The sequence below is a fragment of the Enterococcus haemoperoxidus ATCC BAA-382 genome, assembly GCF_000407165.1.
GTDB lineage: Bacteria > Bacillota > Bacilli > Lactobacillales > Enterococcaceae > Enterococcus_L > Enterococcus_L haemoperoxidus.
Window position 1 is genome coordinate 774,045 of the sequence record NZ_KE136479.1, and the last position, 230,686, is coordinate 1,004,730.

General features: G+C 35.5%; 200 protein-coding genes, 1 tRNA gene, 2 pseudogenes, 1 CRISPR repeat array, 2 riboswitches and 1 other annotated feature (1 of these 207 running past the window's edge). Of the genes and pseudogenes, 166 read left to right on the plus strand and 37 right to left on the minus strand.

The genetic code is table 11. The annotated features are described in order from the left end of the window. From I583_RS03690 to I583_RS03710, 5 genes are all read left to right on the plus strand, one after another. A protein-coding gene (locus I583_RS03690; protein ID WP_010763222.1) for an isopeptide-forming domain-containing fimbrial protein crosses the window boundary here: on the plus strand, positions 1-3,179 show its 3' end. It extends 3,511 nt beyond the left edge of the window; only the last 3,179 of its 6,690 coding nucleotides appear in the window; the start codon falls outside the window, past its left edge; its stop codon occupies positions 3,177-3,179. Positions 3,180-3,367: 188 nt separating this feature from the next. Continuing rightward, positions 3,368-3,820, plus strand: coding sequence for a hypothetical protein (locus tag I583_RS03695; RefSeq protein ID WP_010763223.1), 453 nt, complete (start codon positions 3,368-3,370; stop codon positions 3,818-3,820). 231 nt (positions 3,821-4,051) lie between these two features. After that, on the plus strand, positions 4,052-4,363 hold the full coding sequence (locus I583_RS03700; RefSeq protein WP_010763224.1) for a TIGR04197 family type VII secretion effector: 312 nt from the start codon (positions 4,052-4,054) through the stop codon (positions 4,361-4,363). Further along, entirely contained in the window at positions 4,363-4,740 is a 378-nt protein-coding gene (locus I583_RS03705; RefSeq protein ID WP_010763225.1) for a DUF3958 family protein, read from the plus strand. The genes I583_RS03700 and I583_RS03705 overlap by 1 nt, the downstream gene beginning before the upstream one ends. Next, positions 4,730-5,491, plus strand: coding sequence for a T7SS effector LXG polymorphic toxin (locus I583_RS03710; protein WP_010763226.1), 762 nt, complete (start codon positions 4,730-4,732; stop codon positions 5,489-5,491). Before I583_RS03705 ends, I583_RS03710 begins: the two co-directional genes overlap by 11 nt. A 191-nt stretch (positions 5,492-5,682) precedes the next feature. On the opposite strand, the gene I583_RS03715 is transcribed toward I583_RS03710, so the two are convergent. Genes I583_RS03715 through I583_RS03730 form a run of 4 tightly spaced genes read right to left on the minus strand, consistent with a single transcriptional unit; the run spans position 5,683 to position 8,663 of the window. After that, positions 5,683-6,327, minus strand: coding sequence for an ECF transporter S component (locus tag I583_RS03715; protein ID WP_010763227.1), 645 nt, complete (start codon positions 6,325-6,327; stop codon positions 5,683-5,685). 16 nt (positions 6,328-6,343) lie between these two features. Next, a complete protein-coding gene (coaC, locus tag I583_RS03720; RefSeq protein ID WP_034682632.1) occupies positions 6,344-6,886 on the minus strand; it encodes a phosphopantothenoylcysteine decarboxylase in 543 nt (180 codons plus the stop codon). Then, entirely contained in the window at positions 6,886-7,656 is a 771-nt protein-coding gene (coaB, locus tag I583_RS03725) for a phosphopantothenate--cysteine ligase (protein ID WP_010763229.1), read from the minus strand. Before coaB ends, coaC begins: the two co-directional genes overlap by 1 nt. Positions 7,657-7,670: 14 nt before the next feature. Then, a complete protein-coding gene (locus I583_RS03730) occupies positions 7,671-8,663 on the minus strand; it encodes an oxidoreductase (RefSeq protein ID WP_010763230.1) in 993 nt (330 codons plus the stop codon). Positions 8,664-8,929: 266 nt separating this feature from the next. On the opposite strand from I583_RS03730, the gene I583_RS03735 reads away from it, so the two are divergent. The 8 genes and pseudogenes from I583_RS03735 (at position 8,930) to I583_RS03770 (ending at position 17,195) form a co-directional block, all read left to right on the plus strand. Then, positions 8,930-9,448: an FUSC family protein gene (locus I583_RS03735; RefSeq protein ID WP_010763231.1), complete on the plus strand. Its 519-nt coding sequence runs from the start codon at positions 8,930-8,932 to the stop codon at positions 9,446-9,448. Positions 9,449-9,650: 202 nt separating this feature from the next. Beyond that, the gene (locus tag I583_RS03740) at positions 9,651-10,193 is read left to right on the plus strand and encodes a helix-turn-helix domain-containing protein (RefSeq protein WP_010763232.1); all 543 of its coding nucleotides are present in this window, start codon (positions 9,651-9,653) and stop codon (positions 10,191-10,193) included. Between the two features lie 136 nt (positions 10,194-10,329). Beyond that, on the plus strand, positions 10,330-11,415 hold the full coding sequence (locus tag I583_RS03745; RefSeq protein WP_010763233.1) for an ABC transporter ATP-binding protein: 1,086 nt from the start codon (positions 10,330-10,332) through the stop codon (positions 11,413-11,415). A gap of 11 nt (positions 11,416-11,426) precedes the next feature. Beyond that, a complete protein-coding gene (locus tag I583_RS03750) occupies positions 11,427-12,236 on the plus strand; it encodes an ABC transporter permease (RefSeq protein ID WP_010763234.1) in 810 nt (269 codons plus the stop codon). Further along, positions 12,233-13,069: an ABC transporter permease gene (locus I583_RS03755; protein WP_010763235.1), complete on the plus strand. Its 837-nt coding sequence runs from the start codon at positions 12,233-12,235 to the stop codon at positions 13,067-13,069. The genes I583_RS03750 and I583_RS03755 overlap by 4 nt, the downstream gene beginning before the upstream one ends. After that, complete coding sequence (locus I583_RS03760; RefSeq protein WP_010763236.1) at positions 13,066-14,139, plus strand: ABC transporter substrate-binding protein; 1,074 nt, start codon at positions 13,066-13,068, stop codon at positions 14,137-14,139. Before I583_RS03755 ends, I583_RS03760 begins: the two co-directional genes overlap by 4 nt. 1,151 nt (positions 14,140-15,290) lie before the next feature. Then, positions 15,291-15,719, plus strand: a pseudogene (locus I583_RS03765) (DUF3732 domain-containing protein); the annotation flags it as partial. Positions 15,720-16,208: 489 nt separating this feature from the next. Next, a complete protein-coding gene (locus tag I583_RS03770; RefSeq protein ID WP_010763239.1) occupies positions 16,209-17,195 on the plus strand; it encodes an alpha/beta hydrolase in 987 nt (328 codons plus the stop codon). Positions 17,196-17,364: 169 nt separating this feature from the next. On the opposite strand, the pseudogene I583_RS03775 reads toward I583_RS03770, so the two are convergent. Then, positions 17,365-17,874 (minus strand): annotated as a pseudogene (locus I583_RS03775) (IS3 family transposase); the annotation flags it as partial. A 20-nt stretch (positions 17,875-17,894) separates the two neighbouring features. Between I583_RS03775 and I583_RS03780 the strand changes: the two are divergent. Together I583_RS03780 and I583_RS03785 are read left to right on the plus strand one after the other, a co-directional pair. Then, positions 17,895-18,392: an isoprenylcysteine carboxylmethyltransferase family protein gene (locus I583_RS03780; protein ID WP_010763241.1), complete on the plus strand. Its 498-nt coding sequence runs from the start codon at positions 17,895-17,897 to the stop codon at positions 18,390-18,392. Positions 18,393-18,940: 548 nt separating this feature from the next. Further along, entirely contained in the window at positions 18,941-20,257 is a 1,317-nt protein-coding gene (locus I583_RS03785; RefSeq protein ID WP_010763242.1) for a glucosaminidase domain-containing protein, read from the plus strand. 276 nt (positions 20,258-20,533) lie between these two features. On the opposite strand, the gene I583_RS03790 is transcribed toward I583_RS03785, so the two are convergent. The 3 genes from I583_RS03790 to I583_RS03800 form a co-directional block, all read right to left on the minus strand. Continuing rightward, positions 20,534-21,160, minus strand: coding sequence for a YcxB family protein (locus I583_RS03790; protein WP_010763243.1), 627 nt, complete (start codon positions 21,158-21,160; stop codon positions 20,534-20,536). A gap of 132 nt (positions 21,161-21,292) precedes the next feature. Then, positions 21,293-23,008: an ABC transporter permease/substrate binding protein gene (locus tag I583_RS03795; protein WP_010763244.1), complete on the minus strand. Its 1,716-nt coding sequence runs from the start codon at positions 23,006-23,008 to the stop codon at positions 21,293-21,295. After that, positions 23,001-24,191 (minus strand): quaternary amine ABC transporter ATP-binding protein, encoded by a 1,191-nt coding sequence (locus I583_RS03800; protein WP_010763245.1) that lies wholly within the window; start codon positions 24,189-24,191, stop codon positions 23,001-23,003. Before I583_RS03800 ends, I583_RS03795 begins: the two co-directional genes overlap by 8 nt. 845 nt (positions 24,192-25,036) lie before the next feature. On the opposite strand from I583_RS03800, the gene I583_RS03805 reads away from it, so the two are divergent. Both I583_RS03805 and I583_RS03810 read left to right on the plus strand, forming a co-directional pair. After that, positions 25,037-26,176: a 2-methylaconitate cis-trans isomerase PrpF family protein gene (locus I583_RS03805; protein ID WP_010763246.1), complete on the plus strand. Its 1,140-nt coding sequence runs from the start codon at positions 25,037-25,039 to the stop codon at positions 26,174-26,176. A gap of 23 nt (positions 26,177-26,199) precedes the next feature. Further along, the gene (locus I583_RS03810; protein WP_010763247.1) at positions 26,200-27,567 is read left to right on the plus strand and encodes a CitMHS family transporter; all 1,368 of its coding nucleotides are present in this window, start codon (positions 26,200-26,202) and stop codon (positions 27,565-27,567) included. On the opposite strand, the gene I583_RS03815 is transcribed toward I583_RS03810, so the two are convergent. Next, the gene (locus tag I583_RS03815) at positions 27,559-28,476 is read right to left on the minus strand and encodes a LysR family transcriptional regulator (protein WP_010763248.1); all 918 of its coding nucleotides are present in this window, start codon (positions 28,474-28,476) and stop codon (positions 27,559-27,561) included. The genes I583_RS03810 and I583_RS03815 overlap by 9 nt on opposite strands. A gap of 84 nt (positions 28,477-28,560) precedes the next feature. Here I583_RS03815 and acnA point away from each other — a divergent pair, with 84 nt between their 5' ends. Then, positions 28,561-31,248: an aconitate hydratase AcnA gene (gene acnA / locus I583_RS03820; protein ID WP_010763249.1), complete on the plus strand. Its 2,688-nt coding sequence runs from the start codon at positions 28,561-28,563 to the stop codon at positions 31,246-31,248. Between the two features lie 12 nt (positions 31,249-31,260). Continuing rightward, entirely contained in the window at positions 31,261-31,950 is a 690-nt protein-coding gene (locus I583_RS03825; protein ID WP_010763250.1) for a GntR family transcriptional regulator, read from the plus strand. Positions 31,951-32,145: 195 nt separating this feature from the next. On the opposite strand, the gene I583_RS03830 is transcribed toward I583_RS03825, so the two are convergent. Beyond that, positions 32,146-32,778 (minus strand): GntR family transcriptional regulator, encoded by a 633-nt coding sequence (locus tag I583_RS03830; RefSeq protein ID WP_010763251.1) that lies wholly within the window; start codon positions 32,776-32,778, stop codon positions 32,146-32,148. Positions 32,779-32,795: 17 nt separating this feature from the next. Beyond that, positions 32,796-34,739, minus strand: coding sequence for an ABC-F family ATP-binding cassette domain-containing protein (locus I583_RS03835; RefSeq protein WP_010763252.1), 1,944 nt, complete (start codon positions 34,737-34,739; stop codon positions 32,796-32,798). Positions 34,740-34,954: 215 nt separating this feature from the next. Here I583_RS03835 and I583_RS03840 point away from each other — a divergent pair, with 215 nt between their 5' ends. Then, positions 34,955-35,620, plus strand: coding sequence for a redox-sensing transcriptional repressor Rex (locus I583_RS03840; protein ID WP_010763253.1), 666 nt, complete (start codon positions 34,955-34,957; stop codon positions 35,618-35,620). A 78-nt stretch (positions 35,621-35,698) separates the two neighbouring features. On the opposite strand, the gene I583_RS03845 is transcribed toward I583_RS03840, so the two are convergent. Beyond that, positions 35,699-36,367, minus strand: a complete 669-nt coding sequence (locus tag I583_RS03845; RefSeq protein WP_034683125.1) for a CPBP family intramembrane glutamic endopeptidase — start codon at positions 36,365-36,367, stop codon at positions 35,699-35,701. Positions 36,368-36,452: 85 nt separating this feature from the next. Beyond that, entirely contained in the window at positions 36,453-36,635 is a 183-nt protein-coding gene (locus tag I583_RS03850) for a hypothetical protein (protein ID WP_010763255.1), read from the minus strand. A gap of 270 nt (positions 36,636-36,905) precedes the next feature. Here I583_RS03850 and groES point away from each other — a divergent pair, with 270 nt between their 5' ends. Next, a complete protein-coding gene (gene groES, locus I583_RS03855) occupies positions 36,906-37,190 on the plus strand; it encodes a co-chaperone GroES (RefSeq protein ID WP_010763256.1) in 285 nt (94 codons plus the stop codon). A 62-nt stretch (positions 37,191-37,252) separates the two neighbouring features. Further along, positions 37,253-38,881, plus strand: coding sequence for a chaperonin GroEL (gene groL / locus I583_RS03860; protein ID WP_010763257.1), 1,629 nt, complete (start codon positions 37,253-37,255; stop codon positions 38,879-38,881). Between the two features lie 432 nt (positions 38,882-39,313). On the opposite strand, the gene I583_RS03865 is transcribed toward groL, so the two are convergent. Next, the gene (locus tag I583_RS03865) at positions 39,314-40,054 is read right to left on the minus strand and encodes a TraX family protein (protein ID WP_010763258.1); all 741 of its coding nucleotides are present in this window, start codon (positions 40,052-40,054) and stop codon (positions 39,314-39,316) included. 593 nt (positions 40,055-40,647) lie between these two features. Between I583_RS03865 and I583_RS03870 the strand changes: the two genes are divergently transcribed. The 16 genes from I583_RS03870 (at position 40,648) to I583_RS03945 (ending at position 59,378) form a co-directional block, all read left to right on the plus strand. Further along, the gene (locus I583_RS03870; protein ID WP_034682636.1) at positions 40,648-41,772 is read left to right on the plus strand and encodes a tyrosine-type recombinase/integrase; all 1,125 of its coding nucleotides are present in this window, start codon (positions 40,648-40,650) and stop codon (positions 41,770-41,772) included. Between the two features lie 380 nt (positions 41,773-42,152). Then, positions 42,153-42,863, plus strand: a complete 711-nt coding sequence (locus tag I583_RS03875) for a winged helix-turn-helix domain-containing protein (RefSeq protein WP_010763260.1) — start codon at positions 42,153-42,155, stop codon at positions 42,861-42,863. Positions 42,864-43,045: 182 nt separating this feature from the next. After that, entirely contained in the window at positions 43,046-44,377 is a 1,332-nt protein-coding gene (locus I583_RS03880) for a pectate lyase-like adhesive domain-containing protein (RefSeq protein ID WP_010763261.1), read from the plus strand. A gap of 231 nt (positions 44,378-44,608) precedes the next feature. Further along, positions 44,609-47,059, plus strand: a complete 2,451-nt coding sequence (locus I583_RS03885; RefSeq protein ID WP_034682638.1) for a DUF1304 family protein — start codon at positions 44,609-44,611, stop codon at positions 47,057-47,059. Between the two features lie 27 nt (positions 47,060-47,086). After that, a complete protein-coding gene (locus tag I583_RS03890) occupies positions 47,087-47,419 on the plus strand; it encodes an EF2685/EF0750 family sortase-dependent surface protein (protein ID WP_244264862.1) in 333 nt (110 codons plus the stop codon). Continuing rightward, positions 47,416-48,213, plus strand: a complete 798-nt coding sequence (locus tag I583_RS03895) for a WxL domain-containing protein (RefSeq protein ID WP_010763264.1) — start codon at positions 47,416-47,418, stop codon at positions 48,211-48,213. The genes I583_RS03890 and I583_RS03895 overlap by 4 nt, the downstream gene beginning before the upstream one ends. Positions 48,214-48,242: 29 nt before the next feature. Further along, complete coding sequence (locus tag I583_RS03900) at positions 48,243-49,034, plus strand: WxL domain-containing protein (RefSeq protein ID WP_010763265.1); 792 nt, start codon at positions 48,243-48,245, stop codon at positions 49,032-49,034. 211 nt (positions 49,035-49,245) lie between these two features. Next, positions 49,246-50,295 carry a WxLIP family cell surface protein gene (locus tag I583_RS03905; RefSeq protein ID WP_010763266.1) on the plus strand — a complete coding sequence of 350 codons (1,050 nt, stop codon included), beginning with the start codon at positions 49,246-49,248 and terminating at the stop codon, positions 50,293-50,295. 17 nt (positions 50,296-50,312) lie between these two features. Beyond that, the gene (locus I583_RS03910) at positions 50,313-50,981 is read left to right on the plus strand and encodes a hypothetical protein (protein WP_010763267.1); all 669 of its coding nucleotides are present in this window, start codon (positions 50,313-50,315) and stop codon (positions 50,979-50,981) included. 10 nt (positions 50,982-50,991) lie between these two features. Then, positions 50,992-51,753 carry a signal peptidase I gene (lepB, locus tag I583_RS03915; protein WP_010763268.1) on the plus strand — a complete coding sequence of 254 codons (762 nt, stop codon included), beginning with the start codon at positions 50,992-50,994 and terminating at the stop codon, positions 51,751-51,753. A gap of 41 nt (positions 51,754-51,794) precedes the next feature. Then, positions 51,795-52,466, plus strand: a complete 672-nt coding sequence (gene lepB / locus I583_RS03920) for a signal peptidase I (RefSeq protein WP_010763269.1) — start codon at positions 51,795-51,797, stop codon at positions 52,464-52,466. Positions 52,467-52,502: 36 nt separating this feature from the next. Further along, positions 52,503-55,106: a YfhO family protein gene (locus I583_RS03925; RefSeq protein WP_010763270.1), complete on the plus strand. Its 2,604-nt coding sequence runs from the start codon at positions 52,503-52,505 to the stop codon at positions 55,104-55,106. Between the two features lies 1 nt (position 55,107). Then, on the plus strand, positions 55,108-56,079 hold the full coding sequence (locus I583_RS03930) for a DUF5067 domain-containing protein (protein WP_010763271.1): 972 nt from the start codon (positions 55,108-55,110) through the stop codon (positions 56,077-56,079). Then, positions 56,079-56,813 (plus strand): hypothetical protein, encoded by a 735-nt coding sequence (locus I583_RS03935; protein WP_010763272.1) that lies wholly within the window; start codon positions 56,079-56,081, stop codon positions 56,811-56,813. Before I583_RS03930 ends, I583_RS03935 begins: the two co-directional genes overlap by 1 nt. A 342-nt stretch (positions 56,814-57,155) precedes the next feature. After that, complete coding sequence (locus I583_RS03940) at positions 57,156-58,007, plus strand: HAD-IIB family hydrolase (RefSeq protein ID WP_010763273.1); 852 nt, start codon at positions 57,156-57,158, stop codon at positions 58,005-58,007. A 162-nt stretch (positions 58,008-58,169) separates the two neighbouring features. Next, positions 58,170-59,378, plus strand: coding sequence for a hypothetical protein (locus I583_RS03945; protein ID WP_010763274.1), 1,209 nt, complete (start codon positions 58,170-58,172; stop codon positions 59,376-59,378). A 140-nt stretch (positions 59,379-59,518) separates the two neighbouring features. On the opposite strand, the gene I583_RS03950 is transcribed toward I583_RS03945, so the two are convergent. Continuing rightward, positions 59,519-60,277, minus strand: coding sequence for a MerR family transcriptional regulator (locus I583_RS03950; protein ID WP_010763275.1), 759 nt, complete (start codon positions 60,275-60,277; stop codon positions 59,519-59,521). 191 nt (positions 60,278-60,468) lie between these two features. On the opposite strand from I583_RS03950, the gene I583_RS03955 reads away from it, so the two are divergent. The 26 genes from I583_RS03955 (at position 60,469) to I583_RS04080 (ending at position 86,931) form a co-directional block, all read left to right on the plus strand. Continuing rightward, positions 60,469-60,825 carry a DUF1827 family protein gene (locus tag I583_RS03955; protein WP_010763276.1) on the plus strand — a complete coding sequence of 119 codons (357 nt, stop codon included), beginning with the start codon at positions 60,469-60,471 and terminating at the stop codon, positions 60,823-60,825. Between the two features lie 248 nt (positions 60,826-61,073). Beyond that, positions 61,074-61,484: a GtrA family protein gene (locus I583_RS03960; protein ID WP_010763277.1), complete on the plus strand. Its 411-nt coding sequence runs from the start codon at positions 61,074-61,076 to the stop codon at positions 61,482-61,484. 81 nt (positions 61,485-61,565) lie between these two features. After that, on the plus strand, positions 61,566-63,038 hold the full coding sequence (locus I583_RS03965; protein WP_010763278.1) for a nicotinate phosphoribosyltransferase: 1,473 nt from the start codon (positions 61,566-61,568) through the stop codon (positions 63,036-63,038). 129 nt (positions 63,039-63,167) lie between these two features. After that, on the plus strand, positions 63,168-63,995 hold the full coding sequence (gene nadE, locus I583_RS03970) for an ammonia-dependent NAD(+) synthetase (protein ID WP_010763279.1): 828 nt from the start codon (positions 63,168-63,170) through the stop codon (positions 63,993-63,995). Between the two features lie 197 nt (positions 63,996-64,192). Further along, positions 64,193-65,116: direct repeats of the CRISPR family, unit length 34 nt; unit sequence GTCTCACTCTGTTATGGAGTGAGTGGATTGAAAT. Between the two features lie 244 nt (positions 65,117-65,360). Further along, positions 65,361-67,829 carry an HAD-IC family P-type ATPase gene (locus I583_RS03980; RefSeq protein WP_010763280.1) on the plus strand — a complete coding sequence of 823 codons (2,469 nt, stop codon included), beginning with the start codon at positions 65,361-65,363 and terminating at the stop codon, positions 67,827-67,829. Between the two features lie 189 nt (positions 67,830-68,018). Next, positions 68,019-69,806, plus strand: coding sequence for a heavy metal translocating P-type ATPase (locus I583_RS03985; protein WP_010763281.1), 1,788 nt, complete (start codon positions 68,019-68,021; stop codon positions 69,804-69,806). 169 nt (positions 69,807-69,975) lie between these two features. Continuing rightward, complete coding sequence (locus I583_RS03990) at positions 69,976-70,206, plus strand: (4Fe-4S)-binding protein (protein WP_425268403.1); 231 nt, start codon at positions 69,976-69,978, stop codon at positions 70,204-70,206. A gap of 2 nt (positions 70,207-70,208) precedes the next feature. Then, the gene (locus tag I583_RS03995) at positions 70,209-70,484 is read left to right on the plus strand and encodes a GNAT family N-acetyltransferase (RefSeq protein WP_010763283.1); all 276 of its coding nucleotides are present in this window, start codon (positions 70,209-70,211) and stop codon (positions 70,482-70,484) included. Between the two features lie 145 nt (positions 70,485-70,629). Next, on the plus strand, positions 70,630-70,866 hold the full coding sequence (gene secG, locus I583_RS04000; RefSeq protein ID WP_010763284.1) for a preprotein translocase subunit SecG: 237 nt from the start codon (positions 70,630-70,632) through the stop codon (positions 70,864-70,866). 141 nt (positions 70,867-71,007) lie between these two features. Next, a complete protein-coding gene (locus I583_RS04005; RefSeq protein WP_034682642.1) occupies positions 71,008-71,775 on the plus strand; it encodes an alpha/beta hydrolase in 768 nt (255 codons plus the stop codon). After that, positions 71,772-74,120, plus strand: a complete 2,349-nt coding sequence (gene rnr / locus I583_RS04010) for a ribonuclease R (RefSeq protein WP_010763286.1) — start codon at positions 71,772-71,774, stop codon at positions 74,118-74,120. The genes I583_RS04005 and rnr overlap by 4 nt, the downstream gene beginning before the upstream one ends. A gap of 17 nt (positions 74,121-74,137) precedes the next feature. Then, positions 74,138-74,602, plus strand: coding sequence for an SsrA-binding protein SmpB (gene smpB / locus I583_RS04015; RefSeq protein WP_010763287.1), 465 nt, complete (start codon positions 74,138-74,140; stop codon positions 74,600-74,602). A 337-nt stretch (positions 74,603-74,939) separates the two neighbouring features. Further along, positions 74,940-75,656, plus strand: coding sequence for a F0F1 ATP synthase subunit A (gene atpB, locus I583_RS04020; RefSeq protein ID WP_010763288.1), 717 nt, complete (start codon positions 74,940-74,942; stop codon positions 75,654-75,656). 41 nt (positions 75,657-75,697) lie between these two features. Further along, a complete protein-coding gene (atpE, locus tag I583_RS04025; protein WP_010763289.1) occupies positions 75,698-75,910 on the plus strand; it encodes a F0F1 ATP synthase subunit C in 213 nt (70 codons plus the stop codon). 376 nt (positions 75,911-76,286) lie between these two features. Continuing rightward, positions 76,287-76,814 (plus strand): F0F1 ATP synthase subunit B, encoded by a 528-nt coding sequence (atpF, locus tag I583_RS04030; protein ID WP_010763290.1) that lies wholly within the window; start codon positions 76,287-76,289, stop codon positions 76,812-76,814. Beyond that, on the plus strand, positions 76,801-77,343 hold the full coding sequence (gene atpH, locus I583_RS04035; protein ID WP_010763291.1) for an ATP synthase F1 subunit delta: 543 nt from the start codon (positions 76,801-76,803) through the stop codon (positions 77,341-77,343). Before atpF ends, atpH begins: the two co-directional genes overlap by 14 nt. 28 nt (positions 77,344-77,371) lie before the next feature. Beyond that, positions 77,372-78,928 carry a F0F1 ATP synthase subunit alpha gene (atpA, locus tag I583_RS04040; RefSeq protein ID WP_010763292.1) on the plus strand — a complete coding sequence of 519 codons (1,557 nt, stop codon included), beginning with the start codon at positions 77,372-77,374 and terminating at the stop codon, positions 78,926-78,928. 15 nt (positions 78,929-78,943) lie between these two features. Next, positions 78,944-79,864, plus strand: coding sequence for a F0F1 ATP synthase subunit gamma (locus tag I583_RS04045; protein WP_010763293.1), 921 nt, complete (start codon positions 78,944-78,946; stop codon positions 79,862-79,864). Between the two features lie 261 nt (positions 79,865-80,125). Further along, positions 80,126-81,532, plus strand: coding sequence for a F0F1 ATP synthase subunit beta (gene atpD, locus I583_RS04050; RefSeq protein WP_010763294.1), 1,407 nt, complete (start codon positions 80,126-80,128; stop codon positions 81,530-81,532). 17 nt (positions 81,533-81,549) lie between these two features. Then, entirely contained in the window at positions 81,550-81,969 is a 420-nt protein-coding gene (locus I583_RS04055) for a F0F1 ATP synthase subunit epsilon (RefSeq protein WP_010763295.1), read from the plus strand. 341 nt (positions 81,970-82,310) lie between these two features. Continuing rightward, a complete protein-coding gene (locus I583_RS04060) occupies positions 82,311-82,547 on the plus strand; it encodes a DUF1146 family protein (RefSeq protein WP_010763296.1) in 237 nt (78 codons plus the stop codon). A gap of 106 nt (positions 82,548-82,653) precedes the next feature. Further along, positions 82,654-83,952, plus strand: coding sequence for a UDP-N-acetylglucosamine 1-carboxyvinyltransferase (gene murA / locus I583_RS04065; RefSeq protein ID WP_010763297.1), 1,299 nt, complete (start codon positions 82,654-82,656; stop codon positions 83,950-83,952). A gap of 14 nt (positions 83,953-83,966) precedes the next feature. Continuing rightward, positions 83,967-84,143: a DNA-directed RNA polymerase subunit beta gene (locus I583_RS16420; RefSeq protein ID WP_010763298.1), complete on the plus strand. Its 177-nt coding sequence runs from the start codon at positions 83,967-83,969 to the stop codon at positions 84,141-84,143. 409 nt (positions 84,144-84,552) lie between these two features. Next, complete coding sequence (locus tag I583_RS04070) at positions 84,553-85,158, plus strand: 3D domain-containing protein (RefSeq protein ID WP_010763299.1); 606 nt, start codon at positions 84,553-84,555, stop codon at positions 85,156-85,158. 239 nt (positions 85,159-85,397) lie between these two features. Continuing rightward, positions 85,398-85,760, plus strand: coding sequence for a PTS glucitol/sorbitol transporter subunit IIA (locus I583_RS04075; RefSeq protein WP_010763300.1), 363 nt, complete (start codon positions 85,398-85,400; stop codon positions 85,758-85,760). Between the two features lie 4 nt (positions 85,761-85,764). Then, entirely contained in the window at positions 85,765-86,931 is a 1,167-nt protein-coding gene (locus I583_RS04080; protein ID WP_010763301.1) for an AI-2E family transporter, read from the plus strand. 45 nt (positions 86,932-86,976) lie between these two features. Here the strand turns inward: I583_RS04080 and I583_RS04085 are convergent, their stop codons facing one another. Together I583_RS04085 and I583_RS04090 are read right to left on the minus strand one after the other, a co-directional pair. Next, positions 86,977-87,597: an FMN-dependent NADH-azoreductase gene (locus I583_RS04085; RefSeq protein WP_010763302.1), complete on the minus strand. Its 621-nt coding sequence runs from the start codon at positions 87,595-87,597 to the stop codon at positions 86,977-86,979. Between the two features lie 139 nt (positions 87,598-87,736). After that, positions 87,737-88,030, minus strand: coding sequence for a rhodanese-like domain-containing protein (locus tag I583_RS04090; RefSeq protein WP_010763303.1), 294 nt, complete (start codon positions 88,028-88,030; stop codon positions 87,737-87,739). A 283-nt stretch (positions 88,031-88,313) separates the two neighbouring features. Between I583_RS04090 and licT the strand changes: the two genes are divergently transcribed. The 3 genes from licT (at position 88,314) to I583_RS04105 (ending at position 92,834) form a co-directional block, all read left to right on the plus strand. Further along, on the plus strand, positions 88,314-89,156 hold the full coding sequence (gene licT / locus I583_RS04095) for a BglG family transcription antiterminator LicT (RefSeq protein WP_010763304.1): 843 nt from the start codon (positions 88,314-88,316) through the stop codon (positions 89,154-89,156). Positions 89,157-89,336: 180 nt separating this feature from the next. After that, positions 89,337-91,226 carry a beta-glucoside-specific PTS transporter subunit IIABC gene (locus tag I583_RS04100; protein ID WP_010763305.1) on the plus strand — a complete coding sequence of 630 codons (1,890 nt, stop codon included), beginning with the start codon at positions 89,337-89,339 and terminating at the stop codon, positions 91,224-91,226. 159 nt (positions 91,227-91,385) lie between these two features. After that, positions 91,386-92,834 carry a glycoside hydrolase family 1 protein gene (locus I583_RS04105; RefSeq protein WP_010763306.1) on the plus strand — a complete coding sequence of 483 codons (1,449 nt, stop codon included), beginning with the start codon at positions 91,386-91,388 and terminating at the stop codon, positions 92,832-92,834. Between the two features lie 83 nt (positions 92,835-92,917). Here I583_RS04105 and I583_RS04110 read toward each other — a convergent pair whose 3' ends face one another. Next, a complete protein-coding gene (locus tag I583_RS04110) occupies positions 92,918-94,222 on the minus strand; it encodes an ISL3 family transposase (RefSeq protein WP_010763307.1) in 1,305 nt (434 codons plus the stop codon). 277 nt (positions 94,223-94,499) lie between these two features. On the opposite strand from I583_RS04110, the gene I583_RS04115 reads away from it, so the two are divergent. The 5 genes from I583_RS04115 to manA all read left to right on the plus strand — a co-directional run bounded on the left by I583_RS04115 (position 94,500) and on the right by manA (position 99,333). Next, on the plus strand, positions 94,500-95,081 hold the full coding sequence (locus tag I583_RS04115; protein WP_010763308.1) for a guanylate kinase: 582 nt from the start codon (positions 94,500-94,502) through the stop codon (positions 95,079-95,081). Positions 95,082-95,249: 168 nt separating this feature from the next. After that, entirely contained in the window at positions 95,250-95,897 is a 648-nt protein-coding gene (locus tag I583_RS04120; RefSeq protein WP_010763309.1) for a TetR/AcrR family transcriptional regulator, read from the plus strand. 505 nt (positions 95,898-96,402) lie between these two features. Beyond that, positions 96,403-97,239 carry a VOC family protein gene (locus I583_RS04125; RefSeq protein WP_010763310.1) on the plus strand — a complete coding sequence of 279 codons (837 nt, stop codon included), beginning with the start codon at positions 96,403-96,405 and terminating at the stop codon, positions 97,237-97,239. Positions 97,240-97,278: 39 nt separating this feature from the next. Continuing rightward, positions 97,279-98,316 carry a serine hydrolase domain-containing protein gene (locus I583_RS04130; protein ID WP_010763311.1) on the plus strand — a complete coding sequence of 346 codons (1,038 nt, stop codon included), beginning with the start codon at positions 97,279-97,281 and terminating at the stop codon, positions 98,314-98,316. A gap of 42 nt (positions 98,317-98,358) precedes the next feature. Next, on the plus strand, positions 98,359-99,333 hold the full coding sequence (gene manA, locus I583_RS04135; protein ID WP_010763312.1) for a mannose-6-phosphate isomerase, class I: 975 nt from the start codon (positions 98,359-98,361) through the stop codon (positions 99,331-99,333). Between the two features lie 18 nt (positions 99,334-99,351). On the opposite strand, the gene I583_RS04140 is transcribed toward manA, so the two are convergent. The 3 genes from I583_RS04140 to I583_RS04150 all read right to left on the minus strand — a co-directional run bounded on the left by I583_RS04140 (position 99,352) and on the right by I583_RS04150 (position 102,350). Further along, positions 99,352-100,071 (minus strand): type 1 glutamine amidotransferase, encoded by a 720-nt coding sequence (locus I583_RS04140; RefSeq protein ID WP_010763313.1) that lies wholly within the window; start codon positions 100,069-100,071, stop codon positions 99,352-99,354. 139 nt (positions 100,072-100,210) lie between these two features. Next, positions 100,211-101,545, minus strand: a complete 1,335-nt coding sequence (locus tag I583_RS04145; protein WP_010763314.1) for a Mur ligase family protein — start codon at positions 101,543-101,545, stop codon at positions 100,211-100,213. A gap of 166 nt (positions 101,546-101,711) precedes the next feature. Further along, positions 101,712-102,350 carry a helix-turn-helix transcriptional regulator gene (locus I583_RS04150; RefSeq protein WP_010763315.1) on the minus strand — a complete coding sequence of 213 codons (639 nt, stop codon included), beginning with the start codon at positions 102,348-102,350 and terminating at the stop codon, positions 101,712-101,714. 440 nt (positions 102,351-102,790) lie between these two features. On the opposite strand from I583_RS04150, the gene ssnA reads away from it, so the two are divergent. The 30 genes from ssnA (at position 102,791) to I583_RS04300 (ending at position 138,960) form a co-directional block, all read left to right on the plus strand. Then, entirely contained in the window at positions 102,791-104,125 is a 1,335-nt protein-coding gene (gene ssnA, locus I583_RS04155) for a putative aminohydrolase SsnA (protein WP_010763316.1), read from the plus strand. Between the two features lie 39 nt (positions 104,126-104,164). After that, the gene (gene ygfK / locus I583_RS04160; protein WP_010763317.1) at positions 104,165-107,176 is read left to right on the plus strand and encodes a putative selenate reductase subunit YgfK; all 3,012 of its coding nucleotides are present in this window, start codon (positions 104,165-104,167) and stop codon (positions 107,174-107,176) included. 51 nt (positions 107,177-107,227) lie between these two features. Then, positions 107,228-108,610 (plus strand): dihydropyrimidinase, encoded by a 1,383-nt coding sequence (gene hydA, locus I583_RS04165; protein WP_010763318.1) that lies wholly within the window; start codon positions 107,228-107,230, stop codon positions 108,608-108,610. Between the two features lie 53 nt (positions 108,611-108,663). Next, on the plus strand, positions 108,664-109,857 hold the full coding sequence (gene dpaL / locus I583_RS04170) for a diaminopropionate ammonia-lyase (protein WP_010763319.1): 1,194 nt from the start codon (positions 108,664-108,666) through the stop codon (positions 109,855-109,857). Positions 109,858-109,862: 5 nt separating this feature from the next. Beyond that, positions 109,863-111,179, plus strand: a complete 1,317-nt coding sequence (locus tag I583_RS04175; RefSeq protein ID WP_010763320.1) for a YgeY family selenium metabolism-linked hydrolase — start codon at positions 109,863-109,865, stop codon at positions 111,177-111,179. 102 nt (positions 111,180-111,281) lie between these two features. Beyond that, positions 111,282-112,475, plus strand: a complete 1,194-nt coding sequence (gene ygeW / locus I583_RS04180; protein WP_010763321.1) for a knotted carbamoyltransferase YgeW — start codon at positions 111,282-111,284, stop codon at positions 112,473-112,475. A 312-nt stretch (positions 112,476-112,787) separates the two neighbouring features. Then, on the plus strand, positions 112,788-113,726 hold the full coding sequence (gene arcC / locus I583_RS04185; RefSeq protein ID WP_010763322.1) for a carbamate kinase: 939 nt from the start codon (positions 112,788-112,790) through the stop codon (positions 113,724-113,726). A gap of 30 nt (positions 113,727-113,756) precedes the next feature. Beyond that, positions 113,757-114,137, plus strand: a complete 381-nt coding sequence (locus I583_RS04190) for a Rid family detoxifying hydrolase (RefSeq protein ID WP_010763323.1) — start codon at positions 113,757-113,759, stop codon at positions 114,135-114,137. 99 nt (positions 114,138-114,236) lie between these two features. Continuing rightward, entirely contained in the window at positions 114,237-115,556 is a 1,320-nt protein-coding gene (locus I583_RS04195; RefSeq protein ID WP_010763324.1) for a nucleobase:cation symporter-2 family protein, read from the plus strand. 108 nt (positions 115,557-115,664) lie between these two features. Further along, positions 115,665-116,252 (plus strand): nucleoside-triphosphatase, encoded by a 588-nt coding sequence (locus I583_RS04200; RefSeq protein ID WP_010763325.1) that lies wholly within the window; start codon positions 115,665-115,667, stop codon positions 116,250-116,252. 52 nt (positions 116,253-116,304) lie between these two features. Then, the gene (locus I583_RS04205; protein WP_010763326.1) at positions 116,305-116,691 is read left to right on the plus strand and encodes a winged helix-turn-helix domain-containing protein; all 387 of its coding nucleotides are present in this window, start codon (positions 116,305-116,307) and stop codon (positions 116,689-116,691) included. Beyond that, positions 116,688-117,701, plus strand: coding sequence for an XdhC family protein (locus I583_RS04210; protein WP_010763327.1), 1,014 nt, complete (start codon positions 116,688-116,690; stop codon positions 117,699-117,701). Before I583_RS04205 ends, I583_RS04210 begins: the two co-directional genes overlap by 4 nt. A gap of 26 nt (positions 117,702-117,727) precedes the next feature. After that, entirely contained in the window at positions 117,728-118,759 is a 1,032-nt protein-coding gene (locus tag I583_RS04215; RefSeq protein ID WP_010763328.1) for a FecCD family ABC transporter permease, read from the plus strand. 12 nt (positions 118,760-118,771) lie between these two features. Further along, positions 118,772-119,566: an ABC transporter ATP-binding protein gene (locus I583_RS04220; protein WP_010763329.1), complete on the plus strand. Its 795-nt coding sequence runs from the start codon at positions 118,772-118,774 to the stop codon at positions 119,564-119,566. After that, the gene (locus tag I583_RS04225; RefSeq protein WP_010763330.1) at positions 119,563-120,675 is read left to right on the plus strand and encodes an ABC transporter substrate-binding protein; all 1,113 of its coding nucleotides are present in this window, start codon (positions 119,563-119,565) and stop codon (positions 120,673-120,675) included. The genes I583_RS04220 and I583_RS04225 overlap by 4 nt, the downstream gene beginning before the upstream one ends. A 22-nt stretch (positions 120,676-120,697) precedes the next feature. Then, a complete protein-coding gene (locus I583_RS04230) occupies positions 120,698-121,867 on the plus strand; it encodes a double-cubane-cluster-containing anaerobic reductase (protein WP_010763331.1) in 1,170 nt (389 codons plus the stop codon). Further along, positions 121,864-122,616, plus strand: a complete 753-nt coding sequence (locus I583_RS04235) for an acyl-CoA dehydratase activase (protein WP_010763332.1) — start codon at positions 121,864-121,866, stop codon at positions 122,614-122,616. The genes I583_RS04230 and I583_RS04235 overlap by 4 nt, the downstream gene beginning before the upstream one ends. Before the next feature lie 107 nt (positions 122,617-122,723). After that, a complete protein-coding gene (gene xdh, locus I583_RS04240; RefSeq protein ID WP_010763333.1) occupies positions 122,724-125,300 on the plus strand; it encodes a selenium-dependent xanthine dehydrogenase in 2,577 nt (858 codons plus the stop codon). A gap of 120 nt (positions 125,301-125,420) precedes the next feature. Continuing rightward, complete coding sequence (locus I583_RS04245) at positions 125,421-126,020, plus strand: NTP transferase domain-containing protein (RefSeq protein ID WP_010763334.1); 600 nt, start codon at positions 125,421-125,423, stop codon at positions 126,018-126,020. A 1-nt stretch (position 126,021) separates the two neighbouring features. Continuing rightward, positions 126,022-127,173: a selenocysteine lyase SclA gene (gene sclA / locus I583_RS04250; RefSeq protein ID WP_010763335.1), complete on the plus strand. Its 1,152-nt coding sequence runs from the start codon at positions 126,022-126,024 to the stop codon at positions 127,171-127,173. Positions 127,174-127,191: 18 nt separating this feature from the next. Next, entirely contained in the window at positions 127,192-128,214 is a 1,023-nt protein-coding gene (gene selD / locus I583_RS04255) for a selenide, water dikinase SelD (RefSeq protein WP_010763336.1), read from the plus strand. 16 nt (positions 128,215-128,230) lie between these two features. After that, positions 128,231-128,821, plus strand: a complete 591-nt coding sequence (yedF, locus tag I583_RS04260) for a sulfurtransferase-like selenium metabolism protein YedF (protein WP_010763337.1) — start codon at positions 128,231-128,233, stop codon at positions 128,819-128,821. A 15-nt stretch (positions 128,822-128,836) separates the two neighbouring features. Next, positions 128,837-129,094 carry a putative Se/S carrier protein gene (locus I583_RS04265; RefSeq protein ID WP_010763338.1) on the plus strand — a complete coding sequence of 86 codons (258 nt, stop codon included), beginning with the start codon at positions 128,837-128,839 and terminating at the stop codon, positions 129,092-129,094. Then, the gene (yqeC, locus tag I583_RS04270) at positions 129,082-129,813 is read left to right on the plus strand and encodes a selenium cofactor biosynthesis protein YqeC (protein ID WP_010763339.1); all 732 of its coding nucleotides are present in this window, start codon (positions 129,082-129,084) and stop codon (positions 129,811-129,813) included. Before I583_RS04265 ends, yqeC begins: the two co-directional genes overlap by 13 nt. Beyond that, entirely contained in the window at positions 129,801-130,631 is an 831-nt protein-coding gene (gene yqeB, locus I583_RS04275; protein WP_010763340.1) for a selenium-dependent molybdenum cofactor biosynthesis protein YqeB, read from the plus strand. Before yqeC ends, yqeB begins: the two co-directional genes overlap by 13 nt. Before the next feature lie 290 nt (positions 130,632-130,921). Next, on the plus strand, positions 130,922-131,365 hold the full coding sequence (locus I583_RS04280) for a flavodoxin (RefSeq protein WP_010763341.1): 444 nt from the start codon (positions 130,922-130,924) through the stop codon (positions 131,363-131,365). A 63-nt stretch (positions 131,366-131,428) separates the two neighbouring features. After that, entirely contained in the window at positions 131,429-132,268 is an 840-nt protein-coding gene (locus I583_RS04285) for a sulfide/dihydroorotate dehydrogenase-like FAD/NAD-binding protein (RefSeq protein WP_034682648.1), read from the plus strand. After that, complete coding sequence (gene gltA / locus I583_RS04290) at positions 132,261-133,688, plus strand: NADPH-dependent glutamate synthase (RefSeq protein WP_010763343.1); 1,428 nt, start codon at positions 132,261-132,263, stop codon at positions 133,686-133,688. The genes I583_RS04285 and gltA overlap by 8 nt, the downstream gene beginning before the upstream one ends. A 23-nt stretch (positions 133,689-133,711) precedes the next feature. Next, positions 133,712-137,251 carry a pyruvate:ferredoxin (flavodoxin) oxidoreductase gene (nifJ, locus tag I583_RS04295; RefSeq protein WP_010763344.1) on the plus strand — a complete coding sequence of 1,180 codons (3,540 nt, stop codon included), beginning with the start codon at positions 133,712-133,714 and terminating at the stop codon, positions 137,249-137,251. Positions 137,252-137,685: 434 nt separating this feature from the next. Continuing rightward, positions 137,686-138,960, plus strand: coding sequence for an NCS2 family permease (locus I583_RS04300; protein WP_010763345.1), 1,275 nt, complete (start codon positions 137,686-137,688; stop codon positions 138,958-138,960). A gap of 85 nt (positions 138,961-139,045) precedes the next feature. On the opposite strand, the gene I583_RS04305 is transcribed toward I583_RS04300, so the two are convergent. Then, positions 139,046-140,446, minus strand: coding sequence for a TrkH family potassium uptake protein (locus tag I583_RS04305; protein ID WP_010763346.1), 1,401 nt, complete (start codon positions 140,444-140,446; stop codon positions 139,046-139,048). A 332-nt stretch (positions 140,447-140,778) separates the two neighbouring features. Between I583_RS04305 and I583_RS04310 the strand changes: the two genes are divergently transcribed. From I583_RS04310 to upp, 7 genes are all read left to right on the plus strand, one after another. After that, positions 140,779-142,296: a flavocytochrome c gene (locus tag I583_RS04310; protein WP_010763347.1), complete on the plus strand. Its 1,518-nt coding sequence runs from the start codon at positions 140,779-140,781 to the stop codon at positions 142,294-142,296. 174 nt (positions 142,297-142,470) lie between these two features. After that, positions 142,471-143,064 carry a thymidine kinase gene (locus tag I583_RS04315; protein ID WP_010763348.1) on the plus strand — a complete coding sequence of 198 codons (594 nt, stop codon included), beginning with the start codon at positions 142,471-142,473 and terminating at the stop codon, positions 143,062-143,064. Between the two features lie 58 nt (positions 143,065-143,122). Further along, positions 143,123-144,196 (plus strand): peptide chain release factor 1, encoded by a 1,074-nt coding sequence (prfA, locus tag I583_RS04320; protein WP_010763349.1) that lies wholly within the window; start codon positions 143,123-143,125, stop codon positions 144,194-144,196. Continuing rightward, complete coding sequence (gene prmC / locus I583_RS04325) at positions 144,189-145,040, plus strand: peptide chain release factor N(5)-glutamine methyltransferase (protein WP_010763350.1); 852 nt, start codon at positions 144,189-144,191, stop codon at positions 145,038-145,040. Before prfA ends, prmC begins: the two co-directional genes overlap by 8 nt. A gap of 4 nt (positions 145,041-145,044) precedes the next feature. Continuing rightward, positions 145,045-146,082 carry an L-threonylcarbamoyladenylate synthase gene (locus tag I583_RS04330; protein WP_010763351.1) on the plus strand — a complete coding sequence of 346 codons (1,038 nt, stop codon included), beginning with the start codon at positions 145,045-145,047 and terminating at the stop codon, positions 146,080-146,082. 55 nt (positions 146,083-146,137) lie between these two features. After that, the gene (gene glyA, locus I583_RS04335) at positions 146,138-147,376 is read left to right on the plus strand and encodes a serine hydroxymethyltransferase (protein ID WP_010763352.1); all 1,239 of its coding nucleotides are present in this window, start codon (positions 146,138-146,140) and stop codon (positions 147,374-147,376) included. A gap of 79 nt (positions 147,377-147,455) precedes the next feature. Further along, entirely contained in the window at positions 147,456-148,085 is a 630-nt protein-coding gene (upp, locus tag I583_RS04340; protein ID WP_010763353.1) for a uracil phosphoribosyltransferase, read from the plus strand. Between the two features lie 91 nt (positions 148,086-148,176). Here upp and I583_RS04345 read toward each other — a convergent pair whose 3' ends face one another. Then, on the minus strand, positions 148,177-148,413 hold the full coding sequence (locus I583_RS04345) for a hypothetical protein (RefSeq protein WP_010763354.1): 237 nt from the start codon (positions 148,411-148,413) through the stop codon (positions 148,177-148,179). Between the two features lie 137 nt (positions 148,414-148,550). Between I583_RS04345 and I583_RS04350 the strand changes: the two genes are divergently transcribed. The 11 genes from I583_RS04350 to I583_RS04395 all read left to right on the plus strand — a co-directional run bounded on the left by I583_RS04350 (position 148,551) and on the right by I583_RS04395 (position 157,762). Then, positions 148,551-148,623, plus strand: a tRNA-Thr gene (locus I583_RS04350). 219 nt (positions 148,624-148,842) lie between these two features. Continuing rightward, positions 148,843-149,682 carry a hypothetical protein gene (locus I583_RS04355; RefSeq protein ID WP_010763355.1) on the plus strand — a complete coding sequence of 280 codons (840 nt, stop codon included), beginning with the start codon at positions 148,843-148,845 and terminating at the stop codon, positions 149,680-149,682. 183 nt (positions 149,683-149,865) lie between these two features. After that, complete coding sequence (locus tag I583_RS16735; protein WP_010763356.1) at positions 149,866-150,003, plus strand: hypothetical protein; 138 nt, start codon at positions 149,866-149,868, stop codon at positions 150,001-150,003. Positions 150,004-150,196: 193 nt separating this feature from the next. Continuing rightward, on the plus strand, positions 150,197-151,648 hold the full coding sequence (locus I583_RS04360) for a MucBP domain-containing protein (RefSeq protein WP_010763357.1): 1,452 nt from the start codon (positions 150,197-150,199) through the stop codon (positions 151,646-151,648). 318 nt (positions 151,649-151,966) lie between these two features. Further along, entirely contained in the window at positions 151,967-152,152 is a 186-nt protein-coding gene (locus I583_RS04365; protein ID WP_010763358.1) for a hypothetical protein, read from the plus strand. A gap of 559 nt (positions 152,153-152,711) precedes the next feature. Further along, complete coding sequence (locus I583_RS04370; RefSeq protein ID WP_010763359.1) at positions 152,712-153,896, plus strand: FtsW/RodA/SpoVE family cell cycle protein; 1,185 nt, start codon at positions 152,712-152,714, stop codon at positions 153,894-153,896. 18 nt (positions 153,897-153,914) lie between these two features. Then, entirely contained in the window at positions 153,915-154,271 is a 357-nt protein-coding gene (locus I583_RS04375; protein ID WP_010763360.1) for an arsenate reductase family protein, read from the plus strand. Continuing rightward, positions 154,271-154,606 carry a glycine cleavage system H family protein gene (locus I583_RS04380; RefSeq protein WP_010763361.1) on the plus strand — a complete coding sequence of 112 codons (336 nt, stop codon included), beginning with the start codon at positions 154,271-154,273 and terminating at the stop codon, positions 154,604-154,606. Before I583_RS04375 ends, I583_RS04380 begins: the two co-directional genes overlap by 1 nt. 48 nt (positions 154,607-154,654) lie before the next feature. After that, positions 154,655-154,899, plus strand: a binding site (T-box leader). Between the two features lie 258 nt (positions 154,900-155,157). Further along, the gene (locus I583_RS04385; RefSeq protein WP_010763362.1) at positions 155,158-156,195 is read left to right on the plus strand and encodes a methionine ABC transporter ATP-binding protein; all 1,038 of its coding nucleotides are present in this window, start codon (positions 155,158-155,160) and stop codon (positions 156,193-156,195) included. A gap of 49 nt (positions 156,196-156,244) precedes the next feature. Further along, on the plus strand, positions 156,245-156,874 hold the full coding sequence (locus I583_RS04390; protein ID WP_051094847.1) for a methionine ABC transporter permease: 630 nt from the start codon (positions 156,245-156,247) through the stop codon (positions 156,872-156,874). A gap of 36 nt (positions 156,875-156,910) precedes the next feature. Continuing rightward, positions 156,911-157,762, plus strand: a complete 852-nt coding sequence (locus I583_RS04395; RefSeq protein WP_010763364.1) for a MetQ/NlpA family ABC transporter substrate-binding protein — start codon at positions 156,911-156,913, stop codon at positions 157,760-157,762. A gap of 40 nt (positions 157,763-157,802) precedes the next feature. Here the strand turns inward: I583_RS04395 and hemH are convergent, their stop codons facing one another. After that, positions 157,803-158,744 carry a ferrochelatase gene (gene hemH, locus I583_RS04400; protein ID WP_010763365.1) on the minus strand — a complete coding sequence of 314 codons (942 nt, stop codon included), beginning with the start codon at positions 158,742-158,744 and terminating at the stop codon, positions 157,803-157,805. 327 nt (positions 158,745-159,071) lie between these two features. Here hemH and sufC point away from each other — a divergent pair, with 327 nt between their 5' ends. From sufC to I583_RS04450, 10 genes are all read left to right on the plus strand, one after another. After that, entirely contained in the window at positions 159,072-159,842 is a 771-nt protein-coding gene (gene sufC, locus I583_RS04405) for a Fe-S cluster assembly ATPase SufC (RefSeq protein WP_010763366.1), read from the plus strand. A 14-nt stretch (positions 159,843-159,856) separates the two neighbouring features. After that, positions 159,857-161,143, plus strand: a complete 1,287-nt coding sequence (gene sufD / locus I583_RS04410) for a Fe-S cluster assembly protein SufD (RefSeq protein WP_010763367.1) — start codon at positions 159,857-159,859, stop codon at positions 161,141-161,143. Then, positions 161,140-162,375 carry a cysteine desulfurase gene (locus tag I583_RS04415; RefSeq protein WP_010763368.1) on the plus strand — a complete coding sequence of 412 codons (1,236 nt, stop codon included), beginning with the start codon at positions 161,140-161,142 and terminating at the stop codon, positions 162,373-162,375. The genes sufD and I583_RS04415 overlap by 4 nt, the downstream gene beginning before the upstream one ends. Further along, on the plus strand, positions 162,362-162,829 hold the full coding sequence (gene sufU / locus I583_RS04420) for a Fe-S cluster assembly sulfur transfer protein SufU (RefSeq protein WP_010763369.1): 468 nt from the start codon (positions 162,362-162,364) through the stop codon (positions 162,827-162,829). Before I583_RS04415 ends, sufU begins: the two co-directional genes overlap by 14 nt. A gap of 48 nt (positions 162,830-162,877) precedes the next feature. Further along, a complete protein-coding gene (gene sufB, locus I583_RS04425) occupies positions 162,878-164,272 on the plus strand; it encodes a Fe-S cluster assembly protein SufB (protein WP_010763370.1) in 1,395 nt (464 codons plus the stop codon). Positions 164,273-164,773: 501 nt separating this feature from the next. Next, a complete protein-coding gene (locus tag I583_RS04430; RefSeq protein ID WP_010763371.1) occupies positions 164,774-166,285 on the plus strand; it encodes an Eco57I restriction-modification methylase domain-containing protein in 1,512 nt (503 codons plus the stop codon). A 229-nt stretch (positions 166,286-166,514) separates the two neighbouring features. After that, positions 166,515-168,797, plus strand: coding sequence for a sensor histidine kinase (locus tag I583_RS04435; protein WP_010763372.1), 2,283 nt, complete (start codon positions 166,515-166,517; stop codon positions 168,795-168,797). A gap of 14 nt (positions 168,798-168,811) precedes the next feature. Beyond that, on the plus strand, positions 168,812-169,435 hold the full coding sequence (locus I583_RS04440) for a hypothetical protein (RefSeq protein ID WP_010763373.1): 624 nt from the start codon (positions 168,812-168,814) through the stop codon (positions 169,433-169,435). Position 169,436: 1 nt separating this feature from the next. Continuing rightward, positions 169,437-170,045: an HNH endonuclease gene (locus I583_RS04445; protein WP_010763374.1), complete on the plus strand. Its 609-nt coding sequence runs from the start codon at positions 169,437-169,439 to the stop codon at positions 170,043-170,045. Positions 170,046-170,114: 69 nt separating this feature from the next. Next, a complete protein-coding gene (locus I583_RS04450; protein ID WP_010763375.1) occupies positions 170,115-170,738 on the plus strand; it encodes a hypothetical protein in 624 nt (207 codons plus the stop codon). 257 nt (positions 170,739-170,995) lie between these two features. On the opposite strand, the gene I583_RS04455 is transcribed toward I583_RS04450, so the two are convergent. Then, positions 170,996-171,262, minus strand: a complete 267-nt coding sequence (locus tag I583_RS04455) for a hypothetical protein (protein ID WP_010763376.1) — start codon at positions 171,260-171,262, stop codon at positions 170,996-170,998. 811 nt (positions 171,263-172,073) lie between these two features. Continuing rightward, positions 172,074-172,928, minus strand: coding sequence for a helix-turn-helix domain-containing protein (locus I583_RS04460; protein WP_010763377.1), 855 nt, complete (start codon positions 172,926-172,928; stop codon positions 172,074-172,076). A gap of 236 nt (positions 172,929-173,164) precedes the next feature. Between I583_RS04460 and I583_RS04465 the strand changes: the two genes are divergently transcribed. The 16 genes from I583_RS04465 to I583_RS04545 all read left to right on the plus strand — a co-directional run bounded on the left by I583_RS04465 (position 173,165) and on the right by I583_RS04545 (position 192,763). Next, complete coding sequence (locus I583_RS04465) at positions 173,165-174,262, plus strand: SUMF1/EgtB/PvdO family nonheme iron enzyme (RefSeq protein WP_010763378.1); 1,098 nt, start codon at positions 173,165-173,167, stop codon at positions 174,260-174,262. Then, a complete protein-coding gene (locus I583_RS04470) occupies positions 174,259-174,504 on the plus strand; it encodes a hypothetical protein (protein WP_010763379.1) in 246 nt (81 codons plus the stop codon). The genes I583_RS04465 and I583_RS04470 overlap by 4 nt, the downstream gene beginning before the upstream one ends. A 61-nt stretch (positions 174,505-174,565) precedes the next feature. Beyond that, a complete protein-coding gene (locus I583_RS04475; protein ID WP_010763380.1) occupies positions 174,566-175,303 on the plus strand; it encodes a HesA/MoeB/ThiF family protein in 738 nt (245 codons plus the stop codon). Positions 175,304-175,316: 13 nt separating this feature from the next. Further along, complete coding sequence (locus I583_RS04480) at positions 175,317-176,306, plus strand: hypothetical protein (protein ID WP_010763381.1); 990 nt, start codon at positions 175,317-175,319, stop codon at positions 176,304-176,306. 2 nt (positions 176,307-176,308) lie between these two features. Beyond that, positions 176,309-176,560: an acyl carrier protein gene (locus tag I583_RS04485; protein WP_010763382.1), complete on the plus strand. Its 252-nt coding sequence runs from the start codon at positions 176,309-176,311 to the stop codon at positions 176,558-176,560. Continuing rightward, entirely contained in the window at positions 176,557-177,807 is a 1,251-nt protein-coding gene (locus tag I583_RS04490) for an ATP-grasp domain-containing protein (RefSeq protein ID WP_010763383.1), read from the plus strand. Before I583_RS04485 ends, I583_RS04490 begins: the two co-directional genes overlap by 4 nt. Positions 177,808-177,822: 15 nt before the next feature. Continuing rightward, positions 177,823-179,064: an MFS transporter gene (locus tag I583_RS04495; protein WP_010763384.1), complete on the plus strand. Its 1,242-nt coding sequence runs from the start codon at positions 177,823-177,825 to the stop codon at positions 179,062-179,064. Further along, on the plus strand, positions 179,057-180,568 hold the full coding sequence (locus I583_RS04500; RefSeq protein WP_167584563.1) for an AMP-binding protein: 1,512 nt from the start codon (positions 179,057-179,059) through the stop codon (positions 180,566-180,568). Before I583_RS04495 ends, I583_RS04500 begins: the two co-directional genes overlap by 8 nt. Before the next feature lie 80 nt (positions 180,569-180,648). Beyond that, positions 180,649-181,128 (plus strand): 4'-phosphopantetheinyl transferase family protein, encoded by a 480-nt coding sequence (locus tag I583_RS04505; RefSeq protein ID WP_167584566.1) that lies wholly within the window; start codon positions 180,649-180,651, stop codon positions 181,126-181,128. Between the two features lie 2 nt (positions 181,129-181,130). Further along, positions 181,131-185,000 (plus strand): AMP-binding protein, encoded by a 3,870-nt coding sequence (locus I583_RS04510; RefSeq protein WP_010763387.1) that lies wholly within the window; start codon positions 181,131-181,133, stop codon positions 184,998-185,000. Further along, the gene (locus tag I583_RS04515; RefSeq protein ID WP_010763388.1) at positions 184,997-185,701 is read left to right on the plus strand and encodes an ABC transporter ATP-binding protein; all 705 of its coding nucleotides are present in this window, start codon (positions 184,997-184,999) and stop codon (positions 185,699-185,701) included. The genes I583_RS04510 and I583_RS04515 overlap by 4 nt, the downstream gene beginning before the upstream one ends. Next, positions 185,695-188,004 carry an ABC transporter permease gene (locus tag I583_RS04520; protein WP_010763389.1) on the plus strand — a complete coding sequence of 770 codons (2,310 nt, stop codon included), beginning with the start codon at positions 185,695-185,697 and terminating at the stop codon, positions 188,002-188,004. Before I583_RS04515 ends, I583_RS04520 begins: the two co-directional genes overlap by 7 nt. 195 nt (positions 188,005-188,199) lie before the next feature. Further along, positions 188,200-188,868 carry a TetR/AcrR family transcriptional regulator gene (locus I583_RS04525; protein ID WP_010763390.1) on the plus strand — a complete coding sequence of 223 codons (669 nt, stop codon included), beginning with the start codon at positions 188,200-188,202 and terminating at the stop codon, positions 188,866-188,868. After that, on the plus strand, positions 188,846-189,802 hold the full coding sequence (locus tag I583_RS04530) for an alpha/beta fold hydrolase (RefSeq protein WP_010763391.1): 957 nt from the start codon (positions 188,846-188,848) through the stop codon (positions 189,800-189,802). The genes I583_RS04525 and I583_RS04530 overlap by 23 nt, the downstream gene beginning before the upstream one ends. A gap of 453 nt (positions 189,803-190,255) precedes the next feature. Continuing rightward, positions 190,256-190,636, plus strand: coding sequence for a hypothetical protein (locus I583_RS04535; protein ID WP_071865884.1), 381 nt, complete (start codon positions 190,256-190,258; stop codon positions 190,634-190,636). Between the two features lie 420 nt (positions 190,637-191,056). After that, the gene (locus I583_RS04545; RefSeq protein ID WP_010763394.1) at positions 191,057-192,763 is read left to right on the plus strand and encodes a metallophosphoesterase family protein; all 1,707 of its coding nucleotides are present in this window, start codon (positions 191,057-191,059) and stop codon (positions 192,761-192,763) included. A 156-nt stretch (positions 192,764-192,919) separates the two neighbouring features. Here the strand turns inward: I583_RS04545 and I583_RS04550 are convergent, their stop codons facing one another. Next, positions 192,920-193,750, minus strand: coding sequence for a hypothetical protein (locus I583_RS04550; protein WP_010763395.1), 831 nt, complete (start codon positions 193,748-193,750; stop codon positions 192,920-192,922). Positions 193,751-193,771: 21 nt separating this feature from the next. After that, the gene (locus I583_RS04555; protein ID WP_010763396.1) at positions 193,772-194,026 is read right to left on the minus strand and encodes a hypothetical protein; all 255 of its coding nucleotides are present in this window, start codon (positions 194,024-194,026) and stop codon (positions 193,772-193,774) included. Between the two features lie 572 nt (positions 194,027-194,598). Here I583_RS04555 and I583_RS04560 point away from each other — a divergent pair. The 7 genes from I583_RS04560 (at position 194,599) to I583_RS04590 (ending at position 204,904) form a co-directional block, all read left to right on the plus strand. Then, complete coding sequence (locus I583_RS04560; protein ID WP_010763397.1) at positions 194,599-195,309, plus strand: DNA alkylation repair protein; 711 nt, start codon at positions 194,599-194,601, stop codon at positions 195,307-195,309. A gap of 250 nt (positions 195,310-195,559) precedes the next feature. Next, positions 195,560-197,398 (plus strand): beta-glucoside-specific PTS transporter subunit IIABC, encoded by a 1,839-nt coding sequence (locus tag I583_RS04565; protein WP_034682657.1) that lies wholly within the window; start codon positions 195,560-195,562, stop codon positions 197,396-197,398. Between the two features lie 52 nt (positions 197,399-197,450). Continuing rightward, on the plus strand, positions 197,451-198,917 hold the full coding sequence (locus tag I583_RS04570) for a glycoside hydrolase family 1 protein (RefSeq protein ID WP_010763399.1): 1,467 nt from the start codon (positions 197,451-197,453) through the stop codon (positions 198,915-198,917). Positions 198,918-198,937: 20 nt separating this feature from the next. Then, entirely contained in the window at positions 198,938-199,789 is an 852-nt protein-coding gene (locus I583_RS04575) for a PRD domain-containing protein (RefSeq protein WP_010763400.1), read from the plus strand. A gap of 430 nt (positions 199,790-200,219) precedes the next feature. Beyond that, positions 200,220-200,666, plus strand: coding sequence for a MarR family winged helix-turn-helix transcriptional regulator (locus tag I583_RS04580; RefSeq protein ID WP_010763401.1), 447 nt, complete (start codon positions 200,220-200,222; stop codon positions 200,664-200,666). Then, complete coding sequence (locus I583_RS04585) at positions 200,666-203,047, plus strand: ABC transporter ATP-binding protein (RefSeq protein ID WP_010763402.1); 2,382 nt, start codon at positions 200,666-200,668, stop codon at positions 203,045-203,047. Before I583_RS04580 ends, I583_RS04585 begins: the two co-directional genes overlap by 1 nt. A 15-nt stretch (positions 203,048-203,062) precedes the next feature. Continuing rightward, positions 203,063-204,904, plus strand: coding sequence for an ABC transporter ATP-binding protein (locus I583_RS04590; RefSeq protein WP_010763403.1), 1,842 nt, complete (start codon positions 203,063-203,065; stop codon positions 204,902-204,904). 283 nt (positions 204,905-205,187) lie between these two features. On the opposite strand, the gene I583_RS04595 is transcribed toward I583_RS04590, so the two are convergent. Next, a complete protein-coding gene (locus I583_RS04595; RefSeq protein ID WP_010763404.1) occupies positions 205,188-206,402 on the minus strand; it encodes an IS110 family RNA-guided transposase in 1,215 nt (404 codons plus the stop codon). A 379-nt stretch (positions 206,403-206,781) separates the two neighbouring features. Then, positions 206,782-206,949: riboswitch (M-box (ykoK) riboswitch) on the plus strand. A gap of 260 nt (positions 206,950-207,209) precedes the next feature. Between I583_RS04595 and I583_RS04600 the strand changes: the two genes are divergently transcribed. Continuing rightward, positions 207,210-208,796, plus strand: a complete 1,587-nt coding sequence (locus tag I583_RS04600) for a phosphatase PAP2/LCP family protein (RefSeq protein ID WP_010763405.1) — start codon at positions 207,210-207,212, stop codon at positions 208,794-208,796. Positions 208,797-208,884: 88 nt separating this feature from the next. Further along, on the plus strand, positions 208,885-209,856 hold the full coding sequence (locus I583_RS04605; RefSeq protein WP_010763406.1) for a diaminopimelate dehydrogenase: 972 nt from the start codon (positions 208,885-208,887) through the stop codon (positions 209,854-209,856). A gap of 224 nt (positions 209,857-210,080) precedes the next feature. Here the strand turns inward: I583_RS04605 and I583_RS04610 are convergent, their stop codons facing one another. After that, positions 210,081-210,290: a DUF378 domain-containing protein gene (locus I583_RS04610; RefSeq protein ID WP_010763407.1), complete on the minus strand. Its 210-nt coding sequence runs from the start codon at positions 210,288-210,290 to the stop codon at positions 210,081-210,083. A 276-nt stretch (positions 210,291-210,566) separates the two neighbouring features. Continuing rightward, a complete protein-coding gene (nrdI, locus tag I583_RS04615) occupies positions 210,567-211,013 on the minus strand; it encodes a class Ib ribonucleoside-diphosphate reductase assembly flavoprotein NrdI (protein WP_010763408.1) in 447 nt (148 codons plus the stop codon). 327 nt (positions 211,014-211,340) lie between these two features. Between nrdI and I583_RS04620 the strand changes: the two genes are divergently transcribed. Beyond that, positions 211,341-211,802 (plus strand): hypothetical protein, encoded by a 462-nt coding sequence (locus tag I583_RS04620; protein WP_010763409.1) that lies wholly within the window; start codon positions 211,341-211,343, stop codon positions 211,800-211,802. 116 nt (positions 211,803-211,918) lie between these two features. On the opposite strand, the gene I583_RS04625 is transcribed toward I583_RS04620, so the two are convergent. Continuing rightward, positions 211,919-213,004, minus strand: coding sequence for a zinc metalloprotease (locus I583_RS04625; RefSeq protein WP_010763410.1), 1,086 nt, complete (start codon positions 213,002-213,004; stop codon positions 211,919-211,921). A 221-nt stretch (positions 213,005-213,225) separates the two neighbouring features. Next, positions 213,226-213,323: riboswitch (TPP riboswitch) on the plus strand. A gap of 53 nt (positions 213,324-213,376) precedes the next feature. Here I583_RS04625 and thiT point away from each other — a divergent pair. Next, entirely contained in the window at positions 213,377-213,976 is a 600-nt protein-coding gene (thiT, locus tag I583_RS04630) for an energy-coupled thiamine transporter ThiT (RefSeq protein ID WP_010763411.1), read from the plus strand. A 353-nt stretch (positions 213,977-214,329) separates the two neighbouring features. Beyond that, positions 214,330-215,637, plus strand: coding sequence for an MFS transporter (locus I583_RS04635; RefSeq protein WP_010763412.1), 1,308 nt, complete (start codon positions 214,330-214,332; stop codon positions 215,635-215,637). A gap of 180 nt (positions 215,638-215,817) precedes the next feature. On the opposite strand, the gene I583_RS04640 is transcribed toward I583_RS04635, so the two are convergent. After that, positions 215,818-216,219 (minus strand): DUF2871 domain-containing protein, encoded by a 402-nt coding sequence (locus tag I583_RS04640; protein ID WP_010763413.1) that lies wholly within the window; start codon positions 216,217-216,219, stop codon positions 215,818-215,820. A 170-nt stretch (positions 216,220-216,389) separates the two neighbouring features. Between I583_RS04640 and I583_RS04645 the strand changes: the two genes are divergently transcribed. Both I583_RS04645 and I583_RS04650 read left to right on the plus strand, forming a co-directional pair. Continuing rightward, the gene (locus I583_RS04645; RefSeq protein WP_010763414.1) at positions 216,390-218,048 is read left to right on the plus strand and encodes a glycoside hydrolase family 13 protein; all 1,659 of its coding nucleotides are present in this window, start codon (positions 216,390-216,392) and stop codon (positions 218,046-218,048) included. Positions 218,049-218,248: 200 nt separating this feature from the next. Then, a complete protein-coding gene (locus tag I583_RS04650; RefSeq protein WP_010763415.1) occupies positions 218,249-219,466 on the plus strand; it encodes a pyridoxal phosphate-dependent aminotransferase in 1,218 nt (405 codons plus the stop codon). Between the two features lie 104 nt (positions 219,467-219,570). Here I583_RS04650 and I583_RS16855 read toward each other — a convergent pair whose 3' ends face one another. Further along, a complete protein-coding gene (locus I583_RS16855) occupies positions 219,571-219,747 on the minus strand; it encodes a hypothetical protein (protein WP_010763416.1) in 177 nt (58 codons plus the stop codon). Between the two features lie 192 nt (positions 219,748-219,939). On the opposite strand from I583_RS16855, the gene I583_RS04655 reads away from it, so the two are divergent. After that, positions 219,940-220,767 carry a helix-turn-helix domain-containing protein gene (locus I583_RS04655; RefSeq protein ID WP_010763417.1) on the plus strand — a complete coding sequence of 276 codons (828 nt, stop codon included), beginning with the start codon at positions 219,940-219,942 and terminating at the stop codon, positions 220,765-220,767. Positions 220,768-220,870: 103 nt separating this feature from the next. Then, complete coding sequence (gene nagA, locus I583_RS04660; protein WP_010763418.1) at positions 220,871-222,019, plus strand: N-acetylglucosamine-6-phosphate deacetylase; 1,149 nt, start codon at positions 220,871-220,873, stop codon at positions 222,017-222,019. Between the two features lie 44 nt (positions 222,020-222,063). Here nagA and I583_RS04665 read toward each other — a convergent pair whose 3' ends face one another. Together I583_RS04665 and I583_RS04670 are read right to left on the minus strand one after the other, a co-directional pair. Further along, a complete protein-coding gene (locus I583_RS04665; protein ID WP_010763419.1) occupies positions 222,064-222,450 on the minus strand; it encodes a hypothetical protein in 387 nt (128 codons plus the stop codon). A gap of 32 nt (positions 222,451-222,482) precedes the next feature. Then, positions 222,483-223,151 carry a DNA/RNA non-specific endonuclease gene (locus tag I583_RS04670; RefSeq protein ID WP_010763420.1) on the minus strand — a complete coding sequence of 223 codons (669 nt, stop codon included), beginning with the start codon at positions 223,149-223,151 and terminating at the stop codon, positions 222,483-222,485. 201 nt (positions 223,152-223,352) lie between these two features. Between I583_RS04670 and I583_RS04675 the strand changes: the two genes are divergently transcribed. The 4 genes from I583_RS04675 to I583_RS04690 all read left to right on the plus strand — a co-directional run bounded on the left by I583_RS04675 (position 223,353) and on the right by I583_RS04690 (position 229,863). Then, on the plus strand, positions 223,353-224,054 hold the full coding sequence (locus I583_RS04675) for an ABC transporter ATP-binding protein (protein WP_010763421.1): 702 nt from the start codon (positions 223,353-223,355) through the stop codon (positions 224,052-224,054). Next, positions 224,055-227,489 carry an ABC transporter permease gene (locus I583_RS04680; RefSeq protein WP_010763422.1) on the plus strand — a complete coding sequence of 1,145 codons (3,435 nt, stop codon included), beginning with the start codon at positions 224,055-224,057 and terminating at the stop codon, positions 227,487-227,489. A 356-nt stretch (positions 227,490-227,845) separates the two neighbouring features. Next, positions 227,846-228,370, plus strand: a complete 525-nt coding sequence (locus I583_RS04685) for an NfeD family membrane protein (protein WP_010763423.1) — start codon at positions 227,846-227,848, stop codon at positions 228,368-228,370. A 20-nt stretch (positions 228,371-228,390) separates the two neighbouring features. Continuing rightward, entirely contained in the window at positions 228,391-229,863 is a 1,473-nt protein-coding gene (locus I583_RS04690) for a flotillin family protein (protein ID WP_010763424.1), read from the plus strand. 159 nt (positions 229,864-230,022) lie between these two features. Here I583_RS04690 and I583_RS04695 read toward each other — a convergent pair whose 3' ends face one another. Next, positions 230,023-230,622, minus strand: a complete 600-nt coding sequence (locus tag I583_RS04695; protein WP_010763425.1) for an FUSC family protein — start codon at positions 230,620-230,622, stop codon at positions 230,023-230,025. Positions 230,623-230,686 lie beyond the last annotated feature (64 nt).

A 230,686-nucleotide genomic window follows, 5' to 3' on the forward strand; every position in this document is an offset into this window, starting at 1 on the left:
CAAACGGTGTCCTAAACCAAGTCACCGTGACCGACACCTTACCAAAAGGCTTAACCTATGTAGACGGAAGTTTGACCAGTGAAGGCGCTGATCCACAACCTACAAGCTTAACGATGGAAAATGGCCAACTTGTCGCTGAATATCCTGAAATCAAGGATACAACCATACGAACGATTAGTTTCAAAGTCACCGTAAATGCGGAAGCGGTAGTCGGACAACCAATCGTCAATAAAGCGAAAATCGATGATCATACCAATCCGCCCGACGAACCAGAAGTGCCCGTCACACCCGTTGTAACACCGGGACAATTAGACGTAACGAAATCAGTCAATCATCAAGCACCAAAAATCGGAGATGAAATCGAATACCGTATTAGTTTCCGTAATAAAGTCACAAATGGTGTGATCAATCAAGTCACTGTGACCGACACCTTACCAAAAGGGTTGACCTATGTAGAAGGCAGTCTAACAAGTGAAGGCGCTAATCCGAAGCCAACGAGTTTGATCATGGAAAATGGCAAAATGACCGCTGAATACCCAAAAATCGACGACAATACCGTCCGCTCTGTTGTGTTCAAAGTCCGCGTGAACGAAGAAGCGATAGTCGGACAACCAATCGTCAATCAAGCGATCATCGATGATCACACCAATCCACCAGATGAACCAGAAGTGCCCGTCACACCAGTCGAAACGCCCGGTGAATTAGAAAGCACTAAATCGGTAAATAACCAATCACCGAAAATTGGGGACGAAGTGGAATATCGCTTGTCTTTCCGTAATAAAATTACCAATGGCGTCTTAAACCAAGTGACGGTTACAGATAATTTACCAAAAGGCATGACCTATGTAGAAGGCAGCTTAACTAGCGAAGGTGCTGATCCGCAGCCAACAAGTTTAACGATGGCGAATGGTAAAGTCGTTGCGGAATACCCGAAAATCCAAGACACAACAGTACGAACGATTGTCTTTAAAGTCAAAGTCAACGAAGAAGCCATTGTTGGGCAAAAAATCGTGAATAAGATCACCGTTGACGATCATGTCAATCCGCCCGATGAGCCTGAAATCCCAGTTGTCCCAGTCGAAACACCTGGACAATTGGACGTGACAAAATCAGTAAATGATCAAGCACCAAAAATCGGGGATGAAATCGAATACCGCATTACCTTCCGTAACAACGTCACAAATGGTGTCTTAAACCAAGTCACCGTGACCGACACGCTACCAAAAGGCGTAACATACGTAGAAGGCAGTGTGACAAGCGAAGGTGATGAACCCAAACCGACAAGTTTAACGGTGGAAAAGGGCAAACTAATCGCTGAATATCCAAAAATCAGTGATAACAAATCCCGTTCGATTGTCTTTAAAGTCAAAGTAAACGAAGAAGCAAAAGTCGGTGAACCAATCGTAAACAAAGCCAAAATCGACGATCACACCAATCCACCGAACGAACCAGAAGTACCTGTAACACCAGTCGAAACACCAGGAGAACTAGAAAGTACGAAAACGGTGAACAATCAATCACCGAAAATCGGGGATGAAATCGAATATCGAATTCGTTTCAACAATAAAATCCCAAATGGTGTCCTAAACCAAGTTACGGTAACGGATACTCTACCAAAAGGAGTAACGTATGTAGAAGGTAGCTTAACCAGTGAAGGTGATGATCCAAAACCAACAAGCTTAACCATGGAAAATGGTCAGTTGGTTGCAGAATACCCGAAAATCACCGACACTAACATTCGTTCAATCGTATTCAAAGTGACTGTCAACGAAGAAGCTGTTATCGGACAGCCAATCATCAATAAAGCCAAAATCGATGATCACACGAATCCGCCAGATGAACCAGAAGTCCCAGTGACACCAGTCGAAACACCGGGGGAATTAGAAAGTACGAAAACAGTCAATAACCAAGCACCGAAAATCGGGGATGAAATTGAATATCGAATCAATTTCAATAACAAAATAGCAAAAGGTGTTTTAAACCAAGTCACCGTCACCGATGTATTACCAAAAGGCGTAACGTATGTGGAAGGTAGTTTAACCAGTGAGGGCGCTGATCCTAAACCGACAAGCTTAACCATGACAAATGGCAAACTATTCGCAGAATACCCAAAAATCAGCGACACCAAAACCCGTTCCATCGTGTTCAAAGTGACCGTCAACGAAGAAGCAGTAGTTGGTCAACCCATCATCAACAAAGCCAAAATCGATGACCACACGAATCTACCCGATGAGCCAGAAGTGCCAGTGACGCCAGTAGAAACACCGGGGGAATTAGAAAGTACGAAAACAGTCAATAACCAAGCACCGAAAATCGGCGAAGAAATCGAATATCGTATCACCTTCCGTAACAAAATCACTAATGGTATCTTAAACCAAGTCACCGTCACGGATACCCTACCAAAGGGCGTAACCTATGTAGAAAACAGTGTGAAAAGTGAGGGCGATGAGCCAAAACCGACAAGCTTAACGGTAAAAAACGGTAAACTAACTGCTGAATACCCAACAATCAGCGATACCAAAACCCGTTCTATCGTGTTCAAAGTGACGGTTAACGAAGAAGCAGTGGTTGGTCAACCGATCATCAATAAAGCAAAAATCGATGATCACACGAATCCGCCCGATGAACCAGAAGTACCCGTGACACCAGAACAACCGCTAGGGAAACTAGAAAGCGAGAAAACAGTCAATAAAAAGACCGTTAAAATCGGTGAAGAGATTGAATACCGCATCAGTTTCCGCAATACAGTAAAAAATGGTCTCTTGAATCAAGTCACAGTCACAGACAATCTACCAAAAGGGTTGACCTATGTAGAAAATAGTGCGAAAAGTGAAGGGGACGATCCGAAACCAACAAGCTTAACGGTAAAAAATGGAAAAGTAGTCGCCGAATACCCAAGAATCAGCGACACGAAAACTCGTTCCATCGTATTCAAAGTCAAAATTAACAAAGAAGCCGTTCCAGGCCAACAAATCAAAAACATAGCGGTAGTGGATGACCACATCAATCCGCCAGATAAACCCGAGGTACCTGTAATACCTGAAAAAGAAGATCCAGGAAAACCTAATCTTCCAGAGGCAGGAGAAGCATTATCAAATTCAGCCGTATTTATTGGGTTTGCGATGTTAGCGACAGTAATATTGGTAAATCTGGAACAAAGGAAAAAGGATAAAAATTAACCAATATCATTAATCTGATGAGAAGGAACAGGGAAGAACTTACTTTTAAGTTTTTTCCTGTTTTTTTGAGTAAAATTAAAATAGCTTTTTCTTAAATGAGCGAATATGTCAACAAATTCATCCTTTTTCAACCTACTCAAAAATGATACGATAAAAGAGGTACAAATAAAGAATAAAGGAGAAAAGAAATGGAGTTGGGAAGGTTATATTCCGATGCATATCGCAGAGGAATCATGTTGGGTGTGTTCTTTTTATTACCTGTAATCCTATGTTTTGGGTTGATTATTTTTACTGATGTCGATCGACTCGGCCTGCAAATGGGGTTAATAGGTGGAACGATTTTTGCTGTATTATCGATTTTTCAATTTATCTTTAGAAAAGATGGGTTGTATTTGTATGAGAATGGCTTAGAGCTGGTTCATTTTAATCGAAAGAAAGTATTAATGTACGAAGATATACGCTATTTTACAATTACAAGTAACTGGAATCTAGCTGGGATCAGTACAAGTTTTATCTCATTTCGTAAGTCACCCCATATCGTGATTCGTTTAAAGAATGAAAAAATGATCAAAGTCTTTTTTGAAGTGAATCAGTTTGCAGCAAGTGAGTTGGCAAACAAAGTAACCTATGTTAAATCATAGTATTTCTAAGAACTTGTCAGATTTATGGACAAGTTCTTTTAGTTTAATCTAAGATACTTGATGAAATGGAGCGTTTATATTTTGAAAAATAGTAATTGCAAGTCTCAGATTTGCAATTTTTTTTCGTCTAAAAGAAAAATTTGATAACTATAAGACACATTAATGTGGCAAAATGATGTTAAGGAGTTTAGGGAGACGAAAATGTAAAAATAGGGGAAAGGGGGTTGAAATATGTCGGAAACCAAAAGCAGCCTAACTGTGGCAGGAGTTATTTCAGCGCGGTTTAATCATACTGTCCGTGGTTTTTCTTCCGTGAATAAAACGACATGTGAAGCTGAACACACCACCTTAAGTGGAAATAATAATGCCCAAAATAGCTTAACAAGTATTCATAGTCGAGGGCAGCGTATAGCAAATGCGATTACTCGTGACGGTAATCATATTCATTCAAAAGCACAAGAATTCAGTTTGATCGATCAAACAATCAAACAACCTTTTGACTTACAACGATTTTCTTCATCTCTTGGAGGTGGCAGAAGCTGATGAGTATAAAAGAAAAAGAACTAAAAATTAATCAGCAGTTACGACAGGTGAATCTTGAGCAAGAAGAAAAATGCCAAGAGATTCAGGAATTAGAAGAGTTGGAAGCAGATTATTTTTCGATTCATCAACAGGAACAACAATATTACCAAGCTTTGATTTTTAACAATGAAGGCTCGCAATATACAGGTCATTTTATAAAATTAGATGATGAGGCTAATCGCATACATCAATATGAGCGCCAACGTTTAGAAGATATAGCAGAACGTTTGGTAAGTGAGGAAGTGCAATTAAGAGACAAAGAAGAAGAATTATACATTCAAAGAGCACAGCTGTTTTCTGATATAGAAAGAGTGGAGGATGACCGCTATGGGCATTGATTTTTACATAGATGAAGTAAATGGACAAAGTGCTGCTGCAAAACAAATGGCAAATGAATACATTCAATTTTGCGGAACATTGAAGAATAGTGTCGATGCATTTATGAATGCACCACTTTCTAGTAAAACGTATGATTCAGCGAAAGTCTATTTCTCAGCAGTCTATCCGATATTAGCAAATGGGTTTATACTGGCCTGTGAGGCATTAATTGAAGCGCACAGTAAATTTCCCAAAGAGTTTCAGTCCTCGGTAGACACGTGTGATGTGATCGAAGAACAATTAAAAGCAGAGCTTGCACAAGGGCAGGCTATACTGCAAAATATGGTACGTACGATGGACAAAGAAAAAGTACCTAATCCACGGATGAAACAACGGTATCTAGGCGTGCAAAGTTCGATTCAAAAGAACAAAGAAAAACTGCAGAAGTTGTATGAATTCAATACAACCTCCCAAAATTTGTTTTCAGAATTCGAAGCACAGCTGGCAAATTTAGATGCTGGACTAGCAGAAGTTGAAAAAGGCGCAGCATGGAATCCTGTTTCAGGAACATTTGATTTGTCGAGGATGAATTTATCTTGGATAAAGCCGATAGGAAATGAGTGGGATAAACGACAGAAGAAAATTGAAGCAAAAGCTAGAGTATCTGAACAAATACATCAAAAAATAGACTATCAATTTAATGAAGTAGACAATCTAATTGGTGTGATTGTGAATGGAGAATTTGACCTCGCGAAAGCGCACGAAGTATAAAAAATGATTGAAGCTCATGACATTGGTTGTTTAAGAGGATTTGGTTCAGAATGTTTAGATCAATGGAATATTAATGAGGGAAAATCTATTGTAGATGATTTATTTGGCTAAGCAGTATTTGTTATTGATTCAAAATAAAAAGCATGTAAAGGAGACTTTTGTCAGTCTTTCTACATGCTTTTTCACTATCATTACAATTTTTGTGTGGCATTTTTTTTCACTAAGCGCAATAATACAGAAGCGACACCAACCGTGGCAACAGCTGCAACGATTGCTTCCACAACGCCACTGGTAAAAATTACGGTCAAAATACCTGTATAAATCGCGGTACCGCTTGCGCCAATGCTTTGTGCATAAGAATCTTTAAATAGAAAATAAATCAAGTTCATCACGAGGATCGTATTTGTAACGGAACCAAGAAAACCTGCAATAAACAAACTAACAGGTTGTGAACTAGGTTTATTTTTTGTCAGTTTTTTTAAACCTATAAAAACAAAATAAGGCACAATACCGATTAAAATTCGTGGAACTAGAGCAACAATAATTGCTTTCCAACTCCCTTGATCAGTTCCGATTACAGGAATAAACGGAGAGAAAACAAAGGACAGTGGCGACAAAACAATCGTGCTGCGGATCATACTGATGATACCAAAGACGCCGCCTAAAAACGCACCGATTCTTGGGCCTAAGACAATGGATGCGATAATCACTGGAATGTGCATGGTTGTCGCATTGATCGGTCCGATTGGAATAAATCCTAAAAAAGGAACTGCAGATAGTAGAATTAGAATCGCTAAAAACATAGCAGTTAATGTAAAGGTTTTAGTATTTTTCATAAATGACTCCTCAAAATTATTTCGCTAAAATGTCATTGATCTTAGCGACAATCTCCTCAACTGTTGCAAGGGCACCGCGCCCAAAATCACCACAAGCTAATAAGGCTTCCCGTGGATCGATTTCATGATACCCAACTTCTTTGAGTGTTGTTAAATTTCGTTGCGTGATAGGATTTTGATACATATACGTATTCATTGCAGGAGCGATAAATTTAGGTACTTCTTCTTTTAACGCTAACGCAACAGTAGAAAGCATATCATCTGCAATACCATTAGCTAATTTGGCTATAATATTAGCAGAAGCTGGAGCGACTAAGAAAAGATCGGCCTTTTTTGCTAATTCGATATGGTTGATCTTATCAGGTGTTATTTCTTCCATGACATCTGTATGAACAGGATTTTTAGATAAAGACTGCAGTGTCAATGGGGTGATAAATTTCGTGCTGTTAGTCGTCATGATTACATCGACATTGTAGCCTAATTTTGTGAATTGACTGGTAATATCTGCGGCTTTATATGCCGATATACTGCCGGAAATCCCCAATAAGATTGTTTTCATCATTGCATCCTCCATTTTTCTTCAACTTTAGAAACGATTAGTTGAGCGATCTCATTTTTTGTCTGAGCTGTCTCAGTTTGCCCTTGTGTATCGATCAAGATTCCTTGATGTTGGTCGCCTTTAATCTTCTCAAGATCATTAGCTAGTACAAAGTCACAGTTGTTTTTCGCTAAGATTGTCTGACCAACTTGAATTAATTCTTCTGTGGAAACGCCAACTAACAATTTGAATCCTACAAGCACTGCTTGGGGTTGTTTTTCTCTAAGCATTGCAATTATTTTAGGGTTTTTCTTCAAAAAAAGCAAGAGGCGATCTGTTCCAGAAGGAATTTTCTTTTCTTGTTGAATCGTTTTGCCAATTTCATCTAAACTAAGGTAAAGAGCCTCTGTCAATTTGGTTAGATCGGATAAGGCATCATCTTTTGTTAATGTAGTTGCAAGTTTTTCAATAAAAGTTTCTTCTGACAATGTTGTTTCAGTAGTAAAATCACTAACAGCCATGCTATGAATGATTCCATCAAATGTTTGGTGCTCAAACTGATCGAGTAATGCTGATTCTAATTCTTTTGTTGTTTCAATTTCAATAAGGGTCAAATTTGTTTCATTAGTAGGTCGGACTGCTCGAGGAGTGGTTACGTATGTTACGAAATGGCCTTTTGCTAAAAAGGTTTCGCCAATTATTTTTCCAAGACGTCCAGTCGAATGATTGGTTATAGAACGTACATTATCGATTTTTTCTGACGTTCCTCCTGCTGTGATTAAAATATTCATTTATCGTTACTCCTTTAGTTCATTTTGATGATTGTTCGTCCACTATGGGTGCCGGCTTGCAGCTGTTCTAAAGTTTGAGGCAGTTCATCTATCGTTATTTCATTTACTAGTTCATGATGGCTTACATTCAAATCAGTTGCTAGACGTTGCCAAATAGCTAAACGTTGGGGCATTGGAACATTGACTGAATCGATGCCTAATAGATTGGTCCCTCTTAAAATAAAGGGTAAAACCGTTGTGTTTAACTTGATTCCAGCAGCATTTCCACAGATAGCAATACTTCCGCCATAGCTAAGTTGAGCTAACAAGACGCTTGTTACTTCACCTCCAACAGTGTCGATGACAAAATCCACAGTTTGTCTTGCTAATGGCTTGATTTTTTCAGGCATGAATTCTTCTAATAAAAGCACTTCAGATGCGCCAATTTTTTTCAAAGGCGCAATTGCTGCTTTTTTCCGACTCAACGCTACGATATTTTTATAACCAAGTTGTTTTAACATGGCAATTGCTAAACTTCCAACACCGCCAGATGCGCCTGTAACTAAAATTTTTGCTTCTTTATTTTGAGCGAGTCCATTATTTTCTAACGCCTGAACAGACAATGCAGCGGTGAAACCAGCTGTTCCAAAAATCATAGCGTCTTTTAAGCTTAATTCGTTTGGTAGAGGAACGATCCAATCTCCAGATACTTGAGCGATTTCAGAGAAGCCACCAGTATGAGTTACGCCTAAACCATAACCTGTTACTAAAACATTTTGGCCTTCTTTAAAACGCTCATCTTGGGATGACAAAATAGTCCCACTTAAATCAATTCCAGGAATCATGGGATAATCACGAATGACACCCCCATTTTCTTTTACCGCGAGTGAATCTTTATAATTAACCGAAGAGTAGGCAACTTTGACCAATACCTCTCCTTCAGATAAATCAGTAAGTGCTATTTTTTCTACTGCACTAGTGATCGTTTCAGCTTCTTTTTTTACACGAAATCCCCAAAACATATCCATAAATATCCTCCTTTGTCATGTACGTCACAACGTTCCTTGTGATTATACTTTTTAGCATGCTTCAAAGTACAATTTGAACGAAGACAAACAACTTTTCTTTTATTGCTACTATCATAACATATTCTCTTTTTATCTTTAGCAAATTCTTCTTGAAGAACTCTTCTTAATAGAAGAAAAATGGGGTAGAATAGAAGATGAGATTTTTTATTGGACAATAAGAAAAAAATTAGTCATGTTTTTGCTAAAAGTGAAAGGAATTCAGTTTGTTGAAATTTAAGATTGGTATGCGAACATTTAAAACGGGGTTAAGTGTCTTTTTTTGTATTCTGGTGAGTATTCTATTAAAGCGGGAAACTTATGTAGTGGCAGCGATTACAACGGTTTTTACACTGCGAGAAGATATGGAGAATACGCTAAAATATGGCAAGCATCGAATCATAGGAAACGTGATGGGGGCAATTATGTCGATTGCAGTAATTGCTGTATTTAACTGGTTAGGCAGAACAGAGCTTGTCCAGTTGATTTTTATTCCAGTTATCATTACGTTGATGATTGCACTACTTGCGAGTCTTGGGTACCATGAAGGAACAGTCGGCGCCTGTGCAACCTTGTTAACGATCGTATTTATGATTCCAGCGGATCAGTCTTACGGCTATGCATTTGCCAGAGTGGTTGACAGTTTTATCGGCATGGGGATTGCGCTGTTGGTAAATTATTTCATCCCGTTGAAGCTCAGTAAAAGAAGAATGATACGATCTATAGAAAATAAAGAAGTGTCTGAATAACAGATGCTTTTTTATTTTGTCAAAATACGTCAATCAATGCTAGTATAAAAGTATGAGATAAATATAAAAAAATCAAACTTTATTACTAAAATTTGTTGCTATTTTTTGAAAAATTCGTATACTAGAAAAGGTAAAATTAAACTTTTAGTTTAGTATGAGCAAACTTTTATGTGTTTTTAATAGATTGAAATGGGGTGGTCAAATGGAAATTGGTGAGAAGCTGCGGAACTTACGTGTACAAAAAAACTTAACACAAGAAGAATTAGGTGAACGAACAGATTTAACAAAAGGGTATATTTCTCAGTTGGAACGTGATTTAAGCTCGCCTTCAATGGAGACATTTTTTAATATTTTAGAAGTATTAGGCATCACGCCAGAACAATTTTTTAGTGAGCGGACGCTAGCTCAAAAAATTGTATATAAAGAGGAAGACAGTACACTTTATTATGATGAAGAGAATGGTTATGAACTAAAATGGCTGATTCCGGAATCAAACGAAAAAGAGATGGAACCGATTGTTTTGACATTTGACAAGAATGGTCAGTATAAGACATTTGAACCCTCATTATCTGAAACGTTTATCTATGTGATCGACGGTTCTGTTTCATTGATATTAGGGGAAACAACGTACACTGCTAAGAAAGGCGAAGCAATGTACTATCAAGCGAAGGAACGTCATCAGTTGATCAACCATTCAAAAGGAAAAAGTCGGATATTGATCGTTGCTACGGAGTCCTATTTATAGCATTTAATTTTTTAGACTTGGCTTTCGGAAAAAAGAGAAAATCAGATTGTGGCTAAAAGGACCACCCTCGTATTTTACTATTTTTCATTCAAGGCAAAACGAGTCCATTACATTTTTAAAACGGAGGTATCAGCGGGTGAAGAAAAATATTATTACGTTTGATAACGTTGTAAAACAATATGATGATGAAAAAGTTCTAAAAAACGTTAGTTTTGAAATTGAACAAGGAAAATTTTATACATTGCTAGGACCTTCTGGTTGCGGGAAAACAACGATTTTACGGATTTTAGCTGGTTTTGTAGATGCGACGGAAGGGGATATTTATTTTGATGGACAAAGAATCAATGATATTCCAGCCAATAAACGTCAAGTGAATACTGTCTTTCAAGATTATGCTTTGTTTCCTCATATGAATGTGTTTGATAATGTAGCATTTGGGTTAAAAATCAAAAAGATACAGAAGAAAGAAATTGAAAAGAAAGTGAAAGATGCTTTGCGGATGGTTCAGTTACCAGGTTATGAAACGCGTGAAATCAGTGAGATGTCTGGTGGTCAGCGCCAACGTGTAGCGATTGCCCGCGCCATCGTCAATGAACCCAAAGTCTTGCTTCTAGATGAGCCTTTATCTGCATTGGATTTGAAGTTGCGGACAGATATGCAATATGAATTACGTGAATTGCAGCAACGTTTAGGAATTACGTTTATTTTTGTTACACATGATCAAGAAGAAGCTTTGGCAATGAGTGATGAAATTTTTGTCATGAACAAAGGACACATCGTGCAAAGTGGTACGCCTGTAGATATTTATGATGAACCAATCAATCATTTCGTGGCAGATTTTGTGGGAGAAAGCAATATTGTCAACGGCACAATGATCGAAGATAATTTAGTTGAATTTGTCGGCAAACGTTTTGAATGTGTGGATGGCGGGATGCGCCAAGCAGAACCAGTTGAGATAATGTTACGTCCGGAAGACCTGACGATCACGACAGCAGACAAAGGAAAATTAGTTGTAACTGTCGATACGCAATTATTCCGTGGGGTTCACTATGAAATCATCTGTCATGATGAAGATCACAATGAGTGGATGGTCCATTCAACTAGAAAAGCAACAGAAGGTGCTAAAGTGGGCCTCTTTTTTGAACCAGAAGATATCCATGTTATGCGTTTCAATGAGTCAGAGGAAGATTTTGATGCTCGTTTAGAAAGCTACGAAGAATAGGAGGAATAATAATGAAAACAATGCGTCGGATTTATTCGATTCCTTATATGATGTGGCTATTATTGTTTGTGATTGCGCCTGTTTTGATGATTATCTATCAATCTTTCTTTGATATGAACGGTCAGTTTACTTTAGACAATTATCAAACGTACTTTACGTCAGGTACTTATTTGAGTATGACACTTAATTCAGTTTGGTATGCATTTTTGATCACGTTGTTTACGTTTTTGATCAGTTATCCAACTGCTTACTTTTTAACGAAGTTAAAGCATAAGCAATTGTGGTTGATGTTGGTTATTTTGCCAACTTGGGTGAATCTCTTACTGAAAGCTTATGCTTTTATTGGGATTTTTAGCATTCATGGGAATGTAAACCAGTTCTTAAGTTTCCTTGGAATTGGTCCGCATCAAATTTTATTTACAGATTTTAGTTTTCTATTTGTCGCAACCTATATTGAAATTCCATTTATGATTTTACCAATCTTTAATGCGCTAGAAGAACTTAATCCTTCGCTGATCAGCGCCAGCCGTGATCTTGGGGCTAACAGTGTTGAAACCTTTCAGCGGGTGATTTTTCCACTTTCATTGAATGGGGTAAAAAGTGGCGTTCAAGCAGTTTTTATACCCTCACTATCCTTATTCATGTTGACTCGTTTGATTGGTGGAAACCGTGTTATCACATTAGGTACAGCTATTGAAGAACACTTTATGGTGACACAAAACTGGGGCATGGGCTCAACAATTGGTGTGATTTTGATTGTGGCAATGTTTGTTGTGATGCTGTTGACAGGTGAGAAGAAGAAAAAGGGGCGGGTGAAATGACAAAGAAAAAATTTAAATGGTCTTATGTATATCTGATCATCGTTTTTGCTTTATTGTATGCACCGATTTTCTATCTGATTTTCTACTCATTCAATGATACAGATACGATGAATAAATTTACGGGATTCACACTTGCAAATTATGCGGCTGTCTTTGACGATACACGCTTATTGATTATTGTGTTGAATACGTTCTTGTTGGCTTTTTTATCGGCGCTATTAGCTACGATCATCGGTACATTTGGGGCGATGGGAATTTATTACACTAGACGTAGAAAAACTAGAACAGCTTTGATGAGTTTTAATAATATTTTGCTCGTATCTCCGGATGTCATTATTGGTGCCAGTTTTTTGATCTTTTTTACAGCAGTTGGCTTTATTAGCTTAGGTTTTGCCAGTGTATTATTGTCTCATATTGCCTTTAGTATTCCGATCGTCGTCTTGATGGTGCTGCCGAAATTACAAGAAATGAATGATTCCATGGTGGATGCAGCTCGTGATCTTGGGGCCAATAATGTACAAGTGATCAAAAATATTATCTTGCCATTTTTATCACCAGGTATTATTGCAGGTTATTTTATGGCATTCACCTACTCACTAGACGACTTTGCCGTGACCTTTTTCGTTACAGGAAATGGATTCTCAACACTTTCAGTTGAAATTTATTCTAGAGCGAGACAAGGAATTAGTCTAGAAATCAATGCGTTAAGTGCCTTAGTCTTTATTTTCTCTATGATTTTAGTGATCGGCTACTATTTTATCAGCCAAGATAATACGTCCAAACGTATGAAAAAAATGCGTCGTGAACAAAGTGAGGTGGCTAACCTTAAATGAAAAAACTACAATCTTTGCTTATCGGTATTTTAGCGATCATTCTGATTTTATTTTTCGGAGTTCGTCAATTAGAAAAAGCCAGCGGTATGGCGGGTGCTGATACCTTGACGATTTATAATTGGGGCGATTATATTGATCCTGATTTATTACGTAAATTTGAAAAAGAGTCAGGTTATAAGGTCAATTATGAAACATTTGACTCGAATGAAGCCATGTTTACGAAAATCCAGCAAGGTGGTACGGCTTACGATATCACGATTCCTTCTGAATATATGATCCAAAAAATGATGAAAGAAAAAATGCTATTGCCGATCGATCATAAGAAACTAACAGGATTAGAAAATATCGATGAACGTTTTTTAAATTTAGATTTTGATCCGCAAAATAACTATTCGATTCCTTATTTTTGGGGAACATTAGGGATCATTTACAATGATAAATTTATTGGCGAAGATCAAATCAAGCATTGGGACGACTTGTGGAAACCAGCATTGAAAGATAATGTGATGTTGATTGATGGTGCTCGTGAAGTATTAGGACTATCCTTAAACAGCATGGGATATTCATTAAACAGCAAAAATAATCAAGAGTTGCGCAAAGCAACGGATAAATTGAACAAACTAACAACTAATGTAAAAGCAATTGTTGCAGATGAAATCAAAATGTACATGATCAACGAAGAAAGTGCGGCAGCTGTAACGTTTTCTGGTGAAGCAGCTGAAATGCTTGATGGCAATGAACATCTGCATTATGTGATACCATCAGAAGGATCTAATTTGTGGTTTGATAATATCGTGATTCCTAAAACAGCAAAAAATATTAAAGGCTCCTACGAATTTATCAATTTCATGTTGCGACCTGAAAATGCTGCTCAAAATGCAGAATACATTGGGTATTCCACACCAAATAAGGCGGCGAAAAAATTATTGCCTGAGGAAATTTCTAGTGATGAACAGTTTTATCCAAGTGATGAAGTGATTAAGCATTTAGAAGTTTATGAAGATTTAGGGGCGAAATATTTGGGGATTTATAATGATTTGTTTCTTGAGTTTAAGATGTACCGCCGATGATTGGAAAACTCAGTAAAAACGCGTTAAATCAACAAAAATTCAGGAGAATAAGCCACCGTTTTTACTGCCAGTTTTCCAAAATTCTACCAAAAGCGACGAAATTGTCGCTTTTTTGGTGTTTTCTACCAGAGAATTTTAGCTATAAAGCTTGGTTTATGTATGATTAAGCATAGATGTTTTTTTGAGAAAAATTATCATTAAAAAAAATTGTTTTTTATCTAGAAAAAGAGTACTAGAAACATCTACTGTAAATGCTGGATATGAAAATTTTAATATAACAACATTTTATCGCCATGTAAAAATAAATTGAATCAATTCTAAGTTAAATTATATTGGCAGTAAATTTTAGCACACTTCTGAAAAGGTATCGTATATGGCGATATCTTTTTCTATTTTCCAACAAGAATATAGTTCATGAGAATATTTAAGTCAACACACTCCTGTGATAGTTTGTCAGTAGGTTCCTTGAATGAATCACAGTTTGGGAGGCAAACCAAGTTCTTGATAGTTGATTGATAGAATTTGTTTTATAGTAGAACTGTTCAGCGAAAGTTATATGTTTCAATATAATGTATAATTTACTATAAAAATAAGAACTCTCTTTTTCTTTATAGGTATTTGATATAATTAAGTAAATATTATGTGAGGATAGTACAACATGAGAACTAAATTATTTTTTTCAAATGAAGAATCACATATTTGGTACGGTGCTGGTAGCGGTGATATAGAAAGATATGAATGTCCTTTTACTTAAGGGAAAATAAAAAATTAGATGAAAATATAAAAATGTAAGTAGAAAAAATTAAAACTTCGTAATTATATTGATGAATTAGAGAATATTAGGCAAAAACATCTAGAAGAAATTCAAAATATTAAATCAGAGATTGATGATATTTATCATCACAATAATAGAGCTAAAACGCTTATAGAATTACACTCTAGAAAGGAAAAGGTTGTAGGTAGAATTAGCTTATGGTTAGAAAGTTTAACTGATGAAGAAAACTCAAGTAATATAGAGATAAAAATCAAAACACTGAATTTAAGATTAGAAGAAATTCATGTTTTATTAGATAAAGATTCTATTGAAGAACGAAAACAATCAGCGTTATTACGTATTTCAAGTGATATGATCAGAGGTAAAAGAATTAGATCTAGAACATTTATCTAATCCACATAGACTAGATATGAATAAAGTAACGGCTGTTGTTGATAAAACTGACTGCCTAGTACAATTACAACAACATGGAAGTGGATCAAATTGGGTTGGAGTTCACTTAATAGCTTATTTTGCGTTACAAAAATATTTCACTCAAAGTAAACGTCTTGTAACTAGGTTTCTATTCATGGATCAACCTTCCCAAGTATATTTCCCTTCAAAGACAGAAGGTAAAGACACTGATAGGGAAATGTTTACAAAAATGTATGATTTCATGTATAACAAAGTAAATTCTTTATCGAGCCAAATTCAAGTAATTGTAGTTGATCACGCTAAACTATATGATACTCATAATTTCAAAGCCTCGTTTATTGAAGACGGGCATACTGATTTAAAACTCATATCAATAGATTGGTATGAATAAAATATAGTATTGGCAGTACTAATTAACTTTTAAAAATGAGTTAGGTTTTTCAAAATAATACACAAATTAATGACAATAATTGTTAATACTTCAAACATTAACTTATCATTTCTATATGTAATTACCATTCAATGAATGTGATAGGCTTATAAGTAATAGAGAAGGGATTCAGTTATGGAACAACTATAAACTATAAATTATAAATTAGTAGCTAATATATATAAAATAATTAATGTTAAACCATTAATATGAAGTGTTTTAATAAGTATAAAGCTAATGATTAAAGAGAGTATGTTTATCGTTCACTAGACATGAAAGCTAAGTTATGTATAATTAAACATGTTAAAAGACAAGAGTAAATATAGAAGACAATGATTTAGTTGACCCAAATACCAAAGTTTAAAAGAAAGAGATCTATCATTTAAAGATAAAAATAGAGTGGAAAAATAATATGGATTTGAGTATTTTGAAAATAAAGGAGAGTTTTTTATGAAAAAAATAGCATTAGGTGTATCAGTAATTATTTTGATTAGTATTTTATCTTTTTTTACCATATTATTTTTCACTCCTAAGCCTTTATTTGCAGCTGTTAAGGCGATACCTGTTGAAGCAAATTTAACAAAGCCATCTAATTACAGAGAAATTGAAGATAATATTAGTGTTAAAAAAAATATTACGTATTCAAATGAATATTTGGAAAGCACATTAGATATTTATTCACCGAAAAAGTTGAAAGAGTCGGCTCCTGTAATTTTATTTATTCATGGTGGTGGTTTCTTTAAAGGCGAAAAAGAGATGGCAAAATATTTTGGTCCCACACTTTCCAATGAAGAATATATTTTTGTAAGTATTAATTACAATCTTGCGCCGAAGGCTACAGTATTTGACCAAATTAGGCAAGTGAATGAAGCGGTCAAATTTATTGTTGAGAATGCTGAACAATTTTCAATAAACGAAAATGAAATTAGTTTAGCTGGCTCGTCAGCAGGAGGTTTTTTAGCGTTACAATTGTTATCAGCTTACCATGATGATAGTTATGCAAAAAAAATTGAAATTCAGCCAGTAAAAAATACACTATTTAAAAGTCTACTTTTATATAGTGCTGTATTTGATTTATCAGAATTTCAAAACTTTGATGGTAATATACTAAGTAATTATGTGGTTTCTAAAATGGGTTGGGGATTGACTGGCGAGAAAAATTGGAAACAAGACAAGCATTTAGGTCAGCTTCTAAATTTAAATAATTATATCAGTGAAAAATTTCCACCGATATTTATTACAGATGGAAATACGAATACTTTTACTAAACAAGCTAAAAACTATGTAGCTAGGCTAGAAGAATTTAAAGTTCCAACTCAAACTTTGTTCTTTGATTCAAAAGTTGAGGTGGGACATGGATATCAATTAAATATGGAGACTCATGCATCAGAGAAAGCTGTGGCTCAATCGTTAGAATTTTTAAAGTTAGATCAATAAGTTACTTAATTAAATTATGAAATGGAGTAGCCTGAGTTGTGAGACGAATTTTCTTCAGCAAAGTGAATTATTAACATTGTTACTAATAGGTTAATGGTTCACTTTTGTTTTTATAAATGAAAACTATTAGAAACTACTCTAATTTTTTATTTACATATAATGTTTGTACATAGGTGTTCATTTGATAAGCCCAGCCTTGATCAGAGTGGAAGGGGCGGCGATAGGGACAATCATTTGTTTGAGAAATTGCTTCTACTAACCCGGCTATAACTGTTTTACCGTTTGGTTGAGCAGAAAGGCTGTAGCTTAGAATTTCACTGTTATACATATCCATAAACGGATCTAAATATGTTTTTTTCTGTCGAAGAATGCTCGCGTCGTCTGTTTCATAGTATTTAAATTCAGTTGTATCCGTCGTGATTTTTTCATGAGAGCCCGAAGTATTGAGTCTTCGATGAATCAAGTTTTTAGCTACTTTCCCAACGTTTCCCTTATATGAATTATATTTCCTAGATTTCTTGGTAAATGCGTTGACTTGTAACTGTAGCTTTTGAATTAATCGCTGTACTTTCTTTTTATTTACTTTGTATCCACGTCGTTTTAATTTTTGTGTCATTCTTCTATAGCCATAATGTTAATGTTCTTTACGAATTGCTTGAATTTTTTCTTCAATCATTTGTGTTGAATATGAATATAATCATGTATGTACTATTTTTTGTTATAGCTTTATTCAGAATGGGAGTGCTTTTTATTTCTAAACGTCATGAAAAGAAATTATTAGAGACAGGCGCGATGGAGTATGGTAAAAAAGTATCCAAACAACTAGTAATTTTGCATACTTTATTTTATTTTTGTTCTTTTTTTGAAGGTATAATCACGAGCGTAAAAATAGATATAATTAGTTATATTGGATTATTTCTGTTAATAGTGTCATTTATCGTATTAATCGTAGTGGTTAAATCATTAGGGGAATACTGGACAGTTAAATTAATTTTTGCTGGAAATCATGTGTTAAATACTAGTTGGGTGTTTAAATATATTAAACATCCAAATTATTTCTTAAACATTGTTCCTGAGTTAATAGGTATAACCCTATTATTTCATGCTTGGTTAACGATAATGGTTTTCATAGTTCCCTATAGCATATGTCTTTATTTAAGAATCAAAGAAGAAAATGAATTATTAGCTTCTTTGTAGCTTGAGATGAGAGCGCTGAAATATTGGTGCGTAATTTTCTATCAATGAAGTTTAAAATAATCATGTATTAATAGATTTACCACAAATAAGAATGGTGTAAGCTCTTCGTGAACGTAATTTTTTGTTCATTAAGAGGTTCTATAAAGAAAGCGTTTGATTGTTAAAATTCGACCATAATTTGTCCGAAACATGAATTTTTTTCGAAACTTTCCAATCATTTGAGTTAAGTACAAGATTTTCGCTTATACTTATGGTAAAATAAACTCAACTTATAGAAGTTTAAACGCGATTTTTAGAGGCAAAAGGCAGGTGGGTACATGGAACAATATCCCAAGAAATTCAGTAATAATAAGAGATTTATGTTATTCTCACACTCAAAAGTTTTAAAAACTGGAATTGCCGCGTGCATTATTCAGTGCTTTAAGAGTTATTACAGAGTTACCTGATTGCCTAACAGTAAATAAGGATCAACCAAAAAAGATGAGTGATAGATTCTAAGAATCAATGAATATCAGAATCTTTAATACATGTGAGAGGAACTAAAATGAATGAAAAGAAAACTATTATCACTACAGATGATATGTGTATTGCTCAGTGTTAATTTTGTACCAGTAATTGGTTATGCTGATGAATTGACGCAAACAGAGTCAGGATCAAACAACATCGAAGAAGGAACAACAGAAACGACAGAAAGTTCTTCAACTGAGGACACAACGACACCGACAGATTCATCTTCAACTGAAGAAACTGGTACAACTGAATCAACCAATACCAGTACCGAGTCGTCAGAAGAAGTACAACCTCCGGCAAGTAGTCATGAGGAAGTCCCAGTAGCGCCACAACCAAGCGCTCCAATTGAAACGACAGTAGTACCAGAGCAGCCTGTTCAGCCAACCGTTGATCATGCACCTACTGAAGCGCAATTGGATCAAACTATCAAGGTCGTTAAAAATGAACCAACAGAAACATTCATTCGCCGTATCGGTGAAAAAGCTCGTGCTGTAGGTCAAAAAAATGACTTGTATGCCTCTGTTATGATTGCTCAAGCCATTTTAGAAACAGGATCTGGCAATAGTGATTTAAGCCAACAGCCTTATCACAATCTCTTCGGAATCAAAGGAGAGTACAAAGGAGAGAAAGTTGTCTTTTCTACACAAGAAGATGACGGATCTGGCAATTGGTATACGATTGATGCTTCTTTCAAAAAATACCCTGGATACAAAGAATCGTTTGAGGATTATGCTAAGTTAATGAAAGAAGGCATCGATTCAAACAAAACAATTTATTCAGGGACTTGGAAGTCAAATGCCGTGAGCTATCGTGAAGCGACAAAATCTTTAACAGGTGTTTATGCAACGGATACGAGTTATGATCAAAAGCTAAATGCTTTTATTGAAGAATATGATTTGACTGAGTATGACAAAGAAAAACCATCTACTTCAACAAGTGGTATCATTGTTTCAGACAGTCATCCAGATAGTGATTTTAAAGAGTATACAGGTGAAACCTATTCTGGTTCAGAAGCATATGCAGCAGGAAACTGTACGCAATATGTCTATAACCGTATTGTTCAATTAGATGGTTCTGTCGAAACAACAATGGGTAATGGAATGGACTGGGGATCAACTGGTAAAGCGAATGGCTATGAGGTTTCTAATAAACCTAAAGCAGGAACGGCCGTTAGTTTCCAACCAACAGTTGCTGGAGCAGATGGAACGTATGGACATGTGGCATTTGTTGAACATGTGTATGATGATGGATCTATCCTAATTTCAGAAATGAATGTTGCTGGTTTAGGAATCGTTTCATTTAGAGTAATTGATAAAGACACAGCTAATACGTTAGCATACGTGACACCAAAATAAAAATAAGTTAATGATGATGTCGAGTTGGAGTACTCAGCATTATCATTAACTTTTTTAGTTTTTCTCAAAATTCTGTTTACTTTTTCTTAACTATTCTATAGAAAACCTAAATGTTTTGGGCATAGTTTCTTCAAACCTCCACGTTATTATATAGACATACCCAATAACAAACCCAAACAAAACACTTTTTCATTTTTACTCCTCAAGTAAAAAGAACTCCTTTGCCGCTCGATCACCCAGTCGAGCGGTTATTTTTTTGTAAAATAGTTGTTGAACTTAATAATGTATTTTCCTGCTGTTAATGCTTGATTCATTCCAAAATTCATATGAATCAGCCATTTTTCTAGAAATTATTTGCTGTAATTGAGAAAGTTCTTCCTGCTGTAACTCTCTTTTTTGAATTAATAAAACTGAAGTCGAGTTTAGTTGTAGCGCAATAAAATCATTCGCTTCAATGCATCGGATGAAACTGGACCATTCATAAGTGGAAACAGATAATTGTGTCCTTACTTCAACAGATTCATCTGTAATAATAAACTCCTTTTCGATAAAAAATGATTTGTTTGACGGATCTTTTAAACTTTTTTTGAGTCTAAAATCAATTTCTTTATAATAGATAAGCAGCAGTTCTAGACCTATTACCAAAAAAAGTAATGCACTATAAAAAAATATCGGACAATAATGCAGTATGTCAGCTAAGTTGATGGATATAAATTTGAATGTATCTTGTTGGAAAAATTTCCAGATTAAATAAATAGAAATGATGAACAGAAAAAAACTAGTAATAGATAAACTTAAAAGTAAATATCTTCGATGTTTATATTTCTTTTTCATGTAGATTTTATTAAACTCTAGCCAACTATTTTGAGTCAAGGTTTGTGTTAATTTTAGTTTTAGTTCCATTTTTATCATCTCCTACTATGGATTATAGCGTTTACTTTGTTGAAATGACAGTTTTTTTGATAGACGACAGTGAAAAAATAGTTATATCCTGAAAAAAATGCTGACCATAAAAATCATGGCCAGCATTTTTTATTATTTTTTCCACTCAGCGACTTCTTTTGAATGACTGTCGATCCAGTCTCTAGCAGCTTGAGTTGGTTCAGTTCCATTATTGATTTCTAACATCACAGATTCCATATCTTCTTTTGTCCAATGGAAATTTTTCAAGATGTTATAGGCTTCAGGATTTTCTTTTTCTAATCCTTTTCTAGCCATTGTGTGAATTGTTTCTTCTTTGCCCATTGTGCCTTTTGGATCTTCTAAATATTTAAGATCGTATTTAGCAAACATCCAATGTGGAGACCAACCCGTAATAACAATCTCTTCTTTGTTTTTGATGGCTTGTCCAAGAGCAACGGTCATGGCACCAGATGAAGAAGTTTCAACTGACCAATCAGATAAGTTGTTATAAGCTTTTTGTGTTTTTTCAGCCGCAGCAACAACACCTGCACCAGGTTCGATCCCGGTGATTTTTTTACCAGCTTGATCTTTTAAATCTTCAATTGAATCAACGTCCATATATTGTGGAACAACGATACCAAGTTTAGCACCTTTTAAGTTTTCACCTAAATCATCCACTTTATTTTTATATTGTTTGTATTGCTCACCATGAGTTCCAGGAAGCCAAGCGGCAACCATTGCATCTGTTTCCCCTTTTGAGAGAGATTCCCACATAATGGCATTATCTAGCGGTGTCAGTGAGACATTGTAACCTACATCTTTTAACACTTCACCGATCACGTGAGTTGAAGCAACTTCTGTATCCCATTCTACATAAGAAAGAGAAATATTTTTTTCTTCATTTTTTGCAGAAGAGAACAGAGTAGAGCCGGCGATCAAAGCGATAATCGCTACAATAGCAACAGCAGTGCCACCAATTTTTTGTTTTTTAGATAATTTTGATTTAGCTGGTGTTGATTTTTTCTTATTTAAATTTTGAGTAAAACGATCAATGATAATCGCTAAAATAACTAAAGCAACCCCATTAACAAAACCATTTCCGACTTGGGCACGTTGTAAGGCAGAAAGAACGCCGCGACCAAGTCCAGGAGCACCGATCATTGATGCGATAACCACCATAGAAAGTGCCAGCATTGTTGTCTGGTTGACCCCCGCCATGATCGTATTTTTAGCTAATGGTAACTCAAGTTTGAATAGTTTTTGCCAACCCGTACTACCAAATGAATCAGAAGCTTCAACTAATTCTTTCGGTACTTGACGAATCCCAAGATTGGTAAAACGAACAGTTGGTGGTAATGCAAAGATCACTGAGGCAAATACCCCAGGAACCATCCCGATTCCGAAGAATGCTACTGCAGGAATCAAATACACAAATCCAGGCATTGTTTGCATGAAATCTAAAATAGGGGTAATAATGCTTTGCGCTTTATTACTTTTTGCCATTAAAATTCCTAGTGGTACACCAATGACGATGGAAACTACACTAGAAAGTAAAACTAAAGTTACGGTACTCATCAAATCTGTCCATAAATTTTGATTGTAAATGAAAAGTAACCCGATCAGTGTGAACAAGCTTAAACCAATTTTCTTATTTGAAATAAAAAATGCAATGGCAGTTAAAATAATGATAAATAGTACGGGAGGAATCGCAACTAATAGAGAGGTGATTCCATCCATTAAACTTTGACCTGTTGATTGGAAGAAACTGAAAACTCCTGAAAAAGTATTCGTCATCCATTCAGTGATCGTTTCGACCCAACTTGCTACTGGTAATTGATAATTATTCATTGATATTCACCTCTGTTTCTGCTAATGCTTCAAGAACGCTGCCTCGAATGACGACACCAAGCAATTTATTGTTGTCCGTTACAGCAACTGGCGTAGGTGAATCATAGATGATTGGGAAAATATCGTTGACGAGCATATCTTTGTCGATAGAAGTGATATCTGTATCCACATAATCAGTTAATGGTTTACCTGCTTTACGTGCTTCTAACGCTCGCTCAGCTCGGACGACCCCTTTTAGTTGACGTTTTTTATCAACAGCTAAAAGCATACTAACTTCTTCTTGACGCATCCGTGTTAAAGCAACCGTTGGGCCGTCAATTTCAATATTAGTTGTTAATGCAGGAACCATGATATTTTGAGCAGTTAAAACCTTAGAACGATCTACATCTTCAACGAAGGTACGAACGTAATCATTGGCTGGGTTTGTTAAGATTTCTTCACCAGTACCAATTTGCATAATCTGACCGTCTTTCATTAGAGCAATTCGATCGCCGATACGTAATGCTTCATTTAAATCATGTGTGATAAAGATGATCGTCTTTTTCACATTTTCTTGTAGATCTACTAATTCATCTTGCATTTCTCGACGAATCAACGGATCAAGAGCAGAAAAGGCTTCATCCATCAGTAAAATTTCTGGATCGTTAGCTAAGGCTCGGGCTAAGCCAACACGTTGTTGCATTCCGCCAGACAGCTGTTTAGGAAACTGATCTTTAAAAGCGAGTAAGCTTGAGTTTTCTAACGCTTGTTCGGCTTTAGCAGTACGTTCTTCTTTTGGGACACCGCGAACTTCTAAACCATATTCTGTATTTTCTAAAATCGTGCGGTGAGGGAAGAGACCAAAATTTTGGAAAACCATGCTCATCTTATTACGACGAACTTCTCTAAGGCCTTCTTTATCCAATTTTGAGATGTCTTGATTATCGATAAGAATATTTCCAGAAGTGGGTTCGATCAAACGATTCAAAAGACGAATCAATGTTGATTTACCACTACCAGAAAGCCCCATGATCACGAAAATTTCTCCTTCTTCTACTTCGAAATTCACATCGTATACGCCGACAGTAGCACCAGTTTTTTTCAAGATTTCGGTTTTATCTTTGTTTTCTTTGATCATATCCAGTGCTTGTTTTGATTTTTTACCGAATATTTTTGTTAAATGCGAGACTTGTACTTTGGGCAAAACAAAATTCCTCCTTATTTTAAAAGCTGAGCAGGCTCGTCCAACTCCGACAGAAAAATAGGAAAATCAGAGGGTGGTGCTTTTCGCCACAATCGGATTTTATCTTTTTTTCGAGGAGTTAGCCTGTGAAGCTAGATAACACTAAAAGCGTAACGAGCTAGTTTAGCCTAGACAGGAAAATAGGAAAAAATGACTGAGATGCTTTTTGTCTCATTCAGTTTTTATCTTTTTCCCGAAAGGCTAGCTCGTGAAGCTAGATAACACTAAAAGCGTAACGAGCTAGTTTAGCCTAGACAGGAAAATAGGAAAAAATGACTGAGATGCTTTTTGTCTCATTCAGTTTTTATCTTCTTCCCGAGCGGCTAGCTCGTAAAGCTAGATAACACTAAAAGTATAAGAGGCTCGTCCAACTCCCACAGAAAAATAGGGAAATCAGAGGGTGGCGTTTTTTGCTACAATCAGATTTTATCTTTTTTCCGAGTAGTTGGCCTGCGAAGCTACCCAATATAAATTATACTTTTTTTGTTTTTTACAAAATAATGTAAAGAAAAATCATTTTCTTTTCTGTAAAAAAAAGTGACCATTCTAGATTAACATCGTGTAGTCACTTTGTCAAATTAGTGATCTAAAGAGAGAAAAATCAATGTGACTACCCTGTAAAGATATCATCTTTATTGAATTTTTTCTTTACTGCACGATGTGTTTTACATGTCAAGCTATTGGTGATAGTGAAGTCTATAGCAATGTTGATTGATAATAGTTATCACTGATAGTTATTATCAAAAATATTGATTGTACTTCAGGTTTTTTCAAACATATAATTAAGCCAGATAGGAGGGATAGAATTGAAAAAAATAGAGTGCAGTATTTATCGAGGAGGTACGAGTAAAGGTGTATTCCTATTAAAGAAGGATTTGGATAGACTCGGTTATGATCAAGATGAGGTATTGCTAAGAATAATGGGGAGTCCTGACGTAAGACAGATTGATGGGTTAGGAGGAGCAGTTTCAACTACAAGTAAAGTTGCTATTATTTCAAATGAAGAAAATGAAGATTGGGATGTGAATTATACCTTTGCACAAGTAGCTATTGACAAGCCAATTGTCTCTTATGCTGGAAACTGTGGAAATATTTCATCTGCAGTTGGCATTTTCTCGATTGAAAGCGGTTTAGTGGATGCGGTTGACCCTATAACTACAGTTAAAGTTTATAACAAGAATACAAATAAAATAATCTATGAACATATTCCTACTCCTGACGGTCAATTAGTATATGAAGGAGATTTTAAAATTTCTGGAGTACCAGGAAGCGGACTTAAAATTGTATTAGAGTTTATGGAGCCCGCTGGTTCAATAACAGGAAAATTGTTGCCAACAGGAAATGTAATAGACACACTAACAGTAGAAGATTTTGGTGAGATAGATGTATCAATTGTTGATGCTGCAAATCCTTTAGTATTTATAGAAGCGAATAAAGTTGGTCTGATTGGGAATGAGAATGCTTCTGAAATCGACAATAGTGAAGAACGATTAAGATTGTTAGAGAAAATCAGAGGTGCAGCAGCTGAAAAACTAGAATTTATCAAAACAGCGGATCAAAGTTCTCAAAAATCACCAGGAGTTCCTAAGCTTACGTTAGTAAGTAGAGCTGAAAATTATACAACAGTAGGTGGAGAAAATATCAGGTCAGATAGCTATGATTTAGCTGTTCGAATGATGAGTATGCAAAAAGCACATAAAACGATTGCCTTAACTGGTGCACTTTGTACAGCAGCAGCTTGTGTGATACCTGGTACGATTCCAAATTTACTGCTAAAAAAAAATAATCTGTCAAGCAATCAAACAAAATTGGTTTTTGGTCATAGTGACGGTTTGATTGAAACAACAATCAATTATGAATTAAATAAGGAAGAGGGCGTAACTATCCGTTCTATTTCTTCCTATAGAACGGCGAGAAAAATTTTGACAGGTACAGTATTTTTTTAGATTAAAAAGGAGATGAAAAAAGTATGTTGGCTTTATTGGGATATTTGATGATCATTGTATTTATGGCACTGTTACTTACGAAAAAAATCTCCCCTTTCGCAGGGCTGATTCTTATACCTCTTGCTTTTGGTTTAATTGCAGCTAGTTATACAGGACAATCATTTTTAAACGTTTTTGATTGGATTTATGAAGGATTATATTATCAAGTTGTTGGTAACAAAGTAAAATCTGGTGTAGCACCTACTATTACATTATTATTATTTGCTATTTTGTATTTCTCTATTATGTTGGATGTTGGCCTTTTTGATCCATTAAGCAAAGTTTTGATCAAATGGGCAAAAGGAGATCCTCTTCGTCTTTGCATTGCTACAGCTGTCATATCAACGATTGTTTCTTTAGATGGTGATGGTACGACAACAGTATTGATCGTAACAGCAGCCGTTTTGTCGTTATTCAAAAAAATGAAAATGCGACAGCTATACTTAGCAGTATTGATTGCTATTCCAAATTCGATTATGAACTTGGTACCGTGGAGTGGACCTATGGCAAGAGCCATGCCAGTATTGAATATAGGACCAAAAGAATTTTTCTTACCCTTGATTCCTGGAATGATTGGTGCAACGTTGCTTACAGCTTACATGGCTTATAGCTATGGGACAAAAGAGCGCGCACGTTTAGGTTATACTGCTGGAAAGAGTATTGTTACTGAAGAAGATTTAAAGGCAATCATGAAATCACTAAATGATGATCCAGATAATTTAAAACGACCTAAATTATTGTTATTCAATTTTATTTTGACAATCGTTATCATGGCGTTGTTGGTATTGGATACAGTTAATGGAGGCATCTTATTCTTAGTTGGAACAAGTATTGCACTGATTGTTAACTATAAAAATCCAGTTCTTCAAGCGCAACGATTAACTGCAAATGGTTCAGAAGCGTTAGGACCCGTCAGCTTAGTTTTTGGCGCAGGTGTTATTATGGGCGTATTAAATGGTAGTGGAATGAGTGCAGGCATTGCAGAGCATATTGTTTCTTTATTACCTGAAAGTATGGGAGGCTATATTCCGTTGTTGCTAGCCCTAATTTCACTACCAGGTCTATTCTTTTTACCGAATGATGCATTTTATTTCGGCATTTTACCTGTCATTGCCCCAATTGCATATAGTTTTGGGGCAACACCTGTAAATATTGGGGTAGCTTCCTTGATAGGGCAAGCGGTACGATTTGCCAGTCCTCTAGTTGCATTTCTTTACGTCTTAGTTGATCGAACTGAAGTCAGTTTTGGAGACTATCAAAAAGAATACTTAAAATGGGGAATACCTAGCTATTTCATTCAACTAATAATCGCTATTGTAAGCGGAATCATTCCGTTGCCATTTTTAAATTAATGTTTTACAAAGATTGATAAATTCACGAGTATATGGTGGAAGTATTCGGTTTTTACGGTATCCAATCAATACTTCTGTGGAAAATAAATGTTCGTCAGTTTGACTGATTGAAAAGAAAAAAGGACGTTCTTTCAGGTTCAAGTGTTCTACATGATTTTCGTAAACAAAGGATACACCATAACCCGCAACAGTTAGATTGAGAGCTGTTTCGATATTTTTTGTATAGAATACATTTTTAGGCTTGATTTGATGATAACGAAAAATTTTTTCTGCCATTTGACCAGTTCTTTGATTTGGAAAGTGTAAAATAAATCGTTGATTTTTAAAGTAACGTAAATCAAAATATGGATATTTGTGTTGTGATTTTTGTGATAATAGATCCTCTTTAAGGAATGATCTTGGCACTGCTAATAATATTTTTTCTTTGCGAATAATCTCATAATCCATATTTAAAAAACGATCTGGCTTATTCATGATAATGATATCTGCCTGTCCATCCTGGATTTTTTTCTCAAGAACGACAGAAGCATCTTCACATAGTTCTATTTTAACATTGGGATAAAGTGTATCGAATTTAGGCAAAATTTCTGGTAATAAATATGAGCTCCGTAATAAGGGGATTGCCAATCGTATTTTACCATAGCGTTGCTCCAACATAGTTTCCAATTTACTTTGAAAATTATCTTTTATTTCAAGGATGCTTAATCCTGCTGCAAGATATTCTTCGCCTAAAACAGTTAAAGAAAATTTTTTCCCGATCACTTGAAATACTTGAAAACCTAGACGTTCTTCCATATTTTTGAGGTACATGCTTAAGGAAGGTTGAGTAATAAATAATGATTCTGCAGCTTTAGTCAAATTTTCAAATTCTAAAATAGCACAAATATACTCAAAGTCTTTTATTTCCATAAGTTTACTCCCTTTCAATAAAGCCCTTTAGTATTAATCATAAAGTATTTTCACTTTAAAACAACAATTTTTGGAGGTTAAGCTATGAAAAGAACAATAATAATTCAAAATAAAGAATATAACTATTTTAGTCTGAAGGCATTAGGTGAAAAAAACAACGCTGACATTTCTCGTCTGCCATACTCTATCAGAGTATTACTTGAGAACGTTTTACGTCAAGAAACAGAAGAAAGCGATGAAGTTGTTCAACAACTGGTAAACTGGAATTTACCAAATACTAAAAAAATGGAAATTCCTTTTAAGCCCGGACGTGTCATTTTACAAGATTTGACAGGTGGGGCAGCTATTGTAGATTTAGCATCATTGCGTAAAGCGGTTAAAGATTTTGGGTTTGACCCAAATAGTATAAATCCTGAGATTCCAGTAGACTTAGTTATTGATCATTCTGTTCAAGTTGACTATGCTGGATCAAAAATAGCTTTTCAGAAAAATGAAGAATTAGAATTTAAGAGAAATATGGAACGATACAGTTTTTTTAAATGGGCAGAACAATCATTTGACTCGTTTAGAGTCGTTCCTCCTGCAACTGGTATTGTCCATCAAGTGAATTTAGAATATCTTGCTGATGTTGTAACACAAAAAGAGACGAAGTCAGGAGAGAATTACTTATTCCCTGATACGTTGGTTGGTACAGATTCACATACGACGATGATCAATGCCCTTGGGGTTTTAGGCTGGGGCGTAGGTGGAATAGAAGCAGAAGCCGGCATGTTAGGACAGCCTTGTTATTTGTCTACTCCAGAGGTTGTAGGTATTCGATTAAAAGGAAAATTTAGAAGTGGTGCCACAGCAACTGACTTGGCCCTAACCTTGACACATTTATTAAGAGAAAAAAACGTAGTAGGGAAATTTGTTGAATATTTTGGGGAAGGATTAGCAAATTTAACAATATCTGATCGTTCTGTTGTAGCGAATATGGCGCCTGAATACGGTGCTACTTGTGGCTTTTTCCCTATTGATCAAGAAACACTTAATTATTTAGCATTTAGTGGTAGAAGTGAGAAGCAACGTATGATTATTGAAGCGTATGTGAAAGAAAATCAATTATACTATGATCCTAATAAAGAAGCGGATTATAGTGATGTCATTGAGTTGAATTTAGAGGAAATTGAGCCAAGTTTAGCAGGTCCAAAACGTCCACAGGATTTAGTTCCTTTGTCTAAAGTTAAGCAAGGATTTATTGACTCTCTAACGTTGCCCAACGGAAATAGTGGTTATGGTCTACAACCAGAAGAAGAACGAAAACAGGCGATTATTCATTATGAGGATGGAACACAGGAGGTTATTGAAACAGGAGCAGTTGTGATTGCTGCAATCACGAGTTGTACGAATACAAGTAATCCTTTTATCATGTTGAGTGCCGGACTTCTCGCGAAAAAAGCGGTAGAAAAAGGGTTATCAGTCAAGAGGTATGTCAAAACATCATTATCGCCAGGCTCAAAAGTAGCGACTCGTTATTTTGAAAATGCGGATTTACTCTATTATTTAGAAAAACTAGGCTTTGATATTACTGGGTACGGATGTATGACATGTGTGGGAAATTCTGGACCTTTAAATGACGCGGTTAGTAAAGTTATTCAAGATGAAAATCTATTGGTATCAGCGGTATTGAGCGGAAATCGTAATTTTGAAGGACGTGTCCATGCAGATGTAAAAGCAGGCTATTTAGCTGCACCTCACCTTGTCATTGCCTATGCAATAGCAGGAAATATCAAAATTGATTTAACTACTGAACCATTGGGTTACGATGAACATAATTCACCTATCTATTTAGGAGATATCATGCCTAGTAATGAGGAAGTAGAACAATTAATGAATAAATATGTCAAAACAGATTTATACAAAGAAGAGTATAAATCTGTATTTAACTCAAACCAGCACTGGAATGAAATTAAGACGAAATCGTCAACTACTTATAAATGGGATGATAACTCCACTTATATTGCTAATCCACCTTATTTTGAACAATTGCAATTACACATTAAACCAATCCAACCATTAAAAGAGCAACGCGTATTGGCGAAACTGGGTGATTCTATTACGACCGATCATCTATCGCCTGTTGGGGCAATTCCTTTAAATTCACCTGCTGGAAAGTACCTGATTGAACATGGTGTACGGCCGCAAGCCTTTAACTCATATGGAAGTCGCCGTGGTAACCATGAAGTGATGGTGAGAGGAACGCTGAGCAATATTCGCTTGAGAAATGAATTGGCAGATGGTAAAGAAGGAGGATATACAAAATATTTTCCTACCGATAAGATTCTTTCCATATTTGATGCTAGCCAAAAGTATATTGAAGATAATGTAGGACTGGTTATTTTAGCAGGTGAAGACTACGGCATGGGGTCTTCGAGAGATTGGGCTGCTAAAGGGGTTCGGTTGTTAGGCGTAAATACAGTTATTGCAAAAAGTTTTGAGAGGATTCATCGATCTAATTTACTAATGATGGGTGTTTTACCGCTACAATTTCTGGATGGAGAAGATGCAAATAGTCTAGGATTGACAGGGAACGAAATTTTCGATTTTGAAATTGATGATACCGTACAGCCTAATGAAATAATCAATGTTCTTGCTACGAGTCCAGATGGGGCAACAATTACATTTAAAGTATGTGCGCGATTTGATTCACAAACAGAGGTAGATTACTATAGAAATCGAGGAATTCTTCAAATGGTTTTGAGAAATAAACTGCGCTCAAAAGAGAATTGATAGAGGTGAATTATGAAAAATAAAACTGATATTGCTGAAGTTATTGAACCAAATTTAAATTTTAGTAGTACGAAATCACTGAAAACAACTGTCTATTTGGCGTTAAGAAAGACAATTCTCAACGGGAAAATCCCTGTAGGAACGAGGATTAATGAGTCAATGATTTCTGCAAGATTTAATATTAGCAGAACACCGCTTCGTGGTGCATTGCAAAGACTTAGAGATGAAAATTTATTAGAGTATGTTCCAGATAGAGGAATGATTGTAAAAGGAATCACGATTCGAGATGCTTATGAAATTTTTACGATCAGAAAATCTTTGGATCGTTTAGCCACAATAACTGCAATGTACGAAATGAGTGAAGCAGATTTTAAAGAATTGGAATTAATAGTGTATTTGATGCAGCAACAGGATAAAGTTGGTGGTAATTTGGCTTCACTTTTTGAGGAGTTTAATGAGTTTATTTATGAAAAAAGTCACTTATTTCGTCTTAGAGATACAATAGCAAATATTCAAAACTATTTAAGCTATTTCAGAGAACTTTCAGTGCATTCAAAAGACAGAAGTAAAGGAGCAATTGAGGACCATACAAAAATTTATCATTACATGAAAAGGAAAGATGAAAAACAAGTGGGAATTCTTTTAGATAAACATTTAGATAATGCTTTAAACAGTATCTTAAATGAAATGGATAAAAATTGAATATATTTAAACATTAAACTATTTTTCTAATTTAAGATTAAAGCCTGTAAAAAGAATGGTCATTTGCTTTATGTTTTGGTGAATAATGCATTTTAAACTATGATTAGTAAAAAATAAAAAATAGTCTATCAATAAACCAACCTCCAAAAGGGAAGCCCCAAAATTTGGAGGTTGGTTTAGAGTTTTTTTAGTTTATCAATTCGGATAGAAAAAATTCTGAACTCGTTGTAATGTCGACTCATGACCGACAAAATAAATTGTATCACCGGCAGTCAGTTTTGCATATGGACCAGGGGATACAAGGAGTTCATCACCATGTTTGATTGCAATCAAAGTGGCAGAAGTACTTTGCCATAAATTTAATTCACTGATCGTCATCTCAAGATGGGAGGCATCACTAGTTAATGTAAAGGTTACTGGATTTAACGGATTGAATGAGTCAAAACGTTTTGTTTGATCAACCAGTTTATCTAATATTTCTGAAAAATGACTTAATTCTTCTTTTTGTTTTTTTACACTATCAATCAAATCTTCTTTTAGATCATGGATCGATTGGACATCTTGATATTGGTCGACGAATAGCTTGGCCTTTTCCATAGAATGAACATAAAAACCACTACCGTGTTTTGCTTGAACGATTTCTAAATCAACTAAAACACTGATAGCCTTTCTGGCAGTTTCAGGAGAAACACTATATTTGTTAGCCAAGGTAGAACGTGCATGAATTTTATCACCAACTGTAAATGTTTGGTCAACAATCTTCGCTGCTACATCAACAGCGATTTGCTGATATTTAGGTTTCGTTACATTCATACTTTTTGAAGTCATATGAAGCCTGCCTTTCGTCAATTATTATCTTCTACTTCTTCAAGCTCTAAACTAAGATTTTCCCAGTCTGTCAGCAATTGATCTTGTTGTGCGCGTTGTGTTTCTAGCTCTTCATTTAATGCCATTAGCTTCATATGATCATCAACCAGTGCAGGGTCACTCATTGTTTGTTCTAATTGTGCGATCGTTGTGTCCAATGTTGCTAAGTTTTCTTCAATCTGGGTTATTTTTCGATTTAAATTACGTAGAATTTTTTGTTGTTCTTTATTTTGATAAAAATCATTTTTAGGTTTTGCAGTTTCTATTTGTTTTACAGAGGACTGTTCAGCTAATAATGCAGCTAATTCTTCTTCTTCTTTTTTCTTCTCTAGATAATAGTCATAATCTCCTAGATATAGCTTGCTACCAGACTCAGAAAGTTCGATGACTTTTGTCGCAATTCGATTAATAAAGTATCGGTCATGTGAAACAAATAAAATAGTTCCTTCATAATCGATCAGAGCATTCTCTAAAACTTCTTTGTTATCGATATCTAAATGGTTAGTTGGTTCATCAAGGATCAGAAAATTTTCTTTATCCATGGACAATTTAGCCAAAGCAACACGAGCTTTTTCACCGCCACTTAGAAGAGGGATCGTTTTTTCAACATCATTTCCACTAAATAAGAAGCTGCCTAAAACACTGCGAATGTCTTTTTCAGGTGTGGTCGGATGTTCATCCCAAAGTTCAGCTAAAACGGTCTTCGTACCATGCAGATTTGCTTGTTCTTGGTCATAGTAGCCGATTTGAACGTTTGTACCCAGATTCGCTGTGCCTTTAATGAAGGGAATGCTTCCGATAATCGATTTGAGTAATGTTGATTTACCAATTCCATTTGGTCCAACAAGAGCGATTGCTTCTTGTCTACGAATATCTAACGAGACAGGCTCAGATAAAATACGAGTATCATATCCAATTGCAGCATCTTCTATTTGTAAGACGACATTTCCAGAAGTTTTTTCAATAGCAAATAGGAAATTCGCTGATTTTTCATCCCCTTGAGGGCGATCTAGGCGTTCCATTTTTTCTAATGTTTTTCTACGACTTTGCGCACGCTTTGTAGTTGACGCTCTTACTAAATTACGGGCAACAAAATCTTCAAGTTTATTGATTTCAGTCTGCTGTTTTTCATATGCTTTCCACTCACTGGTCAGCTGTTCGGCTTTCAATTCTAAATACTTAGAGTAGTTTCCTTTATAATAACGCATTTTATGACGGCTGATTTCATAGACTTCTGTAACCACTTTATCTAAGAAATACCGGTCATGTGAAACAATTAAAAGTGCACCAGAATAACTAGGTAAATAATTTTCCAACCAAGAAAGAGTGTCAATATCTAAATGGTTAGTCGGTTCATCCAAAATCAAGATATCAGGCTTTTGCAGTAACATCCGTGCTAAAGCTAGACGCGTTTTTTGACCACCAGACAATGTACTGATGTTTTTTGAGTAAAAGTCTTCTGTAAAACCGAAGCCATGTAAGACAGAACGAATTTCATTCTCATAACCATAACCATTTTTTTCTGAAAACTCATGTTGTAGACGATCATATTCTTTCATAACAGATTCATAATTTGATGCTTCAGGTAACAGTTCGCTAATGATCAGCTCTAGTTCACGCATCCGCTTTTCCATTGTGATGACTTCAACAAAAGCTTCAAGCATTTCATCCCAAACGGTTTTATCAGAATCAAGTCCAGTATCTTGGGCTAAGTATCCCAGACTGGCTGTTTTATTTTTAGCGATTGTCCCAGCATCAGGAGCATCGATTCCAGCAATTATTTTTAAAAGAGTAGATTTACCAGCACCATTACGGCCAACTAAAGCGATCCGACTATTGGTACTGATCTCCATTTGTATGTTTTCAAACAAAGTGTCTGCGCCGAAATATCGGGCGATTTGATTTGCTTGGAGTAAAATCATGGGGCATCCTCATTTCTATTTCAATGCCTTTAGTGTAGCATAAATTCGTTGGAAAAAGCACCTATCCTATAGTGAGACTTAAAATTTATCGGGACTATTTAAGAAAGTTTGAAAAATATTTCTTTTTCTGAGCTGTAAGATTGCTTTTTATCTGGAACAACTGCTATCATGAGAGATGGATATTTGTCTATATTTAGAGTATTGGAGGTACGATTGTGAAAGACCAAATTATTCCAAAAGCAACGGCAAGACGCCTTCCCCTATATTATCGTTATTTGAGAATTCTGCATGATGCAGGCAAAAATAAAGTATCATCTACTGAGCTCAGTGATGCAGTGCAAGTAGATAGCGCAACGATTCGACGAGATTTTTCTTATTTTGGCGAATTAGGTAAGCGTGGCTATGGCTACGATGTAGAGAATTTAATGAATTTCTTTGCAAAAACATTGAATGATGATGAATTAACAAACGTAGCATTGATTGGTGTAGGGAACTTAGGAAGTGCCTTACTAAAGTATAAATTTCATCAAAGTAACAGTATTCGTGTTAGTTGTGCATTTGATGTCAACGATGATATTGTTGGCAGAATTGTCGATGGTATTCCGGTATATCCTATGACGGATATGATGGAACAAATTCGTGTACAGCAAATCGAGGTAGCAATTTTGACATTGCCAGCACGTAAAGCGCAAGAAGTAGTGAGTCAGTTAGCAGATGCTGGAGTAAAAGGTATTTTAAACTTTACAGCAGCTCGTTTAGTAGCGCCCACAGATGTTTTAATTCAAAATGTTGATTTGACAAATGAATTACAAACGTTGATTTACTTCTTACACCACGATAATGAATTAGCTGAGACGGAAGTCGAAGACGAAAAAGAATAAGAAAAACCTCCTATGATTGCAATTTTGTAAGAAATGCAATCATAGGAGGTTTTATTGTTCAGAGACTTGTTTAACTCATTATTTAGGTAGTTCAATATTTCCGTAGTGCAACATAAGTTGGGCAATGACAACGAGCGTATTCATCCCACAATGTGCAATGATCGAAGTCCAAATTTTCCCAGTCATTTTATACAGTACGGCAAAAAAGAAGCCCATGAAAAAATAAACAAAGAAATGCCCATCTTGATGAATAACAGAGAATAAGGAAGAACTAATAATAGCTGAAATCCAAAAACCAGTATACGCCTCTGTCAAGCCAATCAAAGAACGACGGAAAACAAATTCTTCCATGATAGGACCGCCAATAGTTGTTGCTAAAATAAAGAGTGGGTTAGCCAGAATAACTGCGATAATATTTTGGGTATTTTCTGAACTAGGCTTAGCTCCGGTGATTGTTGTTTCGATACTAAAAACGATCGCTTGAATAATCATGGCAATAAAAATTCCACTGAAACCAAGTAATAAAGTAAATACAGGAGACGTAAGCTTAGCCTCTTGTTCTACTAGTGTATTAGCAGTTTTTTTATTTTTAAAATAAAGCCAGATCATTAAAACAGCGCCAAGAATATACGTGACAGTTGTAGCACTAATCATAATATCACGTGAAAAAGGCTTGAAAAGAAAAGGCGAAAAGAATACGATGCCATATAGAAGGATCATTGTAAAACTTAGTTTTTTAATAGACAGATTTGTAGGCATAGAAAAAAAACTCCTTTCAACATTTACATAGCGGAAAAAGTACATTATAGTTTGCTTTTAATTTAGCAGGTTGTTATTTTCGATGATTATTGCGATATCCTAATAATAGAAAAATAAATACAAAGAAAAATGCTGCTTCCCATAAAGTAGTGGTCCAATCAAAACGTCTGCTCACTCCAAAAAAGAAGTTACCAACATTTGCAATAATCAAATAAAGTCCAGTTATCGTCAAAGCTCCGGTGATTCGTTGTTTCATTTTAATCGCCTCTCTTTCTGTTCTTATTTTACCATGAAATGGATCAGAGTGAAGAAATATAGCAATCTAAATTAAGGGACTTGTGCGTTGCAATGTACAAAAGTGTAAAAAGATAATTTCATATCCAAAAAATGAAGGAAGAATTATTTTATAAAATTAGTCAAAAGACTTGCAAAATGATAGGGAAATGAGTATTATAAATAGTGTGAGTTAGCACTCGGTAACTAAGAGTGCTAAAAAAGATAAATATTTTTTATGGAGGGATTTATTGTGTTAAAACCATTAAGCGATCGCGTCGTTATTGAAGTCGCGAAAGAAGAAGAAAAAACAGTAGGAGGCATCGTCTTAGCATCTGCTGCCAAAGAAAAGCCTCAAACCGGAAATGTTATCGCAGTAGGTGAAGGCCGTGTTTTAGAGAACGGTACAAAAGTTCCTGCCGATGTTAAAGTAGGCGATACCGTAATGTTTGAAAAATATTCAGGTACAGAAGTTAAATATGAAGGAAATGATTATTTGATCGTTTCTGGTAAAGACATTATTGCGATCGTCGAGTAACTCATTTTTAAACATAAAAAATCATTTAAAATAAAAAATAAAATTTTTGAGGTGAAGGAATTATGGCAAAAGAAATCAAATTTGCAGAAGATGCGCGTGCAGCAATGCTTCGTGGAGTAGATATTTTAGCAGACACAGTAAAAGTAACATTAGGTCCTAAAGGTCGTAACGTTGTTTTGGAAAAATCTTTCGGTTCACCATTGATCACAAATGACGGTGTAACGATTGCAAAAGAAATTGAATTAGAAGATCACTTTGAAAATATGGGTGCTAAATTAGTTTCTGAAGTTGCTTCTAAAACAAATGATATTGCAGGAGACGGAACAACAACTGCGACAGTATTAACACAAGCAATCGTCCGTGAAGGCTTAAAAAACGTTACTGCTGGTGCGAATCCCTTAGGAATCCGCCGTGGAATCGAATTGGCTACAAAATCTGCAGTTGAAGAATTACACAACATTTCAACTGTTGTTGATTCAAAAGAAGCAATCGCGCAAGTGGCAGCTGTTTCTTCTGGCTCAGAACGTGTTGGACAATTGATTGCTGATGCAATGGAAAAAGTTGGAAACGATGGTGTGATCACGATCGAAGAATCGAAAGGGATCGAAACTGAATTAGACGTTGTTGAAGGAATGCAATTTGACCGCGGCTACTTATCTCAATACATGGTAACAGACAATGATAAAATGGAAGCTGTTTTAGAAAATCCATATATCTTGATTACTGATAAAAAAATCTCTAACATCCAAGATATCTTGCCATTGTTAGAACAAATCTTACAACAAAGCCGTCCATTATTGATCATCGCGGATGATGTTGATGGAGAAGCGTTACCAACACTTGTTTTAAATAAAATTCGTGGAACATTCAATGTTGTCGCTGTTAAAGCACCAGGATTTGGGGATCGTCGTAAAGCGATGCTTGAAGATATTGCGATGTTAACAGGTGCCACAGTGATCACTGAAGATCTAGGTCTTGAATTAAAAGATACAACGATCGAAAATCTTGGTAATGCAAGCAAAGTTGTTGTTGATAAAGATAATACAACAATCGTTGAAGGTGCTGGCGAAAAAGCTGGTATCGATGCGCGTGTTCAATTGATCAAAAACCAAATTGCAGAAACAACATCTGATTTTGACCGTGAAAAATTACAAGAGCGTTTAGCGAAATTAGCTGGTGGTGTTGCAGTTGTTAAAGTTGGAGCTGCAACGGAAACAGAATTAAAAGAATTAAAATTACGTATTGAAGATGCATTGAACGCTACTCGTGCCGCTGTTGAAGAAGGTATGGTATCTGGTGGTGGTACAGCTTTAGTAAATGTAATTGGCAAAGTTGCTGCGTTAGATGCTGAAGGCGATGTTGCAACTGGTGTGAAAATCGTTGTTCGTGCTCTAGAAGAACCAATCCGTCAAATTGCTGAAAATGCTGGATATGAAGGTTCAGTAATCGTTGATAAATTAAAAAATATCGATTTAGGTATTGGTTTTAATGCTGCAAATGGCGAATGGGTAAACATGGTAGAAGCAGGAATCGTTGACCCAACCAAAGTAACACGTTCAGCATTACAAAATGCTGCATCAGTTGCTGCATTATTATTAACAACAGAAGCAGTAGTTGCAGATAAAGCAGAACCAGCAGGAGCTACAATGCCTCCAATGGACCCTTCAATGGGAATGGGCGGCATGATGTAGACACTAATTAAGGGTTCTTTGTCAACTAATGTTTGTGAAGAAAATCCAAAGAATTAAATCGATTAGTATAATGCCTAGAGGAACTTTCCTCTAGGTTTTTTTTGAAACAGAATTGTGCCAAAATAAAAAGAAATTCTTAATTTGATAGTGTAAAAGTTACGCAACCTGTAAACATCTATCGTCAACACTTTAATATGTTTATTTAAACATTCTAATGGTCTATTAGAATAAGGTAATTCTAGTGCATTTTTTACTTCATTTTAACTGGTTTTTGTCGAATTAATTCTAATGAAAATAGGGTATCTTCTCGATTATTTTACATTAAAAAAGATGCCGGTGATTTCTCATCAACATCAGAAAGTATAGAGCCCAAAAAATAGCAAGCTAACATATAAAAGTGTTAGCTCGCTTTTTTTTTGCTGATTTATTAATTTAGTTGAAGTAAGGCATGATCAAAAACTGTTGAATACCAGTCAGTACTAACAAATGAACTGGATAAAACCAATAAAAAAAATATTTCCACTGTTTGCCGCGCTTACCATTATAAAAATAGATTGGAAGAAAAGCTGTTGGTCCAAATAGACTATTTTGCAAAAGAACCCCTGCACCTAAAAGACATTTCGCTAAACGAAAATCTCTAAATAGATATAAAATGACAATCAATAAAACCCCAATCCAACCACCATAATCTGTATGGAACCATTCAGCTAAAAAAATCCCAATTCCTATCAGAATCAAAGAAAGCGTGATCGTTGTAATCGATCGTGTGGATAATTTTTTTAACCCAATGATTACAAGCAAACCAATCAATAGAGTGAAAAAAACATTTTGGCTTTTCAAATCAATAAGTTGGTGTGAAAAAGCGAGATCATAAGGAATCTCAGAAATCAAAGCGAATAATGATAAACGTATCAGATAGCGTTTTGTATTTGAAGTATGAAGAAAGCCTTCCACAAGTAAAAAACAAAAAATGGGAAATGCAAGTCTTCCAAATATAATGAAAACACGGAAAAACACTTGAAGCGTTTCAGACAAAGGAGTAGGTTCCGGAGCAAAAGGAACTGACATTACTGATGGTGGAAAAGAAATGATTTTGGCTGTGTGATCCAAGAACATAGCAACAACAGCAATCCATTTTAATTGGCTGCCAGATAAAAAACGTGTTGTTTCCAATCGAAATTCTCCTATTCTAAAGGGTATACTATTGTCTTATTTTACCACAGATAATTCTATAAATGATTGATTAGAAAAAGAATGATAGACTAACAAATAGCTAAAAACTGTTGATGAAAAGTTATCGTAAACTTTTCATCAACAGTTTTGAAAAAAATATATATTAATGATATTTAAAATAGATTATTTTTTAATTAAATAGTGAAAAAAATAGGATATATTGTTATAATGAAACTACGATCAAGTGATAAAGATCTTTCTTGAATGTAGTAGTTATAAGAAAATAATGTTCTAAAAATGATCTAACCAGCTTTGATTTCTAGCTACTAATTCATTTTATATCAAAAATAGGAAGCAGTCTATAAGTAAAAGTTCGGTTTTTTATCATTTTTTTAATAAAATTGATAAAAAAATGAGAATAATTAACTACTATTTTGAATGTAGTGTGAAAAATAGATGGATTTTATCATGATTTTTCTTGTTTATGTCCTATTTTATCCAGTAAAGGTTAATCAGTATTCGTTAGAAAATGATTTTATATTTTTTAGCCGTCAAATAAGCCGTCAATTTTTTTGGGGAAAGGGTGTCGTGTTTTGAGCAGAAAAGGTGAGAACATTTATAAAAGAAAGGATGGTCGTTGGGAAGGCCGATATATGAAAGCGAGAAATGAGCATGGTAAAATTATTTATGGCTATATTTATGGGAAACGCTATAGACATGTAAAAGAACGATTGGCTGAATTGAAAGTTCAATACTCTTTTTCGCACAAAAATATCAACGTGTACAAAGGCACAGTTGAAAATTGGTTAAATCATTGGTTGAATGTATTGATGCAAAAGAAAATTAAGCGTTCTACTTATTCAAGTTATCGTTTGCGTATCGACAAATACATTATTCCGTTTCTAGGAAAAAAACAATTAACTCAATTGAAAAGTCAAGACGTAGAAGAATTTGCTAACTATCTCACTCAATTGGATTTATCTCCTTCGACTATCCATTCGATTATAACTGTACTAAAAAGTGCGATGAACAAAGCTTGTATTGAAAATTACATACTATCTAATCCATGTAAAAATCTATTTTTGGCAGCAACGAAAAATTCAGAAATATCAGCACTTAGTATGAAAGAACAAGAAAAAATCGAGCAAGTTGCCTTGAGAGAGGCAAACTGTTCAGCGGTTATTTTAGCATTATATACAGGTTTGAGGATTGGCGAAATCAGTGGATTAAAGTGGAGTGATATCGACTTTGAAAAAAATATTATTTATATAAGAAGGACACTTTATAGAATTCCTAGCACAACAAACAGCAATAAAACAGAGATCATTTTGGCAGAGCCAAAAACGAAAAGCTCTAAGCGTTCGATTCCTTTAGCCAAAAATTTGAAAAACTACCTATTGGATAAGCAAAAAAGTATTACTTCTGAATATGTGATTTCTTGTAAAGAGAGTTATGCTGAGCCTAGAGTTATCAGTTATCGATTTAGAAAAATCATTGAAGAAGCTGGCATTCGATCGGTTCATTTTCATATTTTACGTCATACATTCGCTACAAGGTGCGTTGAGCAAGGGATCGATATTGCGACATTAAGTAAATTACTAGGACATGCTTCAATAAAACTGACCTTAGATACTTACACAGACTCTCTTTGGGAAAATAGAAAAGCAGCGGTTTCAGTAATTGATAATAAATTAAGAACGGCATTTGTTTCATCCTAAATAAAAAAATAGTTCATGTTAAAACGAATCATTCGTTTTAACATGAACTATTTTTTTACCAGTAAGTTTCAACTTAGCAAATATATAGTTTTTTTAGCCGTCAAAAAATGGTCAATGAAACTTTTAAGCCCTGTCAAATGAACTAAAACGAGCATTTTTCTTATAACTACTACATTCAAGAAAAATCAGTTTAGCCAATTTTTAGAAACACCGCCGTTTGGTCTATTTATTAAGCCCTTAATAAATAAACGTATACTTATTATAATCGCAAATCTAGAATTTCTAAACTCTAAAGTCTTCAAAATCAGTAGAAAATTAAGTTCGAAACATTGAATCAACTAAAAAACATAGAAAAATGATGGTAAGGGAGGATATCAACAATGTATGTGATTGGATACATTGCATCAAATAATGAAATAAGTGAACAACATAAAAAACTATTTGAATCACTTCATTGTCAGATTCAACTGATTGAAAAGGAAAAAGTTGTTCAACTCCTTGAAAAGGAGAATAACGTATTACAACATATTGAAACCTTAATTATCGATGTGGATAGGCTAAGTAATTTTAATTGGGTTTGTGAAATAATCATGAATTTACGCAAGCAAACGACGTTACCACTTTGGATTTTAACTTCATCTAACTATACAAATCGAACAAACCGAATTGTCTATTTACAGCTTGGCGTGGATGGCGTTCTCGACAAAGAACATGGGTTAGATGAGCCTATTTTGATGATGAGAAACTTAATGCAGCGATTTAAGCAACAGGTGACACCTAAAAATACATTAAGTAGTGAATCTGTTCAGTTTAAGTTAATACCGCAGAATTTAAGTGTCAGCTTAAACCATGGTGAGGAAGTCAACTTAACAAAATTAGAATTTCTAACAATCGAGTATTTACATAAGCATGCCCGCGAAACAATGACATACGAAGATATCTATGAAAATGTATGGAATGATAGCTACGGAAATAGAAAATATCGAGTATCTAATTTAGTCTTTCATTTACGAAAAAAATTGGAATCAGATATTGAAAAACCAAAATACATTAAAACAATCCGCTCTAAAGGGTATATGTTAAATGTTTAGCTTAAAAAAATAGTAATTATTTAGGGGGAAAAGACATGCGGAGATATTTGATTTCAGTTAAGAAAATCATTTGCGAAACAGGCTAGAATGAATGAGCTGAGTCAATCGTTGCTTGTTTGTCTGGAAAGGAGGGGAAAACTGGGTCGTTTCGTAAACAATATAAACTTTGGGAGGAAAAAGATTTGAAAAAAACACATGTATTGAAAAATGGGTTACTAACATTGGCAGCGACCCTTGCACTAGGAGCAGTAGTATTGACAGTACCAACTACCATTTCAGGAAGTCCGGTTGTGGCTTATGCAGCGGAGGAAACAGCAGAAGTAGCCACAATCGCTGAATTTGAAGCAGCATTAAAAAATCCAACGATCACTGTAATCAATGTGAACCAAAGTATTCAATTCACTAAAAACATTACAAATATCCCTAATCGTGATTTAACGATCAACGGAAATGCGGATAAAGGTGTCGTGATCAATTCAGCTCACAACTCTATCTACGGCAAACAAAACACAAAAGGTAAAAATCTAGTAACGATCACTAACGCTAATATTGTTGGTGCAGACAGTGACGGACGTTTCTTTACAGGCGGAGCAGGTAATGGTCCTTCAAGTTACGGTTGGGATGTTTTAGCGAAAAATGTTACTTACACTGGTGCTCGTTTTGTTCACCTTAGTGAAGGAAAATTAACATTTGATGGCACAAACACTATCACAACTCGTGCTGAAAATGCTTGGGTTCATGATTTAGAATTCAAAGCTGGTTCTACCTATAATGGAATTGCTGCAAATAAAGACCATGGTCAATTTTCAGCTTTCTACTTCAACGGTGCTTTGATCAAAGGCAAAGCAACTGGTGAAGCAATTATCGGAGACAAAGCAAAAGTAAATGTAAAAATTGGACCACAAAGTAATGTTAACCATTACTATCCAGTTTTTTATGACAAAGTTCAAAAAGTAGATGTTGGTACAGATGCTTCACTTGATGTTGATGCAGCTGGAGTGGCATTCCAATTTATTCCTCGTGCAGATTACGTGAACAAAGTACCAACATTTAATCTAGCTGCTGGAAGTAAAGTTCACTTGAATGGCCGTGGTGGCGGAAACTACGCAACAATGAAATTACAGTACTACGGATCAGAAGTAAATGTTTCTGAAGGGGCTGAATTAGTTGTTACTGGTAACAGTACAAAAGCTGTTATTGAAAGTGAGTATAAAGGTGCGGTAATCAATTTAAACGCTCCTGAAAACTTTGAAGTAACAAACAAAAAAGCAAATTCAAAACTATTCTATTCAACAAATACAACAATTAATGCAACAGACGTAAGTGAAGTAGCAACTTGGGCTCAAACTGGCGGTGAATATGAATACACACCAGTTTATTTAGATGCCGGAGACTTTTCACTGAACTTTGGTAAGATCTGTAACAGTAAAACCTTATCTATAACAGGAGATCTATCACCTAACTTTGCTTTAGAAAACTACGGGAAAATTTCTCTAGTTGGCGGTGGCGCATAGTTATTCTGCGTTAAACACAAAGCTATCAACGAGTGCAGTTTAATGAAAGATTCGTATAAATAATGAATAACGATTAGATGATGTTGGGGAAATTTTTTCGAATGACTTCACTAGAAAATTAATTTCTCGTGAGAGCCAACAGAAAATTTTCCCAACAGTCTTATAAAATAAACTGCTTCAGTCGTAAATGATATTCGTTTAACTTAATTTGTTTGCTGAGGAGGTGGAACAGTGAAAAAAAATAAGTGGAGAGCTTTCGTGGTTATCTGTTTTATGTTACTTGGAATTTACTATATAAATACTAGTAAAGATAAAGCCATACTGGCTGCTCCAGAAAACTACAATGATATCTTATTAGCTCCAGGCATTAATATCGCCAATGGGGTAGGGACAGATACTGAAATCCCAGGAGATTTTGGTACAATGTTCAAACTGACCAAAGAGGTTAGTTATGAAGTCAAAGGCTTAAAAGATCCGGTAAATGATGTACTTGTAAAAACAGGTTCAGGAATAAATGACCCAAAAGCTTCAAAAGTATTTCGATTTAGTCCTGATAATGTTGTACCTGAAAAAAGTGTTTTGGTAAAGAATGCAGGACTTTACAATGGCAGAAGCATTGATTTAAAGCTAGTGATCGACGATATGGATATTGCACCCGATGAGACGACTGGAAAATATCCATATGTAAACTTTATGGCGGTAAACTATAACGACAAAGACAAAACGGATGAAATTCCATCAACCAATATAAAGGTCTGGAATGAAATGTTTTTAATGTTCGGAAGTGCGACAAGAAGTAGTTCAGGATTCAATGATGCCTACGCTATTGGAGACAAAGTAGACTATCATTATGAATTTTTTGACCATGAAACGGGCGCTGCAGTGAATTTCCAAGGTACTTGGAATTTTAATAACATCAATGGCTTGAAAGCCGTAACAACAGACTTTGATGGGGATTTCAATAATTTATATGTGTTAAAAGATACGTGGATTGGTTATTTGAAAGATACACCGAAAGCTGGAAAGCTTGAGCTTTACGGTACGAATACAACAGTCAATAGTGAAAGAAGTCTTTTGACTCAGCTTTTTTCCGGAAAAACATTTTATACAAGTCTAGAACGCAGATCGGCAACAACGAGCGTTAGACCAAGTCAAATGGTTGTAATGTATGGAACGCAATCTCTCGCTAGGATAGCACCAGCTACGCCGATAGTCTATGGCGTGAAAAATGAAGCAACGCATACCGATGCGGATTATCTGAATCTGACATATTCAATACTACAAACAATTCCTGATAATAAAATTGAGAATAGAGATGACTCGTTCAAAATCGAAACTGAAGTACCAAGTGTTTATGATATCGATTTATCTGCCATTAAGATTTTTGAATATGGTACAGATAAAGAGTGGACTAGCTTATTCAAAATAGATAAAGAGCCAAACAACTCAAGTAAATTAATCTTGAATGCGGATTTATCAACGGCTACTAATGCAGAAAACTTTAATGGAAAAGTATTTGATATCAAGATAAAAGCAAAGACAAATGCTTCATTTAATTTTAATAAAAATGATACAACTTACGGATATCAAAGTAGTGGGGCCGACAACGGTTATATGACTTTTGAACTTGCAGGACCAAAAACCAATGCATCTTATACTTATACTACTTCAAGTGGAGGAATATTAAGTGATACGTTAGACTCAAAAATTGTTGAGGGACAAACAAAATCAAAAGTTCTTTATGAAGGGGTGCCTAGTGCAGATTCTAAAGAAAATATCAAAATACCAATTGGGGCAAATTTTACAATTGACTATCCTCAACCAGGTGATTCCTTTTTAGAGAATATCCGTGTAGACACAGAAAATTTAATCGATCAGCCAATAAGTGTTACCTACACTAAGGGGAAAACATTACCTGATACATCAGTGCTTGGAGATACGACTTTATGGTTAACATTAACAACAGCTAAAAACGTTACAAAAGATATCGAGGTAAAAGTAACCATTGTCCCAACAGCCGCCGAGTTACGGGTCAAATACAAAATTAATGGCAGTTATATGACAGATAAATACCCCGATTATGTTGATTCAACTCAAATGATTGGTGCGCCAATTAACTTGAAGAATATCAAACAAGTTACAGATACACTTGATGCAATTAAAGAAGCTGGATATAAACAGACCAATACACCAATAGAAGAATTTAATCTCTCTGCTAATGGTAATACGATAGAGTATGAATTTGAAGGAACTTTATTCCTCTTTTCAAGCCCAACTATTCTGGATTTTGGGATTGAAGAGGCAAGTTATAAAGCGATTCGAGTGAACGAAGCTCAACTTGATAAAGCATTGATCATCAAAGATACCCGAGCTGTCAAGCAGAAATGGACATTGTCAGCAAAGCTTACACAAGATTTTACCTTAACTGAAACAGATGGGACTAAAAAGATTATCCCGGATATTCTACGCTATAACGACGGTACAGATGAAGAAAAAAAATTCAATCTTACAGAAAAACGTGATTTGTTGGTAGATGAACATACAACAAGTAATGAATATGATGTGAGCAAAACCTGGAATTCAAATGGCAAAGGATTTAAGTTGGATGTACCTGGAGATACTGTTAAAACACTAGGAAAGTATCAAGCAAAAATCGAATTTACAGTAAATGCAACGCCTTAAAAGCAAAGGAGAGACAATCAATTGATCATGAAAAAAATAAACATTAGTGTTGCTCTGGTTTTTCTTGTTTTTGTAGGCTGTCTTTTTACTGTAAAGTCTACTTCGGTTTATGGAGCGCAAGCTGCTGTGCAAACGAATGGAGAAATTGTTTTTACAACAGAAAGTTCCCAGACGTCATCGACAACAAGTGGCTCTAGTGAAGAATCAATAAAAAAACCTGTGGGTAAGTTCCCTTCAACAGGGGAATTGGTCGTAAGAAGTCTATCCGTAAGCGGATTTGTTCTAGTCTTGATCGTATTTGCTTTTTATCTATTAAAAAGAAGGAGTGCCACTGACGGGAAGGACGGTCAAAGCCAATGAAAAAAATAGCATTTGCGATTGTTTTTCTTGGCACCGTGCTATTATCTTACGGACAATTTGATCAAGTACAAGCACAAGAATCTCGCGAAGGTGGAGCTGAAATTGATCTTAAACGGTTTAAAGAAAATAACTCCATCATTCGAGATCCAGAAAATCCAGAAGTACAGGTTGATCCCGGTGAAACTCCACAAACAAAAGGAGACTTACGGATTGATTTTGTACCTAAATTAAACTTTAGTACAGTGCCAATTTTAGATAAAACAGCTGTATTTCCAGTGAATGCTCAATTATTCCACGACGATACAGGTGCTAGGGGGAATTTTATCCAAGTATCCGATTATCGTGATGATCCCACTGGCTGGACCTTACAAGTTAGACAAGAACAGCAATTTAAGCATGCGATAAAACAAGGCGTAGAACTAAAAGGCGCAGTGATTTCATTAGATCAAATATGGACGAACTCAACAAAAGATGCTTCACTTTCACCCAGTGTTTCCAAAGAAGTAATTCATATGAGTAATGTTGGAGATACTTATAATTTGGCACAAGCTCAGCCTGAAAAAGGTTCTGGGACATGGAGCATCATCTTTGGGGCATCAAAAGAAAATAAAAATGATCGTCCAAATTCATTAGAACAACGATTGGATTCTTCTGGTAAAGAAATAGAAGACCCAACCTTCAAAAAGCCTGTTTACAGTAATCAAGCGATCACTCTTTCTGTTCCAAAAGAAACAGAAAAACAAACAGGTGCTTATTCCACGGTGTTAACTTGGATATTAGCCGAGTTACCATAGATAAAACACAAAACTAGGAGGAAACACAAATGAAATTAACACACAAATTAGCTGGTACAGCGTTACTAGCAGCAGTAGCGGTAGCAGCAACAGCTCCAGGAGTAACAAAAGCCGCAGATCCAGCAGCACCAGGAGTTGGAGAAGGAGAAATCGAATTCACAAGTAAAACATATGGTTCATATGATTCTTCAGGTGTTGTACCACCAGATTATACTAGCCAATCAACAATCGACACTGATTCAACAGCGTTACTAGATGGACCATTCTTAGTACAAGGAATGTCTAAATTAGTGTTTAATTCGCAATCAGCGACAACCGGAGCAGTAACGTCATGGGCTCAACCAACTAAAGCAAATGCTGGTATGACAAATGAAGTAGACAATCGTGCAAACTGGGTACAATTTAAAGATGATCGCCAAGTAGATGACCATGGTTATGAATTGAAAGCTGTTATCTCTCAAAACTTCCAATTTAACGACACTGAAAAAGGGAAAGTTAGAAATATTAAAGGTGCTCAAATCACATATGGTAACGCAAACCTAGTAGCGGATAAAGATAATGAATCGTTAAAACCTTCTTCTACAGGGCTTAACAAGGCAGCAAAAGTGAATGAAACGGGTTCAGAATTAGTATTCAAAAATATGGAAGAAACAAAAGGACGCGGACGTTATGCTGTTTACTTTGGTGATGCTTTGGACGATACACAACCAGCAAACGAGTCTGTTAAATTAGATCTTCCAGCAAACCAAGCTGAAGAAATCATGAATGGTAAATACGTTGCGAAAATCACTTGGACACTTGAAGCAACGCCAAAACCATAAGCAAAAAACTATTGTAAGTAAGTGACCGAGGCATAACTCTGTGAGTCATACCTCGGTCACACGGAATCAGAATAAATGGGGGGGCAGAAGCAACGCCTTCGGAAATAAGCTGGAACTGTGTTTTGCACAAATACCTACTTGATTCTCGGAGTTAAACTCTTCTGTCCCATCCTCTATTTATTGAGGGAACAAGAAAGGACAAAATGATCAAATGAAGAAACGAATCGGCATAGGGCTTTTTTTTAGTCTATACATAGTGGCGCTTCTTGGATTTTCTACACCAGCACATGCGAATTTACAGTTTACGTATGAAACGGTAAAACCAGAAAATCAGCAAGGAGATTTTGAGTATTTTAATTTACTTATGCAACCTGGGCAAAAGCAAACAGTGCAAGTTATGTTGTCAAATCGCGCAGATGAGGAACAAACCATTGAAGTTGGTTTAAATGGCGCAAAAACAAATTCAAACGGTGTTTTAGAATTCGGACCAAGTGCCATAAAAAACGATGCGTCATTAAAATATGATTTTAAAGATCTAGTCAAAGGGCCCAAAGAAATGACCTTAGGACCTAATGAAACTCGTCCATTAAATATAGAAATCAGTATGCCTGAAACCAATTATATTGGAAAAATTGTTGGAGGGATCCACTTAAAATCTAAACCGACGAAAAAAGAAGAAGAAGAAAATAAAAAAGCAACAGGAGTCATCAATGAATATGCCTTTGTTATTGGTATGGTATTGAGTGAATCAGATACTGTAATAAAACCAGAGTTAAGTTTGAATAAGGTCTATGCTGGCTTGGCTAACTATCGTAATAGTATTTTTGCTAATTTTTCAAATACAAGTGCTGATTTTGTCAATAATATGACAGTTGAAATGGAAGTGACCAAAAAAGGATCAGAGGCTGTTTTATACGATATAAAACGAGCAGATATGCGGATGGCACCTAACTCAATGATTGATTTTCCTTTAGAGATGAATGGAGATCAGATGGAAGCGGGTGATTATAAGGCTCATATTGTTGTCACAAGTGGTGAAGAAAAATGGACGTTTGACAAAGCATTTAAAATCACAAATGAAGAGGCTGATAAATACAACGCACAAGATGTCACATTGATTCAAGAAAGAGGAATTGATTGGAAGTTGATTGCACTGATCGTAGGCGGTGTCTTTGTTACGTTCTTGGCTATTTTCTTTATCGTTCGTAGCATGAATAAGAAAAAGAATAGTAAAAAGAGAGGAAAGAAAAAGCGTAAATAAGAAAGGAGATCGAAAGAGTGGTTTTATTAGATTGGTTTTTTATTGGTTTACTTTCTTTTGCGATCCTCTGTTTTTTACTGTTGCTTTTTTGTCTTTTATATTTCTTTTCAATCAAAAAGGAATTAAGAAAGAAACAATGGCACAAGCGACCTAAAAATAAAATGAAAAGAAAAAAATGGTTGCGTGCAAGGAAATCGTTAGAAATACGAAAGAAACGCTATGCTACTAAAGTTTTTATTTTGTTCGTTGTGATGTTTATTTCAGCAGGCAGCGCATTTTATGCACGATACTACCAGTTGACCAATCTAACATCAGAAGATGCAAAAGTTGTTGTTCAGGGGTATCTGTTAACAGAAGATCTAAAAGAGAAAATGATAACGATCAAAGAAGGTGGCAGTGCTGAAAAAGTCTATCCGCAATTTCAAGAAGTCAGTGCCTTGTTAGTCTCATACGGAAATCGGCCTGTATCAGGAGGCTTATCAACGGAAGGTGCAAAGTTATTGACTCGTTATTATGTATCTATGAAAAACGTTGGGTTAAACTTATCTACTTTAAGCCAGACACAATTAGAACAGCAAGAGACGATCGACGGCTATCTAAAAGATGTCGAAAGAATCAATGAACGACAAAAAGCCGTCTTCAGTTACTTTAAAGTCAACGAGTCGGCACTGAAACAAAAAAATTAGGAGTCTCAAGATGAAACAAGCGAATACAACATCTAAGAAGAGATCGTCTAAGAAAAAACAAAAAGAGAAAAATCAGCAATTAAAACGAAAACAACCAATAAAAAAGAAGAGTGATTTTGCTGAGACAGCGAAAACTAACAGAATTTCTTCAAAGAAAAAAAGACCTGCTCAATCAAAACAGGTCCAATTTAAAAAGAAAAAGACAAAAAGAACGTTAAAAAAACGAAAAAAGCAAAGACACCAATTTTATAAAGAAATCGGTGTCAGCTTTTTTCTAATGCTAGCTCTTTTTTTTATCTTGCAAGGGTTATTTTTTAGTATGCCCTCAGTCAATGGTTACGGAATGACAACGACTTTGAATGATGGGGATCGTATTTTTGTTAGCAAACGTAGTCGAATTAAGCGATTTGATTTAGTCTACCTTAAACAACCAGATACAAAACAAATAATGGTTAGAAGAGTGATTGGGTTACCAGAAGAAGAAATAGTTTACGAAAATGATCAATTGTTGATTGATAAAAGGCCAGTAGTAGAACGTTTTTTAAAAAATGAGATTAGTGAAGCAAGCAAAGAAAAACGTTTATTAACAGAAGATTTTACGTTGGCGGCTTTAACTGGAGTAAGAACATTGCCCAAAGACTGCTATTTTGTATTGGGAGATAATCGCCATTATGCAGCGGATAGTCGCGAGTTTGGTTGGGTCGAAAAAAAAGATATTTTAGGCGTTGTAAAAGCGAGAATAGTTCCTTTTCATCATATGACGCAATTTTAAAAGAAGAATCTTGAATTCATTACATAGTGGGAGGGCAATCGGTGTCTACAAAGAGCACGCATCCGCAAGCAACAAAAAAAAGAATTTCAACTAAAAAGAAACGACGTAATTATTCAAAAGAGAAAAGAGTAAAATTCCTGAAAAAGCAATGTATTAAAACAAAACAAACAATAAAAATACGTGATATTTTTTTTCTACTAATCCTTTCTTTTTGTTTTATCTTTTTATTCCAACATAAGACCCATCGAGTATCCGGATCATCGATGCAGCCTATTTTAGAAAATAGTGATCGTATTATTGTAAAAAAAGGCCAGTTACCTGAGCGGTATGACGTGATTACGTTTGACCCAGAAATTCCGGATGAATCTAGCTACGTAAAACGAGTCATCGGTATTCCAGGAGATCAAATATGGGCAGAGTCAAATGCTATTTATCTTAGACCACAAAAGGCTGGTAAGTGGCTATTGAACACGGCAAATCAAATTTCCGCAGAGGAGTTACCAGACAGTACATTAAAAGTGATAGTCAGTAAAGAAGTTTTTCAAACTTTAAGAGACATGCACAGGATTCCAGAAGGAAATTATGTTGTGTTAGGAGACAATCGAAGTGCTTCGAAAGATAGCCGTACAATGGGCCTGATCAAGGAAAAACAAATCGAAGGTATTGTAACGTATCGTTACTTTCCGTTGACTAAAATCGGTCGAGTAAAATAGCAAATGAAATAGTGAATGTATAGGAGGAATTACCAGATGATAAGGATTGATTGGATAAAACAGAAAGGCTGGGCTTTTCTTTTAAGTATTCTTTTACCTATGGGAATTATGTGTTTTGTCTATTTTCTTTTAGGAATCTATCCAGGCAGTGACAAGACAATTTTAGCCAGTGATGCTTTGTCGCAAACCTCTAATTTTTTTGCAAGTTTAAACAATGTTTTACACGGAAAACAAAGTTTTTTCTATTCATGGTATGGATCATTGGGGCTAAATTATTGGTCTTTTATGGCTTATTATTTAAACGGAATTTTTAGTCCATTAATTTATTTTTTTGACAATAGCCAAGTACCTGATGCACTGTATCTGATTATTATATTGAAATTTGGTGCTATTGGCGGTGCTTTTTGGATCATGAGTGATCAAACCTTTAAGATCGCGCAATGGGGCAAAGTGATGCTTAGTGTTAGTTATGCGTTAAGTGGTTTTGCAGTTGCATATTCTCCTCAGCAAATGTGGTTGGATGGCTTGATTTATTTACCATTAGTGATTTTAGGGATTCATCGTTTGATGGATAGCAGAAAACCAGCACTCTTATTTAGTAGCTACTTGCTTTTATTTTTATCCAATTTTTATATGGCGTTTATGATTGGAGTGTTTTCATTTCTCTATGTTTTTTGTCGTTTTTTAACAGATCCAACAAGGTATAAAAATAGTTTGATTCCTTATTTGATTACCTCATTATTAGCAGGTGGAGCTTCGATGGTCACCATATTACCTACGTTATTTGATTTGAAAAATAACGGAGAGAGCTTAACAACGTTACAAACTTTTTTTACAAAAGACACAGGTATTTGGGATATTCCAGTTAAAACAATGGTTGGTGTTTATGATACAAGTAAATTCGGAAGTTCACCGTTTCTTTATTTTGGGTTGTTAGGTCTGGTTTTTTGCCTATTTTACTTTATCAGTCCTAAATTTCCATTGAAAAATAAACTGTTATATGGCAGTTTGTTCCTATTACTGATTGGAAGTGTCTATATCGAGTCACTCAATTTATTTTGGCACGGTTTTCACTCACCCAATATGTTTTTATTTCGTTTTAGCTTTCTTTTTTCATTTTTAGGCTTATTATTAGCTGGATTTGGATTGGAAAAAGTGACCAAAGAAGACACCAATCAGTTGGTCAATATCGTGATGGGAATGATCATACTGTACATTGCTATTATCTTTTTCGCTAATCGAAAACGATATGATTTTTTAGATAAAACCTCGATCGTAGCTACAGTTTTATTCTTGCTCGTTTATCTTTCGATGTGGTTTATTTGTGTAAAGTGGTATAAAAATAAGCGACTTTGGTGGTGCTTGTTACTTATTGTTTTTATTGGTGAAATTACGATGAATACACAACGAATGGTGACCGGGATCAATCAAGAATGGCACTATCCAGAACGTATGGCTTATGATCGGAATTATCAGGATGTTCATCAATTAGTCGAGGCGACAGAAAAAGAGAATGATACATTATATCGCTTAGCTAATTTAAATAGTATATCTAGAAATGAGAGTTTCATTTATGGATATAGCGGAGTGTCCATGTTTTCCTCAATTCGTAATCGTCATTCGTCTATGTATTTGGATGCGCTAGGGTTTCGCTCGAATGGAACGAATTTAACGATACAATATGCGAATAATACCTTAGTGATGGATGCTTTATTGGGAATCAAGTACAACATTGCACAAAAAGATCCGCAAAAATATGGTTTTACATTAAAGGAGACTGCAGGCAAACATCAACTATACGAAAACCGTTTGACTCTCCCTCTTGGAATTTTAACCGATCAAGGAATTTATAAGAAAGATGCTGTGAAAAATCAGTCTGAACTGATTCAGTATTTATCAAATCAAAAAGAGCAACTGTTTTATTTTTCGGAAGCGGAAATGATCAAGCAAGAAAATGTCCAGATTGAAGACAAAGGCTCATTTCTTTTTTACTCAAAAACGATTCCAAATAAATTACGAAAAATGACCTATTCAATCAACGTTCCGGCTCGTTCACAAGCTTATCTAAGTTTATATGGAAGAGGGATGGATGTTGATGCAATCATCAAAGTAAATGGGGTGGAACAACGTTCCGGTCTTGAAGAAAATGGTCAGTATTACAATCTTGGCTATTATGAAAAAGCTAAAAAAATCCAAGTTGAAGTAAGTTTTTCAGGAGAAGGTGTCGTTCATTTAGTGAAGCCAACTGCTATGTTTATGGATGTGGATGTATTTGAAAAATCAGTGCAATCAATTCAAAAAAAAGGCGTTGCATTTAAAACAAAGGGACGAGTGGCTAAAGCGGATGTAACTTTAGAGAAAGCACAAGTTGTATTGACTACAATTCCTTATGATAGAGGTTGGAGTGCTTATATTGATGGGAAAAAAGTGAAAATTCCGACCTTTAAGGATGCTTTTTTAGCTTTACCTGTGCCTAAAGGAACACACACAATAAAGCTTGTTTTTTTACCTGAAGGCTTTAAAGTCGGATTTGGTTTGTTCATTTGCTGTCTTATTCTTTTTATCTTTTACAACTGGTGGATGGTCAAAGAAGCTAGGCAAACAAAATTGATTGAAGATGATCAGGGAAAAGGGGTTTAAGATGGATAAAAAATATATCGGTTGGGTAATCATATTGCTAATTTTTATTAGTGGTTGTTCTGCTAAACTATCAGAGAAGAAAGAATCATTTTCTGGAAAAGGAATTACGTATAGCGTTCAATTGCCGAGTACGTGGGAGAAGTCTTTGGACTATAAAGTGACGTATAGTAATGAAGCATTATTCGGAGCAAAAGATACGAAAAGTAATTCAACTTTAATGATTATGGCTGAAAGAAAAGACTTGATTGACCGGACTGATTTTGGTGAACGAATTAGAAAAGAATTACAAAAACAGTATAATTATAAAAAAGCATCAGATATTTTTATGAAAGAGTTTAACGTTGGAAAATACAAAGGATATAAGTATACGCTGGATACAACTTTTAATAAGCGAGACTCCTGGCTGCATTTGTATTACATTGAAACAGCTCATGGAATGGTTCAATTGAATTATTATTCAGCAAAAGATGGCAATTATGAAAAACGAGCGAAAATCATTGATGAGTCTGCTCGTTCAGTCAAAGAGATAGAAGATAAAGGTGCGAAAACAGATGAAGAAGAGGGAAACATTGTCTTTGAAAACGATACTCTTAATCTAGCCTTAACGGGTGTGATGAATGTGACGGGTGAAGCAGATCAAAAAGTATTAGCGCTGAGATATACAGTTACAAATAAAGCGAAAGATCAATCAATAAAAGCGAATAAGTGGGATGAAACGATTCAAGTAACACAAAACGGAGTAATATTGGCCCAAGGGAATTTAGCGAAGAATAATTCAATCTTAGATATTCCTAAATTGATGGCGCAAAAAGAAGAAGAACTTCCTGCTGGCGGTTCACTTGAGGGCGTGACATTATACGAATTAAAAGAGGAGGGTGATGTATTGCTGGTTCCTAATAAAACTATTTTTAAAGATGCTAAAGATATTCCGATTGTTGTATTAAATGGTACAGAGAAAGCAGGGGAGAAATAATGAAAAAATCTATTCTTTGTGTGGTATCTCTGATTACGTGTGTCGTAAGTATCAGTGGTTGTTTTTTTAAAAAAGAGGCTGCAAAAGTTGAGCATCAACAATTAATTTGGCATGATTCACGAGAGAAACCATTTGGTACATTTGATTATCCGAAAATCACTGAAAAAGAAGCATTCGATCTATTAAAAACTAAATTTGACGTAAAAGTTCCCAGTTTAATTTTCAAAGTCAAAGAGATGCTGATCGAGGATGTCGGGACTAAAACGATGCAGATTGATGAGCCAGAATACACGATGTATGCTTCAGGAGACGAATTAAAAATGCGTGCGTATTATCCGCTGGATGAAGACAACGAGTTACGAGTATTTGCGTTGGTTGATTTAAAATATTCATTTAATAAAGAGAAGAAAGAAGTTCGTTTGACTTCTCAAAAATTATCCATGACGACTTATGGTGACAAAGTAACCTATCCTAAAGATAATTTTACTGAATTATTAGCTAAAAGTGCAGAAATTATTGAACTTCCAAAGAAACAGTCAGATACAGCCATACAACATTTTAATGCTGATTATAACGAACTCGACAAACGACCAGTGTCTTCAAAGGCTATTGTTTACAGTAACGATAAAGAAGCAGCAGAGAAAAAGCAGGTATCACAGGCAATTTTAGGTGGTTTTGATAGCAAACAAGAATTAAAAGAGATTTACGCAACAATTGTTGATTATACGGATTAACTAGTTTGAAATGAAATAAGCAAAAAGTAAGTGTTTGGGGCAAAAATATTTAACTCCGAGAATAACAAGGAGTTACTTCTGATCCTAGCGTTTATTCGGATTCCTTGAGGCTGAGATATGACTCGTACAGTCATATCTCAGCTTTTTTAGAGGTTAAAAAATATTCATAGAAAAAAGCATCCATTAAACGTTTATGCTATACTCAAATATGTGAATTAAAATAAAATGATAATCAAATAAGCTTCTGTTAAAAAACAGTCTGGCGGAGAATACTTAAGGATAGATTGATTCTTTGAACACACCGACATAAGAAGTGGACTATTAAGTAAAGGAGTAAATTAGATGAATGTTGTTTTTTGTGATATAGATGGAACGTTTCAAGATATTGGAGGTGCAGTACCTCAGATCAACTATGACGCAATTTATGCGTTACAAAATCAAGGGGATCATTTTGTTTTTATTACTGGAAGAGGCTACGCGCAATTGACAGAATTAATGGATGAACTAGAAAGCGAGTGTGACGTTATTTTCAGTAATGGCGGCGGGTATAAGCTTGTTGGTCAACCTATTCAGTATAATCATTGTCTAACGATCGAAGAAAGCCAAAGGGTCATTGCTATTTTAGAAGCACGAAACATTTTTTATCATGTCCATACGAATGAGGGAATTATTTTAAAAGCAGTTGAAAATTACGCAACGAATATTTTAGCATTGAGACAAAAACTTCAATCAATGGGCGATACAGAAAAGCAAATCATGGATTTTAAAGAAGAGTTTTTTAAAGAACAATGTCAGCATGTTGAGGATCCATTTACTTATTTGGCTGAACATCCAGAACTTAAGGTGATGAAGATAGAATTGATGGAAGCAAGTGATGAAGAACATGAAATATTACGGGAATTATTAGGTAGTGAGTCTGCGGACGTTTTTTCTTCCTTTATTCAGTGCCTAGAAATCGTTAATCCAAAAAGTAGCAAAGGCAATGCTATCAAAGAATTTATGAGAAAATTTCCAACAGCAAAAAGTTATGGTATCGGTGATGGCGAGAATGATTTAGCGATGTTGGAAGTTGTAGATATTCCAGTAGCCGTAGGAAATGCCAAAGAAATCGTTAAGGAGCAGTGTCAAAAAATTATCGGAGACTGTTTAGATGGTGGTGTCGGTCATTTCATATTTAAAGAGATCATTGAGTAGACAGATTAAAATTCAGTCACTTATACAATAAGATCTAATGTAAAATTTGTTGGAGTTGATCAAAAGTGTTTGGCTTTCAAGGAGCAAAGCACATCAAATTCTAAGTGTTAAAACACAAATGTCCTAATTTTAGAGTGAATTTTTAAATTTGGAGGAGTAGTAATGAAAGAAATTCAAGAGAATGTTGAACATGATTTAGAGTATTACCAGTCAGGAATCAGACAGTTATATATGAAACATTATCAAAAATATTTATTTATCATACTGGCTATCCTACTGGTAACGGTTGTTGGGATCGGTTTATCTGAATCATTGGTTAGATGGTTGTTAATCGTGTTGTTTTTGATTGAGGCAGGACTTGTTGTCTACTTACTTCGTTACCTGAAAGCAGAAGCTTTTGAAAATTATTTTCAGCGAATCAAAGCACAGTTGCCAGGTGATTTTCACAAGATGGAGTCAATTGAAATTCAAGAAGATGATCAAGCCTATTATTTTTTAGATGATCAAGCTTTATACGTTAAATTAAAAAAGAAAAATACTCGAAACTTTCCATCAAAAATCAGACAATATACATTGTTAGTTGGTTTTACAGATGAGTTGGATGAACAGATGCTAGAATCTCCACTGCAATTTTTTTATTATGATATTACCCAAATCAAACATTCAGCAAACTATAAAAAGGAAATGCTAAAAAATACTAATTTTATTGCAAAAAGGAAAAAAAGAAGAATAAAATCGGCAATTTTCACTATTTTGATACTCGCATTGGTTGGAACATTCGTTTACTTTGGTGCAAAAAAATACTTGAATGATACTGGTCGACTGTTATTTGAAAAACAGGTGGAACAAGAATACCAAGATAAAATTGGTCAGGAAACACGAGTAAGAATCAGCGAGCTATCTGTCACGAATGAAGACGAAACGCTAAAAATTGATCTGCCAAAACATTTTCATGAGGAAGAAGGGTCCTTACTTTCAGTAGATAATATCAAGGGACAATCTAGTAAAACATTTACTAGTGATGCGCTTTATATTTCCCTATTTATGAGTGAAGCAAGAAATGCATCTAGCTTATCAGACTTTGTAAACCAAGTAATGGAAGAAGAAGGGAAAAGCATTAGTCAAAATAATGGGAAGAAGTTGCATCCTGATTTGTTTAAAAATGAATATATTGTAACAACCAAAATAAGTGAAAACGGGCAAGATGGAGCAAACAACTATACGACTTATTTTTTTGAAACAGATCGTAATTATGGCTGGATCATGTGTGAAATCGATTATCGATCTGAAGCGGCTGAACTGAATTTGGATCAGCAAGTACATGAACTATTGCGTTCGATCGTAGTTGATAGAGATGAAACAATCATTTAAATAAGAAAGAACCCCTCAAAATTTAGTAACTTCTCAAAGGATAGATGAAAATCAACCTTTTTTGAGTCAATCCAAATGAGGGGTTCTTATTACGGGCAACATAATTTATGAATCAGGAATTATTTATACGAACGCGCTTTTTAGTTGGCGAAAGCTTGAATGATTTTGTTTAGTGTTTGGGCGGCAGATTCTCCAGCTCGTTCATTGTAGTAGGAGGCAAATCGTTCGTCACCTACGTACATTTGACCTAGACTTTTGTGCAGTTCAGCTGAATAAACAGGAGAGGTATAGCTTAGCCATTCTTTATGCTTTAGAAAGACAGTTTCTGCTTCTTGTGAGTGGTAATCATTATTTTTCATCACGATTTTTAAAGCTTCAAGCATTTCTTTTTCAGTAAGTTCCATGTCCTTAAAGTCTTCTTCGCTTAAATTTAGCCACTTTTGATTAGATGCTTTTATAGTTTCTTCTCCGTATTTTTCCCGTATTTCTTTGCCATATGTTTGCTCATTTTCTTGTAGTTTCGCTTGTTTGAATCCTACGAATTTTTCTTTGTCAGTCATAGTGATTTCTCCTTTTTGATAACGCAACGTTTTTTCTACAGTCAGGATCAGATGATCGATTTGCTGGCGTTTTTCCAATAATTGCTGATAATGATCTTGTAACGCGTGTTTTGGATCATAGTTTGGCGTCTCTAGTACTTTTTGGATGTCTTCTAATTTCATATCTAAAGAACGATAAAAAAGAATTTGCTGCAGCTTATCGATTTCTTTCGTACCATAAATTCGATAACCAGAAGAATTGATGCGCGCCGGTTTTAATAGATGAATCTCATCATAATAACGCAAGGTTCGAGTGCTGATTCCGGATAATTCAGCAATCTTTTTAATAGTGTATTCCATCAGATTCCCTCCTGTATGTATATAGCATAAACCTTTACATAACGTGAAGGTCAAGCATTTTTTTTAGAATAACATAATTTCTTGCTTTTTTTGTTGAATATCTTTTTTTTGATTTACAAAGAACGAATGAAAGAGTAAAATTTTTATGTAAAGTTATCCAGATAAGTTTAAATGAATAAGGAGCTGATACAATGAAATTAATCGAGACACCGATCAACAGAAATTTAGATTTGGAGTATTTTTATCCCAATATCACTAAATTTGTTTTTGGTACAAAAGCAATTAAATTTTTTAAATTATATGCATTAGATCGCACTCAAATCGTATATGCTGATGCGTTTGATAAAATCGATATCATTATGATCAACACGAAAAAGAAAATTACAAAAAAAGAAGTTGATTACGTCATTAAAAGACTTTTGAATACGACAAGAGAAGAAGTGACCGTTCATATTGGTGTTAAAAATGAAATGCAGCAAAAAGGCTATTCTTTTAGCGCACCTAGAAAAGATATTATTGTGATTCAAAAAAATGTTGATGTAGCATAACAATAAAACACCCTGCTAAAAGCTAAATTGCAACTTTTTGTGGGGTGTTTTATTTTTTAGGTAAGTTGATTTTACTACTCTTCACAGTAAAGTGACCAGAATCTGCTTATTTTGCTCTGATCCTTTTTTATAATAGTTAGAAACGTTTATTTTTTCAACAAATAATCAATTATGAGAAACTAGAAAATCAGTGGGATTTCAAGTCTATTTTTGATAAAATAAAAGAGTCATGAAAGGAAGCGTAAAGGTTGAAAGCATTATTTCATAAATATAAAGAAGTGATTTCATATTTAGTTTTTGGAGTAGCCACAACGATTGTTAATATTGTTATTTTCTTTATCTGTAAAGATATATTAGGAATCGACTATAAAATAAGTAATGCAATAGGCTGGTTTTTATCAGTACTTTTCGCATTTTTCACAAATAAGTACTTTGTGTTTGCGAGTAATCATGAAGATATTGGTTCTTTTATTAGAGAAATGCTACTGTTTTACTGGTATCGTATCTTGTCTTTTGTTGTTGATATGGCCTTGATGGTTTTAATGATCGAAGTGATGCACATCTCAGATTTTTGGGCAAAAATGGTGACTCAAGTTGCAGTGGTGGTATTGAATTACTTTTTCAGCAAGTTTTTTATCTTCAAGAAAAAAGAATCTTAAAATCAGTTTTTAGTTAAAAAGACAGTTTTTTGTTATAATAGAAATTAAAATTCTAGAAAAAATAAAGGATGGCATAGTAAGATGACAAAAGTTTATGATGATGATAGCTTAACGTTACATACGGATCTATATCAAATTAACATGATGCAAACGTATTGGAAATTAGGTAGAGCAGATTTACATTCGGTTTTTGAATGTTATTTTCGGGAGATGCCATTTAATCATGGCTATGCTATTTTTGCAGGCTTAGAGCGATTGGTCGATTATTTAGAGAATTTAACTTTTACAGATACAGATATCGCTTATCTTAGAGAGGTAGAAGATTATCCTGAGGATTTTTTGACTTATCTAAAAGAATTTGAATTTAAATGCACCGTTCGTTCTGCATTAGAAGGCGATTTAGTTTTTAACAACGAGCCCTTGATTCAGGTAGAAGGTCCTTTGGCTCAATGTCAGTTGATCGAAACAGCTTTATTGAATATGGTCAATTTTCAAACATTGATTGCAACAAAAGCAGCGCGTATCAAGTCTGTGATTGGAGAAGATCCTTTGATGGAATTTGGGACGCGTCGTGCACAAGAATTGGATGCGGCTGTTTGGGGTACTCGTGCGGCATACATTGGTGGAGCGGATGCGACAAGTAATGTTCGAGCTGGTAAAATTTTCGGTATTCCCGTCAGTGGAACACATGCTCATTCATTAGTACAATCTTATGGAAATGATTATGACGCTTTTACAGCATATGCTCAAACTCATAAGGATTGTGTCTTTTTGGTTGATACTTACGATACCCTAAAATCTGGAGTGCCAAGCGCGATTCGTGTAGCAAAAGAAATGGGTGATAAAATCAACTTCCTCGGAGTTCGCCTTGATAGTGGAGATATGGCTTATATTTCAAAGCGAGTGCGCGAACAGTTAGATGAAGCAGGATACACAGAAGCTAAAATATATGCTTCAAATGACTTGGATGAAAATACTATTTTAAGTTTAAAAATGCAAAAAGCAAAAATCGATGTTTGGGGCGTAGGAACAAAGTTGATCACGGCTTATGATCAACCAGCTTTAGGCGCTGTATTTAAATTAGTTTCGATTGAAGATAAAAACGGTAAAATGAAAGATACGATCAAGCTTTCCAGTAATGCTGAAAAAGTCACAACTCCTGGGAAGAAACAAGTATGGCGAATCACACGCAAATCAGATAAAAAATCAGAAGGTGACTATGTCACATTGTGGGATGAAGATCCTCGTAAACAAGAAGAAATCTATATGTTTCATCCAGTGCATACATTTATCAACAAAACAGTCAGAGATTTTGAGGCGAGAGCTGTTTTACAAGATATTTTTGTTGAAGGAAAACGTGTTTATGAAATGCCTACCTTAGAAGAAATCAAAAGTTATGCAAAAGAAAATCTTGATTCACTTTGGGAAGAATATAAGCGTGATCTCAACCCACAAAAATATCCAGTAGATTTATCAACTGAATGCTGGAATCATAAAATGCGCTTACTGGAAAAAGTACGCGTAGATGTAAAAGCATTAAGTGAAGGCAAATAAATAGTATCTAACTACACAAATCAATTCTTAGTAAAATAGCAAGGAAACAAAGAATGTTTCGTTGCTAATTTACTGATTATCAACAGGATTAACCGATTTGTTCCGCTTTTAAATTAGGAGGGATTTTCTATGGAGTCACTACAAAAAGCAATTATTGAAGAATTAGGTGTAAAACCGCAAATAGATACGCACGAAGAAATCAGAAAAAGTATTGATTTTATGAAAAGTTATTTATACAAATATCCATTTTTAAAAACTTTTGTTTTAGGGATCAGCGGAGGGCAAGATTCCACGCTAGCTGGTCGACTTGCACAACTGACTATGGAAGAGATGCGTGCAGAAACAAAAGATGACCACTATCAGTTTATTGCTGTCCGTTTGCCGTATGGTGAGCAAGCCGATGAAGAGGATGCTAAAAAAGCGTTAGATTTTATTCATCCCGATATTTCTTTGCGTGTAAATATCAAGCCAGCAATTGATGCTTGTGTTCTTTCTCTTGAGGAATCTAGCGTTCCAATCAGCGATTTCAATAAAGGGAATATGAAAGCACGTCAACGGATGATCGTTCAATATGCGATTGCAGGAGAAAAAGCAGGTGCTGTAATTGGGACAGATCATGCAGCTGAAAACATTACTGGTTTTTATACAAAATATGGAGATGGCGGTGCAGATATTTTACCATTGTTCCGTTTAAATAAGCGTCAGGGAAAAGCATTGTTGAAAGAACTAGGCGCGCCTGCTGAATTGTATACTAAGATTCCAACAGCTGATTTAGAAGACGATAAACCATTAGTTGCAGATGAAGTAGCACTTGGTGTAACGTATGATGATATCGATGATTATGTTGAAGGCAGAGCAGTATCGGATAAAGCAAGAGAAACGATTGAAGGATGGTATAAAAAAACGCAACACAAACGTCATATGCCGATTTCAATTTTTGATGATTTTTGGAAATAAGCTTCAGAAAGTTGGCGGGATAATATTTGGTGCGAACCTCAAGTGCCCATGAAATCACTAGGGGATCCGCACCAAAATTGAAGATGAAAATGCCTTGATCTAGCTGTTTTTCTCATTTTATTTTAATAATTACTTAGATTTATAAAGGAAATTCGTTATTATAAGTGGTTTTAGTTAGATTAACTGCCTTTTTCACAGTCTCACTCTGTTATGGAGTGAGTGGATTGAAATCTTACCCTAAAAGTAGAGGCTTCAGTAAACCACGGTCTCACTCTGTTATGGAGTGAGTGGATTGAAATAAGAAATTGATCGGCATTTAGACGGAATTTTGATGTCTCACTCTGTTATGGAGTGAGTGGATTGAAATAAGGATATTCGGATGAGGATTATTATCGTGCTGGTCTCACTCTGTTATGGAGTGAGTGGATTGAAATCCAAACTTGGCTTTTAAAAAAGGACCAGTAGTTGTGTCGTCTCACTCTGTTATGGAGTGAGTGGATTGAAATCTAGATACTTTAAAATAATTAAACTGGCACTTATTGTCTCACTCTGTTATGGAGTGAGTGGATTGAAATCCTGAAAAACGCCGATTATTGTATCTTTAAAATGTCTCACTCTGTTATGGAGTGAGTGGATTGAAATGATGGATACAGCAGTTTTGAGTTATCTGTGACCAAGTCTCACTCTGTTATGGAGTGAGTGGATTGAAATCTTGATGCGACTCAATATTTTACGTACACGGTGCAGTCTCACTCTGTTATGGAGTGAGTGGATTGAAATTAAATTTAATTTTTCCATCCCTACTCATTCCTTTGTCTCACTCTGTTATGGAGTGAGTGGATTGAAATTTTTTGCTTTTACGCTTATCTCTTATCGTTAACGTCTCACTCTGTTATGGAGTGAGTGGATTGAAATGCCACAGGCGAGACGGTGCAAGGATACGCGTTTTTGTCTCACTCTGTTATGGAGTGAGTGGATTGAAATCAGTACGTTGATATGGATCTCTCATGATACATTGGTCTCGCTCTGTTATGGAGTGAGTGGATTGAAATCAAATGCCAAGCGACTTGGAATTCGTAAGTTTTAGGTCTCACTCTGTTATGGAGTGAGTGGATTGAAATATTTGAAGCTGATGGTGGTTTTCTTTTTGCTTCACTCTGTTATAAAAGCCAACTCCAGAAAAATCAAGTAAAAAGAAAGACTAAAAATATTAGCCTTTCTTTTTTTACACCTAACATTACGCTAAAATACCTTCATTTTGTTCAAATGGTTAAAAAAAGTGTAAAATTAAACTAGTTATCTGAAATACTGGGTAAACTACTCTACAATTGGTTTAACAATAGTAATAAGAAGGTGAATGAAAATATGAAAAAATTGTTTAGGAAAAAAAGAGATATCGATAACGAGGCGTTTCTTTCATCTGAAGAAACGATAAAACCTATCAATCATAGTGATATTCGGATTCCCACTGATATTAAAGGGCTATCTGATCAAGAAGTACAACAGCTTATTGCAGAAGGTAAAACCAACAAAGAAGTTGAGGATTTATCTAGAACAACGAAGCAGATCATTTTAGATAACGCATTGACATTATTCAATTTTATTAACTTGTTTTTAGCAGTTGCAGTATTCGCTGTTGGTTATCCCAAAAATGCGTTGTTTTTCTGGATTATCATTATCAACACAGCAATTGGTGTGATTCAAGAAATACATGCAAAGAAAACCATCGATAAACTATCAATCGTGAATAAAACAGAAGTAATGGCTTTGAGAGAGAATAGACTGACAAACATTTTTCAAGATGAAATTGTTTTAGGAGATGTCTTAGTTTTGACATTGGGAAATCAAGTTCCTTCCGATGGTATTGTCCTTCATGCAGAAGGAATGGAAGTAGATGAGTCCTTACTAACTGGGGAATCAGATAAAATCACGAAACAAAATGGTGACAAAATCATGAGCGGAAGTTTTATAACTTCTGGCTTAGGTTTTGTTGAAATTACTGCTGTTGGGGAAGATAATTTTGTTTCCAAATTATCTAAAGAAGCGAAAACGGAAAAGCATTCGACTTCCGAGCTAATGAACTCTCTAAATCTTTTAATCAAAGGGCTGACATTTGCGATTGTTCCAATCGGATTATTGTTATTTTGGTCTCAGTATCAATCGACACAGTCATTTCCTAAAACGGTTTTAGGTGTTTCTGGTGCATTGATCAGTATGATCCCAGAAGGATTGATGCTATTGACTAGTGTAGCCTTTGCTGTTGGTGCAGCCAATTTAGCTAGAAAACAAACCTTGATCCAGCGACTATCGTGTATTGAAACACTCGCGCGGGTAGACACCATTTGTTTGGATAAAACAGGAACCATTACAGATGGCACTTTGACTTTCAAAGAACTGATTCCTCAAGCTGGTTTTCCCGCGAGTGAAATCGAACGTGCTATGAGTGAAATGATGGCAGGACTTTCCGATCAAAATGCAACAGCCAAGGTTCTTAGAACTCGGTTCCCACTTTCTCAATCCACTTGGAAAGTCAAAGAAGTTATCCCTTTTTCATCTGATCGAAAATGGAGTGGTGTGACGTTTGAAGAAAAAGGATCATTTGTAATGGGTGCGCCAGAATTCATTTATTCTGAAGTACCAGACGACTTACGAGAAAAATTGGCTCCTTATAATGAGCAAGGAGATCGTGTTCTTATTCTGGTTCATTTTTCCGAGGAATTGAAAAGTCCAGAACTACCACAAAAGAAAGAAACGGTTGCGATTTTCATTATTGCCGATACGATACGTGAAAATGCTGTCGATACATTTTCTTATTTTGCGAAACAAGATGTAACGTTAAAAGTTATCTCAGGTGATAATCCAATTACGGTATCTCAAATAGCGAAACAAGCAGGAATCGCAGGAGCAGAAAACTTTGTGGATATGAGTACAGTTTCTGATTCAACCAATTTTAATGAGTTGGTGGAAAATACAACTGTTTTTGGTCGAGTAACACCGTATCAAAAAAGAGAATTGATTCAAGCGTTAAAACAAAATGGGCATACAACATGTATGACAGGCGACGGTGTGAATGATATACTTTCATTGAGAGAAGCTGATGTCAGTGTGGCAATGGCTAGCGGAAGCGATGCGGCCCGAGCAGTTTCTGATGTTGTATTATTGAATTCTGATTTTAGTTCAATGATTCAAGTGCTGAATGAAGGGCGTAGAGTAATCAATAACATTGAGCGAGTTGCGTCAATGTATATGGTAAAAACGATCTATTCAGCTATCCTTGCTGTAACATTTATCTTTTTATTTTTACCATACCCATTTGCGCCGCTACAATTAACACCAATCAATACACTAACAGTCGGAATACCTTCTTTTATTTTGGCATTAGAACCAAATTATCAACGAATAAAAGGACACTTTTTGACGAATATATTGCGAATTTCAGTCCCAGGAGCGCTGACAGTTGTTTTTAACATTTTAGTGCTACAACTTGCTGGAATTTGGTTTGATTTATCACATCAAGACGTTTCTACGATGTGCGTGTTGCTTACGGGGTGTGTAGGATTTCAAGTGTTGATAAGAGCTGCGCGACCACTGGATTTGAAAAAACAGATCATGATTGTATTACTATTGATGGCCTTTCTTGTTTGTTTCTTATTCTTTGGGGACTTCTTTATGCTAACATCACTATTTACAAGAAATGTTTTATTCTACCTTCCACTGATTCTTGGCAGTAGATCCATATTTAATTACATTTCATTGTTTATGACCAGAGCAATCTATGAAATTGAGAAAAGGAAAGAAAATAGGCGAATCAAGAAGAAGAAGAGAGTCATTTAAAATCATAAAGAGCTAGAGAGCAAATCAAAAGCATTTTTTACTTTTGTTTTGTTCGCTAGCTTTTTTTATTTGAACAAAGTCTAATGAAGAATGACATTCATTTTCATTTAAGTCCTTTAATTTTGTTATTGTGTCAACTGAGTGTAATCTAAATGTAGAGAAGGGAACTTTTCAAAAGGAGTGGTATAAATGAAACACTTAACCAAATTGATTATTACGATCATAACAGGAATTTTAGCGTTAGTATTTGAATTTATTTTTCAGCAGCCAACGTGGGCTTTTGGGATCATCGTCATTACGGGGTCTGTCATGGCATTTTCAATGTTAGTAGAAATGGTAAAAACCTTGAAGTCTGGAAAATATGGGGTGGATATTTTAGCGATCACAGCAATCATCGCAACCTTAGCAGTTAGAGAATATTGGGCAAGTTTGATGATTTTGATCATGTTGACAGGCGGTGATTCTCTTGAAGATTATGCAGCTAAAAAAGCGAATAAAGAATTAAGAGCATTGTTGGATAATTCACCTCAAAAAGCACATCAGTCAATTAATGGCACATTGATAGATATTATGGTAGAAAAAGTCGCAATAGGAGATGATCTGCTTGTTAAACCTGGAGAAATAGTTCCTGTTGATGGCCGTGTGACAAAAGGTGTATCGGTAGTTGACGAATCTTCTTTAACTGGGGAATCACAACCTGTAAATAAAAAAATAGGGGACTCCTTGATGTCTGGTTCGATCAATGGGGACAGCTCATTAACCATGAAAGCTGAAAAAAGTGCAGCCGATAGTCAATATCAAACGATCGTTAAATTAGTCAAAGAATCAGAAGCACAGCCTGCTCGTTTTGTACGAATGGCCGATCGTTATGCCGTGCCATTCACTATTACAGCGTATGTAATTGCCGGAGCTGCTTGGTTTATTTCAAAAGATCCGACTAGGTTTGCTGAAGTCTTAGTTGTAGCATCGCCGTGCCCGTTGATTTTGGCTGCTCCGATTGCGTTAGTTGCAGGCATGAGCCGTTCAAGTAGGAATGGGATCGTTGTAAAAACAGGAACGACTTTAGAAAAAATGGCTGAAGCAAAATCAGTTGCATTTGATAAGACAGGTACGATTACTAAAGGAGTCTTGTCAGTTGACAAAATTGTCTCTACAAGTGAGATTTCAGCGGATAATCTACTGATATTGGCAGCAAGTGCAGAACAAGAATCCAGCCACATTTTAGCTCGATCACTTGTGTCATATGCTTCTTCCTCAGTATTGAAAAAGGTTTCTGAATTAGAAGAAGTAACGGGTTCTGGTGTTAAAGCGATAATCGACGGGAAAATAATTAGAGTAGGGAAACCAACGTTTGTTTCACAACAAAAAATTGAAGAAGTAGCAAATCAAACTATTATTTACATTTCTCAAGATAATCATTATCTGGGTTATATCACTTTTACTGACAGTATTCGTCCAGAAGCCAAAGAGACGATGAACCAATTACGTAATCTACAGGTAAATCACTTGTTGATGTTGACAGGTGATCATCAACAAGTGGCAGATGATATTGCAAAAAAAGTCGGAATTTCAGTGGTTTATGCAGAATGTTTGCCTCAAGATAAAATCGATGTATTAAAACAACTATCAGATGATTTGCGTCCTGTGATCATGGTTGGAGATGGCGTAAATGATGCACCTTCTTTAGCGATTGCGGATATAGGAATTGCAATGGGGGCTCACGGGGCTACTGCAGCAAGTGAAACAGCTGATGCGGTAATCTTAAAAGATGATTTAGAAAAAGTCAGCATAGCCGTAAAAATTTCTAAAGATACGATGAAAATTGCTAAGCAATCTGTTTTGATTGGCATTCTGATTTGTACCGTTTTGATGCTAATTGCCAGCACAGGCATTATTCCCGCTTTATTTGGCGCGGTTTTACAAGAAGTCGTAGATACTGTTTCAATCCTTTCCTCTTTAAGAGCGAAAAATGATTAAGAGTAATGCTAGCAGCCTATTTTCTAAAAAAACAGATAGTTGCAACTATTCTTTTAAATTGCTAAAATCAACTTATCAAAAACATAAAAAAACCAATGTAATTTTATGATTCAAGGGGGAATAGGTAGTGGATGGAAGCAAAATAAATAATAAAAGTGTCAATGAAGAAATGCTTTTAGAACAAGGGTATCGTAAATATTCAGGAGACGGTTTAGATATTTATTATAGCAAGGATATTTGTGCCCATATTGGCAATTGTGTCCGCGGTAATCCAGATGTCTTTGAAGTCGGCCGTCGTCCATGGATCATTGCGGATAATGGTAGTATTGAAGACGATATTCGAGTGATCGATACATGCCCTAGTGGTGCTTTAAAGTATATTCGAAAGGATGAAAAATAATCATGGAAATTAAAGAAGAGAGCAATCGTTTTGTTTTATTGAATGATGAAAATAAAGAAATTGGCGAAATGACTTGGTCAGATGCAGGAACTGAAATGATGATCATTGATCATACCTTTGTTGATCCTGCATATCGTGGACAAAAATTAGCAGAAAAACTAGTGTATAATGGCGTGGAAAAAGCACGTCGAGAAGGCAAAAAAATCATACCCTTATGTCCATTTGCTAAAAAAGAGTTTGATAGTAAACCTGAATATGGTGATGTGTTAAGAAACTGATTGTTAGTTTTGATGTGTGCTAATTTTTACTTTTCACTAAATAATAGATGAAAACAATCAAGCTTATGTAAATACAACTGGTATTTGTACGAAAAATATGCTAAAGTATAATAGATGTATTTTGTGAATAAGGGAGAATTAGACTATGTATAATTTTATTTTAACACTTGTGATCATCCTTTCAGTAGTGATGGTTATTGCCGTTATGATGCAGCCAAGTAAACAAAACAGTGCAGCAAGTGCATTTACAGGTGGCGCAGATAAACTTTTCGGTAAACAAAAAGCACGCGGATTCGAAGCTGTTATGCAACGTGCAACAGCAATTATTGGTGCTATTTGGATGTTACTATTATTTATTTTAGTATTATTATCATCAAAGTAAGTCCTTTGAAGTCCCTCATTTACTGAGGGATTTTTTTTCTTTTAAAAAATGAATAACCTCATATGAAAAGTTCTTGGAACATCTTTCTTTTCATAAGGTTTTCGCTAGATAATGTGCTAAAATGGGGATGAGGTGAATTAGATAGTGAAAAAAATAAGTCTACCTAAACCATTATTTACACAAAATGGTTCCCGTGCTGTATTACTTTTGCACGCATATTCAGGAAGCAGCAATGATGTTCGGATGCTGAGTCGTTATTTAGAGAAAGAAAATTATACGGTGTACTCTCCTAATTTTTCTGGTCATGCAACCATCGACCCAGAAGATATTTTGGAAAAAACAACCAATGATTGGTGGCAAGATACAGTGGATGCTATTCAATTTTTAAAGGACAAAGGATATCAGGAAATTGCTGTTTTTGGTCTTTCGATGGGTGGTATTTTTACGATGGGCGCATTAACAAGTCAACTAGCAGGAATTATCGGTGGTGGTTTTTTCTGTTCACCAATTTTTCCAGTAAAAAATAAAGTGCCAGAAAATTTCGTTCTTTATGCTGATAAAGTGTTAAAGACAGCTGGCGTTTCAACTGAAGAACGAGCAGAACGAATGGTAAAAATCAAAGAAGCATCCTACGTTCAATTAAAAAACATTGAGTCTTTCTCTGAGCAGACGGCTAATCAACTTGGTCAAATTAACGTTCCTGTCTTTATGGCACAAGCTGGAAAAGATGAAATGATTGATCCGATGGGTGTCTATCAGACAGCTCATGCACTGACCCAAACACGATTTACATTAAACTGGTATCCAAATAGCGGACATGTGCTGACCATTGGACCAGATCATAAACAACTAGAACAAGATGTATTCGCATTTTTAAATACATTGTCTTGGAATGAGGAGAATAAATGACAAAACAAACAATCAAGGAGAAAATCCTATCTTTTATGGAAAACCATACGAAAAAAAGTTTTTCCATGGAAGAAATCGCGGAAGGCTTGCAATTGCAAAAGAGCTCAGATTTTAAGCTGTTAGTTCAAACTATTGCAACGATGGAGCGCGAAAAATCAGTAGAATTTAATAAAAAAGGTAAGATTCGTTTACCACAAAAAAATGGGGATATCGAAGGAACTTTTCGTGCAAATGAGCGCGGTTTTGGTTTTGTGACCATCGACCCAGAAGAGGCTGATGTCTATATTCCAAAAGAAGCTGTCAATTTTGCGATGGACGGTGATATTGTCGTAATCGATATCGTTCAACCAGCCGATGCTTTTTCTGATCGTGGAGCTGAAGGAAAAGTCGTGGAAATAAAAACTCGTGCGATTACTCAAGTCGTTGGTGAATTTATTGCTTATGATGAAAAAGAAGTAAGTGAAACCGATCTATATGGCTATGCAGTTCCAAAGGATAAAAAAATGACAGGTCTAACATTCAATATTGCTGCTCAAGGAATCAAACCAGTTGACGGGAGTATTGTAATCGTAGAAGTAACGCATTATCCTGAAAAAGAATACCCAAAGAGCTTAGAAGGAATCGTCAAAAAAGTAGTAGGCCATAAAAATGATCCAGGAATGGATATTCTATCGATCGTCGTGGCTCACGGCATCCCAACAAGTTTTCCAGATGAAGTGGTCGCTGAAGCTGACAAAGTACCTGATGCAATTTCAGATGATGATATCAAAGGCCGTAGGGACTTACGTGATCAAATGATTGTCACAATTGATGGAGAAGACGCCAAAGATTTAGATGATGCAGTGACGGTACGAAAATTAGAAAACGGTAATTATTTCTTAGGTGTGCATATTGCAGATGTTTCTTATTATGTTACTGAAGGCAGTGAGTTAGACCAAGAAGCGTATGAACGTGGCACGAGTGTTTATTTAACTGACCGTGTTGTACCAATGATTCCGCAACGTTTGTCAAATGGTATCTGTTCATTAAACCCTAACGTGCCAAGACTTACAATGAGTTGTGAGATGGAAATAACACCAGAAGGTCACGTAGTGAAGCATGACATTTTCCAAAGTGTGATCCAAACAACTGAACGAATGACTTATACAGCAGTCAATGAAATTTTAGAAGAACAAAAACCAGAAACCATGAAGCGTTACAAAAAGTTAGTAAAGATGTTTAACGAAATGGGCGAACTGCATCACATTCTTGAACAAATGCGGGAAAATCGTGGTGCGATTTCGTTTGAAGACAGAGAAGCCAAAGTGTTGGTTGACGCAAATGGACATCCACATGATATACTACTTCGCACGCGTGGGGTAGGTGAACGCTTGATCGAATCATTTATGTTAGCAGCGAATGAAACAGTTGCTAAGCACTTCAATGAATTAAAATTACCATTTATTTATCGGATCCATGAACAACCAAAAGAAGAAAAAATGCAACGTTTCTTCGATTTTGCAGCTGTATTGGGCATTTTAGTTAAAGGAACAAAGGCAGACATTACACCAAAAGATTTACAAAAAGTTTTGGAACAAGTTGCTGACAAACCTGAAGAAGCAGTTATCAATACAATGTTGCTACGCAGTATGCAGCAAGCGCGTTATTCAGAAGATAATTACGGTCATTATGGTTTAGCAGCGGAGTATTATACTCACTTTACTTCACCGATCCGTCGTTACCCAGATTTGATCGTTCATCGATTGATCCGCAGTTACGAAGGCAACGTTTCAGAAAAACTAAAAGAAAAATGGGAACAAGTTTTACCAGATATTGCTGATCATAGTTCGAGAATGGAACGTCGGGCAGTTGAGACAGAACGTGAAGTTGACTCAATGAAGAAAGCAGAATTTATGGCGGATAAAATTGGTGAAGAATACGATGGTGTCATTAGCTCGGTGACTCGTTTTGGACTGTTTGTAGAGCTACCGAATACGATAGAAGGATTGATTCACGTTAATAATCTAAAACAAGATTACTTCCATTTTATTGAAAATCATATGGCTCTTGTTGGTGAACGAACAGGAATGACTCTAAAAATCGGTCAAAAAGTCAAAGTTAAAGTAGACAAAGCAGATCCTGAAACCAGAGAAATCGATTTTGAATTTCTGGAAGCTGAAGAAGTTGAAAGAATCGAAGCACCAAAACAAAAGAAACGTCAAGATGGACGTCGAAAACGGACTTCAGACCGTAAAGTTATGGATAAAAAACCATTTACTCAAAAGAAAAACAAGAAAAAGGGCAAAAAACCATTTTATAAAGAAGTAGCTAAAAAGAAAAAACCGAAGAAACAAAAGAAAAAATAGAAAACGGAGGAATGGGTATGCCAAAAGGGGAAGGCAAACTGATTGCCCAAAATCGTAAGGCACGGCATGACTATACTGTTGTTGATACAATGGAAGCTGGGATTGTTTTACAAGGAACAGAAATCAAATCAATTCGAAATGGACGAATCAATTTAAAAGACGGATTTGCTAGAATCAGAAATGGAGAAGCTTACCTGCTCAATGTACACATCAGTCCTTATGAGCAGGGAAACATTTTTAATCATGATCCTTTACGGACAAGAAAATTATTACTGCACAAAAAACAAATCGCTAAATTGATTGCCGAGACAAAAAATACAGGGATCACGATTATCCCGCTAAAAGTTTATATCCGTAATGGTTATGCTAAAGTTTTAATCGGTCTTGCAAAAGGGAAAAAGCAATACGACAAACGAGAAGATTTGAAGCGTAAAGAAATCAATCGTGAAATTAACCGGACACTTAAAAATAATTTAAGATAATTTATCAAAATTCGTGCATTTTTGCATGAAATAAAACCATTTTAAAGTTGATTTTATTCTTTTTCGCATATTTATTTTCTTTGCTTTATCTTAAGCGGAAAATTTGGTAGAGTGTAAAGGAAATGATGAGTTTTCATCGTTTTTTCAGTAACTGACCTTCGTACTGCCAAACACCAAAAGGACTCTATTCTTTTAATATTTTGTCATATTAAAAGAAGTGTCCAATTTTCATGAAATTCTTTTGAAATTATTCATCGTTGGTGGTATGATACGTGTGGTTAAGAAATAGAAGCCTTTTAAGCTTCTCGCAAGTTTGTTGGAAAAGAGGTGAAATAATTTGGAAGAGAAGACACTACTCTTCAAGATTGGGCCAATTTGGTTTGACGGAACGATTTGTTTAATGGTTCTGTTAACATGTGTCATTGTCTTTGGGATAGTATATTTCTGCACAAGGAATATTCAAATGAAACCTAAAGGCAAACAAAATGTCATTGAATATCTCATTGATTTTGTTCGAAGTATCATTACCGACAATATGCCGAGTAAAGAAGTAACAAATTTTCACCTACTAGCATTCACGATGTTTATGTTCGTTTTAGTTGCTAACATCATTGGTTTAGTAACGAAAGTGGCAATCGGGGATTACACATATTGGAAGAGCCCAACAGCCGATCCAATGGTTACCTTGACATTAGCATTGATCATGATTGCTTTAACACATTTCTTCAGTGTTAGTCGTTTTGGCTTAAAAGGATATTTCAAAAACAGCTTTTTAAGTCCGGTATCTTTCTTAATGCCGATCAAGTTGATGGAAGAATTTACGAACTTGCTTACGTTGGCGCTACGTTTATACGGAAATATTTTTGCCGGTGAAGTATTACTTGGACTGATTGCAGGACTTGTATCCAGCGTTGGACTTTGGACAATTCCACTCGCAATACCGCTAGAGATGATTTGGTTAGCCTTCTCATTATTTATCGGCGGAATTCAAGCATTTATTTTTGTAACATTATCAATGGTTTACATGGCTCATAAAGTTGAAGTCGAAGAATAAACAATAAATAAAAACAACTATTTCTTAGGAGGAAAACAATAATGAATTATATCGCAGCAGCAATCGCAGTTTTCGGAGCAGCAATCGGAGCCGCTTACGGTAACGGAAAAGTTATCTCAAAAACAATCGAATCAATGACACGCCAACCAGAAATGGCTGGACAACTAAGAACAACAATGTTTATCGGGGTAGCCTTGATCGAAGCGGTTCCTATTCTAGGTGTAGTTATTGCATTGTTATTAGTGCTTAAATAATCTCTTTAGAAGGCAGGACGCTGAGTTTTTTTAAACGCCACGCGTTACTGCTTTCTTTGCTGCGAATCACTGCGACTGCCTCCGGCAGAGCAGATGATGAGCAGTACTTGGCGAACGAAGAGAGAGAAGTAACCGATTAAAAGAACCATCAAACTTCTCCAAAATAAAGCAGACCACTCAAAACATCAAGTATACTTCAAAAGTTCTAACCAAAGGCAGAGCAGATGTTGAGCAGTACTTGGCGAACGCAGTGAGAGAAGTAACAATTAAAAGAACCATCAAATCATTCACCCAAAAAAGGTGAATCAAACCATACAAAGAACGTAATTCAACAACATTACCAAAGAGAATTGCAGAGAAAGGAAGTTGAAACTTCATGCTAGATTATTTAGTAATCGGTGAAGCAGGACCTAGTACAACAATTGGAACGATGATTGTCGTAAGTGGCGCTTTTCTAATTTTGATGCTTCTAATCAAGAAATTCGCTTGGGAAGCAATCACTGATATGTTAAAAAAACGTGAAGATAAAATTGCCAATGATTTAGATTCTGCAGAACAATCTCGAATAGCAGCCGCTAAGTTGCAAGAAGAACGCCAGCAAAAATTGCTTTCTTCTAAATCTGAAGCAGCAGAAATTATTAAACATGCGAAAGAGAACGGAGATCAAAACCGTCAAAAAATCTTAGCAGAAACCAATGATGAAGTGTCACGTTTACGAGAAAAAGCACGTCTTGATATTTCTCAAGAGCATGAAGAAGCATTGGCCTCTGTTAAAGATGAAGTAGCGAGCTTGTCTCTACAAATTGCAGAGAAAATTTTAAATAAAGAATTGACACCTGATGCACATGATTCTTTAATCAATTCTTATATTGAAGGTTTAGGTAAGTCAAATGAAGTTAGATAAGTATACGGTAGGTAAACGCTATGGCAAAGCTTTGTTTGAACTGGCAATTGAAAATGAAGAAGCCGACAGCATTTATCAAGACTTATTAAAACTTAGAGAGATTTTTCATGAAGTTCCAGAATTAGGAGAGATCTTAAGTGACGTCCGTCTTGAACCATACGAAAAAGACGAAATCATGAAACAATTAGTTAACGGTTTTGATGGAACAATCGAAAACTTCTTATATGTTGTTTATAACTACTCTCGTATGATCGATTTATTATTGATGATCGATGAATACGAAAGACGCTACGATGAACATAAGAGCTTGCTTTTAGGCACAGCTTTGACGGCTGTTCCTTTAACGAAAGAACAACATCAGTTAATGGAAGAAAAAGCAGCAAAACTTTTAGGGTATGAACAAGCTAATTTAATCAATCTGATCGATCCTGAAATTGTTGGCGGCGTAATTATAGAAGCTAACTATAAAGTAATCGATGGTAGTATCCACAAGCAATTAGAACGAATCCAAGAATTGTTATTAAAATAACGTTCAGCACAATAAAGAGGTGAATTGAATGGCTATCAAAGCAGAAGAAATCAGTGCCTTGATTAAGGAACAGATTAAAAATTATCAACAAGAATTAGCAGTCGAAGAAATTGGGACTGTCACATATGTTGGGGATGGAATCGCTCGTGCCCATGGATTAGAAAATGCGATGAGTGGAGAACTACTTGAATTTTCTAATGGCTCATATGGAATGGCGCAAAATTTAGAAACCAATGATGTCGGTATTATCATTTTAGGTGATTTTGAAACCATTCGAGAAGGCGACAAAGTGAAACGCACAGGTAAAATCATGGAAGTCCCTGTTGGCGAAGCAATGATCGGTCGTGTGGTTAATCCATTAGGACAACCAATCGATGGCTTAGGTGAAATCAAAACAGACAAAACACGTCCTGTAGAAGCAGCAGCTCCAGGTGTTATGCAAAGAAAATCAGTTGATCAACCGATGCAAACTGGTCTTAAAGCAATCGATGCGCTTGTACCAATTGGTCGTGGGCAACGTGAATTAGTGATCGGTGACCGTAAAACAGGTAAAACATCTATTGCCATCGATACAATCATCAACCAAAAAGGTCAAGATGTCATTTGTATCTATGTTGCGATCGGCCAAAAAGAATCAACAGTCCGTAACCAAGTTGAAACGTTAAGAGCCTATGGTGCACTTGATTATACAATTATCGTAAATGCTGGAGCGTCTCAACCAGCTCCATTACTTTATATTGCGCCTTATGCAGGAGCTGCGATGGGTGAAGAATTCATGTATAACGGCAAACATGTTTTGATTATCTTTGATGATTTATCAAAACAAGCGGTAGCTTATCGTGAACTGTCATTACTATTACGCCGTCCTCCAGGTCGGGAAGCTTATCCAGGTGATGTTTTCTATCTGCATTCACGTTTACTAGAACGTGCGGCAAAATTAAGTGATGAATTAGGTGGTGGTTCAATGACTGCCTTGCCATTTGTTGAAACACAAGCCGGAGATATTTCAGCTTATATCCCAACAAATGTTATTTCAATCACAGATGGACAAATTTTCCTAGAGAGTGATTTGTTCTATGCTGGTACTCGTCCAGCCGTTGATGCAGGTCTTTCTGTATCACGTGTTGGTGGTTCAGCTCAAATCAAAGCAATGAAAAAAGTAGCTGGTACACTTCGTTTAGATTTAGCAAGCTACCGCGAATTAGAAGCATTCACTCAGTTTGGTTCTGATTTAGATGCGGCAACACAAGCTAAATTAAACCGTGGTCGTCGTACCGTTGAAATTTTAAAACAAAAATTACATGCACCGTTGGCAGTAGAAAAACAAGTTGTTATTCTATATGCGTTGACTCACGGATTTTTAGATAGTATCAGCGTTGCAAAAATTCTAGATTTTGAATCAGAATTATTCGACTTTTTAGATGGAAAACATCCTGAATTATTTGAGACGATTCGTACAACAAAAGATTTGCCAAAATCAGAAGATTTAGATGCTGCAATCAATGAATTCAAAGAACTATTTAGCGCAGCTAATTCTGAAGGATCAACAGCAAAGGATACACTTGAATCAATTCAAAATGCGTAAGAGAGGTGACAAGAATTGGGTGCTTCATTAAATGAAATCAAACAACGCATTGCTTCAACTAAAAAAACCAGTCAGATTACCAACGCTATGCAAATGGTTTCAGGCGCTAAACTGACAAAATCTGAGGCGGCTTCTAGAAGTTTTCAAGAATATGCATCAAAAATCCGTTCTATTGTTACGCATCTTGTTGCAGCTCAATTGAGTGATCTAGAAGAATTGGATTCATATGACAATGAAGAAGCATCAGAAAGCGGAAATTACCATATGATGCTGACATCACGTCCAGTGAAAAAAACGGGTTATATTGTCATTACTTCTGATAAAGGATTGGTCGGCGGCTATAACAGCTCAATATTGAAACAAACGATGAAAATGATGGCAGATGATCATAAATCTCAAGATGAATATGTCTTGATCGCTATTGGTGGAACTGGAGCAGATTTTTTTAAAGCTCGTGGAATAAATGTTGCATACGAGCTTCGTGGTTTAAGCGATCAACCTAGTTTTGATGAAGTTCGAAAAATCGTTTCAACAGCGACTACGATGTATGAAAATGAAGTGTTTGATGAATTGTATGTTTGTTATAACCACCATATCAATTCATTGACAAGCCAATTTCGTGTAGAAAAAATGCTGCCAATTTCTGATTTAGATCCAGATGAAGCAACGACATATGAGCAAGAGTACATTTTAGAACCTTCAGAAGAAGCGATTTTAGATAATTTACTTCCTCAATATGCTGAAAGTTTGATCTATGGTGCTATTATTGATGCAAAAACAGCAGAACATGCTGCTGGGATGACAGCAATGAAAACAGCCACTGATAATGCACAAAATATTATTAGTGATTTAACGATTTCTTATAATCGTGCTCGTCAAGGAGCGATTACACAGGAAATTACCGAAATTGTAGCGGGTGCAGCTGCATTAGAGTAACAATCAAGATTCGAGCTTGTAGTGCTCGAAGTTCTTACTAAGTAATAGAGAAGACAGGTTTTTATCACGACCTCGTTAGGATATAAAACTGTCGAACCTTCGATAGTTTTATGACCTCTTTAACGGTATAAAAATATCAAGAGCTCAGCAGTTTCACAAAAGTCTGAATGCCCAAAAAGTGGATAGTCAGATTGTGCTCCAACTGCTCGCTCTTGAACAATATTTTTATGACCTTTTTTAAACGAAACGGAGGAAAGACACATGAGTTCAGGAAAGATTGTTGAAGTAATCGGTCCCGTTGTTGACGTGGAATTTTCACTAGATCAATCCTTACCGGATATCAACAATGCATTAGTCGTTTATAAAAATGGCGAAGAAAAACAAAAAGTCGTTCTAGAGGTAGCTTTAGAATTAGGGGACGGTGTCATCCGTTCGATCGCAATGGAATCTACTGATGGGTTACAACGCGGAATGGAAGTTATTGATACAGGAAAACCAATCTCAGTTCCTGTTGGGAAAGAAACATTAGGAAGAGTTTTCAACGTTTTAGGCGATACGATCGACTTAGAAGAACCGTTTCCAGAAGATGCGATTCGTAGCGGTATTCATAAAAAAGCCCCTGACTTTGCTGATTTAAGTACAAGTAATGAGATTTTAGAAACAGGGATCAAAGTAATCGATTTATTAGCCCCTTATTTAAAAGGTGGTAAAGTTGGACTATTCGGTGGTGCCGGTGTTGGTAAAACTGTTTTGATTCAAGAATTGATTCATAATATTGCTCAAGAACACGGCGGTATTTCTGTATTTACCGGTGTTGGTGAACGAACTCGTGAGGGGAATGACCTGTATTTTGAAATGAAAGACTCTGGTGTTATTGAAAAAACAGCCATGGTTTTCGGTCAAATGAATGAACCTCCTGGTGCACGTATGCGTGTGGCTTTGACTGGTTTAACAATTGCGGAATATTTCCGTGATGTTGAAGGGCAAGATGTGTTATTATTCATCGATAACATTTTCCGTTTCACACAAGCGGGATCAGAAGTTTCTGCCTTATTAGGTCGGATGCCTTCAGCCGTTGGGTATCAACCAACACTTGCAACTGAAATGGGTCAATTACAAGAACGTATTACATCTACTAAAAAAGGCTCGATCACATCGATTCAAGCAATCTATGTACCAGCCGATGACTATACTGACCCGGCGCCTGCAACAGCATTCGCCCATTTAGATGCAACAACTAACTTAGAGCGTCGTTTAACTGAAATGGGTATTTATCCAGCAGTTGATCCACTAGCTTCTTCTTCTAGCGCTTTAGCACCTGAAGTTGTTGGAGACGAACATTATGCTGTAGCAACAGAAGTACAACACGTATTGCAACGTTACCGTGAGTTACAAGATATCATTGCGATTTTAGGGATGGATGAGTTATCTGATCAAGAAAAAATCTTGGTTGGTCGTGCCCGTCGTATCCAATTCTTCTTATCACAAAACTTTAATGTAGCAGAACAATTTACTGGACAACCTGGTTCTTATGTTCCCGTTGCTGATACAGTTAAAGGCTTTAGAGAAATTCTTGATGGAAAATACGATGACTTACCGGAAGAAGCTTTCCGTAGTGTTGGTAGAATTGAAGACGTTATTGAAAAAGCTAAAACGTTGAACTACTAAAAGGAGGAGACACAGAAATGGATTGTTTAACTGTCAATGTGGTGACTCCTGACGGATTGGTTTATGATCACCGTGCGACGATCGTTGTTGCAAAAACAACAGATGGTGAAATTGGTATCTTACCTAAACATGCACCGATCATCGTTCCTTTAGCAATCGATGAAGTTCGTGTTAAAAGAACGGACTCTGATACACACGTAGATTGGATCGCTGTAAACGGCGGTATTATGGAAGTCCGTGATAATATTGTGTCAATCATTGCCGATAGTGCAGAACGTGAAAGAGATATTGATGTAAGCCGAGCAGAACGTGCAAAACAACGAGCTGAGCGGATGATTGAAAAGGCGAAGGAAAATGCAAATACGGATGAATTACGCCGTGCAACTGTTGCACTTCACCGAGCAATCAATAGAATCAATGTGTCAAAACATACGTAAATTATGAGTGGCTGAGACAGCGAAATAGTGATGTCTCAGCCATCTCTTATAGTAAGACAAAATACCTACATATGTTATTTTTATGAAAGTTAAGAATCTTTATTTTTTGTTTGAGGGAATTTGTGATAAACTATTTCTATATAGTTTAATGAAGCTGAATAGATTTTCACTCAAAGCTGAAGAAACCTATTACGCTTTTATGATGTCTAGCTTTACGGGCTAACTTCTCTGAAAAAAGATAAAATATGTTTGTGACAAAAGAATTGTCACGCTCAAATTTTTCTATTTTTCATTCGAAGTTGAAGGAGCCCATTACGCTTTTAAATTAAGGAGATCAATTTATGCAATTTTTTGGTATTGATGCGGTGATTCGGATCATCTGCCACATGATGTTTATCTATGTAAGTTTTTGGGCGATGCAATCGATCAGAATTGAACAGTTTTTCAAAGCTCATCAAACTTCTCAAGTCCGTTTATTGATTGTTTTGATTTCGATTGTGATCGGGTTTACTGTGAGCTCATTTTTCCTAGAGTTTCTAGCATTGTGCCGTAACTTATTTACTGTATTTTTCCCATAAGGATTGATGGATAAAAAGAAAAGATACTATTTGTTGGTAAATAGTGGTATAATAGAAAAGATTTTGGATCGAAGCATCCAATTCTAACTTTTTTGGGGGGAACAAAATGGAACAGATCATTGTTCATGGTGGTAACCAATTAAAAGGAACTGTGAAAATTGAAGGGGCTAAAAATGCAGTATTGCCAATTTTAGCAGCAACCCTATTAGCAGAAGAAGGAACAACAACATTAAATAATGTACCAATTCTTTCTGATGTTTTTACAATGAACCAAGTAATCAAACATTTAAACGTAGATATTGATTTTAATGAAGAAGAGAACCAAGTCACAATAGATGCAACGCAGCCTTTAGGCATCGAAGCAAATTATGAGTATGTTAGTCAAATGAGAGCATCAATCGTTGTTATGGGCCCGTTATTGGCTCGTAATGGTCATGCAAAAGTTGCTATGCCTGGTGGATGTGCGATTGGTAAAAGGCCAATTGATTTACACTTAAAAGGCTTCCAAGCTTTAGGTGCAAAGATTATTCAAAAAAATGGCTATATCGAAGCAATTGCAGATGAATTGATCGGCAATACGATTTATTTAGATTTTCCAAGTGTGGGTGCGACTCAAAATATCATGATGGCAGCTGTTAAAGCCAAAGGTATGACAGTAATCGAAAATGTTGCTAGAGAGCCTGAAATCGTTGATTTAGCGAATATCCTTAATAAAATGGGTGCTAAAATCGTCGGTGCTGGTACTGAAATGATGCGTATCGAAGGCGTGGATAAACTTCATGCAGTTGAACATTCGATTGTTCAAGATCGTATAGAAGCAGGTACTTTCATGGTTGCAGCAGCGATGACTGAAGGAGATGTTTTGATAGAAGAAGCAATTCCTGAACATAATCGTCCGCTTATTTCTAAATTAACTGAAATGGGTGCTGTTATTCGCGAAGAAAGAGGCGGTTTACGCGTCATTGGTCCTAAAGTAATCAAACCAACGGATGTCAAAACAATGCCGCATCCTGGTTTCCCAACAGATATGCAAGCACAAATGACTGCAATACAAATGGTAGCTGATGGTTCAAGTGTTGTAACTGAGACTGTCTTTGAAAATCGTTTCCAACATTTAGAAGAAATGCAACGAATGAATGCAGATGTGAAAATGGACGGCAATATCGCTATTATCAATGGGAGTCAAACATTACAAGGTGCTGCTGTAGAAGCAACAGATTTACGTGCCGCTGCTGCATTGATTTTAATAGGCTTACGTGCCAAAGGAATCACGCGTGTCTCACATTTAGAATATTTAGACCGCGGTTACTACAAATTCCATGAAAAACTTCAAAAATTGGGTGCAAAAGTGGAACGAGTAAACGACGAAAAAACAACAGAAAAGAAAATGTCAACAGTTAGCTAAAAGGGGAAATAGATATGAGTTCGACACGCTATATTATAGTGACTTTGTTGAAAGTTTTAGTAGTGATTGCCTTAGTGATTATTTTATTTGTTGCCGGCACAATGATCGGTTATGGAGTAGTCGGTGGAGGAAATCCAAAAGATGTGTTCAAAGAAGAAATTTGGACTCATATTCTAGACTTTTTTAAATAGGCATACTATAAGCCAATCCAAACTAGTTCTTAAGTTTGGGTTGGCTTTTTTTGTTTAAGAAAAATAATGCTTATTTTTAAATATTTTTTGTAAAACTCTTGTAATATTTGATGTTTTTTTTGTTTTTTAGAACATTATCTGAGCTTTAACTTCTAAACACAATAAAGATAACTAGATTATTGTTTTTTTAAAACTTTTTAATAAAAATAAAATAATGCCTGATATAACTGTATTTCCAAATGTGATTAGGGCTGTTTTTACTATAAAAAAATGAAAATATTTCCCATGTAACAATCTTTAAAGCGCTTTCTGACAGACTGTAATGTAGCTTTAATTAAATAGTAACCCTTGTAGATTCACCACATGCTATGATAGCTTTCGTACGAATTTTAAGGAGGAAGCTATTTTAATGAAGAAAAAATGGTTGCCAATGTTATTTATTATTTCTTGTTTTATTACTGGGTCAGTGATTCCTGTATATGCGGCGGAAAATAAGAACAATGAAATGAAGAGCTTAACTAGTTATACAGTCGTGTCAGAACAAACAGCGCAAAGCTTATCTAGTTCAATGATTTATTCACTGACAGAAGGAAAAGCATTTAAACTAGTAAAGAATGATATTTTAAATAAAGAGAAGATCGAAAAAGAAAAAGTAGCAAAAGCAGAAGCTATAAAAAAACAAGCTGAATTAGAAAACAAAAAGCCTAAAAACACAAAGCCAGAAGGTCAAACGATAACGATGGAAGCCACCGCTTATTCTTGTAATGAAGGATTTATTGGCGGAGGTAATTTAACAGCGATGGGACAAGATTTACGTGTTGATCCAATGGCAATTGCTGTTGACCCAAGTGTGATCCCACTAGGTACGAAATTATATGTTGAAGGCTATGGAGAAGCTGTTGCTAGTGATACTGGTGGCGCGATCAAAGGAAATATCATCGACCTCCATTTTTCAGATGTATCGCAATGTATCAATTGGGGCAGACGACAAGTTGCAGTGACGATTTTATCGTGATAATGTAGCCTGTTTTATACATTCAATTAATATTTGATTCGGGAAAATGACATTTAGCTTTTAGAATAAGTTATTTCTCCTATCACTGTTTATACAGATTCCAGGTGATTAGTTCATGACTCGAAGAGTTATGGTCTGATCACTTTTTTTGTAGTGTGTAAAAATCTAAAATATCGAATAAGAAAAAAAGTTATATGTTATAATGAAGATTGATTAACGGAAGAAGGAGCGATAAGTATATGAAAGCTGTAATTACTGAAGTGGGTGTTCGTGCATTAGACGAAAAAGAGCCGATGATCATACTTTTTGGTGAAAGTGCCACAGAGGGGTTAAAAGAATATTCTGTAATTCAAAAATTTCAAGAAACTCAATCTTTAAAAATGAAAAAAGGGGATCTATTAAAGATCGATGAACAAGAATATACCATTGATTATGTTGGACCTTTTGCCAACAAAAACTTAAATAGTATTGCCCATGTGACCTTGGTTTTTGCAGAAGTGCCAAAAGAAGATGCCATTGTTAATGGTTTGTACCTCACTCCTAACATTTTTCCAATAATCAACGTTGGAACAATAATAGAATACGTGTCTCGTGGAGTGTGATTGAATGGAACAAGAGAAAGAAAAAGATAAACGCTTTTCTTGGTTTTGGCGGTGGTTTTTAAATAATCAAGTTGTGACGACATTAATGATTGTATTGTTAATTTTGTTGATTTTACTCGTTTTTACAAAAGTCTCGTATTTATTTAAACCAGTTTGGCAGTTTATCGGCGTTGTTGGTTTACCGATGATCATGGCAGGTATTTTATATTACTTAATGAATCCAGTCGTTGATTATCTAGAAAAGAAACGGGTACCTCGCATTTGGAGTATTATCGGACTATTTATACTTGTGATTGCGTTGATCATTTGGGGACTTGTAGTAATTGTTCCTAAAATTCAAGAACAAACTGTTAGTTTCGGAAATCATTTTCCTCAATATATCGATACGCTCGACAATAAGATGCAAGAAATTTTGAGCGATCCTTTTTTTGCACAATTTCGCAGTCAGTTAGAGGATATGGGCGATAAATTGATTAGTTCATTAGGAGATATCATTCGCAATATTTCTACGTTTACAGTACAAGGATTAGGCAGTTTTGTAGGAGCTGTTGCAACCGTTGTTGTCGCTATCATCACAATGCCGTTTATTTTGTTTTATCTTTTAAAAGATGGCAAACAATTAGCGCCGTATTTGATGAAGTTTTTACCAAATAAAATGCGCAAACCGACATTGAAAGTACTAGGAGAAGTCAATTCACAAGTGTCTTCTTATATACGTGGTCAATTGACCGTGGCGTTTGCAGTGGCTGTAATGTTTATTCTTGGCTTTTCATTTATTGGACTGGATTACGCGATTACTTTGGGTATCACAGCAGGTTTTCTTAATTTGATACCGTATCTTGGTTCATTTCTGGCAATGGTACCAGCTGTATTTTTAGGAATTGTAGGTGGACCAGTTTTATTAGCTAAAGTGTTAGTCGTCTTTGTTATTGAGCAAACGATCGAAGGACGTGTGATTTCCCCCTTAGTATTAGGTAGTCAGTTAGACATCCATCCAGTGACGATTTTAGTCGTGCTGTTGACGTCTGGCAAGTTATTCGGTGTTGTAGGCGTTATTCTGGGAATACCTGTCTATGCCGCAGCTAAGGTCATCATTACGCATATATTTGAATGGTATAAAGATGTTTCAAGTCTGTATCATGAAGAAGAAGAATTAAGAAAACTTGAATAAAAAAAGCCGAAATGGACAAATCTGTCTGTTTCGGCTTTTCGATTCTTAGAATGTTTTTCCTAAAGTTGTTGCTTGGTCCATTGCTGCATCTAATAATTCTTCGGCTTTTTCCGGATGGTGATCGATTCCTTCGATAAATAATTGATCGACTTCAGCAACACCAATGAAGTTTAAAATACCTTTTACATATTGAGAAGCAAAATCTTGACCTTCATAAAAACCGCCATTTGATTGAATATGCAAAGCTTTTTTGCCATTAGTTAAAGGTTTAGGACCTTCTTCAGTATATTTAAACGTTTTGCCAGCGACATTGATCGTATCAACCCATGCTTTTAAGCGAGTTGGGACATTTAAATTCCACAAAGCGTTAGCGATAACGACTTTGTCAGCGCCTAGGAATTGATCTGTCAATTCGTTGAAACGAGCAACCTTTGTTTGTTGGCTTTCATTTAGAGCTGTAAATTCAGTACCAGTACGTAACGCACCCCAACCAGAAAGTAATTCTTCATCAATTTCTGGAACAAAATCAGCGTAGACATCCAGTACGTCGATCTCATCAGCTGGGTTTTGAGTTTTATAACTTTCTAAAAAAGTTTCTAATGCTCGGACAGAACGAGATTCTTCCTTAGTAAGCGGGTGTGCTTTGACAACAAGTAATTTTGACATGTAAAATCTCCTTTAAATACCTAAGTATCATTATTTATAAACAAAAACTATTTTACTAATAAAAAGTAAGAAAATCAAGTTTTTACTTAAATTCCATAAAAAAACAAGTATTCATAAGCTGAATACCTGTTTTCTTCTATTAAAAAGCGTGCGATAGTTGTTGCATTCCACCAATCACATGAACTGCATGAAACCCTTTAGAAGCCATGAAAGATGCGATGATTTCAGAACGGCGTCCGCTGTAACTAATAATATGATAGGTCTTTTCTTTATTTAGCTGTTTTAGCATATTTGGTAAAACAGTGGCTGGTAGTGACATTGAGTGTGCTAAGTGTCCTTGTAAAAAACTTTCCGTTTCACGAATATCGATGACATTAAGGTCATTTTTAGTGTAAAGTGTTTCAAAATCAGGAGTAGAAATTGATTCAAACATGTAACTCATCCTTTGAAAATATATATTTTTTAAAACTATGGGATAGATTGTAACTCTTTTGAAGAAGGTTTGCAATCGGACTTTTACATTTCTTAATAGTTGTCTAAAAACAATATTTTCATTTGCTTTTTGAAAAGGGTTGCAAATAAATTAGAAAGATGATATGATATCCATGTAATAAGGATTGTTACTGTTCGGCAGGCAAAACCTGAATCTTCCATAGTAGTTTGTTTGGGCGGATTCTAGGTTTTTTTCATTTGTATTTGTAAAAGTGAGGTTCATCATGTATATTGAAAAAATTTTAAACAACAATGTCGTCATGACAAAAAATGAATCAGGTGAAGAAATCGTCTGTATGGGCCGAGGACTAGCATTTCAAAAAAAAATCGGTGATTTGATCGATCCAACTTTTATTGAAAAAGAGTTTGTTCTTAAAGATTCCATCACTTCTGGACAATTTCAGCAATTGTTTGCGGATATTCCGTTAGAAGAAGTAGAGATTGTTAAAACAATCGTGGATATGGCTGAAGAGGATTTAGGAATCGAGCTTTCATCGAACATCTATTTAACATTGACGGATCACGTGCATTACGCCATCATGAGAGCTAAAGAAGGTCTTGAGATGCCCAATCCATTAATGTTTGAAACAAAAAAGTTTTATCCTAAAGAATTTGCTATTGCTAGAAAAGGGGTAGCGTTAATCAAGGAAAAACTGGACATCGATTTTTCAGAAAGTGAAGCAGGTTTTATTGCATTTCATATTGTAAACAGCGAGCAGGCTAATGGTAATATGGAAGTGACGATGTCAGCCACTGAAATGGTACGAGATATTCTAACGATCATCAGTCGTTATTTTGGTACACCGTTCGATGAAGACTCATTGAACTATCAAAGAATCGTAACGCACTTACAATATTTTGCTCAACGTTATCTGCAAAATGAAGCACATGATGAAGAAGATGACTTTCTTTATGAGCTGATTCAAAGCAAGTATCCCAAGGCATTTCAATCAGTGCAAAGAATCAATGATTATCTAGTCAAAAAATATCAAAAACCAATTGACAAAGCAGAACAAATTTATTTGACTATTCATATTCAGCGAGTAGCTGGAGAGAGAAAAATGTAGTATTTATTCATTAAAAATTTAACTTTCAATCGAAGCGGATTGTTACTGTTTAACAGGCAAAACCTAGATTGAAAAAACAAGAGATTCATCTATATTTATGTTTTTTGTAAGTATAGTAAATCATTGTTTTTTCAGTTTAGGTTTTTTTATATAAAAAATTAAGGAAAAGGGGCATATAAAATGAGTAAAAATCAAGAAATTGCTGAGCGCGTTTTAACGCTAGTCGGCGGAGAAGAAAATGTGAACAGCGTAGTTCATTGTGCGACACGTCTGCGTTTTAAATTAAAAGATGAAGAAAAAGCAGATACTGAAAAATTAAATCAAGATCCAGATGTAATTCAAGTTGTTCGAAGCGGCGGCCAATACCAAGTTGTAATCGGCAGCCATGTAAGTGATGTGTATAAAGAATTGATGGCACATAGTGGTTTAGGAGACAACGATTCAGAAAAAGAGACAGGACCTAAAGGCAATATTTTTAATCAGTTAATTGATATTATTTCTTCTATCTTTACACCGTTCTTGGGCGCGATGGCCGGAGCTGGGGTTTTAAAAGGGTTTTTGACACTGGCTGTTACATTAAACTGGCTGACAGCTGAATCAGGTGTCTATGTTGTTCTTTTTGCAATAGCCGACGGAATATTCACATTTCTACCGATTCTTTTGGCATTTACTGCTGCGAAGAAATTCAAAACGAATGAGTTTTTAGCAGTCTGTTTAGCAATGGCACTTGTTCATCCAAGTATTACTGCTTTAGCAGGACAAACGTTAAGTTTTGCTGGAATTCCAGTGATTATCGGAGCTAGCGCATATACGTCATCTGTTATTCCGATTATTCTAGCTGTATATGTTCAAAGTCATGTTGAACGTTTCTTCAAGAAAGTAATTCCATCTTTCTTACAAATTATCTGTGTTCCCTTAGCTGTTTTTCTTGTGATGGCGCCCGTTACGTTTATCGCAATTGGCCCAATCGGTACAATTTTAGGTGATTTACTAGGAAAAGGATATGATAGTATTTATGGTATCAGTCCAATTATTGCCGGTGCAGTTATGGGTGGTTTATGGCAAGTATTTGTAATGTTCGGTATGCATTGGGGCTTTGTTCCGATTATGTTATTAAACCTTTCAGCAGCAGGTGGTGGTGTAGATACAATGGCACCAATGCTTTTACCAGCCGTATTAGCACAAGGTGGTGCTGCATTAGCAGTCTTCTTCATGACAAAAAATGTGAAATTAAAAGGTTTAGCTTTATCTTCAACAATCACTTCGGTCTTTGGGATTACAGAGCCGACTGTTTATGGTGTTACTTTACCACTTAAAAAACCATTTATTGCCGCTTGTATTGGTGGCGCTGTTGGTGGAGCCTTCATTGGTTTCAGTCACGTTCAAAACTATGTATTTGGTTTAATCAGTTTATTGAGTTTACCAGGATTCATTCCTCAAGATACAAAAGATACTTCTGGCTTAATTGCGGCAGTCATCGGGACAGTAATTGCATTTGTGATTGCTTTTGTATTAACATTTATTTTGAAATTTGATGATAAACCAGAAGTAGGTAGTGAAACTGCTACAACAGGTAATAACGCTAACTTAGATGCGCAAAATGGCAACAAAAATGATAAAATTGTTTTAACAAGCCCAATTACAGGTACAATTGTTCCTTTAGATAAAGTGGAAGATCAAGTATTTTCATCAGGTGCTTTAGGCAAAGGAATCGCAATCGAACCAACATTAGGGGAGCTTTATGCTCCTGCTAACGGAGAAATCACAACACTATTTCCAACAGGACATGCGGTTGGGATCACAACGGAAGATGGTGCAGAGGTATTGATGCATATCGGTATGGATACTGTTGAAATGGATGGTGAAGGATTTGAAATAGCAGTGAAACAAGGCGATAAAGTGAAGCAAGGTGATCTGTTAGTGAAATTTGATATTGAAAAAATCAAAGCTGCAGGGCATCCAGTGGTAACACCAGTCGTTGTGACAAATAGCGGTGATTACTTGGATGTATTAGATATGGATCAAACAGATGTTTTACATGGAGAAGATTTTTTGGCAATCGTACGTTAATAGATTTTACTCATAGACTTTTAGGTTATCTAGCTTCATGAGCCAGTATCTCGGAAAAAAGATAAAATCTGCCTGTGACTAAAAGCGTCACATGATATTTTCCTATTTTTCGACGATACAAAGCGGCTCATTACGCTTTTAGAATAAGGAGGAAAACAAATGTCAAACAAAAGAACAGTATTTCCAGATGGATTTTTATGGGGCGGTGCAACAGCAGCCAATCAACTAGAAGGAGCTTATCGCTCAGATGGTAAAGGGTTGTCAGTAGCAGATGCAATGCCTGGTGGCAAACAACGTTTCCAAATTTTAGGTAGTGATACGTTCAATTGGGAAATTGATGAGGACAAATTTATTTATCCTAACCATCGTGGTATTGATCACTATCATCGTTTTAAAGAGGACATTGCCCTTTTCGCAAAAATGGGGTTCAAATGTTACCGATTTTCAATTGCTTGGGCTAGAATTTTCCCTAAAGGCGATGAAGCGACACCAAATGAAGCTGGGTTGAAGTTTTATGACCAAGTGATCGATGAGTGTTTGAAACATGGTATCGAACCTGTAATTACAATCTCACACTATGAAATGCCGTTACATCTAGCTAAAGAATATGGTGGTTGGAAAAATCGTAAAATGATCGATTTCTTTGAAACCTATGCAACGGTTGTGTTAACCCGTTATGGTAAAAAAGTGAAATACTGGATGACGTTCAACGAAATCAATTCTGCTTTCCATTTTCCAGCATTAAGCCAAGGAATGGTCAAAGCAACTGGTGCTGGTGATTATCAAAATGTTTTCCAAGCATGGCATAATCAATTTGTGGCTAGTGCTAAAGCTGTAAAAATCGGTCATGAAATCAATCCAGACATGCAAATTGGTTGTATGATCATTTATGCAACAACATACAGTATTGATGCAAACCCGATCAACCAAATGGCAACATTAGCACAAAACCAAGAATTTAATTTTTATTGTACAGACGCTCAAGTACGTGGCGAATATCCTGCTTACCAACAACGTATGTTTGATAAATACGGAGTCTCTGATTTAGAAATCGGAGCTGATGATCTAGCCTTAATGAAAGAATATACGGTAGATTATATCGGCTTTAGTTATTATATGTCTTCTGCTGTTAACGAAACGGCTGAAGAAGAAGATACAGTAGTTGGAAACTTATTAGGCGGTGTGCGTAACCCATTCTTAGAGGCGAGTGAATGGGGCTGGCAAATCGATCCTGAAGGTTTGAGAATTGCGTTAAACGAATTATACGATCGATACCAAAAACCATTATTCATTGTAGAAAATGGCTTAGGAGCAATTGATAAAGTAGACGAAAACTTTTATGTTGAAGATGATTACCGTATTGATTATTTACGTCGTCACATTGAAGCAATGTCAGATGCTATAAAAGATGGCGTTGACTTAATGGGCTACACACCGTGGGGCTGTATTGATTTAGTTAGTGCTTCAACTGGAGAAATGAGCAAGCGGTACGGTTTTATCTATGTAGATTTAGATGATAATGGTGAAGGTACGATGAACCGTTATGAGAAAAAATCATTTAATTGGTATAAAAAAGTGATTGAAACAAATGGACAAGAGTTGAAATAAAAAATAAAGGCTCTTTGTCAACTAATGTTGGTGAAGAAAATCTAAAGAATTAAATCAATGATGAAGCCTAGAGGGAAATTCCTCTAGGTTTTTCTATTTGGTTGAAAAAGAATAGTACCAAAGCATAAAGTAATCCTCAATTTAAAATTATAGAAGTTGCGGAAGCCGTAGGCATTTCTCTTTAATACTTTGATATGGTTATTCAAGCATTCTAACGGTCCGTTGGAATAAGGCAAATCCAACGCATTTTTAATGCCCGTTTGAACTTTTTTAAAGGTAGTAATGGTTGTTTGATAATAAGCTGGAAGCCTAGAATAATCTTGTTCTAATAACGCGTGAAACCGTGTGTAATCTCTTGTTTGTATGGCATAGAGAAAATCCTGATAACAGGTATAGCCAGCTTTTAATTCTTCATCATAGGCAAGTAACCGATCCACGAGTTCGGTTTCTGTTAAATAAGCACGGAAGGAAGGATGCCATTGGCGTTTTTCAAAATTGAGCTTCGATTGATTCTTTTGAAGTAGTTTCCAGTATTTCTTCAAGTGACGGTATTTTTTGGCTTCTACAGATCCTTGATGGAGAAAGGTATTCATTCGTTGAATACGGTGTTTTAAGAACGTTCGCCCGATGTGTTGCACAATATGAAAGCGATCAAGAACAATCTGAGCCTTGGGAAATAGTTTCTTAATTAAAGAAAAATAAGGCGTATACATATCGCAAACAATGTATTTTACACCTTCACGAACAGATAAAGAAAATCGTGAGAAATAGCGTTCTAAAAAAGGCAACTGGCGGTTTTCAACGACATCGAGTAATTGCTTTGTTTGTCCATCCATCATAATGAAACTCATAGAGGCAGCGACTTGTTTCACTGATTTAAATTCATCAAAACAAAGAACTTCTGGCAAGATGAGTCGATTGATTTTTTTTGGTTCGTAAAACTGTTTCAATACGCGATAAACAGAGGAAACAGAGACCTTCTTTTGACGGGCAATTTCGCTCATAGACGAAGTGTTTCGTAGACGCTCGGCAATCGAAAGCTTGACTTTCTTAGAAATCGAGCAACACTTTTCGATAAGACTTGTTTCAGCGACAAAAGTTCTATCACAAGAATGGCAGAAGAAACGACGTTTCTTCAAGCGTAAGTATGTTTGGTATTCAGAGACATCATTCAGTAAAATCAGACACGTTGTAAAGCTCCAAAGAATAATCGATCCGTTTTCTTTGGCACCACAATGATGACAGGAGTGAGCGGAATAGTCCAATGTACCAGAAAATACGTGGCAGATTCGTCCTTTGATTCGTTCCTTTTTTAAAGAATTTTCATTAAAAGTAATATTTAAGTCTAGAATATCTAAGGTATTTTTGATAAGATTTGTATAGGACATCTTGATTTCCTCCTTTTGATTGGTTTTAGTCGACTTAATTCTAAAGGATATCAGGGTGTCTTTTCTATTATTTTGCATTAAAAAGATGCCAGTGATTTCTCACCAACATCAGAAAGTATAGAGCCAAAATAAACCAGAGCAGTAGAACAGAGTGGGAATCTCTTCTACTGCTCTGGTTATTTTTCTAGCTAGTATTCTAATAATAATTACCTGTTTCCTTTTTCATTGATGCTATCTCTTTGTTGTTGTATAGTGAATTTATAAGGGGGAATGAGTAGTGAAAAGAAAAAAACTCAAATATCCATTCTTTGTTATTATCGGTCCTAGCGGTTCAGGAAAAACTAGAGTAGCAGAAGCTGTTTTTCCAAAGGAATATAAGGTGATTTCTCATACAACTCGCCCCATTCGAAAGGAAGAAGTAGCGGGTGTAGATTATTATTTTGAAACGAAAGAACGATTTCAGCACTTAATAAGTACAGATGCTTTAGCAGAGCATGATACATATCATGATAATCAGTATGGTGTAGGAACAGCAGAACTAATTCAAAAAACAGCTGATCATTATGCGTATGACGTTTTAACGATCAAAGGGTTTCAAGAAATCGAAAAACAATTTGGAAATATGGTCATTCCGATTTTTTTAGAAGTATCCAAAAAAAATGTATTAACGAGGTTACAGACCAGAGAAGATGATATCATGGTTATAAAACAACGTGGTGCTTTATACGATCAAGAAATTGAAAATAAAGACAAAGTGAAGAGGTACCCAAATCACTATATAATCAATGCAAATCAGCAGTTTGAAAAGGTTGTTCAAGATGTCAAAAAAGCGGTAAACGAGAGTTGTAAAATCATTTGATTGGATTTCATAGAAAAAGTGGGAAAGCAATATGTCTATTGTACCCTCTTTTTCTGTCTTAAATATTTTTGTTGTCCTCTTCATTTTCTATTGCTTTTTTATCTCATGGTGCTATAATGACAAAGTGTCACATGACAACTTGTCATTTAGAAGAAAGGGATGCAATAAATGCCAAAAACAACTTTTTTTCATTTAACTGAAGAGAAACAGCAAAGAATATTGGAAGCCGCTTCGATTGAATTTTCTAGAACTCCGTTGAAAGACGCATCTATCGCTAATATTGTGAAATTAGCTGAGATACCAAGAGGCAGTTTCTATCAATATTTTGAAGATAAAGAAGATCTATACTATTATTATTTCGACTTTTTAAGACAGGATAGTAAAAGGAATATTGAAAAATGTATCAAAAACGCAGATGGGGACTTGTTTGATGGGATGTCAGCTTACTTTTCGAAAATGATTGTGGAAGTTTTAACAGGGGAACATGCATCTTTTTATCATAATCTTTTTATGAACATGGACTATCAAGCCACCAGCCGAGTTTCTCCTCAATTCAGTTCAAGTGACAAAAAAGGTGAACAATGGCAAAAAAAACGCCATGGACATAAGATTTATAAACTAATTGACCTTTCCAAATTGTTGATTCATAATGAACAGGAATTTAAAATGTTGATGCAAATGCTTATGAATACTGTTTATTCTTCAATTGCAGAAGGATACCGTCAACTTGGTGAAAATCCTGAATACGACATTGAGCAAATCATTAAAAACTTTAATACCAAATTGAATTGGATTAAAAATGGTGTCTATAAATAGTTAGTCTGAAATAAATATTGAAGACCTGAGAGTAAAATGTTTGGTTCGTTTTATTCTGAGGTCTTTTTATAAATGATATAACTTTATAAAAAGAAAGAACCTAGACTTGCAATAAAGAAAAACTCAGAAGATTTTGGGATCAATGAGAGTGTATCGAATAGGTATACATCAATGGAGCAAACAATCTGAATAAGCAGAATTTTTGATTTAAAAATAACACGTACTTCAGGTATAAAAGTGAAAAAATGAAGAGGTTAATGAAGCAGAAGATGGTTGCATTGAATAATCATGATTTTTTGTATTAAAATTACTCTATTCAAGATTGGTATAGTGTAATTACTTTTTGAAAAACAATCTAATATTTATAAATTGGTCTAGGTAGATAAAACACTGTTTTCTCAAAAGTTTCCTATATTTCTTATTTTTTTGAAAAGAGCATTTACTTGCTGAAATCACTAGAGATGTTTAGAATAATTGTAGGGAGACATTCGGAGGGGGAAGACGAATGGAAAAATTTAAATTATCGGAAGATGTATATGTGAAAACGGTTGCGCTTCGCATAAAAGATGTAGAGAGAATGGTTAGTTTTTACAAAAATGTTTTGGGATTTGTTTTAAAACTAGAAGAGAACAATTTATCAATATTTGGCTCACAAGAAAAAGATAGTCGATTATTAATATTAGAAGAAATAGATTCTGAAAAAGACCACATAGACGTTTCAGATAAAGCTGTCTGCTTTTCATTGTTGATCCCAACAGAAGAAGAGTTTGGCAGCCTTTTGAGAAGAATTACAGCACATAATTATCCTATCAGCAAATCAGTCCAAAAAAAGCAACGAAAAAGTGTATTCTTAAAAGATCCAGAAGGAAATGAACTAGAAGTTAGTTATCAAGGGGCAAAAGATTCAGCTAAAGAAGTCACTGAGATACTTGATATACAGCCTTTGATCCAGAAAAGCAAAGTCTTATATTCAAGCCTTTCAGCAGGAGTGCGATTTGACCGAATCAAATTACACGTAACAGACAAATCAGAACATCATTCTTTTTATCAAGATATGTTGGGGATGACTTCTGAAAATAAATTAGCCAATACATTATCGATGAACGATGGAAATTTCAGCATTCATCTAGACGATTCAGAGAAACAAAATAGCCAGAAAGCCGATTCTAAAGAATCCTTGGGATTGGATTTTTTTGTCTTAACTTTAAATCATGAAACAGAAATGAAAAAGCTGAAAAAGCATTTAGAAGAGCAACAACAAGAATTTTTTGTTGATAAAAAATTAACGATTTTAACGATTTATGATCCTAGCGAAATTGAATGGTGGTTCGTTAGAAATTAAAGAGACGAAATAGTCCGAAAAGCAATGAGGTAAATAACGATGTATGAAAAGACAAAGGCAAAAATCAAAGAATTGATGGAAGACGAGGTTTTCCCAGGAGTCAGTTTTTCGTTTATAATGGCTGATAAATCAGAAGATCATATTTGGGGAAATGCCCAAATCATACCGACAGTCGAGCCGCTAAAGCCTGCGCTGCTTTTTGATGTAGCTTCGTTGACTAAAGTTGTCTGTACGACAACGGTGGTTTTGCAATTGGCAGAAGCAGGAGTAATCAATATTGATGTTCCATTTAAACATTATTACTCAGTTTTTGAAGATGAAAAAATAACGATTCGTCATCTGTTGACGCACACTTCTGATATCCAGAGTTATATTGAAAATCGAGATACTTTGTCAAAAGAGGAATTGAAAGCTGCATACAATCAAGTTCAATCAGGTAGACATTTAGGTGAGAAGGTAGCTTATACAGATACTGGAACAATTTTACTTGGATTTATGTTGGAAGAAATGGTAGGAAAAGAAGCTATTGAGATTTTTAAAGAGCGTGTTTTGCAGCCTTTGGATATGAAAGAAAGTATTTTTCTACCGACAGATGCGGCCAAGATTGTACCGACTGAAGCTCATCCAATTAGAGGATTGATTCGCGGACAAACCCATGATCCAAAAGCCTTTGTTTTAGCTGAACATGCTGGTAATGCTGGTCTATTTACTAATTTGACTGATCTTAAGAAGTTTACGCAAATGTATTTGAACGAAGGCTCGTATCAGGAAACAAAAGTATTGGAAAAAAGGACTGTTCGTTCATTATTAGTTGATCAAACACCGAATAAACGTGGCAATCGTTCTCTAGGCTGGGATTTAAAAGACGATTTGACAGGAAGAACGATTTTATTTCACACGGGCTACACAGGGACCTTTTTGTTGATCGATCCTACTGAAAAAGAAGCGTTTATTTTTCTTTCCAATCGTGTTCATCCTATTGACAAAAGAGCAGAATACATCGAAAAGAGAGACGAACTTATTGAAATTTATTTGCAAGAAAAAATAACAAACAAAGATGAATCGCTTTCTTTTTAGTGGTATAATTAATGAGTATAAGTGGAAGGGAGTCACTAAATTATGCAGCAACCGTTATTTTTAAAACCAGTATTTCAAGAAAAAATTTGGGGTGGGGATCGTTTACATACTGTATTCGGTTTTGACTTGCCAAGTAATAAAATTGGAGAAGACTGGGCGATCAGTGCTCATCCTCATGGGGTAAGTACAGTAGAAAATGGTGAATTTTCTGGTAAGAAGCTAGATGAACTTTGGGCAGATCATCGTGAATTATTCGGTAATGTCAAGGGAGATGTTTTTCCTTTATTAACAAAGATTTTGGATGCCGAAGATGATTTATCTGTACAAGTCCATCCAGATGATACTTATGGTTTGGCTCATGAAGGCGAACTTGGGAAAACGGAGTGTTGGTATATTATCGATGCTGAACCGGGCTCAACAATTATTTATGGACATAATGCCAAGAGCCGTGACGAACTAGAAACAATGATCAAAGAAGCACGTTGGGATGACTTACTGAAGAAAGTACCTGTTAAAAAAGGTGACTTTTTCTATGTACCAAGTGGCACGATTCATGCGATCGGTAAAGGGATCATGATTTTAGAAACGCAACAAAGCAGTGATACTACGTATCGCGTGTATGACTATGATAGAAAAGACGATCAAGGACACGCAAGAGAATTGCATATTCAACAATCTGTTGATGTGACGACCGTTCCTGCTGAAGATGCGCAATTATCGATCCAACAGCAAAATCAAGGACAATCAAGTATCATTACGTATTTGAAAACACCTTTTTTCAATGTGTATGAGTGGCAAGTCAAAGGTGTACTGAATGTAAAGAAAAATGCACCGTATACGTTAGCAACGGTTATTGACGGTGTTGGTCATTTGATTGTCGAAGAGGCTGATGCAGTAAAAACTGAAAGTTATGAACTGACTAAAGGAACAAGCTTTATCATGCCAAATGATATCGAAAAATGGCGAATTGAAGGCGATTTGACGATTATTGCGTCAGAACCTGGAATAGATGCATAGTATTTAAGTAAAAAAGTGTTAGGAATTTTTCCTAACACTTTTTTCATTAACTGCCAGCATTTCCTGTGGAACTTCAAATGCTTCGTTATATTTTTTTTCTAAAGCTGTTTTAATCAACCGAATTCCTAGATTTTCATTACGAGCAAGTATCGGTCCGTGAAAATAAGAACCAAAAACATTTTTGTAGATCACACCTTCAGAACCATCTTCGCTATTGTTTCCTTTTCCTTTAACTACATTACCTAAAGGGCGCTCTCCTTTACCTAAGAATGTGCGGCCGTTATGATTTTCAAAGCCATAATAGGTTTCATTGAATTCTTCATTGTGAATCACGATATCACCGATATAACGGTTATTATCTTGGCTTAATGTATAATGATCCAATGCTCCTATTCCATGGATTTTCTCACCTTTAGCGCCCATATAATAATGCCCTAATAATTGAAAACCACCACAAATCGCTAACATGACCCCATCATTTTCGATGTATTCAGTTAAAGATTCCTTTTTCGTTTGGATATCGTCTGAGATGATCAACTGTTCAAAATCTTGACCACCACCAACAAAAACTAAATCATATTTATTAGGATCAAAAGGTTCATGAATACTAACGATTTCAGAACGAAAGGTCACATTCATTTTTTCAGCAAGGTATTTTAACATTAGTAAATTACCATTATCACCATAAGTGTTTAGTAAATTTCCATATAAATGACACACAACTAATTCTTTAGTCACTGATTGTTCCTCCTCATTTAAAAGCAAAGCGGGCTCGATCTGTCTCGACAGAAAAATAGGAAATAAAGACTGAGGTGCTTTTTGCCTTATTCATTATTTATCTTTATTCCGAGAGACAAGCCCGTGTAGCTAGATAAAACTATTTAATATAACCTTGTGCAGCTAGTGATTTACGTAATTGTAAAACTGCTGTATACGTAGCTAAAATATAAACATGTTCTGTCGGCAATTCTTTTATTGCTGTGATCACGTCATCTAGGTTAGGAATTTCTTTTAATTTATCTTCAGAAATACCTGCGACTTTCATCCGTAAGGCCATGTCCTGATGACGATCTCCACCAGCAATGACTTCTGGGATATCCATTTGAGCAAAGGCTTCATGATCACCATCCCAGATCCAGCTAACATCTATACCATCTGCATAATTTGCATTTAGTAATGACACAAGAGAAAACGGATAGGGGGCAAGTTTCATCATATCGATTACTTGGTTCAAGCCAACTGGATTTTTTACTAAGACTAACGTACATAATTTACCATTGATGTTGATTGTTTCTTGACGACCAAAAACTTTTTCATCATAGCTTAAACCAGCTTTGATTTTCTCAGGAGAAACGCCATAGTGCTCAGCAACAGAGGTTGCAGCCAAGGCGTTATATACATTATACATACCACCAACAGCAATACTATATTCGGCACCATCGATTATAAAATCAGCAGAAGTATTATCCATAGCAACCATTTCAGTTAATTGAACATCTAATTCAGGGCGATGGAAGCCGCAGTTAGGACAATAATATTTTCCAAGATTGGCATAAGTAATCATTTTATAATGCAAAATATGATGACATTTTGGACAAAGTAATCCATCTGTATTGTAATGAGCCATCTGTTCTTCATCTGGCATATGATTAAAACCATAGTATTTTCTTGGATTGATTGTTTCAACTGAATTGAAAATCGGTGAATCACCGTTGCATATAATGGGTGCATTAGGCGCAGCAGCAGCACCGTCAACAATTAGTTTATATGTGGTGTAAATTTCACCATAGCGATCCATTTGATCACGGAAAATATTCGTAAATAAGAATAGTTTTGGTTCGATATATTTTGTGACGCGGCTTAAACTCGCTTCATCAATTTCTAAAACGGCAAATTTCTTCTTAGCACCTTTATTTTTGGCCGATAAGAAAGTTGAAACAATTCCTTGTTCCATATTCGCACCAGTCGGATTAGTCAGTACGTGATCAAATTCTTGTCTTAAAATATTTACCGTCAAAGCCGTCGTTAAGGTTTTTCCGTTTGTACCAGTAACAACAACGATTTCATAATCTTTTGCTAGAGTATCCAAAATTTTTGGATCGATTTTTAATGCTAATTTTCCAGGGTAGCTACTGCCGCCTTTGAAGAAAGTTTGTAAAACCCATTGCGAAGTTTTCCCAGCGGCTATTGCTACATGACTTCTGATTCCCATAAAGTGACCTCCAATTTATATCAACGATCGTTGTTAAACTCAATCTATAATAACACAATTAAAAAAAAAAATTAATTCCTTTTACTCTTTCTTACTATATTAGGCAGAATAAAAAGTAGGTAGCTACGTTCAAGAAGAACATAACTACCTATTTAATCATAAATTTTTACTTAGCATCGATATAGCTGTATAGCGTATATTTAGAAATATTGAAAAATCCAGCCACTTTATCGCCTGATTTTGTCACAAGAAATGCCCCTTTACTGTTTAAAAACTGGATGCATTTGATTTTGTCATCTTTTGTCATCAGAGGAACTGGTTTACCGACTAATTTAACGGATTCTTCAATTAAATCATCCAAAAGTTCATTGATATCTTGAGGAATATAATCAGGTTCTTTATCGTTTTCTTGTTCATTGATAGAAACAAGGGATTTTAAAGTTGATTCCGCAGCGATCAATGCAGTAATATCATAATTGATCGCGAAAATGCCATCTAAACTACCCGATTTATCTTTGAAATATACGGTACTTGATTTCAAAATTCGGCCGTCATGTGTTCGTGTTAAGTAATTGATATGATCGACTAAATCAGCGGGGTCTTTTTTTAGAGCTTCTAGAACAACTTGAGAAGGACCATCACCAAGTTGACGAGAAGAAACATGCCCATTTTCAATGGAAACGATGGTGTTGTTTACATTATTTTCATTGATTTTGTGAATCACGATTTCACAATTTTCACCAAACTGACCAGCTAAAGCTTTTGCGACTTGAGTAAGAAAATTTAATTTTTCATCGGAGAGCATGGCTTTGTTGCTCCTTTCTAATTAAGAAGTTATATCGAGCATTTAACATATATCTCTGTATGTTCGAGTAATCTAATTCTTATGGTTTTAAGAAATAGCAGATACGCACCAGTGCATTTTAAGAAAAATTCATTATCTGCAACTGGCTTCGTGTGTAATAATATCATGCGGTAAATGATAATACAAGACAATGGGCATTCTGCACTAAAAAATATTTTTTAGGTAGCATTGTTTTTTTTTAGGTTAGGTGGTATAATTTACTCGAGTTAAGGGAAATAGTTAAATATAAGTTTGAATGCAAGCGCTTTTTTTATCAGTAGTGATCGGATTAATAGATTGTTATTGGTATATCAAATTGTTCGTGAATGTTTGAACTATATATTATGTAAGCGATTTCTGTATAGGCAGAAACAATTAAATGAAATTATAGGAGGGTAATGATGTTATTAATAGGAAATGGACGACTGGTTACTAGAGATAAGGAAAGTACTTTTTTTGACAATGGTTGTGTTGCTATGGATGGTCAGAGGATTAAAGCTGTAGGGGCAACAACAGATTTAAGGAAAGATTTTCCCAATGCGGAATTTATTGATGCCAAAGGCGGAGTGATCATGCCTGGATTTATCAATATGCATAATCATATTTACAGTACTTTTGCTAGAGGGCTAAGTATTAATGGATATCATCCTAAAAATTTTATGGATATTTTGGAAGGACAATGGTGGCGAATTGATCGGACATTGAATTTACAAGATTCGTATCATAGCGCAAAAATCGCTTATTTAGATAGTATCAAAAATGGTGTGACGACTGTTTTTGATCATCATGCAAGCTATGGAGCGATTGAAGGGAGTTTGACTCAACTTTCTGATGCGGCAGACGAGTTGGGCGTTCGTACTTGTTTATGTTATGAAGTATCAGATCGTGATGGTGAAGAAAAAATGAAAGCAGCAGTCAAAGAAAATGCTGCTTTTATCAAAGCAAGTGCTGCTCGTACAGATGATATGCAAAAAGCGATGATGGGCATACATGCTGCGTTTACAATGTCGGATAAGTCATTGGAACATTGTGCTGCATTTACTCCAGAAGGCGTTGGTTATCATATTCATATTGCAGAAGATATTGCTGATGTCTATGATTCACTGGCAAAATATGGAAAACCGATCGTGAATCGTTTATATGATTTAGGTATTTTAGGCAAGCAAACGATGGCAGGGCATTGTATTCATATCAATCCTCATGAAATGGTCTTATTGCGGGATACAAATACAATGGTAGTCACAAATCCAGAATCAAATATGGGCAATGCTGTGGGATGTCCACCGGCAATGCGCATGCTTAATGAGTATGGAATCTTGATGGGGCTTGGCACAGATGGTTATACAAATGATGTTACAGAATCATACAAAGTAGGCAACATCATCCATAAACATCATCTAGTAGATCCAAATGCTGCTTGGACAGAGATTCCACAAATGTTGTTTGAAAATAATCCGCAAATGGCTAATCGCTATTTTAAGAAGAAGCTAGGTGTTTTAGAGCCCGATGCCGCAGCAGATGTAATTGTGTTGGATTATAAAGGCCCGACACCTATGACGAAAGACAACGTTAATGCTCATATTCTATTCGGTATGAATGGCGGAGCAGTTACAGATACCATCATCAATGGTGAAATACGTATGAGAAACAGAGAAATTCAAGGCGTTGATGAAGAAAAAATCTGGCATGATGCACAATCACAAGCACAATCTCTTTGGACAAGAATCAATAGCTAGTAAATACTAGCCTAGAAAAATAAAAAAGGAGTGACAAACATGAGTGACATCATGCACCCGATTTCAATCGATGGGTTATTGAACTGGATCTTAAAGGAATACAAAAATGAATCAACTATTTTTGGTGTAAGAAAATTCTACAAAGCTGACCCTAGTAAAAAGTTGTCTTTATTCGGTGAAAAAATGGAGACACCATGCGGACCTGCTGCAGGACCGCACACGCAATTATCTCAAAATATTATTGCATCCTATTTAACTGGTTCACGATTTTTTGAAGTTAAAACAGTCCAAGTCATTGATGGGGAAGACCTACCAGTAAGTAAACCGTGTATCACAGCAGCTGATGAATGTTACAACGTAGAATGGTCAACAGAGCTTAGGGTTCCTCAAGCATATGATGAATATGTCAAAGGTTGGTTTATTCTAAAATTGCTTAGTAAAGAACTTGATCTAGGTGATCCAGACGGTTTTATTTTCAATATGAGTGTGGGCTATGATCTTGCTGGGATTCAGTCACCCAAAGTGGATAAATATATTACAGATATGCAGGATGCTGAAAAAACACCGATTTGGCAAGAATGTATTGAAGCTGCTTATAAGTATTTACCCCAATTTGAAAAAATTGATAAAGCATATATTGACTCAATCAGTCCTAAGGTTTGTCGATCGATCACACTTTCAACATTACACGGCTGCCCATCAGACGAAATTGAACGGATTACAACGTATTTAATAGAAGTAAAAGGGCTAAACACATTTATCAAATGTAATCCGACCATGCTTGGTTATGAATATACACGCCAAACAATGGATGAATTAGGGTTTGATTATATGGTGTTTGATGATCATCATTTTGTCGAAGATTTACAATTTGAAGATGCTGTTCCGATGCTGACACGCCTACAAACGTTGGCACATCATAAAGGACTTAATTTTGGTGTGAAAATCACTAATACTTTTCCTGTAGGGATCGCGGAAGAAGAATTACCTGGAGATGAGATGTATATGTCAGGACGTTCGTTGTTTCCATTGAGCATTTCCTTAGCAAAAAAATTATCAGATGCCTTTGATGGAACGCTGCAAATTTCTTATTCTGGCGGTGCGGATATCTTCAATATCAAAGACATTTTTGATGCAGGAATCTGGCCAATCACGATGGCAACAACCTTGTTGAAACCAGGTGGCTACCAACGGATGAATCAAGTCGCAAATTTGTTAAGTGAATCAGCGTATCCAAGCCATGTTCATGTTGATCTAGTCAAACTTACAACTATTGTTGAAAGAGCCAAAACGCAAGCGCGGTACAAAAAATCTATCAAATTACCAGAAAGTTCCAAACTACGGACGACAGTCCCATTAACCAATTGTTACACAGCTCCCTGCCGTAGTGACGGCAGTTGTCCAATCAATCAGGATATTCCAGCTTATCTTCGTTATGTAAGCGAAGGAAACTATTTAGAAGCCTTAAAAGTGATCGTGGATAAAAATCCGCTGCCATTTATTACAGGAACGATTTGTGCTCATCCTTGTATGACAAAATGTACGCGTCAGTTTTATGAAGGCTCGATCAAAATTCGTGAAGCAAAATTAGAAGCTGCTGAACACGCTTATGATGAACTAATGGCAGGAATGGAAAAGCCTGTTCGTAAAGATAATGCGGCTAAAACAGCAGTTGTCGGTGGTGGACCAGCTGGAATTTCTGCTGGATTCTTGCTTGCTCGTGAAGGCATGCCAGTGACAGTATTTGAAAAAGCCGATACGATTGGCGGTGTCTGTAGCCAAATCGTACCAGAATTTAGAATTTCAATGAAGTCTGTCCAAAATGATGTAGAGATGGCTAAATTTATGGGAGCTGAATTTAAGACTGGACAAGCTGCTCCAAGTATTGAAGTTTTGCGCGAACAAGGATATACCAATATTATTTATGCGATTGGCGCTTGGAAACATGGCAATCTAAGACTAGAATCCGGCAAACCAGTAAACTCATTAGAATTTTTAAAAGCCAATCGAAAAAATCCGCAAATCAATCCTTATGGCGAACAAATCGTGGTTGTAGGTGGTGGAAATACAGCGATGGATTGTGCTAGAGCTGCAACTACTTTACCGAACGTGAAAAAAGTATCCGTTGTGTACCGTCGAGACAAACGAAACATGCCAGCAGATGAGGAAGAATTGTATTTTGCTTTAGAAGACGGCGTAGCATTTTTGGAATTACTATCTCCGATTAAACTAGACAATGGCAAACTAACTTGTGAAAAAATGCGCTTAGGAGAACGTGATAGTTCGGGGCGTCGCAGGCCAGTTGCTACGGGTGAATTTACGGAAGTTCTGGCTGATACCGTGATTGCAGCAGTTGGTGAAAAAGTCGATACAGATTTTTATCAATCAATTGGGATTAAAACTGATCAATATGGAAAAGTTGTCTCAAATCAAGAAACGCTCGAAACTAATTTGAAAGATGTCTATGTGATTGGTGATGCCAATTTAGGACCTGCAACTATTGTCGAAGCCATTGCAGATGCAACTAAAGCTGCAAGAAACATTTGCCAAATTCATAACGAGCATTTTGAACAAACGAATCTTAATAAAGATGTGGCAGCTGTTCGGAACAAACGAGGCATTCTAGAATCAAATGAAGCACTTTGTGGGCAAGCAAGTAACTGTTTAGAATGTTCAACGATATGTGAATCGTGTATGGATGTTTGCCCAAATAGAGCGAATATCGTTGTAAATGTTAAAGGTCAACCACAACCGCAGATTGTCCACATTGATCGGATGTGTAACGAATGTGGTAACTGTGAAACCTTCTGTCCATATTCAAGTGCACCGTATAAAGATAAATTCACTTTATTCAACACAGAATCTGATTTTGAAAATAGTACGAATTCTGGTTTCTATGTAATCGATCCAATGGAAAAAAAATGCCTTGTTCGTTTATGGGGCAATATTTCAACAATTCATTTGGACACACAAGGAGCAGATATTCCAGCGGACATCATCGATTTAATGGATACGATGATCGAAGACTATGACTATTGTATGCAAGTGTAAAAAAAGACATGAGTTGCGCAAAAACAACTTCTGAATGATGGAGGTTAAAAAATGTCTATTCTTTTCAAAGGCGGAACAGTAGTGTCCGCAAAAGATCGCCGTCAAGTAGACGTAAGAATTGATGGGGAAAAAATTATTGAAATGGGGACAAATTTAAAAACAAAGGATTCTAACATAGTTGATGTTTCAGGATGCTTTTTACTACCGGGATTTATCGATGCTCATACTCATTTAGAGCTAAATAATGGTAAAGGATCAATGGGCACCGCAGATAATTTTTATACAGGAAGCAAAGCCGCGGTTGCCAAAGGAACAACTACGGTGATCGATATGGCGACCCCAAGTAAAGGCAGTTCATTGAAAGACTGCCTAAAGGTTTGGGACCAGTTAGCTCGGGGAAACAGCTCTTGTGATTACACTTATCATATGTCGATCATTGAGTGGAATCCAAGCATTAAAGCAGAAATCAATGAAATGATCGATGCCGGTATTACCTCATTTAAGATGTATATGGCCTATGACAATTTAAGAACAACGGATGGGGAAATTTTTGAAGCAATGAGTGAAATTCGTAAGTTTCAGGGCATGTTAGGGATTCATTGTGAAAATGGTGATATGGTCAATAAAATGATCGCAAAATTTGTAGCAGAAGGGAAACGCTCCCCACATTATCATCCATTAACAAGACCTGATTCAGTTGAAGCTGAAGCGGTAGAGCGTTACTTAATGATTGCTGATTTAGTTGGTCTATCTGTTAATATCGTTCATTTAAGTAGCAAACGATCATTAGAGGCAGTCCAGCGTGCAAGAGCTCGTAATCAAAAAGTTTATGTAGAAACATGTCCTCAATATTTAGTTTTAGATGATCATTTATATGATGGACCTGAATTTGAAGGAGCAAAATATGTTTGTTCACCGCCTTTGCGTAAGATTAGTGATCAAAAAGCACTGTGGGATGGTGTGATCAATGGTCAAGTGAACACGATTTCAACAGACCATTGTAGCTTTAACTTTGAAGGACAAAAAACAATCGGAAAAGATGATTTCAGTAAAATCCCGAATGGTATGCCAGGAGTTGAGACTCGCCCCGAGTTGATTTATACCTATGGGGTAACGACTGGAAAAATCAGTTTAGAACGAATGATCGGGTTACTTTCAGAAGATATCGCCAAACAGTTTTCAATGTATCCGCAAAAAGGCATCATCCAAGTAGGCAGTGACGCAGATATCGTCGTTTGGGACCCAAATACGACTGGAATTATTTCAGCTACAACGCAACTTCAAAATGTTGACTATACACCGTATGACGGGATGCAAACAACAGGCAGTGCTAAGTCAGTTTATCTCAGAGGTCAAAAAATAGCTGAAGAAGGTCAAGTTGTTTTAGAAAAACAAGGGAAGTTTATATTCAGAAAAAGTACAAAGAATAACTAGAGGAATCTATCAACGGACGTTGATTTAAATAAAAAGATGGAGGGGAAAATTTTTTGAAAAAAATAAAATGGACGGCAAATGAAATGCCAAAAACAAATGATCAGTATTTAACACTAATGTCAAAGGAAGCAATCGAAAAAGCTTTAGCTTTTCATCGTAGTTTCCCTCAATACAGTCAGACGCCATTAGCTGAATTAAAAAATATGGCTGAATATTTAGGACTAAAAGATTTTTTTGTTAAAGATGAATCCTATCGTTTTGGGTTAAATGCATTTAAAGTGCTAGGTGGCTCGTTTGCTATGGCCAATTACATTGCAGAAAAGCTTGGAAAAGATGTTGCAGATTTGACCTATGATGTTTTAACTTCTGATCAACTTCGGAATGAATTTGGTCAGGCGACATTTTTCACGGCGACCGATGGAAATCATGGACGCGGCGTTGCTTGGGCTGCAAATAAGTTAGGGCAAAAAGCAGTTGTATTAATGCCTAAAGGCTCTACTCAAACAAGAAAAGAAAATATTGAAAAAGAAGGTGCAACTGTTACCATCGAAGAAGTCAATTACGACGAATGTGTACGTATGGCTAACAAGATGGCTGAAGAAACTGAAAACGGTGTCATGGTTCAAGATACCGCGTGGGAGGGGTATGAAAAAATTCCGACATGGATCATGCAAGGATATGGAACAATGGCATTAGAAGCATCTAAACAGTTAAAAGAATCTGGGAAAGAACGACCAACACATGTATTCGTTCAAGCAGGTGTTGGTAGTTTAGCAGGAGCTGTTGTGGGGTATTTTGCTAATCTTTATCCTGATGATCCACCGAAAATGATTGTTGTTGAAGCGCAAGCGGCAGATTGCCTGTATCAATCTGCAATTGAAAAAGATGGCAAGATTCGTTTTGTTGAAGGCGATTTACAAACCATAATGGCAGGACTTGCCTGTGGTGAACCTAATACAATTTCATTCGATATTTTAGAAAATCATACCTCAGTCTTTGTTTCAGCGCCTGACTGGGTTTCAGAAAAAGGGATGAGAATGCTTGGAGCACCATTAAAAGGTGATCCTCAAGTGATTTCAGGCGAATCAGGAGCAGTCGCAATGGGCATAGTTGCAACGGCTATGCAAGATCCTGAATACAAAGAGTTACGTAATGTACTAGAACTAGATGAAAATTCAAGCGTTCTAATGTTTTCAACAGAAGGCGACACAGATCCAGATAACTATAAAAAAATCTTATGGAGGTAATATAAATGGATTTCAAAGAAATTAACGAAGCAGCAGAAGGTTACAGAAAGGATATGATCCAATTTTTACGAGATTTAGTCAAAATTCCAGGAGAAAGTGCTGAAGAAGGCGCAAAAATGGATCGTGCTAAAGCCGAAATGCAAAAATTAGGTTTTGACAAAATCGAAGTAGATCCTCAAGGAAATTTACTTGGATACATGGGAACTGGTAAAAAATTGATTGCGTTTGATGGTCATATGGACACAGTGGGAATCGGCGAAATGAGTAACTGGGAATTTGATCCGTATGATGGTTATGAAACAGATACAGAAATCGGCGGACGTGGTACATCTGACCAAGAAGGCGGTATTGTTTCAGCCATTTATGGCGCTAAAATCATGAAAGATCTTGGGTTATTAAATGAAAAATATACAGCATTAGTAACGGTTACGGTACAAGAAGAAGATTGTGATGGATTATGTTGGCAATACATCATCAAAGAAGACGGTATTCGTCCTGAATTTGTTGTCTCGACTGAACCAACAGATGGAGGAATCTATCGTGGTCAACGTGGTCGAATGGAAATCAAAGTAGACGTTAAAGGGGTATCTTGTCACGGGTCAGCTCCTGAACGTGGGGATAATGCGATTTATAAAATGGCCGACATTTTACAAGATGTGCGTGCGTTAAACAACAATGGGGATACTGAAAGTACTGTGATTAAAGGTTTAGTTCGTATGCTTGATGAAAAATATAACCCTGAATGGAAAGAAGCACGTTTCTTAGGAAAAGGAACTGTTACAGCTTCACAAATCTTCCATTCATCACCAAGTCGCTGTGCAGTAGCAGATGGTTGTACAGTTTCATTAGATCGCCGAATGACTGCAGGGGAAACTTGGGAAAGTTGTTTAGAAGAAATTCGTAACTTACCTGCAGTTAAAAAATACGGAGATGATGTTGTCGTTTCAATGTATGACTACGATCGTCCATCATATACTGGTTTAACGTATCCAATCGAATGTTACTTCCCAACTTGGGTGATTCCAGAAGAACATGGTGTAACAAAAGCCTTGATGGAAACACACAGAAATCTTTATGGTGAAGAACGTCTTGGCTCAAAAGAAACGATTGACATGCGTAAAGCACGTCCATTGTTAGACAAATGGACATTCTCAACAAATGGCGTATCGATCATGGGACGCAATGGCATTCCGTGTATTGGGTTTGGTCCAGGAGCCGAAGCCCAAGCGCATGCGCCAAATGAAAAAACATGGAAAGATGATTTAGTCCGTTGCGCTGCAGTGTACGCTGCATTGCCAACTGTCTATTGTGAAAATAACTAATCACCAGAAATAAAAATAAAAGGGAAAAACGATCCGATATTCTGATGAGTAAAGGACGTTGGAATATCGGCTATCGTATTATTCATATAGAGGAGAAATGACATGGAAACTTTTAACGACTATATTGCAAAATTGGACAAATTAGAATTTGATAAAATGTACGAAAACGACTTTTTCTTAACATGGGAAAAAACGCGTGATGAATTAGAAGCCGTTTTCACCGTAGCAGATACATTACGCTATTTGCGTGAAAATAATATTTCAACGAAAATTTTTGATAGTGGTTTAGGGATTTCATTATTCCGTGATAACTCAACAAGAACTCGCTTTAGTTTTGCTTCTGCTTGTAATCTTTTAGGATTAGAAGTTCAAGATTTAGACGAAGGAAAAAGCCAAATTTCTCATGGGGAAACTGTTCGTGAAACAGCAAACATGATCTCGTTTATGGCGGATATCATCGGGATTCGTGATGATATGTATATTGGAAAAGGCAACACTTACATGCGAGAAGTGTCTGAATCAGTTCAAGAAGGACACAAAGATGGCGTGTTAGAACAACGGCCAACATTGGTCAACTTACAATGTGATATCGATCATCCTACTCAAGCAATGGCAGATGCATTACATTTGATCCATGAATTTGGCGGTGTCGAAAACTTAAAAGGCAAAAAAGTAGCGATGACTTGGGCGTATTCACCATCTTATGGCAAACCATTATCAGTTCCTCAAGGAATCGTAGGTTTAATGACACGTCTTGGTATGGATGTGGTGTTGGCTCATCCAGAAGGCTATGAAATCATGCCTGAAGTTGAAGAAGTTGCGAAGAAAAATGCAACTGAAGCTGGCGGTTCATTTACCAAAACAAACAGTATGGCTGAAGCCTTTAAAGATGCCGATGTTGTGTATCCTAAGAGCTGGGCACCATTTGCAGCAATGGAAAAACGTACACAATTATACGGTGAAGGGGATCAAGCTGGTATTGACAAGCTGGAAAAAGAATTGCTTGCTCAAAATACCAACCACAAAGATTGGGAATGTACAGAAGAATTGATGAAAACAACAAAAAATGGAAAAGCGTTGTATATGCACTGCTTACCTGCTGATATCACAGGTGTAAGTTGTGATGAAGGGGAAGTTGAAGCTTCAGTCTTTGACCGTTATCGTGTTGAACTATACAAAGAAGCAAGTTATAAACCCTATATTATTGCGGCTATGATCTTCTTAAGTAAAGTTAAAAGCCCGCAAGCTACATTAAAAGAACTTGAAAAAAAAGCAACACCAAGAGAAGTCAAATAGCGCTAAGATGAATTAGGCATGAAGTGAGATGTTTTCTCTATCGATGATGATAGTGAGAAGAAACTAATTTGTTCTCTTTTCAAAACGTAAATGAAACAATCATAAGACCTTTCCAAGTCCATTTATGAATACTATCTGTTAAAGATAAGACTGTATTGACAGAAATCTGCTGTCCACAGATTCTGATCACTTCATGCAAAATTCAGTGCTTACTTAACAGTCAACGATATGATTTATTGAGAGAAAGCATCTTACTTTTAAAATAACCAACAAAGAAATAACGATAAAATTGAAAATGAGGTGAATCACTGAATGGTAAAACGAGTTGTAGTTGCTCTTGGCGGAAATGCGCTTGGCAATAATTTAACAGAACAAATGACTGCCGTGAAAGAAACATCGAAAGCCATTGCAGATTTGATTGAAGCAGGATATGAAGTTATTTTGTCTCATGGAAATGGACCACAAGTTGGGATGATTCAACTGGCAATGGAAGAACTTTCATTGAGTGATCCAAGTAAATATCCAACGATTCCATTATCAGTATGTGTGGCAATGAGTCAGAGTTATATCGGCTATGATCTACAAAATGCGTTACGAGAAGAATTATTGAATCGTAAGTTGGAACAACCAGTGGGAACGGTGATTACACAAGTAGCAGTTGATCCAAAAGACCCTGCATTTGACCGTCCCGCCAAACCAATCGGTCGTTTTATGACTAAAGAAGAAGCTGAAGCGCTTGTGAAAGAAAAACAAATAACGGTGGCTGAAGATTCTGGTCGCGGGTATCGTCAAGTTGTGGCATCACCAAAACCAAAAGAAATTATTGAAATCCAAACGATCACTTCTCTGATCAACGCAGGCCAAACAGTGATCGCGTGTGGTGGCGGAGGCATTCCTGTAGTGAAAAATGGCAACCATTTAAGTGGAGCTGCAGCTGTTATTGATAAAGATTTCTGTAGTGAGTTGTTAGCTGAACTGGTTGATGCAGATTTACTAATTATTTTGACAGCGGTAGAAAAAGTCTGTGTAGATTTTGGTGAACCAACACAAAAAGAATTAAGCCAAGTATCGACGAGTGAAATGAAAAAACATGTGGCTGACGGTCAATTTGCACCTGGCTCAATGCTGCCGAAAGTCGAAGCGGCAATCCAATTTGCTGAATCAAAACCGGGACGAAAAACACTGATCACGTTATTAGAAAAAGCCAAAGACGGAATCGTTGGAAAGACGGGAACGATCATTGAGCAATAAATCAAAATAAGCAAGAGAAGGAGTGAGTCGATGACAAACAAAATGGTCAACTCAACAAATGCTCCAGCTGCTGTAGGACCTTATTCCCATTCAGTTTTAGCTGGACAAACACAATATATCTCTGGGCAATTAGGATTAGATCCGGTAAACGGAGAAATGAAAGCAACAGTTGAACAACAAGCAGAACAAGCCCTGATCAATTTAGGTGCAATTTTGAAAGAAACGGGTATGACGTATGACAATGTTGTAAAGACAACGGTTTTCTTAAAAAACATGTCAGACTTTAGTAAAATCAATGCTATTTATGGAAAATATTTTTCTAATGTTCTTCCTGCCCGTTCTTGCGTAGAAGTATGCGAATTACCTAAGAGTGGACTTTTTGAAGTAGAAGCAATCGCAGTCAAAAATTAATTTTTGAAATATTTCTGATCAAAGAAAAGGGTTGCGGATTTTTAAACTCGGATAAGTGCAGTCCTTTTTAAAATAAAAAGCGAAGAAGGAAACTTGCCTATGAGTGAAAAAGAAGAAAAGGCATTGTTTGACTATGATGCCAAGTTATCGATCAAAGAAGCCGTTCCGATGGGCTTACAGCACGTAGTAGCAGCAGTTGTCGGGATCGTTACGCCAGGAATCATGATTGCCAAAGTCTGTAACCTAAGTTCTGGAGATACAACGATCATGATTCAAACGTCACTGATTTTCTCTGCCGTAGCAACCTTTATTCAACTGTTTCCGATTTTTGGAAAAGTCGGTTCTAGGTTACCTGTCATGATGGGGGCTAGCTTTGCATATGTCCCGATTTTAATGGCTATCGGGGGAGACTTTGGGATTGCAGCGATTTTTGGCGCTCAATTAGTTGGAAGTATTTTAGTGATTTTTGTAGGATTATCAATAAAAAAAATTCGAATATTGTTTCCGCCGCTTGTCACAGGGACTGTAATTTTAAGTATTGGGTTGTCGCTTTTTCCAGTTGCCATTAAATATATGGCTGGTGGAGCTGGAAGTCCTGATTTTGGGTCAGCACAGAATTGGTTAGTCGCGTTACTGACGTTTGGCGTGGTATTTTATTTTAACTATTTTTCAAAAGGATTTCTTAAATTATCTTCTATTTTGAATGGAATGATTATTGGTTACATTGTATCGTTGGTTTTAGGAATGGTCAATTTTACACCTGTTAAAGAAGCTTCTGTTTTTCAAGTGATTACACCGCTTTATTTTGGCTTGGATTTTCAAATTGTTCCGATCTTGACCTTAGTAGTAATGTTCATCGTTGATGCAGTCCAAGCTATTGGACAATTTACTGCAACGACAGTTGGTGCAATGGATCGGGAACCAACGGACAAAGAACTTTCAGGTGGAATTATGGGAAGCGGTTTCTCGAATTTTATTGGTAGTTTCTTTGGTTCGGTACCTGTTGCAACATTTGGTCAAAACGTCGGACTTGTTACGGTGACAAGGGTAATCAATAAATACGTTATGGTTTTTGCTTCTGTAATCTTACTAATAGCAGGATTTGTTCCAAAAGTTGCATCGATTTTGACAACGATTCCTTATGCAGTGATTGGTGGTGCGACTGTTTCTGTTTTTGCCTCGATTTCGATGACAGGAGTACGGATGATATCAACACAAGAATTGACACCTAGAAATACTGGTGTTGTGGGGATTGCGTTAGCTTTTGGTATCGGCGTTACCTTGTCAGTAGGCTGTTTGAGTGGTTTTCCACCATGGGTAACAACGATTTTTGGAAACTCAGAGGTTATTTTAACGACAATCGTTGCAGTTATTTTGAATGTGGTCCTTAAAGAAGAGAAGCAACTGGCAATTGAATAACAATTAAGATTTTCTCTTTTAAAAAAGATGCAAAAGATAAATGAATAAACAGTTTTGTCTTTTGCATTATTTTTATGAAGAAATCAAGTAAGTAAAGGAAAATGAAACATGAATAATTTTTTTCTAGAAGGGGACAAATTTATTGGAAAGTCCACTTTACTACGAGAAGTAATAATGGCTACAGGAAAATCTGTCAGCGGTTTTTACGTGAATCGCCGAATTAATGATCAAGGACACATCGTTGGATTTGAACTGAGAGCAGCAAAAGAATGGGGACAACAAACTCCAGATATGACGCCAATTGCAGATCATTGCTTTATCCACACTGAGAAGGGGCGACGAACAAGAAATTTACAGGTATTTGAAACGTTTGGAAAAGCGTTATTAAAAGAAGCTAAAAACGACACGGCCGATATTATTTTACTAGATGAAATCGGTGGCATCGAATTATTATCAAGTCCATTCAAGGTTGAACTTTTAACACTGATCCAACAACCTAAAAAAATTCTAGGCGTGTTTAAATCAGAAGAAAATTATCATAAACAAAAAAAATACACGCTTGAAAAATTAGAAATAGGACAACAAAGAGTAATGTTAAGACAAGAAATTCTTAAAGAGAATGGTCAAATTCTCAAGTTGAATGAACATAATTATAGTATTGTCAAAAATCAACTTTTCAAATTTTTAATGGAATAATTTTTTTTAGAAATCGTTATCTTTTTGAAGTATAACGAAAGGAGGTTTTAGGTTGAAAGAGCAAGAGGCATTTAATTATACGCTTAATCTAAAGTTGCGAACAAACCGAATTTTTTTCGGACCGGGCGTTGTTGAATTACTTCAACGGATTTCTCAAACTGGCTCGCTAAATACAGCGGCGAAACAGATGCATATGTCATATAACAAAGCATGGCGGATGATCAAAAAAGCTGAAGAAGAGTTGGGCTACCCTCTGATCAATAAAAGTGTAGGAGGCAATAATGGTGGTGGATCGACAGTAACAACACAAGGGAAACGCCTTACAGCGAAGTTTTTACTTTTTCAAAAGAAAACGTATCAAATCACGAATCAATATTTTTCAGAGATTTTCAATGATGATTTAAATCCAGAAATAGTAGAGTTGGAGGAAAGAGAATGAAGGAATTTTTTCAACAAATAGACGAAGCAATCAAACAAAAACAAGATACAGTCTTAGTCACAGTGATTGAAAGTTCAGGGTCGACACCAAGAAGTGCAGGTGCTCGAATGCTAGTGGGGAAATCTGGAAGAATCGCTGGAACGATTGGTGGCGGTGCAGTTGAGTTTCGCGGAGAAAAAATTGCGAAAGAAGTGTTGAAGCATCATCTGTCTAGAGCAGAAAAATTTGTACTAGCACCAAATGATATTGTAGATCTGGGCATGATTTGTGGTGGAAATGTAGCACTCTTTTTTCAATACCTTGCTTGGCAAGATACCAGTGTTCAGGAAATCTGTGAAGAAATCATCAACCATTTCCAACATAATCAACAGTGTTGGTTACTTACTGAATTAAACGCTGAAGGAGCAAATGGTTTTGGGTTGTATAGTTTAGAAACTGGATTAATTGGAAATGTACCTATTGAATTAAAAGAGGCTCAGTTTCTACCAAGATTGACACAAGTCAACATTGATGGGCACATTTATTCAATAGAACCATTATTGCAAACAGGCAAAGTCTTTGTTTTTGGCGGTGGTCATGTTGCTCAAGCTTTGGTTCCTGTTTTAAAAACACTGGATTTTTATTGTGTCGTTTTAGATGACCGGGCAGACTTTTTAACAGAAACTGTATTTCCGGATGCAGATCAGCGGAAGGTCATTGATTTGAACAATATTGAAGCCTCAATTGGAATCACCGAAGCAGACTATGCGGTAGTAATGACGCGTGGTCATCAATTTGATTTTCTGTTAGCAAAACAATTATTGGAAACCTCAGCCCACTACATTGGTGTAATGGGAAGCAAACAAAAGATTGCTACACAAATCAAAAAATTAAAAGAATGCGGCTTTTCGATGACAGATATAAAACGTATCAATATGCCAATTGGATTAAAAATAAAAGCAGAAACTCCCGCAGAACTTGCAATCAGCGTTGCTGGAGAATTAGTTAAAAAGCGAGCAACATCAAGATGAAATCGGTCAAAATAGGAGTGAGCGCAATGAAGGATAGATACTCGAAGATCAACCAGAAAAAAATGATTATTTTAGGTTCGGTGTTACTTTTTCTGCTAGTGTTTACAATCTCTTTCTTTTTAGGGAAGTTTCCAATTGCTAGTGGAGATTTCTTTCGAGCTATTTTGAACAAAATAATTCCGTTGGAGCAAACTTGGAGTAGTCAAGTTGAGACGATTTTGTTTAAGATTCGTTTTCCTAGAATCCTCATGGCAGTGCTCATCGGTGCGGGTATCTCGGTAGCTGGGGCAACCTACCAAGCTCTATTTCAAAACCCGATGATTTCACAAGATATCCTAGGTGCTTCACAAGGAGCTGCGTTTGGAGCTGCTATTGGATTATTTTTCTCTTTGACGTATGAACAAGTGATTTCACTGTCTTTTATTTTTGGGTTACTAGCAGTGGGTGCGGTACTTTTAGTGAGTAAATTTTTGCGGACTGACTCTGTTTTGAATATGGTTTTGATCGGGATGATGGTGGGATCGCTTTTTTCTTCGGCTGTTTCCTTTTTGAAATTAGTAGGCGATCCGACGAATACACTTCCAGCAATCACGTATTGGCTAATGGGGAGTTTGTCATCAATTAAAATACAAGACATTCCATTTGTAGCACCTTTGATTTTAGTTGGAATGATCCCGATATTCTTGTTACGTTGGCGTTTAAATGTTATTTCTTTAGGTGAAGAAGAAGCCTTGACCTTAGGTGTGAACAATCGTGTTTTAAGAGTGATTTTGATTATGGCTGCCACCTTGATTACAGCAAGTGCGGTATCTGTCAGTGGGTTGATTGGTTGGGTAGGATTAGTTGTACCGCATTTTTCGCGGATGTTGATCGGCAATGACTACCGCTATAGCATTCCAGTAACAGCAATAGTAGGTGGTACTTTTCTATTATTTGTAGATGATTTTTCCCGATTGATTTCGACAAGCGAGATACCGATCGGGATCTTGACATCGTTTATAGGTGCACCGATTTTTCTAGTATTGATTGCTAAAAATAATCGTTCGATTAGAGAATGAGGAGGCGTTGTGATGTTGGAAGTAATTGATTTAGCATTTGCTTATAGAAAACAAAACATACTAAAGAACATTTCATTTAAACTTGAATATGGGCAGTCGGTTTGTTTATTAGGGAAAAATGGAGTGGGGAAAAGTACATTGTTTAAATGTTTACTTGGAGTATTAAATCCTAATATAGGATCTATTAAAATCAACGGTCGTTTGATAACAGAGTGTAAAAGGAATGAACTTGCACAATTGATTTCTTATATTCCGCAAAAACAACGTGGAGTCTTTCATTTTACTGTTTTTGAAATGGTTTTGATGGGAACGACGGCCAGATTAAAAAAATATCAGCAACCTGGTCAAGCTGAAAATGAATTAGCTGAATCAGCCTTGACCATACTAAATATTTCCCATTTAAAGAATCGCACTTATTCAGAAATCAGCGGTGGAGAGCAGCAGCTTGTGATTATTGCACGCTCAGTGGCTCAACAAAGTAAGATCATTATCATGGATGAACCTTGTGCCAATCTTGATTATGGAAATCAAATCATGGTTTTAGAAATGATTCAAAAGCTAGCTGAGCAAGGCTATTTGATTATTCAATCCACACATGATCCAAACCATGCCTTACAATATGCTGATTATGTTTTAGTTTTACATGAAGGACAGCTGATGCAAGGTACCCCAAAAAACATCTTAACAAGTCGACAGTTAGAGGCTATGTATCATGTGCCAATCACCGTTCATGAACTGACGGCATATGAACAAAGAATCTGTTTACCAACGAAAAAACTATTGAATAGAAAGGATGAAACAAAATGACAAGAAAACCAAGTTTGACTTTGTTATTAGGCGTAACGATTCTTACGATGATCGGTTGTTCAAATAATAACCAAAACACAAGTGAAACTGAGAATATGGAGACCACTGTTCGTTCGGTCCAAAAACAAGAGGTAAATACACGTACATTTGTTGATTCTGCTGGACGTGAAGTCATTGTCCCAACTAAAATCAAAAAAATTGCGCCATCAGGTCCATTAGCTCAACTAGTATTGTACACAAGTTCACCAGATTTACTAGTTGGTTTAGCAACGCCATTTTCAACGGAAGCAAAAGAATTTATTGATAAAAAATATCAAAATTTACCTAACTTTGGTCAATTTTATGGAAAAAATGCTAGTTTAAATATGGAAGCATTAAGTGCGGCTGAACCAGATGTGATCATCGACATCGGTGAAGCTAAAAAGACAGTAAAAGAAGATATGGATAAATTACAGGATCAGATCAATATTCCAACGATTTTCATTGAAGCCAATTTAAAAAATATGCCTGAAACGTATAAAAAAATAGGGGACTTACTTGGGGAGACAAAAGAAACAGAAAAGCTTAGTAAATATTGCCAAAAGGTTCTAAAACAAGCAGATAGTGTTCGATCTTCATTAAAAGAATCCGATCAAAAAAGGATTTATTATGCCTCAGGAAATGCTGGTCTAAATACAAACGCTGAAGGTTCATTTCATGCTCAAGTAATAGATGAAATTGGGGCTAAAAATGCTGCTACAGGGGTTGATATTGTATCAAAAGGTGGAGGTACGCTCATTTCAATGGAACAATTAGTTCAGTGGCAACCAGATTATATTTTAGCTGAGACAAAAGATGTCTATGAATTAATCAAAACAGATGAGTCTTGGCAAGAGCTGACAGCAGTTAAGGAAGGAAAAGTTTATCAAGTTCCAACAGCTCCTTATAATGTTTTAGGTTCGCCACCCTCTGTCAATCGTATCATGGGAATTCAATGGCTAGGACAATTGGTTTATCCAGAACAATATAAGCTAGATATCGAAGAGACACTAAAAGAGTTCTACTCTCTTTTCTACCATGTTGAACCAACTTCAGAACAAGTTAAAACGATTCTCACAAATGCTCAATAAAAATGATACTAGGAGAGGTTTTATGAAAATCAAAACAGATTTACCAGAAATTTTTGCAGAGTTTGATGATGCCAGACGTCAAGGATTTGTTCAGGTCAAAAAATTAAAAGAACAAGGTGTGCCAGTTGTAGGCGTGTATTGCACGTTTATGCCAGAAGAAATCGTATTAGCAGCAGATGCCGTTCAAATCAGTCTTTGCTCTACATCAGATGAAACAATTTCAGCAGCAGAGGAAGATCTACCGAGAAATCTGTGTCCCCTAATTAAGTCTAGTTATGGTTTTGGTAAAACAGATAAATGTCCATTCTTCTATTTCTCTGATTTAGTGGTGGGCGAAACAACGTGTGACGGCAAAAAAAAGATGTACGAATACATGGAAGAATTCAAACCACTTTATTTAATGAATTTACCTAACGCACGAAATTCCAAAGCAGCATTTGAATTATGGAAAGATGAAATCGTTCGTTTTAAAGAAAAATTAGAAACTTTTCTCGATGTAACAATTACAGAAGACGGGATTAAAGAAGCCATTCGTTTAAAAAATAGGGAACGAACAGCTAGAAAAAAGTTTTATAGACTAGGCAAACTAAATCCGCCTGCAATTGAAGGGTCAGAAATTTTCAAAGTCATGTATGGTGCCAATTATACCTTCGATAAAGAAAGCCTAATCCAAAGACTAGATGATACAACAAAAAAAGTTCTCGCACAGTATCCTGAACAACATCAGCCAGATGGCAAACCTAGAATCCTGATTACAGGCTCTCCAATGGGCGGTGTGACTGAAAAAGTTATTCGAGCAATTGAAGAAAATGGCGGTACTATTGTTGGTTTTGAAAATTGTACAGTTGCCAAAGCTGTTGAACGATTAGTGGATGAAGAAAAGGCAGATAGTTATGAAGCCTTAGCTGAAAAATATATTGATATCGGCTGTGCATGCATATCCAATAATACGAGTCGTTTTGATCTATTGAGCCAAATGATCGACGAGTATCAAGTAGCTGGCGTAGTGGATATGGTGTTGCAATCATGCCATCCATACTCGATCGAAGCCTTAAAAATTAGACGGTTTTGCCAGAAGGAAAAAAATGTCCCGTATCTATACTTAGAAACTGATTATTCTACAGCCGATATCGAACAAATCAATACACGAGTAACTGCCTTTATCGAAATGTTGGAGGATTGCTCATCATGAAAGTGATTGGTCTTGATAGTGGATCAACTACCACTAAAGGGGTTCTTTTTGAACATAATCAACTAATAAAAAAATGGTTGGTATTGACAGCTGGTGATCCAAGACAAGCAGCTGAGCAAGTCATCACTGAGTTAAGCAATAATGAACAACACAAAATAATTACAACTGGCTATGGTCGAAAATTATTAAACGCTGATAAAGCAGTTACTGAAATTACCTGTCACGCTAAAGGTGCATCCTATCTTAGTCACAGTATTCAAAATGTGATCGACATTGGTGGTCAAGATAGCAAGGTAATCAAAATGGATAAGGATGGGCATGTTTTAGATTTTAATATGAATGACAAATGTGCTGCTGGAACTGGACGATTTGTTGAAGTATTAATGCGAACATTAGGAGAAGAAATCGACCAAATCGATAGCTTTGTTGCTACAGCTAAACCGGTAAAAATCAATAGTATGTGTACGGTGTTTGCAGAATCAGAAGTCATTAGCTTAATTGGCAAAGGTGAAAAAAGAGAAAATATTGCGTTAGGAGTTCTACATTCAATCGCTGCTCGTATCAGCAATCAACATAGACAAATCAATCCCGACCAAGGACCAATCTTTTTTTCAGGAGGCTTGTCACAAAGCAGAAAAGTAGCAGAACTGGTTGCCGAGTATACTAAAAAAGAAGTATACTATGATCAAGAACTGTCACAATATGCAGGAGCAATTGGTGCCGCATTGATCGGTATTCAGGAAAAATAAACAAAAAATGTTTTTTTGCTAAATAATAATTTTTAGACCTAAATTTTATGGTATAATCATAGTGATTAAAAGCTATACTTATAACAGAAATTGAGGTGTAAAGAAGAATGTATTCATTGGTAGTAAATGGTAAGACGGAAACCTGCGGAACAAATAAGAAGTTGATGGATTTTTTGCGAGACGATTTAAGGTTGACGGGGACAAAAGATGGCTGTAACCAAGGTTCTTGTGGTGCTTGTTCAGTATTGATAAATGGAAGGGTTTCCAAAGCGTGTTTATTTAGTTTAGAGAAGTTAGACGGAAAAGAAGTTGTCACGATCGAAGGACTGGATCAACGCCAAAAAGATGTTTATGCCTATGCTTTTGCTAAAACTGGTGCAGTTCAATGCGGCTATTGTATTCCTGGAATCGTGATCTCAGCGCATGGTTTACTAAATAAAAAAGCGAATCCTAGTGATGAAGAGGTAAGAAAAGCGATTCGTGGCAATATCTGTCGTTGTACAGGTTATGTAAAGATTGTGGAAGCAATTCAATTAGCAGCTAAACTATTTCGTGAAGAATTGAGCATTCCAAAGGAACACTCAAATGGAAAATTGGGTGAAGATTTCAAAAGAGTTGATGCCATTGAAAAAACATTGGGAACTGGATTGTATGTCGATGATATTAGCGTTGTTGGGATGCTTCATGCTTCAGCTGTCCGCAGTACCTATCCAAGAGCGAGAGTTTTAAAAATCGATACGAGTAAAGCACTAGAACATCCAGCTTGTGTGACTGTGTTAACGTCTAAAGATGTTCCAGGAAATAATAAAATTGGTCACTTAGAATTTATCTCTGATTGGGACGTCATGATACCAGAAGGCGAAATCACTCGTTATGTCGGTGATGCAATTGCTTTAGTTGTGTCAAATGATAAAGAAGACTTGGAAGAAATCAAAGAATTGGTAGAAGTTGAATATGAAGAACTGATACCAATAACTTCATGTGAGGCTGCATTGGTAGAAGGTGCACCGTTGATTCATGAAAAAGGCAATATTTTATCTCATGAACATCTTATTCGCGGCAATGCAGATAAACAGTTGGCGGCATCTGAATACGTCGTAACCCAACATTATTCAGTCCCAATCAACGAACATGCCTTTATGGAACCAGAGTGTGCAATTGCGATGCCTGAAGGTGAATCTGGAATTTTACTTTATAGTGCAGGACAAAGTATTTATGATGAACAACGTGAAGTGGCGCGTATGTTAGGCATCGAAAAAGAGCAGGTACATGTCCAAGCCAAATTAGTGGGTGGCGGTTTCGGCGGAAAAGAAGATATGAGTGTGCAGCATCACGCATCACTTGCGGCTTGGTGCTTGCAAAAACCGGTAAAAGTTTTGCTTAGTCGACAAGAAAGCTTGATGATTCATCCCAAACGTCATGGTATGGAGATGGACTTTACTACAGGCTGTGATGCTAAAGGGAATTTAACTGCTATGAAAGCTGTGATTTATGCAGATACTGGTGCGTATGCTTCTTTAGGAGGACCAGTACTTCAACGTGCTTGTACACATGCAGCTGGACCTTATAAATATCAAGATATTGATGTAGAAGGATTCGCTGTTTATACGAATAATCCGCCATCTGGAGCATTTCGTGGTTTTGGTGTGTGCCAAACTGCTTTTGCGATTGAAAGCAATCTTAATTTATTAGCAGAAAAAGTGGGAATCTCACAATGGGATATCCGGTATAAAAATGCGGTTGGGCCAGGTGATTCATTACCAAACGGTCAATTAGTATCAAAAAATGCAGCACTTAAAGAGACGTTATTAACCGTCAAAGAGTCGTATGAAAAAGCAGAAATAGCTGGAATATCTTGTTTCTTTAAAAATAGTGGAATTGGTGTTGGTTTATCTGATGTTGGTCGTTGTATCGTTTCAGTTGAAGAAGGCAAAGTCCATGTTAGAACCAGTGCGGCATGTATTGGACAAGGGATGGCAACTGTTACGACTCAAGTAGCGTGTGAAACCTTAGATTTACCACCAGAAATGATTATTGCGGAGACTCCAGATACGCGTAGAACACCAGATTCCGGTACAACAACCGCATCACGACAGTCTTTATTTACGGGAGAGGCAACGAGAAGAGCAGCGATGCAATTGCGTTATGAGCTAGATATGGGACGTGCGTTATCGGATTTAGAAGGCCAAGAATTTTACGGAGAATATTCAGCTAAGACAGATCCTTTGATCAATGATAAAAAAAGTCCGGTTAGCCATGCTGGTTATGGCTATGCGGCTGAAGTTGCGATTTTGGATGAAAAAGGCAAAGTAGAGAAGATTGTAGCTGCTTATGATATGGGGCAAGTCGTTAATCCCAAAGCCGCCGAAGGCCAAATCGAAGGAGGTATCGTTATGGGAATGGGCTATGCGTTAACAGAAAAATTCGTTTTAGAAGAAGGTTATGTGAAAGCAAAATATGCAACATTAGGGTTACTTAATGCTGCACAAGTACCGCCAATCGAAACGATTTTAGTTCAGGCAAAAAATATCCATGACGGCTTAGCATATGGGATCAAAGGTGTGGGCGAGTTAGCAACGATCCCAACAGCACCAGCATTAGCCGGAGCTTACTATGCTTTAGACGGAAAACTTAGACCGACCTTGCCAATGGAAGATACATTTTACCAAAAGAAGAAAAAATAATTAAATGATTTTGTGAGGTGCTTGAAAAAAGACGCACAATAGCGCCAGAAACGCATCCGATAAATCAGATTGGGTGCGTTTTTATTTTTAATGATCGAGCAAAACAAAAGGAGCACATAAATGTTAAAAATAAGTGCAGTCATTATGGCTTCGGGTTCTTCTACAAGAATGGGCGAGAATAAATTATTTCTTGATTATCAGGGAAAGACCTTTTTAGAGCATACGCTAAACCTTACAAATAAACTCGCATTTTTTGAGCGGATATTAGTTATTTCACCAGAAAATTTACAAAGATTGGAGCGACACAAAAATCTAAAAATCATTCAGAATACAGAAGCAAAAAAAGGGCAAAGTGCAAGTGTTCGGTTAGGCACCAAAGCCGCAACAGGTGAAGGGTATCTTTATCTTACGGTGGATCAACCTTTGTTAAACCAAGCATTATTGGAATCACTTTTTCCTGCTTATTCAAAAGAAACGATCGTTTTTCCAGTGGATCGATTGGGCGCCCCATGCAGTCCCATTTTCTTTGGTGAAAAATTCCGTTCAGATTTGCTAAAAGTAACAGGAGATTCTGGAGGACGAGCTGTTCGTAACAATCATCCAGAAGCATGGCGAGAAATTCAGGTAAAAGCTTCTGAATGTTTGATTGATATTGATACACCAGAAGAATATAAAAAATTGATCGATCAAAATTTGGAGATTAGAGAGAAAGGGTTTTAAAATGAAGCAGCCAATTTATTTGAATTATGCAGCAACGTCCAACTATAAATTTGAATCGACTATCCAAGAGTTGAGTCACTATTTAGAAACAAATAATAATATAAATACGAATCGTGGTTTGCAAAACAGTGATGAACTTGGATTGATTTTTGAAACGCGTGTTGCTTTAGCAGATTTTTTTCATGCACCCGATCCAGCACATATTATTTTCACAGCAAATGCAACAACTTCGCTGAACATGATTTTAAATGGCCTGTTGAAATCTGGTGATCATATCATAACGACACAAGTAGAACATAATGCAGTTGCTAGACCGCTTCATTTGTTGGAAATGCAACAGAATATCTCCGTGACATATTTACACTGTGAATCGGATGGAAAGCTTGATCCTACTCAAATAGAATCATTGATCCGACCAGAAACCAAAGTAATGGTGATGACTCATGCATCAAATGTGTTAGGCACAATTTTACCCATAAAAGAATGCTTCAAAATCGCAAAAGCTTATGGAATCATTACAGTTTTAGATTGTGCTCAAACAGCAGGTTTCTTACCCATTGATATGGAAACAATGTCGATCGATGTTTTAGCTTTTACAGGGCATAAAAGCTTGATGGGTCTTTCTGGAATTGGCGGATTTGCTTTAGCTCAAAATATAGAGAAAAAAATTGATCCTTGGATGATTGGAGGAACTGGAAGTGCTTCATTGTCACTAGAGCAACCTAGTTTTTTGCCAGATAAATTTGAGCCTGGAACCTTGAATACAATTGGTATTTTAAGCTTAAAGAGTGCATTAAAAGCAATCAATACACTTGGTTTAGATAAAATTGTCACGCATGAACGAGCAATAACTGCTCGATTTTTAACAGGATTAAAAGATCTGCCTATAACTATTTTAGGAAGTGTTGACCCAGCGGAAATGGTCCCAGTTGTTTCTATTACGTCAACAATGTTTGATCCAGGAGAACTTGCTCAGCAATTATTCGATCGTTATCAAATCATTACACGTTGTGGATTACATTGTTCTCCGCTTGCACATAAAACGGCCGGGACGTTAAAAACCGGAGCGGTACGATTTAGTTTTGGTTGGCACACAACGATTGATGAAATCGATTATACCTTGAAAGCATTAAAAGAAATTTTGTCGAAATAGACGCAAAGGAGAAAATCAATGGACTTTTTATCACAATGTACGTCTGGCGGCTGTGGAGCTAAAATCGGACCAAATGAATTAGCTGGATTTTTAAAGAATCTGCCCAAGAGTTCTGACGAGAAATTATTAGTGGCTTTTGATACATCGGATGACGCGGCGATATATCAAGTATCAGAGGAACTTGCATTGATTTCAACGGTAGATTTTTTCTCGCCAATGGTAGAAGATCCTCGTACGTTTGGTCGAATCGCCGCAGCAAATGCAATGAGTGATGTGTATGCAATGGGAGGGCAAGTCCTATTTGCATTAAATTTAGTTTGTTTTCCAGAAAAAATGGATAAACAAAAGCTTTCAGAAATGCTGATCGGTGGTGCAGAAAAACTTGAAGAAGCGAATGCTTCATTAGCCGGAGGCCATTCGATTTATGATCATGAACCTAAATACGGACTGGCGGTAACAGGACAAGTTGATCCGCAAAAAATCATTCATAATAATACACCGAAAATAGGTGATGTCTTGATCATTACAAAAGCTTTAGGTGTTGGAATGATTCAATCTGCTGTCAGAGGAGGTCTCGCTTGTAAAGAATCAGAAGCAGCAGCAATTGCATCAATGGAACGATTAAATAAATATGCTGCGGAAAAAATGCGTGATTTTCCTGTTCATGCTTGTACTGATGTGACGGGATTTGGTTTACTGGTTCATGCACTAGAAATGGCTGGAGACAATGTGACATTGATCATTGATACGGAACAATTACCACTTTTACCTCAGGCATATTATTATGCAGAAGAATTTTTAGCGACAGCAGCCGGGCAAAGAAATCGTCAATATATTGGTAGCAAAGTCGATTTGAACACCGTTTCACCAGCATTCCAAGAAATTCTATTTGACCCCCAAACGTCAGGTGGCTTACTTATCAGTGTTGCTGCAGAAAAAGCACTGGAATGTCTTAAAGCTATTCAAAAAAATGACCCAGTTGCTGCAATCATTGGTGAGGTTTATAAAAAAGAATCAAATCGGCCGATTATTCTAGTCTAAGGAAGAAGGAACAGCGATGAAAAAAATCAATGCATTAGGAAAACCATGCCCAATTCCAGTAATTGAGGCGAAAAAAGCGATTCGTGAGTTAAACAACGCTGGAGGAACTATTGAAATAACAGTCGATAATGAAGTATCCGTAAAAAATATCGAAAAAATGGCTGTGGGTCTAGGGCTAAAAACGATTAGTCAAAAGTATAAAAATGATGAATTAACGGTTGAAATCACTGTGCCCAAACACCTCGATCAACTAAATTCTGCTAGTTCAGATAACGAATTAGTGATCGCTTTTGGCAGAAAAACAATGGGAGACGGAGATGCTGATTTAGGTGCAATGTTATTAAAAAGTTACATTTATTCATTAACTGAATTAGACACGCCACCTGAACACCTGTTATTTTTTAATAGTGGTGCATTTCTAACAAATCAAGGTTCTAATACTTTAAAAGACTTACAAGTTTTATTAGAGAAAGGAACACAAATCAGTACGTGTGGAGCGTGTTTAGATTTTTACGAGATCAAAGAAACAATAGCAATCGGTGAAATCACAACTATGTATGGTATAACAGAAGTAATGGCACAAGCAAAAAAAGTCATTAATTTCTAAGGATGAGGTGAAAAAATGGAGTATCTTTTAACGTTTCAAAATACCCATTATGCAGTTCACGGTGAAAAAGTATTGCTCAATAAAAAGATTCATGTATCCGTAATGGCGTTGCCGACAAGTCTAGGGGATTTTTGTGGAATTTGTTTAAGGATAGCTATGGAAGATCTAACACATGGCCGAGCGTTTCTAGCAGAAGCTAATATACCGGTCGAAGGAATTTTTAGGATTGAAAGAACTAGGAAGGAAAGGAAGTATGTACCATGGAAGCCCTGATTGATTGCTTTGATTTTAAGGGACAACAAGTGGTTTCACTGATCGGAAGCGGTGGAAAAACAAGTTTAATGTGGTATCTTGCCGAATATTATCGAAATCAAAATGTTCTAGTTAGCACGACAACTAAGATTGGGTACCCTGTTGATCGTCCATATGACTTTTTTTATAGTAGTAATTTTTCAAATTTAGGCAGTGATGGGCAGGGGATCACCTTAGCAGGAAACCTTACTGCAGGTGGATATAAACTAAGCTCACTGCCACTTACGGTGATTGAAGAGTCACTTCCACATTTTGATAAGACCTTTCTAGAAGCTGATGGTTCTAAGCAATTACCTTTAAAAGGCTGGGAAACATTTGAGCCTGTTGTTTTACCTGAAACGACTGTTACGATTGGCTTGGTTCCAATATCTGTTGTTGGAAAAACAATCGACCAAATGACTGTTCATCGTCTTGCGTTATTTTTACGAGCAACAGGTGCTACTCAAGGAGAGAAAATCAAAGAAGAAACACTAGCCGAAATCATTGCCAGTCCGACTGGGTTATGGGAAAAAAGCCATGGGCAACGTATCTTATGCATTAATCAAGTCGAAACGTTAGAACAATTAAGGCAGGCCAAAAAAGTCTTATCTTTACTGCCGAAAATGCTATTAAAACGTTTGAGTAAAGTAATTGCATGCAATATTCAAACTAAAGAAGGAGTTGTCATATGGGAAAAATAAAACAATCAATTTCTGAAACTGTCGTAGTTGTGCGAGGTGGCGGCGATTTGGCTACTGGTGTTATCCAAAAATTAGCTCATACAGGTTTCAAAGTAGTGATTTTAGAAACGGCGAAACCATTGGCCATTCGCCGTACAGTAGCATTGTGTACAGCTATTTTCCAAAGCAAACAGCAAGTAGAAGACATAGAAGCGGTCTTCGTTTCTTCTGTGTCAGAATGTGAGACGATCTGGAACAATAAACAGATTCCAATATTAATTGATGCCGAGGCGAAATCTTTGCCTGAACTGAAGCCCATCGTCTTGGTCGATACGATTCTAGCTAAAAGAAATCTAGGTACAAACAAAAGGATGGCGCCTATTACGATAGCTCTTGGACCAGGCTTTTCAGCACCAGAAGATGTTGATGTTGTGGTTGAAACGATGAGAGGACATTATTTAGGGCGATTGTATTTTGAAGGGACAGCCATCCCCAATACTGGAATACCTGGAGAAATTAGTGGGAAAAGTGCCGAACGTGTGATACATTCACCTACATCAGGAAACGTTCAACATGTAAAAAAAATTGGAGATGTTGTGAAAAAGGGAGAAGTGCTTTTTTATGTAGGTCAAGCAGCTGTAGAATCACCACTAGACGGTGTATTGAGAGGCTTGATTTCAGATAAAGTAGTATGTCAAGCAGGATTAAAATGTGGCGATGTTGATCCACGACCAGTTGAACAAGTCGATTGCTATACAATATCGGATAAGGCACGGGCTTTAGGCGGAGCTGTTTTAGAGGCAATACTCTTGTTGGGACGGGAAAAAGACTTATTTTGATGTAAATAAAAATAAGTTGCTAAAAATTATTTTTTTTACCTAAAAAATATTGTTTTAAAGGTTTGAATTATGGTATAGTATAAGGGAAGATTTTGCATAATGTTTGATTTAAAAAGAAAGCGTTTTATTTTTTTGAGATATGTGAAAAAGGTAATTTGAAACTAAACGTCTTTAACAGTACCATAGCTACATGCTTTTTTGATATTAAGTATGAGAAGAATGAAAAGGGTTACACCTTATCTTTTTATACTTTAAAATATTAAGTAAAAAAGGTGAGAGGATGAGTAAATATGGCATTAGTAAAAATCATTTATGCAAGTATGACAGGCAACACAGAGGAAATTTCAGAAATATTAGAAAGTACGGTGCAAGAAGCAGGATTTGATGTAGAAAGAGAAGAGTGTTCAGAAGTGGATGTCGACTTCTTTGATGATGCAGATGCATGTGTGATCGCTACGTATACGTATGGTGACGGTGAATTACCATTTGAATTTGAAGATTTCTATGACGAATTAGAAGAAAAAGATTTAGCTGGAAAAATTTTTGGCGTGGTGGGTTCTGGCGATCGTGAATACGGAGATTTATTCTGCAAATCAGCTCATGATTTTGTGGCTGCATTAGAAAAATCAGGCGCTAAAAAAGTAGCTGAAACAGTTGAAATCGAAAATAATGCAGAAGACGAAGATGTTGAAGCACTGAAAAAATTTGTCCAAGAATTAACGTCTGGGTTATAAAAGTTTCTAAAATCATATGAAAGAAGGAAAAATGAATGAAGCCATTCATTAACGGTACTCCATATGTATAAAATAACCAAAAGTGAGCAGCTTTCGAAAAATGAATATGATTTTTGGATTGAGGCTCCTCGGATTGCTAAGAAGGCTAAGCCAGGACAATTTGTTATGTTGCGGATCAATGAAATGGGGGAACGAATCCCTTTGACAATTGCAGATACTGATGATTCTAGCGGTAAGATTCGTTTAGTTTTCCAAGTAATAGGTAAAACAACTGCTGAACTGGGGAAACTTACGATTGGTGACACCATTTTAGATTTAACTGGACCACTTGGTATGCCGACAGAAATAAAAAATTATGGGACTGTCATGATCGTAGGCGGTGGCGTTGGAATTGCTGCAGTTTTCCCAATCATTAAAGGGTTAAAAAAAGCTGGAAATCGAGTTATTACAATTCTTGGTGCCAAAACAGCTGAACTTGTGATCCTTCAAGAGGAGTGTCGACAATATTCTGATGAACTGATCATCACGACAGATGATGGTACAAAAGGCATGAAAGGTCTTGTAACGGACGCAATGGAGCAAGTGATTGCAAACGAAACAATCAACAGTAGTTGGGCGATTGGTCCCAGTATGATGATGAAATTTTGTACCATGACTGCAGCAAAATATGAATTGCCACTTTATGTTTCACTAAACCCGATTATGATCGATGGAACAGGTATGTGTGGCGGCTGTCGAGTAACGATCGACGGGAGTATCAAATTTGCCTGTGTCGATGGCCCAGAATTTAAAGGAACAGAGGTTAATTGGGATGAGTTTATCAGTCGCATGAAACAATATAAGACGGAAGAAGAAACCTGTTTGGTGGATTATCAAAAAGTGCAGGTGATAAATCGTGGTTAGAAGAAGTAGAACAAAAACACCAATCGCTGAACAAGACCCAGCAATTCGTAAGTCAAATTTTGATGAGGTTTGCTTAGGGTATACGCTCGAAGAAGGTGCGGCTGAAGCTGTTCGGTGTTTACAATGTAAAGAGGCTCCCTGTATTGCCAGTTGCCCTGTGATGATAGATATTCCTGGATTTATTCTTGCAATTAAAAAAGGAAATATGCAGGAAGCAGCTGATATTTTAGGAAAATATACGAACCTTCCAGCAATTTGTGGAAGAGTTTGTCCTCAGGAAAAGCAATGCGAACAAGTCTGTAAGTTGGGACTGGCTAAAAACTTTGAACCAGTCGCAATCGGTAAATTAGAGCGTTTAGTTGCAGATTGGGCTTTAGAAAATCAAGATTTTTCGAAATGCATTCAAAATAACGAAGCGAAAATTGGTCGAATCGCCGTCATTGGTTCTGGTCCCTCTGGTTTAACGGTTGCTGGTGATTTAGCAAAAATGAACTATGAGGTAATCATTTATGAAGCACTACATGATTCTGGTGGTGTATTGACTTACGGCATTCCAGAATTTAGATTACCTAAGAGAATTGTAAAAAAAGAAATCGAAAGCATTGAAGCGTTAGGTGTAACGATCGAAACCAATGTTGTGGTTGGTAAAACAATCACGATGGATGAGGTCATGAACGAATTTGATGCTTGCTACATTTCTGTTGGAGCTGGAGCTCCTAACTTTATGGGAATACCTGGAACAGCATTGAATGGGGTTTATTCTTCTAGCGAATATTTGACACGAATCAATTTGATGCATAGTTATGAGTTTCCGAAATTCGATACACCAATCAAACGTTCCAAAAATGTTGTAGTGATCGGTGGTGGAAATGTGGCAATGGATGCGGCTCGTTCAGCTAAACGTTTAGGCGCTGATCATGTCAGTATTGTCTATCGCAGGTCATTAGAGGAATTGCCCGCGCGTATCGAAGAATACCATCATTCTGTTGAAGAAGATATCGACTATCATTGGTTGAGCAATCCAGTCGAATATATGAATAACGGTGTTGGGGATTTAAATGGTGTGAAATGCGTCAAAATGGAACTAGGTGAACCAGATGAATCTGGAAGACGTCGTCCAGTTCCAATCAAAAATAGCGAATTTATTATCGAAGCTGACACAGTGATCGAAGCAATCGGTCAAGGGTCCAATAAAGTGTTGTTATCCACTTTCCCAGAACTTAAATTGACAAAATGGGGTTACATTGAGGCGGATCCAAAAACAGGAACTACATCAATTCCTGGCGTCTTTGCCGGCGGAGATATCGTAACAGGTGCAGCAACAGTAATTTTAGCCATGGGTGCTGGAAAAATTGCTGCTGTAGAAATCGACAACTATGTACGAGAAAAAAACAAAACGCCCGTAACAACAAAAGTCTGAGGAAAGATAAAAGGTGAGAACAAATGAAAAAAACAAAGACGATGGATGGAAATACAGCAGCTGCTTATATTTCTTATGCCTTTACAGAAGTAGCGGCAATTTATCCTATCACGCCTAGCTCGACCATGGCGGAATTAGTAGATGAATGGGCAGAAAATGGCTTGAAAAATATTTATGGGCAAAAGGTCCAAGTTATTGAAATGCAGTCAGAAGCTGGAGCTGCAGGCGTTGTCCATGGGTCGTTAAAAACAGGGGCATTAACAACGACTTATACAGCATCACAAGGCTTGTTGTTGATGATTCCTAATATGTATAAAATAGCTGGTGAACTATTGCCAGGTGTTTTTCACGTAGCTGCTAGAGCGATCACAACGAGCGCCTTGAGTATTTTTGGTGATCATGGAGATGTTATGGCGACCCGTCAAACAGGTTTTTGTATGTTGGCAGAGTCAAGTGTCCAAGAAGTAATGGATCTTTCAGCAGTAGCACATTTAGCCAGTATTGAAGGCAGTTTACCGTTCGTCAATTTTTTTGATGGTTTTAGAACAAGTCATGAACTGCAAAAAATCGAAGTACTTGATTACAGTGATTTAAAAGAGATGCTTGATCAAGAAGCAGTGGATCGCTTCAGAAATAGAGGAATGAATCCAAATCATCCAACAGTATCTGGAACAGCTCAAAATCCAGATATCCATTTTCAACAAAGAGAAACCGTTAATACAAACTATGAAGCAATGCCAAGAATCGTTCAAAAATATATGAATCAAATCAATGAATTACGGGGCACTAATTATGATTTAACAGATTATTATGGGGTAGAAGATGCGACAGAAGTCATTATATCCATGGGTTCAGCATCACCTGTTATTCAACAAACGGTGGATTATTTAAATAATCGAGGACGAAAAGTCGGATTGATCAATATCCATTTATACCGTCCTTTTCCAACAGAAAACCTACTAGAAAAATTACCAAAAACTGTAGAAAAAGTCGCTGTTTTAGATAGAACTAAAGAAGCTGGATCTGACGGAGAACCATTGCTCTTGGATGTTCAAAGTGCCTTATATCAACATTCTAATCGTCCAATCGTGATCGGTGGACGCTATGGCTTAGGATCAAAAGATGTGACACCTAACCAGATCAAAGCAGTTTATGACCATTTATTACAACCGTTTGCTGAATTGAAACAACGCTTCACAATAGGAATTGTAGATGATGTGACGTATCGTTCATTACCGCAAGGAGAGCTTTTAGATTTAACACCTGACTCAACCTTTCAAGCAAAATTCTGGGGATTTGGCTCAGATGGTACAGTTGGTGCTAATAAACAAGCAATCAAAATTATAGGAGACAATACCGATCTGTATGCACAGGCGTATTTTAGTTACGATTCCAAAAAATCAGGTGGCTTGACTCTTTCTCATTTACGTTTTGGAGAAGAACCGATCGCATCCACTTATTTAGTAGAACAAGCTGACTTTATAGCATGCCATAATGCTTCTTATATCCATAATTATGACTTATTGAAAGGATTGAAAGATGGCGGAACGTTCTTATTGAACACCATCTGGGACAAAGAAAAAATTTATCGCTTACTTCCAGCAAAGTTAAAAAAATATATAGCAGAACATACTATTCAGTTTTATATTATCAACGCTGTAGAATTGGCACGTGAAATTGGATTAGGTCGTAGGATCAATACAGTGATGTCAACTGCGTTCTTTGAAGTAACGGATATTCTGACACGAGAGGAGTACATGCCGTTACTAAAAGCGGAAGTCAAAAAAACTTATGGAAAAAAATCAATGGAAATCGTGGAAAAAAACTTCCAAGCAATTGATAGAACTTTTGATTCTCTTCAGAAAATTGAGGTTCCATCTGAATGGGCAACAATCGTTATCGAACCTGAGAAAAAAGACGAAACATTACCTAAATACGTTACAAATATTCTACAGCCAGTCAATCGTCAAGAAGGAAATGAATTGACCGTTAGAGATTTAATCGATAACGGGATGAAAACAGGCGAAATGCCAATGGGCACAGCGGCTTTTGAAAAACGTGGCATTGCCTTAGAAGTGCCAGAATGGCAAATGGATAAATGTACGATGTGTAATGAATGTGCATTTGTTTGCCCCCACGCAGCGATTCGTCCATTCTTAGCAAATGAAGCTGAAATGCAAGAAGCTCCAGAAGGATTTATCGCTAGAGAAATGCGTGGCGCAGACGGCTTGATGTATCGAATTCAGGTGTCTTTAGAAGACTGCACTGGTTGCGGTCTATGTGTTCAAGCTTGTCCAGTCAAAGAAAAAGCCATTTTGATGAAACCTTATGAAGAACAAAAAGAGCAAGCAATCAATTGGGCGTTTGCAATGACCTTACAGCAAAAAGAAAATCCAGTCAGAAAATTATCCGTTAAAGGATCTCAATTTAACCAACCACTGATGGAATTTTCGGGAGCATGTGAAGGGTGTGGCGAAACACCTTATATTAAATTATTAACACAATTATTTGGAGATCGAATGATGATGGCCAATGCGACTGGTTGCTCTTCTATTTGGGGTGGCTCGTCTCCTGTTACACCCTATACAACAAATGAATGCGGGCAAGGACCTGCTTGGAGTAACTCACTATTTGAAGATAATGCCGAATATGGCTATGGAATGTATGTAGCGAATAAGACCAAACGACAATATTTAGCAGATCAAGTACAAGAAGCTATCGATAAAAATATAGGCTCGAACCAACTGCAAGCTTTAATGGAAGATTGGTTAGCGCATTATTTAGAAGGGGATGGCACTCAACAACGCGCAACAAAGTTAGCAGCAGCTTTGAGCGAGGAATATCAAAGTAATCAACTTCTAGAGAAAATTTACAAGCAAAGGGATTTACTTGTAAAAACCAGTCAATGGATAGTCGGTGGTGATGGTTGGGCATATGATATTGGTTTCAGTGGAATCGATCATGTCTTGGCAAGTGGGGCAGATGTCAATATTTTCGTCATGGATAATGAGGTTTATGCTAACACAGGCGGTCAGACATCCAAAGCGACACCAGCAGCAGCGATTGCTAAATTTTCTGCTGGAGGGAAACAGAACGCTAAAAAAGATTTAGGCATGATGGCGATGACGTATGGCAATGTTTATGTAGCACAAATCGCTTTAGGTGCTAATTCAATGCAGACCATAAAAGCAATCGATGAAGCTGAGCGTTATCCAGGACCATCACTGATTATTGGCTACACGCCTTGTATCAATCATGGTATCAAAGGTGGTATGATCGAAACATTATCTTTAGCAAAAGAAGCGGTTGAATCTGGCTATTGGCAATTGTATCGTTACAATCCACAACTAATTGAAAAAGGTAAAGACCCAATGGTTATCGACTACAAAAAAGCTGATTTCTCTAAGATGCGTAATTTCCTTGAAAAACAAACTCGATTCTCTGCGCTTCATACAATCAAAGACGATCAAGAAGTCGTTGAAAATCTTTTAACGAAAACAAAAGATGATGCAGAAGATCGGTCTGATAATTATGTGAAATTAGTGAGTCAGATCAAGAAATAAAAAAATAGGAACATAGACTATCAAAGCAACTGGTAAAACGATATTTTCGTTTTATTCCAGTTGCTTTTTTACAAGAAAAAAATAATAATAAAAAATTCTTCAAAAATTTCAAAAAGCGTTTACAATGTGGTATTCTTACAGTGTTGGAATTTAAGTAAAAAATAACTTTATTACGAGTCCGAGACAAAACTGTTCAACTTATTTCCGGAACCTTTCAAAACTTAGTGCTTTAGCACTTAGAATTTGATGTGATCGAAGTGTAGTAGCTGCTTTTTTTCTCGCCGTTTACTCGCACCCTTAGCTGTTAGTCTTATGTAGTTTCTCAGGCTAGTCACTGCACTATGGTTAGATAGCTACAAAACCTGAGAAGGATTGAAAGTCTTGGGAAAAGACTTAACGAGCCTGCTATGCTTTAAATTTTAAGGAGGATTTTTATGTTTGATTGGAAGAAGTTAAAAAAAGAAGATATAAAAAGAGAAATTTTAGCAGGAACCACTTCATTCTTTGCCATTTCCTATATCATTATGGTAAATACTGTGATTTTGGCAGAGGCGGGCATGCCGAAGGAACTAACGATTTTTGGAACGATATTTATTTCAATTATTGGCTCAATTTTGATGGGACTAGTTGCAGATGCACCCATCGTGTTAACCACCGGAATGGGGGTTAATTCATTTTTTACCTATACGTTGGTACTTTCATTAGGCTTGACTTGGCAACAGGCACTCGCCGTTAGTTTTTGTGCAGGGATTGTTTATTTATTAGTTGCATTTACACGGCTAAGCAAGTTATTTGCAGAAGTCGTACCGGAATCATTAAAAACCGGGATCACTGTAGGAATCGGTTTTTTTCTTGTATTGATTGGGTTGGAAAAAGGGCACTTGATTTTGCGAGGGGAACATACTTTTTTGCAACTTGCATCGTTAGATAATAGCTTAACTTTATTAACATTATTTTCGTTGATTTTGACTGTATTTTTATTTATAAAAGGAATTCAGGGCAGTTTTTTTATTGGGATTGTTGCTGTAACAATTATTGCTAATATTTTTGGTTTGGTACCTTCAGCAGAACATTTTTCATTAGGCGGATTGAGTCATTATTCTACGATTTTTTTACAACTAGATTTCAGCACTTTTTTTTCAAAAAGTTTTTTGTTAGGTGTATTTGCGTTATCGATGATTTTAATTTTTGAATCAATGGGGCTACTTAAAGGGTTGATGCCAGAAGCAGATGAAAAAAAATATTTAAGAGCGTATCGTGTGACAGGCTTTATTACGTTATTATCTGGTATTTTTGGAACAAGTCCGACTGTGGCAGCGGCTGAAAGTGCAACTGGGATTGAAGAAGGAGGAAAAACGGGAATAACAGCCATTACTAGTGGAATTTGTTTCTTTTTAGCATTACTCGCGTTGCCGTTGCTTTCTTATATTCCTGATTCAGCTTTAGCGCCAGCAATCATCATAACGGGTTTCTTAATGATCCAGCAAATCAAAACGCTACATTTTGAGGATTTCAGTGATTATTTTCCAGCAATGTTGATGATCGTTTTGATTCCGTTTACCATGAATATATCTGATGGAATGGCATTTGGCTTTGTAGCATATCCAGTGACGAAATGGATTGCAGGGAAAAAAGCAGAATTATCATTACCGATGTGGTTGATCTCTGGTTTGTTTTTGATGTATTTGATTGTGAATGTCCTGATATGATATAAAATAATAAGGATGTTCCTGATTTCACTATTTACAAATAAAATAGGGTGCCAAACAAAAATGATGTTTGGTACCCTATTTTTTATCCAATTATGATTTTCTCAGAAGGATATTCATAGCCGATATCTCGTGTTTCTTTTGGTACAAATAACATTAAAGTATAAAGCATTCCGATCCGTCCAATAAACATTAACAGAGCAATCATTAGCTTACCAACTGTGGTTAAATCAGAAGTGATGCCTAGTGACAACCCAGTCGTACCAAAAGCAGAAGCAACTTCGACAATAATAGCAATCAACGGATGGTCTTCTGTCGCAGTTAAAAATAAGACGGCAAAGAAACACATGATTAACGAAAGCATAAAGACAACAATCGATTTTTTTACATCATCATCATCGATCCGTCGTCCAAACACATTGATTTTATCTTCACTTTTCAAAAAAGCATACAAGTATAAACCAATGATCGCAACGGTCGTTGTTCGAACCCCACCACCGACTGAACTAGGGCTACAGCCAATAAACATCAAAAGAGAAAATACCATTAATGTCGTAACCTGAAAATCACCTAAATCATTGATCTGCAGACCTGCATTTCGAGTCGTCATAGAATAAAACATTGATGTGATCCAACGCTGGATCTCACCCATCCCCACAAACAAATGATCTTTCTCCAATAAATAAATCAAAATTGTACCGCCGATAAATAAAATCACAAAAGCCAATACAGCAATTTTACTAAACAATGAAAAACGGAAAGGCAATCCTCGTTTTTTCTTCTTAAAAAACAACCACTCACGAACTTCCATCAATACTGGAAAGCCAATCCCACCGACAAAAATCAAAAACATAATCACGATCAAAAAAAGATAATCGTTGGCAAATGGGATAATCGAATCTCCTGTAACGTCAAATCCAGAGTTGGTAACTGCTGAAATCGATTGATAAAAACCAAAGAAAATCGCTCTGGGCCAGGTTTTATAATAGCCGGAGAAGTAAAAATAAATGGAGAAAAATGTACCAAATATTACTTGAAACCATAAAATAATGGTAAATGTGATTCGAATCAAGCGAACGATACCGCTCAATTTTGGTTGGTTCATATCGGTCATGATTAATTGCCGTTGTTTTAAAGAAATTCTCCGTTTAGATAGAATGATGAAAGCTGTAGAAATCATCATGATCCCCAAACCACCAACTTGAAATAACACTTCCAGTAAAATTACGCCGCGGTCATTAAAGACAGAATTAATATCAAATGTAGACAAACCTGTAACACTTACTGTACTGATGGCCATAAAGAGCATATCGATGAAGCTCACATGAGAGCCGGGTTCTCTAAAAAAGGGCAGACAAAACAATAAGTAAGAAACCACTGTCATGATAACATAATAGGAAACAATTATTTGTATAGATGAGAAATTATTAGAAATATAACGCCTTCCATTGCGTTGCGCCAGCCATAAAAGCCGAAATCGATTCATAGTGGACCTCCTGAATATCATTAAACCAAGTATAGCAGAAAATAAATGGTGGGCAAACAAAGAATAAACCCTTAGAAGAAATAAGAAATTGATTAAAAATAACGAGAATAGAGCACAAATCAAACAGAACATGCTATTTTATTGTGAGGGGAGTAACATTCTTTTGTTTAATAGGTTGAAAAATAAACTTAATTAAACTAATGAGTTTAGTATAAAAGAGAAATCTATCATTTTCAAAATGTGATTATATTCACATTTATATAAGAGATTAGGTAGATTTAAGTTAAATAATCAGGAGTTGGATGGTTAAAAATTACTGAGGTGGGGAAAAAATGAAAAAAGTCATCATGAGTTTACTATCATTGAGTCTATTTGCAGGAATTGCGGTAGGTTGTACCAGTGATCAAGACAAAACAACCAAGAAAAGTAAAGAATCCAAGGAAAGCACAGAAGTTACTTCTGGTGCATCAGCCAATGGCTATACAGATTTAAGTGAATTAGAAGATCAATATGACATCGTGATCATCGGTGCAGGTGGCGCTGGCATGACAGCTGCATTACAAGCAAAAGAAGCAGGAATGAATCCAGCTATCCTAGAAAAAATGCCAGTTGCAGGTGGCAATACAATCAAATCTTCTTCAGGTATGAATGCTTCTGAAACAAAATACCAAAAAGCAGAAGGTATCACAGATAGCAATGATAAATTCTTCGAAGAAACACTTAAAGGTGGAAAAGGAACGAATGACAAAGAACTATTACGCTTTTTTGTCGATCATTCAGCAGATGCAATCGATTGGTTAGATACGAAAGGAATTGAACTAAGCAACTTGACAATTACCGGTGGAATGAGCGAAAAACGCACTCACCGTCCAGCTGATGGTTCTGCAATCGGCGGCTACTTAGTTGATGGACTTGTTCGGAATGTCAAAGAAGAAAAAATTCCGTTATTTGTAAATGCAAACGTGACGGAAATCACTGAAAAAGACGGTCAAGTCAACGGTGTTAAAGTCAAACTAAATGACAAAGAAACAAAAGAAATCAAATCAAATGCTGTAATCGTTACAACAGGTGGTTTTGGTGCGAATAAAGAAATGCTAGAAAAATACGATCCAAAATTAAAAGATTATGTCACAACAAACCAAGAAGGTACAACAGGTGACGGTATCAAGATGATCGAAAAACTTGGCGGTGCAACAGTGGATATGAAAGAAATCCAAATTCATCCAACTGTTCAACAAGATAAATCATTCTTGATCGGTGAAGTTGTTCGTGGTGAAGGCGCAATTTTAGCATCACAAGAAGGTACACGTTTCGTGAATGAAATGGATACCCGGGATAAAGTGTCAGCGGCCATCACTGAATTGCCAGAAAAATCAGCATACCTAGTCTTTGATCAAGGTGTTCGTGATCGTGCGAAAGCAATTGATTTTTATGATGAACAAGGCTTTGTTGTAGAAGGTACAACAATTGAAGAACTTGCGAAAAAGATCGATATGCCAGAAGCCAAATTAAAAGAAACAGTAGAACAATGGAATAAAGAAGTTCAAGCGAAATCTGATACTCAATTTAATCGCGCAACAGGTATGGATCATGATCTATCAACTGGACCATTCTATGCAATCAAAATCGCACCAGGAATCCACCATACAATGGGCGGTGTGAAGATCAATACGAAAACAGAAGTCTTAAAAGAAAATGGCGCCCCAATCAAAGGATTATATGCCGCTGGTGAAGTAACTGGTGGATTACATGGTGCAAACCGTATTGGCGGAAACGCTGTAGCGGACATCATCATCTTTGGTCGTCAATCTGGAACAGAAGCAGCGAATTTTGCATCAGCACAAAAATAAGTAAGTCTAAGAAAACCAATAGATCGAACGTCCGCGTTTGCCTATTGGTTTCTTTTTATCGTCTAAATGAACTTATAATCAAAAACTAAGAAAGCAATTTTTCAAAAATACTGCTTTTTTGTCGAAAATATAGTAAAATACGAGAGGAACTAAACGAGAGGTGACGACGGAGTAATGGCACAATTATTTTTTAAATATGGCGCAATGAATAGTGGTAAAACAATTGAAATATTAAAAGTAGCGCACAATTATGAAGAACAAGACAAACCTGTTGTCATTATGACAAGCGGACTTGATACTAGAGATGGCGTTGGTGTCGTTTCAAGCCGTATCGGCCTTAGAAGAGAAGCAATCCCTATTTTTAAAGAGACGAATGTCTATGATTTGATCCAAAAGCTTGATTATAAACCTTATTGCATCTTAGTGGACGAATCACAATTTTTAGGCAAACAACACGTGATTGAGTTTGCCCGAGTTGTAGACGAATTAAATATTCCAGTTATGGCATTTGGTCTGAAGAATGATTTCCGTAATGAACTATTTGAAGGATCGAAATACTTGATGTTATATGCAGATAAACTAGAAGAACTTAAAACAATCTGCTGGTTCTGTCATAAAAAAGCGACGATGAATCTACATTATATTGATGGTCAACCAGTTTATGAAGGAACTCAAGTCCAAATCGGTGGAAACGAAGCTTATTATCCTGTGTGCCGTAATCATTATTTCCATCCACCAATCGATGGTGAGCAGGTAGAAAATAATTAACTCAGTAAAAAGTGGAAAATAAACGATACTTATCAACTAAAAAGAGGAGCAACTAACTATGTACGATCAGTTACAATCAATTGAAGATCGCTATGAAGAGCTGGGCGAATTATTAAGTGACCCAGAAGTCATCAGTGATACGAAACGCTTTATGCAATTATCTAAAGAAGAAGCGAATACCCGCGAAACAGTCGACGTTTATCGTCGCTATAAGCAAGTAGTCGAAGGAATCAGTGATACCGAAGAACTATTAGGTGAAAAGCTAGATGCCGAAATGGCTGAAATGGCCAAAGAAGAACTTTCAGAATTAAAAAAAGAAAAAGACGTACTGGAAGAACGAATCAAAATTTTACTATTACCGACAGATCCAAATGACGATAAGAATATCATTATGGAAATCCGTGGTGCAGCTGGCGGGGACGAAGCAGCTTTATTTGCTGGTGACTTATTCGGGATGTACCAAAAATATGCGGAATCACAAGGATGGAAAACGGATGTCATGGAAGCGAATATTACTGGAATCGGTGGATATAAAGAAGTGATCATGATGATTTCCGGAGATAATGTTTTCTCTAAACTAAAATATGAGAGTGGTGCGCATCGGGTTCAACGTGTACCGTCAACAGAATCTCAAGGCCGTATCCACACATCAACTGCAACTGTCGTTGTTTTACCAGAAGCAGAAGAAGTAGAATTAGATCTTGCAGATAAAGACATTCGCACAGATATCTACCATGCTAGTGGAGCCGGAGGTCAGCACGTCAATAAAACAGCTTCTGCTGTTCGTTTGACCCATATTCCAACTGGGATTGCTGTTGCTATGCAAGATGAACGTTCTCAAATCAAAAACCGTGAAAAAGCAATGAAAATTTTACGTGCCAGAGTGTACGACCAAATGCAGCAAGAAGCGCAAAGCGAATATGATGCAAATCGCAAATCAGCTGTTGGGACAGGAGATCGTTCTGAACGAATCCGTACCTATAACTTTCCGCAAAATCGTGTAACGGATCATCGTATTGGTTTAACCATTCAAAAACTTGATCAAATTTTAGCTGGAAAATTAGATGAAATCGTTGATGCATTAGTGTTATACGATCAAACATCAAAATTAGAAGAGATGCAAAATGGGTAACCGTTATTTTGAAGTCCTTGAACGGGCTTCTTCTTTTTTAGAAAAACAAGGACAAGAAGGCTATAGTATTCTTTTTGTTTTTCTAGAAAGAAAAGGCTGGACCAAGACGGATTGGCTGCTTCATCTGAAAGAAGAAATAACATCCGAAGACGAGCAACAAATCAATGAGGACGTATTGAGGCTTGCTCAAAATTATCCGCCACAATATTTATTGGAATATAGCGATTTTTATGGTCATCGTTTTATAGTTAATGAGCATACATTGATTCCAAGACCTGAGACAGAGGAGCTCGTCGACCGTTGCTTAAAAGAAAATCCAAATGAGCGATTGACAGTTGTTGATGTTGGGACTGGAACAGGTGCAATTGCGATTAGTCTAAAATTGGATCGACCAAATTGGCAAGTGACTGCAATCGATATTTCAGAAGAAGCATTAAACGTTGCCAAGAAAAATGCAGAACAATTAAAGGTAGATATTTGTTTTTGTCATGGCGATGCACTTAAACCAATGAAAGAGCAAAAAATCGATATCTTGATTTCAAATCCTCCTTACATCAGTAATACTGAATGGGACTTGATGGATGAAAGTGTGCGAACATTTGAACCCAAAACTGCATTGTTTGCAGAAAACGATGGGTTAGCGATTTATCAACGATTGGCTGAAGAAGCAAAAGAGTTGCTGAAACCAGATGGAAAAATTTATTTAGAAATCGGTTTTCAACAAGGCGAAGCAGTCAAACAACTTTTTCAGCAAACCTTTCCACAAAAACAAGTACAAGTTGCCCAAGACTTATCGGGAAATGATCGAATGGTGATTGTTTCATCTAAAAAAGAGGAGGGGTAGGAAATTGGAAACAAAACAATTTACAGCGGATAACATCGATCAAGCTGCAGAACTTATCCGTAAAGGAGAACTAATCGCTTTTCCAACTGAAACTGTTTATGGACTTGGCGCAAACGCATTGGATGAACGTGCAGTAAAGCAAGTTTATGCAGTTAAAGGACGCCCTAGCGATAATCCTTTGATTGTTCATGTAAGTGATTTTGAGATGGTTAAAAATTATGTGACGGACTTTCCTGAACAGACTAAAAAATTAGTGGATGCTTTTTGGCCGGGTCCTTTGACGTTGATTTTTAATGTGAAAACAGATGCTTTTTCTACTACCGTAACTGGTGGTTTGAAAACGGTCGCTTTTCGGATGCCTAATAATGAAAAAACACTGGAACTAATCAAAACAGCCAAGCTACCTCTAGTAGGACCTAGCGCTAATACTTCCGGAAAACCAAGTCCGACAACAGCAAAGCATGTGTATCATGACCTTCATGGGAAAATCGCTGGTATTCTAGATGATGGCCCAACTCAAATCGGTGTAGAATCAACGGTCTTAGATTTAACTGCTGCAGACGGAGTTCCGGTCATTTTAAGACCTGGTGCCGTTACACAAGAACGTTTGGAGCAAGTAGTGGGTAAGGTGATTGTTGATCAGCACTTAATCAGCGAAAAAGAAGCCCCTAAAGCACCTGGGATGAAGTATAAACATTATTCACCAGATGTCCCTGTTTGGATCGTAGAGGGTGATCAACAGACGTTTAAAAAAGCAATTGAATGGGCTGAAAGTAAAAATCAGCGGATTGGTTTGTTTGCGGACAATCAAGTTACAGAAATGTTTTCTGATGAAGTAGCAGCCATTTTTTCTTTTGGTGAAGGATCAGTGGAACAAGGAACTAAATTATTATTTGCAGGTCTGAGAAGTTTAGATGAACAAAATATCGATGTGATTTTTGCACAAGCTTTTCCAGAATCAGATCTAGGGATCGCTTACATGAACCGACTGAAAAAAGCAGCAAATCAAAAAATTCTAAAAATTGATTCGATTTTTGAGTAGAGAGCATTTAAGTATGATACAATCGGTACAAACAAATGAAATGGAGGCTTGTTTAATGGAGTATAAAACATTTGATCCTGATTTATGGGATGCAATTGCCAAAGAGAATGACCGTCAAGAAAACAACTTGGAGTTGATTGCATCAGAGAACGTTGTTTCTAAAGGTGTGATGGCTGCACAAGGAAGTATTCTTACAAATAAGTATGCAGAAGGTTATCCAGGGAAACGTTATTATGGTGGTTGTGAGTTTATCGATATCGTTGAAAATTTGGCGATCGATCGTGCGAAAGAATTATTTGGGGCTAAGTTTGCAAATGTTCAGCCGCACTCAGGTTCCCAAGCGAATACAGCAGCTTATCTTTCATTGATCGAACCAGGAGATACTGTTTTAGGGATGGATTTGTCTGCGGGAGGACATTTAACTCATGGTTCACCAGTCAATTTTAGTGGGAAAACCTATAATTTTGTAAGTTATGGTGTGGATCCCACAACTGAAGTGATCGATTATAATGTTGTACGTATTTTGGCTCGTGAACACCAGCCAAAATTAATCGTAGCAGGAGCTAGTGCGTATTCTCGGACAATCGATTTCGAAAAATTCCGTGAAATCGCTGATGAAATTGGCGCAAAATTAATGGTAGATATGGCACACATTGCGGGTCTTGTAGCCGCAGGTTTGCATCCAAATCCAGTACCTTATGCGGATATCACAACATCAACAACACACAAAACATTACGTGGGCCTCGTGGTGGGCTTATTTTAACGAATGATGAAGAGTTAGCGAAAAAAATCAATAGCAATATTTTCCCTGGTATTCAGGGCGGACCATTAGAACACGTGATTGCTGGTAAAGCAGTTGCCTTTAAAGAAGCGTTAGACATTAGCTTTAAAGAATATAGTGAACAAGTTATCGAAAATGCTAAAGCAATGACAAAAGTATTTAATCAGACACCAGAGGCTCGCTTAGTAAGTGGATCGACTGATAATCATTTATTGTTAATAGATGTTAGTGGTTTTGGTTTAAACGGAAAAGAAGCAGAAGCAATTTTAGATAGCGTAAATATCACGGCTAATAAAAATTCGATTCCGTTTGAACAGCTTAGTCCATTTAAAACAAGTGGTATTCGTATTGGAACACCTGCAATCACGACACGAGGATTTAAAGAAGATGATTGTGTAGAAGTTGCAAAATTAATCGTGAAAGTCCTAAATGATCATGAAAATGAAGCGACTCTTTCTGAAGTTCGTGCTTCTGTTAGTGAACTTACAAAAAAATATCCACTTTATAAGTAAAAGTTTCGAGTGATTGACTAGTCAATCGCTCGATTTTGTTTTACAATAGGAAGGAATAAATTATTGAAGGAGAATGAGCATGGGAAAATTCCAAGTTATTGATCATCCACTGATCCAACACAAATTAACAATCATTAGAGATAAGGATTGTGGAACAAAGGTTTTTCGTGAAGTCGTAAATGAGATCGCAATGCTTATGGCATACGAAGTTTCAAGAGATATGCCACTAGAAGATATTGTTATCGAGACACCGATTTGTGAATCTACACAAAAAACATTATCTGGTAAAAAGGTAGCAATCGTACCTATTTTACGTGCAGGTATTGGAATGGTAGATGGTATTTTGGAATTGATTCCAGCAGCAAAAGTTGGACATATCGGGTTATACCGTGATCATGATACATTAGAGCCAGTTGAATACTTTGTGAAGATGCCTGAAGATATTGATGCTCGTCAATTATTCGTAGTTGATCCAATGTTAGCAACAGGTGGATCAGCAATTATGGCGATCGACGCGTTGAAAGCACGTGGCGGCAGCAATATCAAATTTGTTTGTCTAGTAGCAGCGCCAGAAGGTGTGAAGGCCTTACAAGAAGCACATCCAGATATCGATATCTATACTGCAGCATTAGATGAGTATTTAGATAAAGATGGCTACATCGTTCCAGGCCTTGGCGATGCTGGTGACCGTTTATTCGGTACTAAGTAAAAATAAAATAGCTGCTAAAAACAACTTCATGTTTTTAGCAGCTATTTTTTATGAACTAAAAAATCCATCCAGTAATTATGGATGGAAAAATCTATACTTTTTTTAGTTTTTTGTAATTGATGACGATGACACCATTACTTTTAACCATTAAATCGGTGTTATCAGAATTTTCATCAATTTCCACAACAGCAGAATTATTTAATTGTTTCGTAATAATTCCAGTTTGTGGCTGACCATGCATCAAGAAAGTGACCTGAGTATCGACAGTGAATAAATCCCCTTCTGCAGAAGGCTCAACAGGACGATTAAAGTTACCGAAATTAGACATTCAAAAAAACTTCCTTTCTTAACTACTTCTATTATACCACAAATTAAGAAAAAATTCAGAAAACTAATTTTCTTTTAAAAAAGGAGGTTTTTTGTCTTTACAAAGAATGGGTTTAGTTCTATAATTTTTAGTGTATTGCCAGCTTAGCTCAGTCGGTAGAGCAACGCACTCGTAACGCGTAGGTCGTAGGTTCGATTCCTATAGCTGGCATCATTTAAACGTGAAAGATCAATGCTTGTAAGCATTGATCTTTCACGTTTATTTATTTTTATAGTAAAAAATCAGGATTTGACAATGTATAAACAAATTAGTTAGAGGACAATCTCATGATTTCGATATACTTTAGGCTTAAAAAAAACTATACAATTCATATTAAAATGATATATAATGTATTTTTAGTAATAAATAAATATAAAAGGGGAATTTGAAATGAAAAAAAAGTTATTAGTCGTTGGTGTTTTAGGAATAGTTGGCCTAGGATTATATGGTGGAACTGTTGTTAATGGTTGGCAATCAGGTTATGGAGATGACTATGTTTACATGCCTGACGGGAGTATACGTTCTAGTATACTCACATTGATCGAAAGAAATACTCTGGTTGAAACGGAAGATGGAAGTGAAAGTCTATTTGAAATCGAAAAGGAATTACCAACAGTCGATCAAATAAAAAAATATGCATATTCTGATCCGAATCAATATTTGGAGCTTGGAGAATTGAGTTTAAGTGGAATTCAAGGAATCCAACATTTAGGTGAAAATGTAAAGAAAATAAGGCTTTTTGAGATTGGAAACTCTGATATTACTCCAATATTTCTGATGGAACATCTAGAAGAGTTGGATTTAGAAGATGCTAATGTTACGATGAATGAGCTAGATCAATTGTTTACTTCTAAGCGCATGCCAAAACTGAAAGTTTTGCATGTAAGGGATTATGAATATTCGTTCAAAGATTTTTCAGACGTTAAAATACCTGAAAAGTTTCAAGATGTGCTATACAGAAATAGCACAACTTATCCCACAATTACGTTGTCCTCGGATGCAAAGGAATTAGTTATAAAAAATCCAATTCAGCTATCGAACAATAACGGTGGCGAAACAACATATACTTCTCAAGATAAGAATTTCAAAGTTGTTGGCAATGAATTAAGATGGGATCTTTCAACTAGTGAGGAGCCTAAATCATTTACATGGGAATATAAGTTGGCAGAGCCAAACCGTAATATCGTCTTTAATGGGGAAGTAAGATTAAAAGTCCTTTTTGAAGATTAAGAAACTATTAATATGAGTTGTAAGCACCTAATTATGGTGATTAAAGACTGAAGACAAAAGATACAAATAAATCTTCTTTATAAGAAGTTTGTTTGTATCTTTTGTAGTTTTAGCAAAATAATAAGCAAAGACTTTCATTCTCATTTTTTTGATATATTTAAAAGAGAAATTGTAGGCTGATTAATGATTGCTAGTATGAAAGATACAATTGTAATGGCGGAAGGTGGATTAATCGTCCATACAGATATAGATTCAGAATATATTACATTTGTTTCCAATAAGAGCTCTGAAAAATGGATCTATGTCTCATATAAATTCTAAAAGAAACTCATATGATAATAATTTGACTTAATCTTTCTATAAAATCATAAAAATAGAAGTAATAAATTGAGCGAAGTGATCCTAAAGTTTGAAAGTGTTCTATTATTTCTTCTAGAAAAAATAAAAAAACACAAAGTCAAAGTATACTATGTTACTATTTTTTTGTTAAAAAAAGATAAGTGAGAGGTTACGGATGGAAAAACTTTTGCACTATACGGGATTTTTATTGTTAGGATTTATACTAGTCTATGCTCCAGCAGTATTTGCGCAAGGCAATGTTTCTAGTTCAGGAATGAAAACTTCTGATGACGGGACAGACTATGTTCTTGTAGGGAAAGCCTTCCATGATATTTTCTCTGAGCCAACAAAAATAGATTTAAACCAAAATGAGATTGTCTATTTTCAACAAGAGTTGACGGTAAATAATGGTACTATGACAAAGTATTTGGCAAAGTTTATTAATCAAGACAGTCTAGGTAATTCTTGGTTTCAGTTCTCATCATATCCTACAGTTACTAAAGGAAATGCAAAGATAACTTATACGACAGACGGAATAAATTTTAGTGAAACACTTCCAAAGTTAAATGATCTAGTTGGTTATAAGATGGAAATTACTCAAAATATTGTACATCCTTCAGATGGAAATAATAGAGAAGCTGATTTGCTCATTTCATTCACAATGGCTCCCAAAAAAGACTATATTATCGAAAACAATGCGTTAGATAAGGATATCGTTCCTTTTAGTGGAGGTTATGATTCGGGTGGATATGGTACTTATTATGATTGGGGATTTAGAAGAGGTGTACACTTTACCAATATTCCAGTACCTGGGGCAGATGTTGAAGTTACTTATAAAGATAATGATGGTATAGAAATTCATGATCCCCAATGGATTAAAGGAAATGTAGGGGACACTTACGATACGACTACAGAACAATTCAAATTGGAAATTCCTGGATATACATTAAATCAAGAGAGGTTTCCGATAAATGCTATAGGTAATTTTACTGCTAAAAAGCAAGTAGTAAATTATGTATATAATAAAAATCCAGTAAAAGCAACCAGTGTAACAGTAAAGTATCAAGATGTTGATGGAAATAAGCTAGCCGACGATGTAGTGAAAACAGGAATGATTGGAGAACAGTATACTACAGAACAAAAAGAAATTCCTGGGTATGCTTTTAATGACATTCTAGGAAGTGCTGCTGGGGTGTTTACAGATGAAACTCAAACCGTAATCTATATTTATACACAAATTCCAACTAAGACAGCAAAAGTAACTGTAAACTATCAAGATGGTGCTGGGAATAAATTAACAGATGATGTGGTAAAAACTGGATTAGTTGGAGAGCAATATACCACAGAACAAAAAGGGATTCCTGGGTATATATTTAAAGAAGTTCATGGAAATATCAAGGGGAGATTTACCGATAACGCTCAAATTGTTACGTATGTATATGAAAAAAATAAGATACAACAGCCTAAAGATAACTCAAATAATAATAATCAAGCATTAACAAAAATACTTCCAAGTGCTGGTGAAAATAATAGCTATTCAAAAGTGTTGGGAGTATTGGGAAGTGTAATAATTATTTGTGCTTTTACTCGTTGGTTTATGATCAAGCAAAAGAAAGACCAAGAATAAAAGAGACAAATTACTAGTATTATGAAAAAGAGGACGAGACAAAAGCGTTTAGCTCCAAGAAATAAGAGGGAGCTGCTTTTTTTTCGCCGTTTATTCGGATTTAGAGCGCGAAACAAAACTGATCTTTAGTTTTGTCCCACAGTTTTTTTATTTCAGTAAGTATTACTCATTTAAAGGTTGCACAGCATAATCTGCTTCTTCTGGCGTGAATTTTTCACCTCGTAGAGTTTCAATATAGATCAAATACATAATCGTTGTATATTTGTAAAAAAGAGCCTACACTAAGAGTATAACTTAAGTATATAGGAGGACTGCATCATGTCAGAGAAAGTTGATAACATCAATAAATTAGCCAATGAAGCAAAGAAAGAAGTCGAACGCTTAGAAGACAAACGGCAAGAAAGCCTTGGAAACTCTATCAATTATATTGAGAATGAATTGCAAATCCAACGTTTATATGCTCAAATCGAAGCTTATGAAAAAGTTTTGGATGTTGTAAAATAAGTCTATTTTTGTAATGACGTAGTATAAAAAATCAAGTTTAATACCAATAGGCCAGACAAAACGATTTTAGTTTTGTCTGGCTTATTTTATTTAATAAAATTTTAAGAAAAAAACTGGACAGAATTATGAAAGAAAATTGGGAGGATTTTGAGGGGTGAGTCTTCATAAAATAATTTATTATTAAAACATAGGAAGTGCAAAGGTAAGTTTATAAAAAGGGAGAGAATCAAAATCGGAAAAGATCAAGAATATAAATATACAGATGCTGATGTAGATAGAATCGTTAAACAAAAGCTTCATCGTTGGCAACGAAAAAGAAAAGTAGAAATTGCTTGTTTCGAAAAGCGAAAAGACACTATTTCTTCTTACAAAGAAGCAGCGATTATTTTTTTAAGTAATGATCTACCTTTTGATATAGACGTTATAACTATAACAGAGTGTATTTTCAACAAATCTCTAATTCCCTAAAGTTTTTCCAAAATCATCAATACTATACTTTCTTTTCTCCCTATAGAAAGTTATAATAAAAAGCGTATGATTTAAGGAAAAGGGATGACGAATGAATAAAAATAAACTAATGCGTAACTTAGATAATAGAATTGATTATGGTGTGATTTTACCGGTATTCCTTCTTTCAATCATCGGAATACTGTCGCTTTATGTAGCGTTAAGCAATGATCCAAATCGACCAGAGATCGGCAATATGTTGATGAAACAAGGATTGTGGTATTTAGTCGGTGGCGTCAGTATTGTGATTGTGATGAATTTCAGCTCCAAGCTTCTTTGGCGACTGACACCTGTGTTTTATGTGATTGGATTGATTATGATGGGGCTGCTTTTAAAGTTCTATGATCCTTATCTAGAAGCGCAAACAGGTTCTAAAAACTGGATCAGTATAGGTGGGACAACTTTTCAACCTTCAGAACTGATGAAAGTAGCCTTTATTTTAATGCTAGCATATGTTGTGACGATGCATAATGTGAAGAATGTCAATCGAACGCTAAAATCTGATTTTTGGCTAATTGGAAAAATGCTATTGGTGACAATGCCTGTCATCATTTTGATTTTACTACAAGATGACTTTGGGACGATGCTAGTTTTCTTAGCAATTTTTGGCGGAGTTTTCCTGATGTCAGGGATCTCTTGGAAAATTATTTTACCAGCGTTTTTGGCAGCATTACTAATAGGTGCAGGCACGATTTACTTAGTGACCACGACCACTGGACGTGAATTTCTTTATTCAGTAGGGTTTAAACCGTATCAGTTTGATCGAATTGATTTATGGATGAATCCATTCCATCATGATCCCGATCGTTCTTTCCAACCAGCTTTAGCGATCACAGCGATTGGTTCTGGCGGATTGCTTGGAAAAGGGTTTAATGTTAGTGATGTATATGTACCTGTTAGAGAATCAGATATGATTTTCACCGTTGTGGGTGAAAACTTTGGTTTTATTGGCGGATGCTTTATTATTTTGCTATACTTTATCTTGATTTACCGCATGATTCGTGTTTGTTTTGAGACAAATAATGAATTTTATGCCTACATTGCGACTGGAATCATCATGATGATTTTATTCCACGTGTTTGAAAATATCGGGGCGAATATTGGACTTCTACCACTAACAGGGATTCCATTACCCTTTATCAGTCAAGGTGGTTCCTCTATCTTAGGCAATATGCTAGGAGTAGGATTGATTATGTCAATGAAATATCAAAAAGAAGCAACGATTGAAGACTATTAAATGAAAGAAGGCGTTAAAATGTACACATTTTTCTGGTATCCAAAATGTTCAACTTGTAAGAAAGCAAAAGCTTGGTTAGATGAGCATCAGGTAAAATACAAAACGATTGATATGATCGAAAATCCTCCAACTGCAAAACAATTAGCAAGCTGGATGGAGCAAAGTGATTTGCCAGTCCGCCGTTTCTTTAATACAAGCGGTATTCGTTATAGAGAACAAGGGTTGAAAGATAAAGTCAATGATTTTTCAATCAAAGAAGCAAGTGAATTATTAGCGACTGACGGTATGTTGATCAAACGTCCGATTTTTGTTAAAGGCGATCAATTTTTAGCAAACGGATTTAAAGAATCTGATTATGAAGGAGCTATTAAATAATGGCTGAAGAAGTGAAAATAATTGATAGTCTGTGGATTTTGAAAACAGATGCAGGTTATAAAATTGGTTTGACAAATGAAGCACAAGAAGATTTAGGAAACATCACTTTTGCAACGATGCCTAAGGTTGGTCAAAAACTGCAAAAAGGGGATTCACTAATCGAATTGGAAGCTGAAAAAGCTGTAAGTGAATTTAGTACACCAATCAGCGGAACGATTGTAGCAATTAATGAAGCAGCGGAACAAGATACTAGTGTTTTAGATGATGCAGATCAAAAAAATGCCTGGATCGCTATTTTAACGGATGTTGATGAAGCAGAATTGAATCAAGCGTAATAATAATTGACAAGCGATTTGGATATTGCTATAATTTCATCAATAAAAGTAAAAGCTTTGAAAAGAAGAGTACATGCCAAAAGTGTTTGAAGAGAGCTCTGTTTGCTGGAAATGGGTAACACGATTGAGATGGAAGATGGCCTTTGAGCGGAATAAGTGAGCAAAGGTGAACTTATTACGGGAGTGCCCGTTACAGCACGGCAGTATGCGAATTCAAGTACTGTATAAGGCTATTATTGTGAAATAATGGTAAATCAAGGTGGTAACACGAAAGACAAGCTTTCGTCCTTTTGTCAGATTAATGACAGGGACGGAGGCTTTTTATTGTGAATCACTACGACTGGCTTCGCCATAGTAGATGATGAACAATACTTGGCGAACGAAGTGAGAGTAGTTTTATTTCTACCGAATCATAATCCAAGCCAAAATAAGAAATAGGCGAGCTAGGTCATAAAAATAAGAAAATTAATCTGTCGATTATTTCACAACATAGCACAAAGCATGTAGTATAATAAAAAAGAAGTAAAACCAAAGAAAGCGGAGGGGAAAAAATGCCTCTAATCGAATTACAACACGTACAAAAACAATTTTCCGGAAAAAGCGGACAAGTAACAGCTGTTAACGATGTTTCATTAACAGTCGATCAAGGGGATATATATGGAATCGTTGGTTATTCGGGTGCTGGTAAAAGTACTTTAGTTCGTTTATTAAACGGCTTAGAATTACCAACACAAGGTGAAGTTGTTATCCAAGGGCAAAATGTTGCGCAAATGGCGAATCGAGAACTACGTCAATTTCGTAAAAAAATTGGGATGATTTTTCAACATTTCAATTTATTATGGTCAAGAACGATTTTAGAAAATATCATGTTACCGTTAGAACTAGCAAATGTTCCAAAAAACGTGAGAAAAGAACGTGCACAAGAACTTTTAAATTTAGTTGGTTTACAAGGGCGTGGAGATGCGTATCCAAGTCAATTATCTGGTGGACAAAAGCAACGTGTAGGGATTGCCAGAGCACTAGCTAATAATCCGGAAATTTTACTTTGTGATGAAGCAACAAGTGCATTAGATCCGCAAACAACAGATGAAGTATTGGACCTTCTGTTAGAAATCAATAAAACATTGAATCTGACGATTGTATTGATTACGCATGAGATGCATGTGATTCGCAAGATTTGTAACAAAGTTGCTGTAATGGAGCTGGGTCAAATCGTTGAAGAAGGCGATGTGTTAGAAGTCTTTAGACACCCTAAACAAGCTGTTACAAAACGTTTTGTTCAACAAGAATTAGAACCAAAAGAAGATACGGAAGAGTTATTACAGGAATTGATTAAAGAAAATCCAGCAGGTCTTGTTGCAACATTGCAATTTAGTGGTGATAATGCCAATGAACCTGTGATTTCACAAGCAATTCGTAAATTTGCTGTAGATATCAATGTTGTTCAAGGTCAAGTTCAACAAGCAAAAGAAGGCGCCTTTGGAACGTTGACTGTTATGATCACAGGAACACCAAATGAGATTGAACAGGCGTTAGCATTCTTTACTGAAAAAGAAGTCGTAATGGAGGTGATTCACCGTGGCGAATGAAACATTTGCAGAAAAATATTTGAACTTTAGCCGAGTGAATCCAGAATCAATGCAACAGGCGGCGATCGATACATTGTTTATGACGGTCGTTGCGATGATTTTTGTTATTATTATTGGTTTTTTACTAGGGTTATTATTATACAGTTTAAGCCGTAATAAATCACCTTTTGCAAAAATTTGTTATAGTGTTTTATCAGTTGTTAGTAATATTTTCCGCTCGATTCCTTATATCGTGTTGATCATCTTATTAATGGATTTTTCAAGAAAATTAGTTGGTACAGGGATCGGTGCCAAAGCGGCAATCCCTTCATTGATTGTATCAGCTGCACCATTTTACGCTCGTTTAGTTGAAATTGCCTTTCGTGAAGTCGATAGTGGTGTTTTAGAAGCAGCAGATGCAATGGGTGCTTCTAAAATCCAAAAGATTTTTAAGGTATTGATTCCTGAAAGTACACCAGCTCTACTATCTGGTGTTACGCTGACAACGATTACGATGATTGGTTTTACAGCAATGGCAGGTATCATCGGCGGAGGTGGTCTTGGTGGTTTAGCATATCAAGAAGGGTTTAGCCGTAATAATAATACCGTTACATTAGTTGCAACAGTTTTGATCTTGGTTATTGTGTTTATTATTCAATTTGTCGGCGATCAATTGGTGAAACGTTCAGACAAACGATAAACAATCAAAATAGAAAAATAATTGGAGGAAATAAATATGAAAAAGAAATTATTCGGTTTAGCAGCATTAGCACTTGTGACAGTTGGATTGGTCGCTTGTGGCGGAGGGAAAGACAAAACAGACGATAGTAAGTCAGCGGGATCTGAAAAAGAATCTTCTGTTTTGAAAGTTGGCGCATCAGCTTCACCTCATGCGGAAATTTTAGAGCAAGTCAAACCAATTCTTAAAAAAGAAGGAATTGATTTAGAAATCGTGCAATTCGATGATTACATTTTACCAAACAAAAACTTGGCTGAAGGCGACATCGATGCGAATTACTTCCAACATATTCCGTACTTTAATTTACAAGTCAAAGAAAATAAGTATGATTTCGCAAACGCTGGCGGTATTCATATTGAGCCAATGGGTCTTTATTCAAAACGAATCAAAGATATCAAAGACTTAAAAGAGGGAGCAACAATCATTACATCAAATTCAGAATCTGACTGGGGTCGTATTATCACGATTTTACAAGATGCTGATTTAGTTACCGTTAAAGATGGTGTGGATTTAGAGACTGCTACTTTTGAAGATATTGATAAAAATCCAAAAAACTTGAAATTTATCCATAATATCAATCCTGAAGTATTAACAACGACATATAACAACGATGAAGCAGATCTTGTAGCAATCAACGCTAACTTTGCATACAGTGCAGGCTTGAATCCATTAAAAGACTCTGTTTTACTTGAAAAAGATAACTCACCGTATGTAAATATTGTGGCTGTTCGTTCTGAAGATAAAGATAGCGATAAAATCAAAAAGTTGATAGATGCATTGCATAGTAAAGAAATCCAAGATTGGATTCTTGAAAAATGGGATGGCTCTGTAAAACCTGTAAATAAATAAAAAAAGACAGAAAAATCGTTTGAGATTTTTCTGTTTTTTTCTATTTTTGAACAAGCTTCTCCAAAATATCAACAAAAATCGGGTTATCATTAAAGGGATGAATATAATGGAAATGTTCTCCGCCGTTCTCCATAAAGTAACCATAATTTTCTTTTTCAATCTCTTCTATTGTTTCTAAGCAATCAGAAACGAACCCAGGTGTCAAGATCAAAATATTCTTATCCCCTTGCTTAGGTAATTCCTTTAGGGTTTGATCAGTAGCCGGAGTCAACCATTCAGCAGGCCCAAATTTTGATTGGAACGTACTTATGAAAGGAATATCCCCTACTTGCTCCATCACCGCTTGAGTTGTCTGGTTGCAATGTTCTAAATAATGATCCCCTTTTTCAACATAAGAAACGGGGATACCGTGATAAGAGAAAACAATCTTATCGATTCTTTTTTCTGTTAAAGCGTGTTTGATTTGTTTTGCTAAAGCGTCAATATATAGTGGCTCATCATAAAACGATTGAATAAAATGTAAGCTAGGAATTGCTTCAGCTTTCAAATAAAACTTAGCGACTTCATCAAAAATAGGTGCTGTGGTAGTCGTTGAATATTGTGGATATAACGGGATAATCGTTATATCGGTAACACCAAGATTGTTCATTTCTTTTAATACTTCTGGAATCAAAGGCTTGCTGTAGGACATTGCATAGCGTACAACATGATCTGGAAAACGTTCTTGCAGCTGCTCTGCTTGGGATTGCGTATAAAGAAGTAAAGGCGACCCCGTTTCTTGCCAAATCTGTTGGTACAACGCAGCTGATTTTTTTGGTCTAGTTCGTAAAATAATACCATGTAAAACAGGTAGCCAGATCAAACGATGGGTATCAATTACTCGTTTATCTCCTAAAAAACGTTTAAGATAGGCTCGAACTTCTTTCGTTTCAGGTTTATCTGGAGTCCCTAAATTAACAATAATAATTCCTTTTTTAGACATTAAAACCCTCTTTTCAAATGGCTAGGACAAAATGAGTTTCGCTCTAGTCAACATTTTTCTGAAATCATTGTAAATTATCTCACAAAGAATAAGGAAAATCAAAATAACTTAGCTAATCATCACCAATATTTGGTTGAGTAGAATAGAGAAAAGGCAGATAATAAAACAATAACCATTTTAGAAAGATTCTAATTAAGTCCATTTTTTCACAAACAAAACCTAGATTAAATAAGAATTATTCTAGTAAAGAGATTGCTTATCATTCTCAATTAGGATAAAATGAGTGAGAACGATAAAATAATTATTTTAAGTTGGAGGGAATTGTACATGTCCGTTTTAGAAATTAAAAATTTACACGTATCAATCGAAGATAAAAAGATTTTAAAAGGGGTTAACCTGACCATGAAAACAGGTGAAATCCACGCAATCATGGGGCCTAACGGAACAGGTAAATCAACCTTATCTGCGGCCATCATGGGAAATCCTAATTACGAAGTCACAGAAGGCGAAATCTTGTTTGACGGAGAAAATGTATTAGAACTTGAAGTGGACGAACGTGCCCGTTTAGGTTTATTCCTTGCAATGCAATACCCAAGTGAAATTCCAGGAATTACGAATGCTGAATTTATGCGTGCGGCAATCAACGCCAAACGTGATGAAGATGACAAAATTTCAGTGATGGAATTCATCAAAAAATTAGATAAAAAAATGGATTTACTAAATATGCCAGAAGAAATGGCTGAACGTTACTTAAACGAAGGCTTCTCTGGTGGAGAAAAGAAACGGAACGAAATCCTACAATTATTGATGTTGGAACCAACATTTGCCATTTTAGATGAAATCGATTCTGGTTTAGATATCGATGCGTTGAAAGTTGTTTCAAAAGGCGTAAACGAAATGCGCGGCGAAAACTTTGGTGCGTTGATCATCACTCATTACCAACGTTTATTAAACTACATCACACCAGATGTGGTGCATATCATGATGGAAGGCCGTGTGGTGAAAACTGGCGGTGCTGAACTTGCAAAACGTTTGGAAGCAGAAGGCTATGCAGGAATCAGCCAAGAATTAGGTATCGAATACAAAGAAGAAGCATAAGGAGGACAAGATAAATGAAGGAAATAACAACAGCGAATTATCTTGACGACATCAACGCTTTTTCAGCCCGTAACGAAGAACCTACTTGGATGACCGACTTACGTGTAGCGGCTTTAGAAAAAGCTGAAAACCTAGAATTACCAAAGATCGAACGTGTGAAATTTCACCGTTGGCCTTTGTTTAACGTGAATACTGAAGAGTATGCACCTGAAACAATGAACATCCCAAGCTTTGACGCAATGAAAGATAATCCAGTGATCGTGCAACAAGGGTCGATTACAACGTTTGAACAACTTTCAGCGAAATTAGCCGATCAAGGTGTGATTTTCACTGACATGTTTACAGCCTTGCAAGAACATGGTGATTTAGTCAAAGAATATTATATGAACAAAGCGGTTGAAATGGATGAAGATAAATTAACAGCATTCCATACAGCCTTTATGAATAGTGGAGTCTTCTTATACGTACCAAAAAATGTTGTCATTGAAGAACCAATCGAAGCAATCTTTATTCAAGATTCAGCCAGTGAAGAATCGTTCTTCAAACATGTCTTGATCGTAGCGGACGAACATAGTGAGTTTAGCTATTTAGAACGATTCCAAACAATTGGCGATCAAAAAGTCAAAGTGTCAGCGAATATCGTGGTTGAAGTCATTGCAAAAGCTGGTGCAAAAGTGAAATATTCTGCCGTAGATCAATTAGGCGTAAATGTTTCAACTTACATGAACCGTCGTGGTCACATCATGCGTGATGCGTCTGTTGATTGGGCCTTAGGTGTAATGAATGATGGTGACGTGGTTGCTGATTTTGATTCTGATTTAGTCGGCGAAGGCTCTCATTCGGAAGTTAAAGTTGTGGCAATCAGTGCTGGCAAGCAAACACAAGGAATTGATACTCGTGTAACCAATAAAGCCTCTCACTCTGTAGGACACATTTTACAACACGGCGTTATCCGTGAACGTGGCACGCTAACATTTAACGGAATCGGTCATATCCTAAAAGGAGCTAAAGGCGCAGATGCCCAACAAGAAAGCCGTGTCTTAATGCTTTCAGACAAAGCCCGTGGTGATGCGAACCCAATTTTATTGATCGATGAAAATGAAGTAACCGCAGGACATGCAGCCAGTGTTGGACGTGTTGATCCAGAAGAAATGTACTATTTAATGAGTCGTGGTCTACGTAAAGATGATGCGGAACGTCTGGTTATCCGTGGCTTCTTAGGCTCAGTTATTACGGCGATTCCTGTTAAAGATGTGCAAAAAGAATTTGTGGACGTAATTGAAGGGAAGTTGAATGCATGATAAACGCAGATAAGATTCGGCAGCAGTTTCCCATCTTGTTTCAAGAAGTAAATGACGAGCCGCTTGTTTATCTGGATAATGCAGCAACAACTCAAAAACCTAAAGCAGTTTTGGATAAACTGACTTATTATTACGAACACGATAATGCTAATGTCCACCGTGGTGTGCATACGTTGGCCGAACGTGCCACGAAAGAGTATGAAGAAGCTCGTGAAAAAGTTAGAGCCTTTATCAATGCGAAAGAAACAGCCGAAACGCTCTTTACTCGAGGCACAACGACGAGTCTAAATTGGGTTGCCAAAAGCTATGGTGATTTAGCGGTTAAAGCAGGGGATGAAATCGTGATTTCTTATATGGAACATCACTCTAACATCATTCCTTGGCAACAGTTAGCTGAACGAAAAGGCGCAACCTTAAAATATATCGAAATCACAGCAGACGGCTTTTTAGATATGGAAAGTGCGAAAAAACAAATCACGGATAAAACCAAGATTGTTTCTATCGCTCATGTCTCGAATGTTTTAGGCGTGATCAATCCAATAGCAGAGTTGGCAAAGCTAGCTCATAGTCACGGTGCTGTCTTAGTTGTCGATGGTGCTCAAGCTGTACCACATATGCCAGTGGATGTTCAAGCAATTGATGCTGATTTTTATGCATTTAGCGGGCATAAAATGTGTGGTCCAACTGGAATTGGTGTATTATATGGAAAACGTGAATTACTAGATCAAATGGAACCCGTAGAATTCGGTGGGGAAATGATCGATTTCGTGAATTTGCATGACAGTACGTGGAAAGAACTGCCTTGGAAATTTGAGGCAGGAACCCCAAATATTGCTGGAGCAATCGCTATAGGTGCGGCAATCGATTTTCTAACGGAGATTGGGTTAAAAGAAATTCATCAACATGAAGCAGAATTAGTGGCTTATGTGTTGCCAAAACTATTGGCGATTGAAGGTCTGACGGTTTATGGACCACAAGATCCGGCTCATCATACAGGTGTTTTGGCGTTTAATTTAGATGGCTTACACCCACATGACACTGCGACAGCGTTAGATATGGAAGGCGTGGCCGTTCGTGCAGGACATCATTGTGCGCAGCCATTACTGAAATATTTAGACGTTCCAGCGACAGCTCGTGCAAGCTTCTATCTTTATAATACCAAAGCAGATGCTGATCGATTGATCGAAGCAATTTTAGCGACAAAGGAGTTTTTCCAACATGGCTCTATCTAAATTAGATAATTTATACCGTCAAGTGATTTTGGATCATTCCAGTCATCCTCATCATCATGGAACATTAGCAGAATCAAGCAAAAAAATCGAAATGAATAACCCAACTTGTGGCGATGTGATCGAATTGCAAGTGGCTATTCAAGACAATGTCATTAAAGATATTGCTTTCAGCGGAAGTGGTTGTTCGATTAGTACGGCGAGTGCTAGTATGATGACAGATGCGGTGATTGGGAAAACCTTAGCTGAAGCAGAACAGTTGGCTGAAGATTTTTCTCAATTGGTACAAGGAAATGACGTACCAGAAGAAGAAAAACTAGGTGATGCGGCGATGCTTAGTGGCGTGGCCAAATTCCCCGCACGGATCAAATGTGCAACATTGGCTTGGAAAGCGTTAGAACAAGCAGTTGAAAATGACGGACAAGGAACCGCAGGACAATTACACTGCGAAGAATAATAAATAAGTTGAAGTCAGTAAGGAATCAAGAAAAGGACGTGAGATAATTTGAGTACTGTACCTGAGTTAGAAGAATATCAATTTGGTTTTCATGATGATGTGAAACCAATTTTCAGTACGGGAAGTGGACTAACAGAGGAAGTTGTTAGAGAAATTTCACGTAAGAAAGAAGAACCAGAATGGATGTTGGAATTCCGTTTGAAATCATTAGAACAATTCCACAAAATGCCTATGCAAAATTGGGGACCAGATTTATCTGATATCGATTTTGAAAAAATCAAATATTTCCAAAGAGCTAGCGACAAACCTGCTCGTGACTGGGATGATGTACCAGATAAAATCAAAGAAACCTTTGAAAAAATTGGAATTCCAGAAGCCGAACGTGCTTACCTAGCTGGAGCTTCAGCGCAATATGAATCAGAAGTGGTTTACCACAACATGAAAGAAGAATTCCAAAAATTGGGAATCATCTTTACGGATACAGATTCAGCGTTGAAAGAATATCCTGATATATTCAAAAAATATTTCGCAAAATTAGTCCCACCAACAGATAACAAATTAGCAGCACTAAACTCTGCGGTTTGGTCTGGTGGAACGTTTATCTATGTGCCGAAAGGCGTTCGTGTGGATGTACCATTACAAACATACTTCCGAATCAATGCGGAAAACACAGGACAATTTGAACGTACGCTGATTATCGTGGATGAAGGCGCTAGTGTTCACTACGTAGAAGGCTGTACAGCACCTACGTATACAAGCAATAGCTTGCACGCAGCGATCGTTGAGATTTATACGCATAAAGATGCCTATACACGTTATACAACCATCCAAAACTGGTCCGATAACGTTTATAACTTGGTAACAAAACGTGCCAAAGCTTACGAAGGTGCCACAGTTGAGTGGATCGACGGAAACTTGGGTGCCAAAACAACGATGAAATACCCAAGTGTCTATCTTGATGGAAAAGGTGCTCGCGGCACAATGCTTTCAATTGCATTTGCTGGGGAAAACCAAATCCAAGATACAGGGGCGAAAATGATTCATAATGCGCCAAACACATCAAGTTCGATCGTTTCTAAATCAATTGCCAAAGACGGCGGTGAAGTGAATTATCGTGGTCAAGTAACGTTTGGGAAAGATAGTGCGGGTTCGATTTCACATATTGAGTGTGATACGATCATTATGGATGATAAATCGAAGTCGGATACGATTCCGTTTAATGAGATTCATAACAGTCAAGTGGCATTGGAGCATGAAGCGAAGGTTTCGAAAATTTCAGAAGAACAGCTTTATTACTTGATGAGTCGTGGGTTGACTGAGGTTGAAGCGACTGAGATGATCGTTATGGGATTTGTGGAGCCGTTTACGAAGGAATTACCGATGGAGTATGCGGTTGAGTTGAATCGATTGATTAGTTATGAGATGGAAGGGTCTGTGGGTTAAAAATTAATAGTAACTGTAAACATTCATAAATGAATGTTTACAGTTTTTTGTTTTTTTAAAGCATGGTCAAATTGGCGAAAATTGACTTAAATTTGTAATATGATTTCAAAGTATATACTAGTAACAGTGAAGATTATAAATAGGAAAAATATACAAAAATTTAGTTGATTAGAATTTGGTGAGCAATTTTTATATAATTAATAGAGCATTACGATGAGATATAATAGTTTAAGAATATACAACAATGAGAAAGTATTATTTAACTCGAAAAAGTTTTTTTTTTATGATAAAATGAAGAAAATACATTGGTTACAAGAGCTTGAAATAATTTAAATATTGACATCTAAGTTACTAAATTGGAGAGTTCAATACAATTCAAGGTTAGATTTGAAAAAGGAAAATTATTTATTGCACTAAGTTAATTAGCACAACATATGAAACTTCGTGTTCTTTCTTAAAAAAATTGAAAGTTCTATGCTGTTTCAAAAGGAGAACAGGTTCGTGAATAATGAACATAAATTTATTAAAGAAAATGGAATTTTTTATACAGACGAAAAATTAGCTAAAAAAATGGTTGATTTATTAAAAATAAATTACAATGATCCATTTACATTAATTGAGCCAGCAGTTGGTGAAGGTCATATACTTTTTTTTCTTATTGAAAAATATTTTATTGAGAATAAAAATAAAAGTAAAGATTATCAAGCTGAATTTTTGGAGAATAGTATAGCTGGATTTGATATTAGAGAAGGAGCTATAAAATCTTGTATAGAAAAGCTGAATGATCTTTCAGAAAAGTATATTCAAAGGAAGGTTAAATGGAACATCCAAAAATTTGATGCTCTCAATAAAGAAAAACTTATTGATAATTTTGGAACTTATGACTACGTAATTAGCAATCCTCCATATGTTTCAAGACATAATATGGATGAGAGAACAATTAATGCTTTGAGAGAAAAAAGTGATTTTTGTTCAAAATTTAATTTTGATTTATATTATTATTTCTTTGAAATAGGACTGGATCTTTGGAATAGAAATGGAAAAATTGTTTACATTACTCCCAATAGTTATATCAAAGCTAGAAGTGGAGAAGTAATGATGAAGTATTTTATTAATAATTCCTTTGTTGAAACAATCATTGATTACGAAGATGAAATGAAGTTTGAAGGAGCTACTACCTATACCGCAATCACTGTTTTTTCAAAAAATAATAAAGTTTTACAGGTAAGAAATAAAGAAAATGAGATTGTAATTGAATTATCGTATAGAGAATTAGTGGAAAAATACAACTATTTGATATATAGTCATAATTTTTTAACTGAAAACCAAGAAGACTTTATTGATTTGGGAGAGATTTCTGAGATTAGAAATGGTCTAGCTACTTTGCAAGATAAAGTTTTTATTATAAGTGAAAAAGAGATAATTAGTGAGAATGATAATTTTTTATCATTTAATAAGGATAAAGAAGTTTTCTCTGTTGAAACTGATATGCTCCGAAAAGTTATCAGGGTTTCAAATATAGAGGAAATAAAGTATGTAATTTTCCCATATAGTCCTACCAATGAAGCAAGAACGACATACATTCAACAGACTGAGATAAAAGATTGCTATGAAAAAACCTATGGATACTTATCTGACAGGCTTGACGAAGAGTATCAAGAAAAATATGGCTTATATTTTGGTAGAACACAAGGCTTTACTTGTTACTATGATAAAAAAATAGTAATCCCAAAAGTAGCCTCCTTAGATAAAAAACCATTTAAAATTGTTGGAGAAGGTTTTCTTTTGTCTGGTTTATCGATTAAATTAAAAGATAAATATTTGAGAACAAATATAGATAAAATATTGGATTATCTTAATTCAGATGTAGTTCGAGCTTATCTTACAATTACTTCTAAAAATTATGCAGCTGGGTATAAAAGTATTAGCTCTACTGACCTAAAAAAAATAAAAATTCCTATAAAATATATTATTGAAGAGGAAAAACAGTATGGAAGAAGAAATGAATTATAAGGCTACACACTAAGAGTTAATATTAATATATTAGATAACCAAAATATCGCTTTAGAAATAGTAAAAAATAGCTATCATCCTTTTCAAACTGTGTAATAATATTCAAGCTTAGGGATTGACAAGTATTATAAATTGTGATTAAGCAGCAATTTTTGAAAAGTTGAAAGTTATATATTTATGATTTTTCAAATTTTATTTATTTTTTTGAAATTTATAAGGAGGTTATATAATGGCAAAAGTTCCTTTTGATGTGGATTCTTATACAGCTAGATTAATTGGGAGAGAGAATGTTTCAAAACTGGAAGGAGCGATTATCGAGTTAGTAAAAAATGCATATGATGCTGATGCGACTAAATGTTTGATTTATTATAATGAATTGAATCACTCTCTAGTGATTGCTGATAATGGTTGTGGTATGAATGAAAAAATAATTAAAGATAACTGGATGACTATAGGTAGATCCAGCAAAAAAGAGAATTTCGTTTCAGATAAAGGAAGGGTACAAACTGGTGCTAAAGGAATTGGTCGTTTTGCATTAGACAGAATAGCCAGTAAAGCTCATATGATTACAGTTAATAGTGAAGAATCAATTGAATGGATTATTAATTGGGAAGACTTTAGCAGTAATAAAAAGTTATCCGAAACATATGCAGAAATAAACGAGAGTATCAAATGCATTCCTGAATTTTATGAAAGCTTGAACTTGTCTAATTTAAATACTAAAAGAGTAATCAATAAAGACTTTGCTGATACGGGAACCTTTTTTTATTTAACACAATTAAGGGAAATATGGGATGAAAAGTTGATTAAAAGGATACAAAAGAGCCTATCAACAATGATCCCACCTACTATGGAAGAAATTTTTCAGATATATATGTTTACTAATGATATTAGTGAAGATGGAGCGAAAATTGTTTCATATCATGAAGAATCATATGATTACAAAATTAATTTTGGAACTTCCAAAAAGAATAAAGAGCTCATGGAAATTGAAATTATACGGAATGAATTTGATTTTCGAGGTAAGGATAAATCAGTTCTCAAAGAAGCGGGTTTTACGAAAAATGATGAGAAATATTTTTCGGGAAGCTCAATTTTCAGTAAAAAAAGATTATCTGAATTGGTAAACGAAGTATATGAGGTACCTGTAGCTGAGATTGGAGAATTTCATGGGACATTCTACTTTTTCAAGAATTCAGCTACAAAAAATGACACGCAGAAATTTTACTATAAAGATTTTTCAAACAGGAGAAACATGAGTGAAAAATTTGGTGGTATAAAAATTTATAGGGATAATTTTTGGATTCGTCCGTATGGAGAGTTTGCAACCTCTAGTTATGACTGGTTACTATTAGCAAACAGAAAAAATCAATCACCAGCTGCAGTATCTTCTGAGAAAGGAAAATGGCGGGTCAATTCTCAGCAGATTTATGGACAAGTTTATATATCAAGATTAAATCTACATTTAGAAGATCAATCTAATAGAGAAGGTATCGTTGAATCAAAACAATTTTCAGCATTTAAAGAAGTTTTACTAAATATAATTGAACTATTTGAAAACGACAGACAATATGTTCTCAGAAAATTGAAAGACTTATATGATAAAAAAAATGAAGCAGAAAGACTTGAAAATGAACTAAAGGAACAAATCAGAGAGGCTGAGAAAAAGGAAGCTGAACAAAAATCTAAGCAAAATACAGCGCAAAAGAAAGCTGTTGGAGAATCAGAAATAGCAAGTGAACAAAATTTGCTTTTAGAGAAAGTTAGACCTGTTGTTGCAAAAAAAGAATCTGAAATTGAGGAATTAACTAACGAAGTAAAGATGTTGAGGGCAATGGCTACTACAGGAATAGCTATAAATACTTATTTTCATGAGATATCTAGTTTAGTTAATGATATTCACGAAGAAATTTATGAGATTAAAGAAGCAGCAGTGATAGATGATATAGATACTATAAAAAAAGCGGCAGATAAAGCATATAGTTATAAACAGAAATTTGAACAATGGTATGAAGTTACAATAAAATCAGTGAAATCAGATAAGAGAAAAAGAACTTTGTGGGAAATTCAAGATTTGATTGGCAATCTATGTGATGCATGGAGCGAATCTTTAGGTAGTGAAAGAGCTAATATTGAGTTTATTGATCCTTATGAATCAATAAATTATAGGTGTTTTCCTTTTGAAATTGAAAGTGTAGTTAATAACCTGATTAGTAACTCAATTTCTGCTTTTGATGATATTTGTCAAACTCATAATAGGAGTGTAAAAGTTGAAATACAGAGACTAAATAAAGGATTTAAGTTAATTTATTCTGATAAAGGACCTGGTTTGCCTAAAAAATTTAGAGACAATCCCAGAAAAATCTTGGAACCATTAAAAACTGGAAAGATTGAAGGTACAGGTTTAGGTATGTGGATAATAGATACAATAGTAAAAGATTACAATGGATCAATTGATTTGTCCAAGTGTGGGAAACAAAAAGGTTTTTATGTAGAAATAAATTTTGAATAAAGGAGTCAATAAAATTGTTTAGAATTGGATTTATAGATGATCAAGATACTCATGTTGATAAGTATAAGAGACGATTTTTGAAATATGATATTGAGTTAATATATTTAGAAGAAAATCTAAATTACAAAGAAATTATTAATTGGATTCTTGACGAAAGGTTAGAAGGATTATTAATAGATTATAAATTAATGCCTAAGTATGAATTTGTAGGTTCATCATTAGTAAATTACTTAAATAAGAAGATATTTGATTTTCCATGTATGCTTTTGACATCATTTTCAACTGATGCATTAGATGAAAGTCTTGTTCCAGAGTCTTTTATACTTAATAAATCAGATATGCAGGAGGGGATAGAATCTGTATCAAAGAAAATTATTCAAAATGTTGAAGTTTTTCGTAAAAGAATGAAGTTATCCGAAGAAGAGTACAGAAAGTCTTTTTTTAAATATAAAAATGGAAATCTGGATGTTAATCAAGTAGACGATTTAAAAGAAAAATACAATATTTTAAAGGGATACCATTTAGTAGAAGAATATGATTGGTCAGCGGTGGAAGTAGAAAAAGAACATGAGTTAGATCAAGCTATAGATAAGCTGGATATCCTTATAAAGAAATTCGAAAAGATTGAAGGAAATTAATTTGCGAATACATGGTGAATATATAATTAAAAGAAGAACAGATTGTAATGGTAAATTTTCCAAATATTCGGATCAGTTATGTAGAAATTATTTAAAAGAAGATTTTTTTAATATATGTGGGTACTGTGGGAAGCCAATGGAATTACTAAAAGCAAGAGCGCAGATTGATCATTTTATACCCAAAGACTTTGCTCCAAGTAAAGAGAATGATTACTCCAATTTAGTATACTCATGCCAAAAGTGTAATAGAGGTAAGTGGCACCATTGGCCTACACAATGTGTAGAATATTCTTATAATGAAAAGGAAGGTTTTGTAGATCCAGCAACAAAAGAATTCGATCTTCATTTAGAAAGGTTGGATAGTGGAGAAATCATAGGTATTACTGAAGTTGGACGGTACATGGTTGAAAAAATGCGATTAGATATACGTCCAATAAGTATAATGTGGAAAGTAGATGTTTTAAATAGAAAATTAGAAAAAATTGCGAATATTATTAAGCGTTTACCAGAAGAACCTAACTTGATAGAGCTTTATAGAGGTTATATAGATGCTTCTGAACAATTGAAACACTCATTAAATGTTTTATATAATCAAAATGAATCTATGTAAATAATTTTATTAAGTCGAACATTTTTTTTAAATAAAATATATTGTGAAAATAAAGGTGGAGGTTTTTAAATGTTTCCAGTTGGGGGATATGAAAGGTTTCTTAATAAAATCAAAGGAAGAGATGCGGATGAGAAAAAGACCCATGTTTTTGGTGTTCTTTTCGCTGATATGGATCAACTAGATGCTAGAAGTTATATATTGAATTATTTAGATTTTTTTAACGAAAATTCCAACATTTATATTGATTTCTATATTCCAGGATATACAAATAAAGATTTAAATTATTATACTGAAATCCCAAATACTATAAAAATAAATGGGAAGACATTCTTTTTTTCTCGAGATTTATATAACACGTTCATAAAAAAATTCAGGTTGGATTTTGATGTGAATATTCCGTATACTCCTAGTTTATTTTTGATGGAATATAAAAATGGGAATTTTAATAAAGCAAAATTTATCGAAATAGATTTAGATGAGGGGAGCAATTCTGTTAGGCGAGCTGGTGAATTATTTGATAGAATTTTCGAAATTGCTAAAGATGGCAGTGATGTCAGAATTATTAATAATATGCTTGAACTGAATAGTCTTGTAGACTATTTTAAAACAGATTTTGTTAATGATTTAGGAATACCTCTATTGACAGTAGGAAAGAAAATTACGGAAAGAATAACAAAGTTTAGATTAAATTAACAACTATGATTACAAAAAGTGGAGTTGCCGACATAAGCAAGTTTCAAAAATTTTAGAAAGAGGAAACTTGCTCTTTATAATTATTAATTGGATGCCATGCTATTTGGTTTAACTCCGTAGTTAAATACATTGCTACTTTCTTTGTTTAATTAGTAGTAAATAGTTATGATTTCAAAATCAACAATTCTTATCTTTTTTTATTATAAAACGATCAGTAATGGAAAGTACCTTCTATCACTGATCGTTTATTTTATCTTTTATATTTTCCCTCTCTGAATCATCCTCGCTACAATCTCCTCACTCTCCTTCAAAACCTGCTCAAAATCCCCAGAAAATACCTGATACAACTGCTGACAAGAATAATACCGCATCCGCATATCCTTCTTATTCCTCGTAACTTTCCCATCAAAAAACTCATCTAAATAAACCAACGACTTCTGCCAAGATCGAAGCTTGATCAACTCACTCCGCACATCCAAAATATCCTGATAAGGTACTGCCTTCAAATTCTGTTCTTTACTCATCACTACACATCCATTCCTATTTTTTTGAGAAACCAACAGGAAAATAAAAAACGATCAGACCTATCTGTGCCTCATCGTGTGCAATAGTTCGCCAAAGAACACATGAAATCGCCAAAAAGATGAAAGAATCCAGCAAAGAGACTAGTAAAATCAATCAAAATTAAGTACAATAAAACATGCGAGTACTTCGGTACGCGCTATCGGCAACTCGGATAAGCAGTGGTTGCTGTTTATTCGGGGCCTTGCAACGTGATGCCAGTCAGGTTGTAAGGTGCCGTTTTTTATTTTTCTATTTTTTAACTTGTACATCGTTACGTTTTATTATCACCACCATCAATAAAAATCAGACCTAGAATAGAAACAAAAAAGGCATTGGCGCAATGTCCAATACCTGAATAAGTCAATAGTACCTTAAAGAAACCTAGCAATCCTTTCTAGTGGTAGCTCAAAAAGAGACACAACAAAAAAGCTAGTGATTCATTTACTATTGGCATACTTGTGTGGGCAGTGGTTGCTGTTTTCAAGACCATTTCCGTTCAGTGCCAGCCAAACAAAAAGGTGCCAAGGATTAAATTGTCATAAAGTTGAGTGATGTTCTGAATCAGGACTTACTCAGCTTTTTTATTTCCATTCTATACACTAAGTATAAATAAATCGACAACGAGAATCAAGGCGAACAGAGAAAAAAGGGAATGAAAATTTCGAATTCGTTAGGAAAATTTGATAGATAAAAGTATAAGTATTACGTTAAAAGATATTAGTAACATAGTAAATTAGGGATTAATCGTCTAGCTTTCAAAGGATAACTAAACTAATCCAAAACAATATCAGCAACTTCTTTATCAATCTGATTTGCTAAATCATGGTAGCCAGAAAAACGAAGGAACTCAATCCATGTCTCTATTTTGGGTTGGGGAGACTTATCTATTTTTGTTTGAGCAAGTGCGGCATTGATTGAAGCAAGACATTTTTCAAATAACCTGTTTGTATTTTCACATAATTTAATAGCTAGTCTGCTATATTTTAAAGATTCTCTATTTAAATCTAATTTTAACAGATAATCGCTCATATTAATCAAGGTCAAAATTAAAACTTCTTTTGTCATTACTGATTGAGTTTTTTGGCAATTCATAATGAGGGAAGATGAAAGGGTTATAGCAGTATCAACATCATAAACAAATAAAGAGTTATTAAGTAAATTTATTTCATAATAGCCCCAATCGTTACAAGCGGTTAGGTATTCTTTTAGCGGTGCAAATCTCTCAGGATTACATATTTTTCCGTGTTTCCGATATTCAATAATGGCTTCACAAAGAATTTGAGCATGTATTATTCTAGAAGAGGGGTTATTACTTTTTTTAATGTAAGAATTTATTTTTTTTTGAACCATTTTTAGGTCACGTTCGTTTTGACTATTGTTTGCTTGCATTAGTTTTTTTAAAAGCGATTCTTCTTCAAAAAAAATACTTTGGTTTAAAAGTTCTTCAAACTCCATTAAACTGACATTTAATTTTCTAAGTAACAAAATAAATTTATCGTAAGAGCAATAGTAGTTACTGTTCTCTAATTCTGAAAGGTGACTTCTTGAGATGATACCAGTAGCTAATGATTCTTGAGTCATATTCTTGCTATTACGTATTTTTTTTAGTAATGGTCCAATTTCCATAATTATTCTCCTTATGATTTGAATTATCCTACTCTCTAATAGTTATATTTTACGTCATGTAACACCTTGAATCAAATGGAAAAATAAGCGACTAGTTTTTTATGAAATGTCGGTATGAGGTACATTTTCTATAATTTAGGTTTTTCAAAATTATAATAGACCAATAAGGAGGTGTTGACTATGCAAATTATTGGGCTATTAATATGGTTAATAAATTTTTAAAAGGAGAAGTAACAATGATGAAAGCAAAAATTGAAGCTAACACATATCAAAAATTTATTTCAGAAATACAAGATTTTTATCCTAAGAAAACGTTCGGCTATTTTTTTTCAAAAGAAGATGAAGAAATTGCAACTGATTATTATATTTTTAGTGAAGACTCAAGAAAAGAAGAAAATGTGATGGAGAGGTTTAATAAATTTGGTAAATATTATGAAAATAATCTCAATGCCGGTTTTCTGTCATCAATTCAAGAAAGTGTAGCTATTGAAAAATACATCATTAAAAATAAATTGAAAAAAATTGGTGTTTTCCATACTCATTTAAGACATCCACCGATTTTCACAAAAGTAGATGCAGAATTTCATCCAAGCGAAAATTTTTGGCATTTGATTATTAGTTTAAGAAATGCCCAAAAACCAACAATAAAGATCTTTGAGATTCTTAGCAATGTTAACTTTAATGAGATACCTGTTATTCTATATGATCAATCAAGAAACATAGTATCGATAAAAGGATATGGACGACAAAAAGTATTAAATAGTTCTTTGCTAAAAATGTCAATTAATAATCAAATATCAGATTGTTTCACAATAGAAGATTTTGCAAAATGTGGAGAATTATTCATTTCAAAAACAATGATAACAAATGAACAGTATAAGAGAGTATTCAAAAATCATCAATATAATATTGGGGAAGAAAAATTTCCTGTAGTAAATATTACTTGGTATGAGGCACAGTATTTTTGCGAGGTAACAGATACAGAACTACTTACAAAAGAAGAGTGGGAGTTATATGCTGATGATCAGCTAGATCCATTTGACTATGAGCATCATAATGAAGCTTTTATGAAAGTTGCACTTTATAGTGAAAATTCAAAAAATCAATTACAACAAGTAGCTACTTTAAAGCCAAATCAATACGGTTTGTATGATATGCAAGGTAATGCTTGGGAATGGTGTGCATGTTTTGAATCAAAAACTGAAGTTGCGAATACAAAAGGAGGAAGCTATTTTGCTTTTCCTGAAATGTGTAGAAAAACTGTGGATCAATTGGAAGACAAAGATTATTTTGCAAGAGATTTAGGATTTAGAGTAAAAAGGAGGAATGTATGATGGATATCAATTATCTAGGAAAAAAACAATCATTCAAAATCTCCAATTTGGGGGAAGCGATAAATAATTTGAAAGGCACAGATGAGGATTTCAAAAAAGCATTTTTTGATCAACAAGAAGAGCTGAAATGGAATACAGTATTTGTAGTAAATGAGAATGTAGTTGAAAAAAATCAAATTTTTTCAAAAGAATTGTCAGAAGATTCAGAAGTTATTGTTTTGCTTCAGCTATCTGGTGGATAGATAAACATCGTCTCAAACATAATCTTTTTTGACTATAAAAGAGTTATAGGGAGTTGTATTTATGCGATATGAGCGTCAGTTATTAATGTCCCAAATAGGTGAAACAGGGCAAAAAAGCTTAAAGGAGAGTTCGGTTGCTGTGATAGGTGCCGGAGGGCTAGGTTCACCCATACTATTGTACTTAACCGCTGCGGGCATTGGCAATATCTGTATTATAGATGATGATATTTTAGAAGTCTCAAATTTAAATAGACAAATCATACACAATGAACATAGGCTGGGGGAAGCTAAAGCTCTTTCAGCAGAAAAATCGTTGAATAAACTTAATTCAACTACAAAGATTTTAAGTAATCAGGTCAGATTAACAAAAGAAAATATATTAGAAGTTATTGGCAAGCCAGATTTAATAATCGATGCCGTTGATAATGTTGAAACACGAGTATTACTAAATAAGTTTTCACTTAAATATCACATTCCAATTGTTTTTGGGGCTGTAGAATCAATGACAGGATACCTTTTATATGTCGACCCTAACAAAGCAAACACGCCTTGCTACGAATGCCTTTTTCCAAAAGACCAGAAAACAACTCAAAAAAAAGTCCCCATCATAGGGTGTACAGCTGGTGTTGTAGGGTCATGGCAAGCTTCAGAGGCTATAAAGATCTTGACAGGGCAAAAAATGAATACTGAATTAATTTACATTAATCTTGAAAATAATCAGATTCAAAAAATTGCAGTTCAGCAGAGGAAAAATTGCATGTGTAATCAATATAGACATCAAGATAACCAAGAGATATGAATAGGAGACTACTATGGAAAAAGAATATCAAATGACTGATAGGGAACAGGTTGAAAGTTTGATTTATCCGTGTTATGAACGAACACTATACCATATTTTTAAGCGAAATATGAAACTTAAAAAATTCAATTGGTTGATGGCTGATCGTTTTTTCGAGTTTGATTACACGGAAGAAAATGAGCCCATTCTAGCCACGCATAATGGTTTAAAAGAAATTCAAGATAAGTTGGAAGAAACACTAGTTATAAAACCATCAGAGTTAGAAACAACCTTGGATGAATTTTTAAATCAGTCTTATTATGCGCATAGTATGCTTGAAACAATACGTCCTGACAGTAGTAAGTACTTTACAAGTAACTTAATAGAATCAATTGATCAAAGCACCGTTTTTATAACTAAAACAAATGAAACAATGAAAGAAACTAAAGTACCTATTTCTGTTCCAGAATTATTAGAAAAATTTCCTGTTTCTGATTCGGGAGAAATCACACTAAGTTTTATAAAGGTTCCAACTGAATTCGTACAGACAATTGAAGAGAGTAACCAACCGTTTAGTCATATTATGAACGAGCAATATGGATATACAGTAGAAAAAAATACCATTTTTAATTCTGGTGAAAAAGTAATCTGTGATGATCAAAGCTTATGGACTTTATATGATTATTTTCTTTCAGAAAAAGAAGCCGTTCTTTCAGGTGAGATGTCTAAAAAGACGCAACTGCGAATGTATAAGCATTTAGCAAACAAAATCGAGCCAATAACAACTGCATGGCAAGAGATAGCAGAGTATTATGAACCAAATGCTGAAATATTGAATACAATCAACAAAATCAATCAAGATTTAGAAACGTTGCTAAAGTGGTTTAGTTTGCTCTATAATCGTCCGAAAACTCACTTTTTGGAGAAATATCTACTCCAATACCAACAACTTGTTTCAGATTATAAAGAGTTTCAAAATCAAGCTTATCAACTGACCATAAAATTATTAATGGAGGAAAAATAGATATGAATATAGAGAAATTATTATCGGGTTTGGTTGAAGAAAAAGTCATTAATGATATCATCGGAAATATTGAACAGTTTGAATATGTGCCGATTAAGAACCTTGGGGTAGATTCTTTAGCATTAATGGAGCTTGTATTAAGAATTGAAGAACAAGCAGGAATTGAGATTGATTTTGATGAATTTGAAGTGGATTCAGTTTCCACACTAAATAAAATTAGTCATTTTTTCAATCAAAGTGAGGAATTAAAATGATCAATAGAAAAAAAAATGTTATTCTGATTTTTTCTGAAGATACTAGTACTCAATATTTATATGAAGCAGCAAAAAAAATAGGCTATCAACCAATTTTTATTTATCTCTCGGAAAAAGATATTGATTCTTCATATCCGTATCTTGTTTTAGATATTTTCGATAGTGATACACAAAATATTGTTAACATTATTGAAAATCAATATGGGGAAATTTTTGGTATTGTTTCTTGCATAGAGCAATTGACCAATAAAGTTGCTTTGATTGCAGAAGCAATGAATATTAATGTGAATAATACGAGTACTTATATGACACTGAGAGACAAAACGTTGATGAAATCTACATGGTTACAAAAAAATGTAAAGACACCTCAAATGTTTTTTGGAAAAACTATTGATGAGTTAACGTCTTTAACGCTCGAGTTTCCACTGATTGTGAAACCAGTATTTGGTGCAGGGAGTGCAGGCGTAAAAATCGTGAGTACAGAAGTTGAATTAATAAATCAAATCAAAAAAATTATTCGTTTTAATAAAACAGTTCTCAATAAAGAGGCTGCTCAAACTAGCGGCTATCTTATTGAAGAGTATATCAATGGAAGAGAATATTCCGTTGATACAATTTGGATAAATGGTGAACCAATTATTGATGGTATTATGTCGAAAGGAACACCTGTAGGACCAAACTTTCCAGATAGACTGTACTTTACAGAAGTAGATTTAGATCAAAAAATTAAATCTGATATTCTAAGTGAAGCTCATAGCGCAGCTAAAGCATGTCAGATAGAAAATGGTGCGACACATACCGAATTAAGACTAGACGAGAAAAATCAACCGTACGTAATTGAAGCAGCTTTAAGACCAGGAGCTGGAGGATCTTTTTATCAAATTTTTGAAAAGACGTCGGGGGAGCCTTACTATGAAATGTTACTAAAATCTTATATTCCTCAGGAAATTATGCGTATCAAAAAATACCGAAGAGAATGGAAACCTATGGAAAACCTTTTTTGGTACAATGTCAGTTATAAAGGACAAGGTAAAATTAAAGAGATTAAGGTGGGGGAGAAATTAAAACATGAGGCGATTGACAAGATTTTTCTTAGAAAAAGAGCTGGTGATTATATTGCTGCCGAGGGAGAGTCATTTTCTTATTTAGCTTGGATAACAGGTTGTTTCCCAAGAGATATGCCTAAAAAACAGTATTTTGAATTTTTGGAAGAGTTTGAAAAAGATATCCAACTTAGCTTTTATTAAAAAGGTGGTATAGGAATGACTAGAAGAAAGTATTATAATGATCCACAATTTTTATTACCAATGGGAATGCTTATTTCGAATATTGGTAATGGAATGTATGTATTAGCAGTGGGAATGATTTTATATAATCAAACAGGGAAAACATCGTCGTTTGCTTTAATCCTTGTCCTAGAAGCAGTGTTGGCTTTTTTGACGCAGTCTTTTGCTAGTATTGCAGCTGATAATGGGCGAGCAAAATCAGCTGCTGTTATTTCCGAGATATTAAGAGGAATAATTATTGTAATAGCAGGCTTTTTTTCAATGCTAGGAATAACATCGTCATTAGTCTTTGCCGCAACATTATTGAGTTTACTAAGACCCTTTTATAGAACTTCAATTTTTACAATAGGCCCTTTGATAGCGCATGATTCTGATTTAGCTAAATACAATGCAAGAACGTCAACCTACCAGCAAATAGGTCAATTTATGGGTGCAGGATTTGCAGGAATTATTATTGCGATTTTTTCACCATATGTAGCTATTTTCATTAATGGTATATCTTATTTTTGTTCAGCTTTTTTCGTGAAAATTTCATATATACCCAATCAACAAGAAGAGTCTATTTTAGAATTTTTTAACAATTTTAAACTATTTTCTCCTAAGAACGTTTTACATGATTGGAAAGAAATGATTCTTCATTTAGCTAAGCATAGAATTATCCTTTTTATTGCCCTCATTGGTACGATTGATTTTGTTATTGTTTCTTTTATTAATTTAACATATGCACCGTTGCTATCTTTTATAAATGTAGGAAGTAGTTGGTTATCCATTTGGGACTCTTTATTTGCTATCGGAGCAATAATTGGGGTTAATCTATTTGGACGAAACGAAAAGATTCATCATACGTTTTATATAGCATTAATTGCTTTGTCTATTGAAGGTATAGCGATTGGCTTACTAGTTATTGATCAGAAATATATTATTTGTGTTGCAATGTTATTGCTAGGAATTACTAATGCTATATCAGTATCTATGTTTAGCTTTACATTACAAATGAAAAGCAAACAGGAGTTTATGGGAAGAGTATCTGGTATTCGTCAAATGTTGATTTCATTTTCAACTACGATGTTAATACCAGTACTATCTACGACTATTAATATGAACTTTAAAAAGGGGATCATGCTTATGACAACAATTATTATTATTTGTGTGCTTGTTGCTTCATTTCTCTTACGATCTATTATTTTTAAAAAAAAGGGAGTCAATGATGTTGATTAAAGAAATTGAGTCTACAGTTAAACGTTTCCCAGATAAAGCAGCTCTTGTTGATGGAGAGATAGTAATAACTTATAGAAATTTATTAAATTCAAGCAGAGGAATAGCTGAATTAATTACTAATACTCAATACAATAAAATTGTTACTTTTACTTGTGGATTGCTGTTTGATCACGAGGTAACAAGTATTATTGCAATGATCGGCTGTCTATATGCCGAATGTACATATATACCTATTGAAAAAGGCGATCCAATTGCAAAAATTGAAAAGATAATTTTAACTGCAAATCTTGATATGATTCTAACAAACCAACTAAGTGAAGAAAATACAAACTATTTTAATAAAATCTTTCCCAAACTAATAATTGTAGATCTTGCCACTTTTGATTTATTTAAAAATCATGATATATCTTTTAAAAAAAGCTTAAACTGTGAAGAGGTTTATCGATTACCTACTTCGGGATCAACAGGTCATCCTAAGTATGTTTGCCAAACTTCTTTTGCAGTTGATTATTATGTTAAAGAATATATTAAAAATTTGCACATTACTGCAAATGACCGCCTAACACTATTTTCAACTCTTAGTCATGATGCTTCTGTTGTAGATATCTATACTTCACTTTATTCTGGGGCAACTCTATATTTGTGTGATTTAAAAAATATGAAAAATATAATGTTATTAGATAGATGGCTCAAAAAAAATAAAATTACTATCTGGCATAGTGTCCCTACTTTCTTTAGATATTTTTTAAGAATCCACCAGAAAAAAAATCAATTAAATCATTTAAAAGTTTTTGTTTTGGGTGGAGAAGCTGTTTTGAAACATGACTATTTAAAAGCTGCTGAATTGTTCCCAGCAAAACCAATATATGCTTTATATGGACAAACAGAGTCTTCTTACTGCTCTGGTCAATATCTGACTCATGTAGATCAGGTAGGATGTTTGGGTATTGCAAATAGATGTTTGGATTATAGACTAAAATTAGAAAATGGTGAAATATATCCTGTTGAGAATTATCATACAAAAGGTAAAATAGGTGAGCTTGTATTGGATTACAAAATACCTGTAGTTGGGAGTTACTTTAAAAATAATCAAAGAGCAGAACCAAAAAGTATATATAGTACTGGTGATATCATTGAAGTAAGGGAAGCTGGTCTTTATTATATTGAACGAAAGGATACACAAGTAAAAGTTCGAGGCCATCGAGTACAGCTGGCTGAGATTGAATCGGCAATTTTGTCTTTTTTTCCAAATATAAAAGAGGTAATTGTTATTCAATCTAAAAGATCTTCCGGTGAACCTAAGATTATTGCTTGTATTGAAAGTACTATAGAATATAATTGCGTTGATATCAATGAAAAATTGAATAAAGTATTATCGTCCTATATGTTATTGGATGGTGTTTACTTATTTGATTATGGAGAACTTCCTAAAAAAAACACTGGTAAACTTGATCGGAAAAAGGTATCCAAAATAATTTGCAACTTAAAAAATGATGTAGTATGACGCTAAAATAATTTCTTCAACATTACATCTATTTTTTAAATTAATTTATAAACAGGTATATATGGATGGGGATGAAGAAGTTGAGAAGTGAAATATATTTGCTGGAAAAAAATATCAGCAAGGAAAATCAAAGGATTTACTTTAATCAATTAATAAAGTGTAAAAATCCAAAATTCTTTTCTAAATCGTATTCGGGAAACTATGCGGCACTTATAACTTCATCTATTTGCCCTGTATCAATTGATATTGAAAAAAAGAAACCTCTAACTCATGAACAGATGGATATTTTTATATCATTTATGTTTAACTGCAAAGATTGCATCAGCTATTCAAAGGCTCAACAAGAAAATTTTTTTAAACTATGGGGGATAAAGGAGGTGTATTCAAAGTATTTTGGAGAAGGATTGTATATTGATTTTAAAGAAATTAGTATTGAACAGGACGAACTCAATCGTTACAAAGTATCTTATAAAAATAAGAACCATGTAACGGTGAAGATAGTCGAGCAAAATAATTATGTTGTTGCGTATATTTGTAATCATTTTAAGGGAGAAAAATAAAAATGGAAATAAAAATGACAGAAGTTCAAAAAGCGTATCTTTTAGGGAGAAATGAATCTTTTGATGCAAAGACTGGTACTCATATGTATTTGGAAGTTAAGTATCAAGGAGATATTCAGAAATTTCAGGACGCGTTAAACAAAGTAATACAAGTACAACCGATGTTGAGAGCAAAAATAAAAAATATGGAAACATTTGAAATTGTCGATAACCTTAATTATGAAATGATGGTTTATTCAAAATCTAGTGATGAAATGAAGAGTTTTAGAGAAGTAACAAGAGAAAGATTATCACATAAATTATATCAATCCAGTGAGTTTCCATTGTACACTTTTGAAGCAGTAAAAAATATAGAAGACCCCAGTAAATATATAATTTTTATAAGCATAGATTTATTAATAGCTGATGGTCTAAGTTTGTTTCAGTTGTTTGATGACATAAAAAGGACAGTGAAAAATGATCGATTAAATTTAAAAGACGTGTCCGACCTGCTTTTAGAAATAAATGACTCATATTTAAATTCAAAAAAGTCTGCAAGGTATGAGAAAGATAGAGAATATTGGAAACAAAAGATAGAGACCTTGCCAGATGCCCCAAACTTATTAGTGAAAGAAGAAAAAGTCAGCCACAGTAAATTTGCTAGAAAAGAACATATTTATACAGCAGAGAAGCTTTCAAAACTAAAAGAGATTGCTGAAAAAAGAAAAATATCATTAAATTCGCTCTTTTTAACTCTTTATAGTACAGCTCTGCAACAATGGTCTGAAAATAAAGAATTTACAATCAATGTTACTACATTTAAAAGGCCAAAAGGAGAAAAATATTTATCGGTTATAGGGGATTTTACTAGTACAGTATTAGTTCCAACTAATGTTGATGTCAATAAAACGATTTTAGAGAATACGATAGATATCCATAGAAACATCTTTTCAAGTTTCAGACGATCTTCTTTTGAAGGAATTGAAGTTTTAAGAGAATTAAAGAAGCATGGACGTCAGCCTTCAATGTCATATGTATTTACTTCTATGTTATTTGATTTTGATAAATTTGATGAATTAGGTGAAATAGACTATTGGATTTCGGAAACACCTCAAGTGTATCTGGATTGTCAAATGAAAATAGTGAATGGAAGCTTAAATATTAGTTGGGACTACTTAAAAGAGATTTTTGAAATCAAACAGATAGATGAAATGTTCCAGTTCTTTATTCAAAGTATTGATGGCTTTCTTTTAGATGAAGAAATTGATGTAAGAAATATATCAAAAAAACTCAATCAGTTGATCGAACAAAAGTATTCTAAATATAATTCAAGTCAATCAATTATCAAAAAAAGTACTCAAAGTATATTGTCAGCGTTTAAAACAGTAAAAAAAGAATTTCCTGAAAAAATAGCTTTTTCTGAAGTAGATGATTCAATAACTTTTAATGAATTAGACAGAAAAAGCGATGACTTGGCTGAAGTGATAGGTAGAGAAAAACAGCGATACGATTTAAAAAAAATTAGGATAGGAATAGTTGGTAAAAAGTCTATTAAAAGCACAGTTCAAATGCTGGCGGTAATCAAAACTTCAGATTCTTTTTGCTTTATTTCAGAAGATATGCCTGAAAATAGATATAGAAAACTGTTAAAAACGAGTAATATTCAGCTTCTGATAAAAGGAGAACGAGTCTTCAGAGCAGAACCTAGTTTGAGGTTAGAAAATGACTATCAAGAGATTTCACACGATGAACTTTATGTGATCTTTACTTCTGGAACAACTGGAGAACCAAAGGGAATATCAATTTCTGAGAGACCAGTACTTAACACTATCGATGATATTATTGAAAGAACGAGAGTAAATCAAGAAGATGTTCTTTTTAATGTTTCGGACTTGTCCTTTGACCTATCAGTGTTTGATTTGTTAACTCCGTTACTCTCTGGATGTGAAACCATTTTATGCCCAAGTACATCAAACTTGTATCCATTTAAAGAAAAAATTTTACAGGCAACTTTTTGGAATTCAACACCTGGGTTGGTGCAAACACTCTTATCAATTTTTGATTGTAAAATTATGAATATTAGAAATATATTAATGAGTGGCGATTTTATTCCAGCAGATTTGGTTTATCAAATCAAAGGAACATTTCTAAATGAAGAGTTAAATATTTTTAGTTTAGGAGGTGCAACTGAAGCATCTATCTGGTCAATTTATTATCCGCTCAACGATTTCTCTAACAGAAGAGTTCCCTATGGATATCCTCTAAGTAATCAGAGTTATTACGTTTTAGATCGAAATGATTGCTTAGTTAATAGCAACGTAAGTGGTGAATTGATCATTGCAGGTGAAGGACTAGCAAATGGATATTTGTTGAAAAATCAAAATCATGGTGTTTTCTATGAACATGAACAATTGGGTCCGATTTATAGAACTGGTGATAAAGGCTATTTAACAGATGAAGGATATGTCAATATATTAGGAAGAATGGAATCAGAGTTGAAGGTTAATGGATATAGAATCGATCTAATTGAGATAGAACATAGTCTATCATCTATCGAGGATATAAGTGAAGCTAAGGTTGTTGTCAAAGAAAATCAGAATGGGAAAAAGTATTTAAGCGCCTTCTATACTACAAACACTATGAATGAAATTAGTTTTGAAATATTCAGGAGCGAATTAAGAAAAGTTTTACCAACCTATATGATACCTGGCTCATTTACTCACTTAAATAAATTACCATTAACAAGTAATGGGAAAATCAATCTTAAAAAATTAAAAGAAATGGAACAAAAAGCTAGTCAGAAGTTTACTGAAAAAGAACTTGAACTTTTCGACTTATGGATGAAAGTAATTGATCTAGAAGAAAGTAACACTAGACTAACTAAAAGTGCAACATTTTTCGAAATAGGTGGTGACTCAATTAAATTACCTGAATTGCTTTATAAAATTAACAACAAGTATAATGTAGACATTACAATTGAAGAACTATTGAATCATTTTTCATTAAGTGATCAAGCTCGTTATCTTGAAAAAATAAAACAAGAAGATAACAATTTTAAGACAAATCAATTTTTGACACAATTAAAAAAGGGAACAAGTGAAAAAAGTATTGTTTTTATCCATGCTGGATCTGGAGAAATAGGAATATATAATGAATTAGCTAAGAATATTGATTTAAAATATAATGTATTCGCAATTAGATTCAAAAAGGATATTAAAAAATCTGCTCCTAGAGTAATTGACTTTACAGAATTAGCTAAAGAGTACAATGAATATTTAGAAAATTTCGAATCTATTGATTATTTAGGTGGTTGGTGTATTGGAGGAACAATAGCGTATGAAATATCTAAGATAAATTCAAAAGTAAACAATCTTTTTATGATTAATACGATGCCACCAGTTGAAAATAAAATACAAAAATTCGAATTTCAGTTGAAAAATGAACAACAATTTATTTATGAAACATTTGATTATAAAGTAGAGAGTGCTGTAAATACAGATGAGCTTTGGGAACAAATTATTCTTTTATTAGAAAAGAGACTAGACTTGATGCCCAAATTGTTAAAAATTGTACCTAATGAGTTAGCAAGACTAATTCCCTTTTTTGGTGAAAGTAGTCCACGGGAGCTAATTTATTATATCAATTTATTTAGAAGTTTTGAGACTGCAAGACATTTATATGAAGACTCAACGAGTGTTCTTAAAGACATTTTTTATTTTGGAGCTAAAGATGAAAAAATCCCTAAATATATACAGTGGAAGAAACATATCAATGGCAGCTGGAATGAAAATCATATCTCTGGGGATCATACTACTATCTTTGAAGGAGAGAATGTAAAAATATTAGCAGAGGCAATGAATCAGACATTTAGAAAAAAGGAGGAAAAACAATGACATACATCAATTTTAAAGAGGTCAGCAAAAAATACCAAGTAAGTGGAGAAGTCACGGTGAACGCTGTAAACCAAGTAAACTTTACGATTAATGAAGGGGAATTTGTTGTAATAGTAGGTGCAAGTGGAGCTGGAAAAACGACCCTTTTAAACCTACTAGGCGGAATGGAAAAAATAAGTTCCGGTACAATCGTTATCGACAATAAAGAAATCTCTTCACTAAAAAAAGAAGAACTAACAGAATATCGCAGGAATGATGTTGGGTTTGTTTTTCAATTTTACAACTTAGTCCCTAATTTATCTGCTTTGGAAAATATTGAGTTAGCTGCGGAAGTTTGTAAAGAGCCTCTTAATTCTCGTGAGGTATTAACTAGCGTTGGTCTTGATCAGCGAGCAGGGAATTTTCCAAGTCAGTTATCAGGTGGCGAACAACAACGCGTCTCTATTGCCAGAGCACTTGCGAAAAATCCTAAAATGTTACTATGTGACGAACCAACAGGCGCTTTAGATTCAGAAACAGGTAAAACGATTATCAAGCTTTTAGTAGACACATCTAAAAAAATGAATAAAACAGTGATTATTGTCACCCATAATGCGGAGTTCACTAAAATCGCGGATAAAGTCATTAAAATGCATAATGGAAAAATTGCAGATATTTATAGGCAGGAAAGTCCTTCAGATGTGGAGGACTTGGTATGGTAATGTCTCCTTTGAAAAAAATGTTTCTTCGTAGTTTTAAAAAGAACAGCATCCAGCTTCTATCAATTGCATTGATGTTGATTTTAGGTGTAGCGATCTATATAGGAATCGATAGTACTTGGAGAAGTTTAAATGACTACGTTGAAACGAACTATCGTAAAGAAAATAAAGCGGACATTGAAGTATTGATCAAGCCAACCAACAAAGATTTTTCACGGCTTGGTGAGTCAGAAAACATTAAGCAGCTCGAAGAGCAATTTCTAATAGAAGGGGCAATTATAGGTAGTGACGGCAAAGAAGTCTTAATTAACGGCGTAGATCAAGAAGCTAAACTCAATCAGTACACGATTGTTAAAGGGAAAAATTTAAACAAACAGAATACGGTTGTTATCGATAAAAGCTTCGCTGAAGCAAATCATTTAGATGTTGGGGACAAACTCACGATTGAAATAAATTCACTTGAGAAAGAGGTTTCGATTAGTGGATTGGCTGTAAGCTCTTCTTATATTTATATTACGCCAGATTCAACAACCGTGGTACCAAATCACGAAGATTACGGCTTTATCTATATGAATAAAAAAGACACGAAAAATTTTACACAAAATAATGCAATGACCAATAAACTCGTCATAAAAGTAGCAGATGGGAAAAATGTCGAAACAGTCAAAAAAGAAATCGAACAGAAATACGAACAGGAAATTATTAGTATTCTAGAGTCAAAGGAAACGTTGAATGATTTAGCTACTAGTCAAAAAGTACAACAATATCAATCAATAGGCAACCTATTTCCAATTATCTTTTTTGCAATTGTCATCCTAATGAGCTTCACAACAATGTATCGTCTAATCAATAAGGAACGAGCAATCATTGGAACGATGAAAGCGTTAGGTTACAGCAGTTTTAAAATAATTACGCATTATTTATTTTATGGTATATGGATGAGTATTATTGGTGTATTTTTCGGCGTTTTAATTGGTTGGAAGGTCATTCCTAATTATATCTGGCGATTTTTTAACGAGTTATTTATTTTTGATCATCCTGAAATTGTCATCAATGGCTACCAAGTGGCGATAATTACTGCGTTATCTGTATTTAGTACATGTGTTGCCACGTTGATTGTTTTTTATAATGTTGAAAAAGAGTCGCCAGCTTCACTTTTAAGAGAAAAGAGTACCACCAAAGGCTATAATATTTTGTTGGAACGAATCAAGCCTTTTTGGAATGGCTTAAAAACGTCCCAAAAGTTGACGCTACGGCAAATGTTTAGAAGTAAAATCAGAATGTCAATGACGATTATAGGAGTGGTTGGCTGCACGAGTCTTTTGTTATCTGCTTTGGGAATTAGAGATACAATTAATCATGTGGCTAGCTCAGTTTACGAAAAATCTTATTTATACGAAGAAAAGGCTTATGTAGCAAGTGACACAGATTCAAGAGAACTGTATGATAAAACTCGGAGCAATAAAGAGATAGAAGGACTTGAAGAACGACCATACTTTATTCTATCTGATAGTAAAAATAAGAGTGGATTGATTCATGTTATAGAGGATAGTAGTTCGTATATAAAGTTTTATGACGATGATAAACAAGTAAATTTATCAGAAGATCGTTTACTAATTACAAAGAAAACAGCTGAAATTTTTTCTTTAAATAAAGGAGATGCTATTCAGTTTAGAAATACTGCGGGAGATTTAGTGAAACTAAAGGTGACTGATATTGCAGAATTAAGTATAGGACAAGGATTCTACTTAACAAAATCTGCATGGGAGAAAGCTGATCAAGTATTTGTGCCGACAAGTTTCGTGGGCAAAAACCTAAAAACAACATTTTCAAATGATGAAATGAAAAAAATTGTCTTAACAAAAAATCAGGAAAATGACTTTTTGGGTAGCATGGGAAGCACCCTTTCGATGTCGATTTTATTGATATTGTCTGCTAGTCTGTTGTTGACTGTTGTTTTATACAATCTAGGCACGTTGAATTTTTCAGATAGAGAACGTGATATGGCGACTTTATCTGTTTTAGGTTTTAGATTTTCCGAACTGAAAAAGATTCTTTCGACTGAAAACATTATTTTATCTCTTTGCGGTATCATTATAGGGATACCTTTTGGGATTAAAATACACGAAAAAATCTTTTCTAATGCAGGAATGGGTGATGAACTTTATTTTAGACCAGTTATTGATCGACAGAGTTATTTGATTACGATTATTTTTACGATTGTTTTAATCATTATTGTGAATTATCTCTCCAATCGAAAAATTAATAAGATTAAAATGACTGAAGCGCTTAAGAGTGTTGAATAATAAATATTTTTGTATGATGATGTTTCAATAAACAGAGACAATTTAAGCAATTAAGAGTTGAGTAACGTTCTAAAACAGAACCTACTCAGCTTTTTTCTTATTAACTAAAACAATAAAAATATAATTTGACATTCCTCAAAAATAGCGTATGATAAAAACATACTGATTGAATGTTTTTTAGAAGGAGAGATCACAATGGCTAAAAAATATACAGCAGAGGAAGCTAAATCATTAATTCTAGACGTTTCAACACAACTATTTATAGAAAAAGGTTATGAAAAAACATCTATTTCCGATATCGTCAAAGGTTTAGACGGTTTAACCAAAGGAGCCGTTTATCACCACTTTGCATCTAAAGATGAGATCATAGATGCCGTCGTCAGACGATTTATTCCCAATGAAGCTGCCTTAACAGCAATCATGGAAAAAGATAAATTAAATGGATTAGAAAAAATTCAGGCTCTGTTATTTGAAGGAATGTTCAATAGTGAGGCCAGTCAGTCTCGTATCCTTAGTTTTACCTTGTTAGATAATCCTAAATTCTTTTCAATGTATATTCGGACGACGAATGAAATCATGGCGCCATTAGTAGAAACCTGTTTAATTGAAGGAAATAGCGATGGATCAGTCACAGTTGAGCAACCGAAGCAAATGGCTGAATTAGCGATCTTGATTTTAAGTACGTGGTTTATTCAAGCGTTGTTTCCAAATACAGTAGAGACCTTTTTTGAAAAATTAATGGCTGCCAAAACGATGCTTGAGAATACTGGAATGCCAATTATTAGCAATGCGTTTTTAGAGAAACTTGATCAACAAATTATGATAAAGGCGGCAGAATTAAATGATCAAAAAACTGAAAACTAAATCACTAGGTGTCAGACTATTAAAAGGATTGGGCAAAGTAATCTTAGGTATAATCACTATCCTAATTGTGTCCTTAGTGATTACTTTTACGATTCACCAGATAAGTTTGAAAAGTGAAGCAACACGAATTGAATCATATGGTGAGAAATTAAAAGTCTTTGATGGTGAGATGAACATTGTCGATGAAGGTGAAGGAAAGAAAACGATTTTACTTTTGCCAGGGCAAGGAACAGCTAGTCCTTATTTAGATTTTAAACCGTTGATCGATGAGTTGAAGAAAGAGTATCGTGTGGTTACGATTGAGCCATTTGGCTATGGATTAAGTAGCCAAACGAATCGACGTCGTAGTGTTAAAAATATCGTAGAAGAAATCCATCAAGTAGCCAAAGAACTGAACATTTCTAAATACACATTGATGGGACACTCGATTGCAGGTCTTTATGCAGTGAATTATGCTCAAGCTTACCCAAATGAAATGGAAGGTTTTGTGGGAATTGATTCCAGTACACCAGAACAGCCGTGGCCTGGTATTGATATGACCGTCTTTGACTTCTTAAAAACAGCAGGCGTCTTTCGAGCATTAATTAAAGTTAATCCAGAGAAGGGGTTAGGTGTGAGACAAGATAACCCTGACTTTGAACAGATTAAGTTATTGACGATGAAGAACATGAGTAGTCCTGCGATGAAAGATGAACTTCAAGAATTAAGCAATAGCTTCGCTGATTCTCGTGGCTTAACGTATCCAAAAAATATGCCGGTTTTATTATTTGTTGCAGATAATGATATGAATCAAAAAAATTGGCTTGAGATGCATCAAGATCAGGTGAGCGGGTTAGATAAAGGAAAATTGATTCAATTGCCAGGTACCCATTATTTACACCATACACAAATGGAAACAATCGTAAAAGAAACAACAAAATTTTTGGAAAACTGACAGATTTGAGGAATGACTATGAAAAAAATAGTTAAGGTTTTAGGTATTTTAGTCGGAAGTTTATTAGTAGTTGTGTTTCTTGTTTTTGTCGGGATTTACACAAATAATAAAATCCAACTACAAAACAAAACTAAAAAATTATTCCTTATGGTCAAGAAGTGGAAGTGGATAACAAATCTCTACGTGTTCAAGTGACGGGGTAAAAAAACAATGGTGTTGTTACTAGGTTTGTACTTGATTTCAATTACTAGCGAATGAGTTATGAAAAGATTATAAGGTTGTCATGGTGGAATATGCCTTAAGTGATGATACGGATAAGGTACGGTCAATTTAGTATTTAACGAATGAGCTTAATCAAGCGTGGAAGCAGCTGAATATCAGCTCATATCAATTGGTAGGACCTTCGATTTCTGCAGTCTATTCACTTGCTTATATAATGAGTAACTAAATGAAGTGAAAAGCTTTATTAGGATTGATAGTAGTTTGCCCGACCAAGGTGGAGCGGATGATAATCAAGGTGCGGCAATTAAGTTATTGAGTCAGAGAGGTATCTATCGTCTATTCTCTGAAATCGATCCGACCTTTTTAAATGCCCCTAAGCTATCGAAAGCAGACGCTGAACAATTTAAATATATTTTTTTGAAGAATATTGGCAATAAAGCGACCTTGAATAAAGGAGAAGTAGTGCAAGAGAACTTTTATAAGGTGGCTAAATTAACTTATCCAGCTCAGCCTAAGAGTACTTACTCAGTTTTTTGTTTTGATTCTATTTTTCTTAGTATAAATAAATTAATAGCGAGAATCAAGGCGAACAGAGAAAAAAGCGAGCAATAATTAGATGATCTAGTGAAGCATAAAATAAGTCAATTTTTTTCAGGCATTCTTTTAAGCTCAACCGCTTCAATCAGCGTTAAAACTTGTTTTGCCCATTCTATAGTATCTATATTCTTTTGCCAAATTCCATCACGAACTAAACAAACTGCATGGTAATAGTATCTATATACTGGTTTAGTCCAATTTTTAGCAATTGAAATTATCTTCAAACCACTATCATATGATTAGAAACCAGAAAGGTAAAAAAATCATCTAGATTAACTGGGAAATAATAAATCTGAAAAAGGAATTGATTTGTGTCACAAGCCATAATACAATGAAGGTAACAAAAAATTGACAGCGTTTTTTTATTGTAAATATAGAACTTCATTTTTTTTAAGAAGAAAAAAGTCAATATTTTATGAAAAGTAGGTGCAATTAATGACATCAACTAAAAACAAAAATTCTTTCAGCGTGGATAAACAAATCCCTTTTTCACTATCACAATCTGAAATTAAATTACCGCCAGCACTTACAGCTCGCTTTGATCTTTACCCAGAAAATAAACGACGTCCTGTTAATAAGACAGTATTCAAAAATGAGTACTTCCAATTAACCTATAACATGAAAGACAACTCGTTGAATATATCATCTCAAGGAGATCTCGTCTATTCAGCAATTCCATATGATACCGCAAGAAATTATATTCAACGTGCAGCGATTCAATATTTGTTGTATCCTGAAGCAGCTCGTCAATATATCGAATCGCATAAAAAAAATTTAGAAACGTATCTTAAGCTAAGTATCTTTCAAATAACAAACAAACGGGTGAATAGGAACTCTCCTAAAGTGGTTCAAGCGTATAATGCGATATTTGAAGATCCGTTACTTGAGATTCAGATTTTAGGACGTTTACTGCAGCATGATGAAACAGGAGCACTTTCTGCAAATCTTGCGGGGAAATTTTTATTTAGTGAAAATGTAAAAACAGGAATATCTGGCTATGTTTCAGAATATCTTCACTTTGCTGTTCAATTGACACAAGCCCTGCCGATAATGACTGATGGGAAAACTATACGACTATTAGAATCGGAGTTGCAAGACGATGTTATTGCAGATAACCATTTAACTTTTGAATCAGATATTGAAGCAGCGTTAGCTTTACTACCACAAGATGTAAAACAAACGATAAAAAATTCAATCGTGATCAGGAAACAAATTGTACCTGGAAATAATAAGTTACTCTTACGGTCAGAGTTTGGCAAGGAATTATCAGAGGTCAGAAAAAATTACGTGGCCCATAGTGTTGATCCTGGAGAATTGGAACAGTATTTTGAAAATGTTCTTCCAGAAGAAAATACAAACTTAATAAATGTGGTTTCTGACATTCATACAACGGCTGGAAAACTTCCGTTCATAAATAACAATTTTAATATCTTGGCGGGTGATTTACACGATTCTCATCTAGAAGAAGAGATTGAAGGACTCTGTGTTATAGGGAATCATGACTTAGTAAATGTACTGCCAAAAAGTGAGAATAAAGAAAATGAAGAATGGCAGAAATGGCGACCGTTTTTTAAATATGAGTGGTTTCAGGAGTTGGTGTTAAATCCTGATGATTCTTGGTACAAGTTACCTATCGGAAATCATATCTATTATGAATGTGTCAAAGCCGAACTCGAAAAGCGATTTCCTAAAATGAATGTGTTAAATAATAATAGTATCATCCATAAAGGCATTCGCTATATCGGATTAACAATTCCTGTTGCACTAGCGAAACGAAAAAAGAAACAACAAGCGTTTATCTTCAAGTCGTTAAAGTACCTACTAAATGAAGAGCATAGCATACCAACTGTGATAGTATCTCATGCACCGTTGTTTAATGAACTTAGTATGCTTTCTCAAAATAGTCGAGCTTATGAAAAAAACTATGTATGTTCAGAGCCCAAAATTATGGCGTTATTTGAACAATTTAATATAATTGGTGCTATTCATGGGCATCATCATATACTAGCATCCTCAGGGCGTTATAAAATTGTGAATTTTGCAGGCAAAGAGCTTTTTGTAGTGTGTTCAATTTATTCCAAAATGAATACAGGATTTGAGCTTACACATCTGCTTGAAGTGGAAAATCAGATAACAAGATAATTGTGTCTATGCATCTAGTAGCACATTGAGCGGACTTTCAAAAGGTAGAATTTTGGAAGTCCGCTCAATGATTTATTTTTATAAATTATTATTTGGTCATACTCACGCTTCAAGTTCACTATCTTTCTAAAAACATGCGGAACAACCAAATTTTCTTCATTGTAAAGATTTTGCTAAATTATCAGTAATATTTTTTAGACTGTCTCGATAACTAATTAAAAAGTCGACTAGCGAATCTTTTCCAACAAGACGTTTATTCCCGTATTGTTCATATTGCTTTTTTTGTTCTTCAAAAGAAGCATCGTATTGTTTTTTCTGTTCTTCGAAAGAGGCTTGATCATACAAAACAGTATCTTTGATCAGACTTTCGTAATCAGAAAAATAGTTATTGATGATGGCTTGGTACATCGTTAAATAGTCTTGATATGTTTTTATAGATTTTATTGTTTGATCCGACACATCTTTAGGCTCAAATGCTAATGATTGTGATTCTTGAGATGTCGCGATTTCTTCTTTTTCTGCGCTAGTAGAAGAAGATGACGTAACAGTAGAAGAAGATTCCTCAGTTGAACTGGTTTCATTTTTGGTTCCATCAAAGTCATGATCAGAGTAGCCAACAATTATCGTTGCTCCTTTATCGGCATAAAATCCATGTTTGTCACCAACCTCTTTGGTGTCATAATATTTGACAGAGCCTTGGTCACTAGAGATTTGGTTACATTCTCCTTTTCTTAAAAAACGTTTATTATACTTAGCTGCTTCATCAAAATTAGCAACGACAAATTTGGGTTTCAATCCAACCGAATCAAATTCAGCTGTAACCTGTTCTTTTGTTTTAAAATAAGTTTCAGGAATTTCAACTTTTCCCTTCAAAACAGTTTCTGCGTTTTTAATAAGCTCTTCATTTTTATTTTTTTCAGATTGTCCACAAGCGGAAAGTAGTAATAATCCGGCGAATAGACATATCATAATTCTTCTTTTTTTCAACAGTTTAAGCTCCTTTTTACTTTAATCATTCATTCGCTTTTTCTTTGGCAAAAGTAATAATATAACAATCGGGATAACCAAAAATAGTATCATCGAATTCATTGCCCGAGCATCTGAATTTGATAAGTTAAAAAGATTATTTTGCCAATTGTTAATAAAGATTCCTAAGGCATCATATTTATTCATTGTATAAAATAAAGCGACACTACCCAGCATGTCTAAGATAATAACAATGATGCACAGAACTTTGACAATTTTACCAACCACATTTTTCATTTTTCAATTCCTCTTTTCGAGATATATTTTTGTTACAAAATGATTATACCATGACTTTTTTAGCTAGTTGTATCAATTTATGAAACTAATTCTTAAAAAAATGATTCATAAAGTATAAATAAATAACGAATATCAATATGTCTGGTAAAAGATATAGAGAATTTTCACCTAAACCTTCTAATAAACTATTAAAAAATGGGCACTATCATGGCTGTAAATATTCTTTTTTCCATTTATCAAATATGCATTCTATTTCAAGAGACATGCATCATTTAGCACATTATATTGGTGGATATAAATTAGAGTTGCTACTTATTGTTATGTTGATCGCTTGCGGTTACTCAAATTTCAATAAAAAAATTTAATTTATACCGTCAGCTTAATTTAAATAGATTGACTATTTTTTAATCATAAAAGTAAGCAGGAAATCAATTTCTACGCTGATTTCCTGCTTGTATTTCTGTATTGACTTGACAGATTCTTGTTCACTTTTTGATATTGGTACTAAATTGAATTATACTTTAACCACGAATCGAATTTTCTATTTCGATTAGTCTAAAAGGGGTATGAAGATGAACATAGAAGATGTTATGAGTAGATTAAAGGAACTGGGAACAGAACAGACTAAAAAGACTTTACGTAAATATGGCGCAACAGAACCTTTTTACGGCGTGAAAATAGGGGATTTAAAAAAATATCTTGTAAAAGAAGTTAAAAAAGATCAGAATTTAGCTTTAGCCTTGTTTGATACAGGTAATTCCGATGCACAATATTTAGCAGGTTTATCCATACAACCTAAACTAGTAACGAAAGAACAGTTACAGCATTGGGGTGAGAAGTCTCATTGGTCAGCAATTAGTGAGGCAATTGTGGCAAGTGTTGCGGCAGAAAGTCCATTTGCGGTGGAATTAGCTCGAGAATGGTTAACATCGACAGATGAGTTGATTGAAAATACTGGTTGGTGTTGCTATGGAAAATATATTTCTATTGCACCAAACGATCAAATTGATTATAAAGAAGTGGCCAATCTTTTAAAGAGCGTAAAAGAGACGATCCATCATTCTCCAAAAGGTGTTCGCTATTGTATGAATCAATTTGTAATTTATGTTGGTGTCCATTATTCTCCTTTACTAGCTGAGGCACAAAAGGTGGCAGAAGAAATAGGGGAAATCACAGGATCATTTGGCGATGTTTCGTGTAATGTTCCGCTTGCATCCAAAGCCATTCAAAAGACACTTGATTCAGGTAGAAATGGCTTAAAGAAAAAAAGAGCTGTGTGTTAGAAAACAAAGCTCATAGCTAAATTGAATGACAAAGAGTAAATTGTTTTTCGTGGTTGCGTTTTCAAAAAATCTATGCTACCATAAAGACAATTAATAACAGGCATGTGACTGGTAAGGCAGGCAGGACCTAAATAAAGCATTTTTCAACAGAAGGAGTTTCACTCTGATGAATGTTTTATTTAGTTTCTGTCTGTTTTTTTGCGTAGGATTTGGCCAATTTTGCGTAACTAATTATAAAGGGGAAATAACGATGAACTACAAAGAAACTGCTACGTCGATCCTAAGTTTGATCGGCGGAAAAGAAAATGTCTCACATCTTGAACACTGCTCGACGCGCTTGCGATTTACTTTAAAAAATAATGATTTGGTGGAAACTGAAAAACTTGAAAAAGTTCATGGTGTGATTGGTGTGCGGCAAAATGTTCAATGCCAAGTGATTATTGGCAATGATGTTGTAGAAGTTTACGATGAAATGAAGGTCCTCTTAGGAGAATTACCTCAAAACGATGGTCCAAAAGAAAAACAAAAATGGGGAACAGTGCTACTAGACTTTGTTATTTCCATTTTTCAGCCACTCATTCCAGCAATAGCCGGCGGAGGTGTATTAAAATCATTATTATTACTCGCTTCAGTAACAGGACTGATGAGCGATCAAAGCCAAACGTATCAAATTCTTAATTTGATTGGTGGTGCACCATTATATTTTCTTCCAATCTTAGTTGCGATGACAACAGCCAATAAATTAAAAGTCAATCAATTAGTTGCTGTGTCAGCAGTTGGCGCCTTAATTTTACCAGATTTAACTACGATGTTAACGGAAGGCACAAACTTTCTTGGTTTTGGTTTAACCAATATTGCATATGCGTCACAAGTTTTCCCTGCTATTTTAACAGTATTGTTTTATGCACAAGTTGAGAAGCTTTTTACAAAATACTCACCTAAACCAATTCGGATTTTCTTCGTACCGATGATGAGTTTATTGATTACAGTACCAATTGCTTTACTGATTTTAGGTCCACTTGGCTATAATGTTGGTACCGTTTTTTCAACAGTTATCATTTGGTTATATACTCATTTTGGTTGGGTTGCGACGGCTGTATTAGCAGCAGTTTTGCCATTTATGGTCGTGACAGGGATGCACAAAGCTATGATTCCATATGCTGTATCTTCCATGAGTGAAATTGGGGCGGAATTACTTTATTTACCAGCTTCTCTTGCTCATAATATTGCTGAATCAGGAGCTTGTTTTGCGGTAAGTATCAAGACGAAAGATCAAAAGTTGCGATCTACTGCAGTATCAGCGGGTATTTCTGCATTATTCGGGATTACAGAACCTGCTTTATATGGTGTCACGATTTTAAATAAACGTGTTTTATATAGTGTGATGTTTGCAAGTTTAGTTGGTGGTGGTTTTGCCGGTATTATGGCGATCAAAGCATTTGCTTTGGTTGGTCCTGGTTTAGCGAGTATCACAATGTTTGTAGACAAAGTGAATCCAATGAACTTGATCTGGGCATTTGTTACGTTAGGAATCTCTTTTGGTGTAGGGTTTTTGTCTGTATTATTTGTGTACAAAGATGAAACAGCTTTAGAGATAGCTGATGGTATGGAAATGAGTTCTGAATCAGGAATTGAACAATTGATCAGCCCAGTTGCTGGTAAAGTTATTTCTCTGACTGAAGTAAATGATGATGTTTTCTCAAGTGGATTGATCGGTGACGGAATTGGGATTATTCCGGAAGATAATGTTTTGGTTGCGCCAGAAGCAGCTGAGATCACTATGGTTTTTGAAACAAAACATGCATTAGGCTTAAAAATGAATAATGGAGCCGAGATTCTTTTTCATATTGGTATCAATACTGTGCAATTAGGTGGTGAGGGGTTTGAAGCTTTTGTAAAAGTTGGTGATAAAGTAGTGAAAGGGCAAAAGTTGATGGCTTTTGATTTAGCTAAAATCAAAGCTGCTGGATTTGATCCAACAATCGTTTGTGTTGTAACGAATAAAGAAGCCTATCATGTCCATTCATCTCACTATTCAGAAATGGTGACGAATCAAACAGATATATTGTCAATTGTACCAATTATATAAATAAAAATAGTTTTAAGGGCTTCCCTTAAATAGTTTAAACGAGGAGAACAGTATGAATACAACAAATGAATTTCCAAAAGATTTTTTATGGGGTGGCGCAATCGCTGCAAATCAAGTTGAAGGAGGCTGGAATCTTGGTGGAAAAGGCTTATCTGTAGCAGATATAGCCAGTTATAAACCTCATGTCGATAACAAAGATTATGCTGCTCATATGACTATTTCGACTGCTACAATCGAAGCAGCAATGGCAGATAAGACAGATAAAGATTATCCAAAACGTCGTGGGATTGATTTTTACCATCGGTATAAAGAAGATTTGGCATTATTTAGTGAACTAGGTTTTAAAACGTTAAGATTATCGATTGCCTGGACGCGACTATTCCCTACAGGCGAAGAAGAAGAGCCAAATGAAAAAGGAGTTGCATTTTATCGTGATGTTTTCAAAGAAATGCAGCGCTTAGGAATCAAGCCTATTGTTACTTTATCCCATTATGAAATGCCATTGGGTCTTAGTTTAAACTACAATGGTTGGGTCGATCGTCGAGTGATCAATGATTTTGTTCGATTTGCAACAGTTTGTTTTGATGAATTTGGTGAATATGTAGAATATTGGTTAACCTTCAATGAAATTGACAGCATTCATCGCCATCCTTTTACAACGGCTGGAATTGTTCCCGATAAGTGTTCACCAGAACAAGAAGAACAAGAAATTTATCAAGCTTTGCATCATCAATTTGTAGCGAGTGCTTTAGTCACAAAAATTGCCCATGAAAAAAATCATAACAATAAAGTAGGGTGTATGCTGACTAAATTAATGACTTATCCCTTAACTTGTGCACCACTTGATGTAGAGTTAACCTTAAAGAAAAATCTTGAAAATAATTTTTATGCTGATGTACAAGTTAAAGGTGAGTATCCTAAAATGATAGAAAAATCTTTAAAAAATAAAGGAATCAACATCAAAATAACGCCAGAAGAACGTCAAATTTTAAAAGAAAATACGGTTGATTTTCTTTCGTTTAGTTATTATATGTCAATGGCAGAATCTGGTGATCCAAATGCTGAAAGAACACCGGGGAATACAGTTTTAGGTGTCAAAAATCCTTACTTACCTTCAACTGATTGGGGCTGGCAAATTGACCCTAAAGGGTTGAAAATTTCCTTGATTGAACTTTACGATCGCTACAATGTACCAATGATGATCGTAGAAAATGGCATGGGCTCTGTTGATTTAATAGAAAACGGTAAAATCCATGACCCTTATCGTGTAGATTATTTTAAAGCTCATTTTCAACAAATGAAAGAAGCAATCGATGAAGGGGTTGATTTGATAGGGTATACTAGTTGGGCCCCAATTGATTTAGTTAGTGCAGGAACATCTCAAATGTCAAAACGCTATGGTTTTATCTACGTGGATGCAGACGATGAGGGTAATGGCACCTATAATCGTTTTAAAAAAGATTCTTTTGATTGGTATCAAGAAGTTATTGCAACAAATGGCGCAAGTCTAGCGAAGTAGGAGACAAGGAGTGGATCTTGATGATCTTGGTGAAAAAAGTATTGAATTCAAGTGTCGTACTTGTTGAAAAAGAAGGACAAGAGATGATTGCGTTAGGAAAGGGAATTGGGTACGGTAAAAAAATTGGTGAGGCGATTTCTGATTCTTTAGTCGATAAAATATTTTTGCCAATCGAAGCAAAGAAATCGTCTCAATTTGCTGAATTAGTTGATGAAATTCCAATGCAATATTTTGAAATCACCAAAGAAATCGTTGCAATTGCTGAAGAAGAGTTGCCCTACCGATTGAATACTAGTATTTACTTAACTCTTTCAGATCACTTACACTTTGCTGTAGAACGTACCGAAAAAGGTTTGAATGTTTCAAATCGTTTGTATTGGGAAATCAAAAATTATTATCCGAAAGAGTTTCTTATTGGTGAAGTTGTTCTCAAAGAAATGAAGGCGAAATACCAAATTGAGCTACCAAGTGAAGAAGCGTCAAACATTGCTTTTCATTTGATCAATGCTCAATCCGACGATCATGAGGATCAAGCTGGTTTGAAAAAAGCGAAATTAGTTGGCACGATCGTCAATATGGTACGATACTCCTTACATCTGGAAATTGATACGAATTCTGTTCATTATACCCGTTTCATCACCCATGTTCGCTTTTTTGTTGATCGTTTTTTCAATAATGGATTACTTCGAGAAAGGGAAGATGAACTGTATCGTCAAATGTGGTCACTATATCCAGGTGCAATGGATATTGCAACGAAAGTGAAAAATTATATCGATCAAACCTATCATACACAGATACCAGAGAATGAAATTGTTTATTTAGGTGTTCATATCAATCGTTTGATGAATCATTCAGCAATTGATAATGATTAAAATTTTCGAAAAGAAAAAAATAATTTAGTGTATATCTTAGATAGATTGAACAACTATTTGTGTTTAGATTTATATAGTATGATTTAGCACTTTCCCATGCTATACTCGGCACATTCTAGAATGAGCATGTTTAAGTATAGCTTCATTTATTAGATACAGAAAAATGCAATCCGATTGTTTTAAACTATAAAAGTTAGTCTGAGAACGTTGATCAATGACGTTTTCAGGCTTTTTTATTGGAAAATCTCTTCTCTTTAAATGAATTTCAACCTATTTTTTAAGTTTTTTAAATAAAAACGTGTTCATTCATATTTTTCTTCCAATTCTATTGACATTAAAAGCTATTTGCGTTAATATCAAACAGCATTAGTTACTAACACTGTTAGCTATTAATGGTGGAAGTAATTATTTTGAAAAAAGGAGGAGTCATATGTCATACGCAGAAGAAGCCGAACAAGAGCTTATGCGTCTAATGGTTCAAAATCGGCATAGTGCATTTAGCAGACTAGAAAAGAGTAACCAAGGTGAAAGTATTGTCATCAAATTTCTTGCACGCTATGGGGAACCAACTAGTCCAAAGCATCTAGCTGAATCACTGAACCTATCTAGCGCTCGTATTGCAGTCGTTCTAGGAAGTTTAGAAAAAAAAGGTCAAATTGAACGTAAGATGGACCCAGATGATCGTCGTCGTATCAACGTTACTTTAACAGATTGTGGGAAAAAGGCAGCGCAACTACAAAAGAAAGAAATGCGTGATAAGATCGTGCGGATTTTTAAACTAATGGGAGAAGCTGATACGAAACTGTTCATCGAGCTGACTGCGAAATTCGTAGACTATTCCCAACAAATTTCCCAGAAAGAGGAAGGTGACCAATAGTGAAGATTTTTAAATATCTCGGTAAATACTGGTATGCGGTCATCGCAGTTCTTGTGCTTTTAGTTGTACAGGCAAATAGTGATTTAAGCTTACCAAAATTAACATCGGGTATCGTTGATGTCGGTATTCAACAAGGAGGGCTTGAATATTCCACACCTGAAAAAATCAGGAAAACAACTCTTCAGGGAATTGAAATGTTCATGACAGACGATGAGAAAAAAATAATTGAAGATAATTATAAACTAACGACTGAAAAAATCGATGGCAAAGAAGTTGAAGTCTATAATTTAAACCTTCAAGAGGATATGACAGAAGCAAAATTAGCAGATATTTTTAATCTACCAATGATGATGCTTGCAACTTCTCAATCAAAAGATTCATCGAGCGGAAGTGAAGCAAAAGCAATCATTGAAGATTATAAAAAAGTTGGAGAAGATGCTGCTAAAGCGAAACAACTTGGTGAAGAAGCAACAGCCCTAGGCGAACAAGCCAAAGCGGCCGGTGCAGCAGCTGCGTCTGCAACAGATGCTGCAACAGCAATGGAAAAAGGACAAGAAGCACAAGATTTGGCTGCTCAAGCGCAAGCAAAAGGTGCTGAAGCAAAATCCTTGACTGATTCAATTCAAACAACGACAAATGCTATGCCAGCTAGAGTCGAAGCGGCACGCAAAGAAACCAAAAAAGGTTTAGGTGATCTAGGTGCGGATTCAATGAAAACAGTGGGAATTCAATTAACACTGGGTGAATACAAAGCACTAGACATGGATACACAACAAATTCAAACAGATTATATGATTAAAACAGGAACGAAAATGGTTCTTCTAACACTGGTTTCAGCTGTTGCTGCAATCATTGTTGGATTGATTGCTTCACTCGTGGCTGCATCAGTCGGTCGAAATTTGCGTGTGGGTCAATATGAACGAACATTACAATTCTCAAATACTGAAATGGAAAAATTCTCTCCAGCTTCATTAATCACACGTAATACCAATGATATCCAACAAATGCAAATGGGGATCGTGATGATCATGCGTATCGTTTTATACGCACCGATCTTAGGTATTGGTGGGATCTATAATGTCTATCAAACAGGAACAGGTATGGGCTGGATTGTTGGAGTTGCGGTAGCCGCTGTTTTAGTGTTAGTTTTAAGTCTGCTATTGACAACGATGCCTAAATTTAAAGCATTACAAAACTTAGTTGATAGAGTGAATTTGGTTTCTCGTGAAATCATTACAGGTTTACCTGTTATTCGTGCGTTTTCTCGTGAAAAATTTGAAGAAAAACGTTTTGATCGTGCCAACACTGATTTAATGAAAACTCAATTATTCGTTAACCGTGCAATGTCTATTATGATGCCGGTCATGATGTTATTGATGAATGGGATTTCTGTTTTGATCGTTTGGGTCGGCGGACATAATATGAATAACGGTCAACTACAAGTTGGGGATATGATGGCCTTTATCACGTATACAATGCAAATCGTTATGGCTTTCATGATGTTATCAATGGTTTCAATTATTTTACCTCGTGCCAATGTTGCTGCTGGTCGTGTAGAAGAAGTACTTGAAACAGAACCAACAATCAAAGATCCAGAACATCCTAAAGATGATCACGACTTCAAAGGTGAAGTGAAATTTGAAGCAGTAGAATTCCGTTATGGTGATGCTGATGAAGATGTATTGCATCACATCAACTTTGTGGCTAAACCAGGTCAAACAACTGCCTTAATCGGTTCAACTGGTTCAGGTAAATCTACGATCGTTAACTTGATTCCGCGCTTATTTGATGTAACTGGCGGGCGAATCACGATTGATGGTATTGATATTCGTGAAATGAGCTTGCATAAATTACATGAAATCATTGGGTTTGTACCGCAAAAAGGAATTTTATTCTCAGGTGATATTGCATCAAATATCAAATTTGGTGATGCAAACATCTCAGATGAACAAATGAGAAAAGCTGCTGAAATTGCACAAGCAGAAGAATTCATCGATTCAAACGAAAAAGGCTATGACCGAGAAATTTCTCAAGGTGGAACGAACGTTTCTGGTGGACAAAAACAACGTCTATCCATTGCGCGTGCCTTAGCGAAAAATCCTAAAATCTTGATCTTTGATGATTCATTCTCAGCGCTGGATAATAAAACGGACGTAGCGTTACGTAAAGCATTGTCTGAAAATATCAAAGGTGCAACACAAATCATCGTTGCACAAAAAATCTCCACGATCCTTCATGCAGATAATATTATCGTATTAAATGAAGGTCGTGTAGTCGATCATGGAACACATGATGAATTAATGAAATCATCCACTGTCTATCAAGAAATTGCTCAATCACAATTGAGTAATGCTGAATTAGGCATAGAAGAAGCAGAGTAGGGAGGAGCGAATATAATGGCAGAACAAACACAAAATCGCCCTCGTGGCGGACGCGGACCTGGAAATGGCGCTCCAGTGGAAAAAGCCAAAGATTTTAAAGGAACATTAAAAAAATTAATCTCCTATATTGGTGCTTATAAAATACCCGTTTTCTTTGTAATGATCTTTGCAATTGCTTCAACCATATTTAATATTTGGGGTCCTAAAATTTTATCTCAAGCGATCACAGAATTATTTAATGGCTTGATTAAAAAGTATCAAGGAACTGGTGGAATCGATTTTAATAAAATTGGTGGAATCCTGCTCTTCATGTTAGGACTCTACTTAGTGGCTTCAGCCTTTGGAATCATTCAAGGTTGGATCATGTCAACGATTTCGCAAAAAATCACGTATCGTATGCGTAAAGAAATTTCAGAAAAAATCAATCGCATGCCAATGAATTATTTTGAAACACGGACAACAGGTGAAGTATTATCTCGTATCACGAATGATGTGGATACTTTAGGTCAATCACTAAACCAGTCGATTACGCAGTTGATTACGTCTGTCTTCACCATTATCGGTGTTATCATCATGATGCTATCGATTTCTGTTCAAATGACAGGGATAGCCATTTTGATCGTCCCAATTTCAATGATCTTAATTATGATTGTTGTGAAAAATTCGCAAAAATACTTTAAAACACAACAAGAATATCTAGGTGTCATCAATGGTAAAGTAGAAGAAACAATCGGTGGCTATAACATCGTCCGTCTATTCAATGATGAAGAAAATTCACTTAAAGAATTTAAAACTCAAAACGATGTCTTATTCAAATCAGCTTGGAAATCACAATTTCTTTCAGGTTTGATGCAACCCATTATGAACTTTGTCGGAAATCTAGGTTATGTTGCCGTAGCGATCTTTGGTGGAATCTTAGCTTATAATGGCACAATCACAGTCGGTGATATTCAAGCGTTCATCCAATACGTACGAAACTTAACACAACCTATTGCGCAATTGGCTCAAGTATCTAACTTACTTCAATCAATGGCAGCAGCGGCTGAACGTGTCTTTGAATTCCTTGAAGAAGATGAAGAAGCACAAACTGTTCCAAACCCGGTTAAAATCGACAAAGCAAAAGGTATGGTCGACTTTGAACATGTTCGTTTTGGTTATACACCCGATAAAATCATTATCAATGATTTCAGTTCCCATGTTGATCCAGGCCAAACTGTAGCGATCGTAGGTCCTACTGGTGCAGGGAAAACAACAATGGTAAAGCTATTGATGCGGTTTTACGATGTAACATCTGGTGCGATTAAAATCGATGGTCATAATATCAAAGACTTTAATCGTGCAGACTTACGTAAAAATATCGGGATGGTTTTACAAGATACTTGGTTATTTAAAGGAACGATCATGGAAAACCTTCGTTATGGTCGCCTAGATGCTACAGATGAAGAAGTTTACGCGGCAGCCAAAGCTGCTCACGTTCACCACTTTATCCAAACTTTACCTGGCGGCTACAACATGGAATTAAATGAAGAATCGTCAAATATTTCCCAAGGTCAAAAACAATTATTAACGATTGCTCGTGCAATCTTGGCGGACAAACCGATTTTGATTCTTGATGAAGCAACGTCATCTGTTGATACAAGAACAGAAGGCTTGATTCAAGGCGCCATGAATAACTTGATGGCTGGCCGTACTTCTTTTGTTATCGCTCACCGTTTATCAACGATCAAAGATGCAGATAAAATTCTTTATATGCAGGACGGCGATATCAAAGAACAAGGTACACATGAAGAACTCCTTGCTGAAGGTGGCTACTATGCGTCACTTTATAACTCTCAATTTGAAGAGTTAGAGGAGTAAAAACTTGTAAAAGAGAGGCCGATACAAAAGCGTTTAGCTCCGAGAAATAAGCTGCTTTTTTCTCGCCGTTTATTCGGATTTAGAGCGTGGGATAAAACTGTTCTTTAGTTTTATCCCACGCTTTTTCCTACGATTAGTCAAGTAGAAAATAAAGAAATAACTGAAGGTATTGTAGTGATTTATACCTTTAAGAATTTTTTTGAATAAAGTCCGCAATAAATAACCCTGATGAGTCTATATTTTTTTCAAGCAGGGTGTTATACTTTATCTATAAGGCATTGCCTTATTGGTCCTTAGAGGCCGTGTACGCATAGTCGTACTTTGTCTCGTTCTTAATCATGGAATAGAGGCACTTTAGTAGTTTGTTCATACAGGCTACGGTCGCAACCTTATCCTTTTTGGGTATAGGTTGCGTTTTTAATTTGTAGTAGTAATCGACAATATGATTCGAAGCGGCGGCTTGTTGGCGGATCATATTTTTTACGGAAAAATACAGAATTTTCCGAGCTTTAGGATTTCCTCGTTTATTTAGATGATCTTGGGCAAGGTATTTGCCAGATTGATATCTACGGGTATCAATGCCCACAAAGGCATTCACTTTCTTATGATTTTCAAATCGGCGAATATCGCCAATTTCACCAATTATTAAAGCGGCAGATACTTCACCAATGCCTGGAACACTTTGGTAAAGTTCGAACTCAGATAATGGTTTGCATTGTTCAATAAGCTGCTTAGACAAGGTTTCCTTTGATTGAATAAGCTCTTTTAACTGTTGGGCATAATACTGAACCTTTTGTACCTGAATGCTTGTTTTCGTGGCTGCTGGATAGGAATTAGAAGCCAATAAAAGGAGCTGTTGGGCTTTTTCTAAAGCTTTTTTATCGAAGATTTTTTTATCTGTGCTCTTTTTTAACCTATTTTTTACCTGTGTTTGACTCAATCCAGCTAGATAGTCTGGATGAGGAAATCGTTCAATAATGTTTAGAGATAATGTTGATACCCGACTAGAAAAAAGGATTTCCAACTCTGGAAAACTAAGCTGAAGAGCGGTGTGTAAGTACATTCTTAGTCTCTTGATTTCGGCTTCTATTTCTTGATAAAAGCGGGCTAAATCATGAGATTCTTCATAAATGGTTGACTGATGTCTCTTGATTTTCCGTTCATATTGCCAGTGAGCTTGCGCAAGACGATGAGCATCTTGTTTATCTGTTTTCAGCACACGCAGACCACTGTCTAGCTGTTTTTTTGCTTCTAAAGGATTCAATAAGCAATAGGCTAAGTGGTTATTTAGGCAAAACGTTTCGATTACTTTTGAGTAAACGTCAGTTGCTTCAAACACAATACTTGGTGTTTCAGGCAGGGTCCGGATTTCTTGAAGTAACGCATTAAACCCTGATTTTGTATGGAGAATCTCTCCCTCGGAAAGGCAAAGATCATCCAAATAAAGCACTTTATAACTTTTTCCCATAGAAACATCTAACGCAAGTACATAAGCCATGTTTTCATCTTCTTTCTTTTTTTGAAAGGTTCTTCACTGTTTCATTTCGTTCCTAATTTCCTTTACACGAGCTCGAAGCCCAACATACTTAAACCAGATTTTAAAATGACAGTGAAGGAGACCGTTTTTTTGTAGGGACTCGAAGTCCATGAGCGCGTGGTCGATCTTCCTTTCACTTCTTACTATAACCCTAAAAACAGGAAAATAGAGAGTAAACTTATCCGTCGATGAGTTTACTCTCTAATCTTAGTATGTTTTTTTATTTGCTAGAATAAATCTTTCTGAATTCGCTTGATTTTAAATTAAGAAAAAATAAAGACTCTTGAAATAACTTGAAAAAATTTTTTTCCAGCGTTATTCTTTAATCAAATAAATAGATAAATAACCTTGTTAGGTGAGGCTCCTATACAAACAGAGGCTATTGCGCAGAAACGTCGAAAGACGCCAATGTGTAAAACAGGAATTGTCGAATTAAGGCTTTTCATAAAATAGCTAAGAAATTTTCTTTACGTTGTATAGTGCTAAAACTCAGACGATGAGATTGATTAAAAGTCAAACGTCTTAAGGAAAAATGTTTGGCTTTTTTCTTTTGGTAAATTAGAAAACTATTTTATTTACTGAATGTATACCGTCTTAGTACTTACTTGTGTTTTTTTGGAGTGTGGTTGAATAACGCAAAAAAAGACTGCTAAAAGATTCGCTCCTATCTATTAGGGAATAGAATCTTTTAGCAGTCTTTTTGGGAAATGCTTATGGTTCTTGTTTGATTAGTTTTTTAATGAATATAGGAATGAAGGGATTTATCACATGTATACGTCGAAAGAAAAGAATTTTACTCCAGTTATTTTTAGTGTTGTACTTTTTTCATTACTAAGTTTTTTAGTTGTTAAAAATGTAAGTTGGTTTACAAATCTAGATTCATGGATTTATCAATTTAATTGGAAGCCAAATGAAACACTGACTAGTTTCGTGAATCTATTTGCAAAAACTGCTACAATCGTGCCTATTTTTAGTTTGAGTCTTATCGTGTCATTTGTTCTATGGAAAAATAAGCATAAGCTACTAGCAGTTTGGATGAGCAGTAATGTTTTAGTAGTCAGTGCTTTAGGCTTTATACTTAAGAATTTTGTTGCTCGGCCACGACCTAATGTGGAACAGTTAGCCGAGAAAAGCTCTTACAGTTTCCCAAGTGGGCATTCTCTTTTAGCCATGTGTCTAACTTGTTCTGTTATTTTGATCGTACACACATTTTATCCAAGGAAAACGAAAAATTACAGGATTTTAAAAAATGTATTGCTTCTTTATGTTCTTTTGATTGGCTTGAGTCGAATTTACTTAAGAGTTCATTATCCGAGCGATGTGATTGCAGGGTTTCTTTTAAGTTTTTCTTGGGTGAATTTTTCTTATATCTGCCTTCAAAGGTTGTATCTTAATAGAACATTCACATCACGAGAAGCTAAAAAAAAGTTTGTGCAAAGAACCATTTTGGCTAGCTTAACTGTACTTTTACTGGCCGTTGCGGGAGCTTCTGTATATGGTGCAACAGTCTTTAATAATGTTCAAAAAACGGCTGACAAAATGTATCAGCCGCTGAATCGAAAAACAAAGCCTGCAGAGCTTAATAATAGTAAACCTGTTAGTTTTTTACTTTTAGGGATCGCAAATGATTCAAAGCGTAAAACAGATCTTCGAGCGAATACGATTATGGTCGTGACTGTCAATAATCAATTAAAGAAGACGACAATCACAAGTATTCCTAGAGATGCTTATGTAGAAATCGTTGGAAAAGAGGGTGTATACGACAAAATTAACCATGCCCATTCTTTTGGCGGTGATGAGATGATGATAAATACTGTCGAGCATTATTTAGACATTCCGATTAATCACTATTTTGTCATCAATATGGATGGATTAGCTGCATTGAGTGATGCGGTTGGTGGTGTTACTGTCAATAATGATTTTGAGTTTGATGCAGAAGGAATTCATTATCCAAAAGGAGAGCAGCATTTAGGCGGTTGGGAAACATTGCAATATGCAAGAATGCGCTATGAAGATCCTTTAGGAGACTATGGGAGACAAAAAAGACAGCGGGAAGTAACGATTCAGCTTACCAAAGAATTAATTTCTATGAAAAGTGTTTTTCATTATCAAGAATTACTAGACGTAATTGGTGATAACGGTCAAACTGACATGACCTTGGATCAAATGACTCTCTTGATGAAAAATTATCAGAAGGCTCTAGAAAATATTGAAAGCTATCAAATGCAAGGGGAAGGATTTACTGGGGATGGTTATACAGGAGAAGAAGGAATTTCTTATCAGAGTATTTCAGATGAGGAAAAGCAAAAAGTCACCAGCGAATTAAAGAAACAATTGAATTTAGATGCACCATAATGAAACAAGCTCATTTTTTCAACTTCCAATTGTCAGAGGTCTTTTTCTTTTGGTATAATCTGATTTATAGAAGTGGAGGAATGTTAGTATGATAAAAGTAGCAATCGTTGGATATGGCAACCTTGGACGCGGGGTTGAACGTTCAATAAAACAAAATAAAGATATGGAATTAGTAGGTATCTTTACAAGAAGAGCTCCTGAAACCGTGAAAACAGAAGGCGCTAAAGCATATACAATGGATCACCTAAAACAGAAAAAGGGCGAAATCGATGTCTGCATTCTTTGTGGTGGTTCAGCGACAGATTTACCTGCTCAGACACCAGAATGGACACATTTATTTAATACAATTGATAGTTTTGATACACATGCTAAAATCCCTGAGCATTTTGCTAAAGTGGACCAAGTAGCCAAATCAAATCAAACTACATCGATTATCTCAACAGGCTGGGACCCTGGTTTGTTTAGTTTGAATCGTTTGTATGCCCAAAGTATTTTGCCAGTTGGACAGACGAATACATTTTGGGGTAAAGGAGTTAGTCAGGGGCATTCGGATGCATTAAGACGAATCGAAGGTATACTGGACGCCACGCAATATACGATTCCAAACAAAGAGGTCATTGAGAAACTTAAAGCTGGTGAGAATCTAGATTTGACTACTCGAGACAAACATTATAGAGAATGCTTTGTTGTACTCGAAGAGGGGGCAAATGCAGAAAAAATTCAGGAAGAAATTATTTCAATGCCTAATTATTTTGCTGACTATGATACAAAAGTACACTTTATTTCTAAAGCTGAATTGGATCAAAACCACAAAGCAATGCCGCACGGTGGAACTGTCTTGCATGCTGGAACAACACATGACAATACGAAGCAAGTTATTGAATATAATTTACAACTGGAAAGTAATCCAGAATTTACTGCAAGTGTGTTAGTGGCCTATGCTAGAGCTTGTGTTCGCTTAGCTAAGGAAAAACAATATGGGGCGTTTACAGTTTTAGATATTGCACCAAAATATTTATCTAATCGAACGGATGAAGAGTTAAGAAAAGAATTATTATAAAACTTAATAAATAGCGGGGGATGTCGAGACAAAAGCAGTTAGCACCGAGAAGTTGATATGATTGCAACGGAATGTCATCTGTTTTTTTCTCGCTATTCTAGTTGGACTTAGAGCGCGAAACAAAACTGTTTTTTAGTTTTGACACACGCTCTTATTTTTATCTTATTAAAGAAGATAAAAATAAAAAGACAAAAAAAGACCTGAAAATCAGGTCTTAATAAGACTTATGCTTGATCTTTTCTGGAGATAAGTGGAAAAAATTTTAGACAATAAATAGCACATAATCCAACGATCACATAAATGATCTTAGCAAAAATCGTTGTTGAACCGCCAGCTATCGTTGCGACTAAATCAAATTCAAACAGACCGACTAGTAGCCAGTTCAATCCACCGACAATCAGCAAAGCCAATGCAACTGAATCTAAAGCTTTCATAAATATTACCTCCTTTATTTGGAATAAAATTATAGTAAAACAATTTTTTTATAATTGCAAAAATTTCGAATTATTTTATTTGAAAAAAACGACATAATAGCAGGTTTAATTAAAAATAAGTTAATAATAATTATGAGATTCTACGGTTGTTCGGATTAAGAGAGGCCGAGACAGAAGCGTTTAGCTCCGAGAAATAAGAGGGAATTCACGAAAATTGCTTTTCAAATTTTTGTGAATTCCCTCTTATTTCCGAAGGAGCTGCTTTTTTCTCGCCGTTTATTCGGATTTAGAGAGCGTGATTCTTTCTACTAAAATTTTATAAACTCTTTCTAAATCTTCTTGTGTTCCTCGGAGTTCGTAGTCGGCTAAAAATGGAAAATCAAATTTCTCTGCGTATTGTTTCGCTGTCAAGCAGTATTGATTGTTAAAATTTTTATTTCCACTACCGATGACACCTAAACAAAAATGATAGTTGCAATGATAGTCCAAATATTCCCGCATCGTTTCTGTTAAAATTTCTGTATCCCCGTTATCTACACCATTTCCACCATCTAAGTATGTTGGAACAAAAGTAAAAAAAGGCATAGGTTCATCTTCAAAGACTGAATTTTCATGAATCTCTTTCACTTCAATTTGTGTATCATATTTATCAGAAGCGTAAGTCACCAAACGCTTAACAAACGAACGTGTATTACCAGATATTGAAATATATAAAATCCTCATTTTTACCCTCCTAAACATAAAAGTATAGTAGGCTCACACCGTTCCAACAGAAATATAGGAAATCAAGAGAGAGGTGCTTTTTTGCCTCGTACTTAAGGTATCTTTTTTCTGATGGACAAGCCTACGCAGCTAGATAAACATAAAAGCGTAGTGAACTAAGAAAGTTAAACACTCACTATTTCTAATCTATTTTTACATCTTAACTATAGTTGATTGAAAGCGAATTTCCAAGTCTTTTGTGAAAAAAATCATTTAGTCTTTATTGTTTGTCACTACTTCCTACATAACCTATAATATTTCTATACTAAAAGAAAAGAGGAGCAAAAAATGGTTTACAAAGTGGATTTTAAAAACGTTTCAACAGTTGGCTTTGAAACTTCTCCTGTCGCAGAAGCGTTAGCAGGCTTACGAGCTAATGAAGCTCGTTATTATTGGAATAAATACAAGCATGAATTTGTAACGGTACCTGCAAGTGAAGATCCTGACACTTTAGGCTGGATCGAAAAAGTCTTAACGGAACGTGCGATGACATTCCCTTACAAACCATTGGAAGTTTCAAGTTTTGAAGTAGATGGTATCAAGATGGCCTATGTTTTTTATGAAAATGGTCTAGCTGTTAATGTAATGTATACGCTTGAAGAAGGCGGAAAACGTGCTGTCGGCTTTAAGCTATCAGATGGCATGGATATTCCCGCAGAGTTTGAAGGCAAGTTTAAATTTGCTCGACAAAAATCAAAATTAGCGGGTACGATCAGAGGGTCATTCTTTGTCATTAAAGGCGAGTACTAATCGTGAGGGAAAGAGTCTAATGCTTTAATTATAGAAAAATAATTGATTTTAGAAGAATAATAAAAAAGTGATCTGGAGAATTTTGTTTAATCATCCTAATCACTTTTTTTGTAAAACTAACGATTATTATTTATAAAAATCTTTTCATAAAGCCAAGTATTCAATTTTAACTCAACTTTAGCATCACCAAGATTTGGGGCTTTGTCTACTAACGTTCTTCCTATTTCCAAACAATCTAAAGCAGCTTGGGTATCCTTTTGAACAAAATAATTATAAGCTGCTTCTATTCGTTTATTTCCCATTAAAGGCTGCTTTAAGCTCATTTTCACTTTTTTATCGGACCAGAGTTGAGAGAGTCTAGGATCATCTGGATTAGTGATGGCTAAGGAGAAAATAAGTTCTTTTTTTACTTCTATTTGATATACAGAAATCAAGTCATCTAGCCGTTTCCACAGCGATTCCACATGGTCATTTAAGCGTTGCCAATCGAATGCTTCTGCTGACCGTGCGATTTGTAAAAAATGTTGATACTCATTGAAGTAGGTTTGGGAAGACTCAGAGGGGACTATCTCGAAATAAGTATTCGGAAGTTCGAGATACGTCATCCCTTGATTCAGCAGATAGTTTACTTCAAATTGGATATATAGCAAGTACTGTTGCTCTTCGCTAGAAGAGGCTACTTTTAGACTCATGCCATCATTGAAACCAAAAGGATAAGCATTTGTGACAGCCATAAAGAGTCCTACAATGACAAAAGTTGCAGCAATCAACGAATGAGGGACAAATAAAATAATGGCGATGATGCTCGTTATTAAATTTGCTAAAACGCCTCCGAGCAAATATAGTCGAAAAGGAAATTTTCCTTTTTCATAAAGTGGGGGAGCCATCAAACATTGCCCCAAAGTTCCTGGAACTTTCAAACGACGAAAGACGATTGAACCATCATTTTGCCAAACCCACATAAAAGAAAAAATCCGATAACTCACCATTTTATATCCAGTTAATTTTCCAAAAATCCCGTGTCCTGCTTCGTGAATAATGATATGAAAGATAAAAGAAACAACCAACGCAAGGGAAAAAATCACCATATCAAAGCCCGAAAAAGCAGTTTTTTCAATTAGATAACCACCAAAATACCCGATCGTGGCCCCGAGTCCTGTCATTGCTAAAATAGTTCCAACTTGTTTCACTTTCTTTTTCATAGTTTACCTCCTTTTTATATCTATTTTACCTTAAAAAAAGGTTTAAAACGAAATGATTTTAAAACAAAGTGGGTTAAGACAAGAAGTCTCTATTTAGAGGATGTATTTTAAGAAGGAACGAAACAAAACAATAAAGTGCTTAATTTCTTTACTTTTGAATAGCCTCATGTTACGATTTTGTTGTTGTCATGATAATGATGACCATTAAAAATTAAATAGAACCCATCACAAAGGGGAGCCATGGCTGAGAATGAGTAATAACTCTAAACCCTTGAACCTGTTCGTTAGTACGAGCGTAGGAATTGTGATGGAGTAAATAAATACTTTTACTCCTCCTTTGTGAATTGGTCGTTCTAAAGGGAGGATTTTTTTATGCAAAGAACATCAGAGTTACGAGTTTGGATCGAAGGGACAATCGTGGCGGCAATTGCGATGGTTTTATCTTTTATTCCAACGAATGTCGGCAGTAGTTTTTCAATATCTTTGGGGATGATCCCAATCACGCTGTATGCGTTGCGAAGGGGGACAAAGGCTGGATTTTTTTCAGCTTTTATCTGGGGATTACTGCACTTTCCGTTAGCTCAAGTTTATTATTTAATGCCTGCCCAAGTAATTATTGAATATATTTTAGCTTTCGGTTTTGCAGGTTTTGCAGGTATGTATAGTAGTAAATTGAAGCAATCAATCCGAGAGAAAGAGTACATGAAAAGCGGTCGGATTATTATTTATGCTTCTTTTTTAGGTACGCTTATGCGTTATTTTTGGCACTTTATTGCAGGTGTTCTCTTTTGGGGAAGCTTTGCACTTTGGGGGATGAATCCTTGGTTGTTTTCATTCGTTATGAATGGACTAAGTGGTCTAGCAACAGCGATTGTGACCTCAGTGGTGTTACTGTTACTACTTAAAATCAATCCTACATTATTTCTTTCAGAAAATAGGGTGCAAATGAGTCAACATGATAAACAAATTTAATGACAGAAGTAGTTAAGTAGTCTGGGCTAAAACGTAACAAGTTTTAGCTCTTTTTTATTTTTGTAATAATTGAAACCGAAAATAAGATAAAAGGGACTTACTTTCTTTTTATTTATATCTGCACTAAATAATTCAAGCGTAGGTTAATTATTTGTTTGAAAAGAATAACTCAAGTAGAATAAAATTATAATAATTTGGCTAAGTAAGGAAGTTAGTAAATGACCTATATGCTGAGGGTAATGATTTACTCGATGCGTTAAAAAATGTGTAGGCTTTTCTGATTTTAGATAAGCACTTCAAAACTGGAAAAGTATCTAAACAGAAATTAAATACTAATTTGAGGAGTGTTTTTAATGTCTAAAAATCCCACTTTATTTGAGCCTATTCACTGGAAAAGAAATTTTTATTTGTTTCTAACAGGACAATTTTTATCAGGAATTACAAGTATGGTTGTACAATACGCGATTATTTGGTACCTTACAAAGACAACAGGTTCGGCAACGGTTTTGAGTTTAGCAATGTTATTGGGAATGCTGCCAATGGTTTTATTGAGTCCGTTTACGGGTCCTTTGATCGATCGTTGGAATAAAAAAATATTGTTAGTTGTGACCGATATCGTCGTAGCGATTTTTGCAATAATTTTATCGATCACTGGTACACTTTCACCTGAATTTCCATTGTGGTTAGTATTTGTTTCATTATTGATCCGTTCAATTGCACAAACGTTTCAAATGCCAACGATACAGTCAATTCTACCAACGATGGTGCCAGAAGAGGAATTGACTAAAGTCAATGGACAATTTAGTATGGTGCAATCAGCAAATTTCATTATCGCGCCTGCTTTGGGAGCGGTTCTTTATTCTATAGTCCCTATGAATTTCTTGATTTTATTAGACGTACTTGGGGCAGTTTTTGGCGTTGGATTACTTCTTTTAGTTACGATTCCACGCATCACTTCAGAAGGCGAACCGATTCACCTTTTAGCAGATACAAAATTTGGCTTTAAAAAATTGTTTGAAAATAAAGGACTTTGGTATATTACAATCGTTGGAGCAATCTTTATGCTGCTATTTATGCCTGCAGCGAGTTTATATCCGTTGATGACGATGAATTATTTTAATGGATCAGTGGGACAAGCAGGGCTTGTTGAAGTGGTTTATTCAGTTGGAATGCTGATCGGAGGTGCTGTGATTGGAATTTTTGGGAATTGGAAAAACCGTATGAATCTGATCTTTTTTGCTTATGCTGTGATTGGCGTGACGATTAGCTTAAGTGGTTTTTTGCCACCGACAAGTAAAGGGTTTATCTATTTTATTCTCTTAAATGCCATTGCAGGTTTTGCTACACCTTATTTTAACACCTTACTAATGGCAATGATCCAGCAAAGTTATGAACCGAACGTTTTAGGGCGGGTGTTGGGTGTATTAAATTCTTTGATGAGTATTACTGGTCCAGTAGGCTTACTATTTGCTGGCCCATTAGCGGATAAAATAGGTGTAGAAAAGATGTTTGTGATTGCTGGATTTGGTGCGATTATATGTGGAGTGATCAATTTTATGATACCAGTTGCTAGAAATTATGATAAAGAATTGCAGAAAAAAATATTGGAAGAAAAAGAGCGAGAAGAAGAAAATGAACAGGTAGAATCACCTGATATATAGAAATATGCTGAAGAAAGTAAGAATGGTTGAATAATTAGTGTATTGTTTTTTGTGTCTATCTAAATTAAAAAGTGCATGTTCACTCTGGGTGAATGCACTTTTCAATACATTTTATAAAATGAATAGAGCGAAAATGTAAACCTAATATAAGTGATTTAAATGATCCTAGCGACTACACTATTATTCTTTAACTGCTTTAAACAAAACTTGAAAGAAATAAGCTAATCCTACCGTAATGATGATATGACCCAACCCAGCGATTCCTGAGATAGCCGCAGATTCTGGATAATCTAACACTTGTAAAACACCGCGAACAATCATTAGCAGTAATGTGACCCCTAACCCAATATTATAAATAATATAGAATTTTTTATAATTTTTTTCTTTACTCAATTGAAAATTCTTCTCTAAAAGTAAAACAATCAAGAAAAAGAACATTCCTAAAATCAAGACATGTGTGTGTAAAACACTAAGTTGTGTTTCACCAGTAAAACCTGTCCATTTCGTAAATTCACGATAAAAAATACCAGCCAACAATCCGAATATCATATAAGACATGCTTACTCTAACTAACTTTTTCATTATCCACCTCTAATTTTATTTTTCAAACACCTTAACTATAGCAAAGTGAGTAGTTAATTTCTATGTATTTGCTTTTAAACTAAAGCGAAAAATACTATGCATTTTAGATACGCTTTTTTTTCATATCTTATATAATGAATGAAAGACAAAGACAAATTGGAGTGATACAGATGACAATCAAACGTACTTGGTGGAAAGAAGCAGTTGGTTATCAGATCTATCCAAGAAGTTTTATGGATACAAATGATGATGGTATTGGTGATTTAAATGGTATTCGCTCAAAGCTAGATTACCTCAAGGATTTAGGAATTGGCTTTATTTGGATCACACCGATTTATGAATCACCTAATGTTGATAATGGTTATGATATCAGCAACTACCAAGAGATCCTTAAGACATTTGGTACAATGGAAGAATTCGAGTTACTGTTGAAAGAAGCACATGAATTAGAGATCAAAGTTATTATGGATTTGGTCATCAACCATACATCGAATCAGCACCCATGGTTTATAGAATCAAGATCATCGCTTAAAGACGATTATAGAGACTATTATATTTGGTCAGACGGAAAGATCGATGGTCCGCCAAATGACTGGGTTTCGATTTTTGGTGGCTCTGCATGGGAATTTGATGACACGACAAATCAGTATTATCTCCATGTTTTTGCTAAAGAACAACCTGATTTGAATTGGGAAAATCCACGAGTGAAAAGAGACCTATTTTCAATGGTCGACTGGTGGCTTGATAAAGGGATCGATGGTTTTCGTGTTGATGCGATTTCACATATCAAAAAAGCTCCATTAGAAACATCTTCAACCAACGATCCATTTGAATCATTTAAAAATGTACCTGGGATTGAAACGCATTTAAAGGAATTGAGAGATGTTTTTAAAAAGCGTGATATACTAACGGTTGGAGAAGCCAATGGTGTTAGTGCTACGCAAGCGCATCAATGGGTGGGAGACAAAGAAGGCTATTTCAATATGTTATTTGAATTCGATCATATCTCACTTTGGAATAAAGAGGAACATGAAACTTTAGATGTTATTCATTTTAAACAGTCACTTACGGCTTGGCAAGAAGCGCTGGCAGATGGAGCAGGTTGGAATGCTTTGTATATGGAAAATCACGATATTCCTCGTTCGGTATCTAGTTTTGGTAGCGAAGAAACGGTATTTTGGCAAGCATCGGCAAAAGCGTTAGCACTGACTTTTCTGTTACTACAAGGCACACCATTCATTTACCAAGGACAAGAAATCGGTATGACAAATATGCCGTTTACTTCTATTGAAGAGATTGATGCAGTCGATACTAAAAATTTTTATTATGAAATGATTCATACAGGTGTTGATCCTTTAAAAGCGATGAATGTCATCCGCCGAACGGCCAGAGATAATTCGAGAACACCTATGCAATGGACGGCAGAAGAATATGCAGGATTTTCTAAACGAAAACCTTGGATAGTTCTTAATCCTAATAAGCAAAAAATCAATGTTTTAGATGAGTCAACAGATCCAAATTCTGTTTTGAATTTTTATAAAGAAGTTATTCAGTTAAGGAACAATAATGAAGCATTGATTTATGGTCGTTACAAACTGTACTTACCCGAGCATCCACAGCTGTTTGTCTACGGACGTCGTTTGGGTACAGAGCGGTTTGTGATTATTATCAACTTATCCAAAGACTTTGCATCGGCAGATCTTCCCGAAAATGTTCAGATCGAAGACTGGGAGCTCCAGCTATGCAATCTGACAGATCACACAATCCATCAACATACAATGTTTGCGCCTTATGAAGCACGAGTATACAAACATAAAGTTAGTGAGTAAAAAACTAAGTTGTTTTCTTTCATTGAAAAGAAAGCAACTTTTTTTAGAGATGAAACAAAAAAATGATTTAATTGGAATAAGAAAATAGAACACTGAGCACTAACAAGTTTTTTTTTTAGAAAATTTCCAATTTTTCATTGCTTTTTTTTTCTAGGTGGCGTAACTTTAAAGATATAAATTTTGAAAATGAGGGATACAGTATGAGAAATTTTGAAAAATCCAACAAACTTGATGGTGTAAGTTATGATGTACGTGGTCCGGTTTTAGAAGAAGCGGACAGAATGCATGAAGAAGGCATTCGCATTTTGAAACTTAATACTGGTAATCCCGCCCCCTTTGGTTTTGATGCGCCAAATGAAGTAGTTCGTGACATGATCATGAACGTTCGTAATTCAGAAGGCTATTCTGACTCGAAAGGAATCTTCTCAGCACGTAAAGCAATTGAGCAATATTGCCAAGTCAAGGGTTTTCCTAATGTGACGATCAATGATATTTATACAGGTAATGGTGTCAGTGAGCTGATCTCAATGTGTATGCAGGGGCTATTGAATAATGGCGATGAGGTTTTAGTACCAATGCCGGACTATCCACTATGGACAGCGTCAATTTCATTAGCTGGTGGAAATCCTGTTCATTATATTTGTGATGAACAAGCAGAGTGGTACCCAGATATTGATGATATTAAATCCAAAGTTACGGCCAATACGAAAGCAATCGTGATCATCAATCCTAATAATCCGACAGGAGCGTTGTATCCTAAGGAAATCCTTGAACAAATCGTTGAAATTGCGAGACAAAACGATTTGATCATTTTCTCAGATGAAATCTATGACCGTTTAGTGATGGATGGTTTAACGCATATTCCGATTGCGACATTAGCACCTGATTTGTTTGTAGTTACATTAAATGGACTGTCAAAATCACATAGAGTTGCTGGTTTCCGTTGCGGCTGGATGGTACTTAGTGGAAATAAAAAACATGTTAAAGGCTATATTGAAGGGCTAAATATGCTAGCTTCGATGCGTTTGTGTTCGAATGTATTATCTCAACAAATCATCCAAACAGCATTGGGTGGTTATCAAAGTGTGGATGACTTGTTATTGCCAGGAGGCAGGATTTATGAACAGCGGGAATACATTTATAATGCAATCAATGATATCCCAGGACTTTCTGCTGTAAAACCCAAAGCTGCTTTTTATATTTTCCCAAAAATCGATACCGCTCGTTTTAATATTTATGATGATGAAAAATTTGTTCTTGATTTTTTACATGAGCACCATATTCTACTTGTACATGGTGGTGGTTTCAACTGGACACAACCTGACCATTTTAGAATCGTGTACCTTCCAAAGATGGAAGATTTGAAATTTACGACTGAAAAAATGCGTGAATTTTTAAGTACCTATAAGCAAAAATAAGTGAATACATTTTGAAACTAAAAAGAGTGACTCAAAACTTTTCCAGTTTTGAGTCACTCTCATTTTAAGAATGCGTCCTACAAAGAGCTATTGAAATGTCAACGTTACTCTGCAGTTTGACAATCTTTTTTACTAATTACCATACGATTTGTATATTTTTCTTCCATATCCGGACTTGGATCCGAAACAACAACCAAATAAGCATTTTCATATTCTTTTTCGACATAGCCTTTATAACTGTTTTTTTCCCAACTAAAGCTAATTCGTTTCTCCTGTATCATGAGTAACACCCCTTATTTGCAAAGTAAAATTAGTTTAAATCGTCTTGGTTTAGTGATAGGTAATGTTCTTGCAGTATATTATGCTATAAAGTACAATAAATGCATAATGCGAATTCGCATATTTAGTTCTTTTTTAACAACAAAACGTTTTTATTGACAATAGCTAATTGAAATTGACATAGGAGTGAGAGCATGGATTCTTTTGGAGCAGTTATTAAAGAAATTCGTAAGAATAGAAAATTAACACAAAAAATGTTATCAGAAGACATTTGTTCACAAAGTGTATTGAGTAGGATAGAAAACAATGAAGAATTACCTAATGTAGTCGTGATGCAGCAGATTTGTCAACGTTTAGGCGTGACAATGGACCAAATTATGCAGTTCAAATCAGATGAAGTTCGGTTGATTACTCAAATCTTTGAAAAAATAGCAGATTATTTTCGTCATAAAGAATACGAAAAAATAATGACTTATATGGAAGATACTCAAATTGAAGAGCGGCTCCATCTTGATACAGATTGGCAACGGTATTATTATTATTTGGGTAGCTGTAAATTTTATCTTTGTAATGATTATGAACAAGCAATATTGGATCTAAAAAAGGGTCTTTCATTTACTTATCAAGCAAACAAAGTGAATTTATCCGATTTTGAAATCCAAGTGATCAGCTGTATTGGCAGCACGTATAGCAGTATTGGTAAAATTGCTGAAGCTGAAAAATACTTAAAGCTAAGCATTCATTACTTTCATAAATTACCAAATGAACGTGTGACAGCTGAATTAACAAAAATATTTTATAATTATTCCAAGTTTCTAGCAGACCATAACCGTTTTGAAGAAGCACAAATCTATATCGATCAAGGAATTGTTTGGTCTAGGCATAGAAATAGTTACTATTTTTTAAGTGAATTATTTCAATTGAAAACCCAATTGATGTTTGTCAAAGGGAATACAGAACAAGCAGAAGAATACCAACTTTTATCTGACCAAATCCGTCGTATTGAAACAATTAAAATCTAAGGAAAGTTAAGTAAATATTTTTTGAAAAGGTCTACACCATTCTTGACTTTAGCTGATTTTAAGAGTACGTTTAAAGTAGAAAATTAAAGAAAGAAGGATGAAGATGAGAACGTTTATCTTTGCTGAAAAGTTCTTTTTAAAAAGTGATGTAAAAGGACCAGGATATTTAGAAATCACAGATGGCTTATTCGGAGATTTTTATAAAGAAGTCCCTGAAAAGGATGCAAAAGTAATCAAAGAAGAAGGAAAGTGGATCGCACCAGGATTAGTTGATACTCATATTCATGGCTATATGAATCACGATGTCATGGATAGTGATTCAGAAGGCTTGAAAGTGATGTCAGAGGGGCTATTGTCTTGTGGTGTAACGTCATTTCTACCAACAACATTAACGTCAAGTAAAGAACGTTTGAAAGATGTTGCAAAAACAATTGGTGATGTCTATCAAGAAGTACCTGGAGCAAAAGTTCAAGGAATCTATTTTGAAGGCCCGTTTTTCACTGAAGAACACAAAGGCGCTCAAAATCCAAGTTATTTTGGCGATCCAGATTTAGCGACATTTAACGAATGGCAAGAAGCTTCTGGTGGTTTGATCAAAAAAATTGCATTAGCTCCAGAACGCAAAGGGGTTAAAGAATTTGTTAAAGCTGTAACTGATGAAGGTGTCGTTGTGGCATTGGGTCATAGTGATGCAACCTTAGAACAAGCAACAGATGCAGTGGAATCAGGTGCTAGTGTTTTTGTACATGCATATAACGGTATGCGCGGATTAAATCATCGTGAACCAGGAATGGTTGGGGCACTAATGTCATTAAACCATGTGTTTTCTGAATTAATTTGTGATGGACACCATGTTCACCCCAATGCAGCGGATATTTTAATGGAAAAAGCAGGACATGATCATGTTGCATTAATCACTGACTGTATGATGGCAGGTGGTATGCCAGACGGTAATTATAACTTAGGTGAATTTCCAGTTGTCGTAAAAGACGGTACAGCTCGTTTAGAGTCTGGGAATTTGGCTGGTAGTATTTTGAAATTAAAAGAAGCAATCAAAAACGTGGTGGACTGGGAAATTGCGACACCAGAGCAAGCTATTATGATGGCAACGCTAGTGCCAGCAGTTAGTTGTAAAATCGATGATAAATGCGGCATGATCACTCGAGGTCGTGATGCCGACTTTATCGTATTGAATCCAAATATGGAATTAGATGCAACGTATTTAGATGGTGTAGAGCGTTATCGAGCATAATAAAAACGAGATTTCAGCTGAACTGCTGAAATCTCGTTTTTTTATTATTCATTTTTAGGTAAGATTGAAGAACAAATCAAATTGTTTGTGTGTGCAATAAAAAAATCTGATAAAAATAGATCATAAGTTTCAATATCTGATTTATAAAGTGAAACTGGAATGACGAAAGATTGTTCCGTAGTACCTGCAATATAATCGCCATCGATTGTTTGTGCGACAACTAGAAATTCTTGTTCACTCCAATTTGAAAGATCATCTAAAGAAATCGTGTCATCAGAAGCGAGGTAGTGAACATTCTGCTCAAACTGCTCTTCTATGGTTTGACTGAAAATAATCGTACTTTCTTCATCTTGGTCATTTTCTAAAACCGCAGTTAAAAAACTTTTTGGGGTAGATTCTGTAAGTTGGTCTTTTATTTTCTGAAAATTCATTAGAATACCTCCTGATTTAAAAGCTGAACAATCTACTTTTCATTCAATATCGTAACATGAAAATCAATCTTTGTATTTTTATTTAGACCCTTAGCTTCCAAATCGATTTGTTTACATAATAATTCTGTTCCTTCATAAATAGGTGTCACACGGTAACGAATGGTTTCGCCATTGTCTAATGCCTGACGAATCTGGTTTTCATATTTTGTCATGAAAGGTGTATTTACAGGTGTTTGATAAAGAGTGGTGAGATTTCTTGCATCATCACCAGTACCACCAAGCTGACGACCGATCAGATGCCCTCTAGAATGAGACGTAGGTTCTAAACCAGAAACAAATCCGGGTGGACGAATATCTTTATTAGCTGATGTTCCTGTATTGACCATTGCGGGTTTTAATAAAGCATCGGCACCGGTTGCTCTTCCAAGTGAATCTAAAGCATGGTAATCGATCCATCCTTTTTTACTGTCTGTTAGTTCATCTGCTGAAAAAGTTGCAGGACCTAGTTCTTTTGGACCTGGATTGGTGGAACTTATAGGTTTTGTTGTGCTGGGTTTGGTTTGTTGTTGGGTGTGAATACCGAAGATTTCTTGAATATCATCAGGAACTTGAACTCCAAATACGCCCAAAACTAAAATAATTAAAACCGCTACAAGCATAACTGCAGGACTAAACGGCGGCTTTTGTTTTTTTCTTGCCATGTTTTTTCTCCTAACTAATTTCAGAGATCGAAAAGAACCCTATTTTTCTAAGTCACATTTTCTGGACTCATCGTTTATTTGGATTTAATCTCATCCTTCTATTATACGAAAAAAAATCAAAAAATCAAAAACCTTTTGAGCTGTAAGAGGACTTGTTAGCATTCTTATGATAAAATTCTTTTGAGAGGGGATTGAAAATTTATGGCTTATATTGACGTTATTAATGAATATAAAAGATACCATATGGGAGATACCACAATTGCTGCAAATGATGGGATTACTTTTTCAGTAGAAAAAGGCGAAGTTGCAGTTATTTTAGGCCCAAGTGGAGCGGGAAAATCAACTGTATTAAATATTTTAGGTGGGATGGATTCTTGTGATGAGGGGCAAATCGTAATTGATGGGACCGATATTGCAAAATTCAATGAAAAACAATTAACGACTTACCGTAGAAATGATGTCGGTTTTGTTTTTCAATTTTACAATTTAGTTCCGAACCTAACGACGAAAGAAAATGTTGAACTAGCTTCTCAAATCGTGACAGATGCATTAAATCCGGAAGAAGTGCTGAAGTCGGTCGGATTAGGTGGAAGATTGGATAATTTTCCTGCACAATTATCTGGAGGCGAACAGCAGCGTGTAACAATTGCTAGAGCAATTGCCAAACGACCTAAATTGTTATTATGTGATGAGCCTACAGGAGCATTAGATTATGAAACGGGCAAGCAAATCCTAACGATATTACAAGAAACGGCTCGAACGACAGGCACGACTGTGATTATTATCACACATAATTCTGCGATTGCACCAATGGCAGATCGTGTGATTCGTATCAATGATGCCAAAGTTCGTAGCATAACGATCAACGATGAACCAAAACCTGTAGCTGAGATAGAATGGTAGGTGACAGTCTTGAAAAAAACAGCCTTACTTAAAACAAGTTTTCGTGAAATCAAACAATCGAAAGCACGATTTATATCGATCATGGGCATTATCTTTCTAGGTGTTATGGTCTTTGTTGGTTTAAAAGCGACAGGACCAGATATGACTCAGACTGCATCAAATTATTATCAAAAGCAAAAACTACCTGATGCTAGAATTGTTTCTACGCTTGGTTTAACCAGTAAAGATATAGAAGAGCTAAAACAAGTAAAATCGGTTGAAAAAGCTTTTCCTAGATATACAAAAGATTTAGCTATTAGCGACCGAAATGTTGCGGTGAAATTTGTTAGCTACGATTTAAAAGAAAAACAACCTTTGATCGATTATCGGGTTGTCAAAGGTAGAATGCCCGAAAAAAGTGGAGAAATTGTGTTAGATGACCTTGCTCAAATGCGTGGACATTATAAACTCGGTGAGACACTGACACTTTCAAAAGAAGATAATAAGGACAAGGCGTTAAAAAAGGAGCAGTTTAAAATCGTCGGATTTGTCCAATCTCCTGAGTATATTGAAAATACTTCTCGAGGGAATACGACGATTGGCAAAGGTTCATTAGATTTTTTTGCAGTCGTTCCCAAAGAAGATATGGACCTTTCAAGTTTTACAGAAATTCTTGTGTCATTTAAAGGCCTAAACGACCTAGACAGTTATTCAGCAGAATATAAAAACAAACGTGAAACTGCGATGAATTCAGTTAAGCAGGCGATGAAAAAACGCCCCGAACAACGGGTCGAAGAAATTCGTGAAGAATCAAAAGCGTCATTTGAAAAAGCTCAAAAAGAGATTACTGATGGTGAAACTGCATTGAAAGATGCTGAAGCTAAACTCCAGTCAAGTGAGCAGGAACTAGCCTCCGGCAAGCAAGAATTAACGCGAGCACAAGAAGCTTATACACAGCAAATTGCAACTGCTGAAAATGAACTTGCGGCAAACCAAGCCGCGATTACAAACGGTGAAAATGAGCTAGTTCAGCAAAGAAATATACTTGAAGCGAAGAAAAATGAATTAGCACAAGCTTCAGCAGAAGTCATGCAAGGACAAAATAATTTATCTGCTTTACAGCAACAGCGTAATGAGTTAGCGGCAACCAGTGAATCATTGAAGCAATTAGCCAATGGTTATCAGAGCTTAGCGGCAACAGTAGCTATTTTAGATCGGGTGCCGGATGAGTTATTAGCAGAGAGTATTACGGATGCTGCACCACAATTGCAGGAAGCTGTTCAATCTTTAGGCGCACCTGTTGAGATTTCAGCAGCAATCAATCAACTAATTAGCCAACCGCAAAGGGAAAATATTGCAAGTGTTATGGCAACTATCAATGCGGCTTTAACGAGTTTGTCAAATCAACAAACCCAAGCGACACAAGGGTTGCAAAACTTGGATCAAACAATCGGTACGATCAATCAGTCGATTGCTCAATTTACAGAGGCCAAACAACAACTGGATGCAGCTGAAGCTCAAATTGCTCAGGCTGAAGCACAATTAGCCACAGGAAAAGAACAGTTAGCAGCAGGACAAGCACAATTGGAGCAGTCAAAAATTGATGGTCAAGCAAAATTGAATGAGGTTCAAACCCAACTTGATGAAGCTCAAGCAGCGTATAACCAAGGTTTAGAAGAGTTTCAAAAGAAAAAAACAGAAAGTTTGCCGAAACTTGAAGAGGCCAAACAACAATTAGAAAAAAAACAAAAAGAATTAGCCGATTTAAAGGCGGCCGATTATTATTATTTTACAAGAGATGATAATCCAGGTTATTCGGAATATGAAGACAATGCTAACCGTATTTCTTCATTATCAACAGTTTTTCCAATTTTCTTTTTCTTGATTGCTGCATTAGTTAGTTTAACAACAATGACGCGAATGGTGGAAGAAAAACGAATGGAAATCGGTAGTCTGAAAGCATTAGGTTATCGCAATGGCGAAATTGCCTTCAAATTTTTAGTATATGCAACGATTGCCAGTGTGTGTGGAGCTGTTTTAGGATTGTTTGTAGGGTATTATTTATTCCCTACCATTATTTTTGATGCCTATGGACAGTTATATAACATTCCAGATTTTGTTACACCGTGGTATTTGAATTATAGCTTGATTGGAATTTTAGTTGCTGTTTTATGTACGGCTGGCGCCGCAATGGTTGTTTTACGGATCGATTTATTTAGTACACCAGCTAGTCTATTACGTCCCAAAGCACCTAAAGCTGGTCAAAGAATTTGGTTGGAGCGTATAAAACCGATTTGGAATCGATTAAGTTTTATTCAAAAAGTAACAGCACGAAATTTATTCCGTTACAAACAGAGAATGTTGATGACGGTTTTAGGTATTGCTGGATGTATGGCATTGATCATTACCGGCTTTGGGTTGAAAGATTCTATTTCAGATATTGTAGAAGTTCAATTCAATAAAATCTGGCATTATCAAGCAATCGTGACGTTTAAAGAAGAGGCTTCTGAAAAAGATACACAGAACTATCAATCGGTGTTAGACAACGTTGACGGCTTGAAAGAGACGATGCCGTTATATATTGAATCTTTAAAAACAACGAAAGAATCTAACGCTAAACAAGATGTTTCTATCTATGTTCCTGAAAAACCTAAAGAGATCGATCACTTTATTTTATTCAATGATCGACAATCTGGTAAAAAATATCAGTTGACGGATGATGGTGTGATCATTAATGAAAAACTAGCAAATCTATTCAACTATAAAACCGGCGATACACTTGTTTTGAAAAATAGTGATAACCAAGAATATAAATTTAAAATCACAGCAATTGCGGAAAATTATACCGGTCACTTTGCGTATATGTCACCTGCCTATTATGAAAAGATAATCAAGAAAAAACCAAACTATAACACGGAGTTTTTACTCTTTGATAAAGTACCAACTGAAAAATCCGAGGCTTCTATAGGTAAAGAATTGATGGGGAATCCTAATGTGTTAAATGTTTCATTCCTTTCAATTTCAAGTGATGCTTTAGATGATACGATCCATAGTTTGAATATTGTTGTTTGGGTCTTGATCACAGTTTCTGGCTTATTGGCGTTCATTGTCTTGTATAACTTGACGAATATCAATATTTCAGAACGAATCAGAGAACTTTCAACAATCAAAGTGTTAGGCTTTTATGATAAAGAAGTGACAATGTATGTTTATCGGGAAAATATTATTTTAACATTAATCGGCATTTTCTTCGGTTGCTTCTTTGGAAAACTTGTTCATGGTTACGTATTGACCACAGTGGAAGTTGATATGTTGATGTTTTCTCCGACCATTCATTGGTTTAGCTATCTATATTCAGGTTTGATCACCTTGTTCTTTACGTTATTGGTCATGGTGTTCATGCACAGAAAATTGAAAAAGGTTGATATGATCGAGGCATTAAAGTCTAACGAATAAAACAGATTTAATAAATGGAACGAATAGTCTTTTAACTAAGATGTCTTCGTTTCATTTATTTTTGTGAAAGCAAATACATCCCTTGTATGATTTTACAAAATTAGCTGTCATTTTGTACAAAGTATTGGTAAAATATAAGTATCTTCATAAGAACGTCGGGAGAGAATGGAAGAGGTTGTTTAAATAGTAAGGCGATGAAAAGCTTAGGAGTGCTCAAGGGAAATGAGTACCTCTATTCTAGGAACGAAGTGACGTAGAGAGAACAGACGTTACACCAGCGTTTCGATCGCGACAAATTCTAAGTGCTAAAGCACTAAGATTTGATGGTCGGACCAAAAGGAGAAAGGAGTGGGGATGTGATTCAAGGTATTCCGATTGAAACAATTTATCTTTACGCACTGATTATTTGTGCAGGAATTGCTGTTTTGTTGGTGATTTTTGGTGATGTCTTCGATTTTGATGGACCAATCGATCCAATGTTGGCTATTCCATGGTTGGCATTCACCTCATTATTTGGTTATCTAGGAGAACGATTGTTGGATTGGAATCACTTGATGTTGTTTCTAGTGAGTGGAGCCATTTCTTCAATTCTGGTATTTTTCTTGAATTTTTATGTATTGATGCCAATGAAAAATGCAGAGTCAACTATTTCGATTTCTGAAAAAGACATGGAAGGACATGTCGCAACTGTTGTTACTCCGATTCCTGTTGGCGGAATGGGTGAGATTCAATTGAAAAGTGTTACTGGATCAATCAGCCGGCCGGCAGCATTTTACGCTTCACAAGACCAACCAATCGAACGAGGAGCGCAAGTATTGATCATTGAAATCAGAGAGCGTGTATGCTATGTGGTTCCTTATGAAGGAAGTTTACAATTATAAAACAGAAGGGGTAGAAGAAAATGGAATTAGGGATTTTAGGACCAATTGTTCTGGTTGTGTTTATTTTACTGATGTTATTGATCGTTTTTATTTCAAAATATCAAACAGCAAAACCAGATGAAGCGTTGATTATTAGTGGGAGTTATTTAGGAAATAAAAATGTTCATGCAGATGAAAGCGGTAATAAAATAAAAATAGTACGTGGTGGAGGGGCTTTTGTTCTGCCGGTATTCCAACGATCAAATAGAATTAGTTTATTATCAAGTAAGTTAGATGTGTCGACTCCAGAAGTTTACACAGAACAAGGGGTTCCTGTAATGTGTGATGGAACATCGATTATTAAAATCGGTTCTTCTGTTGAAGAAATCGCTACAGCCGCAGAGCAATTTTTAGGAAAAACACGTGAAGAACTTGAAAATGAAGCACGTGAAGTATTAGAAGGTCATTTACGTTCTATTTTAGGTTCGATGACGGTGGAAGAAATCTATCAAAATCGTGATAAATTCAGCCAAAGTGTGCAAGAAGTTGCCAGTGTGGATTTAGCAAAAATGGGTCTGATCATTGTATCGTTTACCATCAAAGAAGTTCGCGACAAAAATGGCTACTTAGATTCTTTAGGGAAACCAAGAATCGCTCAAGTAAAGCGTGATGCAGATATCGCGGAAGCCGAAGCTTGGAAAGAAACACGTATCAAAAAAGCTGAAGCTGAAAAAGAATCACAACAAGCCGAATTACAACGTCAAACTGAAATCGCAGAAGCATCTAAAGAAAAAGAATTAAAGCTTGCAACATATAAAGAAGCGCAAGATATTGCTAAAGCCAAAGCTGACCAAGCCTACAATTTGGAAACAGCCAAGGCACAACAAGAAGTTATTGCCCAAGAGATGGAAGTTAAAGTCATCGAGCGTCAAAAACAAATCGAGTTAGAAGAAAAAGAAATCGTTCGTCGTGAGAAACAATACGATTCAGAAGTGAAGAAAAAAGCCGATGCAGATCGTTATGCGAAAGAGCAAGAAGCATTAGCACAAAAAGCACGTGAGGTAGCGGAAGCGGAAGCGGAGCGTTTCCGTGTTGAATCATTAGCGGAAGCGGAAGCAAATCAAACACGTTTGGCTGGACAAGCCGAAGCTGAATCTATTTTAGCTCGTGGTGCTGCTGAAGCCGAAGCAAAACAAAAAATTGCGGATGCATTTAAGGAATACGGCGAAGCTGCTGTCTTAAGCATGGTAATGGAAATGTTGCCACAATTAATGAAAGAAGCGGCCCAACCACTTAGCAATATCGATAAAATCTCGGTTGTTGATACAGGAGGCGGCGGAGAAAATGCTGGCGCTAACCGAATCACCAATTATGCTACGAATTTGTTAGCAGGAACACAAGAAACGTTAAAAGAAACAACGGGATTAGATGTCAAAGAATTGATTGAAAACTTCTCTAAAAAAGGAACGAACAGTAATGTGAATTTCTATGGTGATGAGAAAGAAGAACAATAGTTAAAAAAAGAACATCAAGCAGAAAATTCTGTTCGGTGTTCTTTTTTGACGTAATATTACTAACTGCTGTCGATTTTATTTCCAGTCTGTACCTACGATTAGTTAAATGGAGGATAAACTCATTCGTCAGTAAGTTTATCCTCTATTTTTAGTATGTTTTTATTCTTTAGAATCATCAGATTCTTGTTTTTTTAAAATAATTTTTTGTTTGAGTATTTCTAATTCTTTTTCTTTCTTCGCGAGTTCAGCTAAATCTTCATCGATTTCATGTTCTTCTTCAATTGGTTTAGGTTTAAAAAAGAAGTTCAGTCCGATCCCGATAAATGTGCCAATAAACGTATCGATTACTCTTGCTAAAGCAAAATAAAAGGATTCACCTTGAGGAATACTAAGCGAAATCAGTAACAAAGTTGCAATGGCAGAGATGATTCCTGAGTTATTGTTCATCCCGTCAGAAATAACAATAACGACAATTACTAAAAAAGGGAGGAAAAATAATTCCACTAAAAAATCATTAGAAAACAGATCCTTGACTAGAAAATAAATAATCGCTAGGCCGCCACCTAAAGTATTACCAAGAATCCTTGATTTTCCAAAAGTAAGGCTAGTTGTTAGATCTTGTCGCAATGAAAAAACCGCAGCAAGAGCTGCAATCATCGGTGCTCCCCGATCAAATACTTTAAATAAAATAATACATATCATAACAGCTAAAGCCGTTTTTAATGTGCGTAAACCTAAGCGAAAAGGACCGACTTCCATGAGCTTTCTCTCCTATAATCAACATTTAATCAATTTTCTATTTAATGATAACCGAAATAGAGGT

Coding starts and splice junctions, on each gene's coding strand:
- I583_RS03705 (WP_010763225.1), top strand. CDS start 4,363: ATGAGTATAAAAGAAAAAGAACTAAAAATTAATCAGCAGTTACGACAG.
- atpA (WP_010763292.1), top strand. CDS start 77,372: ATGGCTATCAAAGCAGAAGAAATCAGTGCCTTGATTAAGGAACAGATT.
- hemH (WP_010763365.1), bottom strand. CDS start 158,744: ATGTCTAAAAAAGGAATTATTATTGTTAATTTAGGGACTCCAGATAAA.
- I583_RS04605 (WP_010763406.1), top strand. CDS start 208,885: ATGATAAAAGTAGCAATCGTTGGATATGGCAACCTTGGACGCGGGGTT.
- I583_RS03755 (WP_010763235.1), top strand. CDS start 12,233: ATGACAAAGAAAAAATTTAAATGGTCTTATGTATATCTGATCATCGTT.
- I583_RS03980 (WP_010763280.1), top strand. CDS start 65,361: ATGAAAAAATTGTTTAGGAAAAAAAGAGATATCGATAACGAGGCGTTT.
- manA (WP_010763312.1), top strand. CDS start 98,359: ATGCAGCAACCGTTATTTTTAAAACCAGTATTTCAAGAAAAAATTTGG.
- I583_RS03785 (WP_010763242.1), top strand. CDS start 18,941: ATGAAAAGAAAACTATTATCACTACAGATGATATGTGTATTGCTCAGT.
- I583_RS04595 (WP_010763404.1), bottom strand. CDS start 206,402: ATGGCTTATGTACTTGCGTTAGATGTTTCTATGGGAAAAAGTTATAAA.
- I583_RS03835 (WP_010763252.1), bottom strand. CDS start 34,739: ATGATTTTACTCCAAGCAAATCAAATCGCCCGATATTTCGGCGCAGAC.
- I583_RS04235 (WP_010763332.1), top strand. CDS start 121,864: ATGAAAGTGATTGGTCTTGATAGTGGATCAACTACCACTAAAGGGGTT.
- I583_RS04455 (WP_010763376.1), bottom strand. CDS start 171,262: ATGAGTAAAGAACAGAATTTGAAGGCAGTACCTTATCAGGATATTTTG.
- I583_RS04635 (WP_010763412.1), top strand. CDS start 214,330: ATGTCTAAAAATCCCACTTTATTTGAGCCTATTCACTGGAAAAGAAAT.
- I583_RS04620 (WP_010763409.1), top strand. CDS start 211,341: ATGGTTTACAAAGTGGATTTTAAAAACGTTTCAACAGTTGGCTTTGAA.
- I583_RS04580 (WP_010763401.1), top strand. CDS start 200,220: ATGTCATACGCAGAAGAAGCCGAACAAGAGCTTATGCGTCTAATGGTT.
- I583_RS04495 (WP_010763384.1), top strand. CDS start 177,823: ATGACTAGAAGAAAGTATTATAATGATCCACAATTTTTATTACCAATG.
- I583_RS04575 (WP_010763400.1), top strand. CDS start 198,938: ATGATCTTGGTGAAAAAAGTATTGAATTCAAGTGTCGTACTTGTTGAA.
- I583_RS03810 (WP_010763247.1), top strand. CDS start 26,200: ATGTTGGCTTTATTGGGATATTTGATGATCATTGTATTTATGGCACTG.
- yedF (WP_010763337.1), top strand. CDS start 128,231: ATGAAAAAAATCAATGCATTAGGAAAACCATGCCCAATTCCAGTAATT.
- murA (WP_010763297.1), top strand. CDS start 82,654: ATGGAACAGATCATTGTTCATGGTGGTAACCAATTAAAAGGAACTGTG.
- I583_RS03950 (WP_010763275.1), bottom strand. CDS start 60,277: ATGGAATACACTATTAAAAAGATTGCTGAATTATCCGGAATCAGCACT.
- I583_RS04370 (WP_010763359.1), top strand. CDS start 152,712: ATGAATAAAAATAAACTAATGCGTAACTTAGATAATAGAATTGATTAT.
- arcC (WP_010763322.1), top strand. CDS start 112,788: ATGGTAAAACGAGTTGTAGTTGCTCTTGGCGGAAATGCGCTTGGCAAT.
- nadE (WP_010763279.1), top strand. CDS start 63,168: ATGGAGTCACTACAAAAAGCAATTATTGAAGAATTAGGTGTAAAACCG.
- I583_RS03730 (WP_010763230.1), bottom strand. CDS start 8,663: ATGGATATGTTTTGGGGATTTCGTGTAAAAAAAGAAGCTGAAACGATC.
- yqeC (WP_010763339.1), top strand. CDS start 129,082: ATGGAAGCCCTGATTGATTGCTTTGATTTTAAGGGACAACAAGTGGTT.
- I583_RS03695 (WP_010763223.1), top strand. CDS start 3,368: ATGGAGTTGGGAAGGTTATATTCCGATGCATATCGCAGAGGAATCATG.
- I583_RS03890 (WP_244264862.1), top strand. CDS start 47,087: ATGAAAAAAATAAACATTAGTGTTGCTCTGGTTTTTCTTGTTTTTGTA.
- I583_RS03905 (WP_010763266.1), top strand. CDS start 49,246: ATGAAGAAACGAATCGGCATAGGGCTTTTTTTTAGTCTATACATAGTG.
- I583_RS04190 (WP_010763323.1), top strand. CDS start 113,757: ATGACAAACAAAATGGTCAACTCAACAAATGCTCCAGCTGCTGTAGGA.
- I583_RS03935 (WP_010763272.1), top strand. CDS start 56,079: ATGAAAAAATCTATTCTTTGTGTGGTATCTCTGATTACGTGTGTCGTA.
- I583_RS04515 (WP_010763388.1), top strand. CDS start 184,997: ATGACATACATCAATTTTAAAGAGGTCAGCAAAAAATACCAAGTAAGT.
- atpD (WP_010763294.1), top strand. CDS start 80,126: ATGAGTTCAGGAAAGATTGTTGAAGTAATCGGTCCCGTTGTTGACGTG.
- I583_RS04435 (WP_010763372.1), top strand. CDS start 166,515: ATGGCAAAAGTTCCTTTTGATGTGGATTCTTATACAGCTAGATTAATT.
- I583_RS04060 (WP_010763296.1), top strand. CDS start 82,311: ATGCAATTTTTTGGTATTGATGCGGTGATTCGGATCATCTGCCACATG.
- atpF (WP_010763290.1), top strand. CDS start 76,287: ATGCTAGATTATTTAGTAATCGGTGAAGCAGGACCTAGTACAACAATT.
- secG (WP_010763284.1), top strand. CDS start 70,630: ATGTATAATTTTATTTTAACACTTGTGATCATCCTTTCAGTAGTGATG.
- I583_RS04080 (WP_010763301.1), top strand. CDS start 85,765: ATGGAACAAGAGAAAGAAAAAGATAAACGCTTTTCTTGGTTTTGGCGG.
- I583_RS04195 (WP_010763324.1), top strand. CDS start 114,237: ATGAGTGAAAAAGAAGAAAAGGCATTGTTTGACTATGATGCCAAGTTA.
- I583_RS04360 (WP_010763357.1), top strand. CDS start 150,197: ATGGAAAAACTTTTGCACTATACGGGATTTTTATTGTTAGGATTTATA.
- coaB (WP_010763229.1), bottom strand. CDS start 7,656: ATGAATATTTTAATCACAGCAGGAGGAACGTCAGAAAAAATCGATAAT.
- sufD (WP_010763367.1), top strand. CDS start 159,857: ATGAAGGAAATAACAACAGCGAATTATCTTGACGACATCAACGCTTTT.
- I583_RS04105 (WP_010763306.1), top strand. CDS start 91,386: ATGTCAAACAAAAGAACAGTATTTCCAGATGGATTTTTATGGGGCGGT.
- I583_RS04625 (WP_010763410.1), bottom strand. CDS start 213,004: ATGAAAAAGAAAGTGAAACAAGTTGGAACTATTTTAGCAATGACAGGA.
- I583_RS04610 (WP_010763407.1), bottom strand. CDS start 210,290: ATGAAAGCTTTAGATTCAGTTGCATTGGCTTTGCTGATTGTCGGTGGA.
- I583_RS04280 (WP_010763341.1), top strand. CDS start 130,922: ATGGCATTAGTAAAAATCATTTATGCAAGTATGACAGGCAACACAGAG.
- I583_RS03830 (WP_010763251.1), bottom strand. CDS start 32,778: ATGACTTCAAAAAGTATGAATGTAACGAAACCTAAATATCAGCAAATC.
- I583_RS04090 (WP_010763303.1), bottom strand. CDS start 88,030: ATGTTTGAATCAATTTCTACTCCTGATTTTGAAACACTTTACACTAAA.
- I583_RS04230 (WP_010763331.1), top strand. CDS start 120,698: ATGAAAATCAAAACAGATTTACCAGAAATTTTTGCAGAGTTTGATGAT.
- nagA (WP_010763418.1), top strand. CDS start 220,871: ATGAGAACGTTTATCTTTGCTGAAAAGTTCTTTTTAAAAAGTGATGTA.
- atpE (WP_010763289.1), top strand. CDS start 75,698: ATGAATTATATCGCAGCAGCAATCGCAGTTTTCGGAGCAGCAATCGGA.
- I583_RS04355 (WP_010763355.1), top strand. CDS start 148,843: ATGAAAAAAAAGTTATTAGTCGTTGGTGTTTTAGGAATAGTTGGCCTA.
- I583_RS04520 (WP_010763389.1), top strand. CDS start 185,695: ATGGTAATGTCTCCTTTGAAAAAAATGTTTCTTCGTAGTTTTAAAAAG.
- groL (WP_010763257.1), top strand. CDS start 37,253: ATGGCAAAAGAAATCAAATTTGCAGAAGATGCGCGTGCAGCAATGCTT.
- I583_RS04395 (WP_010763364.1), top strand. CDS start 156,911: ATGAAAAAGAAATTATTCGGTTTAGCAGCATTAGCACTTGTGACAGTT.
- I583_RS03925 (WP_010763270.1), top strand. CDS start 52,503: ATGATAAGGATTGATTGGATAAAACAGAAAGGCTGGGCTTTTCTTTTA.
- I583_RS04110 (WP_010763307.1), bottom strand. CDS start 94,222: ATGTCCTATACAAATCTTATCAAAAATACCTTAGATATTCTAGACTTA.
- coaC (WP_034682632.1), bottom strand. CDS start 6,886: ATGAAAACAATCTTATTGGGGATTTCCGGCAGTATATCGGCATATAAA.
- nifJ (WP_010763344.1), top strand. CDS start 133,712: ATGAAAAAAACAAAGACGATGGATGGAAATACAGCAGCTGCTTATATT.
- licT (WP_010763304.1), top strand. CDS start 88,314: ATGTATATTGAAAAAATTTTAAACAACAATGTCGTCATGACAAAAAAT.
- I583_RS04345 (WP_010763354.1), bottom strand. CDS start 148,413: ATGTCTAATTTCGGTAACTTTAATCGTCCTGTTGAGCCTTCTGCAGAA.
- atpH (WP_010763291.1), top strand. CDS start 76,801: ATGAAGTTAGATAAGTATACGGTAGGTAAACGCTATGGCAAAGCTTTG.
- I583_RS04210 (WP_010763327.1), top strand. CDS start 116,688: ATGAAGGAATTTTTTCAACAAATAGACGAAGCAATCAAACAAAAACAA.
- I583_RS03995 (WP_010763283.1), top strand. CDS start 70,209: ATGGAAATTAAAGAAGAGAGCAATCGTTTTGTTTTATTGAATGATGAA.
- I583_RS04380 (WP_010763361.1), top strand. CDS start 154,271: ATGGCTGAAGAAGTGAAAATAATTGATAGTCTGTGGATTTTGAAAACA.
- I583_RS04245 (WP_010763334.1), top strand. CDS start 125,421: ATGTTAAAAATAAGTGCAGTCATTATGGCTTCGGGTTCTTCTACAAGA.
- I583_RS04465 (WP_010763378.1), top strand. CDS start 173,165: ATGATGAAAGCAAAAATTGAAGCTAACACATATCAAAAATTTATTTCA.
- I583_RS03850 (WP_010763255.1), bottom strand. CDS start 36,635: ATGAAACAACGAATCACCGGAGCTTTGACGATAACTGGACTTTATTTG.
- sufC (WP_010763366.1), top strand. CDS start 159,072: ATGTCCGTTTTAGAAATTAAAAATTTACACGTATCAATCGAAGATAAA.
- I583_RS04055 (WP_010763295.1), top strand. CDS start 81,550: ATGGATTGTTTAACTGTCAATGTGGTGACTCCTGACGGATTGGTTTAT.
- ssnA (WP_010763316.1), top strand. CDS start 102,791: ATGTTATTAATAGGAAATGGACGACTGGTTACTAGAGATAAGGAAAGT.
- I583_RS03770 (WP_010763239.1), top strand. CDS start 16,209: ATGAAAAAAATAGCATTAGGTGTATCAGTAATTATTTTGATTAGTATT.
- smpB (WP_010763287.1), top strand. CDS start 74,138: ATGCCAAAAGGGGAAGGCAAACTGATTGCCCAAAATCGTAAGGCACGG.
- I583_RS03900 (WP_010763265.1), top strand. CDS start 48,243: ATGAAATTAACACACAAATTAGCTGGTACAGCGTTACTAGCAGCAGTA.
- I583_RS04390 (WP_051094847.1), top strand. CDS start 156,245: ATGCAACAGGCGGCGATCGATACATTGTTTATGACGGTCGTTGCGATG.
- I583_RS04645 (WP_010763414.1), top strand. CDS start 216,390: ATGACAATCAAACGTACTTGGTGGAAAGAAGCAGTTGGTTATCAGATC.
- I583_RS04300 (WP_010763345.1), top strand. CDS start 137,686: ATGTTTGATTGGAAGAAGTTAAAAAAAGAAGATATAAAAAGAGAAATT.
- I583_RS03750 (WP_010763234.1), top strand. CDS start 11,427: ATGAAAACAATGCGTCGGATTTATTCGATTCCTTATATGATGTGGCTA.
- I583_RS04655 (WP_010763417.1), top strand. CDS start 219,940: ATGGATTCTTTTGGAGCAGTTATTAAAGAAATTCGTAAGAATAGAAAA.
- I583_RS04600 (WP_010763405.1), top strand. CDS start 207,210: ATGTATACGTCGAAAGAAAAGAATTTTACTCCAGTTATTTTTAGTGTT.
- I583_RS04675 (WP_010763421.1), top strand. CDS start 223,353: ATGGCTTATATTGACGTTATTAATGAATATAAAAGATACCATATGGGA.
- I583_RS04150 (WP_010763315.1), bottom strand. CDS start 102,350: ATGCTCTCCGATGAAAAATTAAATTTTCTTACTCAAGTCGCAAAAGCT.
- thiT (WP_010763411.1), top strand. CDS start 213,377: ATGCAAAGAACATCAGAGTTACGAGTTTGGATCGAAGGGACAATCGTG.
- I583_RS03780 (WP_010763241.1), top strand. CDS start 17,895: ATGTATGTACTATTTTTTGTTATAGCTTTATTCAGAATGGGAGTGCTT.
- I583_RS04385 (WP_010763362.1), top strand. CDS start 155,158: ATGCCTCTAATCGAATTACAACACGTACAAAAACAATTTTCCGGAAAA.
- prmC (WP_010763350.1), top strand. CDS start 144,189: ATGGGTAACCGTTATTTTGAAGTCCTTGAACGGGCTTCTTCTTTTTTA.
- I583_RS04490 (WP_010763383.1), top strand. CDS start 176,557: ATGATCAATAGAAAAAAAAATGTTATTCTGATTTTTTCTGAAGATACT.
- I583_RS04555 (WP_010763396.1), bottom strand. CDS start 194,026: ATGAAAAATGTGGTTGGTAAAATTGTCAAAGTTCTGTGCATCATTGTT.
- I583_RS04365 (WP_010763358.1), top strand. CDS start 151,967: ATGTCAGAGAAAGTTGATAACATCAATAAATTAGCCAATGAAGCAAAG.
- I583_RS04690 (WP_010763424.1), top strand. CDS start 228,391: ATGGAATTAGGGATTTTAGGACCAATTGTTCTGGTTGTGTTTATTTTA.
- acnA (WP_010763249.1), top strand. CDS start 28,561: ATGAAAAGAACAATAATAATTCAAAATAAAGAATATAACTATTTTAGT.
- I583_RS04665 (WP_010763419.1), bottom strand. CDS start 222,450: ATGAATTTTCAGAAAATAAAAGACCAACTTACAGAATCTACCCCAAAA.
- I583_RS04220 (WP_010763329.1), top strand. CDS start 118,772: ATGTTGGAAGTAATTGATTTAGCATTTGCTTATAGAAAACAAAACATA.
- I583_RS03930 (WP_010763271.1), top strand. CDS start 55,108: ATGGATAAAAAATATATCGGTTGGGTAATCATATTGCTAATTTTTATT.
- I583_RS04525 (WP_010763390.1), top strand. CDS start 188,200: ATGGCTAAAAAATATACAGCAGAGGAAGCTAAATCATTAATTCTAGAC.
- I583_RS04545 (WP_010763394.1), top strand. CDS start 191,057: ATGACATCAACTAAAAACAAAAATTCTTTCAGCGTGGATAAACAAATC.
- I583_RS03825 (WP_010763250.1), top strand. CDS start 31,261: ATGAAAAATAAAACTGATATTGCTGAAGTTATTGAACCAAATTTAAAT.
- I583_RS04570 (WP_010763399.1), top strand. CDS start 197,451: ATGAATACAACAAATGAATTTCCAAAAGATTTTTTATGGGGTGGCGCA.
- I583_RS04450 (WP_010763375.1), top strand. CDS start 170,115: ATGTTTCCAGTTGGGGGATATGAAAGGTTTCTTAATAAAATCAAAGGA.
- selD (WP_010763336.1), top strand. CDS start 127,192: ATGGACTTTTTATCACAATGTACGTCTGGCGGCTGTGGAGCTAAAATC.
- I583_RS03955 (WP_010763276.1), top strand. CDS start 60,469: ATGAAATTAATCGAGACACCGATCAACAGAAATTTAGATTTGGAGTAT.
- I583_RS03700 (WP_010763224.1), top strand. CDS start 4,052: ATGTCGGAAACCAAAAGCAGCCTAACTGTGGCAGGAGTTATTTCAGCG.
- I583_RS04480 (WP_010763381.1), top strand. CDS start 175,317: ATGGAAAAAGAATATCAAATGACTGATAGGGAACAGGTTGAAAGTTTG.
- I583_RS03740 (WP_010763232.1), top strand. CDS start 9,651: ATGGAAATTGGTGAGAAGCTGCGGAACTTACGTGTACAAAAAAACTTA.
- upp (WP_010763353.1), top strand. CDS start 147,456: ATGGGAAAATTCCAAGTTATTGATCATCCACTGATCCAACACAAATTA.
- ygfK (WP_010763317.1), top strand. CDS start 104,165: ATGAGTGACATCATGCACCCGATTTCAATCGATGGGTTATTGAACTGG.
- I583_RS03715 (WP_010763227.1), bottom strand. CDS start 6,327: ATGAAAAATACTAAAACCTTTACATTAACTGCTATGTTTTTAGCGATT.
- I583_RS03760 (WP_010763236.1), top strand. CDS start 13,066: ATGAAAAAACTACAATCTTTGCTTATCGGTATTTTAGCGATCATTCTG.
- I583_RS04565 (WP_034682657.1), top strand. CDS start 195,560: ATGAACTACAAAGAAACTGCTACGTCGATCCTAAGTTTGATCGGCGGA.
- I583_RS04315 (WP_010763348.1), top strand. CDS start 142,471: ATGGCACAATTATTTTTTAAATATGGCGCAATGAATAGTGGTAAAACA.
- I583_RS03790 (WP_010763243.1), bottom strand. CDS start 21,160: ATGGAACTAAAACTAAAATTAACACAAACCTTGACTCAAAATAGTTGG.
- I583_RS03945 (WP_010763274.1), top strand. CDS start 58,170: ATGAAAGAAATTCAAGAGAATGTTGAACATGATTTAGAGTATTACCAG.
- I583_RS04485 (WP_010763382.1), top strand. CDS start 176,309: ATGAATATAGAGAAATTATTATCGGGTTTGGTTGAAGAAAAAGTCATT.
- I583_RS04415 (WP_010763368.1), top strand. CDS start 161,140: ATGATAAACGCAGATAAGATTCGGCAGCAGTTTCCCATCTTGTTTCAA.
- rnr (WP_010763286.1), top strand. CDS start 71,772: ATGACAAAACAAACAATCAAGGAGAAAATCCTATCTTTTATGGAAAAC.
- I583_RS04310 (WP_010763347.1), top strand. CDS start 140,779: ATGAAAAAAGTCATCATGAGTTTACTATCATTGAGTCTATTTGCAGGA.
- I583_RS04200 (WP_010763325.1), top strand. CDS start 115,665: ATGAATAATTTTTTTCTAGAAGGGGACAAATTTATTGGAAAGTCCACT.
- I583_RS03965 (WP_010763278.1), top strand. CDS start 61,566: ATGACAAAAGTTTATGATGATGATAGCTTAACGTTACATACGGATCTA.
- I583_RS03985 (WP_010763281.1), top strand. CDS start 68,019: ATGAAACACTTAACCAAATTGATTATTACGATCATAACAGGAATTTTA.
- I583_RS03895 (WP_010763264.1), top strand. CDS start 47,416: ATGAAAAAAATAGCATTTGCGATTGTTTTTCTTGGCACCGTGCTATTA.
- I583_RS04530 (WP_010763391.1), top strand. CDS start 188,846: ATGATCAAAAAACTGAAAACTAAATCACTAGGTGTCAGACTATTAAAA.
- I583_RS04265 (WP_010763338.1), top strand. CDS start 128,837: ATGGAGTATCTTTTAACGTTTCAAAATACCCATTATGCAGTTCACGGT.
- I583_RS04145 (WP_010763314.1), bottom strand. CDS start 101,545: ATGGGAATCAGAAGTCATGTAGCAATAGCCGCTGGGAAAACTTCGCAA.
- I583_RS03990 (WP_425268403.1), top strand. CDS start 69,976: ATGCTTTTAGAACAAGGGTATCGTAAATATTCAGGAGACGGTTTAGAT.
- I583_RS04695 (WP_010763425.1), bottom strand. CDS start 230,622: ATGGAAGTCGGTCCTTTTCGCTTAGGTTTACGCACATTAAAAACGGCT.
- I583_RS04640 (WP_010763413.1), bottom strand. CDS start 216,219: ATGAAAAAGTTAGTTAGAGTAAGCATGTCTTATATGATATTCGGATTG.
- I583_RS04375 (WP_010763360.1), top strand. CDS start 153,915: ATGTACACATTTTTCTGGTATCCAAAATGTTCAACTTGTAAGAAAGCA.
- nrdI (WP_010763408.1), bottom strand. CDS start 211,013: ATGAGGATTTTATATATTTCAATATCTGGTAATACACGTTCGTTTGTT.
- I583_RS04650 (WP_010763415.1), top strand. CDS start 218,249: ATGAGAAATTTTGAAAAATCCAACAAACTTGATGGTGTAAGTTATGAT.
- xdh (WP_010763333.1), top strand. CDS start 122,724: ATGTATTCATTGGTAGTAAATGGTAAGACGGAAACCTGCGGAACAAAT.
- lepB (WP_010763268.1), top strand. CDS start 50,992: ATGAAACAAGCGAATACAACATCTAAGAAGAGATCGTCTAAGAAAAAA.
- ygeW (WP_010763321.1), top strand. CDS start 111,282: ATGGAAACTTTTAACGACTATATTGCAAAATTGGACAAATTAGAATTT.
- I583_RS04085 (WP_010763302.1), bottom strand. CDS start 87,597: ATGTCAAAATTACTTGTTGTCAAAGCACACCCGCTTACTAAGGAAGAA.
- I583_RS04100 (WP_010763305.1), top strand. CDS start 89,337: ATGAGTAAAAATCAAGAAATTGCTGAGCGCGTTTTAACGCTAGTCGGC.
- I583_RS04590 (WP_010763403.1), top strand. CDS start 203,063: ATGGCAGAACAAACACAAAATCGCCCTCGTGGCGGACGCGGACCTGGA.
- I583_RS16735 (WP_010763356.1), top strand. CDS start 149,866: ATGATTGCTAGTATGAAAGATACAATTGTAATGGCGGAAGGTGGATTA.
- I583_RS04510 (WP_010763387.1), top strand. CDS start 181,131: ATGGAAATAAAAATGACAGAAGTTCAAAAAGCGTATCTTTTAGGGAGA.
- I583_RS04470 (WP_010763379.1), top strand. CDS start 174,259: ATGATGGATATCAATTATCTAGGAAAAAAACAATCATTCAAAATCTCC.
- I583_RS04130 (WP_010763311.1), top strand. CDS start 97,279: ATGTATGAAAAGACAAAGGCAAAAATCAAAGAATTGATGGAAGACGAG.
- I583_RS04120 (WP_010763309.1), top strand. CDS start 95,250: ATGCCAAAAACAACTTTTTTTCATTTAACTGAAGAGAAACAGCAAAGA.
- sclA (WP_010763335.1), top strand. CDS start 126,022: ATGAAGCAGCCAATTTATTTGAATTATGCAGCAACGTCCAACTATAAA.
- I583_RS16855 (WP_010763416.1), bottom strand. CDS start 219,747: ATGATACAGGAGAAACGAATTAGCTTTAGTTGGGAAAAAAACAGTTAT.
- I583_RS16420 (WP_010763298.1), top strand. CDS start 83,967: ATGAGTTCGACACGCTATATTATAGTGACTTTGTTGAAAGTTTTAGTA.
- glyA (WP_010763352.1), top strand. CDS start 146,138: ATGGAGTATAAAACATTTGATCCTGATTTATGGGATGCAATTGCCAAA.
- I583_RS03710 (WP_010763226.1), top strand. CDS start 4,730: ATGGGCATTGATTTTTACATAGATGAAGTAAATGGACAAAGTGCTGCT.
- I583_RS04075 (WP_010763300.1), top strand. CDS start 85,398: ATGAAAGCTGTAATTACTGAAGTGGGTGTTCGTGCATTAGACGAAAAA.
- I583_RS04460 (WP_010763377.1), bottom strand. CDS start 172,928: ATGGAAATTGGACCATTACTAAAAAAAATACGTAATAGCAAGAATATG.
- I583_RS04070 (WP_010763299.1), top strand. CDS start 84,553: ATGAAGAAAAAATGGTTGCCAATGTTATTTATTATTTCTTGTTTTATT.
- I583_RS04225 (WP_010763330.1), top strand. CDS start 119,563: ATGACAAGAAAACCAAGTTTGACTTTGTTATTAGGCGTAACGATTCTT.
- I583_RS04285 (WP_034682648.1), top strand. CDS start 131,429: ATGTATAAAATAACCAAAAGTGAGCAGCTTTCGAAAAATGAATATGAT.
- I583_RS04215 (WP_010763328.1), top strand. CDS start 117,728: ATGAAGGATAGATACTCGAAGATCAACCAGAAAAAAATGATTATTTTA.
- I583_RS03940 (WP_010763273.1), top strand. CDS start 57,156: ATGAATGTTGTTTTTTGTGATATAGATGGAACGTTTCAAGATATTGGA.
- I583_RS04305 (WP_010763346.1), bottom strand. CDS start 140,446: ATGAATCGATTTCGGCTTTTATGGCTGGCGCAACGCAATGGAAGGCGT.
- I583_RS04175 (WP_010763320.1), top strand. CDS start 109,863: ATGGATTTCAAAGAAATTAACGAAGCAGCAGAAGGTTACAGAAAGGAT.
- I583_RS03795 (WP_010763244.1), bottom strand. CDS start 23,008: ATGAATAATTATCAATTACCAGTAGCAAGTTGGGTCGAAACGATCACT.
- I583_RS04560 (WP_010763397.1), top strand. CDS start 194,599: ATGAACATAGAAGATGTTATGAGTAGATTAAAGGAACTGGGAACAGAA.
- yqeB (WP_010763340.1), top strand. CDS start 129,801: ATGGGAAAAATAAAACAATCAATTTCTGAAACTGTCGTAGTTGTGCGA.
- I583_RS04670 (WP_010763420.1), bottom strand. CDS start 223,151: ATGGCAAGAAAAAAACAAAAGCCGCCGTTTAGTCCTGCAGTTATGCTT.
- hydA (WP_010763318.1), top strand. CDS start 107,228: ATGTCTATTCTTTTCAAAGGCGGAACAGTAGTGTCCGCAAAAGATCGC.
- sufU (WP_010763369.1), top strand. CDS start 162,362: ATGGCTCTATCTAAATTAGATAATTTATACCGTCAAGTGATTTTGGAT.
- prfA (WP_010763349.1), top strand. CDS start 143,123: ATGTACGATCAGTTACAATCAATTGAAGATCGCTATGAAGAGCTGGGC.
- I583_RS04475 (WP_010763380.1), top strand. CDS start 174,566: ATGCGATATGAGCGTCAGTTATTAATGTCCCAAATAGGTGAAACAGGG.
- I583_RS03875 (WP_010763260.1), top strand. CDS start 42,153: ATGTATGTGATTGGATACATTGCATCAAATAATGAAATAAGTGAACAA.
- I583_RS04125 (WP_010763310.1), top strand. CDS start 96,403: ATGGAAAAATTTAAATTATCGGAAGATGTATATGTGAAAACGGTTGCG.
- I583_RS03815 (WP_010763248.1), bottom strand. CDS start 28,476: ATGGAAATAAAAGACTTTGAGTATATTTGTGCTATTTTAGAATTTGAA.